The 230,686-nt window shown below is 58.1% G+C and carries 218 protein-coding genes, 1 tRNA gene and 1 other RNA gene (1 of these 220 running past the window's edge); 128 read left to right on the top strand and 92 right to left on the bottom strand.

Translation table 11 applies throughout. The annotated features are described in order from the left end of the window. Both AC5S27_RS07540 and AC5S27_RS07535 read left to right on the top strand, forming a co-directional pair. Positions 1–590 carry the 3' portion of a pyridoxal phosphate-dependent aminotransferase gene (locus tag AC5S27_RS07540; RefSeq protein ID WP_493933945.1) on the top strand. Its footprint begins 529 nt before the window's first position, so only the last 590 of its 1,119 coding nucleotides appear in the window; the start codon falls outside the window, past its left edge; it ends in the stop codon at positions 588–590. 385 nt (positions 591–975) lie between these two features. Continuing rightward, complete coding sequence (locus tag AC5S27_RS07535; protein WP_493933944.1) at positions 976–2,103, top strand: aminotransferase class I/II-fold pyridoxal phosphate-dependent enzyme; 1,128 nt, start codon at positions 976–978, stop codon at positions 2,101–2,103. A gap of 83 nt (positions 2,104–2,186) precedes the next feature. Here AC5S27_RS07535 and AC5S27_RS07530 read toward each other — a convergent pair whose 3' ends face one another. The 8 genes from AC5S27_RS07530 to AC5S27_RS07495 all read right to left on the bottom strand — a co-directional run bounded on the left by AC5S27_RS07530 (position 2,187) and on the right by AC5S27_RS07495 (position 12,150). Next, positions 2,187–3,146: a cysteine dioxygenase gene (locus AC5S27_RS07530; protein ID WP_493933943.1), complete on the bottom strand. Its 960-nt coding sequence runs from the start codon at positions 3,144–3,146 to the stop codon at positions 2,187–2,189. 152 nt (positions 3,147–3,298) lie between these two features. After that, entirely contained in the window at positions 3,299–4,705 is a 1,407-nt protein-coding gene (locus AC5S27_RS07525; protein ID WP_493933942.1) for a TlpA family protein disulfide reductase, read from the bottom strand. Positions 4,706–4,741: 36 nt separating this feature from the next. Further along, the gene (locus AC5S27_RS07520; protein WP_493933941.1) at positions 4,742–6,406 is read right to left on the bottom strand and encodes a hypothetical protein; all 1,665 of its coding nucleotides are present in this window, start codon (positions 6,404–6,406) and stop codon (positions 4,742–4,744) included. A 173-nt stretch (positions 6,407–6,579) separates the two neighbouring features. Further along, complete coding sequence (locus tag AC5S27_RS07515) at positions 6,580–7,146, bottom strand: peptide deformylase (RefSeq protein WP_493933940.1); 567 nt, start codon at positions 7,144–7,146, stop codon at positions 6,580–6,582. Between the two features lie 34 nt (positions 7,147–7,180). Then, positions 7,181–7,639 (bottom strand): protein-disulfide reductase DsbD domain-containing protein, encoded by a 459-nt coding sequence (locus tag AC5S27_RS07510; protein ID WP_493937284.1) that lies wholly within the window; start codon positions 7,637–7,639, stop codon positions 7,181–7,183. A gap of 132 nt (positions 7,640–7,771) precedes the next feature. Beyond that, positions 7,772–8,218 carry a c-type cytochrome gene (locus AC5S27_RS07505; RefSeq protein WP_493933939.1) on the bottom strand — a complete coding sequence of 149 codons (447 nt, stop codon included), beginning with the start codon at positions 8,216–8,218 and terminating at the stop codon, positions 7,772–7,774. A 116-nt stretch (positions 8,219–8,334) separates the two neighbouring features. After that, on the bottom strand, positions 8,335–8,778 hold the full coding sequence (locus tag AC5S27_RS07500) for a CHRD domain-containing protein (RefSeq protein WP_493933938.1): 444 nt from the start codon (positions 8,776–8,778) through the stop codon (positions 8,335–8,337). A 102-nt stretch (positions 8,779–8,880) separates the two neighbouring features. Then, positions 8,881–12,150, bottom strand: coding sequence for a TonB-dependent receptor (locus AC5S27_RS07495; RefSeq protein WP_493933937.1), 3,270 nt, complete (start codon positions 12,148–12,150; stop codon positions 8,881–8,883). Between the two features lie 820 nt (positions 12,151–12,970). On the opposite strand from AC5S27_RS07495, the gene AC5S27_RS07490 reads away from it, so the two are divergent. Next, positions 12,971–16,156: a TonB-dependent receptor gene (locus tag AC5S27_RS07490; protein WP_493933936.1), complete on the top strand. Its 3,186-nt coding sequence runs from the start codon at positions 12,971–12,973 to the stop codon at positions 16,154–16,156. Between the two features lie 79 nt (positions 16,157–16,235). Next, the gene (locus AC5S27_RS07485; protein WP_493933935.1) at positions 16,236–18,323 is read left to right on the top strand and encodes a S9 family peptidase; all 2,088 of its coding nucleotides are present in this window, start codon (positions 16,236–16,238) and stop codon (positions 18,321–18,323) included. Between the two features lie 97 nt (positions 18,324–18,420). On the opposite strand, the gene AC5S27_RS07480 is transcribed toward AC5S27_RS07485, so the two are convergent. The 12 genes from AC5S27_RS07480 to AC5S27_RS07425 all read right to left on the bottom strand — a co-directional run bounded on the left by AC5S27_RS07480 (position 18,421) and on the right by AC5S27_RS07425 (position 31,131). Further along, on the bottom strand, positions 18,421–19,314 hold the full coding sequence (locus AC5S27_RS07480; RefSeq protein ID WP_493933934.1) for a PhzF family phenazine biosynthesis protein: 894 nt from the start codon (positions 19,312–19,314) through the stop codon (positions 18,421–18,423). A 130-nt stretch (positions 19,315–19,444) separates the two neighbouring features. Continuing rightward, positions 19,445–20,815 carry a TlpA family protein disulfide reductase gene (locus AC5S27_RS07475; RefSeq protein ID WP_493933933.1) on the bottom strand — a complete coding sequence of 457 codons (1,371 nt, stop codon included), beginning with the start codon at positions 20,813–20,815 and terminating at the stop codon, positions 19,445–19,447. A gap of 479 nt (positions 20,816–21,294) precedes the next feature. Continuing rightward, positions 21,295–23,511, bottom strand: a complete 2,217-nt coding sequence (locus AC5S27_RS07470; protein WP_493933932.1) for a family 2A encapsulin nanocompartment cargo protein cysteine desulfurase — start codon at positions 23,509–23,511, stop codon at positions 21,295–21,297. A 67-nt stretch (positions 23,512–23,578) separates the two neighbouring features. After that, entirely contained in the window at positions 23,579–24,499 is a 921-nt protein-coding gene (locus AC5S27_RS07465; RefSeq protein ID WP_493933931.1) for a family 2A encapsulin nanocompartment shell protein, read from the bottom strand. A 126-nt stretch (positions 24,500–24,625) separates the two neighbouring features. Then, complete coding sequence (locus tag AC5S27_RS07460) at positions 24,626–24,946, bottom strand: rhodanese-like domain-containing protein (RefSeq protein ID WP_493933930.1); 321 nt, start codon at positions 24,944–24,946, stop codon at positions 24,626–24,628. A gap of 359 nt (positions 24,947–25,305) precedes the next feature. After that, complete coding sequence (locus AC5S27_RS07455; protein ID WP_493933929.1) at positions 25,306–26,319, bottom strand: zinc-dependent alcohol dehydrogenase family protein; 1,014 nt, start codon at positions 26,317–26,319, stop codon at positions 25,306–25,308. 96 nt (positions 26,320–26,415) lie between these two features. Next, positions 26,416–26,997, bottom strand: coding sequence for a beta-class carbonic anhydrase (locus tag AC5S27_RS07450; RefSeq protein ID WP_493933928.1), 582 nt, complete (start codon positions 26,995–26,997; stop codon positions 26,416–26,418). 16 nt (positions 26,998–27,013) lie between these two features. After that, positions 27,014–27,496, bottom strand: coding sequence for a hypothetical protein (locus tag AC5S27_RS07445; RefSeq protein WP_493933927.1), 483 nt, complete (start codon positions 27,494–27,496; stop codon positions 27,014–27,016). 480 nt (positions 27,497–27,976) lie between these two features. Further along, entirely contained in the window at positions 27,977–28,177 is a 201-nt protein-coding gene (locus tag AC5S27_RS07440; RefSeq protein WP_493933926.1) for a helix-turn-helix domain-containing protein, read from the bottom strand. A 106-nt stretch (positions 28,178–28,283) separates the two neighbouring features. After that, complete coding sequence (locus AC5S27_RS07435) at positions 28,284–29,180, bottom strand: PIG-L family deacetylase (RefSeq protein ID WP_493933925.1); 897 nt, start codon at positions 29,178–29,180, stop codon at positions 28,284–28,286. 169 nt (positions 29,181–29,349) lie between these two features. Continuing rightward, positions 29,350–30,135 (bottom strand): OmpA family protein, encoded by a 786-nt coding sequence (locus tag AC5S27_RS07430; RefSeq protein ID WP_493933924.1) that lies wholly within the window; start codon positions 30,133–30,135, stop codon positions 29,350–29,352. Between the two features lie 87 nt (positions 30,136–30,222). Beyond that, positions 30,223–31,131: a hypothetical protein gene (locus AC5S27_RS07425; RefSeq protein WP_493933923.1), complete on the bottom strand. Its 909-nt coding sequence runs from the start codon at positions 31,129–31,131 to the stop codon at positions 30,223–30,225. Positions 31,132–31,688: 557 nt separating this feature from the next. Here AC5S27_RS07425 and AC5S27_RS07420 point away from each other — a divergent pair. The 5 genes from AC5S27_RS07420 to AC5S27_RS07400 all read left to right on the top strand — a co-directional run bounded on the left by AC5S27_RS07420 (position 31,689) and on the right by AC5S27_RS07400 (position 35,146). Further along, positions 31,689–32,141, top strand: a complete 453-nt coding sequence (locus AC5S27_RS07420; protein ID WP_493933922.1) for a DUF6152 family protein — start codon at positions 31,689–31,691, stop codon at positions 32,139–32,141. A 47-nt stretch (positions 32,142–32,188) separates the two neighbouring features. Further along, on the top strand, positions 32,189–32,686 hold the full coding sequence (locus AC5S27_RS07415; protein WP_493933921.1) for a DUF6644 family protein: 498 nt from the start codon (positions 32,189–32,191) through the stop codon (positions 32,684–32,686). A gap of 13 nt (positions 32,687–32,699) precedes the next feature. After that, positions 32,700–33,185: a DUF6644 family protein gene (locus AC5S27_RS07410; protein WP_493937283.1), complete on the top strand. Its 486-nt coding sequence runs from the start codon at positions 32,700–32,702 to the stop codon at positions 33,183–33,185. 23 nt (positions 33,186–33,208) lie between these two features. Beyond that, on the top strand, positions 33,209–33,973 hold the full coding sequence (gene bshB1, locus AC5S27_RS07405; protein ID WP_493933920.1) for a bacillithiol biosynthesis deacetylase BshB1: 765 nt from the start codon (positions 33,209–33,211) through the stop codon (positions 33,971–33,973). A 138-nt stretch (positions 33,974–34,111) separates the two neighbouring features. Continuing rightward, positions 34,112–35,146: a uroporphyrinogen decarboxylase family protein gene (locus tag AC5S27_RS07400; RefSeq protein WP_493933919.1), complete on the top strand. Its 1,035-nt coding sequence runs from the start codon at positions 34,112–34,114 to the stop codon at positions 35,144–35,146. 90 nt (positions 35,147–35,236) lie between these two features. Here AC5S27_RS07400 and AC5S27_RS07395 read toward each other — a convergent pair whose 3' ends face one another. After that, the gene (locus AC5S27_RS07395; protein ID WP_493933918.1) at positions 35,237–36,721 is read right to left on the bottom strand and encodes a M61 family metallopeptidase; all 1,485 of its coding nucleotides are present in this window, start codon (positions 36,719–36,721) and stop codon (positions 35,237–35,239) included. A 224-nt stretch (positions 36,722–36,945) separates the two neighbouring features. On the opposite strand from AC5S27_RS07395, the gene AC5S27_RS07390 reads away from it, so the two are divergent. After that, positions 36,946–37,860, top strand: coding sequence for an MBL fold metallo-hydrolase (locus AC5S27_RS07390; RefSeq protein ID WP_493933917.1), 915 nt, complete (start codon positions 36,946–36,948; stop codon positions 37,858–37,860). Between the two features lie 1,195 nt (positions 37,861–39,055). Here AC5S27_RS07390 and AC5S27_RS07385 read toward each other — a convergent pair. The 8 genes from AC5S27_RS07385 to AC5S27_RS07350 form a co-directional block, all read right to left on the bottom strand. Then, on the bottom strand, positions 39,056–39,922 hold the full coding sequence (locus tag AC5S27_RS07385; RefSeq protein ID WP_493933916.1) for a hypothetical protein: 867 nt from the start codon (positions 39,920–39,922) through the stop codon (positions 39,056–39,058). A 435-nt stretch (positions 39,923–40,357) separates the two neighbouring features. Further along, the gene (locus AC5S27_RS07380) at positions 40,358–42,976 is read right to left on the bottom strand and encodes an ABC transporter permease (RefSeq protein ID WP_493933130.1); all 2,619 of its coding nucleotides are present in this window, start codon (positions 42,974–42,976) and stop codon (positions 40,358–40,360) included. 56 nt (positions 42,977–43,032) lie between these two features. Continuing rightward, positions 43,033–43,359, bottom strand: coding sequence for a PadR family transcriptional regulator (locus AC5S27_RS07375; protein ID WP_493933131.1), 327 nt, complete (start codon positions 43,357–43,359; stop codon positions 43,033–43,035). Positions 43,360–43,611: 252 nt separating this feature from the next. Continuing rightward, a complete protein-coding gene (locus AC5S27_RS07370; RefSeq protein WP_493933132.1) occupies positions 43,612–46,029 on the bottom strand; it encodes a tyrosine-type recombinase/integrase in 2,418 nt (805 codons plus the stop codon). Continuing rightward, on the bottom strand, positions 46,026–47,021 hold the full coding sequence (locus tag AC5S27_RS07365) for a tyrosine-type recombinase/integrase (RefSeq protein ID WP_493933133.1): 996 nt from the start codon (positions 47,019–47,021) through the stop codon (positions 46,026–46,028). The genes AC5S27_RS07370 and AC5S27_RS07365 overlap by 4 nt, the downstream gene beginning before the upstream one ends. A gap of 100 nt (positions 47,022–47,121) precedes the next feature. After that, entirely contained in the window at positions 47,122–47,592 is a 471-nt protein-coding gene (locus AC5S27_RS07360; RefSeq protein WP_493933915.1) for a ParB/RepB/Spo0J family partition protein, read from the bottom strand. Further along, positions 47,579–47,980, bottom strand: a complete 402-nt coding sequence (locus tag AC5S27_RS07355; RefSeq protein ID WP_493933914.1) for a hypothetical protein — start codon at positions 47,978–47,980, stop codon at positions 47,579–47,581. Before AC5S27_RS07355 ends, AC5S27_RS07360 begins: the two co-directional genes overlap by 14 nt. A 126-nt stretch (positions 47,981–48,106) precedes the next feature. Beyond that, positions 48,107–49,090 carry a LysR family transcriptional regulator gene (locus AC5S27_RS07350; protein ID WP_493933913.1) on the bottom strand — a complete coding sequence of 328 codons (984 nt, stop codon included), beginning with the start codon at positions 49,088–49,090 and terminating at the stop codon, positions 48,107–48,109. 360 nt (positions 49,091–49,450) lie between these two features. Between AC5S27_RS07350 and AC5S27_RS07345 the strand changes: the two genes are divergently transcribed. After that, positions 49,451–49,765 (top strand): helix-turn-helix transcriptional regulator, encoded by a 315-nt coding sequence (locus AC5S27_RS07345; RefSeq protein WP_493933912.1) that lies wholly within the window; start codon positions 49,451–49,453, stop codon positions 49,763–49,765. An 18-nt stretch (positions 49,766–49,783) separates the two neighbouring features. Continuing rightward, entirely contained in the window at positions 49,784–50,971 is a 1,188-nt protein-coding gene (locus AC5S27_RS07340) for a tyrosine-type recombinase/integrase (RefSeq protein ID WP_493933911.1), read from the top strand. An 86-nt stretch (positions 50,972–51,057) separates the two neighbouring features. Here AC5S27_RS07340 and AC5S27_RS07335 read toward each other — a convergent pair. The 7 genes from AC5S27_RS07335 to AC5S27_RS07305 form a co-directional block, all read right to left on the bottom strand. Further along, positions 51,058–51,133: transfer RNA gene (locus AC5S27_RS07335), tRNA-Ala, on the bottom strand. 97 nt (positions 51,134–51,230) lie between these two features. Beyond that, on the bottom strand, positions 51,231–52,481 hold the full coding sequence (gene rho / locus AC5S27_RS07330; RefSeq protein WP_493933910.1) for a transcription termination factor Rho: 1,251 nt from the start codon (positions 52,479–52,481) through the stop codon (positions 51,231–51,233). 130 nt (positions 52,482–52,611) lie between these two features. Further along, positions 52,612–52,842, bottom strand: coding sequence for a DNA-directed RNA polymerase subunit omega (locus tag AC5S27_RS07325; RefSeq protein ID WP_493937282.1), 231 nt, complete (start codon positions 52,840–52,842; stop codon positions 52,612–52,614). A 495-nt stretch (positions 52,843–53,337) separates the two neighbouring features. After that, positions 53,338–53,634: a hypothetical protein gene (locus AC5S27_RS07320; RefSeq protein WP_493933909.1), complete on the bottom strand. Its 297-nt coding sequence runs from the start codon at positions 53,632–53,634 to the stop codon at positions 53,338–53,340. Positions 53,635–53,760: 126 nt separating this feature from the next. Continuing rightward, positions 53,761–53,979 carry a hypothetical protein gene (locus AC5S27_RS07315; RefSeq protein ID WP_493933908.1) on the bottom strand — a complete coding sequence of 73 codons (219 nt, stop codon included), beginning with the start codon at positions 53,977–53,979 and terminating at the stop codon, positions 53,761–53,763. A gap of 222 nt (positions 53,980–54,201) precedes the next feature. Next, entirely contained in the window at positions 54,202–55,776 is a 1,575-nt protein-coding gene (locus AC5S27_RS07310; protein ID WP_493933907.1) for a YifB family Mg chelatase-like AAA ATPase, read from the bottom strand. Positions 55,777–55,838: 62 nt separating this feature from the next. Further along, positions 55,839–57,545 (bottom strand): sensor domain-containing diguanylate cyclase, encoded by a 1,707-nt coding sequence (locus tag AC5S27_RS07305; protein WP_493933906.1) that lies wholly within the window; start codon positions 57,543–57,545, stop codon positions 55,839–55,841. Between the two features lie 340 nt (positions 57,546–57,885). Between AC5S27_RS07305 and AC5S27_RS07300 the strand changes: the two genes are divergently transcribed. The 3 genes from AC5S27_RS07300 to AC5S27_RS07290 are packed head-to-tail and all read left to right on the top strand — an operon-like array spanning position 57,886 to position 61,480. Continuing rightward, on the top strand, positions 57,886–59,001 hold the full coding sequence (locus tag AC5S27_RS07300; RefSeq protein ID WP_493933905.1) for a sensor domain-containing diguanylate cyclase: 1,116 nt from the start codon (positions 57,886–57,888) through the stop codon (positions 58,999–59,001). 20 nt (positions 59,002–59,021) lie between these two features. Beyond that, on the top strand, positions 59,022–60,446 hold the full coding sequence (locus AC5S27_RS07295; RefSeq protein WP_493933904.1) for an L-serine ammonia-lyase: 1,425 nt from the start codon (positions 59,022–59,024) through the stop codon (positions 60,444–60,446). Positions 60,447–60,490: 44 nt separating this feature from the next. Continuing rightward, the gene (locus AC5S27_RS07290) at positions 60,491–61,480 is read left to right on the top strand and encodes a CPBP family intramembrane glutamic endopeptidase (protein WP_493933903.1); all 990 of its coding nucleotides are present in this window, start codon (positions 60,491–60,493) and stop codon (positions 61,478–61,480) included. A 13-nt stretch (positions 61,481–61,493) separates the two neighbouring features. On the opposite strand, the gene AC5S27_RS07285 is transcribed toward AC5S27_RS07290, so the two are convergent. Beyond that, positions 61,494–61,646 carry a hypothetical protein gene (locus AC5S27_RS07285; protein WP_493933902.1) on the bottom strand — a complete coding sequence of 51 codons (153 nt, stop codon included), beginning with the start codon at positions 61,644–61,646 and terminating at the stop codon, positions 61,494–61,496. Positions 61,647–61,857: 211 nt separating this feature from the next. On the opposite strand from AC5S27_RS07285, the gene AC5S27_RS07280 reads away from it, so the two are divergent. Continuing rightward, positions 61,858–62,598: an RsmE family RNA methyltransferase gene (locus AC5S27_RS07280; RefSeq protein WP_493933901.1), complete on the top strand. Its 741-nt coding sequence runs from the start codon at positions 61,858–61,860 to the stop codon at positions 62,596–62,598. Between the two features lie 70 nt (positions 62,599–62,668). On the opposite strand, the gene AC5S27_RS07275 is transcribed toward AC5S27_RS07280, so the two are convergent. Next, the gene (locus AC5S27_RS07275; protein WP_493933900.1) at positions 62,669–63,589 is read right to left on the bottom strand and encodes a LysR family transcriptional regulator; all 921 of its coding nucleotides are present in this window, start codon (positions 63,587–63,589) and stop codon (positions 62,669–62,671) included. A gap of 128 nt (positions 63,590–63,717) precedes the next feature. Between AC5S27_RS07275 and AC5S27_RS07270 the strand changes: the two genes are divergently transcribed. The 9 genes from AC5S27_RS07270 to ilvC all read left to right on the top strand — a co-directional run bounded on the left by AC5S27_RS07270 (position 63,718) and on the right by ilvC (position 74,287). After that, positions 63,718–64,911, top strand: coding sequence for a 2-isopropylmalate synthase (locus tag AC5S27_RS07270; RefSeq protein WP_493933899.1), 1,194 nt, complete (start codon positions 63,718–63,720; stop codon positions 64,909–64,911). Positions 64,912–65,051: 140 nt separating this feature from the next. Beyond that, positions 65,052–66,149, top strand: coding sequence for a 3-isopropylmalate dehydrogenase (leuB, locus tag AC5S27_RS07265; RefSeq protein ID WP_493933898.1), 1,098 nt, complete (start codon positions 65,052–65,054; stop codon positions 66,147–66,149). A gap of 126 nt (positions 66,150–66,275) precedes the next feature. Then, positions 66,276–67,727: a 3-isopropylmalate dehydratase large subunit gene (gene leuC / locus AC5S27_RS07260; RefSeq protein ID WP_493933897.1), complete on the top strand. Its 1,452-nt coding sequence runs from the start codon at positions 66,276–66,278 to the stop codon at positions 67,725–67,727. A gap of 1 nt (position 67,728) precedes the next feature. After that, positions 67,729–68,367, top strand: coding sequence for a 3-isopropylmalate dehydratase small subunit (gene leuD / locus AC5S27_RS07255; RefSeq protein WP_493933896.1), 639 nt, complete (start codon positions 67,729–67,731; stop codon positions 68,365–68,367). 82 nt (positions 68,368–68,449) lie between these two features. Further along, complete coding sequence (gene ilvD / locus AC5S27_RS07250; protein ID WP_493933895.1) at positions 68,450–70,123, top strand: dihydroxy-acid dehydratase; 1,674 nt, start codon at positions 68,450–68,452, stop codon at positions 70,121–70,123. A gap of 97 nt (positions 70,124–70,220) precedes the next feature. Beyond that, the gene (locus AC5S27_RS07245; protein WP_493933894.1) at positions 70,221–70,682 is read left to right on the top strand and encodes a hypothetical protein; all 462 of its coding nucleotides are present in this window, start codon (positions 70,221–70,223) and stop codon (positions 70,680–70,682) included. A gap of 37 nt (positions 70,683–70,719) precedes the next feature. Then, a complete protein-coding gene (gene ilvB, locus AC5S27_RS07240; protein WP_493933893.1) occupies positions 70,720–72,489 on the top strand; it encodes a biosynthetic-type acetolactate synthase large subunit in 1,770 nt (589 codons plus the stop codon). Between the two features lie 85 nt (positions 72,490–72,574). Beyond that, positions 72,575–73,162, top strand: coding sequence for an acetolactate synthase small subunit (ilvN, locus tag AC5S27_RS07235; RefSeq protein ID WP_493933892.1), 588 nt, complete (start codon positions 72,575–72,577; stop codon positions 73,160–73,162). Positions 73,163–73,264: 102 nt separating this feature from the next. Further along, entirely contained in the window at positions 73,265–74,287 is a 1,023-nt protein-coding gene (gene ilvC, locus AC5S27_RS07230) for a ketol-acid reductoisomerase (RefSeq protein WP_493933891.1), read from the top strand. 71 nt (positions 74,288–74,358) lie between these two features. Here the strand turns inward: ilvC and AC5S27_RS07225 are convergent, their stop codons facing one another. The 4 genes from AC5S27_RS07225 to AC5S27_RS07210 form a co-directional block, all read right to left on the bottom strand. After that, positions 74,359–75,321 carry a hypothetical protein gene (locus tag AC5S27_RS07225; protein ID WP_493933890.1) on the bottom strand — a complete coding sequence of 321 codons (963 nt, stop codon included), beginning with the start codon at positions 75,319–75,321 and terminating at the stop codon, positions 74,359–74,361. Positions 75,322–75,464: 143 nt separating this feature from the next. Next, a complete protein-coding gene (locus AC5S27_RS07220; protein WP_493937281.1) occupies positions 75,465–75,980 on the bottom strand; it encodes an RNA polymerase sigma factor in 516 nt (171 codons plus the stop codon). A gap of 177 nt (positions 75,981–76,157) precedes the next feature. Then, positions 76,158–77,249, bottom strand: coding sequence for a serine hydrolase domain-containing protein (locus AC5S27_RS07215; RefSeq protein WP_493933889.1), 1,092 nt, complete (start codon positions 77,247–77,249; stop codon positions 76,158–76,160). Between the two features lie 124 nt (positions 77,250–77,373). Then, a complete protein-coding gene (locus AC5S27_RS07210) occupies positions 77,374–78,471 on the bottom strand; it encodes a serine hydrolase domain-containing protein (RefSeq protein ID WP_493933888.1) in 1,098 nt (365 codons plus the stop codon). A 161-nt stretch (positions 78,472–78,632) separates the two neighbouring features. Here AC5S27_RS07210 and AC5S27_RS07205 point away from each other — a divergent pair, with 161 nt between their 5' ends. After that, the gene (locus AC5S27_RS07205; RefSeq protein ID WP_493933887.1) at positions 78,633–80,087 is read left to right on the top strand and encodes a sensor histidine kinase; all 1,455 of its coding nucleotides are present in this window, start codon (positions 78,633–78,635) and stop codon (positions 80,085–80,087) included. Positions 80,088–80,165: 78 nt separating this feature from the next. Here the strand turns inward: AC5S27_RS07205 and AC5S27_RS07200 are convergent, their stop codons facing one another. The 10 genes from AC5S27_RS07200 to AC5S27_RS07155 form a co-directional block, all read right to left on the bottom strand. Continuing rightward, on the bottom strand, positions 80,166–80,663 hold the full coding sequence (locus AC5S27_RS07200; RefSeq protein WP_493937280.1) for a response regulator: 498 nt from the start codon (positions 80,661–80,663) through the stop codon (positions 80,166–80,168). A gap of 201 nt (positions 80,664–80,864) precedes the next feature. Beyond that, the gene (locus AC5S27_RS07195) at positions 80,865–81,908 is read right to left on the bottom strand and encodes a histidine kinase dimerization/phosphoacceptor domain -containing protein (protein WP_493933886.1); all 1,044 of its coding nucleotides are present in this window, start codon (positions 81,906–81,908) and stop codon (positions 80,865–80,867) included. After that, positions 81,905–82,354 carry a response regulator gene (locus tag AC5S27_RS07190; protein WP_493933885.1) on the bottom strand — a complete coding sequence of 150 codons (450 nt, stop codon included), beginning with the start codon at positions 82,352–82,354 and terminating at the stop codon, positions 81,905–81,907. Before AC5S27_RS07190 ends, AC5S27_RS07195 begins: the two co-directional genes overlap by 4 nt. A 4-nt stretch (positions 82,355–82,358) precedes the next feature. Further along, on the bottom strand, positions 82,359–84,551 hold the full coding sequence (locus tag AC5S27_RS07185) for a PAS domain-containing sensor histidine kinase (RefSeq protein WP_493933884.1): 2,193 nt from the start codon (positions 84,549–84,551) through the stop codon (positions 82,359–82,361). Positions 84,552–84,758: 207 nt separating this feature from the next. After that, positions 84,759–85,043, bottom strand: coding sequence for a DUF427 domain-containing protein (locus AC5S27_RS07180; RefSeq protein WP_493933883.1), 285 nt, complete (start codon positions 85,041–85,043; stop codon positions 84,759–84,761). Positions 85,044–85,182: 139 nt separating this feature from the next. After that, positions 85,183–85,512 carry a hypothetical protein gene (locus AC5S27_RS07175; RefSeq protein ID WP_493933882.1) on the bottom strand — a complete coding sequence of 110 codons (330 nt, stop codon included), beginning with the start codon at positions 85,510–85,512 and terminating at the stop codon, positions 85,183–85,185. Between the two features lie 156 nt (positions 85,513–85,668). Then, entirely contained in the window at positions 85,669–86,112 is a 444-nt protein-coding gene (locus tag AC5S27_RS07170) for a DUF4760 domain-containing protein (protein ID WP_493933881.1), read from the bottom strand. A 132-nt stretch (positions 86,113–86,244) separates the two neighbouring features. After that, complete coding sequence (gene topA / locus AC5S27_RS07165) at positions 86,245–88,965, bottom strand: type I DNA topoisomerase (RefSeq protein WP_493933880.1); 2,721 nt, start codon at positions 88,963–88,965, stop codon at positions 86,245–86,247. A 247-nt stretch (positions 88,966–89,212) separates the two neighbouring features. Continuing rightward, on the bottom strand, positions 89,213–90,382 hold the full coding sequence (gene dprA / locus AC5S27_RS07160) for a DNA-processing protein DprA (RefSeq protein ID WP_493933879.1): 1,170 nt from the start codon (positions 90,380–90,382) through the stop codon (positions 89,213–89,215). Positions 90,383–90,602: 220 nt separating this feature from the next. Beyond that, positions 90,603–90,848 (bottom strand): DUF6582 domain-containing protein, encoded by a 246-nt coding sequence (locus AC5S27_RS07155; protein WP_493933878.1) that lies wholly within the window; start codon positions 90,846–90,848, stop codon positions 90,603–90,605. A gap of 127 nt (positions 90,849–90,975) precedes the next feature. Between AC5S27_RS07155 and AC5S27_RS07150 the strand changes: the two genes are divergently transcribed. From AC5S27_RS07150 to AC5S27_RS07140, 3 genes are all read left to right on the top strand, one after another. After that, positions 90,976–91,866, top strand: coding sequence for a menaquinone biosynthetic enzyme MqnA/MqnD family protein (locus AC5S27_RS07150; RefSeq protein WP_493933877.1), 891 nt, complete (start codon positions 90,976–90,978; stop codon positions 91,864–91,866). 126 nt (positions 91,867–91,992) lie between these two features. Continuing rightward, a complete protein-coding gene (locus AC5S27_RS07145) occupies positions 91,993–92,571 on the top strand; it encodes a hypothetical protein (protein WP_493933876.1) in 579 nt (192 codons plus the stop codon). 82 nt (positions 92,572–92,653) lie between these two features. Continuing rightward, a complete protein-coding gene (locus AC5S27_RS07140; RefSeq protein ID WP_493933875.1) occupies positions 92,654–93,805 on the top strand; it encodes a hypothetical protein in 1,152 nt (383 codons plus the stop codon). A 54-nt stretch (positions 93,806–93,859) separates the two neighbouring features. Here the strand turns inward: AC5S27_RS07140 and AC5S27_RS07135 are convergent, their stop codons facing one another. The 4 genes from AC5S27_RS07135 to ffs form a co-directional block, all read right to left on the bottom strand. Further along, on the bottom strand, positions 93,860–95,122 hold the full coding sequence (locus tag AC5S27_RS07135; protein WP_493933874.1) for an anti-sigma factor: 1,263 nt from the start codon (positions 95,120–95,122) through the stop codon (positions 93,860–93,862). Next, on the bottom strand, positions 95,119–95,673 hold the full coding sequence (locus AC5S27_RS07130) for an RNA polymerase sigma factor (protein ID WP_493933873.1): 555 nt from the start codon (positions 95,671–95,673) through the stop codon (positions 95,119–95,121). The genes AC5S27_RS07135 and AC5S27_RS07130 overlap by 4 nt, the downstream gene beginning before the upstream one ends. 119 nt (positions 95,674–95,792) lie before the next feature. Then, positions 95,793–96,833, bottom strand: a complete 1,041-nt coding sequence (locus tag AC5S27_RS07125; protein WP_493933872.1) for a beta-ketoacyl-ACP synthase III — start codon at positions 96,831–96,833, stop codon at positions 95,793–95,795. A gap of 185 nt (positions 96,834–97,018) precedes the next feature. Then, positions 97,019–97,116: signal recognition particle sRNA small type (ffs, locus tag AC5S27_RS07120), an RNA gene on the bottom strand. A gap of 182 nt (positions 97,117–97,298) precedes the next feature. Here ffs and AC5S27_RS07115 point away from each other — a divergent pair. After that, complete coding sequence (locus tag AC5S27_RS07115) at positions 97,299–98,474, top strand: hypothetical protein (RefSeq protein ID WP_493933871.1); 1,176 nt, start codon at positions 97,299–97,301, stop codon at positions 98,472–98,474. A 17-nt stretch (positions 98,475–98,491) separates the two neighbouring features. Here the strand turns inward: AC5S27_RS07115 and AC5S27_RS07110 are convergent, their stop codons facing one another. Next, a complete protein-coding gene (locus AC5S27_RS07110; protein WP_493933870.1) occupies positions 98,492–99,052 on the bottom strand; it encodes a PIN domain-containing protein in 561 nt (186 codons plus the stop codon). Then, positions 99,036–99,494 (bottom strand): excisionase family DNA-binding protein, encoded by a 459-nt coding sequence (locus tag AC5S27_RS07105; RefSeq protein ID WP_493933869.1) that lies wholly within the window; start codon positions 99,492–99,494, stop codon positions 99,036–99,038. The genes AC5S27_RS07110 and AC5S27_RS07105 overlap by 17 nt, the downstream gene beginning before the upstream one ends. Before the next feature lie 106 nt (positions 99,495–99,600). On the opposite strand from AC5S27_RS07105, the gene rimO reads away from it, so the two are divergent. The 6 genes from rimO (at position 99,601) to AC5S27_RS07075 (ending at position 104,011) form a co-directional block, all read left to right on the top strand. Then, positions 99,601–101,172 carry a 30S ribosomal protein S12 methylthiotransferase RimO gene (rimO, locus tag AC5S27_RS07100; RefSeq protein WP_493933868.1) on the top strand — a complete coding sequence of 524 codons (1,572 nt, stop codon included), beginning with the start codon at positions 99,601–99,603 and terminating at the stop codon, positions 101,170–101,172. Between the two features lie 168 nt (positions 101,173–101,340). Continuing rightward, entirely contained in the window at positions 101,341–101,670 is a 330-nt protein-coding gene (locus AC5S27_RS07095) for a hypothetical protein (RefSeq protein ID WP_493933867.1), read from the top strand. Positions 101,671–101,723: 53 nt separating this feature from the next. Then, on the top strand, positions 101,724–101,996 hold the full coding sequence (locus AC5S27_RS07090) for a hypothetical protein (protein ID WP_493933866.1): 273 nt from the start codon (positions 101,724–101,726) through the stop codon (positions 101,994–101,996). After that, entirely contained in the window at positions 101,987–102,400 is a 414-nt protein-coding gene (locus tag AC5S27_RS07085; protein ID WP_493933865.1) for a PIN domain-containing protein, read from the top strand. Before AC5S27_RS07090 ends, AC5S27_RS07085 begins: the two co-directional genes overlap by 10 nt. Positions 102,401–102,485: 85 nt before the next feature. After that, complete coding sequence (locus AC5S27_RS07080; protein ID WP_493933864.1) at positions 102,486–103,256, top strand: cytochrome b/b6 domain-containing protein; 771 nt, start codon at positions 102,486–102,488, stop codon at positions 103,254–103,256. Beyond that, positions 103,253–104,011, top strand: coding sequence for a molybdopterin-dependent oxidoreductase (locus AC5S27_RS07075; RefSeq protein WP_493933863.1), 759 nt, complete (start codon positions 103,253–103,255; stop codon positions 104,009–104,011). The genes AC5S27_RS07080 and AC5S27_RS07075 overlap by 4 nt, the downstream gene beginning before the upstream one ends. 46 nt (positions 104,012–104,057) lie before the next feature. Here the strand turns inward: AC5S27_RS07075 and AC5S27_RS07070 are convergent, their stop codons facing one another. From AC5S27_RS07070 to AC5S27_RS07055, 4 genes are all read right to left on the bottom strand, one after another. Next, the gene (locus tag AC5S27_RS07070; RefSeq protein ID WP_493933862.1) at positions 104,058–105,056 is read right to left on the bottom strand and encodes a GGDEF domain-containing protein; all 999 of its coding nucleotides are present in this window, start codon (positions 105,054–105,056) and stop codon (positions 104,058–104,060) included. Between the two features lie 2 nt (positions 105,057–105,058). Beyond that, positions 105,059–105,289, bottom strand: a complete 231-nt coding sequence (locus tag AC5S27_RS07065; protein ID WP_493933861.1) for a hypothetical protein — start codon at positions 105,287–105,289, stop codon at positions 105,059–105,061. Between the two features lie 258 nt (positions 105,290–105,547). After that, positions 105,548–106,333, bottom strand: a complete 786-nt coding sequence (locus tag AC5S27_RS07060) for an EcsC family protein (protein WP_493933860.1) — start codon at positions 106,331–106,333, stop codon at positions 105,548–105,550. 239 nt (positions 106,334–106,572) lie between these two features. Further along, positions 106,573–107,247, bottom strand: coding sequence for a DUF4230 domain-containing protein (locus tag AC5S27_RS07055; protein WP_493933859.1), 675 nt, complete (start codon positions 107,245–107,247; stop codon positions 106,573–106,575). 211 nt (positions 107,248–107,458) lie between these two features. Between AC5S27_RS07055 and AC5S27_RS07050 the strand changes: the two genes are divergently transcribed. The 4 genes from AC5S27_RS07050 to AC5S27_RS07035 all read left to right on the top strand — a co-directional run bounded on the left by AC5S27_RS07050 (position 107,459) and on the right by AC5S27_RS07035 (position 110,708). Beyond that, on the top strand, positions 107,459–107,683 hold the full coding sequence (locus AC5S27_RS07050) for a DNA gyrase inhibitor YacG (RefSeq protein WP_493933858.1): 225 nt from the start codon (positions 107,459–107,461) through the stop codon (positions 107,681–107,683). Between the two features lies 1 nt (position 107,684). Then, positions 107,685–108,272, top strand: coding sequence for a phosphatidylglycerophosphatase A family protein (locus tag AC5S27_RS07045; RefSeq protein ID WP_493933857.1), 588 nt, complete (start codon positions 107,685–107,687; stop codon positions 108,270–108,272). A 33-nt stretch (positions 108,273–108,305) separates the two neighbouring features. Beyond that, the gene (locus AC5S27_RS07040) at positions 108,306–109,358 is read left to right on the top strand and encodes a gluconolaconase (RefSeq protein ID WP_493933856.1); all 1,053 of its coding nucleotides are present in this window, start codon (positions 108,306–108,308) and stop codon (positions 109,356–109,358) included. Positions 109,359–109,463: 105 nt separating this feature from the next. After that, entirely contained in the window at positions 109,464–110,708 is a 1,245-nt protein-coding gene (locus tag AC5S27_RS07035; protein WP_493933855.1) for a competence/damage-inducible protein A, read from the top strand. A 123-nt stretch (positions 110,709–110,831) separates the two neighbouring features. On the opposite strand, the gene AC5S27_RS07030 is transcribed toward AC5S27_RS07035, so the two are convergent. From AC5S27_RS07030 to AC5S27_RS07015, 4 genes are all read right to left on the bottom strand, one after another. Next, positions 110,832–111,395, bottom strand: a complete 564-nt coding sequence (locus AC5S27_RS07030) for a hypothetical protein (RefSeq protein ID WP_493933854.1) — start codon at positions 111,393–111,395, stop codon at positions 110,832–110,834. Then, positions 111,392–111,706, bottom strand: a complete 315-nt coding sequence (locus AC5S27_RS07025; protein WP_493933853.1) for a hypothetical protein — start codon at positions 111,704–111,706, stop codon at positions 111,392–111,394. The genes AC5S27_RS07030 and AC5S27_RS07025 overlap by 4 nt, the downstream gene beginning before the upstream one ends. Before the next feature lie 58 nt (positions 111,707–111,764). Then, entirely contained in the window at positions 111,765–112,811 is a 1,047-nt protein-coding gene (locus AC5S27_RS07020) for a hypothetical protein (RefSeq protein WP_493933852.1), read from the bottom strand. An 878-nt stretch (positions 112,812–113,689) separates the two neighbouring features. Continuing rightward, positions 113,690–114,070: a nuclear transport factor 2 family protein gene (locus AC5S27_RS07015; protein ID WP_493933851.1), complete on the bottom strand. Its 381-nt coding sequence runs from the start codon at positions 114,068–114,070 to the stop codon at positions 113,690–113,692. A gap of 319 nt (positions 114,071–114,389) precedes the next feature. Here AC5S27_RS07015 and AC5S27_RS07010 point away from each other — a divergent pair, with 319 nt between their 5' ends. Next, complete coding sequence (locus tag AC5S27_RS07010; RefSeq protein WP_493933850.1) at positions 114,390–116,750, top strand: glycosyl hydrolase family 95 catalytic domain-containing protein; 2,361 nt, start codon at positions 114,390–114,392, stop codon at positions 116,748–116,750. A 106-nt stretch (positions 116,751–116,856) separates the two neighbouring features. Here the strand turns inward: AC5S27_RS07010 and AC5S27_RS07005 are convergent, their stop codons facing one another. The 5 genes from AC5S27_RS07005 to AC5S27_RS06985 all read right to left on the bottom strand — a co-directional run bounded on the left by AC5S27_RS07005 (position 116,857) and on the right by AC5S27_RS06985 (position 122,623). Continuing rightward, positions 116,857–117,222: a helix-turn-helix domain-containing protein gene (locus tag AC5S27_RS07005; RefSeq protein ID WP_493933849.1), complete on the bottom strand. Its 366-nt coding sequence runs from the start codon at positions 117,220–117,222 to the stop codon at positions 116,857–116,859. 33 nt (positions 117,223–117,255) lie between these two features. Next, positions 117,256–117,444: a BrnT family toxin gene (locus AC5S27_RS07000; RefSeq protein ID WP_493933848.1), complete on the bottom strand. Its 189-nt coding sequence runs from the start codon at positions 117,442–117,444 to the stop codon at positions 117,256–117,258. A gap of 124 nt (positions 117,445–117,568) precedes the next feature. Then, positions 117,569–120,304, bottom strand: a complete 2,736-nt coding sequence (locus AC5S27_RS06995; RefSeq protein ID WP_493933847.1) for an ABC transporter permease — start codon at positions 120,302–120,304, stop codon at positions 117,569–117,571. Continuing rightward, positions 120,301–120,648, bottom strand: coding sequence for a PadR family transcriptional regulator (locus AC5S27_RS06990; RefSeq protein ID WP_493933846.1), 348 nt, complete (start codon positions 120,646–120,648; stop codon positions 120,301–120,303). The genes AC5S27_RS06995 and AC5S27_RS06990 overlap by 4 nt, the downstream gene beginning before the upstream one ends. A 163-nt stretch (positions 120,649–120,811) precedes the next feature. Next, entirely contained in the window at positions 120,812–122,623 is a 1,812-nt protein-coding gene (locus tag AC5S27_RS06985) for a DUF885 domain-containing protein (protein WP_493933845.1), read from the bottom strand. A gap of 156 nt (positions 122,624–122,779) precedes the next feature. On the opposite strand from AC5S27_RS06985, the gene AC5S27_RS06980 reads away from it, so the two are divergent. The 10 genes from AC5S27_RS06980 (at position 122,780) to AC5S27_RS06935 (ending at position 131,668) form a co-directional block, all read left to right on the top strand. Then, complete coding sequence (locus AC5S27_RS06980) at positions 122,780–123,526, top strand: DUF1905 domain-containing protein (protein WP_493933844.1); 747 nt, start codon at positions 122,780–122,782, stop codon at positions 123,524–123,526. Between the two features lie 112 nt (positions 123,527–123,638). Further along, a complete protein-coding gene (locus AC5S27_RS06975) occupies positions 123,639–124,046 on the top strand; it encodes a DUF3224 domain-containing protein (protein WP_493933843.1) in 408 nt (135 codons plus the stop codon). Between the two features lie 30 nt (positions 124,047–124,076). Next, complete coding sequence (locus AC5S27_RS06970; protein WP_493933842.1) at positions 124,077–126,317, top strand: GH92 family glycosyl hydrolase; 2,241 nt, start codon at positions 124,077–124,079, stop codon at positions 126,315–126,317. A 38-nt stretch (positions 126,318–126,355) separates the two neighbouring features. Beyond that, positions 126,356–127,033 carry a glycerol-3-phosphate 1-O-acyltransferase PlsY gene (plsY, locus tag AC5S27_RS06965; protein ID WP_493933841.1) on the top strand — a complete coding sequence of 226 codons (678 nt, stop codon included), beginning with the start codon at positions 126,356–126,358 and terminating at the stop codon, positions 127,031–127,033. Continuing rightward, the gene (locus tag AC5S27_RS06960) at positions 127,030–128,040 is read left to right on the top strand and encodes an NAD(P)H-dependent glycerol-3-phosphate dehydrogenase (protein WP_493933840.1); all 1,011 of its coding nucleotides are present in this window, start codon (positions 127,030–127,032) and stop codon (positions 128,038–128,040) included. The genes plsY and AC5S27_RS06960 overlap by 4 nt, the downstream gene beginning before the upstream one ends. A gap of 55 nt (positions 128,041–128,095) precedes the next feature. Further along, positions 128,096–129,139, top strand: coding sequence for a signal recognition particle-docking protein FtsY (gene ftsY, locus AC5S27_RS06955; RefSeq protein WP_493933839.1), 1,044 nt, complete (start codon positions 128,096–128,098; stop codon positions 129,137–129,139). 236 nt (positions 129,140–129,375) lie between these two features. After that, positions 129,376–130,518, top strand: coding sequence for a bifunctional diaminohydroxyphosphoribosylaminopyrimidine deaminase/5-amino-6-(5-phosphoribosylamino)uracil reductase RibD (gene ribD, locus AC5S27_RS06950; protein ID WP_493933838.1), 1,143 nt, complete (start codon positions 129,376–129,378; stop codon positions 130,516–130,518). Between the two features lie 59 nt (positions 130,519–130,577). After that, complete coding sequence (locus AC5S27_RS06945) at positions 130,578–130,835, top strand: AbrB/MazE/SpoVT family DNA-binding domain-containing protein (protein WP_493933837.1); 258 nt, start codon at positions 130,578–130,580, stop codon at positions 130,833–130,835. Then, on the top strand, positions 130,832–131,158 hold the full coding sequence (locus AC5S27_RS06940) for a type II toxin-antitoxin system PemK/MazF family toxin (protein WP_493933836.1): 327 nt from the start codon (positions 130,832–130,834) through the stop codon (positions 131,156–131,158). The genes AC5S27_RS06945 and AC5S27_RS06940 overlap by 4 nt, the downstream gene beginning before the upstream one ends. A 147-nt stretch (positions 131,159–131,305) precedes the next feature. Further along, complete coding sequence (locus AC5S27_RS06935) at positions 131,306–131,668, top strand: hypothetical protein (protein ID WP_493933835.1); 363 nt, start codon at positions 131,306–131,308, stop codon at positions 131,666–131,668. 247 nt (positions 131,669–131,915) lie between these two features. Here AC5S27_RS06935 and AC5S27_RS06930 read toward each other — a convergent pair whose 3' ends face one another. Beyond that, positions 131,916–132,758, bottom strand: a complete 843-nt coding sequence (locus AC5S27_RS06930; RefSeq protein ID WP_493933834.1) for a class I SAM-dependent methyltransferase — start codon at positions 132,756–132,758, stop codon at positions 131,916–131,918. Between the two features lie 87 nt (positions 132,759–132,845). Further along, positions 132,846–134,402 carry a GGDEF domain-containing protein gene (locus AC5S27_RS06925; protein WP_493933833.1) on the bottom strand — a complete coding sequence of 519 codons (1,557 nt, stop codon included), beginning with the start codon at positions 134,400–134,402 and terminating at the stop codon, positions 132,846–132,848. Between the two features lie 147 nt (positions 134,403–134,549). Between AC5S27_RS06925 and AC5S27_RS06920 the strand changes: the two genes are divergently transcribed. Genes AC5S27_RS06920 through AC5S27_RS06905 form a run of 4 tightly spaced genes read left to right on the top strand, consistent with a single transcriptional unit; the run spans position 134,550 to position 136,785 of the window. Continuing rightward, positions 134,550–135,248, top strand: a complete 699-nt coding sequence (locus tag AC5S27_RS06920) for a riboflavin synthase (protein ID WP_493933832.1) — start codon at positions 134,550–134,552, stop codon at positions 135,246–135,248. Between the two features lie 29 nt (positions 135,249–135,277). After that, positions 135,278–136,060 (top strand): monofunctional biosynthetic peptidoglycan transglycosylase, encoded by a 783-nt coding sequence (gene mtgA, locus AC5S27_RS06915; protein WP_493933831.1) that lies wholly within the window; start codon positions 135,278–135,280, stop codon positions 136,058–136,060. Between the two features lie 57 nt (positions 136,061–136,117). Then, positions 136,118–136,369, top strand: coding sequence for a type II toxin-antitoxin system Phd/YefM family antitoxin (locus AC5S27_RS06910; RefSeq protein ID WP_493933830.1), 252 nt, complete (start codon positions 136,118–136,120; stop codon positions 136,367–136,369). Beyond that, entirely contained in the window at positions 136,369–136,785 is a 417-nt protein-coding gene (locus tag AC5S27_RS06905; RefSeq protein WP_493933829.1) for a type II toxin-antitoxin system VapC family toxin, read from the top strand. The genes AC5S27_RS06910 and AC5S27_RS06905 overlap by 1 nt, the downstream gene beginning before the upstream one ends. A 3-nt stretch (positions 136,786–136,788) precedes the next feature. On the opposite strand, the gene AC5S27_RS06900 is transcribed toward AC5S27_RS06905, so the two are convergent. Continuing rightward, positions 136,789–138,174, bottom strand: coding sequence for a CapA family protein (locus tag AC5S27_RS06900; protein WP_493933828.1), 1,386 nt, complete (start codon positions 138,172–138,174; stop codon positions 136,789–136,791). A gap of 200 nt (positions 138,175–138,374) precedes the next feature. Between AC5S27_RS06900 and AC5S27_RS06895 the strand changes: the two genes are divergently transcribed. The 8 genes from AC5S27_RS06895 (at position 138,375) to AC5S27_RS06860 (ending at position 145,904) form a co-directional block, all read left to right on the top strand. Further along, the gene (locus AC5S27_RS06895; protein ID WP_493933827.1) at positions 138,375–139,574 is read left to right on the top strand and encodes a type II secretion system F family protein; all 1,200 of its coding nucleotides are present in this window, start codon (positions 138,375–138,377) and stop codon (positions 139,572–139,574) included. Between the two features lie 80 nt (positions 139,575–139,654). Then, entirely contained in the window at positions 139,655–140,014 is a 360-nt protein-coding gene (locus AC5S27_RS06890; RefSeq protein WP_493933826.1) for a four helix bundle protein, read from the top strand. 68 nt (positions 140,015–140,082) lie between these two features. Continuing rightward, entirely contained in the window at positions 140,083–141,720 is a 1,638-nt protein-coding gene (locus tag AC5S27_RS06885; RefSeq protein ID WP_493933825.1) for a GspE/PulE family protein, read from the top strand. 90 nt (positions 141,721–141,810) lie between these two features. Beyond that, positions 141,811–142,749 carry a type IV pilus biogenesis protein PilM gene (gene pilM / locus AC5S27_RS06880; protein ID WP_493933824.1) on the top strand — a complete coding sequence of 313 codons (939 nt, stop codon included), beginning with the start codon at positions 141,811–141,813 and terminating at the stop codon, positions 142,747–142,749. Beyond that, the gene (locus AC5S27_RS06875; RefSeq protein WP_493933823.1) at positions 142,750–143,625 is read left to right on the top strand and encodes a fimbrial assembly protein; all 876 of its coding nucleotides are present in this window, start codon (positions 142,750–142,752) and stop codon (positions 143,623–143,625) included. It begins immediately after the preceding gene. Further along, entirely contained in the window at positions 143,622–144,266 is a 645-nt protein-coding gene (locus AC5S27_RS06870; RefSeq protein WP_493933822.1) for a hypothetical protein, read from the top strand. The genes AC5S27_RS06875 and AC5S27_RS06870 overlap by 4 nt, the downstream gene beginning before the upstream one ends. Positions 144,267–144,268: 2 nt before the next feature. Further along, the gene (locus AC5S27_RS06865; protein WP_493933821.1) at positions 144,269–144,928 is read left to right on the top strand and encodes a hypothetical protein; all 660 of its coding nucleotides are present in this window, start codon (positions 144,269–144,271) and stop codon (positions 144,926–144,928) included. Between the two features lie 22 nt (positions 144,929–144,950). After that, a complete protein-coding gene (locus tag AC5S27_RS06860) occupies positions 144,951–145,904 on the top strand; it encodes a type II secretion system protein (RefSeq protein ID WP_493933820.1) in 954 nt (317 codons plus the stop codon). A gap of 122 nt (positions 145,905–146,026) precedes the next feature. On the opposite strand, the gene AC5S27_RS06855 is transcribed toward AC5S27_RS06860, so the two are convergent. After that, complete coding sequence (locus AC5S27_RS06855) at positions 146,027–146,413, bottom strand: HesB/IscA family protein (protein WP_493933819.1); 387 nt, start codon at positions 146,411–146,413, stop codon at positions 146,027–146,029. 158 nt (positions 146,414–146,571) lie between these two features. Then, a complete protein-coding gene (locus AC5S27_RS06850) occupies positions 146,572–147,783 on the bottom strand; it encodes a VWA domain-containing protein (protein WP_493933818.1) in 1,212 nt (403 codons plus the stop codon). Between the two features lie 232 nt (positions 147,784–148,015). Here AC5S27_RS06850 and AC5S27_RS06845 point away from each other — a divergent pair, with 232 nt between their 5' ends. Together AC5S27_RS06845 and AC5S27_RS06840 are read left to right on the top strand one after the other, a co-directional pair. Further along, positions 148,016–149,779 carry a SpoIVB peptidase S55 gene (locus tag AC5S27_RS06845; protein ID WP_493933817.1) on the top strand — a complete coding sequence of 588 codons (1,764 nt, stop codon included), beginning with the start codon at positions 148,016–148,018 and terminating at the stop codon, positions 149,777–149,779. 205 nt (positions 149,780–149,984) lie between these two features. After that, positions 149,985–150,992 (top strand): NAD(P)-dependent alcohol dehydrogenase, encoded by a 1,008-nt coding sequence (locus AC5S27_RS06840; protein ID WP_493933816.1) that lies wholly within the window; start codon positions 149,985–149,987, stop codon positions 150,990–150,992. Positions 150,993–151,002: 10 nt separating this feature from the next. Here AC5S27_RS06840 and AC5S27_RS06835 read toward each other — a convergent pair whose 3' ends face one another. Next, positions 151,003–151,290: a HigA family addiction module antitoxin gene (locus AC5S27_RS06835; RefSeq protein ID WP_493933815.1), complete on the bottom strand. Its 288-nt coding sequence runs from the start codon at positions 151,288–151,290 to the stop codon at positions 151,003–151,005. 11 nt (positions 151,291–151,301) lie between these two features. Then, positions 151,302–151,583 carry a type II toxin-antitoxin system RelE/ParE family toxin gene (locus AC5S27_RS06830; RefSeq protein ID WP_493933814.1) on the bottom strand — a complete coding sequence of 94 codons (282 nt, stop codon included), beginning with the start codon at positions 151,581–151,583 and terminating at the stop codon, positions 151,302–151,304. Positions 151,584–151,796: 213 nt separating this feature from the next. Here AC5S27_RS06830 and AC5S27_RS06825 point away from each other — a divergent pair, with 213 nt between their 5' ends. The 11 genes from AC5S27_RS06825 to nrdR all read left to right on the top strand — a co-directional run bounded on the left by AC5S27_RS06825 (position 151,797) and on the right by nrdR (position 160,912). After that, positions 151,797–154,055, top strand: a complete 2,259-nt coding sequence (locus AC5S27_RS06825) for an NHL repeat-containing protein (protein ID WP_493933813.1) — start codon at positions 151,797–151,799, stop codon at positions 154,053–154,055. 19 nt (positions 154,056–154,074) lie between these two features. Then, entirely contained in the window at positions 154,075–155,322 is a 1,248-nt protein-coding gene (locus AC5S27_RS06820) for an FtsX-like permease family protein (protein WP_493933812.1), read from the top strand. A 52-nt stretch (positions 155,323–155,374) separates the two neighbouring features. Continuing rightward, on the top strand, positions 155,375–155,632 hold the full coding sequence (locus AC5S27_RS06815; protein WP_493933811.1) for a hypothetical protein: 258 nt from the start codon (positions 155,375–155,377) through the stop codon (positions 155,630–155,632). Between the two features lie 2 nt (positions 155,633–155,634). Next, positions 155,635–156,054, top strand: a complete 420-nt coding sequence (locus AC5S27_RS06810) for a type II toxin-antitoxin system VapC family toxin (RefSeq protein WP_493937279.1) — start codon at positions 155,635–155,637, stop codon at positions 156,052–156,054. Between the two features lie 195 nt (positions 156,055–156,249). Next, positions 156,250–156,648: a c-type cytochrome gene (locus AC5S27_RS06805; protein WP_493933810.1), complete on the top strand. Its 399-nt coding sequence runs from the start codon at positions 156,250–156,252 to the stop codon at positions 156,646–156,648. A gap of 282 nt (positions 156,649–156,930) precedes the next feature. Continuing rightward, positions 156,931–157,845 (top strand): Cof-type HAD-IIB family hydrolase, encoded by a 915-nt coding sequence (locus AC5S27_RS06800; RefSeq protein WP_493933809.1) that lies wholly within the window; start codon positions 156,931–156,933, stop codon positions 157,843–157,845. 17 nt (positions 157,846–157,862) lie between these two features. Continuing rightward, complete coding sequence (locus AC5S27_RS06795; RefSeq protein WP_493933808.1) at positions 157,863–158,690, top strand: lytic transglycosylase domain-containing protein; 828 nt, start codon at positions 157,863–157,865, stop codon at positions 158,688–158,690. Further along, positions 158,687–159,799 (top strand): lysylphosphatidylglycerol synthase transmembrane domain-containing protein, encoded by a 1,113-nt coding sequence (locus tag AC5S27_RS06790; RefSeq protein WP_493933807.1) that lies wholly within the window; start codon positions 158,687–158,689, stop codon positions 159,797–159,799. Before AC5S27_RS06795 ends, AC5S27_RS06790 begins: the two co-directional genes overlap by 4 nt. Before the next feature lie 64 nt (positions 159,800–159,863). Beyond that, positions 159,864–160,067 (top strand): hypothetical protein, encoded by a 204-nt coding sequence (locus tag AC5S27_RS06785; protein ID WP_493933806.1) that lies wholly within the window; start codon positions 159,864–159,866, stop codon positions 160,065–160,067. Positions 160,068–160,078: 11 nt separating this feature from the next. After that, positions 160,079–160,348, top strand: coding sequence for a ParE family toxin-like protein (locus AC5S27_RS06780; RefSeq protein ID WP_493933805.1), 270 nt, complete (start codon positions 160,079–160,081; stop codon positions 160,346–160,348). Positions 160,349–160,423: 75 nt separating this feature from the next. Beyond that, the gene (nrdR, locus tag AC5S27_RS06775) at positions 160,424–160,912 is read left to right on the top strand and encodes a transcriptional regulator NrdR (RefSeq protein ID WP_493933804.1); all 489 of its coding nucleotides are present in this window, start codon (positions 160,424–160,426) and stop codon (positions 160,910–160,912) included. Positions 160,913–160,919: 7 nt separating this feature from the next. On the opposite strand, the gene AC5S27_RS06770 is transcribed toward nrdR, so the two are convergent. Then, complete coding sequence (locus tag AC5S27_RS06770) at positions 160,920–161,681, bottom strand: PAS domain-containing protein (protein ID WP_493933803.1); 762 nt, start codon at positions 161,679–161,681, stop codon at positions 160,920–160,922. Beyond that, positions 161,674–162,231 (bottom strand): hypothetical protein, encoded by a 558-nt coding sequence (locus tag AC5S27_RS06765; RefSeq protein ID WP_493933802.1) that lies wholly within the window; start codon positions 162,229–162,231, stop codon positions 161,674–161,676. The genes AC5S27_RS06770 and AC5S27_RS06765 overlap by 8 nt, the downstream gene beginning before the upstream one ends. A 212-nt stretch (positions 162,232–162,443) precedes the next feature. Here AC5S27_RS06765 and asd point away from each other — a divergent pair, with 212 nt between their 5' ends. The 4 genes from asd to AC5S27_RS06745 all read left to right on the top strand — a co-directional run bounded on the left by asd (position 162,444) and on the right by AC5S27_RS06745 (position 166,475). Further along, on the top strand, positions 162,444–163,520 hold the full coding sequence (gene asd / locus AC5S27_RS06760; RefSeq protein WP_493933801.1) for an aspartate-semialdehyde dehydrogenase: 1,077 nt from the start codon (positions 162,444–162,446) through the stop codon (positions 163,518–163,520). Positions 163,521–163,549: 29 nt separating this feature from the next. After that, positions 163,550–164,962, top strand: a complete 1,413-nt coding sequence (gene lysC, locus AC5S27_RS06755) for a lysine-sensitive aspartokinase 3 (RefSeq protein ID WP_493933800.1) — start codon at positions 163,550–163,552, stop codon at positions 164,960–164,962. 70 nt (positions 164,963–165,032) lie between these two features. Further along, on the top strand, positions 165,033–165,710 hold the full coding sequence (locus tag AC5S27_RS06750) for a 4-hydroxy-tetrahydrodipicolinate reductase (protein ID WP_493933799.1): 678 nt from the start codon (positions 165,033–165,035) through the stop codon (positions 165,708–165,710). Positions 165,711–165,773: 63 nt separating this feature from the next. Further along, complete coding sequence (locus tag AC5S27_RS06745) at positions 165,774–166,475, top strand: class I SAM-dependent methyltransferase (protein WP_493933798.1); 702 nt, start codon at positions 165,774–165,776, stop codon at positions 166,473–166,475. A gap of 24 nt (positions 166,476–166,499) precedes the next feature. On the opposite strand, the gene AC5S27_RS06740 is transcribed toward AC5S27_RS06745, so the two are convergent. After that, entirely contained in the window at positions 166,500–167,657 is a 1,158-nt protein-coding gene (locus AC5S27_RS06740) for a hypothetical protein (RefSeq protein ID WP_493933797.1), read from the bottom strand. A gap of 243 nt (positions 167,658–167,900) precedes the next feature. Here AC5S27_RS06740 and AC5S27_RS06735 point away from each other — a divergent pair, with 243 nt between their 5' ends. Together AC5S27_RS06735 and AC5S27_RS06730 are read left to right on the top strand one after the other, a co-directional pair. Beyond that, positions 167,901–168,254, top strand: a complete 354-nt coding sequence (locus AC5S27_RS06735; protein ID WP_493933796.1) for an ArsR/SmtB family transcription factor — start codon at positions 167,901–167,903, stop codon at positions 168,252–168,254. Continuing rightward, positions 168,251–168,760 (top strand): SRPBCC family protein, encoded by a 510-nt coding sequence (locus AC5S27_RS06730; RefSeq protein WP_493933795.1) that lies wholly within the window; start codon positions 168,251–168,253, stop codon positions 168,758–168,760. Before AC5S27_RS06735 ends, AC5S27_RS06730 begins: the two co-directional genes overlap by 4 nt. Before the next feature lie 173 nt (positions 168,761–168,933). Here AC5S27_RS06730 and AC5S27_RS06725 read toward each other — a convergent pair whose 3' ends face one another. Further along, positions 168,934–170,292 (bottom strand): hypothetical protein, encoded by a 1,359-nt coding sequence (locus tag AC5S27_RS06725; protein WP_493933794.1) that lies wholly within the window; start codon positions 170,290–170,292, stop codon positions 168,934–168,936. Positions 170,293–170,440: 148 nt separating this feature from the next. Here AC5S27_RS06725 and AC5S27_RS06720 point away from each other — a divergent pair, with 148 nt between their 5' ends. Then, positions 170,441–171,613 (top strand): acyltransferase, encoded by a 1,173-nt coding sequence (locus AC5S27_RS06720; protein WP_493933793.1) that lies wholly within the window; start codon positions 170,441–170,443, stop codon positions 171,611–171,613. A 105-nt stretch (positions 171,614–171,718) separates the two neighbouring features. Here AC5S27_RS06720 and AC5S27_RS06715 read toward each other — a convergent pair whose 3' ends face one another. Further along, positions 171,719–171,907 (bottom strand): hypothetical protein, encoded by a 189-nt coding sequence (locus AC5S27_RS06715; RefSeq protein WP_493933792.1) that lies wholly within the window; start codon positions 171,905–171,907, stop codon positions 171,719–171,721. Between the two features lie 289 nt (positions 171,908–172,196). Between AC5S27_RS06715 and AC5S27_RS06710 the strand changes: the two genes are divergently transcribed. Together AC5S27_RS06710 and AC5S27_RS06705 are read left to right on the top strand one after the other, a co-directional pair. Next, entirely contained in the window at positions 172,197–174,473 is a 2,277-nt protein-coding gene (locus AC5S27_RS06710) for a hypothetical protein (RefSeq protein WP_493933791.1), read from the top strand. A 234-nt stretch (positions 174,474–174,707) separates the two neighbouring features. Further along, positions 174,708–176,366: a tetratricopeptide repeat protein gene (locus AC5S27_RS06705; RefSeq protein WP_493933790.1), complete on the top strand. Its 1,659-nt coding sequence runs from the start codon at positions 174,708–174,710 to the stop codon at positions 176,364–176,366. On the opposite strand, the gene AC5S27_RS06700 is transcribed toward AC5S27_RS06705, so the two are convergent. Further along, positions 176,363–176,521 (bottom strand): hypothetical protein, encoded by a 159-nt coding sequence (locus AC5S27_RS06700; protein ID WP_493933789.1) that lies wholly within the window; start codon positions 176,519–176,521, stop codon positions 176,363–176,365. The two genes, AC5S27_RS06705 and AC5S27_RS06700, sit on opposite strands and share 4 nt — an antisense overlap. 4 nt (positions 176,522–176,525) lie before the next feature. On the opposite strand from AC5S27_RS06700, the gene dapA reads away from it, so the two are divergent. The 24 genes from dapA (at position 176,526) to AC5S27_RS06580 (ending at position 205,816) form a co-directional block, all read left to right on the top strand. Continuing rightward, entirely contained in the window at positions 176,526–177,422 is an 897-nt protein-coding gene (gene dapA / locus AC5S27_RS06695; RefSeq protein ID WP_493933788.1) for a 4-hydroxy-tetrahydrodipicolinate synthase, read from the top strand. A gap of 229 nt (positions 177,423–177,651) precedes the next feature. Then, positions 177,652–177,930 (top strand): hypothetical protein, encoded by a 279-nt coding sequence (locus tag AC5S27_RS06690; protein WP_493933787.1) that lies wholly within the window; start codon positions 177,652–177,654, stop codon positions 177,928–177,930. Between the two features lie 250 nt (positions 177,931–178,180). Beyond that, on the top strand, positions 178,181–178,678 hold the full coding sequence (locus AC5S27_RS06685; RefSeq protein WP_493933786.1) for a hypothetical protein: 498 nt from the start codon (positions 178,181–178,183) through the stop codon (positions 178,676–178,678). Continuing rightward, entirely contained in the window at positions 178,647–179,504 is an 858-nt protein-coding gene (locus AC5S27_RS06680) for a 2,3,4,5-tetrahydropyridine-2,6-dicarboxylate N-succinyltransferase (protein ID WP_493933785.1), read from the top strand. Before AC5S27_RS06685 ends, AC5S27_RS06680 begins: the two co-directional genes overlap by 32 nt. A gap of 111 nt (positions 179,505–179,615) precedes the next feature. Beyond that, positions 179,616–179,966 carry a PadR family transcriptional regulator gene (locus tag AC5S27_RS06675; RefSeq protein WP_493933784.1) on the top strand — a complete coding sequence of 117 codons (351 nt, stop codon included), beginning with the start codon at positions 179,616–179,618 and terminating at the stop codon, positions 179,964–179,966. A 30-nt stretch (positions 179,967–179,996) separates the two neighbouring features. After that, on the top strand, positions 179,997–182,666 hold the full coding sequence (locus AC5S27_RS06670; RefSeq protein WP_493933783.1) for an ABC transporter permease: 2,670 nt from the start codon (positions 179,997–179,999) through the stop codon (positions 182,664–182,666). A gap of 31 nt (positions 182,667–182,697) precedes the next feature. Next, positions 182,698–185,322, top strand: coding sequence for an ABC transporter permease (locus AC5S27_RS06665; RefSeq protein ID WP_493933782.1), 2,625 nt, complete (start codon positions 182,698–182,700; stop codon positions 185,320–185,322). A gap of 24 nt (positions 185,323–185,346) precedes the next feature. Continuing rightward, positions 185,347–188,001 carry an ABC transporter permease gene (locus AC5S27_RS06660; RefSeq protein WP_493933781.1) on the top strand — a complete coding sequence of 885 codons (2,655 nt, stop codon included), beginning with the start codon at positions 185,347–185,349 and terminating at the stop codon, positions 187,999–188,001. 47 nt (positions 188,002–188,048) lie between these two features. Then, positions 188,049–190,715, top strand: coding sequence for an ABC transporter permease (locus tag AC5S27_RS06655; RefSeq protein ID WP_493933780.1), 2,667 nt, complete (start codon positions 188,049–188,051; stop codon positions 190,713–190,715). Between the two features lie 56 nt (positions 190,716–190,771). After that, positions 190,772–192,427, top strand: coding sequence for a ribonuclease J (locus tag AC5S27_RS06650; RefSeq protein ID WP_493933779.1), 1,656 nt, complete (start codon positions 190,772–190,774; stop codon positions 192,425–192,427). A gap of 108 nt (positions 192,428–192,535) precedes the next feature. Then, positions 192,536–193,054, top strand: a complete 519-nt coding sequence (locus AC5S27_RS06645) for a hypothetical protein (RefSeq protein WP_493933778.1) — start codon at positions 192,536–192,538, stop codon at positions 193,052–193,054. After that, positions 193,047–193,748 carry a hypothetical protein gene (locus AC5S27_RS06640; RefSeq protein WP_493933777.1) on the top strand — a complete coding sequence of 234 codons (702 nt, stop codon included), beginning with the start codon at positions 193,047–193,049 and terminating at the stop codon, positions 193,746–193,748. Before AC5S27_RS06645 ends, AC5S27_RS06640 begins: the two co-directional genes overlap by 8 nt. Continuing rightward, the gene (locus tag AC5S27_RS06635) at positions 193,745–194,269 is read left to right on the top strand and encodes a hypothetical protein (RefSeq protein ID WP_493933776.1); all 525 of its coding nucleotides are present in this window, start codon (positions 193,745–193,747) and stop codon (positions 194,267–194,269) included. The genes AC5S27_RS06640 and AC5S27_RS06635 overlap by 4 nt, the downstream gene beginning before the upstream one ends. 34 nt (positions 194,270–194,303) lie before the next feature. Further along, positions 194,304–194,834 carry a hypothetical protein gene (locus AC5S27_RS06630; protein ID WP_493933775.1) on the top strand — a complete coding sequence of 177 codons (531 nt, stop codon included), beginning with the start codon at positions 194,304–194,306 and terminating at the stop codon, positions 194,832–194,834. Continuing rightward, positions 194,831–195,607, top strand: a complete 777-nt coding sequence (locus tag AC5S27_RS06625; RefSeq protein WP_493933774.1) for a hypothetical protein — start codon at positions 194,831–194,833, stop codon at positions 195,605–195,607. Before AC5S27_RS06630 ends, AC5S27_RS06625 begins: the two co-directional genes overlap by 4 nt. A 68-nt stretch (positions 195,608–195,675) precedes the next feature. Beyond that, the gene (locus AC5S27_RS06620) at positions 195,676–196,677 is read left to right on the top strand and encodes a threonine ammonia-lyase (protein ID WP_493933773.1); all 1,002 of its coding nucleotides are present in this window, start codon (positions 195,676–195,678) and stop codon (positions 196,675–196,677) included. A gap of 21 nt (positions 196,678–196,698) precedes the next feature. Then, positions 196,699–196,947, top strand: coding sequence for a hypothetical protein (locus AC5S27_RS06615; RefSeq protein ID WP_493933772.1), 249 nt, complete (start codon positions 196,699–196,701; stop codon positions 196,945–196,947). Continuing rightward, positions 196,919–197,356: a TA system VapC family ribonuclease toxin gene (locus tag AC5S27_RS06610; protein ID WP_493933771.1), complete on the top strand. Its 438-nt coding sequence runs from the start codon at positions 196,919–196,921 to the stop codon at positions 197,354–197,356. Before AC5S27_RS06615 ends, AC5S27_RS06610 begins: the two co-directional genes overlap by 29 nt. A gap of 431 nt (positions 197,357–197,787) precedes the next feature. Continuing rightward, the gene (locus AC5S27_RS06605) at positions 197,788–198,801 is read left to right on the top strand and encodes a hypothetical protein (protein ID WP_493933770.1); all 1,014 of its coding nucleotides are present in this window, start codon (positions 197,788–197,790) and stop codon (positions 198,799–198,801) included. Positions 198,802–199,004: 203 nt separating this feature from the next. Beyond that, positions 199,005–199,922, top strand: coding sequence for an undecaprenyl-diphosphate phosphatase (locus tag AC5S27_RS06600; RefSeq protein WP_493933769.1), 918 nt, complete (start codon positions 199,005–199,007; stop codon positions 199,920–199,922). Between the two features lie 169 nt (positions 199,923–200,091). After that, the gene (locus tag AC5S27_RS06595; RefSeq protein ID WP_493933768.1) at positions 200,092–202,851 is read left to right on the top strand and encodes a DNA translocase FtsK; all 2,760 of its coding nucleotides are present in this window, start codon (positions 200,092–200,094) and stop codon (positions 202,849–202,851) included. A 133-nt stretch (positions 202,852–202,984) separates the two neighbouring features. Then, positions 202,985–204,253, top strand: coding sequence for a YncE family protein (locus AC5S27_RS06590; RefSeq protein WP_493933767.1), 1,269 nt, complete (start codon positions 202,985–202,987; stop codon positions 204,251–204,253). 15 nt (positions 204,254–204,268) lie between these two features. Next, positions 204,269–205,051 carry a response regulator gene (locus tag AC5S27_RS06585; protein WP_493933766.1) on the top strand — a complete coding sequence of 261 codons (783 nt, stop codon included), beginning with the start codon at positions 204,269–204,271 and terminating at the stop codon, positions 205,049–205,051. Between the two features lie 93 nt (positions 205,052–205,144). Beyond that, positions 205,145–205,816 (top strand): response regulator transcription factor, encoded by a 672-nt coding sequence (locus AC5S27_RS06580; protein ID WP_493933765.1) that lies wholly within the window; start codon positions 205,145–205,147, stop codon positions 205,814–205,816. Positions 205,817–205,825: 9 nt separating this feature from the next. Here AC5S27_RS06580 and AC5S27_RS06575 read toward each other — a convergent pair whose 3' ends face one another. Both AC5S27_RS06575 and AC5S27_RS06570 read right to left on the bottom strand, forming a co-directional pair. Beyond that, a complete protein-coding gene (locus AC5S27_RS06575) occupies positions 205,826–206,206 on the bottom strand; it encodes a DUF3037 domain-containing protein (RefSeq protein WP_493933764.1) in 381 nt (126 codons plus the stop codon). Beyond that, positions 206,190–206,984 carry a HipA family kinase gene (locus AC5S27_RS06570; RefSeq protein WP_493933763.1) on the bottom strand — a complete coding sequence of 265 codons (795 nt, stop codon included), beginning with the start codon at positions 206,982–206,984 and terminating at the stop codon, positions 206,190–206,192. Before AC5S27_RS06570 ends, AC5S27_RS06575 begins: the two co-directional genes overlap by 17 nt. A gap of 114 nt (positions 206,985–207,098) precedes the next feature. Here AC5S27_RS06570 and AC5S27_RS06565 point away from each other — a divergent pair, with 114 nt between their 5' ends. The 3 genes from AC5S27_RS06565 (at position 207,099) to AC5S27_RS06555 (ending at position 209,909) form a co-directional block, all read left to right on the top strand. Further along, positions 207,099–207,980: an NAD(P)-dependent oxidoreductase gene (locus AC5S27_RS06565; protein WP_493933762.1), complete on the top strand. Its 882-nt coding sequence runs from the start codon at positions 207,099–207,101 to the stop codon at positions 207,978–207,980. A 208-nt stretch (positions 207,981–208,188) separates the two neighbouring features. Continuing rightward, a complete protein-coding gene (locus AC5S27_RS06560) occupies positions 208,189–208,992 on the top strand; it encodes an SDR family NAD(P)-dependent oxidoreductase (protein WP_493933761.1) in 804 nt (267 codons plus the stop codon). 89 nt (positions 208,993–209,081) lie between these two features. Further along, a complete protein-coding gene (locus AC5S27_RS06555; protein ID WP_493933760.1) occupies positions 209,082–209,909 on the top strand; it encodes an SDR family oxidoreductase in 828 nt (275 codons plus the stop codon). A 143-nt stretch (positions 209,910–210,052) separates the two neighbouring features. Here the strand turns inward: AC5S27_RS06555 and AC5S27_RS06550 are convergent, their stop codons facing one another. Beyond that, positions 210,053–210,268: a hypothetical protein gene (locus AC5S27_RS06550; RefSeq protein ID WP_493933759.1), complete on the bottom strand. Its 216-nt coding sequence runs from the start codon at positions 210,266–210,268 to the stop codon at positions 210,053–210,055. A 139-nt stretch (positions 210,269–210,407) separates the two neighbouring features. Here AC5S27_RS06550 and AC5S27_RS06545 point away from each other — a divergent pair, with 139 nt between their 5' ends. The 7 genes from AC5S27_RS06545 (at position 210,408) to AC5S27_RS06515 (ending at position 217,798) form a co-directional block, all read left to right on the top strand. Next, the gene (locus AC5S27_RS06545) at positions 210,408–211,418 is read left to right on the top strand and encodes a zinc-dependent alcohol dehydrogenase family protein (RefSeq protein ID WP_493933758.1); all 1,011 of its coding nucleotides are present in this window, start codon (positions 210,408–210,410) and stop codon (positions 211,416–211,418) included. 102 nt (positions 211,419–211,520) lie between these two features. Then, a complete protein-coding gene (locus AC5S27_RS06540; protein WP_493933757.1) occupies positions 211,521–212,288 on the top strand; it encodes a hypothetical protein in 768 nt (255 codons plus the stop codon). Between the two features lie 114 nt (positions 212,289–212,402). Then, the gene (locus tag AC5S27_RS06535) at positions 212,403–213,275 is read left to right on the top strand and encodes a helix-turn-helix domain-containing protein (protein ID WP_493933756.1); all 873 of its coding nucleotides are present in this window, start codon (positions 212,403–212,405) and stop codon (positions 213,273–213,275) included. Between the two features lie 149 nt (positions 213,276–213,424). Then, positions 213,425–213,553, top strand: coding sequence for an SEC-C metal-binding domain-containing protein (locus AC5S27_RS06530; RefSeq protein ID WP_493933755.1), 129 nt, complete (start codon positions 213,425–213,427; stop codon positions 213,551–213,553). A gap of 202 nt (positions 213,554–213,755) precedes the next feature. Continuing rightward, on the top strand, positions 213,756–214,736 hold the full coding sequence (locus tag AC5S27_RS06525; protein ID WP_493933754.1) for an ATP-binding cassette domain-containing protein: 981 nt from the start codon (positions 213,756–213,758) through the stop codon (positions 214,734–214,736). Next, positions 214,729–215,562, top strand: a complete 834-nt coding sequence (locus AC5S27_RS06520) for an ABC transporter permease (protein ID WP_493933753.1) — start codon at positions 214,729–214,731, stop codon at positions 215,560–215,562. The genes AC5S27_RS06525 and AC5S27_RS06520 overlap by 8 nt, the downstream gene beginning before the upstream one ends. 22 nt (positions 215,563–215,584) lie before the next feature. Then, positions 215,585–217,798 (top strand): hypothetical protein, encoded by a 2,214-nt coding sequence (locus AC5S27_RS06515; RefSeq protein WP_493933752.1) that lies wholly within the window; start codon positions 215,585–215,587, stop codon positions 217,796–217,798. Positions 217,799–217,903: 105 nt separating this feature from the next. Here the strand turns inward: AC5S27_RS06515 and AC5S27_RS06510 are convergent, their stop codons facing one another. Both AC5S27_RS06510 and AC5S27_RS06505 read right to left on the bottom strand, forming a co-directional pair. Further along, entirely contained in the window at positions 217,904–219,790 is a 1,887-nt protein-coding gene (locus AC5S27_RS06510; protein WP_493933751.1) for a sensor histidine kinase, read from the bottom strand. Positions 219,791–219,829: 39 nt separating this feature from the next. After that, positions 219,830–220,888 (bottom strand): YpdA family putative bacillithiol disulfide reductase, encoded by a 1,059-nt coding sequence (locus AC5S27_RS06505; protein ID WP_493933750.1) that lies wholly within the window; start codon positions 220,886–220,888, stop codon positions 219,830–219,832. 112 nt (positions 220,889–221,000) lie between these two features. On the opposite strand from AC5S27_RS06505, the gene AC5S27_RS06500 reads away from it, so the two are divergent. The 4 genes from AC5S27_RS06500 to AC5S27_RS06485 all read left to right on the top strand — a co-directional run bounded on the left by AC5S27_RS06500 (position 221,001) and on the right by AC5S27_RS06485 (position 224,324). Continuing rightward, positions 221,001–221,273, top strand: coding sequence for a type II toxin-antitoxin system VapB family antitoxin (locus tag AC5S27_RS06500; RefSeq protein ID WP_493933749.1), 273 nt, complete (start codon positions 221,001–221,003; stop codon positions 221,271–221,273). Beyond that, positions 221,270–221,662, top strand: coding sequence for a type II toxin-antitoxin system VapC family toxin (locus tag AC5S27_RS06495; RefSeq protein WP_493933748.1), 393 nt, complete (start codon positions 221,270–221,272; stop codon positions 221,660–221,662). Before AC5S27_RS06500 ends, AC5S27_RS06495 begins: the two co-directional genes overlap by 4 nt. Before the next feature lie 471 nt (positions 221,663–222,133). Next, positions 222,134–222,790, top strand: coding sequence for a lysozyme inhibitor LprI family protein (locus AC5S27_RS06490; RefSeq protein WP_493933747.1), 657 nt, complete (start codon positions 222,134–222,136; stop codon positions 222,788–222,790). A 22-nt stretch (positions 222,791–222,812) separates the two neighbouring features. Then, positions 222,813–224,324, top strand: a complete 1,512-nt coding sequence (locus AC5S27_RS06485) for a fumarate hydratase (protein WP_493933746.1) — start codon at positions 222,813–222,815, stop codon at positions 224,322–224,324. Between the two features lie 71 nt (positions 224,325–224,395). On the opposite strand, the gene AC5S27_RS06480 is transcribed toward AC5S27_RS06485, so the two are convergent. Both AC5S27_RS06480 and AC5S27_RS06475 read right to left on the bottom strand, forming a co-directional pair. After that, positions 224,396–225,163, bottom strand: coding sequence for a hypothetical protein (locus AC5S27_RS06480; protein ID WP_493933745.1), 768 nt, complete (start codon positions 225,161–225,163; stop codon positions 224,396–224,398). Positions 225,164–225,362: 199 nt separating this feature from the next. Beyond that, a complete protein-coding gene (locus tag AC5S27_RS06475) occupies positions 225,363–226,232 on the bottom strand; it encodes a hypothetical protein (protein WP_493933744.1) in 870 nt (289 codons plus the stop codon). Positions 226,233–226,531: 299 nt separating this feature from the next. Between AC5S27_RS06475 and AC5S27_RS06470 the strand changes: the two genes are divergently transcribed. The 5 genes from AC5S27_RS06470 (at position 226,532) to AC5S27_RS06450 (ending at position 230,055) form a co-directional block, all read left to right on the top strand. After that, the gene (locus tag AC5S27_RS06470) at positions 226,532–227,104 is read left to right on the top strand and encodes a c-type cytochrome (protein WP_493933743.1); all 573 of its coding nucleotides are present in this window, start codon (positions 226,532–226,534) and stop codon (positions 227,102–227,104) included. Positions 227,105–227,154: 50 nt separating this feature from the next. Further along, positions 227,155–227,634 carry a DUF3574 domain-containing protein gene (locus AC5S27_RS06465; protein ID WP_493933742.1) on the top strand — a complete coding sequence of 160 codons (480 nt, stop codon included), beginning with the start codon at positions 227,155–227,157 and terminating at the stop codon, positions 227,632–227,634. A 33-nt stretch (positions 227,635–227,667) separates the two neighbouring features. Next, positions 227,668–227,793, top strand: coding sequence for a hypothetical protein (locus AC5S27_RS06460; RefSeq protein ID WP_493933741.1), 126 nt, complete (start codon positions 227,668–227,670; stop codon positions 227,791–227,793). 135 nt (positions 227,794–227,928) lie between these two features. After that, entirely contained in the window at positions 227,929–228,975 is a 1,047-nt protein-coding gene (gene mqnC / locus AC5S27_RS06455; RefSeq protein WP_493933740.1) for a cyclic dehypoxanthinyl futalosine synthase, read from the top strand. 93 nt (positions 228,976–229,068) lie between these two features. Further along, entirely contained in the window at positions 229,069–230,055 is a 987-nt protein-coding gene (locus AC5S27_RS06450) for a chitobiase/beta-hexosaminidase C-terminal domain-containing protein (RefSeq protein ID WP_493933739.1), read from the top strand. Between the two features lie 39 nt (positions 230,056–230,094). Here the strand turns inward: AC5S27_RS06450 and AC5S27_RS06445 are convergent, their stop codons facing one another. After that, the gene (locus tag AC5S27_RS06445) at positions 230,095–230,631 is read right to left on the bottom strand and encodes a YqhG/Tai3 family protein (protein WP_493933738.1); all 537 of its coding nucleotides are present in this window, start codon (positions 230,629–230,631) and stop codon (positions 230,095–230,097) included. Between the last annotated feature and the right edge of the window lie 55 nt (positions 230,632–230,686).

Here is a 230,686-nt window from a genome sequence, read left to right as displayed (position 1 = left end):
GCGAGAACGATGCCTTCAAGAAGTTCCTGCGCGAGACCTCGCAACATGCACCGATCATCGTGGACGAAGCCTATCTCGAATTTACGCCAGACTTCGACTCCCGCTCTGCAGTCTCACTGGTTCGAGAGGGAGCGAACGTATTGGTATTCCGCACCTTCGATAAGATCCATGGACTCGCCGGTTTGCCGCTTGGCTATACACTTGCGCCCAAGGTGCTGGCTGTCGAGTTGCGCAAGCAGGGCGTGCGTGATGCGGAAGCGCTGGGACGTCTGAATATGCTTGCTGGATCGATTGCGCTTGCAGATACGGCTCATGTTCAAAGGGTACGTGCAACGGTTGCAACCGAAAGAGCTAAGTGGTTTGCGCTGCTTGATGAATTAAAACTGCCTCACACCAAATCGGCAACCAACTTCATCTTCTTCGATGCAGGACGACCGCAGGCTCAGATAGCAGATGCGATGCGGGCGCGAGGTATTCTCATCGCGCGCGCGTTCCCTCCTTACGCAACCTGGGTACGCATCACGATTGGATTGCCCAGAGAAAATCAACTGGCGCAGCAAAGCCTGAAGGAAGTTTTGAAAGGCATCTAGCAACCAGTCCACTTCTTTTGAAAGTCAGCGTTGTCGACAATCTAGGGCGCTTTTGTTTGCAAGGCTCTCAGGCCATGGCACCAGGCTCGTTCCCGCTCTTAAGCTTACAATTTCCGCCCGCCAACGAGCTGGCGACCAACTCATCAATCTCGCGAGAGCCCTAGTTAACCGGGCCAGGATCTAATTGCTGCAACAACAAGAATCCATGCGGACACAATACCTTTACACTAGCATTCAGAGGAGAAGCGGCTAAATCTCCAAGCGTTGGAGCGGAGTGGATGTGTGCGTCTTCGGTGAATCGCTCCTGACCCCGTTCATCAAGTTGGTCGCGGGAGATTTTGTGAGGCTAATTTTAGTCCGGCCAATCTAATTGTTGAGGTGCGAGATGGACTTGAAACCGTTTCTCCTGGATATGTGGTTGGATGCTCACGAACACGGCATCGAGTTCAACTTGGCGGCGAGCACGGGCCCGGCTTGGACCATACATGAAGTGCTCAACCTCGGCACCGGCCAGGAACGCGAACTATTCATGAATCAAAAGCTTGTTTACGGTCGTCCTGCGGGAGCCCAGAATTTGCGCACCGAGATTGCCGCCATGCAGGGCGTGGACGCAGACGCAGTCCAGATCGTTACCGGTGCCTCGGAGGCACTGCTGATCCTGATGTGGACGGCCGCTGAGCCGGATGCGAACGTAGTGCTTCCACAACCATCGTTTCCAACCTTCTCCGCGCTGCCCGAGTCTCTTCGCATTGAGACTCGCTTTTACCAGGTGCGCAAGGAAAATGGTTTTACCATCGACATCGAAGAGGTCAAGAAGCTCACTGACCGCAACACAAAGCTGGTCCTGATCAACACACCACACAATCCCACCGGCGCCATTATCAGCGATGCTGACCTGGATAGCTTGCACGACTACACCTCATCCCGCGGGATACAACTCGTCACCGACGAGGTCTACCATCCCATCTACCACGGGAAACCTACGCAATCTGCGGCGCGCCTGCCTCACGCCACCGTCATCCATGATTTCTCAAAGGCGTTCCCATTCTCGGGCATTCGCACCGGTTGGATGATCGAGCATGACTCCGAGCGGCGCAAACGTTATTGGACTGCTCGCTCGTATTTTTCCATCACCAACAATAGCGCTGGAGAATTGCTTGCGGAGATCGTCATGCGCCATCGCGAGACCGTGCTTGGCAAGACACAGAGGATTGCTACAGACAATCTTCACCACCTGAGCGCATTCATGTCCAGACATCGCGAGACTATTGGCTGGATCCCGCCTCGCGGTGGAATGACCGCATTCCCGTGGCTGCTCAGCGGCGAAAACAGCCGCGCCTTCTGCCAGGCCGCTGCGGAGCGCGGCATCCTGCTTGCCCCTGGCGACTGCTTTGACGCCCCTGCGCACTTTCGCCTTGGTTTTGTGGCGGCGGCGGCGAAACTTCCAGATGCGTTGAGCCGACTCTCGGAACTTGTCACCAATTGGTCTTTCTCGAAGGACGCAACTGTATAAGTCAAGGGTTCTAGCCGTGGCGGGAGCATGGACTGCATCAGTCATTCTAAGAAGGCACAGATCACCCTACAGCCGGATCGGGCCTAGGAAGATTTGCTTGGAGGAATAATCGGTAGACCCAAGGAACTCCATGCATTAAATCCGCCAGTAATGTCCGTAGCCCGCCACAGTCCGAGATCCTGCAGCGTTGCGGCTGCAAGACTTGATGTATACCCTTCGGAACAGAATACGATCACCTCGGAGTCATGGTTGGTAGCGACCGGCAACCGAGCACTGGATGTAGGGTCAAACCGCCACTCGAGTACATTCCGCTCGACAATCAATGCGCCGGCAATACCTCCCTCGAAGAGGCGTTGGCTTTCGGGACGAATGTCTACGATTATCGCGCCAGCCTCAGCGGCGGCGAGAGCTTCGCTTGGAGATAGACGCCGGAGCCGTGCGCGCGCAGACAGAAGCATCTGATCGATGCTCGTGACAACAGTCTTAGTGGCAGCTGCCAACTTCTGCGATCGCCACCTCTCCTCCAGTTTCTCTGCCCGCTCCGATGTGGATTCACGCGGGATCAGTTGATCGCCCTCCAACTCGTACTCATTCATCTCGGTCAGAGGAGGCGAATAGGTGTGGATGCTGACAGCCGGCCCCTGCGAGACATTGCGGACATCATGTAAGTAACCAGGACCGAACGCGCGCACAGTGCCTGGATGTATTACAACAGCCTCTTCGGCAGGACGCTTCTCCTCCAGGATTCCCGTCGTCACAACAAAGGCGCCGGCAGATTCCCCGTGGTCATGGAAGCCGGTGGATTGTCCCGGCATCCAGCTGATCACCCAAATGTCATAGTCCGAATCATGATGTAGCCGTTCGTACCAACGATGTTCAACGCGCAAGCGTACCCGATCCAACCACCCATCCGAGGTGGCAAATCGCGACGCGATGTCGGCGAGTTGCTCAGGTGTTTTCGTAGGAGCGTCAAAATTACTGCTTGCTGCAATGGAGTTCTCGGTTACTCCGTGTATGGACACTTCTTCTGTTGCCAGTTGCATAAATTTCTCCAGAACTGAACCGTCGCAAGCTAGGCACAGCACGCTTGCTTGTTGGCGGCTCCTCTTTCAACGATAGGAGTAAGGATGGATTGGAGATTGCTCAATCCGATTCGAATTGTATGGAGAGCACGACTCCCATCAAGAGCGCCGCATCATTGGCCAGGTTTGGTTTGAGCGTTGCCGACTGTGGCGACGCTCTGGTTCACCTTCTCCGCTAAGAGTTTTTCAATCTGGGCAGTAAACTCCTCTTGAAGCTGGCGATTAAATTCACCACTGGCCGGCGAAGCAAACCCGGAGTGAATGCCCTTCACCGTGCCATCACGACCGACGAAAACAGTCGCGGGCCAGGTATTGAGATTCACTAGCTGCGGAACCTTCTCCCACATCTCAGATGGCGCGCCCGCAATCAGATACGTGTACGCAACTCCATATTTCTTCACGAAAGCGCGTTCACGATCAAGGCTTCCTTGCTGCTCCGGCTCTTCAAAATCAAGAGCTACAATAGCCAGGCCTTTGTCCCTATACTTCTTGTCGAGTTGTACAAGATACTGCGCCTCATCATGGCAGTTGGGGCACCAGGTACCAGTCACGACAGCAAGGATCACTTTGCCCTTGAATCGTGGATCTTCATTCGACACCAGCTTGCCGTGGTCGTCGGGAAAGCTGAACTTGAATATTTCATTGGCATCCCGTGCGGTGGTGTGAGTTTCGTAGTTCTCAGGTTCGGGCAGCCCCTTGGCCTTTGCCACTTCAGATCGATAAGCAACGAGCTTTATGGCATAGCGACTGTCTGTCGGCGCCTCGCTATAAGCTTTGGTAGAGGTAGCAGCCACTGCAGTTGGTGAACCGCTAGCGTTGCCGTCAGCCTGACTGGCAGGCTTTTTCGCGTGCGGGTCATTCTGAAGAATTTCGAGGGCTCCGTCCTGTCCTTGAGATACCTCGATCACTCCAGGTCGCGATCCGTCAAAATGACTTAGTATCCACTTGCCCTCTTTGTAGGTCCCGCTGAACGCGCCTGTATCTCCATCCACGCGAAGAATCGATGCCGCAACATCCGCTCCGTTCTGCTCGACAATGAATCGAAACGCCTTTTCGCCCTTAGACGAGGGGCTATCGAGCGGAATGATCCACGAACCCGCTATTGAGGGTACATTCGCCGGCGCGACGACTACATCCACATGGCTATGCGCTTCAAACCCATATCCTGCATTGGCAGAGCGCGATTGTGTCAGGACCTTCCCAGTAAGTTGCCCGTCCTTCAATGTCGCGTCGATTGTAGTCAGGTAGTGCTCGACCTTCAGGATCAGTCGGCCATCTTGAAAAGTCGCACTCGTTGTGCCGTCGTAGGGTTTGAATCCGTCGTAGAACGTGCCTTTCAGGGATGGCCCCGAGCCGGAGATATCCAGCCGAAAAGCAATTTGCGTCCCGTTGTTATCAAGGACCGCATCCCACTGTCCGTCAACGGATTCTGATCCATTCTTAGACTGCGCCACGCCATAGGACAAACCTGAGGCAGAGAGCGCAAAAGCCAGTGCTGTGCTGATATAAAACAATCTCATTGTCTTGTTCCTCTCCTGTTGATCTCTTACGACTGCTTATCCCTGGTGAGCTGGGCGTGAATGATTCGCTGCAATGCGGATGTCCAGGTGATTGTTCTTGGCGTAGTTTCTCCATTCCTCAGGCAATCCTGGTTTGGTCGCAAGCAGGATCTCGAAAATTGCGCGTCGGTCCTCCGAAGAGATTTTGGCAAAGTCGTCGCCCCGATCCTCGCCTGTCAAGACCTGAAAGAGCCGGTGATAGACATATCCTTTGGCTGGCTCAGGCAATGCATCGAACGACGCGGAATAGATGAGATAACTGCACGGATAGCGGAAGATCCTATTCCGCAAGTCGAAGTCTCGTAGAGACCGGCCCTTGCCATCGCGAATACCGCGCGACTGGAATTCTTTCGCATAGGTTGAAGAACCTTCGATCCGATCGCCATTCGAAGCAGAGAGCGGCGTTTCATTCACAAACAGCAAATAGCGCAGCAGCTGCTCTGCAGGCCGCTCAAATTGTTGTCGTGCGCTATCGGAAAGAGGAGCATCGGCAGCAAGCCCATCGCTCTTATTCTTGGCCGCCTGTGCGTAGAGCGCCAGCCTGGTCTTGTAGTTCGTAAGAGTGATCAGATTGTGCATCTGTGTCTGATGTGCCAAGACCAGGTGCGCCACCACATCACTGTCTGGAGTCAGATAGCCGGATGCATCAAACGCATTGGAGAGTGTTATCAATTTCTTCGCAACGGCGTATTCCGGTTCAGCTTTCTTTTCCGGCTCGCCTTCAGGGCTGTCAACCACAGCATTCCCAAGGTGCGGCTGGCCACCGGTCTTTCCGGTGACATACCACCCTCCCCAACGATCCTTGAGTGGGCTTTCCTGATCCGTAATGAAGGATGGCGTACCTGCCGCTTGCGTGCCTCCAGATGTCACTGAAATGGAACGCAACAGCACACCCGGCACACCTCGTGTCCCGGCGGCGATGTGGCATTGCGTGCAGTCCAGTTCTGCTCGCTGGAAAACAGGTCGCTCGACCTTGTGTTCATCTAGAAGATAGAAGATCGCGCCTTGCATTGGATCGAAAGAAACGATTTCGATCGCCTTGCCATCATGCACGGAACCCACATAAACATCGTCATTGAAGTAAAGTGCGCGAGGATGATCTGGCGAGATCTTCTTGTATTGAAAGCTTGTCTTCGAGAAGACAAGTGTTTGCGATTCTGTAGGAACTTTCAAAAGCTTCAATACAGATTTGAGGTAGCCGTGCTCAGGTTCATATTGCAATGTCGCTTTACCTTGACTCAGGTCACCTTGCAGCTTGGCCACCGGATCGCTCAAGTCGTCGGATCGATAGTTGATCGGCGCATCGCTGTAAGGCACATAGCCTTGATTACGTACAGCGATCTGCCCGTGAGCCCGCAAGACAAGCCAACCAACGCTCGCCGCCACCAGCACCATGAACAGCAGGAGGAGTTTGACCAGTGATCGTGCAGTTGGTCCGAGGTGCGCCGGACTTCTCTTAGCAGCGTTCAGAGGCCACTCCTCCGCAGCCCCTGCAAAGTTAGCGTAGGAAGCATCGACCTCGTTCCCGATCTCTGTTGGATTCTGTAAGTCCACGGCGAATAACCATCCCGGTTTGAAGGCATCTCTCCGAGGCGAGTCCCAAACAAAAAGCCCGCCTCCAGCAGAGCTGGCAAGCGGGCTTTTGTTGCGAATATCAGTCAACTAATTGGATCGAAGCCGATCACAAATCAGTTAGAGTTCTCACAAGTCCCCGTTTCGCCAGCGATATTCAGCAGCGAACAACAAGTCGTTTTGGGGACGGATACCATGTCCATGAGTTTATGCGTAAGAAAGATCGCTGTCAATTTAACTAACAATACGCCGGAAATTCCTCTCTAAGTATTGGGTAATCGATCCTTCAGATGTCGCGTATAGTTCTCGAGGGTCGAGAAACTCTGTGCCTGCATACGGTCGATGTAGAGCCTACCATCCAGGTGATCGATCTCGTGCTGAAGGATTCGTGCATACCATCCCGACGCATGAATGACTTGAGGCTCACCGCGATAATCGAGGCACCGAACACGCACTTCCCTGGCATGGGCCACTAATGCGGTATAGCCAGGCAGACTAAGGCAGCCTTCAAAGAAAGTCTGATTAGGCTCCGTGAGAAGCTCTAGAGTTGGATTAACGATAACGTGAAATGGGATGACTCTCCGCTCTCGCTCTTTAAGCTCCCTTTCAGTCAGCGATTTATGATGCTCCAGCCTGTCTTCAATCACCGCGAGTTGGATGGACTCCGCAACCTGCGGTGCAGCAAGACCCACCCCCGGAGCATCGCGGACAGTCTGTCGCATCCACTCGATAAGCTGCTGGATGTCCGGACTTAGGATCTGTTCCTTTGATAAAGTATGGGAGGCCGCGCGAAGAACCGGTTCGCCTACACTCACAATCTTCAAACGCATCTTTGGGTGCCCCTTCAAATCCTCTCCCAAACTGTTATGAACCAGGCTTTATCTCAATTGCCACAGGAACATGAACTGTTCTTGGTGGGAGACAAACCCGGTCGCTGCATGCCTGGAAGCGCACGCTGACAGAAACATCCCGCTTGCCGGCCGGGAGATGCTGGGTTACCTGTGCCGGTATTTGCAAAGTAAACGAGTGAGTGTAAACCTCTGTGTCGATATCGAAACTAGTATCGTGTTTCTTGACCGGTGCGGTACCCCTGACAGCACCAGCAGCCTGCAATGTGTCATTGGCATCGAGCGCTACATGCAGAGGCGTGGGCCCCCCTGAGCCCTGATTCAAACCGTAAATATGCCAGCCATCCTGAATATCTGCCGCCACCTCAACGGTTGCCTTGCTTCCTGAGTTGACAGGCCTCTTAGATGCAATCGATCCTGTCCATTGCACTGGCTGTATTGGGCCTTGTGCCACGGCAACGACACACAGACACATACTGAGAGTCCACAATCGAATTGTTAGAAATCTCATCAAAGCTCCTCTCCAATCCTGACTTTATTTCTCGACTTTAAGTCTAGAAGTTGTCCACACGTCGACATATCTCTCTTTGAACCCTTTCCTCATCTGCTAAGGCTTCGGCTCGAAGTCTGGCGGCTCGACCTGGCCGCGGTGGCAATTTCCGCAGGTAATCGGTGACGCATAGCGTCGGTCTCCAAGCTGCGCAAGGTACTTCTTGTTGATATCGCTGGTCATCGAGATCATGAATCGCGCTGTCTGCTTCGCCGGATTTTCATCGGATGAGTAGTTAATTTCCTTGGTCTCTGGGTTTTGTTCATGACAATACCCGCACGGAACGCCAAGCTGCTTCTCATATCCATGCATCAGCTTGTCCAGAGCCTCGCCGGAAATATCTGCTGGCAGCACTTTCAAGTTTGTGGGCTTGGCATGAGGAACCTTTTGGGCAGAAGCCGGCGCATTCGGTGCCTGCATGCTTGGCAACGCCAACGCTATTCCCAACGCAAGGCCAAATCCCGTGCAGCCCATAATAAGCACTGCCGCAGATCGAAACAACATAATCTCTTTCTCGACCTTCCTTCTTAGGTTCTTTCGCTGAGATCACAGCACCATAGCCAGATAGAGTTTTGATCATGGTGTGCGCTCCAATTGCCGCACACACCATGCTCAAGAGATCAGTCAGCCTTTACAATCTGGCCACGGATTTCTCCGCCAGGGTTCGCTGCCGTGTGCAGGTTGAAATACCATTTGCCATCAATCAGGTCCTTCGCCTGCTCCGGCGTTAGCGTCGCCTTCCCATCAATCGGGCTTGCGATGGGGCTTGCCTTCACGGGTACTTGCGGTTTACCTTTCTCCCCTTCAGCCGCCGGGCCATGAAAATGTGCTGCAACCACAGCGCCCGTCAGTCCGCTGAACTCAACGTGATACTTCAGCTCGTGGGACTCTGTATCCAACGTCGCAGTTAGAGTTCCCGTCCCACTGCCAGCCGTGCGAGGGACCTCAGACGACGCCTTCAAATCGGCTTTCAGGTTGATCGTCGCGGCGTGCGCTGCAACAGACACAAGCACAAGGGCGGATGCTGCAACGATGGTTCGGATGAAACTATTCACATTTCTCATTTTGCTTCTCCTTAGGGTTAGTTGATTGCCGGAACAGCGGTAAACCGGGATGGCCTGCCGTTGCTTGCCTCCGTTGTTAGAACTCGCTAAACAAAGCCATGGCTAGAAGATCACCTTTAGCCCAAACTGGGTATTGAACGGTTCGCCAGGACCGATGCCGGGCGCACCGTTGTAGTCGCCAATCGTGTCAGAGATCAGGCCTAGGCCACTGCCAACTGTGTTTGAAGGTGGTGCGAGATTCTTACGGTTGAACAGGTTGTAAAACTCGGCTCGGAACTGCACCTTGACCCGCTCCGTTACGTTCCCCGTCTTAAAGACAGAGAAGTCCACGTCCTCATAGCCCGGCCCGAAGAGCTGATTTCTTCGCGAAGCACCTACAAATGTTCCAGTCGGGCCATCTGCAAACGCATTTGGATTGATCCAGGTTTCCGATTGGTTGGCAAAGATATGGCTTACTCCTGCATAAGCATTCGGCAAAATCTGCGTCGCGCGCTGGTAGCCCTCACTCGTACCGGAATTATCGCTGGAGCTGAAGACAGAGAAAGGTTCGCCTCCGCGAAGAGTGATCAGACTATTCAATTGCCAGCCATTGGAAAGCCAATGAGGACCCGTCTTCAATCCTGGCACGTTATAGATGAGGTAGGTGTTGAAGGTGTTCCTCACGTCATAGTCGCTATTGCCGTAGTCGCCTTTGATATTCGTGCTGTCCTGTGGCAACGTGTTACGCCATTGAGTTCCCTCATCCAGACTGTGACTCCAGGTATACGAGGCCTGAGAACTAAGCCCGTGCCATCCCTGAATACGCAAGACCGCCTGGAGCGCGTTGTAGTTGGAGTTGCCTACACTCGCAGCTTCATTGATCGCTCCGTAGGTTGGAAAGGCCGCAGCATAGGGCCGGCTGGTTTGCTGCGTATAGGAATCGACATTGGCGCCCTCGGAACTAAGCGCGGGTTGATTGATGTCGCGCAACAGAATTAGCTTTCTGCCCGCACTGCCTACATAACCGAGTTGAGTGACGATTTTCGATCCAAAGCTCCTTTGGATATTCAAGCTGTAGTTGAGGTCATGCGGGTTACGAAGATTCTGATTCACCGTGAAAACACCGCACGGGCTCACGTTCTCGGGCGTGACCACGCATTCCGTGGTCGGGTCCACTCCCAAGGGTGCGAGCAGCTGACCGGGCACAATCGGACCAGCAGGAATTCCTAAGGTCAAGACAGGACTCGGGCCCGCTGGATTTCCCTGTAAGCCTACAGCTCCACCATTGCCTGGATTCTGCGAAAGGAAGATATTCAGGTTAGGAGTATCAAAAAATAAGCCGCCCCCTCCACGAATCACCAGATTACCTCCAGCTTTAGGCTGGTAAGCAAAGCCGATACGAGGGCTGATGCTGTTGTAGTCGGCCGGGTAAACAGAATCTATCCCTTCCCCCTGAAGCACAATGCCGCCCTTGTTGGGTACAAAGACTGAAAGATCTTTGTTCCCGTTATGCAACGGGCCCTCGTAATCGTAACGGACTCCATAGTTGACATTGAGCTTCTGTGAGACCTGCCAAGCATCCTGGGCAAAGACAGAGGCTGTGTTCACGAACACTTGCCGTTCCGGATTACCTCGAGCAATCGTACCCTTGGAGAGATAGCCTCCTAGGAAATCAGCAAGGATAAGCGTGTTCTGATCGGCGCTTGCATCGCTCTCGGTCGGATCGGTCGCCCACGGGCCGCGCGTACCGGAGAAGGTGAACGAGCCTCGTTCATTGGTATGGTAAAACTCATCCAGTTGAACCTGCCGGAACTCACCCCCGAAACGAAATTGATGTCTGCCAATCGTCCACGAGAGAGCATCCGTCAGGTGCCCCGTAATATCATTCCGCCCCAGCGGGGGGGTCAAGCCGATCTCTCCGAGTTGCGAGGTGGGCTGCTCTCCAAGGTTGATTCTTGGTGCTCCGAGAATCGGCGCCCCCGTGTTGAAACCGAGTGAGATCGGGTCAAAGTTCGTATTCAGATCGAGAAAGACTTGATTAAAGTAATTCACGCCAACTAGAACCTGGTTGGTCATCGACGACGTGAGTTGCGAGTTCACCACAATGGCGTAGTTCTGAACGTGTGTCGGTGCGGTCTGGTAATACCAACTCAGATCTGATCCAACAGGAGCAGCCGAGTCCCCCTCTCCAGAGAACCAATGGAAGGATATGCTGTTGCGCTGGTTTATGTTGTAGTCTGCCTTGAATATACCGTTGTAGCTATAACCGTACTCTGGGTCATTGCTATTGTAGTTATTCGGGGAAGCCGGGCCAGTCAGCGCACTAGCAGGCCAAAGCGTGTTCAACAATGCCTGTGTTGCTGGATTAGCGACGACTTGGTGTTCGGAAAGCAAAGCCAGCGCTTTCGCTTGATAGGCCGTAGAAGGCTGCGTCGACTTGGCCGATACACCTATCACAAAACGTTGCTTCTCTAGGCCTCCAAAGAAAAACAGCTTGTCGTGAAGGATAGGTCCACCAACAGAACCGCCGGCGTTGTAATTTCGCACCTTCTGTTTAGTATCGACAAATGGCGATGCCGCTCCAAAGAATTCATTGCGGTCGTAGTAGTATGCGGTTCCATGAAATTGATTGGTCCCCGACTTCAGACCCAGGTTGACCGTACCGGCGGGATTGCGACCCGCTTCAGGTGAGGACTGAGTCTGGACAGAAAAAGACTCCACGGCATCGATGGGTAGCACAATTCCCGCAATGCCTGAGACGCCGCTCTGGTTAACCGCAGGGATGTTGTGCCATGCATCATTATTGTCTACACCATCGATCTGCCAGTTAATCTGATTCGCGCGCGCACCATTCAAAGAGCCGTCTGTTCCGTTGGCGGAGTAACCAGCATAACCCGGCGTGACTGCGATCAATTGAGTAAAATCCCTGCCATTCAGCGGGATATCCTGCACGGTTTGTTCAGAAATCGTGCTGGTTTGCGTTGCTGAGGTTGTCTCCAGACCTAACGCGGAGGCAGACACTTCAACCGTCGTCGTTCCGCTCGCAACTGCAAGCGTTACTGGCAGGTTGTATACAGCGCCAGCCGAGACGGGGATCTTCGTGATTTTGAGCTTCTCAAAGCCATTCCCCATGACTGTGATGGTGTAGCTGCCCAGGGGAATATCTTGAAATGCAAACTCTCCTGCGCTCGAGGAAACCGTCTGATGCAGCTGTCCAGTTGCATCATTAGCCGCTTCGATGCTTGCTCCGGCGACGGTTGCGCCAGCAGAGTCGCTGACGATGCCGCTGATTCCTCCTCGGAATGTTTGCGCTTGCCCCGGCAATATAGACAACGTTGCCAAGGTAAAGACTACGAAAATGGTTTGCAAAAACTGTCGTACGCGGAACTGCATATACCTCTCCTTGAATCTGTCTGTCTTGGCATGTCGCGGAACGATTCTGCGCAGACCATGAGCTGTCGGAAGCCTAGAGTGAGCCGCATGATCACAGGAACATCGCAGGGCACGAATTTGCGCTGGCAATCAACAAGGCGCGCTTACAGGGGACGAATGAAACAGCAGGTGCGCCAAGATACCGACCGTCGTGACAATCAAGAGCAATTGGTTCTCGATCGACGTAGGTACACCGCTCAGATTGAATAGGGGTGTGCTGCTATCTCAGGAAGGGACAACAAGTGTGAAGCCGCGTTGGAGTTTTCATCGACATCGCGTTTCACTCAACATATTCCAAACGCTGGTTTTGTGCAACCTGCGTTCAACACATCTGTACGGATTTTTGGAATCTTTTACTTTGTCGATGCTTGACTTACATCAAGCTCGTGGTTATATTCACTTTCATGATGCGCATTCTGAACACTACCTGTTGTTGCCACATCTTCGCTTAGGGTGCTTGGCTTCGTGCGGCGCGGAAGTTCTTCCGCGATGTGTTCAGAGTGTGACCTGCAAGCCTAACAGGCTGAGCAGTTCTATTCCCTCCTGACAACCGGTCAATTTTGTGCCCACAAGCCGTGGCGTTACTTGATTGCGCAAATTGCAATCAAGCAACGCTGTGCTCATCCGCCTAGGAACGGACCATCAGCACTCACTGTCATCGCTGTGACTGTTGCTGCCCGTCGCGCACTTGTGCTCGACGGGCACGCGCAGTCGCATGTCTCGCCGACGCGTTTTCACAAATCATTTCTACATCTCGTTTTGCTTTCAGGAGGGATTTTCCATGAAGTTCTTCAGCTTACTGCTGGCTGCTCTGCTGCTCTCCGCAGCCGCGGTCGGACAAGACATTAACGCAACGCTTCGAGGAGTTGTTACTGACTCATCCGGAGCAGTGATTACCAGAGCGACCGTACTCATTACCAATTCAGAAAAAGGAGTAAGCCGCACGATTCTTACAGACGAAAAGGGTGAGTATGTGGCAGCACAACTCTCTCCTCAGACCTACTCCATCACCGTTACCGCATCAGGGTTCAAGACCTCGGTCAGAAATGGGTTCACCCTTCAGACTGCGCAGGAAGCACGTCTCAACTTCAGCCTGAGCGTGGGCGAGAGCACGCAGGAAGTGGTGGTCAGCGCCAACTCATCTTTGCTTCAAACGGAGGATATTGGCGCCAGTGAAGTGATCGACGAAAAGAAAGTACAGGAATTGCCGCAAAATGGACGCAATGCATTCTCCCTGGCATTGCTGGCTCCAAATGTTTACGGAGCACTCGGTTCGACCACATACAGCGTCGCAGGCAATCCCAGCGTTAATAACAACTATCTTCTCGACGGCGTTCAAAACAATGACCGCACTACGGGCTCGCCAACTGTAAAGCCCTCTGAGGACGGCATTCAAGAGTTTCGCATTCTCACCGGACAATACGCGGCAGAATACGGCCGGCAATCGGGCGGGCAGGTCATCATGACCAGCAAGTCTGGAAATAACGACTTCCACGGCTCAGCGTACGACTACGTTCGCGACAACGTTACTGACGCACGCAATTTTTTCAGCACTACTGGCCTCCCACCCTTCTCGCAAAACCAGTTTGGAGCGTCCGCCGGTGGACCGGTGAGACGAAATCACACATTCTTCTTTGGTACTTACGAGGGGCTACGGCAAACAAAGGACGCTGTGAGCCTATCAACAGTACCAACCGACCAGGAGCGCAATGGAGACTTCTCGCAGTTGGCTACGGCTTCCAACCCAAATCCGATCACGATCAACGGCACTCCTACGACCGAAGTCCCAGCGAACCTCATCACTTTCACGAGCAACGCACTCTTACAATACGTCCCCCATGCAAACACTGGAACCGGCCTCACCAACAACTACACCTTCAATAGCGTAAGTTCGCAGAAGTACGACCAATTCTCGATACGTGTGGATCACGTCCTCACGCCTAAAGACACTTTTTTCTCGACCTACCAGTTCTACAACAGCTTCACGGTCTCTGCAGGTACTCTGCCGTTATTCGGTTCCACTGCTCCTGCACGCGATCAAGTAATTTCGATTGCGGAAGATCATGCGTTTACACCGAACCTTATCAATGAAGCCCGCATCGGCTACAACCGTTGGGTGGCACTTAACATCTCGCAGGCGAACTCGCTTGGGGATGTGATCAGCCAGGTGGGAATCCCGCAGGGTGGAACGAACGGTCTCGCACCAACAACACCAGCTACAGGCGGAGTTCCATACGTAACCACCACCGGATACGCAACCTTTGGAACTGCTTCCAATCTGCCTCAGTCACGCTGGGATAACACCTTCAACTATGTGGATTCGTTGACCTGGAATCACGGCAAGCATACCGTCAAGACAGGCTTTGACATAGAACACTTCTACAAACATTCATTCTTTGTCACCGACAACACAGGTGCTTTCACCTTTAATGGCCAGTTCACCGGAAATGGATTTGCCGACTTCCTGATCGGCGGACTGCGTACGACACAGTACGCACTGGGTGATCCAAACCAACATCCCTATACAAATGCCGCCAGCTTCTACGGCCAGGATCAGTGGAAGGTCACTCATAACCTGACACTGAATCTTGGCATTCGCTATGAATTATTCACGCCGCAAAAAGAAGTCGACAACAAACTTGGAACCTTCGACACAACGGACGGAACACTGCTTGACGGGCAGGGCCACCGCTACACCGTCGACACAAAGACCGGCAATCTCTCTGTGGTGGGCTCGGCTCACCTGGGAGACACAATCTACAAACAACCTCACACCAACTTCGCTCCCAGAGTCGGCTTTGACTACAGACTGTTCAATGACACTGCCGTCATTCGTGGTGGCTACGGAATCTACTACGACCAACTGGTCGTCGGGAACGGCGAATATCAAAACTATGGCCTCGGACCGCCGTACATCCTGATCAAGAGCTACACCAACCAGGTTGGCAGTGCCCCTGCTACATGGAGCGATCCTTTCCCAGCTGGCACGTCGGGAGGAAGCGTATCGCCCTACGGAATCAACGAGGATCTGCCGACCCCATATCGTCAGCAGTGGAGCCTCGGAGTACAGAAAGAAGTGATCAAAAATCTTCTGGTGGAAGTAAGCTATCTCGGCAGCAACGGAAGCCACCTCCCACTGCGATATAACATCAACCAGCCGACTCCGGGCGCAGGTGCAATCCAGGCCCGCCGGCCATACCCCGTTTGGAGCACGGTTACGTATCTGAACGATGTGGGAACGTCGAGCTACAATGCCCTCACCTTACGTGCAGAGCGCCGTTATGCAAACGGCTTCTCGTTCCTTACCAGTCTCAACTACGCCAAGTCTCTAGATCAGGGAACGACTGCGTCTTCTGGAACCAGTCCGCAGAATCCACTCGATCTCCATGCAGAATGGGGACCATCGAGCTTCGATGCTCGACTGCGTTACATCGCTACGTTCATTGATGAGCTGCCCTTCGGTAAGGGGCGCAAATTCCTGTCGAATGCGAATCCCGTAGTCCGAGGGATCGTAGGCGGCTGGGAGCTTACTGCAATCCTTACCCTGCAGACAGGCAATCCATTCAACATCACAACGAGCAAAGATATTTCGAACACAGGCGGGGCAAACCGGCCTTTCCAGATTGGCGATCCAACGCGCGGTGCGCCTCACAAACGCACTGAATGGTTCAACACCGCAGCGTTTACCAATGTCAATCCTGATGGCACAGGCGCCTACTCCTATGGCAACACGCGTCGCAACAATGTCTACGGGCCTGGCCTTGAAAATACAGATGCCGGTCTCTTCCGCAATATCCGCATCACGGAGCGCGTACACACACAGATCCGTGCTGAAGCATTCAATGCTCTCAACCATCCCAGCTTTAGCAATCCTACATCCGATGCCAACTCTCCAGCCTTCGGCCAGATCAGCAGCACAGCCAGCACTGCACGGCAATGGCAGTTTGCAGCAAAAGTCATTTTCTAATTCGCAACGATGGACAGTTCAATTTCATATCACGCCGCGCACTGCAATGTGCGCGGCCTAGCACACAGGAGCGATTGCAATGCGCAGGGCTATATTTGTTTTACCTCTCTTTCTCGCCGCACTTTCGGTTGCGGCTCAACAGCGCCCTATCCAGCTCGATGATCTCGAACGGCTGAAGGAAGTTTCAGAGCCGGAGATCTCTCCAGACGGACAATGGGTGCTTTACACAGTTTCAACGATTGCCAAGGATGCGGAAAAACGCGAGACCCAATTATGGGAAGTCAACTGGGATGGAACGCAGACAATTCAACTCACCTCCGGGCATGATGGTGCGGGACAACCGCGCTGGAGTCCTGACGGCAAGTACATCTCGTTTGTCTCGTCACGCGCTGGCGCAGCGAAAGGACCGCAGATCTGGGTGCTGGACCGTCGCGGAGGCGAGGCTCTCCAGTCTACCGCATTGAAGGGAACCATTCGCAGCTACGCCTGGTCGCCTGACTCGAAGCATATTGCATTGGTGTTTCATGAGAAATTACACGAGGACGACGCGGCGGGTCGAGGAAGAGGCGCTCGCACCGGCACGGAAGCAGAGACTGCTCATGAAGAACCAAAGCCGATCGTTGTCGATCGTTATGCCTTCAAGCGCGATGGGCAGGGATATATCGCAGACGACGATCATTCCCGTATTTACTTCTATGATCTAGCAACGGGTAAAGCAGAGCCATTGACGACACGTACGGATGTGGACGAAGAAGATCCAACCTGGTCGCACGATGGCAACAGAATTGCCTTCGTCAGCAACCGTGATAAGGATCCCGATCGTACACGCAACGCGCAGCTATACATTGCAGACGCCAAGCCTGGAGCGACGATTCGCGCTATCACGAATGCGGAGTCTGTCGGTGCAGGACGAATTGCCTGGAGTCCTGACGATAAGCAGATCGCCTACACGATTGGGAGCCCGACGCAATATAGCTTCCATAGCCTTTCGAGGCTGGCCATCATTCCAGTCGATGGCGGCGAGCGACGCGTATTGACTGAGTCCCTGGACCGCGGAGTATCCAATCCAATTTTTTCCGACGATGGAAAGACCCTTCTATTCCTGGTAGCGGACGACCTCTCCTCTTACCCGGCACAGGTCCCCGTAAACGGGGGCGCAGTTGAGAAACTCCTCACTCGCCCAGTCGTCATCTCCAACTGGTCCACTAAAGCTGGGCATACTGTAGTCTCCAAATCCGACGACGACCACCCCGCTGAACTATTCGCATGGGAGGGTGGCAAGTCGTTCCGAGCTCTCACCAAGGCTAATGACGCTCTGGTCGCTGAGTGGAAACTTGGTTCAACGGAAGAGGTTCATTTCAAGAGCAAAGACGGAACCGAGGTACACGGCTTGCTGGTGAAACCAGCCGGCTTCAACTCTGGCCAGAAGTACCCCGCCCTGATTCGCATCCACGGTGGACCAACAGCTCAGGATGTCCATTCGTTCCAGTTTGAACGTCAGTTCTTTGCAGCGCACGGGTATCTTGTCCTGGCCGTCAACTACCGAGGAAGCTCCGGCAGAGGCGCGAAATACAGCCAAGCCATCTATCAGAATTGGGGGCATAAAGACGTCGAAGATATTTTGGCAGGCGCAGACTATCTCGTAGCGCAAGGCCTTGCCGATGCACAGCATCTTGGAATCGGGGGTTGGAGCTACGGTGGCGTCCTTACCGACTACACTATTGCGAGCGACACGCGCTTCAAGGCCGCTATCAGCGGAGCGGGCAGTGCAAACCATATCTCGCTCTATGGCCATGACCAGTACACTTTCCTTTACGATAACGAATTCGGACCTCCATGGAAAAATCCGGAACTTTGGATAAAGTTCTCATATCCATTCTTCCAGGCAGACAAGATTCACACACCAACCCTCTTCCTGGGTGGGCAGAACGATTCGAATGTTCCTGTCCTTGGCGGAGAGCAACTCTATCAGGCTTTGACCACTTTGGAAGTACCAACAGAACTGGTCGTCTATCCCGGGCAAAATCACGGATTCACGCGGGAGAGCTTTATCCGGGATCGATATGAACGGTACATAGCTTGGTACGATAAGTACCTCAAAACACCGGAAGCAGCATCTTCGCAGGCCTCATCATCACCGCCCGCTTTCAATCCGCAAATCAGGTAGCTTGATCCGGCTGTTGTGAAAAAAAGCTAAAATATGAAAGGCCCGATCGCAAACTGATCGGGCCTTTGTATTCCCTCTTAAAGATAGCTCACGCACCTTATCGGATTCGCAATCGACCCTCGATGACCGTAATCCCGCGTCCACCTAGTTTCACCGATCGGCCATCTACCTCGACCTGCAAAATACTTGGCCGCTTCATGGCATGCCCCTGTTCAATCCTTATGGTCGAGCCATCTGCAACTACCCTGTGCCGTACCAACTGACATGCCAATGGACCCGCCGCCGTACCCGTAGCCGAATCCTCAGCCAAACCCACAGTCGGGTTGAAAAATCGTGCATGAGCAGTCGCAGAAGGTAGAACCGTGTCCAGGGAATACACATAGCATCCTTCGCCGTCTACCGTCTTTAGGATTTTCGCCAAACGTTGCGAGTCAGGATTGGCGCAGGCAGTCGCCGCGCGGTCTTTCACCGGCACGAGTAGGTGCCCCGCGCCGGTAGATACCACTTGTGCCGGCAAGGAAATAGACAGGTCTGAAAGCTCAAGTCCCAAAGCCGCTGCCAAGCCTTCGTGATCGTCACAGATCTCGCCGAATTCTGGCGGCGACTGAGTCAATACTACGGAAACCAATTGTCCGCCACTGTAACGAACCTCGACCGGAAGGAGGCTATTTCCTATCTCCTGTCTAAATAGGTTGACTCCATCCTTAATCTCAAGCGCACCCGACTGCGCCAGCCACCACCATGCACCAAGTGAGTTGTGACCTGCACCAAAGACCTCGTGGCCTGCTGCAGTGAAAGAACGCAGACGAAAGTGCGCAGACCTGTCACTGGCAGGTAAGATGAATGTCGTCTCCGCCTGGTTGAGCTCCGCCGCAATCTTGAGCAGCGTTGCATGGCCGAGCGTCTCCGCATGGGGCACAACGGCCAGTGGATTCCCTGATAACGGCGCTTCGGCAAAAACATCAACGAAGTAAAACGGTATATGCGTCACGTAGTCTGTCCCTGTACTTTCATTCCATGCATTGCAACATTTCGATAAGAACAAGAGATGCTCGCCAAACTTCAGCGAGCATCTCTCCTGTACAAACCCGTAATGATCCTTATTGAGGCTTCGACGGTTCCTAGTTCGATGCCGTTTGAGTTGAAGCGCCATCCGCAAGAAGCTTTTCGATCTTAGCTGTGAATTCAGCCTTCAACTGATCGTTGAACTCACCGCTCGCCTGTGACGCAAAGCCTGAGTGGATTCCCTTCACAAGCCCATCTCTTCCCACAAAGATGGTCGCCGGCCATGTATTCAGATTGACCGCTTGCGGAACCTTTTCCCACATCTCCGACGGTGCACCTGCAATCAAATAGGTGTAGTCGACGCCGTACTCCTTGATGAAAGCGCGTTCCCGAGTCAGAGTGCTCTGTTCTTCTGGCTCTTCAAAATCAAGAGCCACAATAGCCAACCCTTTGTCCCGATACTTCTTGTCAAGTTGCACGAGAAAGCGAGCTTCATCATGGCAGTTCGGGCACCAGGTTCCAGTCACAATCGCGAGGACCACTTTACCTTTGAAGCGGGGATCTTCGTTAGATACCAGCTTTCCATTGGCATCGGGAAAATTGAAGGCAAATTTCTCGTTCGCATCGCGAACCGTCGTATGCGTATCGAAACCGTCCGGCTCTGGCAGCCCCTTGGCACGCGCCGCCTCCGGTCGATAGGCCACAAGCTTGTCTCCAGTGCTGACCTGAGTCACTGTTTTCGCCGATGCTCCGCCATATTGCCCGGCATTTGCTGTCTTGGTATCCGGGCTGTCTCCTTCAATCGCCTTTTTCAACGCCTCATTGTGTTGAACAACTTCAAGCGTGCCATCTTTCTTCGCAGTAATTTCAATCACACCAGGTCGCGAACCGTCGAAGTGGCTAAGTACCCACTTGCCATCTTCGTAAGTGCCGCTGTACGCTCCCGTGTCCCCGTCGATACGCAGGATAGAAGCCTCCGCTTCGGCACCATTTTGCTTCACGATTAGATGGAAGGACTTCTCACCTTTCGCGCTTGTAGATTCGAGCGGAAGCTCCCATACGCCAGAAATAGATGGCACATCCTCAGTCTTAGCCGCTGTCTCAACATGGCGTTTCGCTTCAAAACCGTACTTTATATGAAAGTTCGGCCCTTGTAGCTTCACGTCACCGGTAAGGCGATCGTCCTCTAGCGTTGCGCTGATCGTGGTCAGATAGTGCTCAGCCTTTAGCGTAAGTACACCATCCTGATAGGAGGCACTCGTCGTTCCCTCGTACGGCTTGAACCCATCGTAGAACGTGCCTTTGAGCGTCGGGCCTGACCCCGTGATATCCAGCCGGAATGGAACTGCCGGTCCGTTGTTGACGAGACTTGCATCCCAACGCCCGTCTATAGCAAGCTTTGAGTTACTCGATTGGGCGACAGCCGCGGATGCGCCGAGAGCGGCAAGCATGAAGGCCAGACTTACACTCTGTGAATTGATTTTCATTGGATAACGTCCTTTCGAATACATAAGGTGAGCTTCTGCCCCTGATCGATCCGCATGGAGAATGCTCATCAAGAGCAACTGTGTCATAGCCTGGGATCGCGAACAGTCCACGAAGAGGTGGACTCCTCAGAGCGAAATCGGGAGTGACCAGAAGACTGCTTTCGTGTGCGGGAGATACCCTGAAATGCGCCCATAGGCGACGAGCCTTGAGGTGCGCTCAAATAAAAAACCCGCTCCGGGCGAGTCACTGGGCGGGTATATCAACAACCTTATGTATCAACGCAATCACATATTGGTTAGTTGAATACAATTTTCCCGTACCCCAGCGGAGATGCCAGAGGAACAACAATACGTTCTGGGAGTAAATTGCATAATCGGAAGCTACTACCGATTCAAAGTGTTGTCAATTAGAATTTAGGCCAGCTTCGCTGACATTCACACCGGCCCAAAAAAGAATATAGGCGGTTAATCAAGCTCAATCAAAGCAGACCGGGAGTACGTCCCTGCCGCAAATCCCACAGCGCTGCAACAAGCGAATCCACTTCTTCAAATGTGTTGTAAAGAGCGAACGTAGCGCGGAGCGTACTTTCCAAACCAAAGCGCCGCAGAATCGGCTGCGCGCAGTGATGGCCGCCGCGAACCGCAATACCCTTGCGGTTGAGATAGTCGCCAATCTCTTCCGTGCGGAAACCATTCATTGTGAAGGAAAGCACACTGGCCTTCTCTTTCGCTGTGCCTACGATGTGCAAACCCGGGATACGCAGCAAAGCCTCCGTCGCATAATCAAGCAACGCATGCTCATGCCGCGCAACGTCGGCAATGCCCACGCGATCCAGATAATCGATGGCTGCGCCCAACCCTACAGCATCGGCTATGTTGCCCGTGCCGGCTTCAAATCGCTGCGGCGGCCCTTGATAGAGCGTCTTCTCAAACGTCACATCCTGGATCATGTTGCCGCCGCCTTGCCACGGAGGCATATTCTCCAACACCTCAGACTTACCAAACACCACACCAATGCCCGTCGGCGCAAACACCTTGTGCCCAGAGAATACATAGAAGTCGCAGCCGATCGACTGCACATCTACGCGCATATGGGAAACAGCCTGCGCTCCATCCACCAGCACACAGGCGCCATGGCGATGTGCGGCCTCCGTCATCTCCTTGACCGGAACGATCGTCCCAAGAGCATTCGAAACCTGCGTAATCGACACCAGCCGCGTCTTCGGGTTCAACAGGTTCTCATACTCATCGAGAAGGATCTGCCCTGAATCATCGACCGGGGCAATCCTCAGTCGAGCGCCCTTCTCAGCACACAACATTTGCCACGGTACGATGTTGGCGTGATGCTCCATCCACGTAAGAACAATCTCATCGTCCTTCTGAATGTTGCGGCGTCCCCAACTTTGTGCGACAAGGTTGATCGCTTCAGTAGCTCCCCGAACAAAGATAATCTCGCGTGTGGAACTGGCATTGAGAAAGCGCCTTGTCTTCTCCCGTGCCGACTCGTAGGCATCCGTCGCGCGTGCCGCTAATTCATGCGCGGCGCGATGGACGTTCGAATTCTCATGCTCGTAGAAATAGCTGATTCGATCGATCACCGACTGTGGCTTCTGCGTCGTCGCTCCGTTATCAAACCAGATCAACGGGCGGCCATTGACACGCTCCTGCAAAATTGGGAAATCGCGCCGGATCGCTTCAACATCAAACGAGATCGATGAGAGCCCCAGGGCATAACCAGGATCCGCCTGAGCTTCCGAGGGCGCCAGCACAGGAACGAAGGACGCCGGCTCAAGCGGGCGTGTCCCACTAGGCTGATCGTAAACACCAGACGGATTAGGCGAACCCGCTCCACGCCCATTTGGCGGATGCGCGACCGCACCCGGAAGCTGCGGAGCATTGCGATCCAACGGATCGACAAATGGACTCGCCGATGAGTCAGTTCGGGTTGAGGCATCCGCGGGAACAGGACCTGGAAGCTCCGGAGAAGCAGAAAAGATCGGCCGCGCGTCTTCGATAAAAGAATACACCGGAACCGGCGATGCATCCAGCGCGCTGAGGCCTCCAGGAATAGCGGGCGTCGGAGGCTGCGACGCTCCCGCAAATGGCGCTGAACTAGCTGCCGGACGAGCCTCCGCAAGCAGAGACGCAGGAATCGCTGCGAATCCCCTCTCGTCGCCAACCGAAACCTGGCCGCCGCCGGCCACAGGAGAAGCGTAAGAGGTGCTATGAGGCGGTTCTGAGGCAATCTGCGGCGCTGCTGTTACCGGAGTCTCCAGCGGGCGCGCATCCTCAAGGAAGGCAAATGCCGGAGCATACGTCGGAGCTACGGGGATCCCGCCCGGGATTGTACTGGACGCAGACGGCGCCGAGGGCGGAGGCACCGTTGGTGCCGGTCCGCGCACATCCGGAGCAATGCTTCGATCCGGAACCGACACATAAGTCTGCGGCTTTGCCTCGTTCACCTCGGACAGCAGGCCAGGCGCCGGAGGTGCCGTAGGCCCTGGAACCGCAGTGTAAGGATTGCCCGTAAACGCGGAATTAGGCGGCATAACCGCTTTGCCCCCGGCAATCGCAGGCTGTTGCGCCTCATCTGGCAACGACTGGAACATCGCGTTCGCCATCCGCGCCAGTTCCGCAGGGCTAAGCACACCCGAGCCCAGGCCCAGTGCAAGGCCTGATGCCGGGCCCGACGCCAAACCTGATCCCAGGCCTGGATTTAAGTCACCTGCGCCAGAATGCGCATCCGGCCTGAACGGCATTCCCTCAGACGTACTCATGGTAGTGACCCACGTGAACATCCTCAAGCAGCGCGGTCGCGTCTTCGGTCAGTACAGCTGCGGAGCAGTACAGTGACACTAGGTACGAGGCCAAAGAGCGCGCATCGATACCCATAAACCGGACCGATAAGCCAGGGCTTTGTTCCCCCGGCAACCCAGGCTGGAAGAGTCCCACCACTCCCTGCTTCTTCTCGCCTACACGCACAAGCAGAATCTTCGAAGTCTGGTCCTTGCTGCGAATAGCAATCTTGTCGCTCGGAACCAGCGGAATGCCGCGCCAAGTAAGAAAGGGCGTACCAAACAGCGTCACCGTCGGAGGCGGTACCCCGCGGCGCGTGCACTCCCTCCCAAAGGCCGCAATCGTACGAGGATGCGCCAGGAACAACGAAGGCTCTTTCCAGACCTTGGTCAGCAACTCATCCAGATCATCCGGCGTCGGAGGTCCCTTGCGCGTCTTCAGCTTTTGCCCGTCGGCGACATTATGCAGCAAGCCATAATCGGCATTGTTGATAAGTTCGCTCTCCTGCTTTTCCTTGACGCTCTCAACCACCAGCCGCAGTTGTTCGCGCACCTGGTCATAAGGATTGCTGAGCAGGTCCGATACCCGGGTATGTACGTTCAGCACAGCATTGATGCTGGCAAGCCGGTACTCGCGTGGCTTGTCGAGATACTCGACAAAGGTAGAAACGATGGGTGACTCATCCTCATGAGAGCAGATCGAATCAATCGACTTGCTTTCATCCACCTTGTTCACCCGGAACGTCCCGGCTTCAAGAGGCTTCCAATCCAGTAACCGAACCAGCCAGCGAGGTGTAATCGCTCCAAACTGGGGTGCAGTCTTTGTAACATTCGCGAGCTGAAATGCTGCCTCTTCGCGCAATGAGGTTCGTACGACTTCTTCTGGCACAGGGAATCTCCTTCGATTCAGTCGCTACAGTGTAGTTGCGCTAACATAGACTCCGCAATTCGTAACCGTGGAAATCTCGCAACGATTCCTCTGCGATCAGCCTCTCCTAGCGATCAAGTCAAAGTGTCAATACTTCGGCACGCTACGGTCAACCCGATCCGACCACGCATGAATTCCCCCAGCAAGATTCCACACCTTCTCAAACCCCGCATTATGCAGAAGTTGGGCTGCTTTCAGACTGCGCGAACCCATTTTGCAAAGCGCCACAATGGTTTGACTAGCATCAAGTTCGTTGACCCGCCGGGATAATTCAGGAAGCGGAATCAACCGCCCGCCAATATTCGAGATTTCGTACTCAGATTCATCGCGAACATCAAGAAGGAAAAGATTCTCACCTGCATCCAGCCGCCGCTTCAATTCTTCGACGCGAATCTCGGGAATTGCCATGGTTTCTCCTCTGCTATTTCCTTGCCAGCGACTGTCGACCTGCCCGTTTTTGTAACCAAAACGAAAAACCCACCTGCCAGAGAAAACTCTGGCGGTGGGTTTAATAGAGATGCCGGTTTTTAAGTCGCCTTAAATCAACCGTTTCTCCGCGCCAGAGTGCTGTATGCATGACACATCAATGCACAACAACAAACCTGGCCGTTCATGGCGAGAGAAACGTTCACAGAATCAGCCTAACACAGTTGAGTTTGGTTAAGACTTCGCCTGGCGTCTAAGCGACTCCCGTATCAGGCGTACCACCGTGGGTGAGTCCATCTGTCAATTCATCGCTTCAGCCTCAAATGAATCTCGCGGCGCGATCATAAGACGACGACAATCTTTCCAACCTGAGCGTTCGACTCCATGTAGCGATGCGCTTCCACGATTTGGTCGAAACGAAACACCTTATCGATAAGCGGCTTGAAAGCACCCGAAGCAAGATGGTCGAATATGTATTGCTTCGCCGTCGGAAAGACCGGATCGGTTGCCACCTCAAAGAGCGTGTAAGCCCGAACGGTGAGAGATTTAGCAAGCGCAGTAAACAGCGGATACAGAGTAGGCTCAGTTGCCAGGGCCCCGTACTCGAAGATGGTGCCCTTAGGCGCGGTTGCGGCGGCCAACGATTCCAGTATCTTTCCACCAATTGGGTCGAAGACAACGCGCGCACCCTTGCCGGAAGTAATCTCAAGGACACGAGCCACCAGGTCTTCCTCGTCAGTAACAATCACATGGTCCGCGCCAAGTTTCAGTAGCTCGGCTTTCTTGCCTGCTGTGCGGGTAACGGCAATGCTGGTAGCACCCTCGATCTTGACCGTCTCGATAGCAGCGATGCCCACACTGCTGCTCGCCGCGGTGATTATGACAAAGTCCCCTTTCACCACCCGACCAAGCCAGATAAGCGCACCGTAGGCAGTGAGGTACTGCATCCAGATGGATGCCCCTTGCTCATACGAGAGAGTAGTTGGGTATTCCGCGATCGCATGGACTGGAACAACCGCAACCTCGCCATAAACTCCGTGATCGTTGAGCTTAAATGTGCCAGGCACTGTGCTGACCGTCTTCCCGACCCACTCGGCATCAACGCCCGAGCCTACAGCTTCGATAATGCCGGCGGCTTCATAGCCATTCTTTGCAGGATGGACAGGCGTCTCTAGATACTGTCCGTTGCGAAACATGACCTCTGCGCGGTTCAGACCTAAAGCTTTAACACGCAGGCGAACCTCGCCTGGATTAGGCTCGGGCAGCGGCAGTTCATCAAACTGCAGGACTTCAGCGGGACCGTTCTTGTGGAAGCGAACAATCTTTACCGTACCAATCTCCTCGGCGCTAAGCATGTGTGCTCCTTGAATACTGCATGTCACTTAGATGATCATCAAACAGTTAGGACGCAGCATTCTCGCCTCTTTCCCAAGATGGTTCTCGGCTCGCGCTCAGCGCGCTTTACCTGCTGCGGTCGCCGCTGGCACCTCAGTCAGCCGTCCGGATTTGACGTCATAGATGTATCCATACACGGGAATTCTGCCAGGAACCAGCGGATGGTTGCGAATACGCGAGACATCATCAACAACCGACTGTTCCGCATTCGGTATAGTCAGCCACTCAATGAATTCACCAGCTCGCGATCCTGGCCCAGTTCCGATATCGCGAAAGCCATTTGCTCCTAATTCAGCAGTCTCAAGGCTACTTGCCAGCAGACCACGAATTACCTCGTTCGTGAAAAACAACATCCCGCAATCCGTATGATGAATGACGAAGAACTCCTGGGTCCCCAGCAGCTTATAGCTGATAACCAACGAACGAATAGCGTCATCACTCGCCCGACCACCAGCGTTGCGGATCACATGTGCGTCTCCCTCGGCAAGGCCTGCATACTTCGCTGGATCAAGACGAGCATCCATGCACGTTAGCACTGCGAAATGACGAGCGGGCGGCAAAGCCAGGCTGCCTTTGTCTCCAAACTCCGACACATACCGCTCATTCGCCTTGAGAACCTCATTCAGAATTTGGCTCATTGCTTCTCTCCTCCGACTATTCGGCCTTGTTCAGGTTGACCTGGTGAATGGGTAGATCCCAATGATTGGTCGTGAGCTCCCACCGTCTGTTTTCGTCGTGATGGAATGCTGCTTGATCCGGGAAGAGTTGCTTCGCAACCTCGTCCTCAGACTGACCGGGAGGAGCATCATGAGATGCCCGCGTGATCACGATGCGATAGTCCCAGCGCGATTCCTCGCTGGTATGCAGCCCGGGAGCCCAGACCGTGTAGTCCAGCACATAGCCCAACTGCTTCTGTCGCTCAAGAATTGCAATCTGATATTTGCGGAATATCTGAAACCACTCGTCGTGGAATCCATACCGTACGCGGTAGACCCACTCCTCCGTTTCCGTGTGAACCGGCGTCGTCGAGACAGAGTTCGCTGCTTGATACCCGTAAGCATGCGGCTGGAAGCAAGCGAGTACCGCAATTACCGATAAGCCTCTTAGGACTTGTTTGGCGAAAGTGAAAAGACGCATGAGAACTCTCCAGAATTTTCATCGCTGCCAGAGTGAGCATGCGCCGAATTTGGCAGCTCATAGCTCGCAACCAATGTAGGTTGAAAGATAACTTTGGATGAGTTTTGATAGGGCGTTTCAGGACAATTTGAAAACGTCGTCGCTCACCCAGCAAGATGCTGGTCGGGTCGACAACAATGTCGCAATGGAAACGCCATGCGTTGACGCTAGCATAGCCCAAAGAGACACGTCAACGAATCAAGACGCCGCGATTGCTTAGGCAATCAATTCAGACCCGTAAAACCGCACGTCGTTGAGATCATAACTTGAAGGAATCGAGGGTTCCGCCAAAGGCTGGGCAGGTTCCTCATGGCCTAATGATACCAATTGAATCGCTGGCATTAACCAGGCAAACCTGGTCCTTGCAATGCTGCGATTCTGTAATGGATGCAAGCTTTGGAGATGCCCGGGAGATCGGTCGTGAAGGTGTAAGACAATCTTTCAGCGAGAGGGAGAACGTATAGCCCTTCGAAGACGCTTCCAATCAATTCGAAGTTCGCGGATTGTCCTCGTAAGCGTATTGCGGTGCATTCCGAGCTCGTCTGCCGTTTTGCCCAGATGACCTGTGTGCTTGAGCAAGACGCTGAGAATGAATCGCGTCTGGAGATCCCGAACTGCATCCTCATAGCTTCGTCGCTGCATGTACAAACCGATCACAACCCTATTGAGCACCTGTTTAATTGAGGATGCGCGCAGTTCCGCTACGACAGCCTGAGATGAAAGCCGAGCCTTCCTGGCCTCTCGGTCGTCACTGTGGCTTGGAATCAAGATAACCGTCCGTGGAAAGCGTTTGAAATAATCGGTTTGCGGCAGCCAGGGCGTCCTGAGCACTATCAACATCTACCCACATGTATTCTTTCGGATCCTTGTTGACCATGGTCTGCAACAGGCCCTGCGACTTATGTTCCGCGATCATCCAGTTCACAACGATTTGATACGACAGAGAATTTTGATAGCCGAAAGGTGTTGTCCTGTCGAAGGCATAAGCATAAGTCTCAGCCCACCGCATGCTGTCACCCTCTCGAACTGAAGAAGCGTACGGTTTGGGATCCGTATCGAATCCGAGAACAACCGGTCGAATCTCTACTCGCAGTGTTCGAACTGCGTCGACTGCCAACGTGGTTGCTGCTTGATGATGTCCGTGCATCGTCGTGCGTGGAAGCAACGTAAATACATATTGGTAATGTCGTCTCTTCAACAACGCCTCAATCTTGCTGTTTACGAAGGCAGTATCCCAGCTGTGCTTCGGACCCTCTTCCTCATCGGTCGTGAAACGCTCATCCTTTTGTCCAAGGAAAAAATGCCTCCGTATCCCAAGCACCTTGCCCGCCGCGATCGCCTCCTTCTTGCGGATCACAGGTAGTTCTCTACGCCCTATGGCTTCTGTTGTGAGTGCCTTCTTATAATAGGGTTCCGCCAGCGCCGAATAGTGATAACCTCCCTCTCCGTTGGTAATGATGAGTTCGTCCACACTCCCGCCCAACTGCACAGCCATTCGATAAACCGTTGCAGCAAAGTAATACTCATCGTCTGGATGCGCAACGATGAGAAGCGTCTTACCTGGCGGCTTTGCTGCGGCAGCGCTTACGGAAATTGCCACACTAACGAGGGCAAGTTGGATCCTGAACAGCAGTCTTATATACATTCTTTGTCTCAATCCTGGTGTTGAAGACCGGATCGCTCACCCGGCGAGGTGCCGGGCGCACGAAAAGCACAAGTGGACGAAACGGCATAAATTCACACGAGCTTAGCGTAACTATTCCGGAGATTCCGAAGTCCTTGCGTCGGGCTTCGCGACGACCAGCCCAACAATGCTACGGAATAATCGATGCTGTGGCAGGTTGCTCTGGAGTCGGGCGCGGCGGCAAGGGAGCTAGAGCTACCTTGCCATCCGCGCCGTCCATGCCCACCGGGGTGTGGCGACGCTGCAAAGCAGCGAGTTCTCTATTCTCTGCTGCAATCTCCGCGGGCGATCCGTCCACGGCACCCTCGACGATACGAGGCCGGTGCTGCGCTGCCAGCGTTTCTTCGTCCGGCGAATAGCACGGCGTAACCGTACATGGCTTCTCATTTGTCTTGGTTGTTCCAAGAAAGTTGTGGTTGAAATCAGCAGAGCCAGGCACAAGATAGAAGGTCACCGACTGTGCGAAGTAACTCTCATCCGTCGTAGGCAAAATGCGCTTCGGATCAGCGCCGAGATAGCGCACAAGGTACCACTTCGTATTCACGGCCCGATACGCTGAGAGATCCTCCAGGCGCACATCAAAGCCTGTCGCATCCTCTTCCTCGCGACCGGCGCCGTTATCACTGGGCTCATGATCCTTCGCCGGGTCCTTAACACCTACCAGCACCAGCTTGCGATCGGGACTCGCACTAAGACGTTTTGCTGCTTCCGTCAGACAAGTAAGAGCACTGTTCTCAACACGCGCGGGACGCAATGCATCCCTATCGAATGCAATGGAGCACACCTCGTCGACACCGCCAGGCGGCGCGAGCTTTTGTTTCACCTGGGCCTGCAGCGAGAGACCGCTGCCCACGGCCAGCAGAATAGCTGCAATGGCGGAAGCGTGTTGCGTAGTCTGAGCAGAAATATGTTTCATAAAGCCTCTCTCAACCTGGTCGCATCATCTCGTGTTGCGAGTTATTCAGCTGCGAGCGAATACCGCTGTCACCCGCATCTCGCTGTCCTAGTTCGGAATAGATGTCACCGCAGGATGATCCTTCGTCGGAGGGGGCGGCAGCGGCGCCAGTTTGTCATAGCCGCGCTGCCCGTCTGCGCCGATCAGTCCCGGGCCGGGGCCAAGATGTGGCGCATCAACATTGTCCTCTGAGCACGAGTACTCCCGTACCTCATCGCCAGGCTTGCCCAGCAACCACGTGCGCTGATAGTGAATGGGCTCCTTATAGAACTTTGGGTCATCGACAGTCATCTCCACATGTAGATGTCCAATATCCGGCCGTGTCCAGCGCTCGACAACAGTTTGCGCATCGCTGTGAGGATCGGCGTTCTCATCCGCCCATGTTCGTTCCTGCTTGAAGCCGATAGAGTCTACGACAAATGTGTCTCCGTCCCAGGATCCAAGTTCTTCTCCGAAGAAGGATGGATCGGGATCATCCGAATGCTTGCGTCCGTCGAAAGGCACCAGCCGATAGGTCGTATACCAGTAAAGAAAGACTGCATGATCCTGCCCTTGCAACAGTTGGAACGGAAGGCCACTGGCATTGTGCCGTGGCAACCCGCCAACGATGCACAGTGCCTCAGGGTCTACCGTGTGCTCCACGTTGTAGGTGTGAGCCTTCTCCCCCTCCGGCGTAAACGGCAGCTTGTAGCTTGGATAGTCTTTGCCCAGATTCCCCACCGGCTTGTCCGCGGGCGCATGCGACGGCACCCAATATCCGGAGAGATCCGGATGGGGACCGAGCCGCGGCGCAGGACCCTTTGGCAGATCGGCTTCGTTGCGTGAAAATGGAGAATTTGCGCGGCCAGTCTCGTCAGCCGAAGCGGGTTTCTTCGACTGTGCGTTCACACCAAATGTAGTAATCAGGGTCAGCGCAGCTGTCAGTCCAGCCGCTCTTGAAAATGCATGCAAGCTCAAGGTGAGCTCCTTCCAATTGCGTCGAGAATCAAGGGGTTTTGCTGCGCGTGCAGAGCGCAGTCAACTCCCAAAGAGCTGTTTTATTTGCTGAAGATTTGGATGAGTGTAACTGGATTGGCCATCAAGGCTGGCCATCAAGCGTGTTCAGGCGGCGTTCGCGCAATTGCTCAGCGATAGGAGCAACAACAACGCAAACAGCACGGCTTGAAAATGCTGGGCATATCAGGAAGCTAAACGATCCTCCCTGCGCCGTCAAGTAGCCGCCAAGCAGATTGCTTGACAGCATTTGGCATGTTGACTAGAGTTCGATTATGCTCTGCCCTTCGCCCACGCGCTGTTGTTGCCCAAGTCTCTCCCTTGGAATGGGTAGCTTGGCCGCGCACGCGATTGTTGAGCATCTGGGTTCTGCACAAAGCAAAACCCCACTTGCATAAGCAATCAAGGTGTTTAGGATCGAGAGCCCACTCCAGAGAGAGTGGGTTTCTTTTTTGTGCTCAAAGGCTGGCGCCAGCAGAGCGACCTGTCTCATCTCGAAATCTCAAGGAAAAGGACTTGGTATGAAAGTCAAGATTTTCGTTCTATCGCTAGCTTTGGCCGCGACTTTCTCGTCGATACCCGCGCACGCGCATCATTCCTTCGCCGCCGAGTTCGACGGCAATAAGCCGACCCGCCTGGTGGGCAAGATCACCCGCGTAGAGTGGACCAACCCACACTCGTACTTCTACGTGGATATCGTCGATGCCAATGGCAAAGTCACGAACTGGGGTTGCGAGGGTGCGGGCCCCGGCGCGCTAAGCCGCCGAGGCTGGAAGAAAGGCGATCTCAAGCTCGGAGACACCATCGTCGTTGATGGATACCGCGCGAAGGACGGCTCAAATCTTATCGATGCTCGCCGCGTAACCTTCCCAGATGGCCGTTCTGTCTATGGGGGAAGCCCCGGCGACGGAGGTCCCGGCGATAACGGCACCGACCAGGGCAATCTTCCCGGCGCTCCACCCAAGAAAAACTAGGAGAAACCGGCTGTTTCGGCCAAACCTTCGCGCAAGTCAAATCTCTTATGGAACAGCCTCTTCTCCAGCATCTTTGTCAACTCCTCTACGATTCGCAAATCGGCACCGCGATCCGCGAATCCGACAATGCGTTCTCGGTGATCGAGTCTGTGCATGTCTTGTTCATCACGCTGCTGGTGGGGACCATCTCCATCCTCGACCTCCGCATGCTCGGAATCATCCTGCGCGAAATCTCGGTGGCGCGCCTTGCCCGAGCCGTGCTTCCGCTTACATGGGCAGGATTTGTCGTCATGCTCGGTAGCGGCTTCCTCCTCTTCTGGGCCGAGGCCGCCAAAAACTATCTGAACCCAGCCTTCCGGGTAAAGCTTGTCTTGCTCTTGTTGGTTGGTCTCAACCCACTCATCTTCCACACAACCATCTACCGACGAGTAACCGAGTGGGAACACGATCATCGATCCCCTTGGCGCGCGCGTGTGGCCGCATGTGCATCACTTCTGTTATGGAGTGGCGTCATCGCTGCCGGTCGCGCCATCGCATATTTCTAGCCCTTAGGAGGAGATCATCTCGCTCTCACCACAGCACTGGTTCGAGGCGCTTGCCCATTCGCCGCTTGGCCATTACATGCACACCAGCCAGTGGGCTTTTGCTCTGGTCGAGATGGTCCATCTCCTTGCTCTTGCGGCCTTGGGCGGCTCCGTGCTCTTCCTCGACCTGAAACTCCTCGGCCTAACCTTGAGAGGAGAATCGGCCGCTGCAATCAGTCGCGACCTTGGCCGTATCCTGATCATTAGTCTCATTGTCATGATCTCTTCCGGCATCGGCCTGCTCTCGGAAGAGGCAATGAAGTGTTACTACAGTCCGGCCTTCCGCTGGAAGATGGCGCTGCTCGCCACGGCGACCCTCTTTTACTTCACAGTCCATCGCAGGGCGGCACTTCGCGCGGGTATCGGAGCCGCAAACCTTGTCCAGCGAGTTATCGCTATCGTTTCCCTCCTGCTATGGCTTGGCGTTGGGGTTGCCGGCCGTGCCATTGGACTGATCTAGCAGAAATGTAATATCGAGATGAGATGACAAACGACCAACAGAGCGAGGCCTCAAGAATCCCATTCCGCGGCGATGACAGCCAGGTAGACATTCTGCTCTTCGGTGCGCATCCCGACGATGTCGAATGGGGTGCAGGAGGGACGCTTCTCAATTTACAGAGGAATGGCACTTCCTTCGGGATTGTGGATCTCACCCGCGGTGAGATGGGATCTCGCGGGACGCTTGAAGAACGCAACAAAGAGGCGGAGGGCGCTGCAATGTGGATGGGCGCCCGTTTTAGGGAAAACCTTGGTCTGCCTGATTGCGGGATCATTAACTCCGTGGAAAACCGCAGGCTGATTGCGAGTGCAATCCGAAAATGGCGTCCAAAGCTGATATTGGCACCGTACTGGACTGACCGGCATCCTGATCATGCAGCGACTGGAAACCTCATCCGGAATGCCGCCATCTATTGCACTCTGAAGACGTCGAGTGACCCAAATCCTCCGCATAAGCCTTCGGCTTACCTTTACTACCTGCTGCATCACTTCACGCAACCTGGCATGGTCGTCGACATTTCTGAGATTTACCAACGCAAACTTGAGTTGCTTCGGATACACTCCTCGCAATTTTCAAAAACGGCTGAGGGATTTGGAGTATTGCCGGTTGGAATGAACGACTATCTATTCGGATTGGAATCTCGTGACCGGTTCTTCGGCTCGCTGATTGGGGTCCATCACGGTGAGGCATTCGTGAGCGAGGTTCCTTTGAAACTTGGAAGCATCGGCGACCTTCCATCGCTCTGGTGATAATCGGCGCTACACATGCGAACGGATTGCTGAAATCCTGGAGGGCAGCTGTTAATACCTTCTCCATCGATCTGCCAGCCAGCCAATAGGGCATGGAAACATAATGACTTCGTTGCAAGTCTTCCGGAGGTCTTAACCATGAATCGACGTACTTTTCTGTCTGGCGCCACCGCCACTGCAGGCGTCGCGCTTACGCGGCCGGTCTTTGGCACGAAAGCGGGTTCATCAACTCTGAGCCACAAGGAGCGGGTTGACCGGGCTTTGCGTGGACAAGACCTCGATCGTCCGCCCTTCACCTTTTATCACCACTACAAGAGACCAACGGCGCAGCTTGAGCCCCAGGACCATCTCGAGTTCCATCGCACCTATAACACCGACATCGTAAAAGTCATGAATGATTTCGACTATCCCCAATCGACTACCGGCAAATGGCACGAACTCAAGCTGCTGGATTCGCCGTACCCTGATCAGTTGGAAACGCTCAAGCGGGTTCGCGATGGACTGAACGGCGGCGCATACTTTATCGACACGATCTACGGTCCTTATATGACCGCCATGATCCTGTTTCAATCGCAGCCGCAATTTGCAAGCCTGGGGAAATCAGAAGAGGTTCGGGACCAACAGATCAGGAGCCTTCATGATTTTCAGCAACAAAATCCCGACGCGTGGCATAACGCGTTGGAGGCCATCACCCAGTCAACTGTTAACCACATTCGGCATGCCAAGGACATCGGTGCGTCAGGCGCGCTCGTGAGCATTTTCAATGCCGAAAGCAAATTCGGAACTGTCGAGGATTATGAGCGGTATACCCGGCCCTACGACAAACGCGTCTTCCATGCGCTTGCCGATACGAAGTTAACAGTTCTGCACCTGCACTATCTTGAGAGGCCATACCTCGATCAATTCAAAGACTTCAACGCACCCGTCATTCAACATTCCATCAAGACCAGCGGAATTCCAATCTCCGAGCTCCGCAAGCACTATTCTCAGACGATCGCTGGAGGCGTCGATGAGATCGACTACGAGAAATTATCGGTAGCGGACATGCGGAAGCAGTGGACAGAAGCCAGATCCCAGGCCGGAGCCAACTACATCGCCGCTCCAGGCTGCTCCGTTCCAAACGGTTCGACCCCAGAGGAGCTCGCACGTTTTCCCCGAGCGATTGGAATATAAGCATGGGAGACATCTGCGGTACCACGTCGATCTCAAGCGTATTATCGTGACCGTCTCGCGCGGCTGTGGAGGGAATCGGTCATCACCTATCTAAGGAGACAACGGCCTCATCCACCGGGCCATGACGGCATCGACATCAACGCCCGTGGATTCACGGACCAGTCGCGTCAAGTCACCCACCTGCAACGCGCGCTGATTTTTGACACTCCATGCAAGCAGCGCTCGATAAGCGTCACGCATGCTCTTCTGGCCTTTGGTTTGCGATTGAATACGCTCGTCCATCTCCGCAGCTATCAGAAATCCACGACCGAACACATTCATCCCTGTTCGAAAATCACTGGCGTAAAGAAATGAGGCCTCCTCGGACAAAAGCGGCAACGGCATTCGTTTGATGAAGTCTGGCGCGGAGTCAAGAATCCCCTGACTCCTGTTCATCGAACGCTCTCGCAAGGCCTTCGCTTCCTGCTCCGACATGCCCAAAGCTAAAGCCTGCGTCGCGGCATAGCGTCCGAACCCCTCATTGAACCAGATCGTCTCGATGATCGGGGTCAGCTCCCAGTTGTAGGGTTTGTAGCCGACGCCCCATACTCGCTTAGGGACCCAGCAATGTGCCATGTGATGGGCATAGTTAAAGGTCGCGGAGTTGCGGTGTGATTCGGGCGAGCGCGCATTCGTAGCGCTTTCGACGGAAAAGCTAAACGTCCCGCTGTTATCGTGCTCCTGACTGAACCCATAGCTGTGGCCTTCTCGAGGCTTCAAAAACTCCAGTAACGCCGTATACGTGCGAAAGGGAGTATCGCCGAAATACTCCTGAACCCGATCAAGCGCTTCGCGCGCCATCTTGCTTTCTGCATCGAGATCTTCATCGACCTCAGCATACGAAGCAACAATCAGATCAATCTTGCCGGCTAGACTGCGAAACTTCAGGCTTGGCCCCATCGCAACCTGAGAGTCTGCGAGCATGTCAAAGTTGGCCGCGTTTGCCTTCGCCCTTCCCTTTTGGATACTGGTCTTTGGATCAAGCGTGCTCAGTACGGGCCAGTCCGCCGGACCCATGACTTCCAGAGTGCTAACGTTCTTCTCCAGGCCTTCAATGTAGCCAAACACCGAATATCCCAGGATCATTAAATAGCCATCACGGACCTTCGACGACTCCACTGAATTCCGGACCTGGTCCTCCATCTTTGCAATATTGACTTGATATTCGATCCGTCCCACGCTTTGACCTCTTGCTCCAATCGCCCATCGCGGCCCATCCAGATCCTTCTTGCAATCGATGGAATTTCCCTCAGGCGAGAACGCATGGACCTCCTCGACGAAGTCGTCATAGCGAACAAAGGAATATCCTCCTGGATACGATCTCGGGATCACAAGGTTGACGGGAGCAGGAAGAGGCGTCTCAGGCGTAATCTGCAGGCTTACACGCGCTTCCCCAGCCCCCGCATAACGAAGCCGGTAAGACGATAGGCCCTGTTGAGAGGGCCCAGCAACGAGTTGCGCTGAAACGCAAAAATTACACAACAGCGCGGCAAGCAGAGTGGAATGAAGAATACGAAAACGATTCTGACCCAACATGGCTCAGGGTTCCAGTCTTGGGCGGATTCAAGCAGCAAACGTAGCTTAACTCAAACCTTCCGACCGTCGTGGACTTTCATGCTTGCCCCACACGCTTCCTGCCTGAGACAGTGATTGAGATGAAACGAACACGCCCTCATTTTCGCCTATCTGTGGTTCGCCTCCGCCTTGCGCGATTCGCATTATGCCTTGTTGTCGCGATGGGAGTTCTCTCAACCTCGTGCGTGGCCCAGCCAAATGCGGCTAACGAGAAGATCAGTGACCTCAAGATTACGATCCTGTCCACAATGCTTGTAAGCACACCCGGCGGCATCGGCGAATGGGGATTTTCAGCGCTGGTGCAGGCCAACGGTCACCAGGTTCTTGTCGATACCGGTGCCGCTCCGGAAACCGTCCTGAGAAACGCTCAAACGCTAGGCGTCGACCTCTCCAAGGTAAGAGACGTGATTCTCACCCACAACCATGACGACCACACCAGCGGACTGCTGACCTTACGGCAAGCCCTAAGCAAGCGTAACCCCGAAGCTCTATCTCGTGTCTACGTAGGGCCGGGTATCTTCTGGAGCCGCCCCTCGAAGAATGGCGAAGAAAACACCATGATCGCCACCCGGTCCGCCTATGAAGCCACCGGTGGCAAGTTCATTGAAGTACCCGCATGGGAGCAGATCTTCCCCGGAGCGTGGCTGAGCGGGCCGATCGACCGCAAGTATCCAGAAAAGAACTGGAGCTCTCTCGGCAAAGTCCTGACGCCCACAGGCCTCGCTGAAGATACGATTCCTGAAGACCTATCGCTCATACTCAACACCTCTCGCGGCCTAGTCGTAATCACCGGATGCGGCCACGCCGGGATCGTCAATATCCTCACTCAGACAGCGAGCAAGTTTGAAGGCCAAGCCGTTTTCGGTGTCGTAGGCGGACTTCATCTCTTCCGTCAGACAGACTCTCAGTTGGACTGGACCGCCGACAAATTAAAATCCTTCCGAGTCGAGAACATCCTGGGAGCGCACTGCACCGGAATCGAAGCCGTCTACCACCTACGGCAACGTATAGGTCTTGATCGCAAAGCTTTGCTTGTCGGCAGCGTCGGCGCGCAGTTCACCTTGCAGGACAGCATCATCCCTGGCGAGTTGGAACGTTGATCCGTCTACTGACCAAGGCTCCGTTGCATCACGGTTTCTCGAGTACAAGTCAGTGAAACTCGATGCCTAAGTTTCGCCTGCTTGCATCTTTTGAGCGCACGAATATCAATGGATCGCAATTAGAACTTCCCTTTGCTGCCAGTTGACTCGACCGTGCCCTCTCGCTCGCCGGTCCATTTACCCGACCCTTCTTGACATAAACGATTGAATTATCTGGATAGGCATTGCCAGCGTCGACCAGAGCGCTTTGTACGTAGAGGTTGTGAAGAGCTAGAGTTGGCTATCAAAAGTTTCGGTGGTGGGCCACTTCACTCAGTCTTCTAATGAAGAAACTGGCAATAGTCTGCTCGGATTACCTATGCGAAAGTAACGGAGGCAGCGAATGACATCGAATACAGCGGAACCTCCAGCAAGGCACGCATGACCGGGGAGTTTGGCTGGAAGGGGGAGCTCATCACGAAAGTGGAAGGCGGCAAGATCATCCTCGTATCCAGTGGTGGCAAGCAATCCCAGGATGCCACGATCGCGGCTGCCGTCCCTGAAGTTCTGAAAAACAGGCTATTGCGTAGACCCAGATGTTGGCGTAGCTTAGCGCTCCACGATAAGAGAGAAGGTGATCTTTTGGCCCACCCACATGGGATCGAACCGGAGCCTGGTCGGATCGGGAGGTCACGCGGCAGGCAGTTCGGATTGCAAGGGCAGAACGTAGACGTCCTCAGCTCGCTGATCGGTCCGTGAAGGCGACCGATTTGCAGTCAGAACCGCAGCAAAAGATCATGGGACAGGCGGTATGTGAATTCGTGGAGCGGCTTCTTTGCAGACTCGCGAGCCAAAGATTGCGGTGTGCCTCAAGAACAATTTTCTCGCCGAAAATGTCGCGATAACGCATGAAAGTAGGCGTCTGCACTGCCGCCACGGAACATCGACCGAGCGCAGCGAGGATGATCAAGATGGTGGATAACCGCCATCAAGCTCGCCGAACAGCAGTGCTGCTCAACTCAAAGTCTAGTTCCAGACCACGCGTGAGGCAAGGTTCCATTTTCTCGGCTACAGAAACGGCAAGAGGGCGGGAAGAGGGTTCGGGAGAAACCAAAGCGGTTTCTCCCGATGCGGCGCTAAGGTTCGGCGCTTTCCAAGAGAAAGCCCCGGATGTCTCCGGGGCGTAGAGCAAGATTCGATGTCGTTCGCGGCGGGACTAAGCTGCTTTCTGTTTCTTCGCTGCTGCCCTATTCTTCGGAGTGTGGACAAGAGCTGGCGTTTCTTTGGCTTTGCTCGTGGTCTTCCTCTTGGATGTCTTTACAGCAAGTGGAGCAAAGACCGCCTCAGCTTCCGCCAGTAGATCGGGCTGATCACCACGCGGAATATCGATATGATCGGTCAAGATCAGTCGCAAGGCGAAGCTGGTTAGCTTGTCGTCTGCCGTACTGGTGAGTGCGGCGAGTACGATTTCCGCTCCTGTCTGCTTCACGTTCTCCCTATTTCCGGCAAAGTGGTTGGCTACTTGTTCAAGGAAGTCATAGGGATCGATTTGGACTAGCAGTCGCAAGAACATGCGAAGCTGCACAGCGGTAAACGTCGCCGGGGCATGGTCGAGGATGCGATCGAAAGTCACAGCGCGGGTCTTGGTCAACTTTTCCCGGCGCTTCTGCTCGGCCTCATATTCTTGCTGCCGTCGTTCCTGCTCCACTTGGAGCTCCTTTTCTTGGCGCTGTTGTTCGGCTTCATGCTCCTTGCGGCGCTGTTCATACTCCGCTCGACGCTGTTCGGCCTGTTCTTCTGTCTCCTCCTCGGGTGCCGGCTCCATGATCGGAGCCGGGTTCTCAGCTTCCTGTCTGGCGAGACGCGCAACCGTAGCGGGATCATGCACCGAGCAGTGGTTCTCGGTGCAAACGGTGACGGTCTTTCCAGCATTGCGTCCGAAGACGATCAAGGCTGATTTCGCGTTGGGGCATGGCGGCTCGGCATCCGGGTTGTCAGGTGCATCGAGTTCCCGATAAGAGTGTTTGGTAAGGATTCCGGGACGCTGTTCTTTGGCTGGTCGCCACGTCGTTTCGATCTGCACAAGATCAGGCCGCGCTAGAAGCTCACGGTCGATATGTGTTGCTACCTTGGTTTGGTAGCAGGCCCCGTCAAGGCATTATGTGGAATCTGAGCAACTGGCAAGTATTTTCCGCCGGATCGTTGCCGCCGCGCATCCTGGGGGAGACGAAATGGAACTTAATGGAACTCCCGTTTCGCATGACCTTCGTCGCCACCCAGAGATCATCTGTTGGCGGAATGACTTCCGAGCCGACTACAATCTGCCCGGAACATCATATTGCGGAGTTCATTCACGAATGTTGTCGTGAGGTCCCCATAAATCACCCTAATAGTCGTATCGCCCGTCACGACATTTCAAACACCACCACCAATAGGGAGGTATCAGCACTTACGTATCAAGACAAGATCGCTACCTGAGACGAGCACCCTACTATCGCCCTTACTCTGCCACTGCCGTTCACTCCGCCCGCAAAGCCACCATAGGATCAACCGACGCCGCACGTCGCGCCGGAATGAAACTCGCCAGGAACGCAATCCCAAGGAACAGCAACACGGCTAACGCCAGAGTCCCCCGGTCATGCGCCGTAACCCCATAAAGAGTCGCCGTTATCAGCTTCGTAAGCACCTGAGAAGCGATCAAGCCAATTGCAGCTCCACTCACAGCCATCACCTCGCCCTCGCGAAGGACTGCCAATAGGATGCGCCTACGTTGCGCCCCCAGCGCAATCCGCAATCCGATCTCATGCGTTCGCTGAGTCACCGTGTAAGCAATGACCCCATACAGTCCAACGAATGCCAGGCACCCTGCAAGCATTGCAAAGAACCCTAGCGCAAACATCTCAAACCGCACCAGCGACTGGTTATCATCCAGCCGTTCCTTCATCGTCTTCATGTCATAGATCGGTTGCGAAGGATCAATAGCCGCCACAACACTTCGCACCAACGGAGCCAGGATACTCGCCCTTTCCTCACTACTCAGCACAAAGGTCATATAAGTCCAATCGCGTTGAGTGTAGGGAACGTAAAACTGCGCTAACGCTTCACTTCGCGGACCAAACCGTCGACTCTCGCCAACCACCCCGATCACTGTCGGGTTCTGTTCACAAAAGAATGCGCAGTGAATCGTATGTCCCAGCGGATTCTGATTCGGCCATAATTTCTCCGCCAGATCACGGGTGACAATCACAACCGCATTACTCGTCTTCGTGTCACGCTCATTGAAGTCGCGGCCCTCAATCAATGGCGTCCCGATCGTTCTGAAGTATCCGCTGCTGATAATACGCGGGGCTGCTGTTTGCCGCCCAGTTTTGGTACCGTCCGGTTGAACAGGGAACTCCATATCAGCCCGTGTATCCAGCGGAAGCGTACTGACCGCGGCAGCGGACTTCACTCCAGGTAATTGACCTAAGCGTCCAAGAGCATTCGTATAGAACTGTGCCAACGCGGGCGTTGTCTTCTCCACCGCGTATGGCGCGCCATGCAAGGATATCGAAAAGCTCAAAACACTGCGCGTCTCATAACCCAGCGGAACCCGATTCAGATTCACTATCGTTCTCATCATCAGCCCCGCTCCAATGAGCAGTACAAAGGCCGTCGCGATTTCCCCGGCAACCAAAATCTTCCTCAGCCGCGCGCCCGACTTAGACACTCGCCAGACCCCGGCCTTCAACGCCGTTGCCGGGTCTTCATGACTCGCCTGCCAGGCGGGAATCATGCCGAACGCAAGGCCCGTCAGTGCCGCGATCAAGCCTGTAAAGATCAGTACTCCGGTATCAATCGCTGGCCGCGGAAAGTTCTCCAATGCTGCAGGCTTGAACACGTAAAGCAACTGTAACGCCAACTTCGCAAATAGAATTCCAATCGCAGCCCCCGCCAACGCAAGGGTCACCGACTCGATCAACTGTTGTCGCACCAACCGCCCTCGCGCAGCACCTAACGCAGCCCTCAAAGCAAACTCCGCCCTGCGCTGAGCAGTGCGTACCAGAGTAAGTCCAGCGATGTTTGCGCACGCGATCAGCAGCACCAACGTCACGGCCCCGCTTAGCAAAAGAAGTGAACTCCGGATAGATTTGGTTAGCTTGCCTGCAATAGGACTAAGCACTGGTATCTGATCTTCCGCCATTTTCTGATTACCATTGCGATTCTGAGCACGAGCCGTGAATTCTGCGCGCATCTGTTCTGGCGTCACGCCATCGCGCATCCGTACAATCACCCACGTCATGTATGCCCCGCCCTCGCGCAAAAAGGTATTCTCGTCAAATATCGTTGGCGTCCAGACATCAGTATTAGAGGGAAAATCCATCGTCTTCGGCATCACGCCAATCACTTTGAACGTCTGCCCATTCAGCGTGATCGTCTTACCTAACGCAGAAGTCTCACCGTGGAATTTGCTGTGCCAGAGTCGGTCGCTGATCACCGCTACCGCGTCGTTTCCCGGAACGTCGTCGCTCGCCTGAAACGCACGGCCAAGCCAAGATTTAACCCCAAGCACATCGAAGAAACGCGCGCTCGTCTCCGAGGCTTGCAGCCGTTGTGAACCATTAGATTCATAGCTGAAGTTGACACCGCCTGAGGAGTACATCGAAGCCGCCTCAATCGTCTTAAAGCTCGCAGCCTGCGCGTTGAAAGCACTCTCATAATTCTTGGAACTCATGTCGGGCGCTAGCCCATCTCTATAGAAGTTATCCAGGTCGAATACGCGGGCCGGCTCATCGAAGGGCAACTGTCGCAGAAGAGTCGCATGCACTAAGGTAAACACCGCCGTGTTCGCTCCAATTGCAAGTCCAATCGTCAATACCGCCGTAATGCTGTAAGTAGGCGAGTTGCGCAACTTTCGCACGGCGTATCGCGCGTCCGCCCAGACGCTTTCAATCGTGACCGCAGCGTCCGAACGATGCGTCCGTTCCTTGATAAGAGTCGTGTTGCCAAACCGCAGCATCGCATCGCGGCGCGCTTCCGCAAGCGTCATCCCACGCGTCACGTTATCCTCAATGCGCAGCTCAAGATGCGCGAGGATTTCGGCATTGATCTCACTCTCGACGGCGTCACGACGGAAGAGATTTTGAATACGGCGCATCAGAGACATTCAGCACCTCAAACCAACATGCTCTTAAATAAAAACGCACAAACGACTCATGCATAAGACTGAATCGCGCGAATTCCCTTCACTAGGTACTCAAAGCTCTCCTCCGCCGCAAGCAACTGCTTACGCCCCTGAGCCGTAAGCTTGTAGAACTTCGCCTTGCGATTCGTCTCCGTCATTGCCCACTCGGAGCTGATCCACCCACTCTGCTCCATTCGATGCAGCGCCGGGTAAAGAGAACCCTCTTCAACCTGCAGCAGCTCCGCAGAAGCCCGCTGAATATGCAACACAATCCCATACCCATGCAGTTCTCTCATCTGCGCAAGAGTCTTCAATACCAGTAGATCCATCGTGCCCTGCAGATCGTTCTTAGCCATTCGATACACCTGCACCGCTCAATCTGATGAACGATACGCCTAGTTGTATAGGGGTGTCAATACGCGCCGTAACTTTACTCGGAAGCCTGCTTCTCATCTTGATGAGGCCAGCTCAATGAAGGGTAATTTGCGTATTCTGAGTATGCAGGGTGGATTTCCATGACCAGTTCTTCGACGTGATACGCCTACCCTTCCCGAATCGTCCCACGGAGAGTCGTCATACTACTTCAGATCTTTACTATCGAGACGTTCTCAATCTTGTAGGACCGCGACATTTAACGTCGGCCTTACGGTTGTAATTTGCACGAGGCCCGTAGAGATCCGCCGTGTCGGGCCAGCAGGTGTTGGTACATCCGCTAGTTTGAGCAGCAGCTTTTCGTAGGCGGAAATGCCGTCCTCGACGGCGGCCTGTTCTGCCTCACCGAGCGGGATTTCCTGCAGCAAACGCAGCAAGTGTTCTTTGCCTTCCAGCAACAAAGCGGCGGTAGAGTCCTTCGGCATGTAGAAATCGCACTTCGCACAGGCCATGCGATGTGGACACTGTTCAAAGAAATCGTAGGTGCAGTAGCCGTGTCCGAGATCATAGAACTTCCACGGCTCACTTAAGGTCACGCCAGCGCGAACCGCGTCCTGGTCGATCAGGACTTCGATGGCGCGAAGGTTGCGGGCAAAGTAGCCGGCGTCGGCATACGACTTGGCCAACTTGAGCGGAGTGATCTTAGCATAGTGCTGGGTTGCGGATGGGCTGGCATGGCCAAGCCATTCCTGCAACTCGAAGAGCGTCATGGGCTCTTTCGCGTTGAAGAGTTGTGAAGCGATGGTCGAGCGCGCACGATGCGTGGTGATGTTGCCGCGAACGTCGGCGAGCGGAACGCCAGCCTTTTTGCAGAGCAGCGGGATGAGGGTCCTGTTTATGTATGTCTTGCCTATGGCCGTGTTCCGAATCAAGAAGAGGAAGGCGACGACCTCGCCAGTCTTCCAATCCGGTAGTTTTGTGCCTTGGGGACGCACCTTCTCCCATGCGGAAATGGCCTCACCAACAAGGTGGTCAACCGGCTTGGTGAACGACTTTCCGGTTTTGTTGACCGGGACATCAAGCAAACAGACGGCATCGGCGGGAAGGAGTTCGCCTGTGCCTGGCACCGTGGCATCGTCCCGCTGCCAGCGTATGCAGCCTACCCGCAGACGGAGGATCTCGTTGTTGCGAAGGCCAGCGAAGAGCCAGATGACTGCGAGCGCTCCGCACATCTGAATTGGATAGCTGGTCGGACGCGGCCGACTACGCCGCGAGGGACCTTTATACGGAAGATCTTCTGCTACGAGATTTAGACCGGCCCATACGAGCTTGGCCCAGACATCGTCGGCGATCACGCGGGGGTTGGGGCCGATCAGTGCGGTCAGACTCTTCGGGGCGGTCAGATGCCGCATGGGATCGAACCTACGCGGAATAAGTTCCCACTCCTGTAGATCGCGAAAGAGAATGCGAAGCGAGCAGATGCGATCCGCCCGGGTGCCTGGCGCCAGCATCTTACCGCGGCTCTTGACATGCACCGGATCGACGCTGCACCAATCGCCGCCATGCCACTGGCAGACAACGGAGATGAACTCGGCGGCAAGATCGCGGGTCCAGTCGGCGGGTGACAGGACTGTTGGATGCGTCTGACCGAGCCACCGCCCGACGTTGAGCAGAAAGTAATAGCTCTTTGTTCTGGAACGCTTCGCATCCACGGAGCGGTCAAACCAGATGCGACAAAGCCGGACCCACTCCGCGGGCACACCAGTGGTAAGTGCGGGGGAAGACTTCTTGTCCAAGACCGGGCGCTTAATCTCCATCGCCTCGGGTATCGTACCCATGCTGGCCAACACGCGCGAAAAGGCAACAATACACCAGCTTCCGATCCGGCGCGGTCGACGCGCAATGGTAGCCTCAAGATGTTCGACCGTCAGTTGGCCGAGGTGGGGCGAGCGGATGAACAGCAAAGCCTCAAAAGCAGTTCGCATGACGTTGTTGCGTGTGCCAGCCTTCGCATATCCCCACTCCAGGAGCAACGCCTGCACACGTTCCGCCACGGTCTTCATGTACTCGCGGCCAAACACCTTGCGGGCGAGACACGAATAGACGAGGTGGTCGCTCTTGAGGCGGTGCAGGTCGGAGAATCCACAGATCAGGTAGGCAATCGCCAGGATGTGCTGACGTCCCGCTTGCCGTCGGTCTATGGAGTCGATCCATTCCTCGGAGCTCCATCCCCAAAAGGACAGCTTGCGCTCCGCCATCTCTCGAAGAAAAAACAGCAATACGTACTTACGCTGGTTGGGGATGATGCCGGTGTAGTCCAGAGCATCGTTCAATGGCTGCACCAGTCTCTTGAGCGACGGTCCGAAATCCATCGTTCGCCCATACCGATAGAAGCGATAGGCTTCTGCGTAGCGAGTCAGCACGTCCTCTTCGTCGGCGGTTAGCGTGCTGGAGCGATCGTATCGGTCCAGATCAAGCGGCCAAACCCACGGGCCGTCGTCGGCCTTCTTCGGCTTCTCCTTTTCCGGTCCCCACTGCGCTCGCGCGCACTTCTGGACGAGTTGCTTCCGTTCTGCAGTCGTCAATGTCTCGTACCATAGGCCGATGTTGTTATGCCATGGCTTGCCATCTCTTCGTACTCTCTTCTGCTTCACTGGCCCACCTCCGACAGCATCTGTGCGCGACGGGCATGGATCTGCGCCATGCTTGCCGCGAGCTTCAGAGATAGGTCGCGGCCACTGAGATGGATATAGAGCAATGTGGTCTGCACGCTGCGATGGCCGGCGAAACTGGCGATCTCATGAATGTCCCAACCGGCGCGGGCAAGGTCGGTCAAACAGAGGTGGCGAAGAGTGTGCGTCGAGAATCGCTCAATGCCAGCCCTGCGTGCAAGCTGCAGGACGATCTTCGACCAGCTCCATATCGAAATCGGCCTGGCGTAGTTACGGCGAGACTCAGACAGAAAGAGCGGACCACGCTTCTTGCCCAACGCTCGGCGGTGTTCGAGATACCGCAAAAGCAGCTCGCCACTTGAAGCGGAGTACGGAAGAACGCGCTCGCGATGTCCCTTGGTGCTCTCCGCGCGAATCCTGAGCATGCGCCGAGCCGGGTCAATGTCGCTGCTCTCAAGGCTGCAGAGTTCTTCGCGACGCAGCCCTGCATCATAGGCAAACGCCAACATGGTCCTGTTACGAATCGACTCCTGACGTGCTGAAGCAAGAATCGAATGCCAGTCCTCTTCGTTCGGTATCCAGGGAAGCTTATGATGCCGAGCAACCATGCCACGTCCACTGCCCGTCTGCGCCGCGGGGTTGTTCGGACGTACTCCTTCCTCCATCAGATAGGCATGGAACAGGCGAACTACTGTTAATAACTGCTGAACCGTAGCGTTGGACAACTTGCTCTCGCCACCGTGCAACGCAGCGAGATAAAGACCCAAATCGCCACGGGTTGCAGAGATGGATGCGACGCAACGTACCTTCAGAAAAGCTAGATACCGCTCCAAAGCCCGTGAGTAGGCGTCCAGTGTGTTGAGAGCCAGGCCTCGATGCGACTGCAACGTGAGCCACGAGCTGGCATGAGGGTCCGCCGCAACCAGCGGGCAACGGTCCCAACGGATAGGATGGACAACGAACTCAAATGGCAAGTAGACCTCCTTCTGGAGATCAAATAAGAACAGATACGGCGGTGCGAAGGGTGTCAGGATGCGCGGCGGCAACGATCCGGCAGAAAATACTTGCGGTTGCTCAGATTCCACATAACTTACACTGGTCACCCTGTACATCGGCGAAGAGGCTTGTGTTGTATCCGCTACGACGAGGGCAGCTCACGCAAGCTCCGGCATCCGGATTGAGGGTAGTGTCTTCCCGGTCAAATGGAGCGTCGGCCAAAGCGAGATAGAGGTTAGTTTCGATCCATGCGGCAACGTGCTTGGCGGGTAGAAGATGCGGCTCTTTGTCGTTCCAGTCCTTTCGCCAGCACTGCTCAAAAGCATCGGCTTGGTGCTCTTGTGGCAAACGAGCAATGAGGTTGGCGTGGCTGGCGGTAATGCGCTCTTCCACAAATGCCTGGGCCACGTCGGGGATAAGTTGCAACAAAGACAGACGAGCATAGATGTGGGACGCGCTCTTTCCCGACTTCAAGACAAGCGCGGCCACATCGTAACCGGGCATGTCGAGTAAACGTTGGAAGCCCTGCGCCTCTTCATAAGGATGCACATCGACCCTTTGAGAGTCCAATCCAGCCGGCACCCCAGCCGAGCACTCCGGCGCCAAACAGCGCACCGAAGAGTCCTGGAATCGCATCTTGAAAACGACCGCTCAGCATCCGAATTCCGGCGAAAATCAGTCCGCCGAAGCAGATAACGGCACCCGCATAAATCGCGAAGGTCTTAAAACTTCCCATAAGCGTTTGCGCGCCTGAGAAGTCCATCGTTCCTTGTGCGTGAGCTACTCCCGCAAAGGAGAGCGCGACAAGCGTCGGCCCCGCTATACGGACGGCGCGTATCAATTGAGAGGTGAAAGCGAGCCCTCTCCATTTCTGGACGAGAACGAGGACAGGACGTTGGGGAATTCTGGAAGGAGTGAATCTGCTCTTGTTGAACATCGGCACCTCCAACGACTGGTCTCAGTCGCGGTATGTCGTGATCATTCGTCAGAACAGATTTTTCGTCTAATACTTCGTTTTTATCGGGGGGCTGATATCTACACCGTATCGGGGCTAATCACGCCGTCAATCCTGACTGAGTAGCTCCAGTTGGATTGGGTCATTCGTCTCGCGCATGGAAGGACTCTTTGCCCGTCTTTCTGGGACCGGCGACGTTGCCTTACTCAGTTTCCTCTTAAGCTGGCGGATCACGACAGGAAGTGTTTTGGGATAACGATCCGAACGATAGATCAAGGCTGTATCTACAGTCCAATCGACACCGACGATTGGACGTGTAGTCAATGCGCTGTCTAGTAATACTCCTTCTCGAACCAGGGCGAAGCCGTAGCCGTCCTTCACCAGCGATTGCATTTCTAGGGGATGAGAAGCACGGGAATATGCTCCAATCTGAATACCGACACCTCTGAGCAATTCAAGAAGTCTCTGATGCGCTCCAGGGTGACGTTCTGGGTGGTAAAAAATCTTCAAGTTGTCTGCAATATCCTGGAGCGCAAGCGCATTCTTGGACGCTAAAGGATGATCTGCCCGTAAACACATGACTAACCGATCGTGACACAGATCTTCTATTTTCAAATCTGAGTTATCCACTGGGCGAGTGACAATTGCAGCGTCGATCGAGCCAGACACAACTTCGTCGATCAGCTGGGTTGTATCTTGACGTTCCGGCTGAATCGAACAACTCGGAAGCAGATCTTTGTGGATTTGGCAGAGCTCACTAAAGAGGGCCGGATCGGCAAGCGGAGAACATCCGAAACGCACGACGATTAGATCGTCATGTTCGATTGCAACTAATGCCTCCATCGCTTCTTCTCGGGCGTCCAGAAGGCCCTTGGCAATGAGTTTGAAGGCCTCCCCAGTTCGGGTTGGCTTGATGCGCCCGTCTTTTAACTTCTCGTACAGTTGGACAGATGCGGCTTCTTGAAATTGCTTGGCTTGAATACTGAGATTCGGTTGGGCAGTGTGGAGCTTTTCCGCGGCCGCGCGAAATCCCTGTTGCTCAAGAATCGAGAGCAGATATCGAAAATGGCGAAATTCGGCCCAGTCGTACATAGCCCTCCAGCGCATACCAGCAAGAGCGATGTGTCATGCATATCGAGCGGAGCAGCAACTCGACCTGTGGAAATCTTGCCAGTGATTATGGCCGAAATCAATAAAGAGCAGCAAAAGTGGCCAAACTTACTTCGAAGGGCTGTCGTCCCCTAATGTTGAGAACTGAGATTTCTATAGTTAGGAACTCGGTACAGTGCTGATAAATCCGATTTATCAGTCCCCCGATAAATAGAAAGTATTGGACATACCTCGACGTTCGGCAACACCCTCAAAATGTTCGACACCGATGACAATAGCCCGCTGGGCCCGAAGATTCCAACCCGCCGCAGGAAAGGCGCGTGGTGACAAAGGTGATGGCACATGACTGACTATCAAAGGTTTGAGTCCCTTCTCGCTCAAGACGGCGTGGACAAATCCCGCGCTCACAACCCAGGCAATGCGGGAGTTGAGATGGAAGAACTCCCCGCAAGGGAAATCGAACGTCCTCTATCGGCAACAGAGTTAGCACCCATCATTGGGCTACACAGCGTCACAATTCTGCGATGGGCAAGGGAAGGACGTATACCACACCACCGCCTCTCAGCTCGCAAGATCGTCTTTCTGCCTAGCGAAATTAACCACTGGATTGCTGGCGGTTCGGGTCTGTATCCTGTCCCTGTCGGTCATGCCGCCTAACCGAAAGGACTAGACGACATGAACAAAATCAAAGCACCCATCTTCGCGCCCAGGCGCAAACGTTATCAAAGCGGCTCTTTGAAAATCGAGAGAAGAAAAAGTGGACCTGATGTTTGGGTTTTTCGGTGGCGTAATGAAGCCATCGATGGCGAGACGATAAGACGCAAAGTCGTTCTCGGAACGGTGAAAGAACTCAACAAGACACAGGCTCAAAAGAAGGCAGAAGAACAAAGGCGACTTCTTAACGAACCAAAGCAAGAAGCTGTCGATTGTAATATGAGTGTCGCTGAGCTTGTCACTCACTACGCTGAGCGAGAGCTTGGTGACGACTCTGGCAAGGCAGAGAAGCCCCGTAAAGCGTATCGATATATCTTCAAGAACTACGTATTGCCAAAGTGGGAAGCTCTTCCACTGCGTGCAGTGAAAGCAGTGGCGGTTGAAGATTGGCTCAAAACCTTGCCCTTGGCAAATGGGTCTAAAGCCAAAATACGTGAGGTGTTTGGCGCGGCATTCCGCCACGCCATACGCCACGAGTTCTACCCTACGAATCCCATCGCGAGTGTTCGGCAACCAAGAAAACGGGCCGAAGAGCCCGAGATTCTTGAGCCCGACGAAATCACACTCGTCCTTCGCGAGCTCACTGGAATCGAGCCTGTCCGAACTGCATTCCTTATTGCTGCAATTATGGGAATGCGCCGAGGTGAGATTTTCGGTCTCAAGTGGGCAGACGTAAACCTGGACCGTGCAATCCTGCACGTTCGACGGTCTTACGTCGATGGCGTTGAGGGGCCTCCGAAGACGGAGTCCTCCCGGCGCCCTTTGCCCATTCCGCCGCAAGCAGTGGATGCCCTCAAGGCATGGAAGGATAAGTCGTCCTACGCCTCACCAGGCGACTGGGTGTTCGCGTCCGACGTATCTTTTGGCAAGCAACCGCTGTGGCCCGGAACGCTCTGGCGCAGGCACGTCGTTCCTGCAATCGAACGCGCAGGGATCACTAAGCCCAAACTGGGTTGGCATACGCTCCGCCGCTCGTACGCCTCCCTGCTCTTATCAACCGGCATTAGCCTTCGAGTGAGCATGGAACTGATGCGGCACTCGACGCCAGACATGACGTTGGCGACCTATGCACAGACGGTGGGAGATGAGAAGAGAAACGCCGGGGAAAAAATAGCGTCCTTGGTGTTAAAAGGGGATAAGGTCGCCTAGAAATCCTTGATGGACCCTTATTGGACCCAGATCGATTCCCAGTCCCTTAATGGACCCAGATTTCGGATCTAAGTTATTGATTTAATTGGTGGAGCTGAGCGGGATCGAACCGCTGGCCTCCTCGTTGCGAACGAGGCGCTCTCCCAGCTGAGCTACAGCCCCACATTGGAGATGACTTGTCTAGTTTAACAGCGCGAAGGCAATCCGCCAACTCTGCAGCAAGTCGCCGCCCGCAGATTCCCTTCGCGCTGTTCCATTCCTACAGATGATTCATGTTGACCAGGAACTCTGCGTTGTTGCGCACCTTCTCCAGGCGGCTGACAAGCAGTTCCATGGCTTCGACCGGCGACAACGGGTTGAGCACCTTGCGGAGCACCCAGATGCGCTGCAGGTCTTCCTTGGGGATGAGCAGCTCTTCCTTACGGGTGCCGGAGCGCTGGATGTCAATGGCCGGGAAGACGCGCTTATCGACCAGCTTGCGGTCGAGGATCACTTCCATGTTGCCAGTACCCTTGAACTCTTCGAAGATGACTTCGTCCATGCGTGAGCCGGTATCGACGAGCGCCGTGGCAATGATGGTGAGCGAACCGCCTTCTTCGATGTTGCGAGCCGCACCAAAGAACCGCTTCGGCCGCTGCAGCGCATTCGAATCCACACCACCCGAGAGCACTTTGCCCGAGGGAGGAACGATCGTATTGTAAGCACGTGCAAGACGGGTGATCGAATCCAGCAGGATGACAACGTCGCGCTTGTGTTCCACCAGGCGCTTGGCCTTCTCGATCACCATTTCGGCAACCTGAACGTGGCGTGCAGCAGGCTCGTCGAAGGTCGAGCTGATCACTTCGCCCTTCACCGAACGCTGCATGTCCGTCACTTCTTCCGGACGCTCATCGATGAGCAGAACGATCAGGACCACTTCAGGATGATTCGTCGTCACCGAATTGGCGATCGATTGCAGCAGCATCGTCTTACCGGTGCGGGGAGGAGCGACGATCAGGCCGCGCTGCCCCTTGCCCACAGGGGTCAACAGATCCATGACGCGACCGCTGGTCTGCTCGCGCACCGTCTCCATCTTGATACGTTCCTGCGGATAGAGCGGCGTCAGGTTGTCAAAGAGGATCTTGTTGCGCGTCTCTTCCGGAGACTCAAAGTTGATCGCCTCGATCTTGACCAGCGCAAAATACTTCTCGCCCTCATGCGGCGGACGAACGTTGCCGCTGATGGTGTCGCCCGTCTTGAGATCGAACTTGCGAATCTGCGAAGGCGAAACGTAGATGTCGTCCGGACCGGGCAGGTAGTTGTAGTCCGGGGAACGAAGGAAGCCATAACCGTCGGGCAGGATCTCAAGCACTCCCTCAGCGAAGATGTGGCCTTCTTTTTCGCTCTGCGCCTGAAGAATCTTGAAAATCAGGTCCTGTTTGCGCAAGCCGCTCGCGCCTTGAATATCGAGAGTCCGCGCAATGCGGCTCAATTCAGTGATGTTTTTTTCTTTTAATTCAGCAATGGTCATGGATTCCTGCAAATGCCTTCTAAGTCACCTGGAGGCCAGGCGGATAGACGAGGGGGATGGAGTGAAGTGGGTTGGTGCACCGGAGAGGTATTGCGGGGTGGGGGAAAGCGGGGTGGTGCAGGCCGCGCGCTTAGGCTGCGCGGCGCTGCTCTACCGAAGGTACCGTCTGGATCTCAGGCTCTACGATGGGGGCCGACATTCCAGGGTTGGCGTTGCGAAATCGATAAAGAACTTCGTTGGTCGTGTCCTGCAGGCGGCTGTTGGGCTTGTGCAGCTTCCGGGTTGCCTTGCTCGCCAGTTGGCACAACTGGTAGCGGTTGGACACATGAGTAAGTGCCCCAAAAATCAGTTCCGAGCGCATATGCATCGTTCTCCTTTGTGGTAATCACTGCCCGGTCTTCCCGGTGCAGAGGACGGCCGTTGATCGGCACGGTCCTATTTTGTGTGCTGCCAACTATTAGACGCAGGAAGAGAGGCAGGAGTTCTAAAAACTTACAGCCATTTCCCGGTTGAGATCCAGAGCAGACAAACCCTGAAGCTCGTGATCGGTTACACCGTACTCCCAACGAATTGGGTCAATCTGCTCAATCCAGTCCACATTCCACCGAATTTCTGACACACCACCACGTTACTGGTGATCCGCAAAAAAGCATATGGATGCGGGATTGAGGCGACACCGGGCGCAACCAGCCTGTCTTCACTGCTTGCGCTAATCGGCCTTGTTGGATAGCAATAACGAATCTATACCCAAGATCGGTGCAGGTCAACCCTTTTTTATAACACGTTTCACCTAAATTCCCCAAATAACGCGGGGCAGCCCTGAATGGGAAACTCGCGCAAACCACGCGGACGATGCTCAGTCAGCATCCTCGTCGGAAACGACTGCAACCTGCCATCGCAGCCGGTGATGGGTGTCCGGCTCCAGTTGCGTGGGCTTCAACTGCGTCCGCGTCCGTGCGCAATACAGCGTACCGTCCGGTTCAATGCACTCGGGGCTTCCGTCCGCACTCCAGAAGGATAGCAATCGTCCAGGCGGCAACCGCTCTGCCCGCCGGCTCAGCATCGCATCCACCGAAAAAAGCCGGACAAACATCATCGCGACCATGGGAAGCGCCACCACCAGCGCATCCCGGCTTTCAACCAGAATCGACATACCCGGAACATCCCTTCACAGTGCGCGTCGAAGCGAGGAATTGGCCCGTCGCACTTGGGATGCTTATCGGAAGGAAGTCTTAGAAGGATGAAGGGACTTTAGTAATGAGATAACTTCGAATGCTTTTTATAATGCATTCTTGCGGCGAGCGTGGACAGGCCGGCCATCCGGATCGATGCAGGCAGGACGCCCCTTTGCATCCAGCCCCCCGATCTGTCGGCGCTGCTCAGCCTGCTTCTTCGGCTTTCCAAACAGTTCATCCAAGCGAAAGAACCCTGCAAAGAGCAACCCCACCATGGGGATAGCAACAAGGAGAGCATCGGCGTTCGATTCAAGAATTGTCATTTTTCTCCGTCCTACCGCTCGCTGAAGATCTCGCGCAAACCTCAAAATGAGGGTGCTGTAAGCTCATCGGGCAGGATCTCAATCGCTTCAACTTACAGAAGTAATCTGATCGAACTGACAAAACACTAACATTGAGTTACCGGCAACCTCCATACAACCCATTACCTATTACCCTGTCCCCCAAAAGTTGAATGCTGCGCGATACAACCTTTTGAATCGAAGTCAAGCCCAGTAGCTCCGGTCCAGCGTCCGGTATTGGATCGCCTCGGCCAGATGGCCTACCGTCAACCCCTGTGACCCTTCCAGATCGGCAATGGTCCGCGCCACCTTCAGAATGCGATCATGCGCCCGGGCGCTCAATCCCTGCTGCTGCATCGCCCTTTCCAGGAGCCGCTCGGCGTCCGCGCCAAGCTCGCAGTAAGCGCGAATCTGCCGCGTCGCCATCTGCGCATTGGCGTAGATACGCTCACCGGCCTGCTCAAAGCGTACTCGCTGGCGCTCTCGCGCCTGCATCACGCGATCCCGGATCTGTGCCGAGCCTTCAGCCGCCGCGCCGCCGCGAAGTTCCTTGTATTGCACAGCTGGCACCTCGATATGAATATCGATTCGGTCCAGCAAAGGCCCCGAAACTTTGGCCACATAACGCTGAATCATCGGCGGGGTGCACTGGCATTCCCGCGACTTGTCGTTGAAATAGCCGCAAGGACAAGGATTCATCGCCGCCGCCAGCATGAACCGCGCCGGAAACGTCAGCGACATCGAAGCCCGCGCAATCGTCACCGTATGATCCTCGAGCGGCTGACGCATCACCTCCAGCACGTTGCGTGGAAACTCCGGCAACTCATCCAGAAACAGCAGCCCATTATGCGCCAGCGAGACCTCGCCCGGCCGCGGAATCACTCCGCCGCCAATCAGCCCGGCATCCGAAATCGTATGATGCGGAGCCCGGAACGGCCGCTGCGCAACGAGCCCCTGCGCTGCATCCAGCACTCCGGCAACTGAATGAATCTTGGTCGTCTCTAACGCTTCCTCGAAGGTCAACGGCGCAAGAATGGACGGAAGCCGCTTGGCCAGCATCGTCTTGCCAGACCCCGGCGGCCCAATCATCAGAATGTTATGCCCACCTGCTGCTGCCACTTCCAGCGCGCGCTTGGCCGTCTGCTGCCCACGCACATCCGAAAAGTCCGATGGATAGTGAATCAATTCGTTCAGCAACTCGTCCGTCGCCACGCGAAACGGCGGCCGCTGCACCTGGCCCATCACGGTTGAGTTCAGCAGCTCAATGACCTCGCTGAGCGAAGCCACCGGGAAGACGTTCACTCCCTCCACAACGGCAGCCTCAGCCGCGTTGACCGCCGGAAGAATAAGGTTGGCGATCCCGCGAGCCCGCGCCAGCACGGCGATCGACAGGATGCCAGGCACGGGACGCAGACTGCCGTCGAGGCCCAGTTCCCCGACCAGCAGAAAGCGGCTCAGGTCCGCAGCACCACTTTGCACTCCGTGCAAAGCCCCATAAGCGCTCAGAATCCCGATGGCAATCGGGAGGTCAAAGCCCGCGCCTTCCTTCTTGATATCCGCTGGTGCCAGGTTGATCGTGATGTGTGTCGGAGGAATCAGATAGCCGGAGTTCTTCATCGCTGCACGCACGCGGTCGCGGCTCTCCCGCACCGCCGCATCCGGCAGCCCGACGGTATGAAACTTGTCCTCGTCAGACACGGTTCCGCTCAGGTCTACCTCGACGTCAATGAGATTGGCGTCGATGCCGTATACAGCTGCGCTCAGCACTTTAGCTAACATGGAAAGGTGTCAGCGAGTGTAACACCGTTGGCGCTTCCCTCCGCAAGGAGTTACCTGCGCAGTTACATGACCGACAAGCTGGCTTCGAAAGCGCAGACCCGATTGCGCCCTTGCCGCTTAGCGCGGTAGAGCGCCTGATCCGCGCGGCGCAGCAGCAGGTCAGACGCGCCGCCGTCGTTCGGGAACAGGGCAATGCCGACCGATACGGTAAATTCTCCGTACACATCTTTATCCAGCGGCAGGCGAAGATTTTCCACCGCCCGGCGAATACTCTCCGCGCGATCGGCTGCCACAGAAGCCGTCACGTCTGGCAGAATGATCGTGAATTCTTCCCCGCCATATCGGCATGCGATATCCTCGGTCCGAATACTTGTTTTGAATATTTCGGCAATCGCCTTCAGCACCGAGTCTCCGGCAGCGTGGCCATGTGTATCGTTGAAGCGCTTGAAGTGATCCAGATCCAGCATGAAGACCGCCAGAATCTGCTTCCGCCGCGCCGCCCGCGCCAGTTCTCGCTCCAGCGAAATCTGCATGAAGTGCCGGTTGAACAGTCCGGTCAGCGGATCGCGGATCGACTGGTTCTCAAGTTTGGTACGCAGGTTCAGTGTTGCAGCCGCCATGCCGGTCAATTGCACCAGTTGGCGCAGACCGTCCATATGCTCCTTTACCCAGCGAACCCTGCCCTCGGTAGCGCAACGCACATTCAAAACACCGAGCGTATTGCCGTGAGCGACGATCGGCAGGCACAAGTAACGCTCCGGCGGTAAACCGGTGAAGTGTGTGCAATGGATCTCAGAAGCGTCCGGCTCCCGCCAGCGCGGTTGCCCGGAGCGCAGGCCACAGCACGAATCAGGCGTGTGGAAATCATCCACAACGGTATCGTCTTCGCCGCTGCTCCACTGCGCGACGGTCTCCACCAATTGCCGGGAGTTGTTGATGATGCAGAGCGAACCGGATGTGCCGGTCAACAGTCGCGACAGGCTCTTTGCTGCCGACTCATAGACCTGGGCCACATCGACGCATAGCTGCAACTCGTCGCGCGCCGAGGTCAACAGAGCGGACTCAGACGCCCGGTCCTCCAGGGAATTCACCGTTAGCGCCAGCCTTTCATTGCTCTGCGCGGTCTGCCGAGCTACCCGCTGGCGCATCAGTGCATCCCGCAACAGGAAGCCAAATAGCACCAGCATTCCCAGAAGAGCAAGAATGACAAAGAACACCTCAGTCGCGATCGACGCGAACGAACTGCGCTCTGACCCCTTCGTGCGGTCCTTCAGCAACCACTGCTCCTGATCGGTCATCAGCCCGATGGTCTGCTGACAGCGTTGCACCGCCGCATCCGGGATTACCGCCTTAGCGGTAAAGGCATTCACCGCCGAGGTCAAATCCGCCGTGCATGCGTTCAGACTGTGCAAGTTTGCCGTCTGGTTTGGATTGTCCGCCACCAGCAGCCTGAGCCGGACAACGGTCGTATCCAATTGATTGGCGCTGGCCCGGGCGCGAGTCAGCTGCTCCTCGTTTCCCGTCAACACATACAAGCGGGTCCGATAATCCATCCGTTCCTGAAGCAGTGAAACCCGCTGGAGCGCTGCAATCACCTCTTCGGTGTGCTGAATTCGCTCCGCAGAAGTGATCAACTTTTCCGTGTTGCTGTAGACCCACGCTCCCGCCAGTACGATCGAGAACAGCGCGCCGATGGCAGCCAGGATCAGCAGCGCAACCGCCGAGTTTGGACCGGAGACGAAATTGAAGCGTCGGAAGAGTCGATTCATGTGCGAGGTGGGCTAAGGCACTAACGATTACCTACATGGTACTTCAGTAATCCGTATAGTGGGATGAATATATCGGTTTTTCGCGTTGTTCCCCATCTGTCTACGAACTGGCGCCTGGTGGCAAGGGATATCGAAAGAAGTCGAATTCGCCCGATATGCGCCGATTCCTACAATCGGATGCAGGCGCGATAAGAAATCTGTCTTCACTGCCAGCGCTCATGGTACTTTACTCTTAGTAACACACCAAAGTAACGTTATGATCCGGGAAAATTATGGACAATCCGGTTTGGACCCCTCCGCTCCCGAGGTATCGTCTCCTGCGGTGGAGCAACGCGGCTCCTTGCCGGTTCCAGCTCTTTCCCCAAATCAGGCCGTCGACTATCTGGTCGAAGTTGTTCAGCGACTCTCGCTCGCCCGCGATCTGGATGCGGTCATGACCATCGTCCGCGTCGCCGCGCGCCAGCTCACCGGTGCCGACGGCGCCACCTTCGTCCTGCGGGAAGGCGACCGCTGCTTCTACGCGGAAGAAGACGCCATCGGTCCCCTGTGGAAGGGACAGCGGTTCCCCATGAACATCTGCGTGAGCGGCTGGGTCATGTCTCATCGCAGGCCCGTCTGCATCCCGAACGTCTTTGAAGATGACCGCATCCCCGTCGAATCCTACCGGCCAACCTTCGTGCGCAGCCTCGCCATGGTACCCATTCGCACCCATGAACCCGTCGGCGCCATCGGCAACTACTGGGCGCGGGAACACACCCCGACCGCCGAGCAATTGAAATTGCTGCAGGCGCTCGCAGATTCAACCGCCGTAGCCATGGAAAACATCCGCGTGCACCAGGAGCTCGAGTCTCGGGTGCTACAGCGGACCCAGGAACTCGAAGCCACCAACGAAGAACTCCGCACAGAAGCGCAACTTCGCAAACGTATGGAAGCCAAGGTCATGCGCCTCTCCGTGACCGACGAGTTGACCGGCCTCAACAATCGCCGCGGCTTTCTCCTGCGCGCCGAACAGATGCTCAAGCTGGTGACTCGCGTGCATACCCAGGGCTGGCTTATCTATATAGACCTGGATGGTCTCAAGCGCGTGAATGACCTCCATGGCCATGACACGGGCGACCGGCTGATCAAGGCTGGCGCCAAGGTACTGCGCGAAAGTTTTCGCGAGTCGGACATCATCGGCCGCATCGGCGGAGACGAATTTGTCATCTTCGCCACCGGGACAGCCACTCCGGCCATCGAGATAGAAGAGCGCCTGCGCCAGAACACCGCGCACCACAACCTCTGCTTCCCCGATCAGCCCCCGCTCTCCATGAGCATCGGCGTCATCCGCTGCGACCCGCACGCCCTGCATACACTGGACGACATGATCCATCAGGCAGACGCAGCCATGTACATCGAGAAGCGCCGCAAACGCGCCCGCCTGCAGGAACGAGATCTCGACCAGCTAGTCGACTAAACCGCTACAATCGACTAGACATGACCAGTCTCTTCGATCTATATAAAATCGGCGTCGGACCCTCCAGCTCTCATACGATGGGCCCCATGCGCGCCGCATTTCGCTTCGTGCAGGAACTCACTGCGAAGGGCACGTTAACCCGCGTGTCGCGCATTCAGGCCGAGTTGTACGGATCGCTTGCCCTCACCGGCATCGGCCACGCTACGGATCGCGCCGTTCTCCTTGGCTTGAGCGGCCACGAACCCGCCACTGTCGACCCGGAAGCGATCGAAAACGTCGTATTGCATATTCGCAAGACACAAAGCCTCCTGCTCGGTGGCCACCATGCCATAGCTTTTGAAGAAGCAACTGACCTTCTCTTCCATCGCGATCAGATGTATCCTCCCGGCGCAGTCCAGCAGCATCCCAATGGTCTTCGCATCACCGCATACGACAGCTCCGGAGCCATCGTCGACACCCGCACATATTTCTCCATCGGCGGAGGCTTCATCACCGAAGACGGCTCCACCGTTGCAGCATCGAACTCAGGTGCAACGTCGCTTCCCTACCCTTTCCATAGCGCGGCCGAATTACTGGAGCTCTCCCATAAGCATTCCCTGAGCATCGCGCAGATCCTGATGGACAACGAATGTTCCCGCCTGCGTGCAATAGACACAACAGCCAGCGACGAATCCATCCGTATCCAGATCCGCGAACGCATCCTGTCGATCTGGCAGACCATGCAATCCTGCGTAGCCCGCGGCATTGCGACTGAGGGCATTTTGCCGGGTGGCCTCAACGTACGCCGTCGCGCACATCGTCTCGCCGCACGCCTGCGCGACCGTCAGCAACAGCAGGCCCCGTCCGATCCACTGGCGCCGCTCGACTGGGTCACTGTCTACGCCATGGCTGTGAACGAAGAGAACGCCGCCGGTGGCCGCGTCGTCACTGCTCCTACGAATGGAGCGGCCGGTGTCATCCCCGCCGTAGCCAGCTACTACCAAAACTTCATTCCCGGCGCCAGCGAAGAAGGCATGTTGCGCTTCTTCCTCACCTCGGCCGCCATCGGCATCCTCTACAAGGAGAACGCTTCAATTTCAGGCGCCGAAGTCGGCTGTCAGGGAGAAGTGGGCGTCGCCTGTTCGATGGCCGCTGGCGGTCTCGCTGCCGCACTCAGCGGAACATCGGGACAGATTGAGCACGCCGCCGAAATCGCAATGGAGCACAACCTCGGCATGACCTGCGATCCCATCGGTGGCCTCGTCCAGATTCCCTGCATCGAGCGCAACGCCATGGGAGCAGTCAAGGCCATTCACGCAACTCGCATTGCCATGCAGGACCTCGAAGAACATAAAGTCTCGCTGGACCAGGTCATCCAGACCATGTACCTCACCGGCCTCGACATGCAATCCCGGTACAAGGAAACCTCACTCGCCGGACTTGCCCTCAACATCATCGAGTGCTGAGGCTGCCTTTCGAGAAAACCAGGCCGTTCCAGTAAGCTACGTTCATGCCCGCTGACGAATTCATCCCAGCCACCGTACCACCGGAACCACCGCAAATCGAGAGCCTGCCGGTTGAACGAATCAATGTCGAGGTTGCGACGCCAGCGGAGCTGCAGCAACACGAGATACAGGCTCCGCCCCGGCGCGGCATCGCCCCCATCTGGCATACAGTCCTCCTCGTCATCGGCATCCTCGGCTACTCACTCTGGGGAGGTCTGCGCCCCGATGCCGGCTCCGAGCCCATCTCCGCCATGAAGGGATCGCGCGTACTCCACTATGCCGTGAGCGGCGTCTTTGAACTGGCCCTCGTAGGCTGGGTTGCGATTGGCCTTCGGTTGCGCAAAGTGAGTTTTCGTTCGCTGCTGGGTGCCCTGCCGCGCGGCCTCAACAACATCACCATGGAGATCGGCATCTCGGCAGTCTTCTGGCTCGCGTCCATGTTCGTGCTGGCAACTGTGGGCATCACCTGGACCATCGCACAGGACCACATATACAAGACCGAACTGGCTGCGCACAATCAACAACATCAGCAGCATGAAGCTCAGAAATCGCAAGGCACCACTCCACCGCCCGAATCACCAAAGCCCGAATCACCGCAGCAGCAACAAATCAAGATGGCCCGCAAGCTCATGTCCTTTGCTCCCGAGAACGGTATCGAGATCGCAGCCTGGGGAGTGCTCTGTCTCATCGTCGGCTTCTCCGAGGAACTGGTCTTCCGCGGCTACATGCAATCGCAGGGAATTCAGCTTCTACGGAGCGCGGTGGCGGGCGTCATCTTCTCAGCACTCATCTTCGGCGCAGCACATGGCTACGAAGGCCTGCGTGGCATGACGACGATCTGCATCTATGGCGCACTCTTCAGCGGCATCACACTGCTACGCCGAAACTTGCTGCCCGGCATGGTCGCGCACGCCTGGCATGACTTCGCCACCGGCCTCGCACTCGCACTCGTTCGCGCCACACATCTGCTCGATAAACTACCCTCGGCGTCCTAGCTTCTCACCAGACTCAGTTGGATGCCGAGTACGCCAGCATGGCTTCAACTACAGTGAATGCGACATCATTCAGCAGCTTGACGCAAACGATCGATGCAGCCTTTGCACTGTGAATGATGCGAACTTCGATCGCGTCGCGAGCCGCGACGTGAGAACAATTTGACACAGCTGCATTTTTTTCTTGACACTCGTTCCAGGTGAATCTATACCTTCACACATTGCAGTGAATCTTCAAGACCTGCAATGGAACAAAGCGCCAGGGAGAATAGGCGAGCAACAACAGGCAAGCATCACGTAACAGGCAACAGAAAAGGAGACGCCGTCGGCGTCTCCTTTTCTGTTTCTACTGCGTACATCAAGAGTCGATAATGAAGAGCATGACTCGACGCCGCTGGATCGCGAACTCACGCACTGATACCGCCGCTGATAAGACTGCAAGCCTTATCGGAGCACAAGCCGACCACCTCGCTCGCGTCCTTCGCGCACAGCCTGGCATGCAGGCGGACGTAGTTGCAAACGGCCGCGTCTATCGCGCCGAAATCACATCCGTCTCCGTCGATGAAGTCGTCTTCCATCTGCATGAAGAGATCGAGTCCGAACCTGCTCTGCCCGCAACGCTCATCCTCGCCATCTTCAAGTTCGACCGCATGGAATGGGCCATTGAAAAGGCCACCGAACTTGGTGTCGCTACCATCGTTCCGGTCATTGCCCGCCGCACCGAAAAACATCTTGCGCAATCCGCAGAGAAACGAGTCGAGCGCTGGCGACGCATCGTGCAGGAGGCAGCCAAACAGTCCCGCCGCGCCGATCTGTCAACTGTAGAAGAGCCCGTTACACTCGCCGCTTATGTGCAGCGGCCGTCGGACGCGCAACACATCCTGCTCGCCGAAGACGAACGCAGCACCACACTCCGCCAGCGCATCGAGACCGCCCTCGAAGCATCCTCAACTGACCTGCCTAATTTTGAATTTGCCATCGGCCCCGAAGGCGGATGGACACCTGAAGAGCTAGCGCTTTTCGCAAAGCATAACTGGCAACCAGCATCGCTAGGCCCAAGAATTCTGCGCGCAGAAACAGCAGCAATCGCAACACTCTCCATAGCCTCATCACTGCTATGAAGCCAAAGCTGTTCAACCCCTCTGCAGGCCCGCTCATCAAAACGCTGTTCCCTATTCCCTGTTCCCTTCTTTATCCCCGCTCAACTTGATAGTGGAACGGCGCACCAACCTCAGTCGCCATCCCGCGCACCGTTTGCAAGAATGCAGTCGCCGCATACGAGAGCTTCCCGTTCCGCCGATACACCAGCCGCAGCAGCCTGCGAAACTCCAACTCATCCACCGGAACATCCACCAGTTCTCCCGTCTCCAACTCGCGCGCAACAGTCAGCCGAGGCACCAGCGCCACGCCATTCCCCATCGCCACAAAACGCCGGATCGCTTCAATCGTCGGCAACTCAATTCGCATCTGCAACGGCGTACGATGCCGCTCGAATGCTTCAACAACTTTCCGTCTCAACGGCGAAGGAACATTGTGCGCAACAAACAACTCGTCACCTAAATCCGTGATCGAGACGCGTTGCGCTCTCGCCAGCGCATGCTGCGGGTTCACAATGAACGCCAGCGTGTCCGCATACACAGCCACCGACCGGTACTGCTCCGTATCCGGCTTGTAAGAAATCACGCCCAGCTCAAATGTGCGCAGATTCAACTCATCAGGAATCTGGCTCGCCAGCGACCGGTGCACCGTCACATCGATCTTCGGATGCAGCTTGCGAAAAGCATCCAGCACCGGCAGCAAATAGAGACACGTGTATTCGTTTGCTGCAAGCTGCAGCCGTCCGCGCTCAAGCGACTTCAACTCCTCCATCGCGCTCGAAGCCTCACGCCGCAGCGCCAGCAAACGCAGCGCGTACTCCCGCAAGAGTTCCCCTGCAGCCGTCAGCGAACCATCCCGCGCAGCGCGATCCAGCAGCACTTCTCCAACCGAATCCTCCAGCTTGCGAATCACCTGGCTGATCGCCGGCTGTGTCCGGTGCAGCCGCACCGCCGCCCGCGAAAAACTTCGCTCCTCTGCCACCGCCAAAAACGTCTCAAGCTGGTTCAATTCCATTTACCGCGCCTCCAACCCACATAAGCATTCATGATCGAATCTCAAATAATTATAACTTTGCGTTATATCGGCCAAATGCGAGAAACTGTTTATGGCAAAGAAGTACGCCCACAGGGATCCCGATCACGATGGACAATAACGTACTGATTTTCGACACCACCCTCCGCGACGGCGAACAGTCTCCCGGATGCAGCATGACCACCCAGGAAAAGCTCTCCATGGCCCATGCGCTCGAAGACCTCGGAGTGGACATCTTGGAAGCCGGATTCGCCATGGCCTCTGAAGGCGACTTCGCCGCCATCGCCACCATCACCCAGGCCATCCGCAAGCCGCGCATCACCTCGCTCGCCCGCGCCAAGAGCGAAGACATCATCATGGCCGCGCGCTCGCTCGAACATGCCGACCGCGCCCGCATTCACGTCTTCCTCGCGTCCAGCGACCTGCACCTCGAATACAAGCTCAAGATGAGCCGCGAACAGGCGCTCACCCAGGCCGCAGAGTCCGTCGCCCAAGCACGCGCCCTCTGCGACGACGTCGAGTTCTCGCCCGAAGACGCCACCCGCTCCGACCGCGAGTTCCTCATCGAAATGGTCCGCGTAGCCATCCAGGCCGGCGCCACCACCATCAACATGCCGGACACCGTCGGCTACTCCACTCCCGAAGAGTACGGACAGATGTTCCGCGAAGTCCGCGAATGCATCCCAGAGATCGACGCGCAGAACATCATCCTCTCCTCGCACTGCCACGATGATCTCGGCCTCGCCGTCGCCAACTCACTCGCCGCCGTGCAAGCCGGAGCCCGTCAGGTCGAATGCACCATCAACGGCATCGGCGAACGCGCCGGCAACGCGCCCCTCGAAGAGGTCGTAGCAGCGCTCTTCGTCCGCGCCGACCGCTACGGCGTCACCACCAACATCCGCCGCGAAATGCTCTACCCCACCAGCCAGACCCTCGGCCAGCTCATCACCTTCGGCCCTTCGCCGAACAAGGCAATTGTCGGTGCCAACGCCTTCGCACACGAGTCCGGCATTCACCAGCACGGGATGCTCGCCAACCCGCTCTGCTACGAGATCATGACGCCCGCCTCGGTCGGCGCCGCAACCACGCAGCTCGTGCTAGGCAAACACTCCGGCCGCGCCGCCCTGCGCAATCGTCTCGAACAGCTCGGTTACACCATCGGTCGCGAAGAACTGCAGCAGACCTACTATCGCTTCGTAGCCCTCGCCGACCGCAAGAAGAACATCTACGACGTAGACCTGATCGGCCTGCTGCCGCAGCAGATTCGCGACCGCCGCGCCATCTCCTACGCAGAAGTCGACTAACAATGCTCGACTTGGTTTGCAACTACACCATGAGCAGAGCGTAGGCATTGAGTTTTGTGAAAGGGCACGGCTTCAGCCGTGCCGATTAGGCCAAACTTCAAACGGGGCTTCAGCCCCTGAGGCATTCTAAAAAGGAACCCATGAAGCTCAATCTCCTAGTAGTAGCCGGCGACGGCATCGGCCCCGAAGTCACCCGCGAAGCAGTCGCCGTCCTCCAGACCGTCGCCGAGCTCGAAGGCCACGAATTCGTCATCACCGAGAAGCGCATCGGCGGCATCGCCATCGACACCGACGGCACTCCCCTGCCGGCTGACACCCTCGAAGCAGCACTCGCCTCTGACGCCGTTTTCCTCGGCGCCGTAGGCGGCACCAAGTGGAACGCCCTCCCTCCCAACACCCGTCCCGAAGCCGGTCTGCTCCAGCTCCGCTCCGCACTCGGCGGTTTCGCCAACCTGCGCCCAGCCTTCGCCGTGAAAGAGCTGGCGGCCAACAGCCCCTTGCGCACCGAAGTCATCGAAGGCGCCGACATCCTCTTTGTCCGCGAGCTCCTCGGTGGCCTCTACTTCGGCTCCCCGCGCGAATGGAACAAGGAAACCGGCGAAGCCTGGAACACCATGCGCTACACCAAGGCCGAAATCGTCCGCGTAGCCCGCATCGCCTTTGAGCTAGCCCAGAAGCGCAGCAAGAAGCTCACCTCCGTCGACAAGGCCAACGTCCTCGAAGTCTCACAACTCTGGCGCGCCACCGTCACTGAAGTCGCCAAGGACTACCCCGACGTCACACTCGAACACCAGCTCGTCGACTCAATGGCCATGCTCATCATGACCAGCCCGCGCAACTACGACGTAGTCCTCACCGAGAACCTCTTCGGCGACATCCTCTCCGACGAGTCCGCCGTCATCACCGGCTCACTCGGCATGCTGCCCTCAGCCACCATCGGCGGCAAAGTCAACCTCTACGAACCGATTCACGGCTCAGCGCCCGACATCGCAGGCAAAGGCCTCGCCAATCCCCTCGGAGCCATCCTCACGGCAGCGCTTATCCTGCGCCACTCAGCAAACCTAGAAGTGGAAGCAGCTGCCGTCGAAACCGCAGTCCGTCGCGTGCTCGAAGAGAACTACCGCACCGCCGACCTGGCTCGCGGCAACACCACCGATTTCAAAGTCCTCTCCACCACCGAGATGGGGCAGCAGGTAAGAGAAATGCTCAGCGAAATCCTGACCACCCAAACGATCTGATTCCGAACCAACAGACCAGATCGATCAAGCAGATCAGATCGAACGGAATGGTAGGCCGGGGATTCATCCCCGGCAATCAAGGGCAAAGATTTAAGAGGGGGCTTTAGCCCCTGAGGTAAAAGCCAAATGAGCAACACACCGAAAACGTTATTCGAAAAAGTCTGGGAGCAGCACATCGTCGCCGAACCCGCAGGCGAACCGACACTCATCTACATCGACCTGCAGCTCCTCCACGAAGTCACCTCGCCGCAAGCCTTCGAAGGCCTTCGCCTCACCGGCCGCAAGGTGCGCCGCCCCGACCGCTGCGTCGCCACCGTGGACCACAACGTGCCCACGCTGCTCGCCGAGCGCTTCAACATCGTCGACCAGATCGCCGCCAAGCAGATCAGCACCCTGCGTGACAACTGCAAAGAGTTCGGCATCGAGCTCTACGACATCGGCAGCCGCGAGCAAGGCATCGTCCACGTCATCGGCCCCGAACTCGGCATCACCAAGCCCGGCATGACCATCGTCTGCGGCGACTCGCACACCAGCACCCACGGGGCATTCGGCGCGCTGGCATTCGGCATTGGCACCAGTGAAGTCGAGCACGTCCTCGCCACGCAAACCCTGCCGCAGTCACGCCCGCAAACCTTCCGCATCGCCGTCGAAGGCGAACTGCCCAAAGGCGTCACCGCCAAGGACATTGTCCTAGCCATCATCGGCAAGATCGGCACCGACGGCGCCACCGGGTGCGTCATCGAGTTCGCCGGCTCCGCCATCCGCGGCCTCTCCATGGAAGGCCGCATGACCATCTGCAACATGAGCATTGAAGCAGGCGCCCGCGCCGGCATGATCGCCCCCGACGAAACCACCTTCGCCTACCTCAAGGGCCGCCGTTACGCCCCGCAAGGCGCAGCCTGGGATGAAGCAGTCGCGGAATGGCGCAAGCTTCCCTCAGACCCCGGCGCGAAGTTCGATCGCGAACTGATCATCGACGCTGCCACCCTCGCTCCCTACGTAAGCTGGGGCACCAGCCCAGGCATGGTCGCGCCCATCACGGCCACCGTTCCCGACCCAGCAGCCACGCAGAACGAAAGCGAACGCCGCGCCTTCGAACGCGCCCTCGAATACATGGACCTCAAGGCCGGCACGCTGCTTGAAGACATCAGCATCGACCGCGTCTTCATCGGCTCCTGCACCAACTCACGCATCGAAGACCTCCGCGCCGCAGCAGCCGTAGCCAAAGGCCACCACGTCAGCACGCATGTCTCCGCAATGGTCGTTCCCGGCTCACAGGCTGTCAAGGACCAGGCCGAACAGGAAGGCCTTGACCTCGTCTTCAAGGCAGCAGGCTTTGACTGGCGCGAGCCCGGCTGCAGCATGTGCCTCGGCATGAACCCCGACATCCTCCAGCCCGGCGAACGCTGCGCCTCGACCTCCAATCGCAACTTTGAAGGCCGCCAGGGCCGCGGCGGACGCACCCACCTCGTCAGCCCTGAAATGGCCGCAGCCGCAGCTATCACCGGCCACTTTGTGGACGTCCGCAACTGGAACGAAATCGAAACAGAACTCGCAGCAACGGAGGCGGCGAACTAACATGGAACCCTTCAAAACCATCACCTCGCTCGCCGCCCCACTCGACCGCGTCAACGTCGACACGGACCAGATCATCCCCAAGCAGTTCCTCAAGCGCATCGAGCGCTCCGGCTACGGCGAGTTTCTCTTCTTCGACTGGCGCCGCCAGCAGGACGGCCCTCACGCCGGCGAGCCCGACCCATCGTTCGTCCTCAACGACCCAAAGTACAAGGGCGCAAAGATCCTAATCGCCGGCAAGAACTTCGGCTGCGGATCAAGCCGCGAGCACGCCGCCTGGGCGCTCAGCGACTTCGGCTTCCGAGCCGTCATCGCCCCCACATTCGCAGACATCTTCTTCTCCAACGCTGGCAAGAACGGCATCGTCCTCCTCCGCCTCTCCGAGGCCGATGTAGCCCTGCTGCTAGACCGCGCCGCCAACACACCCAACTACGAGCTGACCGTCTCCCTCGAAAATCAGACCGTCACCGACGCGCAAGGCTTCCACGCCACCTTCGAGATTGACCCCTTCCGCAAGTTCTGCCTCATCGAAGGCCTCGACGACATCGGCCTGACCCTGCGCCACGCCGCCGAGCTCGACGCATTCGAAGCCAAGCACGACCACGACAACTGGCTGAAACCGCGAGCAGCTACTAGCTTCTAGCTACTAGCCTTTAGCTCTGTAAACGACTCACGCACTCACAAAACAAGGCTAGAAGCTAGTAGCTAGAGGCTAGAAGCTCCCAATGATCGAAGGCAAGCGCCAAAGCATCCCGTTGACTGAAGGCCCCAATCGCGCCGCCGCCCGCAGCTACCTGCGCGGCATCGGCTTCACCAAAGAGGACCTGCACAAGCCCATCATCGGCGTCGCCAACACCTGGACCGAGATCGGCCCCTGCAACTTCCACCTGCGCGACGTAGCCGAAGCCGTCAAGCAAGGCATCCGCGAAGCCGGTGGCACCCCGATGGAGTTCAACACCGTCACCATCTCCGACGGCATCACCATGGGCACACAGGGCATGAAAGCCTCGCTGGTCTCGCGTGAAGTCATCGCCGACTCCGTCGAACTCGTAGCCCGCGGCAACCTCTTTGACGGCATCGTCGGCATCGGCGGCTGCGACAAAAATATGCCTGCCATCATCATGGCCCTCTGCCGCCTCAACATCCCCAGCATCATGCTCTACGGCGGCAGCATTGCCCCTGGCAGGCTGAACGGCAAAGACATCACCATCCTCAACGTCTTCGAGGCCATCGGCTCCCACGCCGCCGGCACCATCGACGACGCAGGCCTGGAAGCCGTAGAAGCCGCAGCCTGCCCCGGTGCCGGAGCCTGCGGAGGCCAGTTCACCGCCAACACGATGGCCATGGCCGCAGAAATCCTAGGCATCTCGCCCATCCAGCTCTCCGGCGTCCCCGCCCTGAGCAAAGACAAGCACGAAGCCTCGCGTCAGGCTGGCCACATCCTCATGAAGGCCGTCCGCGACAACCGCCGCCCCTCCGACATCATCACCCGCGCGTCGATCGAAAACGCCATCGCCTCTGTAGCGGCATCAGGCGGCAGCACCAACGCCGTCCTGCATTTCCTCGCCATTGCCCGCGAGATGGGCATACCGCTCACCATCGACGACTTCGACCAGATCAGCGACCGCACGCCCTTCATCTGCGACCTCTCGCCCGCAGGCAAATACGTCGCCTCGGACTACCAGGCCGCCGGCGGTTCGCGCCTGCTCGCCCTGCGCATGCTTGACGCAGGCCTGCTCAACAGCGACGCCCTCACCATCAGCGGCAAGACTATCGGCGAAGAAGCGCAGGAAGCCGTCGAAACTCCAGGCCAGCCTGTCATCAAAACCTTCGAAAATCCGATTAAGCCCCACGGCGGCCTCGTCATTCTCAAGGGTAACCTGTCCCCCGAAGGCAGCGTCATGAAGATCGCTGCCGCCGACCGCACCGAGCATCGCGGCCCCGCCCGCGTCTTCGACTCCGAAGATGATTGCTTTGCCGCCGTCCAGGCCCAGAAGATCAACCCCGGCGACGTCCTCGTCATCCGCTACGAAGGCCCCAAGGGCGGTCCCGGCATGCGCGAAATGCTGCAGGTCACAGCAGCCATCAGCTCCAACCCGCACCTCAGCGCCACCGTAGCACTCATGACCGACGGCCGCTTCTCCGGAGCGACTAGAGGTTTTACAGTAGGCCACGTAGCCCCCGAAGCCTTCGTCGGAGGCCCCATCGCAGCAGTCCGCGAAGGCGACATCATTCACTTCGACATCGCCAACCGCAGGCTCACCCTCGAAGTCTCCGAAGCAGAAATCGCCGCCCGTCTCGCCAACTTCAAGGCCCCCGAGCCGCGCTTCAAAAAGGGCGTCTTCGCCAAATACGTCAAGACGGTAAGCTCAGCAGCAGAAGGCGCAGTCACCAGCTAGTTTTGTTTTGTAACAAGGGCACGACTTTAATCGAGCCACAAACCGCGATAACGATACAGGGGCTTTAGCCCCTGAGAGAATGCGAAAGGAAGCGACATTGAGTACGACGTCAACAAATGACAAGACCTTTGTTGGCCTCCTTGCGCATGAGAAACAGCGCAGGAAGAAGTCACTGATTGCAATTGTGTCTGTACTTTTGGTTTTAGGATTGCCGCTCGGCTGGTATGTAATCGCCGCAGACTATAGCTACAAGGCAGTGGCAGGCACATACGCCCTGAAGACGAGCGATACAAGTTCAAATCTAGTCTTGAAGGAAGATCGGACCTTCGAACAGACGCTCGATGAAAACGGTATCCATAAGAGCTCTCAAGGAACCTGGTCACGTATTGGAGAAGACGGCATAGTTTTCTCAAATACATTTCTGAGCACTCCTGGGCAAGAAGCTGAAGCCGATGGAGAAGTATTCGGAGAAGTTGAAAAAGCCTTTGGCATTTTCATCACGATTCACATTCATCACAATCCAAACGGGCCCGTGTATCACAAGCATTTTCTGAGCTAGCACCAGCAACAAATCGGAAACGAGGAAGGTAACTTCCATGAGCAACCTCGAAAAGAACGAAAACACGCACCTTACCAGCCCCATAGCCGGCCCCACCCGCCTCACCGGCGCGGAGATCGTCTGGGCCACACTCGTCGGCGAAGGCACCACCACCGTCTTCGGCTACCCCGGCGGAGCCATCCTGCCCATCTACGACGCCCTGCGCAAGTTCCCCATCCGCCACATCCTCGTTCGCCACGAGCAAGGCGCATCGCACATGGCCGACGGCTACGCACGCGCCAGCGGCAAGACCGGCGTCTGCATGGCCACCAGCGGCCCCGGAGCCACAAATCTCGTCACCGGCATCGCCACCGCAATGCTGGACTCGATTCCCATGGTCGCCATCACCGGCCAGGTCTCCAGCAAAGTCCTCGGCTCAGACGCCTTTCAGGAAGTCGACATCACCGGCATCACCCTGCCCGTCACCAAGCACAACGTCCTCGTCACGCGCACCGAAGACATCGCCGCCGCCATCCGCCTCGCCTTCCAGATCGCGCAATCCGGCCGCCCCGGCCCCGTCCTCGTCGACATCACCAAGGACGCGCAGCAGAACTCCGCCATCTTCGACTTCGCCGCCGCCAAGCCCAGGCCCTACATCACCCATCCCATGCTCTCGGTCGTCAACAACAACCTTACCGAGGCCGCAGAGCTCATCCGATCCGCCAAGCGCCCCGTCATCCTCGCCGGCCACGGCATCCTGCAGTCGAACGCAGGCGAGCAGGTACGCACCCTCGCCGAACGCATGCAGATCCCCGTCGGCGTCACCCTCCTCGGCCTCGGAGCCTTCCCTGCCTCGCACCCGCTCAACCTTGGCATGATGGGCATGCACGGCGAGTCGTGGGTCAACGACGCCATCCAGAACGCCGACCTGCTCATCGCCTGCGGCATGAGGTTCGACGACCGCGTCATCGGGACACCGAGCACGTATTCGCCCAACTCCAAGAAGATCCACATCGACATCGACCCCGCCGAGATCAGCAAGAACATCAAGGCCGACGTAGCCCTCGTTGGCGACCTCCGCCAGGTCCTCGAACAGCTCCTGCCGCTCCTCCCCGGCCGCGACGGTGCCGCGTGGCTCAATACCATCAGCGCCAGCAAAGGCACCGAAGCCGTCCGCGACATCCGCAACCTGCCCGACGACGGGCACCTCTACGCCGCCCATGTCATGCACGACCTCTGGCGCATCACCGAAGGCAAAGCCATCGTCTCCACCGACGTAGGCCAGCACCAGATGTGGGAAGCGCAGTACTACAAGCACGACTATGCGCGCACACTGATCACTTCCGGCGGCCTCGGGACAATGGGTTTTGCTTTACCCTCCGGCATGGGCGCCAAGTTCGCCTGCCCGGACAAGGAAGTCTGGATCATCGCCGGCGACGGCGGCTTCCAGATGACCGCCTGCGAACTCGCCACGATCGTCCAGGAAAAGCTAAACGTCAACATCGCCATCATCAACAACGGCTTCCTCGGCATGGTCCGCCAGTGGCAGGAGTTCTTCTACGACAAGAACTATGAGTCCACCCCGCTCGTCAGCCCCGACTTCGTCAAGCTGGCCGACGCCCACGGCATCCCCGGCCTCGCCATCCGTGACCGAGGCGAACTCGAAGCCGCCGTCCAAACCGCCCGCAGCCACAACGGCCCCTTCCTGCTCAACTTCCTGGTAGAAAAAGAAGACTCCGTCTACCCCATGATCCCAGCAGGCAAAGCCCTGCACGAGATGATCCGCCGCCCCAACAACCCTCTACTCGAAAGTCCCGAAGACGAATAGCCGAGTGCGAGTGTGAAGTGTGAGTGTGCCCGATCACACCACACTCACACTTCACACTCACACTTGAAACACCCGAAAGGCACCCATGCTCCACACCTTCGTAGCCTACGTAGAAGACAAACCCGGCGTCCTCACCCGCGTCGCATCCCTCTTCCGCCGGCTCAACATCAACATCATCTCGCTCACCGTAGGCCACAGCGAACGCCCCGGCATCTCGCGCATGACCATCGTCGCCAACACGCCCGAGCACGCCAACAGCTCCAGCGCCGACCGCATCCGAGCCAGCCTCTATAAACTGGAAGATGTCGTCAGTGTGGACGACATCGGCAAAGCGCCCTCCGTCACCCGCGAACTCGCGCTGATCAAGGTCGCAGCCACAGCAACCTCGCGCTCCCACATCTTCGAGCTCGCAGAAGTCTTCCGCGCCCGCATCGTCGATCTCGCGCCAGACTCGCTCATGATCGAAATCACCGGCGTCGAAAGCAAAATCGAAGGACTCATCCAAGTGCTCAACGAAACCGAAAATCGCGTCCTCGAAGTCTGCCGCAGCGGCAAGATGACCATGCGCCGCGGCAAGCACTCCGGCGGCGTCCTCCGCGCCATGGGCGCAGCAGAAGCCGAGCCCCGCACCGCCGCCCCACTCGAAGTCACCGACTTCGCCGACAATATCTGATCCACCACCAGCAGTAGCTGGCATCAGACAAATCCAGCTAACCTGCTAACTCGCTAATGCCGCAACGCGGCGCTAACTCGCTAAAGGAAAACGAAGAACATCATGGCAAAGACCTACTACGACCAAGACGCAGACATCACCCTGATCCAGGCGAAAAAAGTCGCCATCATCGGCTACGGCTCCCAGGGCCACGCGCACGCCCTCAACCTCAAGGACTCGGGCGTCGAAGTCCGCGTCGGCCTCGCCGAAACCAGCAAGTCCCGCGCCAAGGCCCAGAAGGCCGGCCTCGAAGTCGGCACACCCGCCGAAGTCACCAAGTGGGCTGACGTCATCATGATCCTCACCCCGGACCAGACCCAGGCCAAGCTCTACGCCGAAGAGATCGCCCCCAACATCACCGCCGGCAAGCTGCTCATGTTCGCACACGGCTTCAACATCCGCTACGGCACCATCACCCCGTCCAAGGACATCGACGTAGCCCTCGCCGCACCCAAGGCCCCCGGCCATCGCGTCCGCGAAGTCTTCACCGAAGGCGGCGGCGTACCCGGCCTCATCGCCGTCGAGCAGGATGCCACCGGCAACGCCCACGCACTCGCCCTCAGCTACTCCAAGGCCATCGGCAACACCCGCGCCGGCGTCCACGAAACCACCTTCACCGAAGAAACCGAAACCGATCTCTTCGGCGAACAGGCCGTTCTCTGCGGCGGCGTAGCCTCGCTCATCAAGGCAGGCTTTGAAACACTCACAGAAGCCGGCTACCAGCCCGAAATCGCCTACTTCGAAGTCCTCCACGAGCTCAAGCTCATCGTCGACCTCATCTACCGCGGCGGCCTGGCCTACATGAACTACTCCATCTCGGACACCGCAGAGTGGGGCGGCTACGTAAGCGGCCCGCGCGTCGTCAACGAAGAGAGCAAGAAAGCAATGAAGGCCATCCTGACCGACATCCAGGACGGCACGTTCGCGAAAAGGTTCATCGCCGACCAGCTCTCAGGCCGCAAAGAATTCCAAGCCTTCCGCGACAAGGAAGCAGCAGAGCCCATCGAAATCGTAGGCAAGAAACTCCGCTCAGCAATGCCCTTCCTCGACCCAGTCACAGTAGAAGAAGTAGCCAAAACCCGCTAGTGGTTCCTAACAAAAGATCGGGCCGGCAGTTTGTACCATGCCGGCCCGATTCGCTTTCCTATCAGCTCGATCTATTTCTGCTCAGCATTTCCGTCTATCTTGAATTCCCCAATGTAAGCACTCACCTGTTCGTTCTTCTCTGGAATGTACTTCGCATCGCGCCTTATCCATGCATTCTTACTCCTCGCAATCGGAGCACCCGCAATGAGTTCGTAAGGCTGGCCATCGATCTCAAAACTGATGCGATTTTGCCTGATCTTACCCTTGACCGCGCCTGCAAGAGGCGTCAAGGCAATTTGAAATCTGCCCTCCCCTTGCTTGTACAGCTCGACCCCTCTTCTCCTCTCATCGCCAATCGCGCTCCCACCCTCCATATCCAGCACCACGGCTTTATCCCGAAGTAAGATCGGCGAAATAATCCGCAACTCATCAGCCTTGGGATCCATGTTTGGGACGATTGGCATTGGCGGCATATGATCCATCCACTCTCCCGTCACTTCCATCGGTCCTAATCCCTCAATGTTCACCTGCAGCTTCTGCCCCATTTGGAGCCAGTAATGCTCGACGGGCAGGTTATCAAGATCGCTCATCTGGAGTGGTTTCTCACTTTCGCCTGCAGAACCGCCATTCTGCGTCGTCTTGAATTTCGATTGAACTCCTAACTCAATCCGATCCCCATCCCGGGAGAGAAACTTCATGTTGTAGGTCAACTCGCCAGACCCTACCTTGCCGAGCAGCCCGCAACCGTTTTCTTCCTTATTGAGCATCGAGACCGGACAGAGTGATGCAGTGCCTCCCGGCGGCGTAATACTCAGTAGCACCACCGTTCCCTCGCCATGCGCGCGCGCCCTTGTTGCCACCAGGCTCGACCCCAAAATCACCACCATTGCCAGTAACAACCCAAATGCAAGTCTCGGTATTCTCATCGTCCCCCATCCCTTCTCCCATAATTGGGCTATCTTTCGGTTCGCGTCTCCGTGCCTCTTCTCCCAGTTGCGAACCGTCGCTTCTTCCCACAGTTCCGCACTGGCCATCCGCCTCATCTCAGCGCCAATCTCAACGTAGTCGCGCAATTGCCGCTGGCAGTCGGCACAGGCATCAAGGTGTTCTGCCGCACTCCGCGGGATCCTTTCGCCATCGCAGAGTGCTGACACATACTCTGCCGCTTCTTGGCACCTCATGATTCCTCCCTTTCGACTGATGTGCTGACTCTCTCCCGTGTTCGCGCGCCGGTTCTTTCGCCGGAATACCAGACTTGCCTCAACGCTTCTCGCGCTGCAAACAGTCGAGACCGTACCGTGCCAACCGGTACCTCAAGAATCGTCGCAAGTTCCGCGTAGGAATGGCCCTCAATCTCCCTCAACCACAACAGCGCGCGCTGTTCCTCGGGAAGTCTTCGAAAGACATCCCCCACCATAGAACCGGTTTCCGTCTGACAACTGCTCTCCCCCGCTTCTTCGGCCTGACTACCAGGCCGCTGCTGTCTCCACCACTCCGAGGCCCGCTTTCGACCCATCCCGAAAAGGTACGAGCGAAGCGTTCCCCGTTCTGGCCGGAATCCCCTCGGCTTGTTCCACAGTTGCGCAAAGATATCTTGCACAAGATCCTCCGCCACCTCGGAGCTGCCGACAACATGTCGGAGAAAGGCTTTGAGTCTCGGAGCATTCTCTCGATAAAACCCGTCGAAGACCACCGCGTCGCCGCAGCAGATCCGCGCCCAGCATTCGCTGTCTTCGATCAATTAGCCCCTCCACCTTCTTATTCGGGCGCCAATGGGAAAAGGTTCGCTTGAATCGAAAATATTAAGATATGTCGATGCCCGCAGGAGCGCAGTTCTCTCTATTTCGAGTTGTGTCTCAATCTGAATTGTCTAGCCCCGAACGCTGTTCACCATATCCCACATCATCCGGTCGAGCTTCATCCGAATATCCGGATTCATCCGTCGGGTATTCATGAACGCAGCCCAGTTATACCCAAAATCCGTGCGCACCAGCACAGCCGACGTTCCGGGCAGATCGCCGATATGCCACCAGTTCCCGCGCGCGTTCACTTCCCATCCTTTAGCGTATCCGGGATGCACAGTCGAACCGGTCGTCATCGCCACAATCGTCTCTGGCTTGAGCAGCTTCGGCCCGGGCGAGACACCATCCACATGCGCAAGAAAGCGAACCATATCCGACGGAGTCGAAAGCCATCCCCCGGCAGCATCCATGCGGCCCATATTCATTCCGTAAGGGTCCCCACCCTCCTGGTCGTAGTAGCGAACTTCACCGTCCCCATGCTTCCCACCAGAGTCTCTCGCGATCTTCATATCACTTATGCCGCATGGCTTCAGAATGTTATCGCGGACATAGTCGGCGTAGTGGGTGCCCGTCACTTTTTCAATAACTCGCCCAAGCATGCAGAAGCCGAAGTTCGAGTAAGCAAAGTTCGTCCCGGGCCGGTACACAAGCGGACGCGTCCTCAGCGTCTCCGAAATCATTTCCTTCTGATCGAGATTGGAATTCCGAAACACCGGATCGTTATCGTTCTTACCCCATCCACCGCAAGTGTGCGTCAGCAGATGTTCGACAGTAATCATATCCACGCCTGGGTTGAATGGCGGTCTGCCATAAGTCGTTCCCAGCAACGCCCCCGGTCCGAACACCTTGGCATCCAGCGACAGTTTCTGCTGTTCAATCAGCGAAAAGACAGTGGTCGATGTGATCGGTTTCGAAAGACTGGCAATCCGAAACAAGCTGGATTCACTAACCGGCTCACGCTTCTCCCGATTGGCAAATCCAAACGCCTTGGCGTAACTCAACTCACCCTGTTTCGCAATAGCGATGGACAGCCCCGGAACCGAATACTGCGCCATAAAATCGGTCGCCATTTTAGATAGATTGTCGAATTGCCCTTGCGTCAACTCCGGCGGCTTCTCTGTTTGGCCATAGGCGAATCCCGAGACGGCGAGAGATGCCAACGAACAAGCAACTCGTTGCGAGAAGCATCTCCTCGATAAAACAAAGGGATATGTCATGAAGCATGATCTCGCCCTCAAGCTTCAGTGACAAGAAAATTTATCGACTGTATTCAAGGCAAAAAATCTACTTCGGCTCAGGCGCCGGCGCCACCGGCTTGCCCAGCATCACTTCCAGCAACTGCCCGCTCATCTTGCTCGGCGCAGCCCCATTCACATTGCTCAAAACAACAATCGTGATCTTCTTCTCCGGCACATACAGCAGGTGCGTATTGAACCCCTCAATGCCCCCACCATGCTCCACAACTTTCAATCCATCCTTGTTCGTGACACCCACTCCGAGCCCATAATCCCCTTTACCTGCAGTCGTCATCAGCTTCAGCGAATCCGCATTCAGCACCTTGCCGCCAAACAGCGCCTGCTCCCACTTCAGCAGATCACCGGTCGTCGAGTACATCGACCCCGCAGCCCAGGGCACACTCATCGACTCCGACCGCGCCACAACAATCGCGCCCTTCTCCGGACGATAGCCCTCCGCCCGCTTGGGCAGCACAAGCTCATCATCATCCAGCCCCGTATCCTTCATTCCAACAGGATCAAGAATGCGCTCCCGCAGCATCTCCACATACTTCTTCCCGCTCACCTTCTCAATCACCGCCCCCAGCACCTCAAAGTTCGAATTGCTGTAATCGAACTTGCTCCCGGGCTCAAAATCCAGCGGCTTGTCGCGAAAGAAAGCAAGCTCCTCATCCACCGTCCGCGGATTCGCCGACCAAGCCCCAAACTCCTTGATGTCAGTGAAATTGGGAATCCCTGAAGTATGCCCCAGAAGATTCGCCAGCGTAATCTTCTCCCAAGCCTTCGGAGCATCCGGCAGATACTTCCCCACTGGATCACCAATATTCAACTTGCCATCCTGCTGCAACAGCAGAATCAGAGTAGCCGTAAATTGTTTCGTTAATGAACCCAGCCGGAACTTAACATCGGGCGCATTCGGAATACCCCACTCCAGGCTCGCCATCCCGTACCCCTTGCTCATCACGACCTGGTTATCCCGAACCACCAGCACCGTTCCCATGAAAGCGTCGCCCTTCGTGTAGGACACAGCTACTTCATTCAGTCGATCTGCCTCTGATTTTTTCGTATCCCCAACCAGCCTTTGCGCATCCCATAGGAGACACGACATAGCAGCCATCATGGCACACACTACGAATTGACGCTTCATTCCATCCTCCGTCCCATCCAGAGAAACCAGACTACACGGCCCCCACCATCCCAGATGGAACGCCGGCAGCCAATTTGCCGTAATCAGAACAGCGTTTCGCCTGTCGACACTGGCATTAAGATCCATCCGCTACACTGACTTGTTACCTCGGGAGATCCGGAATGGCCACAAATATCGAACGCTTAAAGCCGGAAGTTCCGTCTCCCATCCCAGTCCTAACGGCCGGGCTTGAGAAAATTGTGCAGTTGCAGGGCTTGTCAGAACAGGAACGCGAATGGCTCGCAAGCCACGGACAAGAGATCCGCGCCAAAGCTGGCGAAGTGATTTTTGAAGAAGGTGAGCCGGCCGACTTCCTCATCCTCATCCTCAAGGGCGAGCTTCACGTCCGCCGCACGCGCAGCGGAGCGCTCTTCATTGGCCGCAGCGGACAAATGACCGGCCTGCTGCCCTTCTCGCGCATGACCACCTCCGCAGGACACGGTTTCGCCGCACAGGACATCTGGGCCATCCTCTATCACAAGGACATGTTTCCGGCCATGCTGGAGGCCATTCCCTCCTTCGCCCAGCGGGTCGTATCTACCCTCCTCGACCGCGTCCGCGAAGTCACCCGCATCGAGCAGCAGAGCGAAAAACTGACCGCCCTCGGCAAACTCGCCGGAAATCTCGCCCACGAACTCAACAACCCCTCCTCTGCGGCCCAGCGCGCCGCCGGAGGCATCCTCACCGAACTGCGATCCGCCAACGAAGGCCGCCATCGCCTGGTGGCGCTTTGTCTCACCATCGATCAGGTCCGGGCAGTCGAAAATTGGGAAAACCAGGTCCGGGCCCGCGCGCTCGAAATGGTACACGGCAGCCAGATCGACGTTTCCGTCCGCGAAGACGCCATCACCCAATGGATCAATCAGCGAGGCTTCCGCGACGCCTGGCAGATTGCTCCCGAACTCGCCGAACTCGGCGTAAGCATCGAAGACCTCGACGCCCTCAGCAGCTTCCTCAACGAGGAAGCCGTCCAGGTCGTCCTCGAACAATTCGCCGCAGCCCAGCGCGCCGAACACTATGCCGTCGCCATGCTCGACTCCACCGGCCGCATCTTTGACCTCATCAGCGCCATCAAGACCTACTCCTACATGGACCGCGCCCCCATCCTCGAGGTCGATGTAGCAGCCGGTCTCGACGCTACCGTGCAGATGCTGCAGTCGCGCATGGGCAGGGTCAACCTTGTGCGAGACTACGATCCAGAACTGCCCACATTGAGCGCATACGGCAGCGAGCTCAATCAGGTGTGGACAGTCCTTATCGAGAACGCCCTCGACGCTCTCGCCCAGGTAGAACGCGCGCCCGAACAAAAAGGCTGTCTCCGCCTCGTCACACGGGTCGAAGCAGACATGATCCTCGTCGAAGTCTGGAACGACGGGCCGGACATCCCTCGCGATTTGCAGGACCGCATCTTCGAACCTTTCTTCACCACCAAGGGCCCCGGACAGGGCCTCGGCCTTGGCCTCGATAACGCCATGCGTATCGTCCGCAAACATCGCGGCCACTTGGGCGTTCGCTCAGAAGACGGAGCCACCTGCTTCCGCGTCCGTCTGCCCATCAATCAACTGCAGGCTTACTAGCCTTCTTACGCTTCGAAGCCTTCAATTTTGGCTCATGATCAGCGCGCCGCCGGGAGGAGCCAGGTCTCCCCGCGGCGCCTAGCATTCCGCGATCGGTGTCGTGCACAGCGCCCTGAATAACAGCGCCTCATTTTCCCGAACCGCCTCATCCGCACGGCTCCGCACCAGCGCCATCTTGATCGTCGCATGCAGTTCGCGATCCAGAAACGGCTTGATCAGATATCCATAGGGATGTGTATCTCCTGCCCGCTTCAACGTCGTGTCCTCGGAATAGGCCGTCAGGTAAATCACCGGAATGTGCAGATAACGCGGAATCCGGTTCGCTGTCTCAATCCCGTCTAACTCCCCCTGGATATGGATATCCATTAGAATCACGTCCGGAAAAACCTCATCGACCATCCTCAGCGCCTGTTCGGAGTTGGTTGCGACCCCGGCCACGGTGTAACCCAGCTTGGTCAGTTCCTGGCGCAGATGCAGCGCCACCACCGCCTCATCCTCCACCACCATCACCCTGGTTCCAGCTGCCTGGACAACAACTGCAGCAGGCTGCGTAAGAGACTGACTGACAGCTTCCATCGTATGCACCTAACCCTTCCATCCCACCCAATAGGGCAATTCCGATCCTTGCATCCGTTCGCTTCGGAAACCGAACCAGCACGGCATCCTTCGCGTCTCTCACTCTTATCGGCAGGAAATGGGTAACTCTTAACTCTCCCTGTAAAAAACTCTCGATTCGCATCACATGAGTCGTAGCGGTTTCCACCACGCTGCCGGGTTTCACAATGCCAGCGGAAACCGCACCACAAAAGTAGCCGGCTGTTTACACTCCAGCGCAACGGTTCCACCCAACTGTCCGGTCAGCAGATACACCAGTTGCACCCCCAGCGTCTCCGAAGTATCGAAGCTGAAATGATCCGGAATTCCCACCCCGTCGTCGCACACCGTCAGCGTCGCATGATTGTTCGAGTCATGCGCAAAATCAATCCAGATCGAACCTCTCCGGCCACCGGGAAAGGCGTGCTTCAAGGCATTTGAAATCAACTCGTTTACGATCAATCCACATGGGATTGCCGCATCGATCGGAAGCCTTACCTCGGCCACATGGATATGAAGCATCACCCGCTCCGGCTCTACGCTGTAGGAGTGAATCAGCGTCGGCGCAAACGAAAGGAGAAAAGCATGGAAATCCACTCGCGCAAAATCCTTCGACTGGTACAGTGTCTGGTGAATCAGCGCCATCGAGCGGATCCGGTTCTGCGTGCTCTGCAGCATCTCGATCACCGAAGCATCCACGATCCGCGCAGACTCTAAACTCAGCAGACTCGAAACCACCTGCAGGCTGTTCTTCACCCTGTGATGAATCTCGCTCAGCAGAATGTCCTTTTCCTGCACACGCCGTTCCAGCTCCAGATTGGTCAGCGCAGCCTTGGTCAGCAGCCGGAAGCGCTCAATCGCGTGCCGCAGCGCCCGCGGCAGGGCTCGCTGTTCAATCTGCCCCTTAACCAGGTAATCCTGCGCGCCCTCCAGCATTGACTCCGCCACCGCCGCATCATCATCCCGGCCGGTGAGCACGATCAGCGGCACCTGAGGCGCCAGCTTCCGCACCCGCCGCACCGTGTCGATCCCGTTTTCATCCGGCAGCCCCAGGTCCAGCAGCACAATGTCCACCCCGCCCTTCGCCAAATGATTCAATGCCAGCCCAAGCCGGGGAAAATGTGTCAGGTGATAGCTGCCGGGCTTTTCGTTCGAGAACATCTCCTGCAGCAGCCGCACATCCCCCGGATTGTCCTCGACCAGCAGAATGTGGAGTGGCCCCGTCATGCCGTCTCTCCCGGAGGCAGCTTCACCACCGAGAGCCAGAAGTTGTCGATACTCCTGACCACCGTCAGAAAGCCCTCCAGATCCACCGGCTTCGAGATATAGCAGTTAGCATGCAGAAGATAACTCCGCTCGATATCTGCATCCGAAGCCGAGGTGGTCAGGATCACCACCGGGATCAGCTTCAGCGTGGAATGGCTCTTGATCTCTGCCAGCACTTCCCTGCCGTCCATGCGCGGCAGGTTCAGATCCAGCAGAATCAGATCCGGCCGCGGACTCTCCGAAAATGGCCCTCGGCGGTGCAGAAACTCCATCGCCTCCACCCCATCCCTGGCCACATGCATCTCCAGATGCACTTTCGCGTCCTTGAAAGCTTCCTGCGTCAGCCGCACGTCGCCCGGATTGTCGTCCACCAGAAGTACCTGAAATGCCGCTCCGTCGATCAACATCGCCTCACCCCACCGGTAGTGAAAAATAGAAAGTCGAACCTTGGCCCACCGTCGACTCGACCCAGATCCGCCCTCCCTGCTGCTGCAATATCCGCTTGCAGATCGCCAGTCCGATCCCCGTGCCCTCATACTCCCCGCGCCCGTGCAAACGCTGGAAGACCTCGAAAACCCGCTCGTAGAACCTCGCCTCAATCCCAATCCCGTTGTCCGCCACGGAAAATATCCATTCCTGATCTGTCCTCCGGGCAGAGATGTGGATCTGCGGCGTCGCATCGCCGCGGTACTTGATCGCATTGCCAATCAGGTTCTGAAAGGTCTGAACGAGCTGCGAGTTCGCCGCAAGCACCATTGGAAGCGGATCGTAGGTCACCAGCGCGTGACTCTCGCCGATCGCGGCATGCAGGTTGTTCAGCGCCTCTCGGAGTGCCTCCTCACTGGGAAACTCATGCTCCGGCGGTGGACCCTTGCCCGCGCGTGAGTACAACAGCAGGTCCTCGATCAGCCGCTTCATCCGCTGCGTTCCATCCACCGCATAGGCGATGAACTCATCCGCATCGCTATCCAGCTTGCCCTTGTACCGGCGCGACAAGAGCTGCACATAGCTGGCCACCATCCGCAGCGGCTCCTGCAGGTCGTGCGAAGCGATATGCGCGAACTGCTCCAGGGCCTCGTTAGAGTGGCGCAGCTCCGTCATTTTCTCCGCCAGTTGCGCCGCCGCCCGCTTGCGCTCGGTGATATCCCGGATCGCCGCCGTTACCGAAGTCCCGTCCGATCCCTCCAGCGGGCTCAGGCTGATCTCCACCGGGAACTCCGTGCCATCCTTCCGAATCGCCAGCAGGTCCAGCCCGGCCCCCATCTCACGCTGCCGCGGAGACTGGAAAAACTGTCCACGGTGCTCACCATGTATCAACCGTAGGTTCTGCGGCACCAGCAGATCGACCGATTGCCCCACCAGTTCGGTCCGCGAGTACCCAAAGAGCCGTTCCGTCTGCAGGTTCGCGATTTCAATCCACCCCTCGCTGTTGACAATCACCATCGCGTCCGGCGCAGACTCCAGCAGATCTCGAAACCGCCGCTCCGCTTTCTTCCGCTCCGTCACATCCCGCACCGCAGCCAGCGCCACCAACCCATCCGGCGTCTCCAACGGCCGCACACTTGCTTCAACCGCGAACTCGCTCCCGTCCCGGTTCAAGCACAAATACTCGCTCGCCACCCCCATCTGCGAACTGGCCGGAGCATCGAAAAACCGAATCCGATTCTGCGCCCGCTCCTCCCGCAGCCGCTCCGGAATCAGCACCTCCACCGGCTTGCCCAGCAGCTCCGTCCGGCTGTACCCGAACATCTCCTCCGCCTTCTGGTTCAGGTACACGACGCGCCCCGGCCTGCCGTACATCACAATCGCATCCGGCGCCGAGTCCAGCAGTGTCTGGTACTTCGCCTCCATCGCCCGCGACTGCGTCAGGTCCCGCGTCATCTTCGAAAACCCGCGCAGCTTCCCGTCCGCGTCGTAGAGCGGCCGCAGCACCATGCTCGCCCAAAACTTGCTCCCGTCCTTCCGGACCCGCCATCCCTCCGTCTCATAGCGGCCCGTCTCGGTCGCCGTCTTGATCGCCTCCTCCGGCCTCTTTCGCGCCCTGTCCTCAATCGTGTAGAACCGCGAAAAGTGCTTCCCCACAATCTCCTCCGCCGTGTACCCCTTGATCCGCTCCGCGCCCACGTTCCACGTCTGCACCAGCCCCTGGGGATCGATCATGTACATCGCATAATCCTGAACGCCCTCCACAAAGCTGCGAAACCGCTCTTCCTTATCCCGCGAAGCCTCCTCTGCCTCCCGCCGCTCTCTCACCTCCTTCTCAAGCTCGGCAATACTCGGCAACTGCTCGATCTGCTTCCGCAGCCGCAGCAGCACCAGGGCCGTGGCCATCGAACACACCGCCGTCGCTGCCTTCACCACGCCTTCCAGCCGATACATCGGATACCAGATCGTCCAGATCCCCAGCAGATGCGTCGTGCCGCAGGCAGCAATGAACAGCACAAACAGGATCGCCAGCCGCCGGAACAGAACTTCCTTCCGCTTCAACACCACTCGCAGCAGTACAAGAGGGATTGCAAAGTAGCTGATCGCAGTGCCCAGATCAGAGAGAACATGCAGCCACAGCACCCCAGGCTCGCCACGCAGGCAATAGAGGTGGGGCATGAAATCAGTCCCAAACAGGGCGCGAAAAAAATCGAGCATTGCGCGGTTGCGGGGCAGGTCAATGACCATCGCGGAAGGAGAAAAACTAAATAAATCTAAGGATCACAACGGGAAAGCAGAAGGCATACGGCGCAGCGTCATCGGTGGGCAACATGAATACCAGAAAAGCGACGAGGCAACCATTCCCTGTTCCCTCGTCCCTGTTCCCTATTTTTCGACCTCAACCCCACGCCAGAACGCCACATGATTCTTGATCTTGCGCGCCGCCGGCTTCGGATCGGGATAATACCAGGCTGCATCCGGATTCTCCTGCCCATCCCCAAACAGCGAATAATATCGAGCCTGCCCCTTCCATGGGCAGGTCGAAGTCGTCGAGCTGGGCCGGAAGTACTCCCGCTTCAGCGCAGACTCCGGAAAATACACATTGCCTTCCACCGTTTCGTACGTGTCGCTCTCTGCGATCACAATGCCGTTCCAGACTGCCTTGGCCATAGTAAATTGAACGTCCGTTCGTCGTTTTTGATTCCTGAACATAGCACAAGAGAGAGGCTTCGCGCCTCTCTCTTGCATCCTCGCGTCATTCCGATAGCCGGATCCAGGCAGTCAACCCGCCCGTCAAGTAAGCGAGCAACTACTCGCCGATAACGGAAACCGCAGTCACGTGAACGCTCTTCGCACCCGCATCCGCCGTCGCCGTGATCGTTACGTGCTTCCCGTAAGCAGACTTCACTGCATCCGGATTGTCGATCGTCCAGACTTCCTTCTTCGCCTCATCCACAAACACCGGCTTCTCGCCGCCCTCCAGGCACTTCTTGGCGCAAGCCGCACCGGTTCCAGCGTGCTTGGAGCCACACATGGCATCAGAAATGTAACCGTTGATCTTGGTCGTCGAATCAGCAGCATAGGCCGCCACCGCGGCCAGAAAGATTAGTGAGAGAGAAACTGCAGCGAAACGCTTCATGAAAGCCTCCTGAGAATTCCAGCGATTGAATTTTCGTACACACCTAGCAACAGTGAGAATGCGCCAAAGTAACCCGGCTTGGCAAGCCTCTTCTATCTGGCCTTCTGCCGTTCTTGATCCGGTCAACATCCGCCGTAGCGCAGAGGGTCGTCAGCCTTACCGAGCATTCCGCGTTGCGCGCGCCACTTCTACGTTTTTCTTCGTCACTTCATACCGCGACGCAGCGGCAGGATTGCTCTCGACCAGCCGCAGTGTCTTCGAAAAATAAGTCGGAACCTTGGCATGAATCTCCGGAAGAATCGGCGCCAGCTTGGCCAGAATATAGAGCGGTTCAGGATTGCAATCAACGAACAAATCCGCCGAAAGCGCGCCATGCAACACCAGCGAGGCCGCCATCTCCCAGTACGTCACCACCTGCCGCAACCACGCATTCCGCTGCGAACCGGAGTCGTACATCACCTCAAAAAACTCATCCGCCGAGCCCGGCCAGAACTCGCCCGTCAGCCACGCTCGCGCCTGGCGCATCACCGTCTCGGTGCGCAACTCGTACAGCTTCAGAATAATTTCGGCATCGGCGCTCGTTGCAATTCCCTGGGACACGTCTTACCCCCGGACCCAATCCTAACCGATCCCAGCCCACCGCGCCGGAATGCTGTTGCCTATGCTTCTCTTGTTTGTCATTCCCGAAGGGAATCTGCTGTTGCCTTTCCGCGCAGATTCCCCAAGCCCAACCTACGAGACCGGCTCCAGTTCCTCTTCCTGCTCCTTCACCGGACCATGCGTCTCCACCTTGGGCGGCGGCGGAGCATCCCCGATCCGCTTCTCATACTCGCAAGGCTCCGTCACCGTAGGCATCACCATCGCCTTCGAAACCGCCTTTACCGCAGCCTTCTTCGAAGCAGTCTTCTTAGCCGCCTTCTTCGCCGTAGTCTTCGCTGGCTCAACCTCTTCCACAGCAGGCTTCGAATTCGGGCAGAAAAGGAACACGCCAGACTTCAGCGTCTTCTCCAGAAGATAAGGGCTCTTGCACTTCGGACACTTCTTCGCCACCGGCTTGTAGTTCGACGTGAAGTCGCACTTCGGATAATTCGTGCAGCCCCAAAAGATATTCCCGCGCCGCGCCTTCCGCTCGGCCAGGTCGCCCTCGCCGCACTTCGGGCACTTCATACCTTCAACCAGGTTCTGCTTCACGTACTTGCACTTCGGATATCCCGAGCACGAAACAAACTCGCCATACGAACCATTCCGCAGCACCAGCTCCTTGCCGCACACCGGGCAATCCTCACCCGTCGGCTGCGGAGCATTCAGCTTCTGCTGCGCCTTCTGGCTCAGCTTGCGGATCGTCTTGCACGGCGGATCCTCATTGAACCCAGGGCAGCTCATGAACGGCCCGAACAGCCCGCGCCGCAGCACCATCACCCGGCCGCAATTATCGCAGTACTCTTCGCTCTGCTCCGCCTCCAGGCCCTCCGGAGTATTCAAATCCGGTTTGCCGGCCGTGTTTTCCTTGGTAAACGTGCAGCTGTTCTTATCCTTCTTGTTGTAAGCGCTGCAGGCAAAGAACGTGCCGAACTTGCCCCACTTCAGCAGCAGCGGAGACCCGCAAAGCTCGCACTTCTCCTCCGTCTTGATCTCCATCGCCTTGATCGATTCCATCTCGTGCTCGGCGACCTTCAACTCTTCTTCAAAGTGGCCATAGAACCCCTTCAGCAGGTCCGTCCACTTTTCCTTACCCTCTTCAACCTCGTCCAGCTCTTTCTCGAGCTTGGCCGTGTAAGCCGTGTCGAAGATGTAAGGGAAATTCTTCACCAGCAGGTCGCAAACCACCACACCGATCTCGGTCGGATAGAACGGTCCTCGCGTCCCGCCCGGCTTCACCACATACTCGCGATCCTGAATGGTGTTGATGATCGAAGCATACGTCGAAGGCCGTCCCACGCCGCGCTCTTCCAGCACCTTCACCAGCGAAGCCTCGTTATACCGCGGCGGAGGCTGCGTGAAGCTCTGCTTGCTCGTCAGCCCTTCATTCTCCAGCGCCTTCACGCCGTCCAGATTGGGCAGCCGCTGCGCCGAGTCTTCCTCATCATCCTTCTTCTCTTCCGCCACCTCATACACCTTCAGGAAGCCGTCAAATCGCAGCACCGACCCACTCACGCGGAAGTCATACGTCTTCTTTGTCGTAGGCGACAGCGCCTCAATCTTCGCCGTCGTTACGTCATACACAGCGGGCATCATCTGCGAAGCCACAAAGCGCTGCCAGATCAGCTTGTACAGCTTCACCTGCTCATCGCTCAGATACCGCGCAATCGAGTCCGGAGTCCGGTTCACATCCGTCGGGCGAATCGCCTCATGCGCATCCTGCGCTGAAGACTTGCCCGCATACACATTCGCCGTCGAAGGCAGATACTTCTCACCCAGTGTCTTGCCAATCCACTCCCGCGCCCCGGCAATCGCATCCGGCGAAACACGCGGCGAATCGGTACGCATATAGGTGATCAGACCCACTAGCCCCTCAGCGCCAACCTCCACGCCTTCATACAACCGCTGCGCCACACCCATCGTGCGCCGCACGTTAAACCCCAACTTGCTTGAAGCATCCCGCTGCAACTGGCTCGTGATAAACGGCGCCAGGGGCTTCTTCTTCTGCTCGCGATACTGCACAGAAGCCAGCGTCCAAGTCGCCTTGTCCAGCGCCTTGATCACCGCGTCGGTCGTCTTCTGATCCGGCAACGCGCTGCCAATAAACTGCGCCTTGCCTTCCTTATCCACACCATTCGGAACCCGTGCCGGCTCACCTTCAATGCCCACAAACCGCGCCGTAAACGACTTCGTAGCCTGCTTTTCCGGATGCAGTTGCGCATCCAGCGTCCAGTACTCAACCGGCTTGAAAGCAGCAATCTCCCGCTCGCGCTCCACAATCAGGCGCACAGCAACCGTCTGCACACGCCCCGCCGAAAGCCCGCGCCGGACCTTATCCCAGAGCAGCGGTGAAACCTGGTAACCCACCAGCCGGTCCAGCACGCGCCGCGTCTGCTGCGCATCCACCAGGTCCTGGTCGATATCCCGCGCGTGTTTGAAAGCTTCCTGTACAGCCTTCTTCGTGATCTCGTTAAACGTGACCCGCTGGATCTTCTTCCGCTGCACCGCGTTCACGCCAAGCTGGATCGCCAGATGCGCGGCAATTGCCTCACCTTCGCGGTCAGGATCGGGTGCCAGAAAGATATGGTCCGCCTTCAACGCCGCCTTCTTCAGTTGCTCGACGAGCTTTTCCTTGCCCGGAGACACAATCAACGTCGGCTCAAACGTGCGCTTCTTCAACTCCACGCCAATGTCGTTCTTGGGCAGGTCCATGATGTGTCCAATGGACGCCTGCACTTCGTACGCGCTGCCTAAATATTTCCCGATCGTCTTCGCCTTCGCGGGAGATTCGACGATCACCAGTGATTTGCTCATTGCCATCCTTATAACAGGTACGCCCTCGCGCACCTACCCTGCCGCGTTCAAGTCTCTTGAACCCATACGGCGTAAAACAGTTGTGAATCTGAAAATAGCGCTGCAATTCAATAGCGTAAAGGAACTGAATCCTTGCCAGAATCGCCGGAGCCTCAAAAAAGCCCCTCAGTGACAGGACGCTACCACGAAACGCCTTCACAATGCTAATCGCTCTGCGAGCAAAATGCCGCGATACCCGCCGCAAGTCTCAGAATCTGCGGACGTAATTCTTTCCCGGCATCGACCGAATTCTTCCCGCCAGCTCCAGCTCAAACAGCGCCGTAAACACTTCGGACGATGTGAGCTGTGTCTCCAGCTTGTCCAGAATCTCGTCCATCTGCAGCGCCTGATCCTGCCTCAGAACCTCCAGCACCATTGCCTCATGCGCTCCAGTAGGTGGCTCAGGCAGAACAGATGCGAACAAATCCACTTTGGATTCAACCGCCCACCCCGACTCCATCTCCAGCCGTACCGCGGAAGGCAGTGCCTCCCACACATCTTCCCAAGTCGCCGTCAGCTGCGCGCCCTGCTTGATCAACGTGTTCGGCGTCCACGATTGCTTGTTCGTCACATTCCCAGGAACCGCGTAAACATCCCGTCCCTGCTCGCTCGCGCAACGCGCCGTCACCCGCGTCCCGGAGTTCTCGCTCGCCTCCACCACCAGCACGCCAATGCTCAACCCGGAAAGAATCCTATTCCGCCGCGGAAAATTCTGCGGCGCAGGAAACGTCCCCAGCGGCAGCTCCGAAACAATAGCCCCGCCCCCGGCCAGAATATCCTCCGCCAGCTTCTTGTTCTCTTTGGGATAGATCACGTCAGCCCCGGTGCCCCACACCGCCACAGTAGCCTTCCCCGCCGCCAGCGCGCCCTTGTGTGCGTACGTGTCGATGCCGCGGGCCATCCCGCTCACAATCAGCATCCCGCGAGCCGCCAGGTCCCGCGAAAGCATCTCCGCCATCCCCGTCCCATACGGAGAAGGATGCCGCGTCCCCACCACCGCAATCGAAGTCCGCGCCAGCAGCCCCACATCCCCACGAACCCACATCACCGGCGGCGGATCGAAAATCTCTTTCAGTCTCGCCGGATACGCCTCGTCGCCAAACGTCAGCAGCGAGACTCCCTGCGCTAGCATCCGCGCCCACTCCTGCTCCGCCGCACTCCGCGCCCGCCCATCAAATAAGTACTGTGCAGCAGCCGCAGGAAACCCCAGGCTCTCGATCTCAGTGAGAGAAAGCCCAAACATTTGCCCCGGCGCAACCAGCCGCTCCATCGCCGCAAGAATCCGCTTCGGCCCCAGTCCCGGAGCCAACGCCAGAGCCAGCCACGCGAGCCTGTCCTCTTCCAGCGCAACACCCGACGGATGAGATTCAGCGACCATCGCAGGCGACCAAAGCTCCGCCCGGCAACCACCCGGCAAAGCGCTCCTATCTCCGTTGTCTTGAATAAGTAGGCCAACACTAACGAGGCCGATAATCAATGTCAAGAGTCACTTACGGAAATGAGTGGTCTCTTTTGGGTAGGTTATCAAGTGGTTAATAAACCGTCCCAATTTGGAACTCACAAGGAGGACTGCGAAGCCATTTCCTCGCAATTAAGCCTCATTTCGACGGCTTCAGATCCTTCCGGCTCGTCTCCTCCATCTCCACATCGAACTTCTTCGCCGCCGTCTTGATCCGCTTCCACGCAGCATCCTTCTCCGCTTCGCTAGCGCCCTTCACCTGGTTAAACCGCGCAATCGCATTGCGCACATGCGCAGCATTCTCCAACGGCTCCTTGCTCTGCTCCGGAAAGGCATACTCCTTCGCCGGAATTTCCTTGCGATCTTCCGTACTCAGTTTGCTCATGACAACCTCCACGCAGCATTCTTCTCCTCGCGTCACTCGTTGATGGTGCAAAATAGAACTCCCAAGGCCACCATCTCAAAAACTCCCAAATTCCCGGCCACACAGCAGGACTTGCTAATCTGGATAAGTGGACAAGTCTTCCCCGACACTCGCAGCGAAGAGCATCCTCCGCATAGCCGCCATCCGCTTCCTCAATCCCGCCCCGCTCATGTGGGACTTCGAGCACGAACCCGGCAAGTCCGAACTAGCCCACCGCTACAGCCTCGAATGGATGATGCCCGCCCAGTGCGCCGAGCGCCTCGCCCTACCCGCAGACCACCCCGACGCCGCCGACATCGGCTTGGTCCCCATCGCAGCCCTCGCCACCACCCCGGGCCTGAAGATCATCCCCGGCAGCGCCATCGCCACTAAGGGCAAAATCCGCTCCCTGCTCCTGATCCGCCGCGCCAGCCAGCCTATCTCCGCAATCCGCACCGTAGCCGCCGACACCTCCTCGCGCGCCACCCTCGCCTACACCCAGATCCTCTTCCACCTCTGGCACAACGAAGAAGCTAAATTCATCCAGCACACTCCAAATCTCGACCAAATGCTGGAAGCAGCAGACGCAGCCATCCTCATCGGCGACCCGGCCCTGTTCGCCCTCGAAGACCGCGAAGCAAGAGAAGCCCGCACCGGAGAAAAGCTCGTCTACACCGACCTCGCGGAAGAATGGATCAGGCGAACCAGCCAACCTTGGATCTCAGCAATCTGGGCTATCCGCGAATCCTCTCTACAATCCACGAGCCGCACCCTGGAAGAAATCGCCGCCGACTTCAATCAATCGAAAGACCACGGCCTCACCAACATCGAAGCACTGGTCAGCGAGTGGAGCGCAAAGCTCCCCCTACCCGCAGAAACCATCCGCGAGTACCTGACCAAAAACATCTTTTATCACTTAGACAATGAGTGCCTGACCGGCCTCAAATACTTCTACCAGCAAGCCGCGCGATATAAAGTCCTGCCGCAACACGAACTCTGATTCATACGAGTCATCGGACCACAAGAATTTTTCCGTCTCCAGTGATCTAATCCCTCCAAAACTTTCGTTTGCCTTGGTGAGAACGGCGAAAGTCGCCTGTTCCATTCCCTATTTGGAGAAGTGAAGATGAAAAGCATCAAGCTAGCTCTCACCCTGGCCGTCACCCTCGCGGCCTCAGCCATCGCAGCCCACGCGCAAACCCTTGACGTTCGCACCGGACTGACCACCGTTAACCTGTCCAGCGGCTTCGTCTCCGCTCTGGGAACCCTCAAAGTCACCCCGAGCGCCCTTGGCGGCTCCAAATTGTCCGGCACATTTATCGATTTCCCCATCGTTGACGGTGCTGTTGATCTGCCCGACTCTCAAGCAGAAATCACCCACACCGGCGGCCTGCGGCTTACCTCCGGTAAGACCGTCGTCGACCTCCGCGACTTTGTCATCGATGCCACCTCGGGCCAGGCCACGCTCACAGGACTCGTCATCGCCAACGGCAAACTCGTTGGCCGGCTGCCCCTGTTTGAGCTCGCCATCAACAGCAGCGACATTCAGAATGCAGGCGGACTGTTTCTCTACATTCCGGACATCAACGTTACCCTCACCAGCGGCGCGGCCTCTGCCCTTGACGGCGTCTTCAAAACCAACGCGCTCAAAGGCGGAGTGAAGATTGGCACCGCCGCCGTCTTCGGCCTCACCACCAGCTTTTAAGAGATACAAGACAACAGAATCGGGGAGACAGCCTGTAACTTTCGCCTGTCTCCCCGTAACTCCGGATTGCTAGAATGCGCGCATGAAACCGGTAACCCTGGCCAAACTACTCCTGCTTTCACTCCTGTTCCAATGCCACCCGTCCTCATTGGCACAAGCAACAGGTAACTCAGGTCCCGTCTCTTCCAACACCACGGCTGTCCAGAACGACGCCGAGCGCATCCGTATCCTCGAAGCGCGCGTCGCTCAGCTCGAGCGCACCGTGGACGCATTGCTCAAGCTGCAAAACGCCACTGCTCCTGACGCACTCGCGACACCTCCGCCGGAGTCCAACGCGGTCGCGCTCCCAGAGACAGGAGCAGCCCTTCCTGCAACCCCCTCCTCCGAAGCCCCCTCCGATCCGGGGGAAGCAGCTCCGGCTCCACGCCCGCATTCCGACCCCACCTTGGTTGCCAGGGCCAAAGCTCAGGAACTTCTGCCTAGCCTGGGAAAAATCGGCGCGGTAGCTTTCCTCGACGCAGGCACCAACAGCGGCCCATTCACGCTGAACCGCGGCAGCTACTTTGGCGGAGGCCTGAGCCTGCCGCTCGCAATTGTTCATGGTGGCCGAATCAACTACGAGGTCTCCGTCGGACTGGCCCAAAACAGTCGGCGGCTGCCCATCACGTCCAGCGTCGCCCAGCTCATCAACCTCACCGTGCTCGATACGCTTTATCCCAACGGCGGCACCGCCAATATTCAGCAAGCCTTCACAGGAACCGGCTCAGCCCCCTTTGCCGTTACCGTTCCGGCAAATTGGCGCGCCCAGACCCTCCAGATTGTGCCGCTAGCCGCACGCTACGACTTCACCCACTGGGACCGCCTGCACTTCCGCCCCTATCTGGCTGCCGGACTCGGAGCGTACGTCACGGTCAGTAACCAGGTCACCACCGCAGGAATCCGCCAGAACGCCAGTCTGCCCCCCAACGTTCTTAGCCTGCTCCAAACCCTCTTCGCGAATAACTCTCCACTTTCCGGCGCGCTCCTGGGCGGACAGATCGCCACCGCTTCCGAACTAAAAGCCAGCGGCATTCCAGCCGGCGAGGGCGGCCTGGATGTAGGTATGCTCGTGGGCGGCGGCATCGAGTGGCGGCCCGCCGGAGGGTTCTCCCTCTCCATCGACAACCGCTATCACTACGCGCCTTCCGGCACGTCGTACAACCTCACCCTATCCCGCGTCGGATGGCATTTCTGAAAATGGTTTCTTGCGTTGGCTGGGAACCAGCGCTGATTTACTCAGTGCGACGCCTCAGTCCAGAACGCCAAACAGCAGCTTGCGCCCTCGCGCCGATAGACTGCCGCCCTTCGGCTCATCGGTAATGGTCAGCGCGGTCAGCTGTCGAAGATCGTTGGATGGCCCCGCGAACAAGTACCCTCCGCCAGACCCATCGGTCGCCATCAGACCCACGCTTTGAATCGACGTCCCGCTCTTGTGGACCGACCAAAGCTGGTAACACTCACCGCCAGGCAACTGAGGTAAGTTGCGCACCATCACCATCAGACCCCGATCCGGCGCGTAGTACGCGACACCTGTTGCCCCGCCCGCTCCTGCGTCTATGCTTTTCAGCTCAATCTGCCGCGAAGGTCCCGCCCGGAAAAACGCCAGAATCCGTCCATCCCGAGCAATTGCCCCACGCAATGCGTTGACCGTCGCATTCGCCTCGTTCAGCTGCGCTGTCAGTGCCGCAACTTCCGAATGAAAAGCCTGTGCGTCGCCAGGACCACCCGAAGAACCCGAATGGCTTGCTGCCTGCTCCTGCGCCGCCGTCAACTGCGCCTGCAATGCTCCCCGCGCTGCTACGGCCTGCGCCAGGGCGCTTTGGGATTCATTCCACCGCGCCACAGCGGCGTCGCGCTCCGCCTGCAATCGCGTCAGTTGTTCGGTCAAAGCTCGCACTCGCGAGGCATCCGCATCCTTCGCGGATACCGGCCTTGCGCCCTCTACCCCGGTCGCTCCAGATGCCCCAGCCTGCTCGGGCACCTGCACCCGCCCGTCCCCACCCACTGCAGGCGCGCTATTGGAGTTCGCCACTGCAGGCACTGGACCCTGGACGACGATAGGATTTGCATGACTCTCCGCCAACTCCCTGGAAACATGCCGCAGACTCACGCCCAGCCACAAGGCCAACAGCGCCAGAGCCGCCGCAATCGACCAGGGGAGCCCAGCAGACCACTGCATCCTCCGTGGATGCGCCGGACGCGGCTCAATTCTCAGCGGCTGCATCCCGAACGGAGAAGCACCCAGCCTGAAACCATCCTTGGCTCCTGATTCCAGTCCCACAATCCGCGACCGCAAGGCATCCGCAATCCCCGCAGAAGGCTCAACCTGCGGCACCTCGCACGCCAACGCGGTCATCAGCTCCATCGCTGCCTCATGGCTGCGGCGGCAATCCACGCACCCCGAGCGCAGATGCTCCTCCATCTGCCGGTGAACCTCCGCATCGAGGCTCCCCATCGCAAACAGATCCCAATCCGCGTCCTGACACCCTGCGTTCCGACATCGATCGATCATTGCGGGATTTCCGATCTCCTGCCGCTCAAAAGTGTGCGCAACTTCTTCAATCCAAGCCGTATCCGCGACTTGACCGTCCCCAGTGACTTACCCGTCTGCTCTGCCAGTTCGGTGTGCGTTAACCCGTCGAAATAGGCCATCTCTATCAGGGACCGCTGTTCTCGAGGCAGCATCGTCAAGGCCTTCATGATTCCGTCCCGCTCTTCTACGCTCGCAGCGTCCGGCAGCGGAGACTCCACATCCAGCCAATCCTCTGTAAAGAGAACGTCAAAAGCGCCCCGTCTGGATTCCTTTCGAAGATAATCCAGGGCGCAATTTCTACCCACGCAAAATAACCATGGCAGTAGCGAACCCGTCGCTATGTCGCACTCCGGGACACGATTCCACAGGCGCAAAAACGTGTCCTGCAGGATTTCCTCAGCCGCCGACCTGTCTCCGGCAATGCGATAGATGAGCGAAAATACCCGCTTGCCGTAGACCGAATAGGCCTCGACCAGCGCTTCCGGATCTCGATCGCGAATACGCGCTATCAGATTCGCGTCGCTCTGCATAGCCTCGTAACGCTCCTGGACCCGCTGCCTGCGCGCCGGACCTGCCGCCCGACTCCAGCACCACTATACACATCACCCGATACCGCTGATCTCGATTCTTCGATTGAGAATCAGTTGATCTAAATCTCCCAGCGCAGCAGCGCCGCCCCAACAGTAAAGCCAGCCCCAGCCGCAGCCAGCAGCACCAGATCACCCTTCTTCAGCTTCCCTTCCTCGACAGCCGTACCCATAGCCAGAGGAATCGTTCCCGCCGAAGTATTTCCATACTTGCCAATATTGACAATTACCCGCTCCGGAGCCATCCCCAGCCGCTCCGCCGTAGCATTGATAATCCTCAAATTCGCCTGGTGCGGAATAAAGCACCCCATATCAGCGCCGGTAACGCCATTGCGCTCCAGCACCTTGGTCGTAGCCTCAGCCATCTTGCGCACAGCAAACTTGTACACCGTCTGCCCATCCTGATGGATATAGTGCTGCTTCGCCGCCACCGTCTCCGCCGTAGCAGGATTCAAGCTCCCACCCGCCGCCAGGTTCAGCGCCGGACCACCCGACCCATCCACCTCGTGCACAAAATCAATCAGGCCAACCTCGCCCTCGCCCGCCGGCTCCAGCAGCACCGCCCCAGCCCCATCGCCAAAGATGATGCAGGTCGTCCGGTCCGTGTAATCCACCAGCCGGGAGTTGGCATCCGCCCCAATCACCAGGACTTTCTTATGCGCCCCGCTCTCCACCAGCTTCGCCCCGGCCTGCAGCGCAAACACAAACCCCGAGCACCCCGCGGAAACGTCAAATCCCCAAGCACCCTTCGCCCCAATCTTGTCCTGCACCAGGCAAGCCGTCGAAGGAAACATCATGTCCGGCGTCACCGTACCCACAATGATCGCCTCCACCTCGCTCGCCTCGATCCCGCGCGAAGCCAGGCAGAGCTTGGCAGCTTCAACCGCCATGTCGCTCGTCCCCAGGCCCTTTTCCAGGATGTGCCGCTCCTTGATCCCCGTCCGCTCCGTAATCCACTGGTCATTGGTATCGACCATCTTCTCCAGATCGGCATTCGTCAGAATCTTCGGAGGAACATACGTTCCCAGCGCGCTGATCTTCACGCGAGTGCAATGCGGAGCACGAAAAACCGATGTGGAATAAGGACTGGAAGAGGATGACAAGACTGAATTCTCCTTCAGGCAATCCGTCCAGGGAAGACAGAACCGGCCTGATCGCGGGGTTCCATAAACTGCTCAAACATCAAAACCTAAAGCGCCCATCAGCGCAGCCCAGGAAACCCAACCCCGCCCTTGACCCCGGACGAAAACCAAGCCAACCAGCCTGCCCAACAGCGCAGAAACCAAAAAAGTACCGGGCTACCTACTGCGCCCACACTAGCCCGTTACCGTTGCTTCCTTCCGGACCTGGCGGGGTTGGCGGGATTGTGTCGCGTAGGACCCGGCACTGACTAATCATACCATCCAGACTCCCCCAAATCCCACCCCCACCAGAGTTGGAAATCCGTCCCAGCGGTCGCCAATATTCCCAGCCACTCGCCGTCCAGCACTCCCCGGAAATCCCAAAGAGCACCTCTCGCAAAAACGCTATATAATCCGGATGCCAAATTCTCACCCAAGGATAACTACGTGAAACGACTCGCATCGAGTCTTATCTTGCTGCTGATAACTCTGCCTGCCTTCTCGGCGAACAAGCAGCTCTCCATTCAAGACCTCAAGGACCTTCTCAGTTCGCTCGCACAAGCCAAGAAGAGCGATGCCGACATAGCAACCCAACTCAAGCAAATCGAGCTCGCAGAAGAGTTGACCGCAAGCACCATGAACAGCCTCGCCAACCTCGTCCCAGGGCCGCTCACCACCGAGCAGATGTACGTCCTCGAAGCACGCAGTGCGACCCTTCACCCGCCTGCCACGGATCTACCCACAGACCCCGCACCAGCACCGGAAGCGCAGTCGGAAATTCTCGCCAAAGCCACGGCTTACGTAACCAGTACCTATTCGCAATTGCCTCATCTCGCGGCGAAACGCATGACAGCCCGCTTTCAGGATGGAGTCGACGCCATACAAACCTACACCGGGGCTACCCACGGGCTCTCGCAGAACAAGAATCCGCTCTGGGAACAAACAAACACTTACACGCACCTGGTCAATACTCAGACCGACTCCATCGAAAGCGAAAACGGTATCGAGAAGCCTCCAGCAACAAAAGACAAAACCCTTTGGGGACCCAACAATATGACCGCCTCCATTGGCCCAAAACTAACTCTCGACACCCTGATGCACGAGGCCACCGCAAACGGCAACCTCAAATGGTCACACTGGGAGTTAGTCAACGGCACCCGGACAGCCGTCTTCTCCTTCGCCGTCGATAAAAAGAAGACTCACCTCTCCGTCATCTATTGCTGCTTCCCAAACACGGATACCACCGGCCTGGTCAACTACGCTGCCGGCGCCGGCGCCAACAACGGTACAAACCTGCAGACAATCAGCGAATGGAAACCATTCAAGGCCAACCCCAGCTATCACGGCGAACTCTTCATCGACCCCGTATCCGGTATCATCCTGCGAACCATCACAGCCACCGAATTCAAGCCAACCGATCCCGTCCACTCCGAAACCATCCGCACCGACTATGCGCCAACGCCCATCGCAGGCAAGACCCCCATCGTCCCGGTCAGAACCTTCACCCTCGCCGAAGTCGTTCCAAACGGAGACTCCTTCGCAGCAAAATACGCCGTCCGCCAAAGCTTCATCACGCAGAACTACACCGACTACAAATCAACTGAACCCGCCAAACAAAACTAACTTGAAACCAGCCGGTCCTACTCCCGGCTTACCATCTCGACAAAGTCCGGAGCGACATGGGCAAGGCGCTCTAGAAGTGCCTTTCGATCCTGCCGGATATCCTTCGACTGGGCCTCCAACACCGTGAGAACACGCACAGGATCCAGCAGAAACAATTGTTTGAGAAAGCTATCAGGAGAATGCACCGCGATTCCGTAACGAGCAAGCAGCGATGCCGGAAAATGCCGAAGGTTCAACGTAACAATTGCGTCCGCCTCCGTCGAGATCGCGGCATCCATCACATGCCAGTCATCCGGATCGAGAAGCTCCCGCATCGCTTCACCAGGATCATGCAATGAATGGACAGACGCTTTCGGAAAAACCCGTTCCATCGTCCGAGCACGACGCTCAGCCTGATCCTCGGTGCAACCGAACTTGATAAGCGTCCGCCGGACCTCGTTCATCGTTTCCGCGCTCCACAACGCCCTGAACAACCCACCTTCATCAGCGCAACGCAGGAGCGTATCGCAAAGAGGCATCGGCGCCAGAACGCACGCGTCCAGCACAACGGAATATTCGCGATCAGGATTCGGCAACATGAAGAGGTACTAAATCGTAAATCCCCTCTTCCGTTTCAGCACGCACCAGGTCACTCCAAATCTGTCTCCGTTCCGCATCCCGCTTTGCCCTATAGGCCAACACATCCCGCGCATAAACACGTCGGTGCGTCCCCACCTTGTGAAACGGCATCTGCCCCTGCTCCAGGAGCTGAATCAGAAACGCCCGCGAAACTGAAAGCAGCCCAGCTGCCTCAACCGTAGTCAGCGCCTCGTTATCCCGCAAAACCGTGACCGATCGCCCTGCCTGCAAATCCCCAAGCAGCTCGCGCAAAAACGCAGCCAAATCCACCGGAAGCACCCGTGCCCGCCCATTCGAACCCACCAGCTTCGCCTCCGCCGCCCGAATCTTCAGGTACAGTTCCGCAGCAGCTTCTAAATGGTCTGCAGCCAAACCTCCAAGGCGCTCTTCCGCTACAGCCATAATCACCTCCAGGTGCTACAACCACTATAAACGCTATATCTGTTTTATTCGCCACATCTTTCAGCGTACCTGAATACGAAATCTCATTCCCCGCTACAATAGATAAGTGAGCACTGAATCAACATCCGCGACGCTCGAACAAGCGTCCCCGACCACCCAAACTGCACCGCCAGCAGCCCTCCCGACCGTTGGCTTCCTCTCCCTCGGCTGCCCCAAGAACCTCGTCGACTCCGAAGTCATGATGGGCCTGCTCGACCGCGCCGGCGCACGCCTCACCAACCGCCTCGAAGACGCGGAAATCCTCGTCGTCAACACCTGCTCCTTCATCGATTCCGCCAAGCAGGAGTCCGTCAACACCATCCTCGAAATGGTCCAGCACAAGACCAACGGCAGCGCCAAGCGCCTCATCGTAGCCGGCTGCCTCGTCGAGCGCTACCGCGATGAAATCCAGAAAAACATCCCCGAAGTCGATGCCGTAGTAGGCACCGGCGAGCTCGAAGCCACCCTCGAAGCCGCAGGCCTGAACCGCCCCGCCCCAGCCGTAAGCACCTCGCCCTTCAACATCCTGACCGCAAGTGAAGCGACGCTCATTGACCGAGCCCCAAGCGCCGTAAACAAGCATTCGAGGCCGGAGGGAGATTTACGCGAAGAACAAGGCCGCTTCTCCCGCGAACACTGGGACGGCGCCATCGCCTCGCTCCCCAACTACCTCTACTCCGACGAAACCCCGCGCATGCTCACCACCCCCAAGTCCAGCGCCTACATCAAGATCGCCGAAGGCTGCGACCACCCCTGCGGCTTCTGCATCATCCCGCAGCTCCGCGGCAAGTTCCGCTCCCGCCGCATGTCGTCCATCCTCGTCGAAGCCGAAAACCTCGTCCGCCAGGGCGTCCGCGAAATCACCCTCATCGGCCAGGACACCACCTGCTACGGCGAAGACCTCGGCCTGCGCGACGGACTAGCCGACCTGCTCGACGCGCTCGCGCAAATTCAAGGCCTCAAATGGCTCCGCTTCCTCTACGCCTACCCCAACAAGGTCACGACGAAGCTCCTCGAAACCATCGCCAGGCACGACAACATCGCCAAGTACCTCGACGTCCCCCTCCAGCACGCCAGCCCAGCCGTCCTCAAGCGCATGAAGCGCGGCGGCAGCGGAGCCATCTTCCTCAAGATGCTCGAGAAAGCCCGCAGCATCGTGCCCGACCTCGTCGTCCGAACCACCTTCATCGTCGGCTTTCCCGGCGAAACCGACGAAGACTTCGCCCTGCTCGAAAACTTCGTCCGCGAAGCCAAAATCGACTGGCTCGGCGCCTTCCCCTACTCCGACGAAGAAGGCTCAGCCGCCTTCGACCTCGACCTGAAGGTCCCCAAGCGCACCATCGAGTCCCGCCGGAAGCGCCTCATGAAGCTCCAGCAAAAGATCAGCGCCGAAAAACAGTCCCACTGGGTAGGCCGGGAAATGGATTTGCTCGTCGAAGGAGTCAGCGACGAACACGACCTCCTCTGGCAAGGCCGCACCATGCTCCACGCCCCAGAAATCGATGGCAAAGTCCTGATCAACGACTTCGGCACAGAATCAGACGGCACCCCAAGAGAAACCCTGGTCCCAGGCACCTTCTACCGCTGCGAAATCACAGAATCCCACCACTACGACGTAGTAGCCAAAATCATCGAATAGCCGCACTAGCTCGCTATAAGCAGATGCTGTCATTCTGAGCGTAGCCCGAAGGGCGAAGCCGAAGGACCTGCGGTTGCTCTTGCCGTTGCTTTTGCCGTTGCCCTTGCTGTTCTTGTTGTCATTCCCGCAGGGAATCTGCCTTCCTCAAATCACAAACTGGAAGCGCCGATGACGATTGAGGAAGTTCAAGAAATAATCCGGGCACAAAGTAAGAAGGTTCTGACAGACACCATGAACCATGGCGCGACAGTGAATCAAATGTTGGTCAAGCCTCAGAAGGTCTCTCTAATCTTGAGAACCATGAATGACGGCGAGATCAACGACAGCATCTTAAGCGCATGGATCGTAGGACAGGAAAATTCACCCGACGGATACACCATAGTCATGACCAACGACGGATCAAAGTTCGGATTGGCATCGAGAGGCTTTACCCATGACGAGCATTTGATCCTCTCTGGATGGTACGGCACTTTGCTGGATGCTTTCCAGGCAATGTAACTCCGCTTCCAGTCTGCTTCTCCTCTTTCACCAATACGCGCTATCATTTCCTCATGGCCACCATCCACATTCCGGAAGCAGAAGCAGCTGGCAAGCTCACCTCCCTCATCGCCAGCATCCGTGACGGTTGCGAGGTGCTCATTGAACGAAACTCTGTACCCGTAGCCCTGATGACTTTGCCCCCGGTTCCGCGCCGCACCATTGAGGAGTGCATCGCCCTGCTCCCGGAAAACTCAACGGCAATCATGGATGACGAATTCGCAGCTGATGTAGCCGCCGCGATCGAGTTCCACCGCGAATCCCTAAACCCGCCAGCATGGGACTGATTCTCGATTCCAGCGTTCTCATCGCTGAAGAACGACGCGGCAACAGCCTGCGTCAGGCCCTTAGCAACCTCGCCCTGCGATTTCCAGGCACCGAAATCGCAATCTCCGTCATAACAGTCCTCGAACTCGCTCATGGCATCGCGCGCTCCAAAACTCCCGAGCAGCGAATCGGCCACCACGCATTCCTCGATGACTTACTCCAAGCCATTCCGATCCATCCCATATCCGTGCAGACAGCTCTCCGCGCAGGCCTGATCGACGGCGAAAACAAGAATAAGGGAATTCACCTTGCAATGGCAGATCTCTTGATCGGCGTTACCGCCCTTGAACTCGGCTATCAAGTAGCAACCTCCAACCTGCGGCACTTCAACATGATTCCCGGCCTAACAGTAGTCAGCGTCTGATAGAGAATCAGCGGAATAGCCCTAATCACCATGTAGCAGCAGCTAGTAGCAGAGCCAAATTCCACCCCTGTGCTATCGTGTCCGTGTGCCCCACACACCCTCAGTCCCCAACCCAGCGCCACCCCGCCATTCCGCAACCGTCCGCGTAACCCACTGGCTAACGGTCATCAGCTTCTTCGCCCTCCTGATCAGCGGTGCAGAAATCATCGTCTCCCACCCCCGCTTCTATCTCGGCGAAGTCGGCAACGTGAACACCCATCCCCTCTTCATCATCCCCATCCCCGCCTCCCGAGACAGCGTCCCCACCGGCTACAACTACCTCATGCCCGACCAGAACGGCTGGAGCCGCTATCTCCACTTCCAGGCCGCCTGGGCCGCCGTCCTCACCGGCATCTTCTACGTCCTCTCCGGCCTCGTCTCCGGACACTTCCGCAAAGACCTCATCCCCACCCGTACCGAAAGCTCCTGGCAAGCCATCAAGGCCGTCATCAAAAAATCCCTCCGCCGCACCCCACCCAGCGATGCGGGAGCCGACCGCTACAACATCCTCCAGCGCCTAACCTACCTGGGCGTAATCTTCCTTCTCTTCCCGCTCATGATCTGGACCGGCCTGGCCATGTCCCCATCCTTCACCTCAGCCTTCCCCATCACCGTAATCGCCCTGGGAGGCCGGCAAACCGCCCGCACCCTGCACTTCTTCGTCTCGATAGCACTCCTGCTCTTCGTAGCAGTCCACGTAGCCATGGTCATCCAGGCCGGCTTCCGAAGCCGCATGCGAGCCATGATCACAGGCAACACCAAGCCGCAGCCCCGCGAACCCATCCCCACACTCCTCTCAGCAAAGGAGCGCCCATGAACGCCATCACCCGCCGCCGCCTCATCACCGGAGGCCTAGCCGCTACCGCTGGCGCCGCAGGCCTCACCGCCGCCGCCAGTCTCACCAAGCGCTACGGCCTAATCCCACCCGACCACTGCGGCGTCTACGGCCCCGGCGAAACCTTCACCTACGCCGCCCAGCGCCTCCTCACCACCAACTCCATGGCCCGCGAATTCCCGCGCAGCATGATCTCCGAAAAACCCTTCCTCAACTCCACCCCGCCACCCAACGACCAATTCAAGCAGCACCAGGCCGCAGGCTTCCTCGACTGGCGCCTCGACGTCAATGGCATGGTCGCCCACCCCGGCTCGTTTTCCCTGTCCGACCTGAAATCCATGCCAGTCAGCAGCCAGATCACCGAAGTCGCCTGCGAAGAAGGCTGGTCCTACATCGCCGAATGGATCGGCACCCCACTCCACGAAGTCCTCCGCCACGCAGGCCTATCCCCGCAGGCCCGCTACGTAGCCTACTTCTCCATCGACAAGGATTGGTGGGAAAGCATCGACATGGCCGACGCCCTGCATCCTCAGACGCTCATCACCTATGGCATGAACGACGGCGAACTCCCCGTCGGCTTCGGAGGCCCACTCCGCCTCCGCGTCCCCCGCCAGCTCGGCTACAAGAGCGTCAAGTACATCACGCGCCTAACCGTAACCGACTCGCTGAAGAGCTTCGGCAAAGGCCTGGGATCAGCCTCACCGGAAGGCGGCTACTCCTGGTTCGCCGGTATTTAATCTGCCGGTATCGATCCACAGGTACTACCAGCTGCCCGCAGCGAGCTTAGACCGCTACTTCCCGCGCCACGCAGCACCGGTTTCGCCCAGCCCGTTTAGCCTCGTAAAGCGCCTCGTCGGCCAGCGCCAGCCACTGCTCCACCGACCCAACCTGCGGCGTCAAAATCGCCACCCCAAAGCTGGCCGTAACCCGCAGCGCAGGCTCATGCGCAATCTCCAGCCGCTCCAGCCAGCCCCGCAGCCGCTCGGCCGTCTCAGTTACGCGCTCACCCTCAATATCCTGCAGCAGCACGCCAAATTCCTCGCCGCCCAGCCGCCCCAGCGTGTCGCTCACTCGCAACGCGTCAGCCAGTCCATGGGCAACGGCCTTCAACACCAGATCCCCCGCCGCATGCCCGTACGTATCGTTCACCCGCTTGAAGTGATCGATATCCAGCATCAGCAACGCCGCCGGATGCCCCGACCGCCCATACCGCGCCAGCGTCTTCTCCATCTCGAACGTGAACCCGCGCCGCGTCGTCGCCCCGGTCAGAAAATCCGTCTGCGCAATCCGCCGCAGCTCCAGCTCATCCACCACCAGCGCCGCAAAGCTCTTCAGAATCTCAACTTGCGCCGCACTATATTCCCGCGGCACCACGTCGATCGCGCACAGCGAACCCACGTTATACCCATCCGGAGTCGAAAGCGGAACCCCCAGATAGCTCCGTATAAACGGCGCCCCTGTAACCAGCGGATTTTCCGCAAACCTCGCATCCAACGCAGCATCCGGAATATGCAAAGGCTCGCGCTCCTTGACAGTATGCGTACAGAACGAGATATCCCGTGCCGTCTCCCGTACGGAAAGCCCGACACAGGACTTGAACCACTGCCGTTTCCCGTCAATGAGGGAAACCGTGCTGATCGGCACTCCCAGCACTGTGCTCACCAGACCCGTAATGCGATCGAAGCCAGCCTCCGTCGGCGTGTCCAGAACCTCATACCGGTTCAGCGCCGCCAACCGCCCCGCCTCATCCCCTAGCTTAGGATCAAGTCTTAGGTCTGCCACGCTCACCTCACCATCCGCTTCATCGTCCGGATCAACTCGTCTTTGTACGAAGCAACAATGACCGAAACGCTTTCCTCAATCTGAGCTTCATTGACCCCAGCCGACCGCAGACTCATCACCAGCCGCATCAGATTCTCGCGATGCCGCTGCAAGCTCTCCTCCAGCTCAGCCGGAATTTCAAGATCCCCAAATGGATCACGGCTACCCAACCCCGCCTGCAATTCAACCGACATGAACGCCGCTCCAAGCCCGCAATCCAGGCGAACTGCCATCATCATACCGTCAATGAATTGACACTTTCTAATTTCGCGACCGTTCCAAAGGCGCACTCACGGCCAAAGGCCAGCTTCATACCAGCCTGGGCTTAAGACCCAGGTAAGCCATCCGCATCATCTCGAAGGGCTGAAGGCCCGATCCATCCATCTCGTCAACCCGATCCCAAAGGCTGCCTCTGCAAAATGCGGGCGCGTGAACAATATCCAAAACTCACCCTAAGCCGGCAGCATTCTCCGCGCCCGCTCGTAGTTGAGCCGCACCACCTCATGCCCATACTTCCGCTCCAGCCGCCGAACCACAAAGTGCCCCTCGGCCACGCTCTCAAAATGCTTGTTAAACAGCACATTCAGCGTCAGTCCGCCAGCAGCCCCGGCAATCGGAATCAGCTCTGCCGCCACCTTCTCGCTTACCTCCAACCCGAACCGCCCAGCCACTCTGCTCAAGAACGAAACCAGCGCCGGAGCACCCTCCTTCGCCGCACCCTTCTGCACCAGGTACGAAGTAGCCTCCCGCGTAGCCTGCGCCAGCGCCGTCCGGCTCACGTAATAAGCACTCTCTAATGCATCGCGGTGGGTATTCCCCCGGGCGTCCCCCGGCCCCAGCGCAAACACCTCCAGGCAAGCCAGCGCACCAGCCGGATCGCTCAAATCCTCACCCTGCATCCGCGCAATCTCCACAATCGAGTGCAGCATCACCGTCGTCGTAATCGGCAGCTCCACCAGCATCCCCGGCAGTCCGAAGAACCCGCCCACAGCCCCCGAAACCGCCACAGCAGCCATATGCGTCCGCTTATGATGCACCGGCGGCCGAAACAAATTTCCCGGCTTCCGCCCCACCTTCAGCGCCACAGAAAGGCACTGCTCCAAAGCCTTCTGCACCGCCACGCCCACCGACCTCTGCGCACCCGCTGGCAGCATGCGCAAAAGCGTCTCCACCGGCATCCCCAGCTTCTCCGCCACCTTCATTGCAAGGCTCTGCGTCTCCAGCTTGCGAGCCGCCATCTGCAGCTCCAAAAAATCCAAATCCGAAATACCATCCATAAGAAACAACCCTCTGACCACTCCGTTTGCAAAACCATCTCTGCTCTTGCTCTTGCACCTTGTCTTGACAATCTTCTTGCTACTGCTTTTGCCTCTTTTTTGTCATTCCCGAAGGGAATCTGCCTTTGCCTTTGCCGTTGCCCTTCCCTTTCTTGTCATTCCCGAAGGGAATCTGCTGTTGCTTTCCGCTACCAGTCCCATCACCGAACATCCACCGTCTTAAACCCCAGCCCATACAGCGCCGCCGTCAAACTAGCCTGCGCATTCGCCTTAGCCTTATCCAGAATCCCATCCGCCACCGCCGCCTGCCCAATCTGCTCCTCAGCCGCCTTGCGCACCTCCGATTCAAGGTTCGGATCAGCCGTAACAAACACCCCCGTATCCCGCGAATACACCTTCGTCCGCGCATTGTCCAGCCGCGTCGAAAGCACCATCGGCGCCGGCAGCTTGATACTCACACGATCCCCGCTTACCGTCACATCCGCAGCCTGCAACTGGCTAAGATCGATCCCCGCAATCACCTCGCCATGCGCAATCAGCAGCAGCTTATCCCCAATCAAAAAGTGCGGAATCAGAGAGTTCTCCCGCTGCCCCTCCACAATCTTGTCGATCGAATACACCACCGTCTCCAGCCGGTTCAGCTTGCGAATTCGCTCCACCACCGCCGCCGAAGAAGTATCAATCGAAGTCGTCCGCCCCAGCACAAAGTCCGCCATCCGATGCAGCAAACCCTCACCCGTCGGCACCACCCGCCCCAAATACGAAAGCAGCACAAACCCAACGAGGATGCCAAAAATCAGCAGCAGGCATCCACCACACCCGCCCCGCCGCTTCCGTCGCACTTCCACAAATCCAGCTTCCGGCAAATCGGCCATAATGTGCCCAGCATATCCCGCTAAGCAATCCAGCAGAATGCCCCGATTGCACACTCCCCGGATTACTTGCAGCAGCATCACACATCCAGTATTACCCTTGCGCTCGATTCGCATTTCGACGAAACGAATGCCCGGCAGAGGCCGCGAATTGGCTTCTAAGCCCAACACTGCGAAAATAGGAGCAGCAGCAATTCCACCAAAGGCAACACCGATGCCCCAAGCCGCCAAAACCCCGAAGCCCAAAATCAAAGCGCTCAAGTGCCCCACCTGCGCCAAGCTCGTCAAGGCCACGGACGAAGACTTCCCCTTCTGCTCCGATCGCTGCCGCCGCATCGACCTCGGCAAATGGGCCATGGGCGTCTACAAGATCAGCTCCCCCGTCCTCGACCCCGAAACCGCCGAAGGCAGCATGCTCGAAGACCCGGAAGGCTACTAGCGTGCAGCCAGAACTTACGCCCGAACTCACGCCAGAAGCCCTCGCCAGAGCCAGGGCCGAAGCAGCCAAAGGCGGCTGGCCAGCAGCCCCTTCCTGCGCCTTCCAATCCGGCAGAAAAACCTTCTGGGCCTGGACCATCGCCACATTCTTCGGCGCAGGCCTCGGCAAACCCGGCCCCGGCACTTGGGGCTCAGTAGCCGCCACACTCATCTTCTCAGCCGACGTCTACTGGCTCCACCCCACCCAGCAATCCCTCCTCATTCAAACCCTCGCCGGCATCGTCCTCTCCATCGCCCTCGGCGTCCCGGCAGCCACCATCGCCGCCCGCGAAAGCGGCCGCAAAGACCCCGGCTTCGTCGTCATCGACGAAGTCGCCGGCGTCTGGATCGCCCTGCTCGCCGCCATCCCCCGCCCCGACTGGAAACACATCCTCGCCGCACTCCTCCTCTTCCGCCTCTTCGACATCTGGAAGCCCGTCCCCGTCCGACAGCTCGAAAAACTCCCCGAAGGCTGGGGCATCGTCTTCGACGACGTAGCCGCCGGGTTGTATGCTGGGGCAGTGCTGCTGATCCTCAACCACTGGTTCTAGTCAGCCCGCCGAAGCACGAGGAAGCGACCCCCAATGCCCCGCCTAGCCAAAGAAACCCTCCTCCCGCCCACCCTCGCCAGCGTCTCCCCAGCCGCAGCCCTGCCCGGCGGCGACGTAGAGCTCTCCGGCTCAAATCTCGGCCCACGCGGCCTCACAATGCCATCAGTCCTCGTCGACAACCACTCCGCCCACATCCTCATGAGCCGCCCCAACCGGCTAGCCTTCCGCGTCCCTCAGCGAGCCACCACCGGCCTCATCGAAGTCCGCAACCAGGACGGCCCCAGCAACACCCTCCCCCTCCGCGTAGCCCGCGAGCTCTCCGACGGCCTCCACCCCGTCACCAGCCCCGTCGTCAGCCGCTCCGGCATGATCTTCGCCACCATCAGCGGCCCCCGCGGCAAGCAGACCCCCGTCTCCATCGTCCGCATCAGCCCCGACCGCGTCGGAACCCCCTTCGTCAGCGGCATCCTCAACCCCACCGGCCTCGCCCTCGACCCCAACGGCGACCTCTTCGTCACCTCTCGCGCCGAAGGCACCGTCTACCGCATCGACCCCGGCGGCGAAGTCACCACCTACGCCGAAGGCATGGGCACCGCCACCGGAGCAGCCTTCGACCGCGAAGGCAACCTCTTCGTCGGCGACCGCTCCGGCACCATCTTCAAAATCGCCCCCACCCAGTCCGGCGAAACCCCGCAAATCTTCGTCTACGCCACCCTCGAACCCAGCGTCGCCGCCTACCACCTCGCCGTCGGCGCCGACGGCACCCTCTACGTCACCGCCCCCTCGCTCTCCCCCAACGACTGCGTCTGGGCCATCGACCGCGACGGCACCACCTCCGCCTGGTTCCGCGGCCTCGGCCGACCCCAGGGCCTCGCCCTCGACAGCGAATCCAACATCTACGTAGCCGCCTCCCTCAACGGCCAGCGCGGCCTCGTCCGCATCACCCCCGAAGGCAAAGCAGAACTCGTAGTCGCCGGCTACAACCTCGTAGGAGTAGCCTTCTCCCCCCTCGGCACAGCAGTCCTAGCCACCAACGAAGCCGTTTATGATGTCGACTTAGGCGCAGAAGGCCTGAGACTCTTCTAACCAATCCACTGAATAGTTAACAGTTGACTGTTCTCTGTTCTCTGTTCTCTGTTAACTGTTCTCTGTTCTCTGACCACTAACCACTGACCACTGACCACTGCCCCTATGAAATCCGAAATCATCGCCGTCGGCTCCGAGCTCCTCACCCCATTCCGCCAGGACACCAACTCGCTCTTCCTGACCGAGAAACTGAACGAGATCGGCGTCGCCGTCAACTTCAAAACCATCGTCGGCGACCGCCAGCGGGACCTCGTCTCCGCCGTCCGCACCGCCCTCAGCCGCGCCGACATCGTCGCCATCACGGGTGGCCTCGGACCCACCGAAGACGACCTCTCCCGCGAAGCCGTCGCCGAAGCCCTCGGCGTCACCGTCCACCGCGACGGCCGCCTCGTCGCCGCACTCGCCGCCCGCTTCGCCGAACGCCGCATGACCATGACCGACAACAACCTCAAGCAGGCCGACATCATCGAAGGCGCGCAAACCCTCCCCAACCCCAACGGCACCGCCGTAGGCCTATGGCTCGACACCAAGTACGCAGGCCACCGCAAGCTCGTCATGCTCGTCCCCGGCCCGCCCAAAGAGTGCAAACCCCTCTTCGCCGAGCAATGCATCCCCCGCCTCCGCGCCATCCTCCCCGTCCGCCACATCGCCAAGCGCATCCTCAAGGCGACCATGATCCCCGAGTCCACCGCCGACGCCCTCCTCGCGCCCATCTACTCCCGCTACAAAGACGTCGACACCACCATCCTCGCCGGCAACTGCGAAATCCAGCTCCAGATCACCTCCAGCAAGCCCACCCTCGAAGCCGCCCAGCAGCGCGTCGACGAGCTCGCCACCAAGATGGAAGAAGCCCTCGACCAGCACCTCTTCTCCTCCACCAACGAGACACTCGAACAAATCGTCCTCTACTACCTCGAAATGAAGCAGCAAACCCTGGCCGTCGCCGAAAGCTGCACCGGAGGCCTGCTCTCCCAGCGCCTCACCTCCATCAGCGGCAGCTCACGATCCTTCCTCGGCGGCGCCGTCGTCTACTCCAACGAACTCAAAACCGACTTCGCCAACGTCCCCGCCGAACTCATCACCCGCCACGGCGCAGTCAGCACAGAAGTAGCAGAAGCCATGGCCCGCGGCATCCGCCAGCGAGTAGGCTCCAGCATCGGCGTAGGCATCACAGGAATAGCCGGCCCCAGCGGCGGCACAGAAGAAAAACCAGTAGGCCTGGTCTACATAGCAGTAAGCGACGCCCAGCGCACCCAATCCCTGGAATGCAACTTCCGCGGCGACAGAGAAAGAATCCGCCAATGGGCCAGCCAACAAGCCCTGGACATGCTCCGCCGCCGCTTGATGTAACCCGAGTTTCTTTTCCTTTGTCGGTGCGTGAACTGCCCCTTTGGACTCAATTTCTCCCTAGGGTTGATGGGACTTATCATCCAGTCAGAGAAGGCAGGTTACGCGGTGAGGCTAAGGATAAACCTAATGAATTTTCTTTAATAGTTCGCTGAAAGTACCGGGATCAAACAGATATACCATCACTATCGCGGCCATTCCACCGGTGGCTTTGAATGTGACGTTCACCCACTTAGCCACGACGGATGAATTGACCGAAAAAAGCCCCGGAAGATACGCAATCAGTAGGCCGACACCTGTAGCAGCCATAAGTCTCACGATGAGTGAAGTCATAGGGTTCGTGACTGGCAGATACGCGCTGGCAAGAAGGGCTACAAGTAAAAGAACTACACCAGCCCAAAAAACTCTAACCTCCTTCGAAACCGATGCTCTCGCACGTTCTTGGGCCATGTCTAGCTCCTTTTCCGCCAAAATGGAATCAATTCGTTGCTGCTCTCTTGTCAATGCTTGAGCCTGGTAGCCGCTCATAACCAAAGCGAAGACCGGATTGCGATGCACCTTTGGAAAGTGGCTAATCAACTGCTGTATGGTTTCAGTGGTAAGTGCGCCAGGAGGAAGTGAATTGATGTTTAGCGTTAATTTCGCAACTTCAAGATCGTAACGTGCCTGATCCCAAACCTCCTCGCTCATGCAATCGCGCGGTGCTTGTCTTTCGAAGCCACCCCTCTATCAGCCGAATCGTCTCTGGGATCATGCTTCGTGAAATAAACCTTAATCAACCAAGGCTTAACATCGATATCTAGATCTTGATAGGGATCATACAGAGAATCCGGGACTTGGCCTACGTCGGTATAGCGTTTTATTCCGCCACCGTTCTTTGGCGAGACAACTTGCACAATCTGGTCGATCTTTTGCGCAGACGTTAAATCGCCCAGCATGAAAGCTACGCTACTCTTACTATTCGCCTTAACCAGATCGGCGAGGTCGTCAACAGTGAACAAGTCTCCTAGACGCGACTTCTCGAAAACACGCACAAGTCTGCTCTTCATCCGACTCGGATCATTTGTTGAAAGACCGAATTTTCTCAAGAACGTATTCATAATCAGACTTTTCACATTGCGGGACGACTGTGAACTCGTTGGTGGCGCCTCCGATAACAGTATGAATGTCAGAGAGTGGAACACTGTTGCCCGAGCGCTTAAGCCAAGTACAGTTTACAATGTCACAAATCGACCGACCGTTGCCTTTCGATAGGAAGGACTCGACGCTTCCGTCAATCTCCTCATCGTCTTCATAGAGGTTTTTTCCCCAGTCGCTGGTAACGACATTGACGCTGCCGCCCTTTTTGCTGCGTAGGGTATTCTCGCCAAACCGGACCACATTGGTCAAAGATTTTCTGTTCTTGACCATGTAAAATCGAGCTCGCGCCAATGACACGTCCTCAAATTTGAAGCGGTCGACTATTCCAACACTTTTTACGAAAAAATCCTCCGCTTCCTGTTTATAATCGATCGCATTTTTGTACGATTGGATTCTAATTTCGGCGAAACCATCAGCAGACAGTCTGAAAACATAGATTGCGCGATCTTCCTCCCATTGATACGTCCAAATTTCTAAATCCTCCGCCTCCTCTTTTTTGATCAAGTTCTTCCGTCTGCGGAGGTCGACAGCTTTGATGATGAGAGTCTTCGCACTGCCCGTCACCTCGTGACGAACGTCAACCAACTGCAGACCTTTAGGCTTTTCGACAATACGCGGGCGTTCGTAAAGGCTGCCCAAGTCTAGCTTCGCCAATCGCTGCTTGATCACTGCGTCGGCAAGAAGATCTGCGACTTCGGTTCGGGAAGCGCACCGAAACAGGAAAATATGCTGCCGCCCATATTCTTCCGAGTTGTTTAGTAGTTGGAGAATGTCTTTTCTTGTGAGAGCGCCTCGACTGAGTGCCGGTCTGATACGCTGCTCGACCAGATCTGGCCAGGATCCGGCTGAAAACGGGGTCACTCCACGTTTCTTCAGGTAATCTGACACGGCATTAATGCTGCTGTTTTTCTTTAGGAGACTAACTGCAGTGGCTAGATCCGCATCCGAAATCGTCGCTGTCGGCACCGATAACTCCAATCCAATGAGATAGGTAGGTAGATGGCGAAAGCTTATCATGAATTACGACGCTTGCGGTTCCGTGGGACCATATAACCTAAATACGATCTCATCACTTTAGCCATGGGGCAGGTGGCCCACCCTTTGAATGCTCAAACCACCACGAATTGAGGGTGCCCCATCCTTTCGCGCAATTGCGAAAGGGTGGGAACCACCAAAGCCCGCACCAAACCTCACCTGATTCGTGCGCAGCACGAACCCGGAGGGAGCAGGGGCATTCATGCCCCTGAAAGCCAGCCCAAAAGAAAAAGGGGCTTCAGCCCCGGGCCCTCCCACGAATCTGCCACCGATCCCATCCAGCACCTCAGGATAGTCCAGCGCCTCAGGTAAGCCAAGGCTTCAGCCCTGGCATCCACCAACCCCGCAAGAACTCCCCGAGGGGTCTCGATGACCCCGAGCCCTCACCTCAACCCAACAAACTTCCCCACAAACCGCCTGCTCATCCCCTCAAAAATCCCCGTGGAACAATTCACCCAAATCCCGCTCAACCACACCATATCCCCATTCGCTGTAACAATGCACAAAACACCATAATTCAACGCAATTATTTGCTGAACAGAATCAACAACTTACAGACCCCCTCGCCAAACCCCTCCCATTCACCGAAAATTGTTCCGCGTGGAACAATTTCGAACGACGCCATCGCCCCGGTCGTTGTTCTAGCCGTTGCCCTTCTTGTTTGTCATTCCCGAAGGGAATCTGCTGGTTGCCGTTGCCTTTGCCGCTGCCCTCGCTGTTGCTGTTGCCCTTGCCTTTCTTTCTGTCATTCCCTAGGGGAATCTGCTTCTGCCGTTCTTTCCGTCATTCCCGAAGGCAATCCGCCGTTCTCACCCCCGATGCGCAAAAGCCGCCGAAGCAACAACCGCATCCCCAAGCTCCATGGCAGCAATCAACCCATCCCGTACCGTGAACACATGCACCACCTCCCCATCAAAAAGCAAATCCCCCGCCAGACTCTTCACCACCTGGCGCACCCGCACCCGAACAGTATCCCCATCCTCGACCATGGCAATCGGCTCAACCCGAGGATCGAACTCACCCCACTGCCGCGTCCAATACCCGCGAACCTCCTCTTTCCCAACCACCGTCCCACCCTCGGAAGCCTTGGGCCAGCTGACATCCTCCGTCATCAACACCAAAGCCCCATCAATCTCCCGCGCATTAAACGCCAAATAAGCCCGCTCAATCAAACCCTGAACACCAGCCATAACCCCTCCAAAAATATCCACCATGCCCACGATTCTAACCACCCACCCAGCCCCAAAATAAATGTTGCGCATTTACCCACAAAAGCGCTCAATCATTCAAACTCACACGATTCAGGCAGCAACCAGGCGCAAACAAAGCACGCACAAAACGCGTCAAAAGCGCACTTTAACGCACCACCGATGACGCAGAAAACCCGCATCATCACTGCATAAATCGCATCTCAAAGAGAAATAAACACCCCTCCCCCCTCCCATCCAAAAATCTCCAGTTAGCCGGCCGCACACCAAGCCAACTACACTGGCTGCCACTGGAGAATCCATGAAAACCTGCTTCAAATTCGCTCTACTTCCTCTCTTAACTCTCTCCGCAAAAGCCCAGATCATGCCAGCCAACGTAGCCAACGTAATAGGCCGCAGCGACATCATCCTCGCCAGACCCAACAAGTCCTACGACCAGGCAGTCCCATTAGGCAACGGCAGACTAGGCGCAGCCATCTGGTCCGACAACGGCCTAACCATCCAACTCAACCGCGCCGACACCATGCCAGACCGCCTCTCAGCCGGCCAACTAGTAATCTCCAGCCTGAAACCCCTGACAGAAGCCGCCGACTACAAGGGTAGGCTCAACCTATACAACGGCACCTTCGAAGCCTCCGGCGCAGGCATCACCGTCAAAGCCTACATCCAACCCAAGACAGACCTGCTCATCATCGACATCACCGGAGCCGACCCCAACCAACCCCAAACCGCCGAACTCCACCTCTGGCCCCCCCGCACCCCAAGAGCCGAAGCCAAAGGCTCCATAGCCACCCTCTCCGAATCCTGGGTAGACAACAAAGCCCCAGGCCACTGCGGCCGCACTTTCGGCTCAACCGCTTCCATTACCGCGGAGGGGCGCAATGTTAGTGCTTCTACGGACGGCAAGCTGAGTGTCAGCGTAACTGCAACTCCGGACGCTAAAGGCAACCTGCGCATTCTCGTCGCTGTGCCGCAATATCAGTCGCCTGCAGTGCCGGTCAGCAAGGCTTTCGCGGACCGCGATCCAAAGGCGCACATTGCTTCGTGGAATGCCTTCTGGCATCATGCGGACCTGATGAAGATCACTTCGCAGGATGGCGCTGCCGATTACATGGAGAACCTGAGGACGCTCTACCTTTACTACGCTGCAGCGGAAGCAGGCGTGGAGTTTCCTGGGTCGCAGGCTGGCGTTGGTGATCTCTTCTCCGCTACTCACGACGACCACCAGTGGGACCCATCTGCTTTCTGGCACTGGAACCTGCGCATGCAGGTCGGCGCGAACCTCTCAGCAGGTCTGCCAGAGCTCAACGAGTCGTACTTCCGCCTCTATCGCGACAACCTTGCGAACATCGAGGCCTGGACGAAAGAACGCATGCATGGCGCGCCCGGCATCTGCGTCCCGGAGACCATGCGCTTCAACGGTCAGGGCATCGAGTTCGAGCGCTGGAATAACAACAACGACAAGATCTCGGGTCTCGACTGCGCAGCAGATTCGGTGCCGTATTACAACGCTCGCACTATCTCTACTGGCGCTGAAGTCTCCCTCTGGATCTGGCAGCAGTATCTGCTTACGGGTAACAAGGCTTTCCTTGCCGCTAACTTCCCGGTCATGAAAGCGGCGACCGAGTTCCTGCTCTCCTACGAAAAGCGTGGGGATGGCAAGCGTGGGGAAGACGACAGCTTTCTCCACACCAGCCCCAGCAATGCCCACGAGTCGCAATGGGACGTGCTCGATCCCGTGACGGATTTGTCTGCCCGCAAGGCTCTCTATCCCGTTGTCATTCAGGCTGCAACTGTTCTCGGTAAAGAGGCGGATCTGGTCACGCGTCTCAAGAGCGAAATCCCTAAGATTCCGCCGTTCCCGCGCGTCGCCATCGATAAGCCTAAGGTGCTGCTCAAGCCTGGTGAAAACACCGCCAACGACATGATCACCTTCAGCTATCAGCCTGACGCCGAGATTCGTAACGTAGAGAACATTGGCCTCGAACCCGTATGGCCCTACGGCTTGATCGGCGACACATCACCTGACTTCGAGCTCGCCAAACGCACCTTCCTCGCCCGCCCGAATAAGTCCGGCATTGACTGGAGCTACGATCCCGTCCAGGCAGCGCGTCTCGGTTTCGGTGCCGATGTCGCGAGCACGCTCGTCAACATCACCGAGACTAACCAGCACTACATCAACGGCATGGCGAAGTGGGGCGGTGACGGGAAAGAGTTCTACATTGAGCAGAGCGGCGACGTGGCTCTCGGCGTGCAGGAAGCCCTTGTGCAGGACTACGACGGCATTATCCGCATTGCTCCGGCGATTCCGCCGGGATGGGACTTCGACGGCACGGTTACTGTACGCAACCAAGTCAAAGTCTCGGTTCAGACTCGCGGCGGGAAACCCACCGCAGTTAGCCTCGAAGCAGGCTTGCCCGGCCCAATCCAGATCAAGAATCCGTGGCCGGGCGAACAAGTAGCCGTTGTCAACGCGAGCACCGGCGCTTCGGTAGTCAAGGCAGTTTCATCGCCGATCCTGAAGTTCGAAGCGAAAGCCAATACCGGCTACGAACTTAAGCCGGCATCGGCGACTGGCAGGTCATCCTTTGTACCGGTAGAAGCCAGCCCAGCTGCGACTCCGAAGAAGCTGGGTAAAGTGCAGATTGGTCTCGAGAAGTAGCGGAACGGGACTTATAGATGGTGGCAGCTTCCATCTTTCAACGCGTTACGAAAGGTGGAAGCTCCGCCGCGCTGGCGACTAAGGAATGCCCGTCTGAAGATCTCATCTAAGCGGCGTTGAGCAAAGCGGCGACAGCCTTAGGATCGCGGTCAATCACAATCAGGTAAGCCCGGGCCGTGGCATCCGGATTCTTGCGCCGCTGCTCCCAGTCGCGCAAGGTTCCGACCGGAATTTTGTATGTTGCCGCGAAGTCTTCTTGCGTCATACCAAGTCGCTCACGCAGCTTCTTCGGATTCACCAGCTTCTTCAATCGACCCTGGGCCATGAGAAGCTCAAGCGGCTGCGCATCCGGATCGGCCAATGCCGCCGCAGTAATCTCTTCGTCCGTCATCGCCGCCACACTAGCCCAATCCGTATCCGGATAAGGATCTCCAGGCTCACGAACCACCGAGATAGTACCAGGTCTGCTCATGTTTATTAGCTCTCCGCGCCGATATGATGCGAGTTACATCTGGCCCTCGCTCAGTCGACACAACGTAAAGAATTCCTTGCCGGGAGAAGCCAGAGTGATGATCCTCTCTTCTCCATAAAAATCCGAATCATCAACCCATTCGAAGCGATTCGGATCATCCAGCGCCTCGATGCTTTTTTCAAACGCGATCCCATGCTTCCTGCGGTTCTCCGTATCTTTCACAGAATCCCACTCGTACCGCACGACCACCATCCTACGGCTTAGCCGTAGCTCCGTCGATCAAAGACTAATAGTTTCAGCCTCGGACTAACAATTTCAGCCTTGCCGCACTGCCAGCGTAGAAAGCTCAATCGGCACGAAGGGTCGTGATTGGATCGACGCGCATAGCCCGCAGCGCTGGGATGCAACTCGCGGCGAGCGCGACCATGGTTAATGCAAGCGTGACGCCAGCGAAAGTGGGCAGGTCGTTCGGCGAAACACCATAAAGCAGTCCGGCCATCAGGTGGGAGACAATGAGCGCACCGCACACACCTAGCCCTGCGCCGGCAGCGGCCAGGCCTAGTCCCCGACGTAGGACTCTCTTGACGATGGTGCCTCGCTGCGCTCCGAGCGCGAGGCGAATGGCGATTTCACGCCTTTGTTCATTCACAACGTAGGAGATTGTTCCGTAGATTCCGAGTCCGGCCAAGAGCAGGGCCGTGAGCGCAAAAACTGCCACCATTTCCATCGAAAACCGCCGGACAGAAAGCGATGTGGAAAGCACCTCCTCCAGTGTCTGGGCGTGGAAGACCGGAAGTTGTGAATCGATGGATTGGATCTGCGCGCGCATTTGCGAGGAGATAAGAGCGGGGTCGAGCTGGCCGCGCAGAAAGACTGCCAGGTCTTTGGCGGGATGCTGGTATGCGGCGCGGTAGAGCTGCGGAATTGCCGCGTCCGCCAGCGATTCTGTGCGGGCATCTGCAATCACGCCGACGATGGTGGTCCAGACCGGCCCGGATGCGCTCTTCGGCTCGCGGGCATCCAGGTGCAAACGGACGCGCTTGCCAAGCGGATCTTCTGCCTTTCCGTTGCTGCCTGGCCAGTACATGCGAGCCGCGGCCTGATTGATGACTGCAACCTGGGGCGTATCTTCCAGGTCCTGGTCGTTGAAAAGACGTCCGCGTAACAACGACATACCCAACAAGTGAAAGTATTCGGGGGAAACGATGGGACTATCGATCCTGGGAGCCTGATTGTCCACTGTCTCGACACCCTCCCGGATCAACGGTAGCTGCGTGGGGTGGCTGTGGCCCAGGGGAAGTGAAGCCGCGTCGCCGATGGCCACCTCTTCTACGCCTGGCAGGGTTCGGCCGCGACGAAGAATCTCGCGGAGCAGAACCGATTCCTTGGCAGCTGTCTGATAGGGATCTGTCCTGGGATCGTTGGGTCCGGGAAGCCAGGTCTGAACGGCCATGACCCGGTTGGGATTGAAGCCTGGCTCCGCCGTGTACAAGCCCCAGAAACTACGCAGCAGCAGGCAGGCGGCGACCATGAGTACCAGGGAAAGCGCTAATTCGCTGATGACCAGAATCTGCCGGGCGCGGGATCGTCCGTGAGAACCAGCCGATCCGCGACCTTCCTGCCGGAGAGTGCCGATCAGATCGAGGCGGCTCATGAGCCACGCGGGGGCCAATCCGGAGATGATTCCAGCCAGGACAGAGACAGCGAGAGCAAACCCCAGCACGGCCCAATTGATCGTGATGCTGCTCAGGTGCGGCAGGCTCTCAGGAACTAACCGCAGCAGGAAACGCTGAGTGCAGAAGAGAACGGCAAAACCGGCCATTCCGCCTAACAGGAAGAGCAGCACAGTTTCCGTGAGAAGCTGGCGGATGAGACGCATTCTTTGCGCTCCCAGAGCCTGGCGAACCGCGATCTCGCGGCCCCGGCCACTGGCTCGAGCGAGCAGAAGATTGGCGACGTTGACGCAACCGATCAGCAGCACCGATCCGACCGCGGCGAAGAGCAGGAGGAGAGACTGGCGAACAGTGCCGACCACGCTTTCGCTGAGGGGGCTCAGGCGCACGGTCCATGCTGCCTCGGGCGGATAGTCTGCGGGATATTGCTTTTTCAGCGATGCAACCAGCGCATCTAGGCGCGCCTGCGCTGCTGCAATCGACAGACCGGGCGTCAAACGCGCAACCACGCGACCCTGGATGCGTGTGCCGCGCATCGGGGGCGGAAATGGCAGGCCGGACATGCCAGCCGCGAGCCACACTTCCGTATTCAGTTCTTCGCTGGTTGAGCCCAGGTCGCGGAAGCCGCTCGGCATGACGCCGGCGACATGATAGACGTCGTTGTCCAGGAGCAGGGCTTTGCCGAGAATGTGAGGGTCGGCTCCGAATTCCCTTCTCCAGACGCCATCGCTGATCACGGCTTCCAGGTTGAAGCCGGGGGTGGGATCGTGCGGGTCGAAGGTGCGGCCCAGCTGCGCGTCTACGCCGAAGACAGAGAAATAATTCGGTGTCACGTGCTTGTAGCTGAGGCGCTCCGGTTGTGCGCTGCCGGTGAGGTTCACGTCTGCGCCGTAGCCGGAAACCGATACAGACTGAAATATCCCGGAATTCTCCAGGTCTCTCCACTCAGGGACAGAGATGCCGACACCCTTTGCGCCTACTCCCGGCAGGTCGTCCTGAACACGCACCAGCTCGGCCGGATTCTTGTACGGCAAAGGATGGAGCAGGGTGGCGTCGATCACGCTGTAGATGGCGGTGGTGGCTCCGATGCCGAGGGCGATGGTGGCGATGGCGATGAGTGAGAATCCGGGGGATCTCAGAAGCATGCGAACCGCATAGCGCAGGTCGAAGAGCAGGTTTTCGATCAAAGGAAGGCTCTGCTCATCGTGGTGATGTTCGCGAATCGCCTGGGCCGCGCCGAACTTGAGTGCGGCTTGCCGACGCGCTTCGGCGGGTACCATGCCGGCGCGGATGTTCTCTTCTGTCTGGAACGCGAGATGCTCAGCGATCTCTTCCTGCAGGCGTTGGTCGGCGCTCTGCCTGGTGGCGAAATTGGAGAGGCGAATCAGGAAACGTCGCAGGGCTTTCATACGAGATCCTCCGCTTTGACTTCAAAAAAGCGCGCGATGATGGCCGCGGTTTGCTCCCACTCGCGGGCTTCTGCGCGAAGCTGCTTGCGGCCGGCAGCGGTGAGGCGATAGAAGCGTGCGCGGCGGTTATTTTCGGATACGCCCCAGTCAGAGGCAATCGAGCCTTCATGCTCCAGCTTCAGCAGGAGGGGATACAGGGTGCCCTGATTGACGGCCAGCAAATCGCCGCTAATCTGTTCGATGCGGCGGGCGATTCCCCAGCCGTGCTGCGGTCCCAGGACGTCGAGGGTCTTGAGGACCATCAATGCCAGCGTGCCTTGCAAGACGTCCGGTTTTTCCTTCATGGCGAATCCCCTTTAGGTTTCCTACAGGAATAATGACAAACTTCCTTTTGGAAAGCAACAGGAGTTTTTGACTTTCTTTCGAAGTGCTACTCGAGAACAGTACAAAAGGAAAGGACTTCTCTGCGGAGAAGTCCTTTTGCACGGAGACGAAAATCGAATCGTTCTATTTCTGCGAAGCAATCCAGTCAGTTACGCGCTGATCCAATACATCGAGCGGCAAAGCGCCTGAGTCCACGACTTCATCGTGAAATGCCTTGATATCGAACTTCGGTCCGAGAGCTTTCTTCGCACGATCGCGCAGTTCTAGAATCTTCAACTGCCCGACCTTGTAGGCCAGCGCCTGTCCAGGCCAGGCGATGTAGCGGTCCGTTTCAGCGTTGATGTTGGTATCGTCCATGCCAGAGTGCGCGTGGAAGTAGTCGATCATCTGCTCACGCGTCCAGTGCTGCGAGTGCACGCCGGTATCGACGACGAGCCGGATCGCACGCCAGATGTCGGCTTCGAGGCGGCCATAGTCCGAGTATGGATCTTTGTAGAAGCCGACCTCTTTCCCCAGCCGCTCGGAGTAGAGTGCCCAGCCCTCGACAAACGCGGTGTAGCCGCCGAACTTGCGGAATTCGGGGATGCCGGTCAGTTCTTCGCCAATCGATATTTGCAGGTGATGGCCAGGGATGCCTTCGTGATACGCCACTGCTTCTACATCGGGAAGAGACCGCTCGGTCGCGTTGTAGACATTCACCGTGATGCGCCCCGGCCGGCTGCCATCCGGGGCTCCCTGGTTGTAATACGCTGCTGGCGCGGACTTCGCCGAGTAATCGGGAATGGTGGTCACTTCGAGCTTCGCCTTGGGCAGCGTGCCGAAGAGTGAAGGCAGCTTGGCCTGCATTCCATTTTCGTAGCCGCGATAGGCATCGAGCAGCGCATCGGCGGACTTGGGACGCAGCTTCGGATCGGCCTTCACGGCTGCCTGAAACGTCTTGAGATCGCTGTAGCCGAGTTGCTTCGCAATCACCAGCATTTCGGCCTCGTCGCGCTTGACTTCGTCTTCGCCGATCTTGTGAATCTGCTCCGCTGTCAGGTTGGTCGTGGTTTGGCGGCGAATGCAGAAGGCGTAGTATTTCGCGCCATCGGGCAGAGCCGTAATTCCTGGCTCTTCGCGGCCTGCGGGAACATAGGTGACTTCAAGAAAACGCTGAAAACGCAGGTACGCGGGCAATACTTCCTTGCCGATGACGGCAAGCATCTCAGCCTTGATGCGCTCCTGCTCTGCCGCAGGTATGGATGGCGGAAAGTTCTTGAGCGGCATGGCTAGGGGCGAATCTTCCGGCTTCTGATGCGCGAGGTCTTTTACTTGATCGACCACTTTCAGCAGCAGATACTTCGGCGGTACGCGGTGATCCTCGATGCCGAGTTCCATGTTCTGGGTGTTCTGCTCGAAGGCCTTTGGAACCTGGTGTAGACGTGCGATCCAGTCGTCGTAGTCTTTGACCGTGGTGAAGCTGAGCTGACGGACGAGATCGGGGTAAGCCGTGTGGATACCACCCATTTGGTTGATGGGCATCTCCCACTCCTTGAACTCCACAGCCTCCTGGTCCTCGGCGAACTGCCGCAGCAGCAGGTCACGGCTGATGACTTCCTGCGACGTAAATCCAGTTACATCGATCGCGGCCAGCCGCAGAAGGAAGCCTTGCTCACGCTCCAGGCTGTCGTTGTAGGCGCGCACGGAGTAGTCATTGATCTGATCGTTGAACCGCTTATCGCCGAGCGACGAAGCGAACTCTGGACTGTGCCGGAGATTGTCTTCCCAGTAGTCGGCAAAGACGCGGTTCAGGACTTTGCGTCGGTCTTCCAGAGTCTGCGGCGCCTGCGTGGCCTTGGGATCGAGCTTGAGCGCTTGGGCGCGCATGAGCGGCACGGCTAGCGGCATGCCTGCGAGGAAAACGAGGACGGCAGCAGTAGAGAAACTTGATTTCAACAAAATCGATCCTTCCAGGTTGCGATGAACAGGTTGCGGCGAAAAGCTCTCAACAAACCTGCATTGAGTTTAAATAAGAGGCGCGGGCTGTTGGCTATGCCTTAAAATCCTCACGAAGATCCGACGGGCCGCACCCGGAAAGGGTAAGACCGATCCATGCGTAAGAACTTCACTGTGACGCTGAAGGCCGACTCCGAGGGGCATGCGTGGTCGTTCGTGCGTGTTCCCTTCGATCCGCATCAGTGCTGGCCTGAGCAGGATCGGATGCGGGTGAAAGGGACTCTGCAATCCGCGCTTGGCGGCGAGGAGTTTCCGTTTCTCAGCACGCTGATGGGTTCGCGCGACAAGAGCTACGTCCTGCTGGTCACGAAGAAGGTTCAGCGCGGCGCAGGCGTCGGCCTGGGCGACAAGGTTGTGATCACTCTGGAGCCGGACAACGATGGAGCATCCGCGGCACCGCCGCCCGAGCTGGCGAAACTGCTTAAGCAGGATCGGTCGGTGAAGAAGTGGTTCGACAAGCTTCCGTATGGCATGCGCAAGTACATCGCGCAAAGCATCCTCGAATGCAAGTCGGCTGACGCGCGCGAGCGGCGCGCGGAAAAGTACATGGAGACGATCCTGCTGACCATGGAAGGTGAAGAGTCGCTGCCACCGCTACTGCAGATCGTCTTCCGTGAGCACCCTGGCGCGCTGGCCGGATGGAAGACGATGACGCCCTTGCAGAGGCGCAACCAACTCTTCGCTATTTTCAGTTCTCAGGGGGTGGACGCACGGCGGCGAAGGGCAGAGCGGACTGCGGAGATGGCGATGGAAGCGATCGAAAAGAAGACTGGTTCGGCCAGCGAAGACCGTCGTAGCCGTACGCTCAAGCGCGCTGTGGATCACTCCTCTGATTGGGAATAATCTGCATTGGCGAATCGTTGCATCGAAGCATGTAGCATGAGCTCTTTTGCGCGCCACGCCGGGTACGCTACACTTGGCACGGCGATCGGCTGGCTGCCGGAAGGAGATCACGATGAACGAAAAAGCAAAGGGTACGTTTGAAGTCAAGATGACGCCGCAGACGTGGAGCGAGAATTCCGTTGATCACACCCTCGCGCGATTCCTGCTAAGCAAGCAGTATCAAGGTGACCTTGAAGGCACGGCAGAAGGTCAGATGCTGAGCGCCGGCGACGGCAGCAAAGGGTCGTCGGGAGTGTATGTCGCGGTCGAGAGGGTGACAGGCAAGCTTGCCGGCCGCAGCGGCAGCTTCGTTCTCTATCATACCGGCGTCATGAACAAAGGCGTACCTGATCTGTCGATCAAGGTGGCTCCGGGTTCAGGCACAGGTGAACTTACCGGCCTTGCTGGCGACCTCAAGATCATCATGGCTGACGGTAAGCACAGCTATGAATTCACCTACACTCTGATCACCGTTCAATAGTTGTCACAGCCTGTTACAGGAAAGCCCATCATGCCTGACTTTCGCTCGCTAATTTTGAGTGCCGCGGCACTTACGTCTCTCTCCGCTTCCCTCGTTTCTGCGCAAACGAGCGAAGCCCATGACTCGGTTGCACATGTCAATCCATACATTGGCACGGGCGAAGGCAAGATTGGCTACGGCGGCACGATGCCCTTTGTGACTACGCCTTTTGGCATGACCAATTGGACCGCGCAAACGCGGCAGAACAGGCTCAGCGTCGTCTCGTATAACTACGGAGACACGAGTATCTCCGGATTCATGGGCACGCATCAGGCGGCGATCTGGATGGGCGACTTCGGCTACCTGACGCTGATGCCCGAGATTGGCGAACTCAAGACTGCACCGGACGAGCGCAAGCTGCCTTACAGCCATGCCGACGAGATCACGCATCCCGATTATTATTCCGTGCTCATGCAGGCTGGCGCCGCGAAAATTCGTACGGAGATGACAGCAACGGAGCGCTGCGCTTACCTGCGATTCACCTTCCCTGCGGCCTCCGATGCCAAGGTGATTGTCGAAGCATCGCGGCCCGGCATCGCTGGCTTTGCGAAGGCTGACGCAGTGACGCACGAGATCACGGGATACAATCCCGACCGCATCGATAAAGGCCTCGGTCCATTTGCGTTGCCGAATTTCAAAGGCTATTTCGTCATTCAGTTTCGCAAGGCTTGGCACGATGCCGGAACGTATGGCCCCTCTGCGAAGTATCATGCAGACGCGACCGGTGCTTATGCTGAATTTGCAACGACTGAAGACGAGGTCATTGAAGCTCGTGTGGGCACGTCGTTCATCAGCGTCGACCAGGCGCGCGCCAATTTGAAGGCCGAGATACCGGCGTGGAATTTCGAAGCTACGCGAGCAAAACTCCATGCAACATGGAAGAACAAGCTCGACCGCATCACCGTGGAAGGAGCCAGCGAAGATGCGCAACGAACGGTTGCCACAGCCGTCTATCACGCTCTGCTGTATCCGCGCATCTTCTCCGAGCAGGGCCGCTACTACAGCGCCTTTGACGACACCATCCACAAGGGCGAGTCCTATACGGACTATTCCATCTGGGATACCTTCCGCGCGGAACACAGCTTTCTTACGCTCATGGCTCCAGAGCGCATTGATGGCATGATCACGGCGCTGCTGCAGAATTACAAGGAAGGTGGCTGGATGCCGAAGTGGCCCAACCCTTCCTACACCAACATCATGATCGGTACGCACGCCGACTCGATGGTGGCTGAGGCGATGAACAAAGGCTTCCACGGCTTCGATCGAAAGACTGCATGGGCTGCAGTCTACAAAGATGCGATGACACCGCCGGATGACGACACCAAGCATCGCTGGGCCGATCGCGAACCGGCCACACCCTATGAAGCGCGTGGTGGTCTCACTTATCTGAAGCAGCTAGGTTATGTGCCCAACGACAAGACGGCTGAGGCGGCGTCGCGCACTCTGGAAGACTCCTACGATGACTGGAGCGTGGCGCAGGTGGCGAAGGCGCTTGGCAAGACGAGCGACTATGACTTCTTCCTCAAGCGCTCGCTCAACTATCAGCACATTTTCAACAAGCAGACCGGCTTCATGCAGGCAAAGAACTCCGACGGCTCATGGGCGGACGAAAAGGAAGGCTGGACTGAGGGCGACCACTGGGTCTATACCTTTGCCGTCTTCCATGACATTCCTGGGCTTATCGATCTGATGGGCGGGCGTGACAAGTACAACAACCTGCTCGATCAACACTTCAGCGGCGGGCACAACCTGCACAGCAACGAGCCAAGCCATCACTACGGGTATCTCTACGACTATAGCGGCGAGCCGTGGAAGACGCAGACTCACGTGCGCCAGATTGCCAATGCGGAGTATGCCAACCTGCCCTCGGGCATTGACGGCGATGACGATTGCGGGCAGATGTCTTCGTGGTATCTCTTTACTGTGTTCGGCTTTTATCCGGTTAATCCCGCCTCGGGCGATTACATGATTGGTAGTCCGCTCTTTAGCAAGATGAGCCTGCGTCTTGCGAACGGCAAGACCTTTAGCGTGATTGCTGAAAACAACTCTCCCACAAATGTTTACATTCAGTCCGCCACGCTGAACGGCCAGCCTCTCGATCGGCCTGTGATCACCTGGAAGGACATCATGGCTGGATCGACGCTCAAGCTGACGATGGGGACCGAACCTTCGAAGTGGGCCGCGGATTGGAAGCCTCTCTCGATCGAGCAGATGGCGACCGCGAAGCACTAGAGGAAACTGTATCGCCGAACCTGATAGAGTTTTGAGTTATGCCTGATTCCGTTTTAGTCTGGCTGCACGCTCTGGCCATCATCGTCGCGGCCTATCTTCTCGGCTCCATTCCGACCGGCTACCTGCTGATGCGGATCTTTCGCAAGCAGGATATCCGCAGCATTGGCAGCGGCAACATCGGTGCGACCAACGTTTTGCGCTCTGGCGCGAAGGGCCTGGGTGCGGCTACCTTCGCGCTGGATGTGCTTAAGGGCGCGCTGGCCGTATACGTTGGCGCAAAACTCGCGGCCTTTGGTTTTTCGCCGATTCAACTGCATCAGCAGGAGGCACTCGCCGCACTCTGCGCTGTGCTCGGGCACATGTTCCCCATCTGGCTGAACTTCCGCGGTGGTAAGGGTGTGGCGACGGCCTTTGGCGTCTTCGTTGTGCTCGCGCCATATGCTGCTCTGGGTTCGCTCGCGGTCTTCATCGTGGTGTTCGCGCTGGGACGGTATGTGTCGCTGGCGTCGATCCTTGCCGCGGCTGCATTTCCGGTGTTCGCGTGGTTTGCTGCGCCGTGGACGCACAGGCCGCTGGCGATGGGCATCATCCTCATCGTGGTGCTGCTGATCCTCGTGAAACACTCGCAGAACATCCAGCGCCTGATGGCCGGCACCGAATATCGCTTCGGCAGCAAGAAGCCTTCGGCGGCCACCAAGGTCGAAGAGCCGTCATGAGCCGCATTGCAGTACTTGGCTCAGGCGCGTGGGGAACGGCGCTGGCTCTTTCCCTTTCCACCAAGCCTGAAAATGAAGTGACGCTCTGGTCGCACCGCGCCGAAGCGGCTATGGCCTTGGCTCACGATCGTGAAAATCGGCGGTTTCTTCCCGGATTTCCTTTTCCGGCGTCGTTGCAGGTTACGGCCGATGATGCACTGGCGGCGAAGGCCGAAATTCTCGTCTGTGTGGTGCCTTCCGAGTTCGTACGGGCTACGCTGGCCCGGCTGCTTCCGCACATGCACGCTGGGCAAATTCTGGTCAGCGCTTCCAAGGGGATTGAGGATCACAGCTTTCTGCGCATGACCGAAGTGATGTCGGAGTGCGCCGGTGAAGCGGGCCTTCTGCTTTCGATCGGAACACTGAGTGGGCCATCCTTCGCGCAGGAGGTTGCCGCGCAGATGCCCACTGCTATCACTGTCGCCTTCTCTGAATCTGGGGTCGCGGCTCAAGTGCAGCGAGCCTTTTCGAGCCCGTCGCTGCGCCTTTACACCAATGAAGACGTGATCGGGGTGGAGCTGGGCGGGGCGCTCAAGAACGTCATCGCCATCGCCGCCGGGGTGCTGGCCGGGCTTGGCCTTGGGTCCAACTCCGCTGCTGGCCTCATCACGCGCGGCATCGCTGAAATTACCCGCCTCTCCATGGCCGCTGGTGGGCGGCGTGAGACGCTGGCCGGGCTCTCTGGTGTCGGCGATCTTGTGCTTACCTGTACCGGTTCCCTTTCCCGCAACCGGGCGGTTGGGTTTGAACTGGGGCGAGGGCGCAAGCTGGATGAGGTTCTGGCCGGGCTGGGCGGCAAAGTGGCGGAAGGCGTCCGGACCACCCGAGCTGCGCTTGGGCTGGCGCGCAAGCTGGGTGTCGAAATGCCAATTACCGAGCAGATGGGGCTAATCCTCAATGAAGGCAAAAACCCTCAGGCGGCGATTCGCGACCTGATGCAGCGCCCTGGCCGTCACGAAGAGGACTAGCGCAGAACGCTGCGGCTGGTAGACTCAAAGATGGATTTTTGAGCGGATAGAACCCATGTTTTCAAGGCTTTTTGGCGGTAAGAACGACGAACCTGTTTCGATCCTGAAAACGCAGGAAGACCTGCAGGCTGAGGCCGCGGCGGCTGAAGCAGCGGAGAAGGCTGCGCGCAAAGAAGCGGGGCAGTCTGGCGGGATTTTTGACCGCATGCGCGAGGCGGTCACTCGCACGCGCGACTCGCTCTCGACGCGGCTTGAAGGCGTGCTGGCGCTCACGCGGACGGTCGATGAGGCAGCGCTGGATGATCTCGAAGCGGCGCTGTTGACCAGCGATCTTGGTCTGCCCACGACAACTGCCATCCTCGAACAGCTGCGCGACCGGGCGCGGCGACAGGACATCGACGGCGGGGCTGAGCTGCGTAAGTTGTTGAAAGAACAGATTCGGGCGATTCTGGAAGCGCCGCGCAAGCCGGTTCCTGAGCCTGCCGAGCCGCCCAAGGTGATCTTTCTGGTGGGCGTGAACGGCACTGGCAAGACGACCACCAGCGGCAAGCTGGCGGCCTGGTATCGCGCTGAGGGCAAGTCTGTGCTGCTTTGCGCGGCGGATACGTTCCGGGCGGCGGCGATTGAGCAGCTTGAGGTTTGGGCCTCGCGCTCTGGCGTGGACATGATCAAGACCAAGCAAGGCGGCGATCCGGCGGCGGTGTTGTATGACGCTGTGTCCGCATCGAAGGCGCGTGGAATCAGCACGTTAATCGTGGATACAGCGGGCCGCCTGCACACCAAGAGCGGCCTGATGGATGAGCTGGAGAAGATGCGCCGGACGGCGAAGCGGCTGATTCCGGACGCTCCGCACGAGGTGTTGCTGGTGATGGACGCGACCACCGGGCAGAACGGATTGCAGCAGGCGCGGCTCTTTACCGAGGCTTCCGGCGTTACGGGGATTGTGCTCACCAAGCTGGATGGGACGGCCAAGGGCGGCATTGCGGTAGCGATTGCACGGGAGCTGAACCTGCCGGTGAGATTCGTTGGTGTGGGCGAGAAGATTGGCGATCTGCTGGAGTTTGCCCCTGCTGCCTTTGTGGATTCGCTGCTGGGCTGACAAGGTACGAGCAGCGCCCGCTGACTTTACGCCATCCATATGCACCGTCGCGCAATAATCGTTGGAGGTTGCGCAATGCATGTGGATAGATTGCGCAATCGGCGTGAGAGTTTGCGCAATCGAGACCCGGGAATTCAGGCCAATTACACGGTTACACGTGCCCGGGCCGGGGTCTTGAGGCGAGTTGAGGGCGAATGCTGCCAGCGGGATTGATCGGGAAATTAGGGAAAGTATTCATGATCGGGTCAAAGCAGGACATGCCGTGGATGCGGCGGGCGCTGGAGTTGGCGCGTCTCGGTGCAGGCTTGTGCTCGCCCAACCCCGTCGTAGGCTGCGTGATTCTCGATAGTGAAGGCGGGCTGGTTGGCGAGGGGTGGCATGAGTATGACCGGCGCGACCATGCTGAGGTTGTAGCGTTGCGCAAGGCGGGTGAGCGGGCGCGGGGTGGGACGGCTTACGTCACGCTGGAGCCCTGCAGTCATACCGGGCGGACTGGCCCTTGTTCGCAGGCGCTGGTGGCGGCGGGTGTGGCGCGGGTGGTGGCGGCTACGGTGGATCCGAATCCATTGGTGGCCGGGCAGGGGCTGGAGACGCTGCGACAGGCTGGGGTTGCGGTCGAAGTTGGCGTCTGCCAGGCGGAGGCACAGCGGCTGAACGAACCTTTCGCGCACTGGATCCAGAGCAAACGGCCGTTTGTGGAGATGAAGGTGGCGATGACGCTGGATGGGCGGATCGCTCCGGCGCCGGGGGTGCAGGCCGCACGGCAGCCGTATTGGATTACCGGCGAGGCGTCGCGGGCGGCGGTGCAGCCGATGCGGTGGATGGCGGACGCTGTGCTGACCGGCGTGGATACAGTGATTGCCGACGATCCGCTGATGACGGACCGCAGCGGCAATGCGCGGCGCAGGCCGCTCTTGCGCGTGGTGCTGGATTCGGCGCTGCGCATGCCGCTGGACTCGAAGCTGGTGACGACGGCGAAGGAGGATGTGCTGGTCTTCACTGTGCCTCCGCCGGAGCGCGACAAGTTTGCCACCGAGCGAGCTCGTGCCCGGATCGACGAACTCAGGGCTCGCGGGGTGCGTGTGGAAGTGCTGGCAGCTGATGGCGGGCGGGTTCCGCTGGGGCTGGTGCTGGACCGGCTGGGGGCGGAGGGCGTTCTTTCGCTGCTTACGGAAACCGGCACTCGGCTGAATACGGCGCTGCTGGCGGCTGGGCTGGTGGACCGACTGAAGATTTTCTGCTCACCCCAGATTCTCGGCTCGGACGCTGTGCCGGCCTTTCGCGGGATGAGTGTTCCGGTGAAGCTGGACCCGGCGGAGATGGAGCGGCATGGGAATGACTACAGCGTTTCGGCGCTGCTGCGCGATCCTTGGAAATAGAATCTGCTGGTTGACTAACGGCGCGGATTATACTTAGATATAACTTAACGAGGTTATCCGTGCATACGACAAATCTTCGCAAAGTAGGCGGCTCGATCATGCTGGCGGTCCCGCCCGTACTGCTCAATCTTCTTGATCTTAAAGCCGGTGCTACGGTCGCTGTTGAAGTTGAGAATGGAAGGCTGATCGTGGAGCCTCGGCAGCGCCCTCACTACTCGCTGGAGGAACTGTTGGCTGCTTCGGACTATTCGCAGCCGCAATCGGTAGAAGAGCGCGAGTGGGTCGATGCTCCGGCGGTAGGCGGAGAGTTATTGTGAATCGCGGCGATATCTACATGGTGTCGCTGGATCCTACGTTTGGGCATGAGCAACGTGGACATCGGCCAATTTTGATCATCTCTCCGACAGCTTTCAATGAGGCGACAAGATTGCCGGTGATCCTGCCCATTACCAGTGGCGGCGACTTCGCGCGACGGCTTGGTTTCGCTGTGCCGATCGCAGGAATTCAGACGACTGGCATTATCCGTTGCGACCAGCCTCGTGTGCTCGATGTGATAGCGCGTGGCGGACGAAAGGTGGATGCGCTGCCGGTCGATATTCTCGAAGATGTGCTGGCGAAGACAGCCGTTTTATTCAACTAATTTGGCCCAAACTACATTGCACCAGTGTGGTGCGAACCAACGCTCCAAAGTCCGATAATTTAGCCAAGAGTTGTTACTTTCGCGAGTTCTGATGCAAGAACTGCAGTCGCGTTTACTGCCTGCACAGACCAATTTGGAGTCAATGCATTGAAGACAAAAAAGGAGATACTTGCTGTTCTTGAAAAGTTAGAAATGGAGCAGCAGTTAACGTGGATGCTTGATCTGGGAGCGGAACTTACTATTGCGGCTCGTTCTGGATATCCGTTCAATGGAGAGCCGGGTAGTATCAAGCAGCTTCAAGGGTTCAACGAGATGCAGCATCGCGTCTACGGACACATGCAGCACCTGCGATCCGGGACGGCGTGGCCGTTGGAAGACTTTCTTGATGGGCTGGTCAAGATGGCTCCGTTCTATGGGATTGAGGGGGATTTTGGTGCGGCTTTTAGGTGGGCCATGGATAGGTTGGAGCGTCGGCTTGACTTAGATTCCCCGGCTTCGCCGTCGGAATAAAAACGGAACATCCAACTGCAAAGGCAACAGCAGATTCGCTTCGGGAATGACAACAAGAAAAACAAGAACAAAGACAAGAATAAGCAACGGCAACCGGAGGTCCTTCGACTTCGCTGCGCTTCGCTCAGGATGACAGCATTTGTTTGACTTGGACTAAGAACAACTGCAAGGGCAACAGCAGATTCCCTTCGGGAATGACAAACAAAAGAGCTAAAGCAAAGGCGGCCGGAAGTCATGCCATGCGGGACTAGATTCTTGTCGCGGTGACTTGCAGGTACTCGTTGTGGATCAGGGTCTGTGTTGTTGGGTCTGAAGCTACGTTGTGGCTGGACCAGAGGTTTTCCAGGTCTGCTGCCAGTGCAGCCTGACCGGCTTCGTCGAGGCGGCTGAAGGCTACCTGCGTTGGTCCGAAGTATTTGCGGAAGAAGGCTACGGCTCCGGCGGGGTTGACGGGCATGTTGAAGTCGATGGGGATGATTTCTGTCTGGATGTTGGTGAAGCCGGAGGCGAGGCGCTGGCGGACGGTGGTGTCGTCTCCCCAGAGCGCGGGTGGGAGGATGCCGGGTGGGGGTGGGACGTGGCGGCTCATGAGTTTGAACATCAGGCCGGAGAAGCCGGCGGCGTTCCAGTTGGCCATGGCGAGCAGGCCGCCGGGCTTGAGGACGCGGGCCAGTTCTGAGGCGACGAGGTCGGGGCGCGGGGCGAACATGGCTCCGAACATAGTGACGACCTGGTCGAAGGACCCGTCGGCGTAGGGGAGCTGTTCTGCGTCGCCTTCGTCAAAGGTGATTGCGAGGCCTTCCGCGGCGGCGCGTTCGCGGGCCTGGACGAGCAGGTTGGGGGCGATATCGACCCCGGTGACGATGGCTCCGGCGCGGGCGAGCGGGATGGCGAGGTTGCCGGTGCCGGTTGCGACGTCGAGGACGCGCAGGCCCTTGGGCGAAGGCAGGCGGTCAATGAACTCCGCACCGCCGGCGGCGATGGTTTTGGCTACGACGCCGAAGTCTCCGGCCATCCAGGTGGCGCGCATAGCGGATTTGATGTGGGCAATTGACGGCGCGGCGGAAGAGGAGGGGACGGTATCGCTCATGGAATCAACTTTCTGGAGGGTGCGGAGCAGAAGATAGATGCTGCATGGTGCAGTGTGCTGGATGCCTCCAGCTTACGTCAACGGATTTCAACCACGTACGGGGATATCCTGCGAGGAACTCACCTGGATGCGATTGCGTCCTTGATTCTTGGCTTGGTAGAGGGCTGAGTCGACGGCGAGGAACATTTTCTCCGGGGTGATCCCGGCGGCGATTTCGGAGTTGGGATCAGAAAGCGTCGTGCAGCCGATGCTGACCGTGACCCGCTCGAACGGGCTGGCCGGATGCGGAATTCCCATCGTTTCGAGGGCGTCCATCATGCGCTCGGCGACCCGGAGGGCGCCTTCCTGATCGGTATTCGGCAACATGGCAACGAACTCTTCGCCTCCGTAGCGGGCCAGCGCGTCGGAGTTGCGGCGGAGTTGAAGGGCGAGGAGTTTCGACACCGTCTGCAGGCAGAGGTCGCCGGCGGCGTGGCCCAGCGAATCGTTGAAGAGCTTGAAGTGGTCGACGTCGATGAGCAGGAGCGAAATCGGCTGGCCGCTGCGCTGGGCTCGCTTCCATTCCAAGGTGAAGGAGTCTGCGAACCAGCGGCGGTTATAAATGCCGGTGAGCGGGTCGTGCTGGGAGAGGACTTCGAGCTGCTGATTGGCGGACTGCAGGTCCCATTGAGCGGCGAGAAGCTGAAACTGGCCGTAGGCGGAGCGGACGCCAAATAAAGCAAGGCTGAGGAGGCCAGCGGTGATGCCGAGGACGGGATGGTGGCCGGCGATGGCCAGGATCATGCTGGCGAGCAAGGCGAAAAGCGGTAGGAACGCTGCGGCTCCCAGGCGGAGGAAGATGAGCTTGCGGCTGGGCTCCCTGGGGCCGATGCGTTTGCGAAGGGACGGAACGAGGAAGGCGAAGGCGAGCAGGCAGAGGTCGCTGGGGACGAAGAGTACCGAGGCGGGTGGGACGCTCCAGGTGTTGATGAGGATGTGGTTGGTCCAGACGGCGACGGGGAGACCAATCCAGAGGTAGATGGCGAGGGCGCGGTGGAAGTGGCGGGACTCGGCGGGTTTTGCGGTGAAGACCGCGAGCAGCGCGAGAACCGCGATCAGGATCGATTGCGTGTAGCTGTAACGGTTAAAGAGGTCAGACTGGAGCGGGGCGAGATCGACGGGGTGGGCGAAGAGGCCGGGAGTGAACAGCGCGACGAAGACCAGCGAAATCAGGACGACCTGGGCGACGTCCAGCAGGCGATGGATGCGGCGGTCGGTTTCTTCGGGTGTACAGACGACGAGGAGGAACGGCAGGGCGCGGAGGGCGTGCAGGAAGTCGTTGAGCCAGGCGCTTTGGGGACTGAAATCTGCGATGTGCGCGGCCTGAAGGTATTCGCCGTAGAGGATGCAGAGGAAGGAGCCGATGGCGAGGGCGAAATTGATGGAGATGAGCTTCCAACGCCAGCGGGCGGCGGGGGTGGTGTGGCGGAGTTCGTTGAGAGCGACGGCAAGGGCCAGCGCGTAGAGCGTGATCCAGACAATGGGGGTGAGGATGGCTTGCTGGGGGAAGGATAGGCTGAGGGCAAGATGGGCGAGAACGACGGCGAGCGCTGCCGCGGCCAGGGCGCGATTGGCCGTGAGCCTGAGAGGCGGAGACGATGTCATTTCCTGGTAGATTCCCGAAATGGAAATGGCTCTAGCCCCTTTCCTGCGCCGTTTGAGCAAATTCTGTGGGTTTATCTTAGCGCCTCGCCGGGCGGTTGCGGATGGGGAAATCTGGTTGTTTCTAGGATGCGGGGGTAAGCTGGAGATATGTTTACTGGGATTGTCGAACGGACTGGAACAATTGTTTCTCTGGCGGATCTGGGCGGTGTGCAGCGGCTTACGGTGGCTGCTCCGGGCATCGCGGGATTGCTGCGTGAGGGGGATTCGCTGGCGGTTTCCGGTGTGTGCCTGACGGCGTTGACAGTGGCCGGCTCGGATGCGGGGGAGTTCTTTCATGCGGATCTGGCGGCGGAGACGCTGTCTAAGACTTCGCTGGGGGCGCTGGCACCGGGAGCGCTTGTGAATCTGGAGATGCCTACGGCGGCGGGTGCTCCGCTGGGCGGACATATTGTGCAGGGGCATGTGGATGGGACGGGCGAGCTGGTTTCGCTGGAGCCGGTGGTGCCGGAGACTTCACCCCACTTCAATCGTGAGACGACCGACTGGACGCTGAAGGTGCGGGTACCGGAGCATGTCCGACAGTGGATGGTGCTGAAGGGGTCGGTTGCGCTGGAGGGGATCAGCCTGACGATTGCCGATTTTGACGGTGAAGTCGTCTCGATTGCCATTCTGCCGCTGACGTACTGGCGGACGAATCTGCATGCGCTGAAGGCTGGGGCGCCAATCAATGTTGAGGCGGATGTGCTGGTCAAGCTGGCTTATGCGCGGATGGATGCGGAAGATGCTGCGAAGGCTGAGCCGGAGTTTGCGCTGACGGAGCATTGGCTGGTGGCGAACGGTTACTAGTGCCGCGGTGTCGGCTAGGATGCTGAGACGTGACTGAACTTCCTGAACAGCAGGTGACGCTTTCGTCTCAAGGCCAGCCCGTTGCGACCCGTCCTGCACGAGTTGCCCGGCCTGGCTGGCGAGAGCTTTGGGTGCGGCGGGATTGGCGGCGGCTGCTTTTGCGCGGGCTGCGCTGGGCGGGGATTGCGCTGGTTTCGCTATGGCTGCTGGCGGCACTGACACTGGTGCTGCTGCGTTGGGTGGATCCGCCAACGACTGCTGTGCATGTGGAGCGGCATTTGCAGGCCTGGGCGCATAGCCAGCCTTACAAAGAGCGCTACGCATTTGTGCCGATGAGCCGGATTTCTCCGAACCTGCAGCATGCGGTCGTGGCGGCTGAGGATGCGCGGTTCTATCAGCATCATGGCTTTGACTGGGAGTCGATGGAGCTGGCGGCTGAGGGCGATCTGGACGGGAAGCGGCTGCGGGGCGGGTCGACGATTACGCAGCAACTCGTGAAGAATCTTTTCTTTGGGACAAGCCGGTCGCTACTGCGGAAGGGCGCGGAGTTCACGCTGGTGCCAGTGGCGGAGCTGGTGCTGGGTAAGGACCGGATCTTGGAGCTATACCTCAACGAGGTGGAGTGGGGGCCGGCGGTCTACGGGGCGGAGGCGGCTTGCCAGTACCACTATCGGGCTTCGGCGCGGACGATCAGCCGGGACGAAGCGGCACGGCTGGCGGCGGTTTTGCCCGCTCCGTTGAAGCGGAAGCCGGAGCGGATGAACCGGTATACCGGGATCATTCTGGAACGGATGCGGCAGATGGGGTGGTGAGTTGCCGGTCGGGATTTCCTGAATCGGGGTATCATTGGGCAACTGGCGAGGTGCTGTATGGGAGCTACGCAGACGATTCCGGTGGATGAGGCGGAGAGTGATTTTCGCGGGATCCTGGAACGAGTGGAGCACGGCGAGACGGTTGTGATTTCTCGTCACGGTCAGAGAATCGCACGGATCAGTCCGGAAACTCAGATTGACAGTGACCAAGTGGCGCAAGCGGTGGAAGGGATGCGAGCGCTGCGCAAGCAGATTGGGCGCATGAGCTTGGATGAAATCCTGTCGGCGCGGGATGAGGGTCGCAGGTAATGGATTTTGCGCTGGATGCTTCGGTTTCGGCGGTCTGGGCTCTTGCCGACGAGGCGCATCCGCTGGCGGATCGACTACTGGCAAACTGGGCTGGACCCGCGACACTACGTGCGACGGCATGGGTTCCCGCACTCTGGTGGTTTGAGATTCGCAACATCCTCATCATGAGTGAGCGAAGAAAGCGGCTGAGTGTGGATGGCTCGGATGCCTTCCTCAAACTGATTGTTTCGTTTCCTATCGTGACCGATGCTGAACCGGACGAAGCGGCGATTCTGCGATACGCCCGGAAATATCAGTTGTCGTTCTACGACGCGTCCTATCTGGATGTTGCGGCACGCAAAGGATTGGTCCTCGCTACGCTCGATAAAGCTCTTGCCCAAGCAGGCATCGCAGAAGGCGTGACTGTGCTGTCTTAAGTTTTATGGTTGCGGGGCGGTGGCCTGGACGGGCTTCGGCGGGTCGATTCTTGTGGGTGCAGGCCTTGGAGGGTCGAGGACATACTCGTCGCCGGTGCGGGCGACGATTTGTTCGCGCTGGTGCTGGAGGGTTTTCAGGCGGGTGACGGCTTCCATGTAGTGCTGTTTTTCTTCTGCGGTGAGAGCTGGGCCTGACTTGTCTGCTGCTTTCTTTTCGAAGGCGTCTACTTCGGCGTTGAGCGGGGCGATGGCGCGGTCGATCAGGACGGGGTGGATTTCCGGGTTTTTCTCTTTACCGCGCTGGAGCTGGTTGCGGTTGTTTTCCTGCCATGCAGGCCAGATGCCGACATTGGCCAGCTCAAAGCGCTTGCCGGCTGGGCCGTAGTCCTTTTCTACGGCGACGAATCGGACCACCAGCGACTGGCGGGGTTCGCCGTCCTTGTCGGGCATGAGGCCGTCGATGTAGGTGCGGGACTGGTTGGACAGGAAGTTGCCGAGCGAGTAGAAGATGACTGTGTTGCGGTTATCGGCGGTCTGGTAGGTCTCGACCTGCTGGAGTACGTGGGGGTGGTGGCCGACAAGGACCGTGGCTCCGGCGTCCATGAGCTTGTGGGCGAGTTCGACGTCGTCGGGGCGCGGGGCCGGGGCGTACTCGATGCCCCAGTGGATGGAGAGAACGAGGAAGTCACATTGGGTGCGGGCGGCTTTGACGGCTTCCAGTACTCCGGCCTCGTCTAGACCGGGGGCGCCGCCGGAGTCGTTGGGGTAGGGGAAGAAGTTGACGTGGGGCTGGTCTTCTCTGTCTGGGTTGCGATTGCCGTTGAGCCAGCGGGTCATGCCGAGCCAGCCTACCTTGATGCCGTTTTTCTCGACGATGACGGGTTTCCAGGCGGTCTGTGCGGTGTCACTGGTGCCGGCGAAGACGAGCCCTTCCTGGGTGAGATGCTCGCGGGTTTCGGTGAAACCGGGCCAGCCCTGGTCCATGACGTGGTTGTTGGCGAAGCTGACGATCTTGACGCCGTTGGCGTGGAGCGACTGAATAAGTGCCACCGGTGCGTCGAACATGAAGGGCTTTGAGCCGTGGGAATGGGCCGGGGCGACCGGGGTTTCGAGGTTGACAAAGCCGAAGTCAGCGGACTGGAAGAGGTCGGCGGTGTCGGCGAAGAGGGCGTCCCAGCCGTCGTGGTTTTCCGCTGTTTTGTGCGCGGTGGCGGCTTGTACGACTGCCTGGTGGGGGATGACGTCTCCGGCGGCGACGAAGGTGACGCGGCCTAACTCGCGCGGGTAGGGGGTGGCGGCCTGCACCGTGGAGTGCGTGTTGCAGGCCGTTACGGCGAGTGTGCTCAACAGGATGGCGGCGAGCAGGCGGCGGGGTGTGGTGACATTCATGGCGGTTTCATGAGGGTAAGAACAAACTGCGGCAAATGCAACTGCGAGAAGTGCAGACTGAGCGTCTCGGGGCTGGCTTGCGTCTTAACTTGTACCGAATCGGATCTGGCTCCGGCTTGCGCGATGAGTCGCGCGGCGCGGCAGATGCCAAGCTGGTAACCTGATATTGGCTACAAGTATGCAGTTTTGCTGGGAGATGCATGGCTGAGTTTGTCATCAAGCTGGCGGATGAGCGGGGGCGGGTGCAGGAGCAGACGCAGACGGCTGCCTCGGCCGAGGAGCTGCGCCAGCGGTTTATTACGGCTGGATACCATGTCTTCTCGGTCAAGTCGAAGGGCGGGATTGGCGGCCGCAAGAAGAAGATCAAGTTGGAGCCGTTTCTGATCTTCAACCAGCAGTTTCTTACACTTGTACGCGCCGGGTTGCCGATTCACGGGTCGCTGGAGATGCTGGCCAAGAACCAGAAGAATCCGCACTTTGCCGGGCAGCTGATGAACGTGACCGAGCGGGTGAAGGGCGGCGAATCGCTGTCGGTGGCCTTTGAGGCACAGGGCGGCTTCCCGACGATGTACACGACGACGCTGCTGGCTGGGGAACGCTCGGGCAACCTGCAGGAAGTGCTGGAACGGTATGTCAGCTTCCAGCGGATCACGCTGGGCTTTACCAAGAAACTGACGGCTTCGCTGATCTATCCGAGTGTGCTGATCGTTATTGTTACGGTGCTGTTTATCTTCCTGATCACGTTCGTGGTGCCGAGCTTCGCCACTTTGTATGAGCAGATGGGGTCAAAGCTGCCTGCGTTTACGGTGGCGCTGCTCGATTTCGGCAAGTCTGCGCAGCATCAGGGAATCTGGTATCTGCTGGGGATTGGGGTGCTTGGCTACGCGTTTCGGAAATACAGTCAGACGCCGAAGGGCAAGGATGTCATCGATCGCTTCCGCATTGGTCTGCCGGTGATTGGCAAGATCTGGATCAAGTACCAGGTGGCGCTGTTCGGGCGGACACTGGCAACTCTGTTGACGGGCGGCCTGCCGCTGGTGCCTTCGCTTGAAACGGCTGCGCGGTCGATCTCGTCCAACCGGATTGCGAAGGCGGTGTTTTCGTCGGTTGTCTCGGTGCGCGAGGGCAAGAGTCTGGCCACTTCCCTGGAGAAGACGAAGGTGTTTCCGGGCGTGGCGACGGAGATGATTTCGGTCGGCGAGCAGACCGGCGCGCTGCCGCAGATGCTGAACTCTGTTTCGGACTTCTTTGAGCAGGATGTGGAGACTTCGATGGCGGTGGTGATGTCGCTGATTGAGCCTGCGATTCTTCTGGTGATGGGTGTTTTCGTCATTGTCATTCTGATCGCTTTGTATCTTCCGATCTTCTCGCTGGGGTCGGCGCAGCAGATACAAAGATGAGAGTGTGAGTGTGAAGTGTGAGTGTGAAAAGCGAGTGTTTGGGTCACTTGTAGTTTTGATGTAACTGGAGAGTTTTGGCCATGGTTCGGTCCTATAGGGATTTGCTGGTCTGGCAAAAGGCAATTCAGCTGACACTGCTGATTTACCGGATAACGAAGTCATTTCCGCGAGAAGAAATCTACGGATTGACGAGCCAAATGCGGCGATGTGCCGTATCCATACCGAGTAACATCGCGGAGGGCGCCGGAAGGCTGAATACTCCCGAATACCGAAACTTTCTTGGGATTGCGCGAGGTTCAAGTTTTGAGTTGCAGACACAGTTGGTCATTGCGAAGGAGCTAGGGCTTGGCGATACCGCCGAACTTGCGCAAGCAGACACGCTGTGCGACGAAATTGGGCGAATGGTCTACGGAACGATTACGACATTGAACGACAAATGAAGCGGGCGTGAGCAGAGTGAACACACTCACACTTCACACTCACACTCGCGCTGAATGAGGTTACACCCATGGCAGATGCAGTATTGACGGTACCGACTCCGAGTTTTGGGCAGATTGATGAACGGGCGGCGGCTGAGCAGCTTGCGAAGCGGTATCGGGCGGAGTTTGCTGATCTGAAGCACTTCAAGATTCAGCATGATCTGCTGCGCACTGTGCCGGTTGAGCTGATGTTCCGCTACAACTTTGTGCCGCTGGAGCAGCGTGGTGATGTGCTGGTGATTGCGGTCAGCGATCCTTCGAAGCTGATGGTGCTGGACGAGATTGCCGGCCTGCTGGGCCATCGCATTGAACCGCGCGTGGCGACGCTTACCCAGATCACCGATCTGCTGAAGAAGACCGAACAGTCGCAACGCGTGCTGGATGAAGCCAGCGAAGGCATGACCTTCGATGTGCTCAACGGTGATGAGAACGCGGATGAGAGCATCTCGATCGAGAAGCTGGCGGGCGATGAGGATCTCAGCCCGATTATCCGGCTTGTGGACACGACCATCTTTACCGCTCTCGAACGGCGCGCTTCGGACGTGCACATTGAAACGTACGACGATTCGCTGCATGTGAAGTACCGCATTGACGGCGTGCTGCAGCCAGCGATGGCGCCGATTGCGCGCGAGCATCACCAGACGATTCTGTCGCGTATCAAGATCATGTCGGAGCTGGACATTGCCGAGCGGCGCGTGCCGCAGGATGGCCGTTTCCGCGTGCGGTATAAGGGGCGGCTGATCGATTTCCGCGTTTCGATCATGCCGACGGTGCATGGCGAAAACGCCGTGCTTCGTGTGCTTGATAAAGAATCGATGTCGGAGAAATTCCGCAACCTGACGCTCGAAGTCGTCGGCTTTCATGAGGACGATCTGCGGCGCTTCCGGCGGTATATTCGCGAGCCGTACGGGATGGTGCTGGTGACGGGGCCGACGGGTTCCGGTAAGACGACGACACTGTATGCGGCGCTGAATGAGATCAAGTCCGACGAAGAAAAGATCATCACCATCGAAGACCCGGTCGAGTACCAGATTCGCGGCATTACGCAGATTCCGGTGAACGAGAAAAAGGGGCTTACGTTTGCGCGCGGTCTGCGTTCGATTCTGCGTCATGATCCGGACAAGATCCTGGTCGGCGAAATCCGTGATGCGGAGACGGCGCAGATCGCGATCAACTCGGCGCTTACGGGCCATCTTGTGTTCACCACTGTCCATGCGAACAACGTGGTCGATGTGTTGGGGCGCTTTTTGAACATGGGCGTCGAGGCTTACAACTTCGTTTCTGCGCTGAACTGTATTCTGGCGCAGCGGCTTGTACGTACGATCTGCGATCACTGCGCGTACATGACGAAGCATCCGGAAGAGTTGCTGGTGACAAGCGGCCTCGACCCGGCGGAATGGCGCAACTTCGAGTTTCGTGAGGGCGCGGGATGCATTGAGTGCGGCGGGACGGGGTTCCGTGGGCGTACCGCAATTCATGAATTGCTGGATTTGACGGACCCGATTCGCGAACTGATTCTGGACAAGAAGCCAGGTTCGGAAGTGCGGAAGCTGGCGCAGAAGGAAGGCATGACTTTCCTGCGCGAGTCGGCGATGGACAGGGTGCAGCGCGGGTTTACGACCTTGAAGGAGATCAACAAGGTTACGTTTATTGAGGCGTCGCGGTAAGGCAGGGATTAGGGAGCAGGGAACAGCTTGCAAATGCAAAAGCAGATTCCCTTCGGGAATGACAACCAAGGGCGATAGCGGGGAACGATTGTGGCGCGGTTGAATTTTGAAGTGCCGAAGTTGGTGGCGGCGGGGGGACGGCCCTCTGTGGCTTGTGAGATTACGTCTGCCGGGGTCATTGCTGCCGCTACTCCGGGAGCCGGACAGGCTGCGGTGTATGCTGCTGAGCCGTTTTCGGAGATGGTGTTCGTGCCGGGGCTGTCGGAGGGCAACATCGTTGACCCGCCGGTGGTTTCGGCGGCGCTGCGATCGGCGCTGGGGCAGGTTTCGCCGCGAACGCGCGCTGTCACCGTCGTCGTTCCGGATTCGTCGGTGCGGGTGTTTGTGCTGGATTTCGATACTCTCCCTTCACGGGCAGACGAAGCCTTGCCGGTCTTGCGGTTCCGGTTGCGCAAGTCGATTCCCTTTGACGTCGAGACGGCGGGAATCAGCTACCAGGTGTTGAGCGAAGGTTCTTCGCGGCTTGAAACGCAGTGGAAGGTGCTGGCGGCGGTGATGCCGGGGCCGGTGCTGGCGGAGTACGAGTCGGCTGTCCGCGCAGCCGGGTATGAGCCGGGTGCAGTGATTCCGGCGAGCCTGGCGGCGCTGGAGGCGCTTTCGACGGCCGATAGCCATGAGGCGGTGCTGGCGGTGCATTTGAGCACGCAGTCGCTGACGACTACGATCGTTTCAGGGAATGATCTGATGTTGTATCGCACCGTGGAACTGCCTGCCGATCCGGAGTTTGTGCCGGGCGAGGTGCAGCGAGCGGTTGCCGTCGCGGCTGCGTTCTATGAAGACAAGCTGCAGGTGAGGCCGCACCGCGTACTCTACTCCGGTGTGTTGTCGGTCGAGGATTTTACGTTGATGCTGGATGATGCGGAGTTGGCGGTTGCAGAAGTGGCGCCGAAGCCGGAGACGGGTATGCTGTCGGCGCTGGGGAACCAGTCGGTGGCGGGAGTGACGGGCGCGCTGGTGGGAACGAATTAGATGAAAATCACACTGAATCTCGCGACTCGCCCCTATGCCGACCAGGGTCCGGCGATCAAGCGCCTGCGCATCGGCATGGCGGTGCTGGCGGGTCTGCTTGTACTGCTGGGGCTGGGGCTTTTGCACTTTCACCAGCGGGCGATGGACATGCGCGCGCAGGAAGCGAAGCAGGACCGGGCGGTGGCACGTCTACGAGCCGAGGAAGAAGGCTATCAGCGGCAGATGCAGCAGCCGCTGAACGCCAAAGTTCTGCAGCAGGCCGGTTTTCTGAATCAATTATTCGACGAGAAAGCCTTCTCGTGGACGGCGGCGATGGAGGATCTCGAAAGCGTCCTTCCCGCGGGTGTGCAGGTGACGGCGATTGAGCCGGTACGGGCGAAGGATGGGCGGCTGACTTTGCGGCTGCGTGTCTCCGGGTTGCGTGAGAGATCGGTCGAGATGGTGCGCAATATGGAGCGCTCGCCGCGCTTTGCCGCACCGCGCATCTCGGCGGAAAACACCGATACGAGCGAGAATCCGCAGGGTGGTTTTCAGCCGGCGAAGACGACGAACCGGGTGAATTTCGACCTGCTGGCGGAATACAATCCGGCGACGCTGGAAGAGCGCCGGGCAGGGCTAGCAGCGCAGAAGCAGAGCAGGATTCCGAAGGCTGCCGCCCAGGCTACGCCGGCGCCGAAGCCGGCATATATTCCGCCGCTACCGCAGCCGGCTCGTCCGGGCGGAGCTTTGCGGCCTATCCGGCGCGTCCCGGGGGTCGCCCCTAGCGCTGTCCAGGAACCGCAGCAGGATGAACCGACCGGTTACGATCCGAGCGGTCTCAAGAATCATGACAGGAACCGGGTTCCTCCCCCACCGCCGGATGGAGGTCAGCGATGAGCCAGTGGAGCGCAATGCGCGAGAAGGTGTTTTCGCCGGTGGGACTGCATGTGGCCGGTTTCGTGGTCCTGGCTGTGGCGACGATCGTGCTGGGCATTCGTGTCGGGCTGGACTGGAGCGAAACGAGCGCCAGCAATGCGGACGCGATTGCCGGTAAGCAGGCAGAGCTGCGGACGCTCGAGATCCAGACCAAGCCATTGCGGGGACTGGATAAGAAAGTCGGGCTTTCGCGGGGCCAGATTGACGGCTTCTACGCCAAGCGGATTCCACCGAGCTATTCGTCGATTCTGGAGCGGCTGGGAGAGATTTCCGCAAAGGCGCCCGTGGGTCTTACCCGCGTGGTGTACACCGCGGCGCCCGGGTCGGGAGATTTGACCGAGATTCGCATGGAGGTCGGCCTGAGCGGGGATTATCCGGCGATTATGAAGTTTGTGAACGGGCTGGAGCGGAGCGAGACGTTCTTTGTCATCCGGGCAATGGCTTTGAATGGTCAGCAAAACGGGAATGTGAACCTGCGGTTGCAGGTTTCAACGTGGCTCCGGCCGGGAGACGTCCCGTTGCCGCTGCCGGTTGACACGACTGCGAAGCCGGGAACGACGCAAGATACGCCGGCGACGACTCCCAATGGGGAGGGCCAATAACGATGGCAGCTAAAGCTGGTTTGAAGATTGGTACGGACAACAAGAGGAATGTGATCATCGCCGCGGTGCTGGGCTGTGTAGTCCTGTACCTGGTCATTCATACGTTGTTCGGGGGCGACGATGCTCCCCGTCCTGCGCCAAGGCCCGTTGCAGCGGCTCCGGGCGTGCGAACACCGATTCAGCCGCAGACGCAGTCGGAGGGCTCGGCGCCGGTTTCCAATGCGGGAGTATCCGGTGGGCCGGCGGCGAAGAAGATTGCCAATGCGGGCCTGGATCCGGCGCTGCATCTGGACCGGCTGGGGCTGAGCGAGTCGATCGAGTATGCCGGGCATGGGCGGAATATCTTCTCGGCAGATTCGGCTCCGGTCGCGATTGAAGCGCCAGTGAAGACGGCGCGGAACGATGCTCCTGTGGGACCGGTGGTGCCGCCGCCTTACGTGCCTCCGGCGCCTCCATCCATTGAACTGAAGTTTTTTGGTTACTCGGCGGGCAAGGATGGTAAACGTGAGGCGTTCCTGCTGCGCGGTGAGGACATCTTCTCTGCCCGGGCAGGTGAGATTGTCGATCATCGCTACAAGGTGGTTTCGGTGGACGCGCACTCGCTCCAGGTGACCGACCTGAGCTACAACAATACGCAGACGCTGCCGTTGCAGGCGAATTAAGGGTGCTGGTTTAGGAGTGGTGATGCGAAGAGCGGTTCCAAGACGGGAAAAAGGCGGCGGTGAGGATGGCTACATTCTCATCGGGGTGCTCTTTCTCGTGTTCATGGTGCTGCTGCTGCTGTCGCTTGCCGCTCCCAAAGTGGCTGCGGACATCGAACGCGACCGCGAGGTGGAGCTGATGCACCGCGGGATGCAGTACCGCCGCGCGATCCAGCTCTACTACAAGAAGTTTGCCGCTTACCCGCCCAACATGGAGGCGTTGGAGAAGAGCAACAATCTCCGCTTTCTGCGCAAGCGATACAAGGATCCGGCGACAGGCAAGGATGAGTGGAAGCTGATCCATGTCGGGGAAAACAAGACGCCAACGGCGATGGGATTCTTTGGGCAGCCGCTGGGCGGGGTTGCTGGATCAACGATTGCCGGGACTGGGCCGGGCGGGGTAGGGCAGGGATTGACCAACTCCTTTGGCGGCCAGTCGGGAATTGGCGGAAGCACGGGAGGAGCCTTTGGCGGCACGGGGATCGGCAACAGCAGCCCGTTTGGAAGCTCGCCTACTTCCGGCACTGGAACGGATACGAGCGGTGGAGCGGGAACGGCCGGGGCGAGTGGAACAAGCGGAACAAGTGGAGCAACTGGAACGGCCGACAGCAGTGGCGGATCTACGGCTGCGCAGACATTCGGAGCGGGTACAGGACAGACTTTTGGCGGCGGTGGCATTATTGGCGTCGAAAGCACCAGTCCCAAAGCCACCATTCTGGAATACAAGAAGAAGAAGCACTTCAACGAGTGGGAGTTCGTCTACGATCCCCAGTCCGAGCGGACAACGGTGAGCAGCAGCCAGGGAGCCATTGGACAGCCGATCGGCAACGGAACCACGACGCCGAGCCAGAATTCGCCCAGCTTGAACGGGAATCCATTTGGGGCGAGTCCGACCACGCCGACGACCCCGATCACGCCGAACCAACCGCAGCAGTAGTCGATTGTCATGCAAAGACGAGAGGCCTGTCCCGTGGGACAGGCCTCTCGTCGAGAACCGTTGGCAGATTGCTGGGAGTGAAGAGCCTGGTTGAGCAGGCCGAGTGTTGCAGGCTTACAGCTTTATACGCTGAACGAGGAGCCGCAACCGCAGGTGCTCTTCACGTTGGGGTTTTCAAACTTGAAGCCCGCCGCTTCAAAGGTCTCGACGTAGTCGACCACGCAGTTGTTCAGGTACATGAGCGAGGTTGCGTCGATGAAGACCTTGAGGCCGTCATAGGTGAAGACCTTGTCCATCATGCCGCTGGCATTCTCGAAGGCCATCGAGTACTGGAAGCCGGAGCATCCGCCGCCGACAACGCCGACGCGCAGACCAGCCGGAATCGGGTCCTGGGTGGCCATGATCTCACGAACCTTGGCGATGGCCGAGGGGGTCATGTTGAGCGGGGTGGCCTTGGGCTCCATGATCGGTGCTGCGGTCTCTGTTACCGGAACGGCTGCGGTTGCCATAGTTTGTATCTCCCTGAAACTGTCTCGAAATGTTATCGGACGCTGTCTTTACTTTACCGCCATGGGCCGGAGGACACAAGCGGGATATCGTCCGATGTTCCTAGTTGGATGCTGGCGGGCGGGGTTTGGTCGCAGTGAATCACCCCCGCAAGCCAGATCTACTCGACTTCCTGCTTGGCGTTGTAGCCGTTGCGGTACTGGAGTTCGTACTTGAGCGGCTTGTGTTTTTCATCCTGGAACTGCAGGGGGTGACCCTCGTCGTCGACCAGCATGACCTGGAGCTTGCGGAAGCTGCCGTCCTGCTTGGAGTTGATGGGGTGGTAGATGAGCTCGTACTTGGAGCGGATGGCGTTGTTGATGGCGGCGAAGTCGTCGGGCATTTCGCCGACGAAGCGCGGGGCGAAGAACATGCCACCGGTCATCGAGGCAAAAGTCTTCATCTGGTTATCGGCCTGGAGGTAGTCCATGTCGCGAAGCTGACCGTTGAATCCGCCCCGACCTTCCGACATCAGCCGGGAAACTGCGCCGGTTGAGACGGTGAAGATGGTGACGTTGGGGGTCTTCTTGACCTTATCGAGGATTTTGTCGAGGGTGATCTTGGAGAAGGTATCCCGGCCGGAGGCGATCAGGATGATGTACTTCTGCCCGTCGATGCGGCTCAACCTGTCCAGTCCCTCATAGAGCGCGTCAAAGACGTTGCGCTCGGAGAAGCCGGGGATGCGCAGCGAATTGATCGCTTCGAGGATCTGGCGCTTGTCCTGGGTGAAGTCGGTGACGATCTGGGTGCGCATGTCGAAGGTCATCAGCGCGACGTAATCCTGGGGCCGGAGCTGTTCGGCGAAGGAGAATGCGGCGTTGCGCATGTCATAGATAAAGCGGTAGTTGGTCGAAGCGAATTCGCAGATCATCAGAGCGGTAATCGGCGCTTCGACGCGCTTGAAGCCGATAACCTTCTGCTCCTTGCCGTCTTCGAAGATCTTAAAGTTGCCGGGCTTGAGGCCGGGGACGAACTGGTGGGTCTTTTCAAGCAGCACGCCCACGTCTACTGTCACTTCCGGCACTTCGACGCGGAGGGACATGGTGGGCGTGTTTTCCGGATTCTTGAGTTTGGGGGCGACGGGCGCGGGCGGCGGAGCGTCGTCTGCCGGGGCCTTTTTCTTGGGGACGACGATGGGGCCGTTGGAGTCCGGGCCGGAATCGCTGTCCGGCGGCGGTGGCTGCTGCGGAGCCGGGGCGGGCGCTTGCGCCAGGAGTGAGGGAGTCAGAAAGCCGGCGGCGCCGATGGCGAGTCCAGTGGCGAGCAGGAATGCCGGAGTGGTGCGGATCAGGTTTCCAAGCAGGCGGCGGGAGGGATGCGTCATCTGGGGCATTGTTACCTCACTGATTAGCATACGGCGAACTGGCGGGCGCCGATGCCTGATTTGCTGGGCGACGCATCAGGAAATGCTCCGGCCGGGATTCCGCCGATATTCCGGACAATTTTGCGGATCGCCCTGCGGCACGGAGATGGCCTCACCGTCTAATCTGGTAGACGTGTGGAATCGGCATAGGGAAACAGCTCTCGCGCAAGTTTTCGTTGGTGTGGTCGTAATGGCGTTTGCCATGAGCAACAGCTTGCCCGTCGCATGGTCTCAGGCTGCCGCGACGGCAGTTGCCGGGCCGCCACCGTCGAGTGTGGGATTCTTCCCGCTCGACCAGCTCAAGCGCGGGATGACGGGAACGGCCTGGACGGTTTTCGAAGGCACGGTGCCGGAGCCGATGGATGTCGAAATCCTGGGATTGCTGCGCGGGGCGCGCGGACCCGGGCGAGACCTGATTCTGGCGCGCCTGCGTGGGGCTAAACCGGAGTACACGGGTGTCGTCGCCGGGATGAGCGGCAGCCCGGTGTATGTGCAGGGCAAGCTGTTGGGGGCGCTTTCATACCGGATCGGCCAGTTCAGCAAGGATCCGATTGCGGGGATTACGCCGATTGGGCAGATGCTCGAAGTTCGAGATCTGCCAGTGCGCGATCTGCCGGACCGCGATTCCCTGTTGCAGACGGCTGCGGGTGAGGCGGGAGGCCAGACTTTTGCTGCCATGGAAACACCTTTATTGATGAGCGGCTTTCAGCCGGAGGCGATCGAGCTTTGGAAACAGCGCATGGCCGGTACCGGCCTGGATGTGGTTTCCGCAGGTGGCGCGTCTGATGGCGATTCGGGCGAGGGTGCCGATTTTGGGCCAGTCGTGCCGGGGTCGGCGGTGAGTTTGCAGCTGGTGCGGGGAGACGTTGAGATCGCTGCGACGTGCACCGTTACTTATATTGATCCGAAGCAGCTGCTTGCTTGTGGGCATCCGGTTCTGCAAGCTGGGCCGGTTTCGCTGCCGATGACAACGACCGAGGTGGTGGCCACGCTGGCGTCACCGCTGAACGCTTTCAAGATTGTGAATACCGGCAAGACGATTGGCGCATTTACCGAGGATCGAGATGCAGCGATTCGCGGCGTGCTGGGCGCGAAGGCGCAAATGATTCCGGTTTCGATTGCTGTCGCTTCCGGAGGCAAAGAGGTCACCCGGCACGTCGAGGTTCTGGACCTCGCCGCGCTGACCAGCTCAGCCATGATGGTCTCGGTGTACCAAACTCTGCTCGAAACCAACCAGAGCACCTCCGGGACGAGCTATCACGTGACCGGGGAGATTACGGTTCATGGGCAGCCTCCGGCGCCGGTGGATGCGTGGGGTGTGCCGGGAGAGCAGATGGCCCCGCAACTGGCGGCGGCAGTGGGATTCTTCGACAGCTTTAACCGGCTCTATGCCAACGCAACCCGCCGTGAGCCCATCGAGAGTGTGCGGTTGCGCGTGGAGACGATTCCTGAAGATCGCCGGGTCGAGATGGAGGGCGTGCGGCTGATTTCCTCGAGCATTGTGCATGCCGGGGATCATGTGATGGTGGAGGCGACCTTGCGGCCCTGGCGGCAGGCGGCGCGGAATGTGCGGCTGGGATTCACGGTTCCGGCGCGGATGCAGCCAGGAACGCTTCGGCTGCTGGTGAGTGGGGCAGCGGCAATTGATCGCACCCAGGATGCGGCCCGAAGCGCTTCACGTCAGGCCAGTGTTTCGGCTGCCTCGGCGCGCCTGCGCGGCCTGCATGCGGCAGACCGGCTGTACATCAGCCTACTGCTGCCGGACACGGAAGCCTCTCTGGAGGGCAACACGCTGGAAAGCCTGCCGCTCTCAGTGGCGAATACGATGGAATCCGAGCGCAGCGGGCAGGAGATCGGCCTGCACGGGGAGTCCCTGGTGGTAACGGCGGACGCCCCGGCGGGGGGAGTTTTGACCGGTCAACAGATACTTAGTGTGCGTGTGGAAGCCGGAGGCGGGTTACACTAAAGTCACTCAGTGATCCGTTGTTTGTTGTTTGTGGCTGGCTGATGGGCCGCGGTTTCCCTCTGACCTACGAATCGGCAGAGTGACTGCGCGTGTGACCTCATTTTAAAGTCCCTTTGCAGTAGTCTTTTGTTTCAGCACATCCTGGCCCGGAAACTGATGGGACCAGGTTCGTATCTACCTTTCCCGCGAGGCAATCAAGGCATATATGGCTCATATTCATGGACTTGCAGCTCACGCAGCAGGCGCTGAACTTCTCTCCTTCAAGTACGATCCCGGCGCCCTTCGCGCCCAGGAAGTCGAGATTCGCATCTCGCACTGTGGCGTGTGCCACAGCGATCTGCATTTGATCTCGAATGACTGGGGGATCAGCAAGTTTCCGTTCATTCCCGGCCACGAGATTGTCGGCAAAATCACAGCACTGGGAGTTGGGGTAAAGAATCTCGAAGTCGGCCAACGGGTGGGTGTGGGCTGGCAGTCGAACTCCTGCGGCCTGTGCGAATGGTGCACGCGCGGCATGGAGAATCTCTGTCCTCAGGCGGAAGCAACCTGCGTGCAGCGGCATGGCGGCTACGCGGACGCGGTTCGCGTGAATGCGCGGTTTGCCATTCCGATTCCCGACGCGCTTACGAGTGAAGGGGCTGCACCGCTGCTGTGCGGCGGAGTTACGGTCTACAACCCACTGCGGTCGAATGGCGTGAATCCATCGTCGCGGGTGGGGATTGTCGGGATCGGCGGTCTTGGACACATGGCGCTGCAGTTTGCGCGGGTTTTCGGTGCGGAAGTGACGGCGTTCTCAACCTCGGAGGCCAAAGAGAAGGAAGCACGCGCGCTCGGAGCACAACATTTTGTCAACACGCGCGAGTCGAAGATGATGCGTGAGGTGGCGGGTAAGTTCGACTTCATCCTGACGACCATCAACGCCGATCAGGACTGGAACTCCTACATCGCTGCCCTGCGGCCGACCGGTACGCTGTGCTTTGTCGGCGTGCCTCAGTCGGCGGTTTCGGTGCAGGCGTTTCCGCTGATCTCCGGCATTCGCACGATTACCGGCAGCCCCATCGGCAGCCCGCACATGCTCCGCGAAATGATGGATGTGGCGGCTCGGCATGGCGTGAAGGCACAGACCGAGACCTTCCCGATGGCCAAGGTCAACGAGGCTATCGACAAGGTAAAAAAGAACAAGGTGCGCTACCGGGCTGTCCTGGCGAATTAGGCTGGCGCTGCTACGCCGCCTGACGCGGACTCACCTTGTCTATCCCCGTCCCAGCTTTGGCTAGACGTAAATCGTAGTCGGTTTGCAGATTCATCCAAAACTGGGCGGGAAGCCCAAAATAAATCCCCAGACGCACTGCCGTGTCAGCGCTGATGGCTCGCTTGCCGCGGACGATATCGTTGACTCGCGGAGAGGGTACGTGAATTTCTTTGGCCAATCGATAAGAGGTCAGGGAGAGTGGCTTCATGAACTCTTCCAGAAGAATCTCGCCAGGATGAATTGCGAATGGCTTTGACATAAGTTTCTCTCTCAGTGGTAATCCACGATTTCAACGTGGCGGGCGTTGCCTGCTTCCCAGACAAAACAAACGCGATACTGGTCATTGATCCGGATACTGTGCTGCCCCCTGCGGTCGCCAGTCAGAGCCTCAAGGTGGTTGCCAGGAGGAACAGCCAGGTTGCTTAAATCGATTGCAGCGTTCAATAGTGCCAGTTTGCGCGCTGCCACCCGTCGTATGGACGGCGGAATCCTGCGTGAATTTCCAGTGTTCCAGAGCAATTCGGTATCGGCATCCCGGAAGTCCAAAATCACATAAAAATAATAACGCCAAATGATATGAATGCGACGCGTATTGATTTATTTCTGGAATGTTCGGAGCAGGGTCGGTGGTGGAGAGTGCTCCGTTCCATGGCCGCCTGCTGGCGGGCCGAAAGAGTGAGAGCCGACTCTAGTAAACTCAGCGACAGAATGAATCTGTCACGCGCCGCTTCCCTTTTGCGAATCCCTGCCTTGAATCGATCGCTGATGATCCTGCCCATCTGCCTGCTGGCTGCGGGTTCTCCGTTGTTTGCCCAGGGAACCAAGCTGTGGACGCAGTCACGCTACGAGGAGCTCGAAAAGGGGACGCCGCAGGGAATTGAGATTCGCAGCGACGGCAAGCTGCGCTCCGGACCTGTCTCCAAGGATTTGTTCACTTCGCCATCGAGCTTTGTCTGGTCGGTTGCCGCCGGCAAGGACGGAACGGCTTTTCTGGCTACGGGTTCGCCGGCTACCGTCCTACGTGTGAGTTCTCCAGAAAAGCCGGAAACGAAATCGCAGGCGCTCTTCGAGTCCAAGGCGCTGGCGGTGCAGGTGTTGCGCGTCGGGCCGGATGGGATGCTCTACGCGGCCACTTTGCCCGACGGGAAGGTTTACCGGCTTAAGCCAGATGCAGGGAAGGCGGTCGATGAGGCTTCTGCGGAAGTCGTTTTCGACCTGAGCAAGTTCGATGCGGATGCTACCGAGGCGAAGAAGACGGACGGGAAGGCAGATGACGGCGCAGATGGGAAGAAGGCGGATAAGTCCCGCTACATCTGGGATATGACTTTTGACTCCGCTGCGCAGCTGTATGTGGCTACGGGCGGACCGGGCGCGGTGTATCGCGTGGATGTGAAGCAGGCTCAGCCGAAAGCAGAAGTCTTCTTCAAGACCGACGAGCAGCATATTCGCGCGCTGGCCTGGGACAAGGCGGGCAACCTGATCGCCGGGTCGGATGGATCGGGACTGGTTTACCGCATCGACAAGAACGGCAAGGGCTACGTGCTCTTCAGCGCGTCGCGGCGCGAGATTACGGCTCTGGCGATCGATGCTGACGGCACGATATTTGCTTCGGATGTAGGCGATAAGAGCCGGAATCCGCTGCCGGTTTTGCCGGTGCAGAGCGGGGCGAGCAGCATCACCATCAGCTTTGGCCAGCCGGGATCGGTGCAGGCGGCCAATGCGAGCGCTTCCCTGCCCGATGGGTCGGAGATTTTTGCGCTGAAGGCGGATCAGGCGCCGCGCAAGGTTTGGTCGGGCAAGGATGAGATTGTCTACTCGCTCGCTGCCACGCCCGAGGGTTTGGTGGCGCTGACCGGCAATCGCGGACGGATTCTGCGCATTAACACGGCGGATGGCAGCTTTGGCGACATTGCCCATCTTGAGGCGCAGCAGGCTGTCTCGATGGCTGCGACGCCTGCTGGCTGGCTGGTGGGAACGGCGAATACCGGCAAGCTGTACATGATTAGCGCGTCAACGGGTTCTCATAGCTACGCCAGCGATGTTCTCGATGCTGGCGCGACGGCGCGTTGGGGACGGGTTGAGGTTGCGCCCGAGTCGAAGAGCTATCAGATCTTTACGCGCTCAGGGAATGTTGAGCAGCCGGTACGTTCAGCAAAGGATTGGGGCTGGAGCGATTGGCAGCCGCTTGCCAACGGCAAGGTGGCTTCGCCGATAGGACGCTATTTGCAGTGGAAAGTTGAGTTGCAGGACGGCGGCGAAGCGAGCAGCGTCGGGGTAAACTTCCTCGCGGTGAACGCGGCGCCCGCAGTGGATGATCTGGTTGTAGTTCCAGGTGCGCGCGTGATTCCGCAACCTGTACAGGCGACTCCGCCGACGGTGCAGATTGCTCTACCAACAGCGGCGGCCAATGCGGGGGTCAGCTTCGAAGCGGCGAACGCGGCGCAGTCGATCCAGGGGCAGAAGGACCGGACGGCTGTGACGGTTCGCTGGGCTGCGCATGACGACAATGGCGACGACCTGAGTTTTGACCTCTTTATTCGTGGCGATGGCGAAAAGTTCTGGCGTCCATTGAAGAAAAATCTGACCGATAAGGTATACAGCTTCGACGCCACTTCCCTTCCCGATGGCGGATATCAGGTCAAGGTTGTAGCCAGCGACGCGCCTTCCCACACACCCGGCGAAGTGCTGACCGGAGAACAGATCAGCGACCGCTTTGAGCTCGACACGACGGCACCAGTGGTTTCCGGTCTGAAGGGTGTGGGCAGCGATGGCCGTATCCAGGTTTCGCTGGACGCTGCCGATGCGGCCTCTCCAATTGCCCACGCGGAATACTCGCTCGACGCTGGGCCGTGGCATTACATCGAACCGGTGGGCGGGCTTTCGGACTCCAAACAGGAGCATTATTCGTTCTCGGCGCCGTTGCCTGCGGAAGCAAAGGGTGAGGCGGAACACGTGATCACCGTACGCGTTTACGACCGGCATGAGAATGTGGCCACCGCCAAGACGCTGGTGCCTGCGAAGTAGTTTGAGGAAATTCTGATCGATGCGGTTTGAACTCTACATAGCGGCGCGGTATCTGAGGGCCAAGCGGCGGCAGGCGGTGGTCGGGCTGGTCACGTTGATCTCCGTGGCTGGAGTAGCTGCGGGTGTTGCGGCGCTGATCGTGGCGCTGGCTATCACCAACGGCATGCGGCGTGATCTGCAGGACCGGCTGCTCGGATCGACTGCCCATGTTGACCTGCTGCGCGTGAAGGCGGACGGCATCCACGACTGGCAGCCGCTGGTCGAACGCATGCGGCATTTGCCTCATGTGACCGCGGCGGCGCCTGGGATGTACGAGCAGGTGATGATCTCCAATGGACCACGGTCCGGCTTCGCGCAGTTGAAGGCGATCATCCCAGCCGAGGAGCGGACGGTGAGCGATCTGCTGGACAAGATCACCTCCGGCTCGGCGGACGACCTCGCCCCAGGGGCGACCACTGTTGGCTCTTCGACGGAAAAACTGCCTTCGCTGGTCATCGGCAAGGACATGGCGGAGAGTCTTGGCGTCAGCGTCGGCGATTCCGTACTGGTGACCAGCCCGCAGGGCGACCTAACGCCGGTGGGGCTGATTCCCCGTTATCAGAAATTTCGCGTGGCTGGAATCTTTCACTCGGGCTTCTACCAATACGACCTGGCGACGGGCTTCCTAAGGCTCTCCGATGCGCAACGGCTGTTTGGCGAGCAGGATGTAATCAGCGTGATCAGCTTCAAGGTTGATGATCTCTACAAGGCCGACGTGATCGGCAAGGAGATCGAAGAAGCTGCCGGCAAGGGCTTTCAGACGACCAACTGGATGGAGGTCAACCGCGAGCTTTTCCGTGCGCTGGCTCTGGAAAAAATTGTGACCTTCATTATCATCGGCCTGATCGTGCTGGTGGCGGCGCTGAATATCCTCATCGCGCTGACCATGATGGTGATGGAGAAGACTCGCGATATCGCCGTGCTGATGAGCTTTGGCGTGCTGCCGGGGCAGGTCCGGCGCATCTTCCTGATGCAGGGGTTGCTGATCAGCGTGCTGGGCACGGCTGCCGGGCAGGTTCTTGGCTACGCTGCCTGCTGGGCTGGCGGACATTACCATATTCCGCTTTCGGCAGATGTCTACAGCATCGATACGCTGCCCTTCGCGCCAGTGTGGACGGACGGATTGCTGGTGGCAGCGGTTTCGATCGGGGTTTCGCTTCTGGCGACGGTGTATCCCTCCTCGACTGCCTCTCGCATCTTGCCCGCCGAGGCGCTGCGCTACGAGTAGACTGCTTCAACAGGCTTTGACTTGAGGGCAGTTTTGGTGTCCCATGGATGCTATGCACTCAGTGAATCTCGATCAACTGGCAGATACGGAGCAACTCAAAGCCTGGCTTAAGGCGGGAGAGACCGTGGAACTGCGCGAGCAGGAGACGGTTCTGGCGCGAATCGTGCCGGAAGAGCGTCTTGATGGGGTTGGACTGAAACAGCCAGCACAATGGCCTGACTTCGCCGCCCGCCGACGAGCCATTTTCGGTGACAGGATACTTCCAGGTGCGGACTTGCTCATTGAAGAGCGGGAGAACAACCGCTATTGAACGTGTACGCGGATAGCAGCTTCTTCGTCTCGCACTACTTGCAGGACAGCCATGCTTCCGACGTGCAACGTCGCATGGCGATTGCCCCGAGAGTTCTCTTTACTCCATTTCAGCGCGTCGAGCTGATTCATGCGGTCCAGCAGCATGTCTTCCGAGGTTATCTGTCCGAGATCAACGCCCGGATGGTTCTTGATGATATTGACGACGATTGCCATGTGGGAATCTGGCTGCTCAAGGATCAGCCCTCAAGGACATTTGCCAGATGTGAACGCCTGGCAAACAAATATGTTGCAACGCTGGGGGTTCGCACGCTGGATTCGCTCCACGTAGCGGCGGCGTTGGAACTTGGAGCTACTCATTTCTGGACTTTCGACCAGCGCCAGGCGCGTCTTGCCGAGGCTGAGGGTCTCATTACAACTTAGATCCTTCCGCAGGCTCGCAGCTTTCGCGGCTGCGTATTTTCTAAATTCATATCCTGATTCCTCTACCCAAATACACCCGATCCACGAAATGTTTTCCGGTGCTACAATTGCGCCCGAAAATCAATCAGCTGTCAGATGCCCCTCTGGATTCCGTTCATTCCTCCAACCTCGGACACCTGCAACTGAGGAGGCGCTATGTTCAAGGGATTGTTGCTTTCCGCCGCGTTGGTACTGGGTGCTGGTTACGGATGGATAGGGCAGGATGCCGTGGCTCCCACCCTTCCGCCGGATACGAAAAACCCCGCCAAACCCACACCGGAAGTCATGGCCAAGGCCAAGAAGGTTTATGGCTACGAATGTGAGATGTGCCACGGGGCGACTGGAGACGGCAAGACTGATCTGGCGAAAGACATGAAGATGACCCTGACCGATCTCTCCGATCCGAAGACCCTGACAGGAAAGACCGACGCTCAGCTCTTTGACCTGATCAAGAATGGCAAGGGGACCATGGCCGCTGAAGGCAATCGCATGAAAACAGACGACATCTGGGCGGTCGTACTCTACATCCGCGCCATGGCCAAGCCTGCGGCTTAACCCGTCTTCAGCGGGGGGTAATCACACCGCCAACGGCGTGGCGGGCAGGCAGCAGGATGCCTCGATGATCGGGTTGGCGATCGTCTCGTTGAATTCCTGGTGCGGAAACAAGCTTACCCGCACAGGCTGGGCAGGCTTCTGATTTCACGGTTGCGGCGACTTCGGCGTGGCAATGCTGGCAGGTACGAATCATCTTGATCAGGCTACACCCGCTTTCCCAATCGATGCTGGATTGACCCCAAATTGACCCGTCGCGAGCGGAAACGCAGGTAGACTGGAGGTATGGAGAGTTCTGTTTTGGCTGAAGACGGTGTGCTCGGCGGGCCGGTGCGACTGGTCGCGATCGATATGGACGGCACACTGCTGCCCGATTTTTCTACTGTTGTCAGTGACCGCAATCGCCGCGCCCTGCTAGAAGCCCAGCGCGCCGGAATCGTGGTCGCCATCGCTACCGGACGGCGCCAGGCTTTTACTGCTCCACTGATCGATGACATCGGACTGCGAGCGGATACGCCTCTGATTACGTCGAATGGTGCAGTGACGCGCAATATGGCAGGCGAACGTATCGACTTCACCCGTCTAGAACCGGCAATCGCGCGTAGTCTCTGCGACGTTTTGCGCGGTGTTGGAATGCTGGTCTTTACGCTCGACAAGGCGACCAAGCCGGACCTGGTCGTCGAGGACATTGGGGTGGCCAAAGGCCGCCTTGCCAAGTGGGTCGAGGCGAACCGGCTGGCGATCGAGGAAGTGAAGCCGATCGAGAATGCTCTCGGGGACGATGTGGACATCATTCAGGGCATGGCTGCCGGCACGATTGCGGAGATGGAAGAAGCTGAACGGTTGCTTGCTGCGTGCTCTTTCGCAGGAACTTTTGAGTGCATACGGACGGCTTATCCGGGCCACGATCTGTCCATTCTCGATCTGCTGCCGAAGGGAGTTTCGAAGAGCTCGGCGCTGGAACGGCTGGCGAAACGGCTGGGAATTCCGCAGGAAGAGACCATGGCGATCGGCGATAACTGGAACGACGAGTCGATGCTCGACTGGGCCGGTACCGGCGTTCTCATGGGCAATGCGGCTGGCGAGCTCATCGGCATGGCGGCGGAGCGAGGGTGGATCGTCGGACCGACCAACCAGGAAAATGGCGTCGCCGTGATGCTGGAGCGGGCGATCGCGCAGCTTGCCTCTGCTAGAGTTTGACTGACAACTGGATTTGCATGCATCGCATTGACTACATACTGACGGGAATAACGACGCTGGCAGCGCTGGGCTTTGCGCTGCTTACCGCGAATGCCCGCGCCGCAGAACGGATTACGCTTACCAACGGCTTCGACGTGGTCTGCGATCACCATGCGGTGGTCGAAGGCAAGGTTCGCGTGTACCCGAAGCCGGCCGCGCAAGATTACATTGAACTGACGCCGGATGCTATTCGCACCGTTGAATTCGTTCCCGATCCACTTCCGGAGCCGGTGCCAGCAACTCCCATCGGGGAGTCGCAGCAAACTTCGCCCGCCAGTGCAACACCGGGCACTCCCGTCGGCAAGGCAGTGGAAGCAAAGCTTACGCCCGCGGACCTGCAGCAGATGCTTTCGAAGGCTGGCTCAGAACACAACGTGGATGAAGATCTGCTGGCCAGCGTGGTCAAGATGGAGAGCGGCGGCAACCCGCACGCTCACAGCCGGGCCGGGGCTCAGGGCTTGATGCAGCTTATGCCGGGAACCGCCCGTCAGCTTGGCGTGGCCGACAGCTACGAAGCGAATGACAATGTTCGCGGCGGGACCGCTTACCTCGATAGCCTGCTGGTTCGCTACCACGACAACATGGCATTGGCGCTGGCCGCTTACAACGCCGGCCCCGAAGCAGTTGACCGGTACCACGGCATTCCTCCGTACCGCGAAACCAGGCTCTATGTCGCGCGCGTGATCCATGAGTTCAACCGGCGGGTAGCAGCGCGGCGAAAGCTTGTTGTCTCTCGGGCGGCGGAAGTTTCGCTTACAGCCACGGCTCAGAGTGTGACCAATAACGAAAGAATGGGACGCGAGTGAAAAAAGGGAAACTGGTTGTTAGCCTGATTGTTCTGGCTGCGTTGATTGGCTTCGGCACCTACGCCTATTACCATTCGGGTTTCGAATTCAGTAAGTTCCGTGTTCAACTTTCCCAGGTGCTCTGGGCCAAAATCGGCATCGCGTTCGGTTGCATCTGCCTTGGGTATGTCTTGCGAGCGGTGCGATGGACTCTCCTACTAAGGCATAACAAGAAGCTGGGTCTGTTCTCCCTGGTCGGTACGCAGGTCATCGGGTTCACCGCAGTTGCGCTGATCGGGCGCGTCGCGGACCTGGTACGGCCTTACCTGACCGCCAAGAAGACGACTTTGCCTCTGAGTTCGCAGATCGCCGTTTACATCGTGGAACGGCTCTTCGATGCGGGATCCATGGCCCTCATCTTTTCGATCGCCATGCTCTGGGTGCCGCAAAGTGACATCCTCAAGGCGACCAGCCACTCCAGGATGATGGCAGCGCTCGCCGAGCACTCACCCTTTCTGACCGCCCAGATCGCCCGCTATGGTGCTCTCGTACTCACGTTGCTGGGCGCATTGTTCCTGCTCGCGATCCGAGTGAGTGGGGAGATGGTGGCGAGTCTGTTTGAAAGCGCATTCAGCATATTTTCTAAAAAACTCGGCCATTCCGTCGGAGAAAAAATCCGCACATTTCGATCCGGGCTGGACACCATGCGTTCCTTCTCCGATTTTGCTGCAACGGCTTCCCTCTCGCTTGCCATGTGGGCGCTGATTGCTCTGGCCTACTTTCAGGTTTGCAGTTCGTTCTACGCCAGCCCGGAACTCGCCGGAATCTCCGTTCCGAAGTGCATCCTGATGATGATCGCGAGTGGTGGTGCCAGCATCCTCCAACTGCCGGTGCTGGGCTGGTTTACTCAGATTGGCATCGTAGCCGCAGCTCTATCGGCGGTCCTTGGCGCGTCCATTGAAGCCTCGACTGCCTGCGCAGCGATGCTGCTCATCGTGACATTCCTTGGGATTATTCCCATTGGGCTGGTATGGGCACAGTTCGAGAACGTGAGTCTCCGCAAGGTCTCTGCTGAAAGTGAGCAGGCTGGCGAGGCCGTGATCGAGGCCGAAGCCGCTCCAAAAGCCTAATCATACGAAGGCCGGACCGAAGTAGCCCGGTTTTATGTCACCATTACTGAGTGGAGGCAAAGGCATGAGCTCGAATACGGTGCAGGAAATCGAACGCGCTATCGGTTCACTGAATGAACGCGAAATGGAAGAGCTTTATGGTTGGCTTGACCGACAGGCCCATCCCATAGATACGCGCATTGAATCTGACCTCCTCGGCGGTCGGATGAATGCAGTAATTTCTCGCGCTCTTCAGGATGAGAAAAACGGCTACGTCGAACCGCTCTAGCGGAGTTCGCTATGATCCATCGAGCAACGTTGGATTTCTGGGAACAATACCGTAAGCTGCCTACGGAAATTCGCCTGCGCGCGGAAAAGCAATTTGCCTTACTGAAATCCGATCCGCAGCATCCCTCACTCCAGTTTAAGGAAATCGGCGAACAGAATAGCAAGGATATCTGGTCTGCACGTGTAACTCTCAGTTACCGAGCTTTGGCGATCAGGCTGCCGGACCGGCATTTGTGGTTCTGGATCGGAAATCACGAAACCTATGACAAGCTTCTCTCCTGACCTTTTCATGTCGCATCTCCATCGTTAGGCATGGTACCTGCGGGCCGGAGTGGATCCAGATAGAATCAATACAAGATGAAATGTCCGTTTTGTGGATTTGCGCAGGATCGGGTGGTTGACAGCCGCGAGAGCAAAGAGGCGGATTCGATCCGTCGCCGGCGCGAGTGCGAGAAGTGCGAGCGGCGCTTCACCACCTATGAGCGCATCGACGAAATTCCTTACATGGTGGTGAAGAAGGATGGCCGTCGCGAGAAGTTCGAGCGCGGCAAGATCCTCAGCGGCCTTCTGCGCGCCTGCGAAAAGCGCCCCGTTTCTTCGGCCAAGCTGGAAGAGATCGTGGATGCGACCGAGAGCTATCTCATGGATGCACCGGAGCGCGAGCGCACCACCAGCGAGATCGGCGAGCTGATTATGGACCAGCTCAAGACGATCGATACGGTCGCTTACATCCGCTTTGCCAGCGTTTATCGCGACTTCAAGGACGTACGCGAATTCAAGGAAGAGCTGGAACAGCTGTTGCATGCTCGTGAGCCGAACCGCGAGGCAGCATTGCGAAAGAAATAGCTCGCATTCAGAGTTCTTTCGGCGCCGGAGTCAGCATCAACAAAAGTCCGCTCGCGTATCCGGTTTCCTTATCCACCACCGGCGATGCAGCCACCTCTACTGTGCATGCCGTTCCCCCCTTATGCCGCATTTGGAAAGCGTAGGTACAGGAATTCTCCATCGCTTTCTCAAAGCTGTGCCGGATCGGTGCGGAGTCTGCGCCTTCCGGGGCGGGAAAGAGGGATTCGATGGGCTGCCCGGTCAGCTCGGCGGCGGTCCAGCCGGTAAGCTGCTCCGCGGCTGGATTGAGATAGCCGATAGAGCCCAGCGGGTCCGCCACCAGCACCGCTGAAGGGAGCGAGGCCAGAATGCTCTCCAGCCATAGAGCGCGGTATTGGGGCTGCTGCGAGGCGGCTTCGAGCTGGCTCACATCGAAGATCACCGCGGAGATTCCGGCGGCCTTGCCGTCCGCATCGCGGATCATGCGGCGATGAAACTCCTGAATGCGATATTCCCCACGGATATTGAAGAGCGAGCGGCGCACTGTGACCGGCTCTTCACCCGACTCCATGTTGGCGAAGAAGGCAGCGCGGCTGCGGGCCGTCTCGTCCGGGGGTAGCAGGTCCCAGATCTCGCGGCCAAGCAACTCTTCCGCTGGAATTTCGTGCAGATAGACGGCCGCCGGGTTGGCATAGCGAATGATGCCCCGCGCATCGATCTCGATGTAGGCGACCGGCAGTTCCTCGACCGATACCGAGGGATTCGGCCATTTTGGCGTGGGACTACTCATGTCGCGGACCCTCGGGAATCGATTCGGTCGGTGTGCCGGCGTAGAGGGCGTGGGCGGGAAGCTGGCCGTTGTTGGAAGTGGACGCTTCGCTCGCCGTGCCCGGGCTTTGCACCGGCTGCGATAAGTCTTCGATATCCTTCAGCGAGGCGAGTGGATACACCGTCAAAACGATCGGTACACGGAGCATGATTGTTCGTTCGCCGATCTGGATAGGAAAATCGCGGTTGCGGGCCAGGATGCGGGAGATTTCCGCGATGAACTGGCTTTCGTACAGCGGGCGTTCGCTGATCACCAGGAAGCAATTCCCGCGCCAGGGATAGAGCACATCCTGCTCCTGAAGCTTGTCCATCAGAGAGGTAAAGACTGCGTTGCAAAGCGATTCGGCGCCTCTGGCCCCAAAACGCTCGGCCACGACATCGAGAGAACTAAGACAGAGCCTGGCGACAAAACCCTGTCGCAAGCTTGACGAGCCGGACGAATGCAGAATGCGGCAGAGATGCTCCGTTGCAGCCTCGATGGTTGGCGCAGATGCACGATTTTCAGCAACCATAATTCGTCCTGAAGTCCCGAGTCGAACGCGCAGCCAGCACTGACAGGTATATCGGCAGGGTGGTGCGGAAGTTGAGCCCGCCTCCCGATCTGGCTGCACGGAGCTTCCCCCGCGAACCATTTTCGTCACCGGAGATTCGGAATTGGCTCGCAATCCGGTGCCGTGCGCGTGTTTCAAAAGCTGCGTTCCTGTACACTGAAGGGTCTACCATTATGCAAACCAAACATCAAATTGGCATACTCGGCGCGACCGGCATGGTCGGGCAGCGATTCATTCAGTTGTTGGAAAACCATCCATGGTTCGAGATCACGTGGCTCGCCGCAAGCGACCGCTCCAGCGGCAAGCGCTACGAGGACGCGGCCAAGTGGCGTCTCGACACGCCCTGCCCCGAGCGCATCGCGAAGATGACGATTTCGCCGGCTGAGCCGACTGGTGCCCCCAAGATTATCTTTGCCGCCCTCGACGCCGACATTGCCCGCGACATGGAGCCGCGCTTCGCCGCTGCCGGTTGCGCGGTTGTGTCGAACTCCAGCGCCTTCCGCATGCATCCCAATGTGCCGCTGGTCATTCCCGAGGTCAACGCCGATCACCTGCACCTCATCGAAGATCAGGAATGGCGCAAAGACTCCGGCGGCTACATCGTCACCAACCCCAACTGCTCGGCCATTGGCCTGGTGATGGCGCTCAAGCCGATCCAGGAGCGCTTTGGCATTGAGGCCATCTTCGTCACCACCATGCAGGCGGTCAGCGGCGCGGGCTACCCTGGCGTGCCTTCGATGGACATCCTCGGCAACGTGGTTCCCTTCATCAAGAATGAAGAAGAGAAGATGCAGGAAGAAACGCTGAAGCTGCTAGGCTCACTCGACGGCGATACGATCAAGCCGCTGGCCGCCAAGATGAGCGCACACTGCAACCGCGTAGCAGTCGAGGATGGTCATACCGAATCCGTCTCGATCAAGCTGACCAAGCCAGCGACCAAGGAAGAACTGCTCGCGGCCTGGGCCGAGTTCACGCCGCTGGCCGGGCAGGATCTGCCAACAGCGCCTGCACAGCCCGTTGAGTGGATCGCTGCCGAAGATCGTCCGCAGCCGCGTCTCGACAAGAATCGCGGTAAGGGCATGGCAGCCTCGGTCGGGCGTCTTCGTCCCTGCGGCCTGCTCGACTGGAAGTTCACCGTGCTCTCGCACAACACGATTCGCGGCGCTGCCGGTGCTGCAATCGTCAATGCCGAGCTTCTGTTAAGCCTAGGCAAGCTGGAACCTTTGGCGCTGGCGGCATCGCAAGCATAATCGGATTGACATAAGAATAGGGACGCTGCATGAGTCTGGTGGTCATGAAGTTTGGCGGTACGTCGGTGGAAGATGCGACGGCCATTGCGCGAACAGCAGGTATCGTAGCCGGGCGCGTTGCGCAGGGTAAGAAACCCGTCGTCGTGGTCTCGGCCATGTCCAAGGTGACGGACCACCTGCTGGCTTGTGCCGCAGCCGCCAGCCGCGGCGACCGCACTGGCTCTCTCGCCATCAGCCAGCGCCTGCGCTGCCGTCATCGCGACACTGCCGCTGCTTTGCTCAAGGATCACAAGCGCCTGGCTGCTCTCCAGACCGCCATTGAACATGAGTTCGACGCGCTCGACGAAGTGCTGCGTGGCCTCGCCGTCATTCTCGAACTCACCCCGCGCATCTCTGACCTCGTCGTCAGCTACGGCGAGCGTCTCTCCAGCTACATGATCGCGCAGGCCTTCGACGAGATGGGTCTCAACGGCGTCCACGTCGATTCGCGCGAAGTCATCATCACCGATTCGCAATATCAGAAAGCGATCCCGCTCGACGAGCTGATTGAAGAGCGCTGCGCACTTCACGTTCTCCCGCATCTGCAGGCAGGCAGCGTGCCGGTCATGGGTGGTTTTATCGGCTCGAACGAGCAAGGCATCACCACCACGCTTGGCCGCGGCGGTTCGGACTTTACCGGAGCCCTCATCGGCGGTGCGCTGCATGCTGAGGCCATCGAAATCTGGACTGACGTGAACGGCATCATGACCACCGATCCGCGCATCTGCCCGGACGCGCTGCGCGTGCGCGTGGTCAGCTTTGAAGAGGCCGCCGAGCTCGCCTACTTCGGGGCCAAAGTCTTACACCCGGCCACCATTCTGCCCGCCGTGCGCAAAAACATCCCCGTCCTCGTGCTGAACTCGCGTAACCCCACCAACGAAGGCACGCGCATCATCTCGCTTGCGCCCCACTGCAAGAGCCCCTTCAAGTGCATTGCCGTGAAGAAGAAGCTGACCATCATCGACGTGGTCGCGAGCCGCATGCTGATGACGCATGGCTATCTAAAGGCGATCTTCGACATCTTCGACAAGCACCAGTGCCCGGTCGACATGGTTTCGACCAGCGAAGTCAGCGTCTCGCTCACTGTCGACTCAAACGACAAACTGCCTGCAATTGCCGCCGACCTGGGCAAGCTGGCCGACGTGAAGTACGAGGGGCAGAAGGCGCTGGTCTGCATGGTGGGCGAGGATATTCGCGGCCAGATGGGCATCTCCGCGCAGGTGTTTACCGCCATCAAGCATGTGAACGTGCGCATGATCTCGCAAGGGGCCAGCGAAATCAACATGAGCTTCATGATCGAGGAGAGTGATGTGGAAGAGGCCGTCAGGTCGCTGCATGCGCACTTCTTCCGCGATCCTGATCCGGAGATCTTCGACGTGGAAGCCCGCACCGCTGCCGTTTAGCCGCAGGCGGTTTTCAATTCCATGCTTGAACCTGTACGCTGCACTGTAGAGTCTTCAGGAGAAAACGTTCATGCTGCTGCTGGTGCTGGGAAAAGGCAAGACAGGGAGTCAGGTAGCCGCCGTTGCGCGGGAGCGCGGCCATTCCGTACGCGTGCTCGATCTGCGGGAGAACACAGGCGCAAGCGCGCTCACCGCTCCTACCGTTGCACAGGTGGACGTGGTGATCGACTTTACTTCGCCCGCGTCGGCTGTGGAGAACATCAAGGCCTGCCTCGCCCTTGGGGCGCGCGTCGTCGTCGGCACCACCGGATGGTATGACCAGCTCAACGAGATGAAGGCTCTCGCCTTCCGTCGCGGCGGAGCGCTGCTCTATGGCACCAACTTCTCGCTGAGTGTGCAGGAGCTCTTCAAGCTCACCGCCGACGTTGCGAAGATGAAGGGCTACGAATTCCACATCGAAGAAACCCATCACACCACCAAGCTCGACGCACCCTCCGGCACCGCGCTCACGCTGAAAGAGATCGTCCTCGAAGCCCAGCCGAATGCGAAGGTTGAGATCGTCTCGCACCGCGAAGGCGATGCCAGCGGCCTGCATGTACTTACCGCCCGCAGCGCGAGCGACATGATCGAGCTGCGGCATGAGTCGTTCGACCGCCGCGGCTTTGCCGAAGGCGCCGTACGCGCCGCCGAATGGCTCAGCGGCAAGAGCGGCGTATGGGAGTTCCGCGAAATCTTTGAAAAAGTCTAGGCGCCGGCGAACTGCATGGGACGCAAGCGGCTACTGCCCGGGTTGACGGTCAAGGATGGCTTCATGCGCCATCCCTTTGATATTGAACACCACGTGCAGACCAGCGGCCTCGTCCACGGACGCGACCTCACCACCGGCCACCCCAACGACAAGCACAACACCGCCTACTACGGCATCGCGCCTTCGGTCCTGATTGACCTGATCGACTGGTGGCGCGCCACGCAGCTCGTTGCCCCGCCCTATGACTACACCTTCCTCGACCTCGGCGCGGGTATGGGCCGAGGCATGCTGATCGCTTCGCGCATGCCCTTTCGCGAAGTCATCGGCGTCGAGTTACACCCCGATCTCGCCGCCATCGCGAAAAAGAACATCCGTACCTGGGAGCTGGCTGGACGCGCCCGATGCCCGCTGCGCATCGTAGAGCAGGATGTGACCGAGTACCAGTTCCCCGCCGGCCCCTGCGTCGCCTACCTCTTCAACCCTTTTCGCGAACCAGTCCTGCGCGCCCTGCTCAAGCATCTCGAACAACAGTTCGCCGGCCGCCAAGGACAGCTCGACCTGCTCTACGCCAACGACGAGTTCGAAGAAGTGCTGGCCAAACGCCCCGGCTGGCAGCAACTCTGGCGCGGCCTCATCCCCCTCTCAAAAGAAGACGAAGCCGCCGACCGCGACATCCTCAACAACCAGCCCGACGGCGAATACACCTGGTCCACCGACGAGCCCTGCGCCATCTACCGCTGGATGGGGAAACGCACAAAGCTCTAAATGCGGCTGCACCCTAATTACGAGTCATGGCCAGGATTGCCGATCATCCGGAAAGATGTCGGCCTTGGCACCACGTTTGATGGCTGCGAGATTTCCATTGGTCAGTGCGATGCGGCCGCACTGATCAATGTCAAGCCAGGTGGAGTTTACTGGTTGATAAGGCGTGGGAAACGCGAGAATCATTTGGCCACTAACTTTGATGGTGGTCGATGAAGTACTAACGCCGTTATTGTCCACAGGAACTCTGATCTTCCAGTGATCATCCTGCTTCCAAAAGCCTGCATGCTTGAGGCGATCTACCAAGTGAAGGTCCACATCCACCTCGTGATTATCACTGTCGCTTGGGTGTACCGAGGTAAATTCTGCGACAACGACATTGCGATAGTCACGCCCTAAGTATTCGAGCGAAAAAGAACACGGAACAGTCAAGTTATTATTGCCTGATTTCATTTGTGCATGCAGCTCTTCTTCCTCCTGCTCATAGACTCGCCATGCTGTTGGCAGAATAGCCATCTGATCCTGACAAGCGAGGGGACGAGTCATGCATTCAAGATTGAAGTCCATCAATCGGCCGATAGTCTTAGAGTCGGCAAATGGTGTAAATCGAACGTATCCATCCACACAGAAGGTGCAACCACCTGGCCTGCCAATCACGTATTCCGGATGGTCGGAGTGGCGTAAATTGTGGAATTCTTCCGTCCGCCATTTGGTCGTTGCAGACGCCATGAGGATAAAGTCGTTCCCAAAGGGCCTCCACGCATCCATTGCCAATTCATAATCTTTGCCCCAGATCACACCGCCGATCACAATCACGGTTGCTCGGATCGACGCTGGTCGGCCACCTAAGAATCTATAAGCCGCCAGCAGCCAAGCCTTATGGTAGTGGGGCTGTGAATGTATTCGGCCGCTCGGAACAAAGTATTCGGGAAAGGCCTTGTAGTCATCCTGCATGTTGATCTGATAATTGCAGCGCCGCTCGCTGCATTCGCCTTCATAGGCGCCCCACTGCCCCCAGCGATGCATGATCCTCTGAGCACTTACCCATGTACTCTTGCCTAATTCGACGTCACGCATATCGCTCAGTAACTGCTCCGCCCGATGACGCAGCATGTACTGCCGAACCCTAATCACCGCTGAAGCAGCAAGTATCAGCACGGTGATTGCAATTCCAGCGACAATCAAGGAACGCAGAATCCTGCGCCAGCGTGAGATAGGAGCCATAACTTCAGTAGACACCGCCGAGACCTAAATTGTTCCGCAGCAGCGAATTCTGGCGTGGCCTCATCCGGCTCTCAAAACAAGACGAAGTTGCCGACCGCAACATTCTTAACAACCGGCCCGCCGATAAGTTAAGACACTTCACTCGGGAACAAAAGCAAGAATTACAAGATTTAGAGTTGACATTGAACATTTATCCACTACCATATGGTTGTGGATTATCTGGGTACAACATTCGCGGCTTTGTCTGATCCAACCCGCCGGGCAATGATTGAACGGCTCTCCCACGGGCCTGCCTCGATACATGGATTGACGGAACCGTTTGCACTCTCGCAGCAGATGATTTCAAAACATATCGCCTACCTGGTACGGGCGCGGATTGTCATCAAAACAAAGCGTGGACGAGAGAGTGTGTGCACGCTCAGGCCAGAAGCGATTAAGTCCGTCAGCGACTGGGCGATCAGCTATCGCCGGTTCTGGGAAGAGAGCTTCGACAAACTGGAAGTGGTAATCAAGGAATTGAAAAAAACGGCAAAGGAAGAAAGAGGAGATCAGAAATGACAGAAAACACGGCGAACGAAATTGAGCGGATGTCCGTTACAAGAATTTTTGATGCCCCACGCGAGCTGGTTTGGAAGGCGTGGACAGATCCGAAGTACATCATGCAGTGGTGGGGACCAAAGGGCTTTACCGCGCCGGTTTGCGAGATGGACTTTCGCGTTGGGGGAAAGTTTCTCTGTTGCATGAGGTCGCCAGATGGACAGGAGTTCTGGAATGCGTCTGAATACCACGAGATTGTTCCCTACGAAAAGATCGTCTCCTCCATGTACTTCTCTGACTCGAAGGGAAACAAGATTGATCCTTCGGAATTGGGAATAGAGCATGAGGCCATCGACGGCGCGTACGACGTGACCCTCTTTGAGGACCTCGGAAACGGCCAGACAAGACTGACCTTCATTGGAAATGAGCCCATGGAAAGCGCGAAAGACAGCGGTCAATTGGAGGGCTGGAACGAGATACTCGAAAAACTCTCTGCGGTTATTGCAGAGCTGGCGCAGGCGAAATAAGACGTTCAAGCTTGCGATCGTCATGTGCAAGATACAACTGAGCCGTGCGGCGAAAGCCTTGTTAAAACAGGCTTCTCGCCGCCCGCCGAATCATCGCATTTCCGGACCAGTGATCTCTGGCTGAAACGAGCACGACTCATCCGAGCTGAACTCGAGTCAAATTTTCTGCGCGGTCAGCGGTTGAAGGGATACTCCTGCACCCAGTGAAATCCCCGGGCAACGAGCGGAATCTTGGCTCTATCTTCCAGCCGCAATTCCATATGAGCAGGATGCCCGCCCAGATTGCCGTCGAGTATCATCTGGTCCGGCGCGGTACGCATGTAATGCAGCGTGCCCTTCCACTTCTTGTCCTTGTCTGTCGTCAGTGCAATGGTCTGGGTCTTGGCGTCGATAGCGACATCGTAGCTTCCTATGCTGTCGTCGATGCGCTCGTATTGAGCCAATTCCGGATACTCGAAGATCAAGCGCCGCCAGCGGCCGTAGTCTCCCAGCAGGGCGGCGCGCTCGTGGCCATCGATCGCCTGTTTCTGCACGTCCCAGATGCCGTAGAGCGGAGACTTCGGCTGACCACCACCCCACACCGGCCACTGGCTCCAGACTCCGTATACATTGACGCCCAGGAGCCATGCGGCGAAGACGAGTTGCACCACGACAGCGATGCGGTTAGCGCGCGCTGAGCGAAACAGAGGCGGCTGCGATGAGCGCGCCACCGGGCGGTCGAGAAGGAAGAAATTCATCAAGCGCGGAAACTCAGGAGCTGCCAGGAAAATTGCCATCAACAGCAGGTGAAGTGAAAGCTGCTTTACGGGAACATCGTAGGTCATGTTGAGGACGAAGATCTCACTGGTCACGCCCGCAGTCACCAGTGCGCCGAGCATTGCCGTGCGCGGAATGAAGAGCAGGATGCCCGCCAGCAACTCCGCGCTACCGCAGAGGATTTCGTAAGCAGGCGAAGCGCCGATCGAATACCAGAGCACACCCATGGGAGAAAAATTCCCGTACGGCTCCAGCAACCGGGTCAGCGGTGGGTAGGGCATCTGCATGGGGAAAATCTTTACTAGGGCGTAGGTCACCATCTGCGCGCCCAGCGCGAATCGGAGCGCCACGCGAAACCACTTCAACATGCCGGGATAAGCGGGCCGCCTGCGATCGAGCCAGCTCCAGACCGCCGTCGCGACCGCGGCAATCACAAGGAAACAGAAGGCCATCACCCAATCGAAGGTCTTGTCGCCGCTTCCGCTGCCCGTGAAGACCAGCTCCTGCTGAATGCCGAAAATATGTCGCGCAGTCCAGAGAACGAGAGGACGCACCGCGGCCGTCGAGGCAAAATCAGGAATGTCCACCTTGGGTATATTGATCAGTCCGCTGAGTATCTGCGTGAGGAAGCAGAACAGCGTGAAGTAGCAGAAGCAGAAGCGGAATGCGACCTTCGCCGGCAGGCTCCAGCGATCCGGCGTCACGGATTGCCGGTCTACGTCATTTGAAACCACGCAATCGGCAGCCGGGCTGGCAATTTCGCTAGCTTCAGTCATATGTTCCAATTCTCCAGAAATGGCGCTTGCAAAGAACCGTATTACAGTCCTCGACAATCCTCGACAGAAATCACAACACTCGCTCACGGAAGCATAACGTGAACCAACGATTTATCATCGACTGACTGCTCGCCAGAGCATCCGTGGCGTGGCGATTCTATTCACTGCCTTCCGTATCCAAGTTCCTCGCGAACAAGTCTTTCGCTATCAGCTTCACATTGACTGGGGACCGCACAGCATGACCATCTCAGCTCCTCCTGCACCCACGCGGCATCGCGGCTTCGATCTGCTGCGGGTCATCGCTATCTACATGGTTATGCAGATACACACCGGCGAGTTCGAGTACATCGCAGCGGACGGAACCACGCTGCATACTGCCGGATCGTGGGCTGTGGGCTGGACGAACTCTCTCTTCCGCTCGTGCGTGCCGCTCTTTGTCATGATCACCGGATTCTTCCTCTTCCCCATCGGAGACGATCGCAAGTTCTTCCGGAAGCGTTTTACACGCGTGCTGATTCCCTTCGTGATCTGGTGCTCGGTCTATGCGTTCTACTACTTCGCGCAAGGAGCGACTACTCTTAAGACCGCTCTGCTCAACATCGCCAAAATCCCAGTCAACTACGGCACAGAAGTCGGCCATCTGTGGTTCGTCTACATGCTGATGGCGATCTACCTCATCGCGCCTGTGTTCTCGCCGTGGATCGTTTCGGCGAGCCGCAAGAGCATGGAGCTTTTCCTCGTGCTGTGGGCCGTGACACTGACGCTGCCCTTCATTCATCTCGCCTTCGCGCAGGTATGGGGCGAGTGCTCCTGGAACACCACTCCGACCCTCTACTACTTCACCGGTTTCATCGGCTATGCGGTGCTGGCCGCCTACATCAAGCGATTCTGGATGGCGCCTTCGCGGCGTATCGACTGGCTCGCCATCGGCCTGATTGTGGCGGGCTACACCGCTACCGCCGGAGGGTTTCTCTACCGGCTTGGTACGCAGCGCATGGTGTCGGACCTCGAACTGACGTGGAACTTCACCTCGCTGAACGTCGCGCTGATGACAGCAGGAATCTTCCTGCTCTTCCGCAACATTCACGCCAACCGCAGCAACAGCCGCGTGTGGAAGCTGATCGACGATGTTTCGCGCATGAGCTACGGCATGTATCTGGCGCACATCATCGTGCTCAACGCGGTTCACGCCTACCTGGCACCCATGCTCGGCAAGGCATTCGTGCGGATTCCCGTGATCGCGCTCATCACCTTCGCAATCACATATCTCGGGGTCAAGCTGATCTCGCTGCTGCCGGGGAGCAAATATATCGTCGGATAGTGGTTCAGGCCAAGGTTGCACGACCAACGCAAAACACAAATCCCCCGGCATGTCCTGCATGCCGGGGAAAGGCTGGGGTGATTCGAGGAGCGGGAGTGTAAAACCCTAATTCACTCTGGTTTTCTCCGGAGGCGCTCTTTCCGCGAAACGTGATTCGTCATGCAGCGGCTCAACTACTTTCTCTTGAACCAGATCCTGTTTCGTTTGAACGGTGTCCTGCTCTCTAGGATGCGAGAACAGAGGATGTTTTGTAGATAAATGGTTGTGTACTGCGGATTTATTTCCAAAGCTCATGATTGTCTCCAATCTTGTGCTTGTTACTCGTGAGAGGCGCCCGTCAGAAGCAAGCCGTCATCAGCTAGGGACGAGGAACAAAATCTCGTACTACCGACATTAGACGCCTTCTTGAACGACAAAGTCCAATCGCAGCAAAATACGCTTACCCAGGACTGCAAGAATCTCAGCCGCAAACGTCTATGCTAGTAGGACTCGGAGCACACCATCTATGCTGCAGCATCGGCGAATCATCTACCGCGGTCTCTTGCCTTTGAAAGCATCCATGGTGTGGAGTGGCTTTCTGGCAATGACGCTTGTCACTGCCCTTTGCTCTCGTGCGGTTTTGGCGCAGGATTTACCTATTCAGGGTTCGCCCTCGCAGGATTCGCCCGACCTGCAAGTTGAGTTACGCTCTGCCACCGGATCGAACCGCTTTCAACTCGGCGAGGTTATTCCGCTGGAGCTTTTTGTTTCCAGCACCACGAGCAATCACTATCTAGAGCCGTGCAAGATGTTCTGGGAAGGCTGCTTCGGGTATCCGCAATGCAGATTCGTGACGCAATGGTCGTTCGATGTAACTCCCAGCACCGGTTGGACAGACATTGGCTTTCATCGCTGCGGCGCCATGAGCGGCCCGACCTTCGATGTGCAGAGCTCCGATCTCACGCCAGAGCCGAAGAAATACCCTTACACGCTCACCACCCGATTCCGCTTTGACACGCCGGGAACATACACCGTGCGCTTGTCGATGACGATAGGGCTGGATGACGAAACGAACAAGATTGGGCGCGCACCGGACTCCAAGGTAAAGCACAATTCAGTGAGCAAAACCGCGGAGATCATTCTGGAAATCATGCCTGCTGGAAATACGTGGAAAGCGGCGATCATCGAACGGGGAGTAGCTGCATGGGCCGCGCCCCCTGTGGCTTACACAAACCCGCCAACGCCCGAGTTCTTGAAACGCCAGCAGGAGAAGGACGCACTGTGTAATCTGGGTACCCCAGAGGCAGCTCTTGCGCTTGTGGGTATCCTGAGCAAGGGAATCGATGTCACGCACTGCCTTGATATCAACTCCAACAAGGACCTCGAGCAGACTGAGATGGCGCGTCTGCTGGTGGATCCCAATGTGGGTGTGCGCCCGGCCTTCTTCGCGGACTACGCAAGGTCGCTCAGCCGTGGCGAGTATAAGCAACATCCCGGATCGGGAGTGCTGCCCAGGGACGTGAATGCTGTCCGCGACACGCTGTTTGCGTCGCTACCGAAAAAGAGACCCGATGCAATGATCGTGTCTCTTGAGACGCTGCTCCGAAATCCGGTGAACGGCTACTGGGTCGTAGAGGGTTCGGCCTACGATCTGCACGCGCCGTTCCCGGATCCAATCATCGCCACGGCAGCGGCAAACTTTGATCGACTCTCGGAACAGACTCAGGCCGCCCTGCTTGATACCGACTGGGACCATCTTCGATCTCCACTGATGTTAACCGTGGTTCGGCGCAGAGCGGAAGCAGGCAACGGCGAGGCATTGCTGCGCTGGCTTGAACTCGAACCGGCGACCGCAACCGTCTTCATACGTCAGGAAGTCGTTCGGCCGGTCCCGCGCTTCTCGTCGCTCTATCTCAGGCTGCCTGATGAGTCGCTTCCGGCGCAGGAGCAGCAGATCGCCGCGAATTTCATAGCTCTCGAAACCCAGCAGGATTTGGTCCGCTCAGCAACCTTGCTGCATCGCTACGCTACGCGCGCCACGCTTCCCACGGTGCTTCCCTTCATCGATCAGCATCTGAGCGCGTGGTCCTGCACGATCCAGATCCCTGTCCTGGCCTATCTGCTCAAGGTTACGCCGGGCGAAGCGCAGCCCAGGGTCAAGCTATTGCTGGATAAGAAGTTTCCACCGATCTACTGTCCGCGAGGAGAGTTCCTGCCGAGCATCGGCTATATGGAAGCAAGCCCCGTGCTCGATGCTCTGGCAGCGCAACAGTTGGAGGATGGAACGCCCCTTGCTGCCGATGCTACCGCATATCTCGGAAGATATGGCAGCGCAGCTATGAAGCCCGTGGTCTGGGAGCAGCTTTCCCGCTGGCATAAGAAATTCAAGGAGAGCGGAGTCGAAGTGCGCATAAGCAGCCAGAATCACACACAGGAAGACTGGCAGCTCTATAACCTCGATTCGCGGCTGCTCGAAGCGTATGAAAAGGCTCAGGGCTGGACGCTGACGGCGGAAGATGTGGATCGCCTGGCAGCGTTGACGGGCGACCAGAAAGGGCATAGCCTCTCCTGCGCGTTCAGCTGCGGTAGTCAAGCGAGCGTCGGGCCCGCGCCTGGCAGTTACTATATCTATGGAAAATTCAAAGACCCGGTCTATCCGCCCGAATCGCAAATCGACTATCTCATGCCAACCGAGCGGTTTCGCTATTCGATCAATCAGTATCGCTGCCCTGACCTGAAAGCTCTCGAACAGAAGCTGTTGCAGTTTCCGAAAGGGTCGACCTTCAGCGTCGCGCACACCGGGAGCGTCCTCGACGGATGGGGCGATTGGGATGAGATCAGCGCCTTCCTGAAGAGCCACGGCTACTCCTTCAGGAATTAGCTCTGACCAGGTTTTCCGGTTCAAATATGCACACGCCCCTTCTCGATCCTGACAGGCAGAAACTTCGGCGCGTTCGCATCCGGTAAGCCCACAAACAAGGTGAGTAACACTGGTACCTCGAGTTGACGAAGGGTGGGGACCGACAGTTATGTTTTTTTGAAGTTTGTTTGCGAGGATTAACATTATTCGGTACTCTGATTTTCCCCACTTTCCGATAGATCGAGGAATGCCGTGGTGAATCGACGTGTTTCTTCGTGGACTTTCCTGTTACTGATGATCCTGGCCTGGACCACAATCCGGGCCGCCTGCGCTAAGCCGCGGGATATGTCTTCCTACACTTTGCGCGTTCATATCTTTCAGTCCAACTGGAACCCACACGCCGGAGCTTTTGGAGGCCAGGGCTCAGGTCTCGCTAACCTGATCGACGGGCAGGAGATACATGCGATCGATTTCACCTACGACTGCGCGATCAACTATATGAAGTCCGTTGGAAATCAGGCTTACTCCGCGAAATGGAAAAAACCGGGAAAGACGATTGAGCTCGTAGGCAACTCAATTGGCAATGAAAACAAGTCTGAAGCCTGCGAATTCAAGATCACTCTGCATGAATTTGTGTACGACGTGCAGAATGGAACCTTATCCACGTTCACCCCGGAACAATACAAGGTCCGGATTGGCGCTGCGCTTCCGAAGACAGGACCAATCGACACCGACATGAGTCACTATCCGGTGCGCCTGTCGATTCTCGCGATCGACTGGACGCCGCTGGTAAACGGAACGCGAACTGGCAGCGGACGCGGCAACATCATGACCGACTCGGGACTTTCTTCTGTGGATTTCACCACCAGTTGTGCCGTCACGCTCAAGGTCTCCGAGCAGGGCCGTTATTACGCCGGCCAATGGGCAACGGAAGGCTCTGTACTCACCCTTTTTCTGCGCACCGCTGGCGACAAGCCATCTTCGTTTTTGTGCACTCTCCAGACCAGCCTTCACACCGATATCTACATCCGGGAAGCATCTGGCGGAATCAAGGCCATCTCCGCTGACGAATACCGCCGGACCATCCTGAAAGTTACCACCCCAACGGTCGCAACTGCTCCAGAGAGTAATAAACCCGATGGTGCCTCTTCTGCTCCAGGGATCCCATCCGGCAATGACCCGCCAGGCCACGAAGTCACCCATCCGGAAGTTGTGACCGAACCGAATAAAAGCGGTGGTGCGAATTCGCTTACAGTATCCGCTCAGACGGTGTCCCTCTACCGCAGAGCTTGTGACGGAGGCTCCGCCACTGGCTGTAGAAATCTCGCTATCCTCTACTCGACTGGAAATGGCGTAGCGAAGGACTCTGGCTGGGCTGCGACTTACTATCGCAAAGGCTGCGAGAAAGGCGACGCGGGCTCGTGTACCAATCTCGGTCTCTTATACGCAAACGGTACGGGCGTGCCCCAGGATGACGCTCAGGCTGTAACACTCTACCGCAAGGCCTGTGATGCGGAGGACGCAACCGCCTGTAACAACCTGGGCCTGATGTTCATTAACGGGAAAGGCGTACCCAAGGACTTCGCTCAGGCTTTGGCCCTTTACCGTAAAGCCTGCGATGGTGGAATGGTTGCTAGTTGCAGCAATCTGGGCGTGATGTACGCCAATGGCGACGGAGTGCCTCGCGACTACACTCAGGCGGTCGCCCTTTATCGAAAGGCTTGCGACGCAGGCCTTTTCGGCCCTTGTGTCAACCTCGGCATCATGTACGAGAACGGAACCGGGATACCCAGGGATCATGACCAGGCAGTGTCTCTGTTCCGCAAGGCCTGCGACGGCGGCGTAGCCATCGGATGTAACAACCTCGGAGTCGTGTTAGAGAAAGAGAAGGGCGCAACAATCGCACCCCACTAGAGAGTCGCAGGCGCAAGCTGATCCGGCGTTTCAACAGCCCAGCTCAGATCGGAACCATCGACTGCTTTCTTTCCCATCTGCCCATCAGCAGCCCTCAACGTTGTAAACTCTCCCATGACGGGAAGGAAGTAGATGGAAACGACGGGTTGTGGCACGGCATTGATTACCCCCTTTCGCGGGGATGGCAGCGTTGACGATCGGGCGCTCTATGCGCTGGTGAACTGGCAGATCGACTCCGGCATCGATTTTCTGATGGCCTGCGGGTCCACAGGCGAGGCCGCCACGCTGGACGAAGGTGAATGGCTCAACGCCGTCCAGATCGTCGTTGAAGCCGCCGCGGGCCGCGTCCCGGTCTGGGCAGGATGCACCCACAACTCGACCCGGACACTCGTGAAGCGCGCCGAAAAGCTCGCCCGCATCCGCGGCCTGGATGCGGTGCTTTCGGCCAACCCCTACTACAACAAGCCCACGCAGGAGGGCCAGTACCAGCACTTCATGGCACTCGCCGAGACCGTCGCCCCGCTGCCTGTCGTGCTCTACAACGTGCCCGGCCGTACCGCGGTGAATCTCGAACCGGAAACAGTCGTGCGCCTCGCCGAAAACGCCTCAAATATCGAAGGCATCAAGGAAGCCAGCGGCAACCTCGCCCAGATCGCCACGCTGGTACATACGGTTCCCCAGGGCTTCAAGATCTTCTCCGGCGACGACAATCTGGCTCTCGCCGCAATCGGTATCGGAGCGCACGGGCTTTCGAGCGTCGCCTCCAATGAGATCCCCGCCGAGCTGACCAGGATGGTTCGCGCCGCGTTGCGCAACGACTGGCCACTGGCTCGCGAGATCGAGCGCAAGTACGCAAAGCTCTTCGAAGCTAACTTCTGGGAGTCGAACCCGGGCCCGGTCAAAACCATTCTCAGCCTGATGGGCCGCTGCGATGCCACGGTGCGCCTGCCGCTCGTCGCTCCTGACCGCGCCCTCAAACAGCGCCTGGAGCGCGTGGCCGGCGAAATCGGCCTGCTGAAGAACCTTATTCCCGACGGCGATATGAGGATGTTCTAGGAATTCTTCCCAATAAACGATTTCGTATTAAAAATCCATACGCCTTCCGTTTCCTCGTGTACAAAACCGCACATCGGAAGACACCTTTGCCCCTGCCGTAAGCATCTGATTGAAGTGGAATCCCGGAACAGTCCAGCGTTCGGGTCTCCCAAGGCAGAGGAGAAGTATGGTTGTTCAGAAGCAAAGCAGACGCCAAGGGTTGACGGGGTTGCATGTCGGAGACGGCAATGTGCAACAGCTATTCCCGCCTGATGTGCCGATCGTAGAACTTGAATTGGATCACCTAAGTATCGTATGTACTCTGGAACCGAACTTCTGGAATGGCGAGCCTGAAATCCATGACGACCGGTTGGTCTCCTGGCTCGAATCGAAGCGCATGAATGGCAAACTGGCCGCCACTCCTGCTCCGCTGGTGATGATCCCTTCGGGAGATCACGCCTTTCGCCTTCAGCCGATCGAACCAAGAGAGGTTCGCAACGCGAAGTTTCCAGTGACTTTTTCAGCCTGATTTGAATTTAGATAGTCTCGTAGTTCTTCTGAGGGGCGGGGAAACTCGCCCTTTTATTTGCATATTCAATTATAAGTAACGTAATGTACACGGTACTAAGGATATTCCTCAGTTACCAAATTGGACTTCCAATACCTTATTCCTCTTCTGGGACTTGCAAATGAGGACTATTGTGATTGCGAGCATCTTTTCATCCAATCATTTGTAGAACTGCATACACTCCATACTCAGACACCCTCGGAGGTGGACCATGGTAGTTTTGACGAAGCAGCGGCACTCCGGACATTCCGGAGGCATCGGGTTGCACGTCGGCGCGGTAAATGTGAGTGAGCACTTCCCGCCCGACGGCGAGTTGATTGAGCTTGAACTTGATCACCTGAGCATCGTTTGCACCCTGTCCGCCTCCTTCTGGTCGGACCAACCCGAAATTCATGATCAGCGGCTCAGCAGTTGGCTGGAAGCGAAACGCAATAGCGGCAAGCTGGGAGATCAGCCTTGCCCTGTTGCCATGATTCCCTGCGGCACACGCAAGTTTCGCCTGCAGCCGATGGAGGAAGCCGAGCCCGCCCAGGTGGCGCCGCGTGTGGTCGTTCCTGCCGCCCAGCTGGCCAGTCATGTCTCTGCGGTTCTTCCCACCCTTGTGCCGTCGCTGGACCGCCGCAAGTACACTGCCGGCCACGCCCCGGAGCGGCGCAGAGTTGCTAGACTGGTACACGATGAACGTGCATCCACTCCAGCGAACCATTGAGCATTATGTCAGCCATCCTGAAGTAGCGGCTGACTTTACCGTCCAGGCCAAAGCCCTTGAAGCATTCTTTTCTCTCCGCACAGCGCTCGAAGCGGGCGAACTTCGCTCCGCCGAACCGGACCCTGCCGCCCCAACCGGCTGGCGCGTTAACGCCTGGGTCAAGCAGGGCATCCTGCTCGGCTTCCGCCTTGGCGTTCTGATGGAATTGCCCGGCGATGGCCTCTCCTTCGTCGACAAGAACACCTATCCCGCTCGACGCTTCAGCTTGGAATCCGGCGTACGCATCGTGCCTGGCGGTTCCAGCGTCCGAGCCGGAGCTTACGTGGCAAAATCCGTCGTCTGCATGCCGCCGATGTACATCAACGTAGGCGCGTTTGTGGATAGCGGAACGATGGTCGATTCGCATGCCCTCGTCGGTTCCTGCGCGCAGATCGGCAAGCGCGTCCACCTCAGCGCCGCTGCCCAGGTCGGTGGCGTCCTTGAGCCGGTCAACGCCAGCCCCGTTGTGATTGAAGACGACGTACTGGTCGGCGGCAACTCCGGCGTGTACGAGGGCACCATCGTCCGCAAGGGCGCCGTGCTCGCAGCGGGAACGATCCTGACCCGCGGTACACCGGTCTTCGACCTGGTCAACGGTGCGATTCTCCGTGCCACTCCTGATCTCCCACTCATAATCCCCGAGAACGCGGTCGTCGTCCCCGGCTCCCGCGCCGTCACCAAAGGCAAGGGCGCCGAATGGGGCCTCAGCCTCTACTCCCCGGTCATCGTGAAGTACCGCGACGAGAAGACCGACCTCTCCACCACGCTCGAAGACCTGCTCCGCTAACACGCAAAACAAGCCCGATCGAAAGCACCGCCGGGGGAAATCCTCAGCGGTGCTTTTTTATTGAAACAAGTCCATTGACTTTCTATCCATAGACAATCTATATATAGGCCCATGGCCAAGAAAAATGACCTCCTGCCCGGCACATTGGACATGCTGATCCTGCAGACGCTGACTCGCGCACCTCTGCATGGATACGGCATCGCGCTCTCCATCAAGCGTCTCTCAGACGACGTGCTCACCGTGGAAGAAGGCTCACTCTATCCCGCCCTGCAACGGCTCCTGATCCAGGGCTGGGTCAAGGCGGAGTGGAAGATGACCGAGACCAACCGCCGCGCCCGCTACTACACGCTCACTGAAGATGGCCGCAAGCAGCTCGGCCTGGAACTCACCGAATTCGAGCGCATGATCTCCGCCATTGGCCGCGTCCTGCGCAACCCCGAAACCGATCCGCAGGAAGCATAAACCTCAGGAAGCATACACAGGAGGCATACGATGCGCACTCTCCTTCGCAAGCTGGCCATGCTTTTTCGTCGCGACCGCTTCCGCGCGGAGCTCGACGAAGAGATGAACTTCCATCGCGCCAACGCCCAGCGTGCATTCGAAGCCGAGGGCATGTCACCCGATGCCGCCCGCCGAGCCGCAGCACAACAGTTCGGCAACCCCACGCGCGTCCGCGAACAGAGCCACGAATCCATCAGCTTCCGCTTTGAAACCGTCGCCCAGGACCTGCGCTACGCTCTCCGCCAACTCATCGCAAACCCCGGCTTCGCCATCGTGCTCATCCTCACCCTGGGCCTCAGCATCGGCGCCAACAGCGCCATCTTCTCCGTCATCGACGGAGTGTTGCTGCGCTCGCTTCCCTACGCAGATCCCGACCGCATCGTCCGTGTCTACATCTCGAGCGAAGCCTATCCCCAGTTTCCCATAAACCCGTGGGATTTCCACGATCTGCGCGATCACACCCGCTCTTTCGAGTCGCTCGCCGCCTACGTTCACTACGACCTGCAGCTCTCTGGCTCAGGCGAGCCCGTACGTCTCTCCTCCTTCGCCGTTACCTCCGGCTTTTTTCATACTCTGGGGCTTCAGCCGCAGATCGGGAGCGAATTCGACTATCACGCCGAGGTCCCCGGCAACGACAGACAAGTTCTCCTCAGCGACCGTCTCTGGCGCAGCCGCTTCGCTGCCGATCCCGCCGTCATTGGCCGCAAAGTCACGCTGAACATGCGGCCTTACACCATCGTCGGAGTCATGCCCGCCGGAACCGCTCACCCCGGCAACAACTACCGGGCCGTCGCTTACGGCAGCAGTGTTGACATGTGGGTGCCCTTCTCTTTCGACGGCAAGCCCACTGAACGCGGCTCGCATTATCTCGACGTGATTGGCCGCCTTAAGCCGGGGGTATCACAGAGCCAGGGCCAACAGGAGCTGAATACGCTGCTCCACAGAATCTGGGCGGACATGTCGCCCGACCACACGTCGAGCAATACCTGGCACATTGTCACCGTGCCCCTCCTGGATGAAATCGTCGGCAGCAATCGAAACATGCTGCTCATTCTGCTGGGCGCCGTAGGCATGGTGCTGCTCATCGCCTGCACCAACGCGGCGAATTTACTGATGGCCCGTTCTGCTGCACGCCAGAAAGAGCTCTCCGTCCGGCTCGCCCTCGGTGCGGCGCGCAGCCGCCTCATCCGCCAGTTGCTCACCGAAAGCCTCCTCGTCGCCCTCGCCGCCGGAGCGTTGGGCGCCGTTCTGGCCGTCGCCGGTGTGCGCATCCTGGTTGCACTGCTACCGGCCGGCTTTCCACGCGCAGAAGAGATCCACGTCAACGGCCTCGTCTTCGCGTTCACCCTTGCCGTCTCAGCAGTCACCGGCATCTTGTTTGGACTGATCCCGGCAATCCAGGCGTCGAGGAACGACCCCGGCAAGGGCCTGCACGAAGGCGCCCGCGGCACCACCGGCAGCCGAGGCCAGAACCGCCTGCGTAGCGCGCTTGTCATCTCTGAGATCAGCCTTGCCTGCGTGCTGCTTGTCGGAGCAGGCCTGCTGCTGCGCAGCTTCCTCAACCAGCTTCAGCAGAACGCTGGCTTCACTCACGACCACGTCCTGACTGCCGTGATCTCCCTGCCACGCAACGACGGCAAGTACCAGAAAAACGCCGACGTTGTGCACTTCTTTGATCGCCTGCTTGCCGGTATCTCGGCACTGCCCGGGGTTGAAAACGCCGGTGTCGGCAGCGACCTTCCCTGGACCGGATACGACGACAACACCGGCTTCAGCATCGAAGGCAAGCACCCCGCTCCGGGCGAAGAGTTCCACGGCCGCTACCACTTCGCCACACCAGACTACTTCCGTGCACTCGGCACGCCGCTCATCCGCGGCCGTTTCTTCACCTCAGCGGACATAGAAGACGCACCGTACGCAATTCTCATCAACCAGGCTATGGCCAACTCCTACTGGCACGGTGAAGACCCCATCGGCAAACGCATCACCTTCGAAGACAAGCCAAAGCCCAAAGACTGGTTGACCGTCGTCGGCATCATTGGCAACGTGAAGGATACGCCATCCAGCGCGCAAGCCAAGCCAGCCTTCTGGTGGCCGCTCAGCCAAAGCCCCAATGGCGTTCCAGAAATGTCCGTTGTCCTGCGCTCCAACGGCGACTCAACAGCGTTAGCAGAAGAGCTCCGCGAACAGGTACGACTTCTCGACCCAGACCTGGCCGTCGCCAATCTCCAGCAGATGGACCAGATCGTAGGCCGCTCGCTCTCGCAGCCTCGCTTCATCTTCTTCCTGGTAAGCCTCTTCGCCGGCCTCGCCATCCTGCTCGCAGCCATCGGAATCTACGGTGTGCTTGCCTACTCCGTCTCACAACGCATGCCGGAGTTTGGCCTTCGCCTCGCTCTCGGAGCAGCCCCAGGCCACCTCCTACGCACCGTACTGCGACAGGCAGCGTGGTTAGCCTTCGCCGGAACAGCAGCAGGCATCGTGGTAGCGCTGGCTCTCGGCAGGCTCGTTCGAAGCCTCGTCTACAACGTAAGCCCCACCGACCCGCTCACCTTTGCAGCAGTAGCCACCATGGTGCTCACGGTTGCGCTCGTCGCCTGCTACCTGCCAGCCCGCCGAGCCACCACAGCCGATCCTATGACCACCCTGCGCACCGAGTAGACACACACATCAAGACCCGAGAGACACCGCCATGCGTCGAATTACCGAAACCTTCCGCAAGCTTTCGCTCCTCATCCACCGCCGCCGTTTCCGCAGCGAACTCGACGAAGAGATGGCCTACCATCGCACCGAAGCGGAACGCGAATTTGCCGCTGGCGGCATGTCCCCTGAAAAGGCGAGAGCAGTCGCACGCCGTCAGTTCGGCAACGAAACCCTGCTGCGCGAACGCAGTCACGAAGCCGTCAGCTTCCGCGTTGAGACCCTTGGTCAGGATGCGCGCTACGCCCTGCGCCAGATGAGGCGTTCACCGGGCTTCACGCTTGCTGTCGTGCTCACGCTCGCTCTCGGCGTCGGAGCCAACACTGCCATCTTCTCGCTAGTCCACGCCACGTTATTGCGTGCTCTCCCATACGCCCAGGCGGGAAGGATTCTCGCCATTGAAGACGAACGGATCACCGGCAGCTCCGCAGGCGGTATGACTGGCGTTCCACGTTACTTTGACTTAAAGGCACGAAGCAGGTCCTTCGATAGCCTCAGCTTCTTCTACTTCGAGCACCCAACCCTGATTGCCGGCACTCGCCTACCTGAGAACGTAGACGGCGTCGCGGCAACTGGCCAGTTCTGGCGTGTCTTCGGAGCCCATGCAATGATGGGGCGCACCTTCGACGAGCAGGACGACAGGCCCAAGGCACCCGGAGTCGTTGTTCTCAGTTACCGGGCCTGGCAGAGACTCTTCGGCGGGTCGCCCTCTGTCATCGGCAGTATCGTCACGATGGACAAACTGCCCACGACGATCATCGGTGTCATGCCCCGGGAATTCGAGTTCCCGAGTTCCACCGATGTCTGGCGTCCCACGCATTTCGCTGCCCCAGACTGGAGTCAGTACCGTGGCGACGGCGTCCGCTTCGCCCGTGTGTACGGGCGGCTGAAACCGGAAATCTCGCCCATGACCGCGCAGAATGAATTGCGGACCATCGGCAGCCTGCTGAGCACACAATACACAGAAAGCGACGCACAATGGCAGTTCCGCAGTGAAAGCCTGCGCGACAATCAGTACAAGACTCTCAGACCGGCTTTGCTGGTGCTGCTGGCGGCCTCTACAGCCCTACTGCTGATTGCCTGCATCAACGTCGCGAACCTCCTGCTGTCACGCGCCACGACGCGCCGCCGGGAAGTCGCCCTTCGTCACGCCCTTGGCGCATCACGGACGCGTCTGCTCCAGCAGCATCTTACCGAGAGCCTGTTGCTCGCGCTGCTCGGCGGCGGCACCGGGCTCGGCGTTACGTTTTTCATACTGCGTATAGCGGACACACGCCTGCCTGACGCTCTGCAACAGGCAGCATCCATCTCCACCGACTGGGCCGTCGTCTGGTTTGCGCTCGGTGTATCTGCACTCACCGGAATCGCATTTGGACTGGCTCCATCCTTCACACGGCGCAATGCCGAGATGAATGAATCCCTGAAAAGCGTCGAAGGCCGGATGGCAGGCCCCACAGGCAGCCGGCTGCGCGACAGCTTCATTGCTGTTCAGGTCGGACTTTCCCTGGTGTTGGTGGTGGGCGCCTGCCTCATGGTGCAGTCGCTTTGGAGGCTCACGCGAACCCCGCTGGGCTTTGACACCGATCACGTCCTGACCTTCCAGATCAAATTACCGTGGGGGGCGGATCAGGTTGCTATGAATCGCTTCTTTGCAGAGACGCAACGCCGGATGGAGCAGCTGCCTGGAGTGACCGCAGTAGGTCAGGCAACCGCTTTGCCCATGGATGGCTATAACTTTCAAAATAACTACGATGCCGACTGGCTGCCTCGCACTCCACATCAGGATTCCGTTCGCGCGGAAGTTCGCGCGATCGCGGGAGACTACCTCAAAGCACTCGGGATTCCGCTCTTAGCCGGTCGCGAGTTGCGCGAGCTGGACAGCGCTGTCCTCGTCAACCAGGAATTCGTCCGTCAGTACCTCAATGGGCAAAGTCCCCTCGGCCGTCACCTGATCTACGACAAGACTATGCAAGTCCAGATCGCAGGTGTGATCGGGAACACAAGAGGCACCACGGGCTCCATCGCGAACGATATCCGGCCGGAGATTTACTTTGCCGTGAACGGTGCACCCTCACGCTCTTTTGTGATTCGCTCCCAAATAGCGAGTAGCCAGCTGGAAAGCCTCGACCGAGCGATCCGCCAACAGGTCCATCAAGTCGACCCGCAACAAGCCGTCTCGAATGTGAGTACACTCGACAGCCTCAGGAACCAGTCCTTCGCCGAACCACAGCTCAACATGGCCCTCCTGGTAGGCTTCGCTGTCATTGCCTTGGCCCTGGCATGCGTCGGCATCTACGGTGTCATCGCCTACTCCGTCGCGCAACGCCGACAGGAGATCGGCGTGCGCATGGCCCTCGGCGCGACTCGCAGCCAGATCGCGGGCCTCTTTCTCGGCCGCTCAGCGATGGCCGCAGCCATCGGCCTCACTGGTGGTTCGCTAGCCGCGCTGATGCTGGTCCGCCTGCTGCGCAGCCAACTCTACGGCATCTCTCCCTACGATCCACTGACCTTCGTTGCGGCCATCGGATTGCTGCTCGTACCCGTATTGCTGGCCAGTCTGCGACCTGCATTGAAGGCCGCTTCCGTCAACCCTGTCGATGCGCTGCGTGCCGAGTAAATCCAGAGTTTCAGGAGATAGCTTATGAGCAAGTTGAGTGGACTCTTTCGTAAGCTGGGCATACTGTTTGGCCGCGACCGGTATCGCCGCGAGCTTGAAGAAGAGATGCGCTTTCACCGCACTGAAGCCGAGCACAGCTTCACCCAAGAAGGTATGTCCCCCGAGCACGCCCGGCAAGCAGCAGCACGCCAGTTCGGCAACGCCACTCTCCTCAAAGAACGCAGCCACGAAGCCATCAGCTTCCGCTTCGAGACTGTCCTGCAAGACCTCAACTACGCCCTTCGCCAGATGCGCAAAAGCCCCGGCTTCACGGCTCTGATATTACTCACGCTCGCGCTCGGCATCGGCGCATGCACAGCCGTCTTCAGCCTCGTCAATGCAGTGTTGCTGCGCTCACTTCCCTACGGCGATCCCGGCAGTCTCGTCTATCTCTACACACCCAACCCAAACATCCCTATACCTGCCGAAGTACTCGCCCCAGGCTATGCGGATTTCGCTGATCTCAAGCGGCAAAGCCAATCCTTTGCCAATATGACCGCTTTCGCGCAGGCCACCTTCAGCATATCCGCGCACAACTCGGTAGACCGCATTGGCGCGGCTCGCGTCGATAGCAACTTCTTCAACACGCTTCAGTCAGCGCCTCTGCTGGGCCGAACTATCATCAGCGACGATACGCAATCTGGCCACGACAAAGTCGCCGTCATCAGTCACGCTCTGTGGCAATCGATGTTCAATGGCGACGCGGACATCCTCACGCGCTCTGTGCAACTGGACGGCGTGAATTACAGAATCGTTGGCGTAATGAAGCCGGCCTTCGCCTACCCACAATTCTCCGACCTGCCCTACGGCACCGCCAGCATCAAAGCAACGCAAGTCTGGCTTCCGCTGGCACTCACACCGCAGCAGAGAACGAGCCGCGAGCCCGGCGACAACAACGCAATCGCCCGCCTGAAACCCGGCGTTTCCATGCAGCAGGCGCAAGCCGAAATGTCCGCCATCATGTCCCGCCTGGACAAGCTTCATACCGGCGTATTCCGTGGCAGTGGGGCCCTCATCGAGCACTTCCTGGATACAGCGATCGGGCCTGTTCAGCGACTGATGTGGATCCTCTTCGGCGCTGTATGTCTCGTCCTCCTCATCGCCTGCGGCAACGCAGCAAACCTGCTTCTCGCACGCGCCACCAACCGCATGCGGGAACTGAGTGTACGCGCAGCACTGGGCGCAGGACGAGGCCGCATCGTGCGCCAACTGCTCACTGAATCTTTGCTCATCGGCAGTGCAGCGAGCCTGCTCGGCATTGGACTCGCCTGGCTTTTCCTGCGCGCACTGCCACTACTTGATCCCGGCAACATTCCTCGTCTGAACACAGCATCACTGGATCTGCGAGTGCTGGCGTTCACACTGATTGTCGCCTTCGGAACCAGCGTTCTCACCGGTATCTTGCCTGCATTGGCCGTGTCGAAGCTAGGCCTCAATAACTTTCTCTCAAGCGGCAACAGCCGCTGTGTCGCAGGCAGCCATAGCCGTTCGCAGAGCGCTCTCATCATCGCTGAAACAGCGCTGGTAGTTGTGCTCCTGGCCTGCGCCGGACTCTTGCTGCGCAGCTACATCAACGTACAGTCTGTCGATACCGGTTTCTCGCAAGGCACAGTGACCATGACATTGTGGCCCGAGGCTCGATATCGCAATCAGCAGGCAGACCGTTCCCCATACTTCAAACCCCTCCTCGACAAGGTTCGTGCACTGCCCGGAGTCACTGCAGCAGGAGCAGTCAGCAATCTGCCGCTGAGCAACACGGAGAGCGTGGGCTTCTTTCAGGTCGAGGGGTATCCCAACGTCGATGGTCAACTAGTTGAAGGACGCTCCGTCACTCCGCAATATTTCTCCGCCATGAGCATCCCTCTCATCGCCGGTCGCGGGTTCACCGATAGCGATGCAAGTTACGGAACACAACCTACGATCGTCAATCAACGTTTCGTGCAAACCTACCTGGCTCATCGCAACCCCATCGGAGCGCGCATCAGCACCGACGACGATCATAAACAATGGAACACGATCATCGGTGTAGTCGCCGATGTTCGTCACTCAAACCTCGAAGAGCAGCCAAAACCGCAGGTGTATCACGCGAACTTCGACTTCGGTGAAGCCTCACTTGCAATACGATCCACGCTCCCTGCGCACACAATCGTTGACGAAGTTCGCTCCGTACTCAAAGCCGCGGCTCCGAACCTCGCCCTCACCGACATTCACACCATGGGCGATCTTGTTTCAGAGGCCAGCGCACAGCGCCGCTTTCAAACATCGCTGCTTGCAGTCTTTGCAGGCATGGCTCTGCTGCTGGCACTTGTCGGCATCTACGGTCTCATGGCATATTCCGTCACGCGACGTACGCAGGAGATGGGCATTCGCATGGCTCTCGGCGCACAACGCAACGACGTAGTCCTGCTCATTCTGCGCAACGCAGCATCCCTGCTCGGGATAGGACTCATCACCGGCCTTGCCTTTGCCTGGGCAGCAACACACGCCATTCGCTCGTTCCTCTTTGGACTAAGCGAACATGATCCCTTGACGATCGTCGCAGTGTGCGCATTGCTCGCCATTGGCGGCTTCGCGGCAGCATACCTACCTGCACGGCGCGCATCTTCGATCGATCCCATGCAGTCTTTACGCGCCGAATAAGGAACTAAGTTGGCCCGGAAACGTAGAGTTACACAGAGCTATCCGAGATGAAGATATCCAGCACATTCCGTAAGCTGTTTCTGCTTCTTCGCCGCGACCATTACCGACGCGAGTTGGAAGAAGAGATGCGCTTTCACCGCACTGAGGCAGAGCGCACCTTCACCAAAGCAGGTATGTCCTCCGAGCAAGCCCGTCGCGCAGCAGCACGTCAATTCGGCAACGTAACCCTACTCAAAGAACGCAGCCACGAAGTCATTCATTTCCGCCTGGAGACAGTCATGCAGGATATCCGCTACGCCCTTCGCACCCTCCGCCGCGACCGAACCTTCGTCATCGTCGCTGTGCTGATCCTCGCACTCGGCATCGGCGCGAACGTTGCCGTCTTCAGCGTCGTCAACACACTGCTGCTTCGCCCGCTTCCCTTCCCGCAAGCCGAGCGCCTCACCTGGCTTGAGCCCGGCAAGAACCTCGACCCCACACTCCGCGCGGCTGGCGGCCTCGGTGCGCAAACGTTCATCGTCGACGACTACGAAGCCTTCCAGCGCACCAACCAGTCCTTCAGCGAAGTCGCAGCCTACAACCCGTTCCTCGGTAACAGCGAGTACACGCTTACCGGTGTTGGTGAAGCACGCGGAGTGCAGGGCGTCATGGTCTCCGGCAACTTCTTTGAGACGCTCGGCGTGCAACCGGAGTTAGGTCGCCTCTTCGTCAAAGAAGAGTTGCAAAAGAACGGCCGCCCCGCAGTGCTACTGAGCCACGGCTATTGGGTAAGCCAGTTCCACAGCAACCCCGGCATCATTGGCCAGGCAGTGTCACTCAACAAGAAGCCCTTCACCATCATCGGCGTCATGCCCGCAGGCTTTGACTTCGGCTCTGTCTTCACCCCCGGCATGGACTTCGATGTCTTCACCCCCGCCGTCATGGACGAGATGCGTAGTTGGGGTAATACGCTCGCGGTCGTAGGCCGGCTGAAACCCGGCATCACCGTCGCTCAGGCTCAGGCCGAGTCCGACCTTCTCTTCAAGCAGATCAATCGCTCCCACGCCGACTACGATTTCTCGCCCACGCTCACTGCTCTAAAGGAGCACGTCAGCGGTAAGCTGCATGGCTCGATGATCATGATGTGGTCCGCCGTCGGCCTCGTGCTGCTCATCGTCTGCGTGAACCTTTCCAGCCTGCTCATCGCCCGTGCCAGCGCCCGCACGAAGGAGTTCGCGATGCGCATTGCGCTAGGCGCAGGACGCATCCGCCTCTTCCGCCAACTCCTCACGGAAAGCCTCGTGCTGGCTATCGCCGGCTCTTCTCTCGGCCTCGCCCTGGCATGGGCTATCACCCGCTACCTTGCGCATCAGGACGCCGTGGCTCTGCCTCTGCTGCATGATGTCCAAATCGACGCCACCGGTCTCCTCTGGACGCTGCTGCTCACTCTCCTCACCACCATCGCTCTTGGCTTGCTGCCCGGCATGAAGCTCGCCACCGGCAACGCCAGCCGCAATCTGCAGGAGTCGCTCAAAGGCACCGGCAAAGGCAATCAATCCAGCAATGGCGGCGAACGCATTCGCTCCAGTATGGTTGTTCTTCAGGTAGCTCTCTCCTGCGTGCTGCTCGTAGGCGCGGGCCTGTTGCTGCGCAGCTTCATCAATGCCCTCAACGTGGACATGGGCTTCGATGCCAGCCATGCCTCTGCCATGAAGATCGACATCAAGCAGGACGGCAGCGATGAAACCCGCTCCCAAACCCTGCAGGCGATGCTGCGCCAGGTCTCCGCAATACCCGGCGTCCAGGCCGCAGGCGAAGCCGACATGCTTCCCCTCGGCCGCAATCGAAGCTGGCAGTTCTGGGCAAAAGATAACGTCCCTCCCAAGGGCAAATTCGACGTAGCTCTTGTCCGCATCGTCACCCCCGGCTACCTCGCTGCCATTGGCATCCGCCTCGCCGAGGGCCGCGATTTCACTTGGCAGGACGGCCCGAAGCGCGAGAAGGTCGTCATCCTGAATCAGGCCGCGGCACGCCACTTCTGGCCCGGCAAAGATGCCCTCGGCCAGTTCGCCGTCCTCGACGGGGGTGACGCCGGTGCCGCACGCGTCGTCGGCATCGTACGGGACGTGACCCAGACCAGCCTCGAATCCGAAGCCGGCCCGGAGTTCTACATCCCCGTCGGACAATACCAGCCAGAAGGAGCCGAGCTCATCGTCCGTTCCTCGCTGCCCGCCTCCACACTCGCGCCTTCTGTCCTCGCAGCCCTGCGCACCGTCAACCCCGGCCAGCCCGCCACCGAACTTCGTCCGCTTTCAGAGACCGTGGATCGAGCCGTCTCTCCGCGCCGCTTCTTCCTCATGCTGGTCCTCAGCTTCGCCGCCCTGGGCCTCATCCTCGCGTCGCTTGGCATCTACGGCGCCATCTCCTACTCCGTCGTCCAGCGCACCCAGGAAATCGGCATCCGCATGGCTCTCGGCGCCACCACCCAACAGGTCCAGGCAAACATCTTGCGCAAGACCGCCGCGATGGCGGTCATCGGGGTCGCCATCGGCACCCTCGCGTCCTTCCTGTTTGCGCGAACCATCGAAGCACTCCTGTTCGGCACCGCCGCAACGGACGTCCTGACCTACGCAGGCGTCGTCCTCCTGCTCATTTCCGTATCCCTACTCGCCGGTTTCTTGCCGGCAAGGCGCGCTTCCCGGATCAATCCAATGACCGCACTGCGCGGCGAGTGAACGGCTTGACGGCACTCGTCGTCTATGCCGGGGTGGTAGCATGAGAGAGACGAGTGATGCAAACTAAAAAACTGAAAATAATCCCCCTGGGCGGATTAGGCGAGTTCGGTATGAACTGCCTGGCGCTGCGTTGGGAAGACGATATCATTGTCATCGATGCCGGACTCATGTTCCCCGAGTCCGAGCTTCTTGGCGTCGATATTGTCGTCCCCGATCTCACCTATCTCATTGAGAACAAGCAACATGTACGCGCCATCCTGCTCACCCACGGCCATGAGGACCACATCGGCGGCCTCCCGTGGATGCTCCAGGCCATCAAGGTTCCGGTCTACGCCACCGAGTTCACCCTCGCCTACGTCGACGGCAAACTCGAAGAGCACAAGCTCACCGACGTCGTCGAACTGATCGAGATCGAACCCAAGGTCAAGTTCACCATCGGGCCGTTCACCATCGAGCCGATCCGCGTGACGCATTCTTTGGTTGACTGCGTCGCATTCGCCATCGAGACCCCGGTCGGCGTCGTCATTCACACCGGCGACTTCAAGATCGACCTCTCCCCGCCGGACGGCAAGCCCTTCGACCTGCACACCTTCGCCGAATACGGCAAGCGCGGCGTCCTCGCCCTGCTGCAGGACTCGACCAACGTCGAGCGCAACGGCTATACACCCAGCGAATGGGCCGTCAAGCCACGCCTGGACGAAATCTTCTCCCGCACCAAGAAGAAGCTCTTCTTCAGCTGCTTCTCCTCCTCCATCTACCGCATCCGCATCGCGCTGGAGCTGGCCCGCACACACGGCCGTAAGGTCGCCATCATCGGCCGCTCCATGAACGAGAGCTCGGAGATTGCGCAGGACCTCGGCTACCTCGATATCCCGCCCGGCCTCATCATCCACCCCGGCCAGATCAAGGACTTCCCACCCGAGAAGCTGCTCATCATGATCAGCGGAACGCAAGGGGAGCCGATGTCCGCCCTCAGCCGAGCCGCCGTCAACACCCACAAGCAGGCGCATATCGATGCCGGCGACACCGTCCTGCTCAGCTCACGCGTCATCCCCGGCAACGAGAAGAGCATCTTCCGCGTCATCGACCACCTCACCCGCCGCGACGCCAACGTCATCTACGACGACGGCTCGCAGGGCCTCATTCACGTCAGCGGACACGGCAGCCAGGAAGAGATGCGCCTGCTCATCAACCTCGTCCGCCCGCAGTACTTCATCCCCGTCCACGGCGACTTCCGCTACCTCAAGAAACACGCCCAGGTCGCCACCGACACCGGCGCCATCGGCTCGGCCATCGTCATCGAAGACGGCGACGTACTCGAACTCGACAAGACCCAGGCCCGCAAGAACGGCAAAGTCACCGCCGGCCGCGTCCTCATCGACTCCGGCTCCAGCATTGACGTTGTCGAAGACCTCGTCATCAAGGACCGCCGCACTCTGTCGGAAGACGGCATCGTCCTCGCCGTACTCGCCCTCAACAAGCGCACCGGCAAGGTCGAGCAGTCCCCCGAAGTGATCATGCGCGGCTTCGGCGGGCAGGACATCACCGACGGCGCCCGCGACGTAGTCATGCGCAGCCTCGACGGCCTCAGCGTCGAAGAAAAAGCAGACTACGGCATGGTCAAAGAAAAGATCCGCGTAGAACTCAAACGCTACATCCAGAAAACCACCGGCCGCCGCCCCATGGTCATGCCGGTAGTTCTCGAAATCTGATTCACATCAACCAACCTGAAATGCCCTGCAGTCATGGCTTGATTCGCGGGGCATCTCAAATAAATTAACAATTTCGTTAATTACTAATTTTTCGCGTATCATGGCGATATGCTCAACGGACTCGACATTCTTTTTCTGCTCAAGCTCTCACTGCAGAGCGACCCCAAGGTGCGCTCAAAGGATTTGGCCGCAGAGCTAGGTGTAACGCCTGTCGAGATTTCCCTCTCCCTGAAACGCTGTGTCGCAGCGAGCCTCGTCCATCTGTCAGAACTCGGAAAACTGCTCAATCGTGCAGGGTTGCTCGAATTCCTGAGCCACGGACTCCGCTATGTCTTCCCTGCCAGGCGCGGGGCATTGATGCGCGGAATTCCGACGGGGGCTTCTGCTGAACCGCTTAACTCCCAATTTCAACCGAGTAACGAACCTCCGGTGGTATGGCCTTACAAGGACGGAACAGTTCGCGGCACCGCCCTAACTCCCTTACACAAGAAGGTTCCTGAGGCAGCTTTGCGAGACGAAAAACTCTATGAACTTCTCGCATTGGTCGATGCAATACGAGGAGAAAGAATTCGCGAAAGGCAACTGGCGATCGAAGAGTTGAAGAAGAGATTAATGAACCATGTATGACCCAAACTCAATCATGCTGGAAGATACCGCGGAAAAGCTTGGCCCGCTCGTGCAGAGTGTTGTGTTTGTGGGAGGTTCCACACTTGGACTCTTAATCACCGATCCGACTGCAGCGCACATCCGACCCACACTGGATGTGGATGTAATCATCCAGGCTCTTACGTACGCCGACTATATGGTCTTTTCAGAACAACTACGCCGCCGTGGATTTTACGAGGATGTGAGACCCAACGCCCCAATATGCCGGTGGCGCTTCGGCGATTTGATCCTCGACGTCATGCCACTCGACAAGACTATCCTGGGATTTTCCAACCGATGGTATGAAGACGCGCACCGGTTTTCAATGGTTGCAAGTCTTCCCAATGGATCGACAGTGCGGGCGATCAATGCGCCGTACTTTCTGGCCACCAAACTTGAGGCGTTCCGACAAAGAGGGCAGCGAGACTTCTACAGCAGCAGAGACTTGGAAGATATTGTGTCCGTCATTGATGGCCGCGAGAGCTTGCGTAATGAAATTGCCGAAGCGGAACCTAGCGTTCAGGAATTTCTGGCAAACGAAATTCAACACTTACTCAAAGAGTCGCAGTTTCTCAGTGCTCTCCCCGGATACCTGCTCCCTGACGAGTCAAGTCAGCAGCGTCTCCCGGATTTGCTTGCTAAGCTGAAGCTCTTGTCCAACAGGATCTCGCTATGAAACATCACCTCCTTCTCTCACTTGTTTTGGGACTCGCCACCGCTCAACTCCATGCGCAATCAGCACCGACCTGCCCACCCGTCCGCGACATCCACCAATTCGTCCAGACCTGGAACGACGCCGTCATCGGCCCCGGCAGCCGCAGCCACGCCTGCACCCTCAGCATGCTCACCCCGGACGCGCGCATCACCGGCGTCATCCTCGGCAAGGACGGCAAATCCACCCGCACCACCGAGTCCCCCGCCGAGTTCATCGCCTGGTACCAGAAGCACTCCAGCGAAACCTTCTGGGAGCGCACCCTCCACTCCACCGTCGAAGTCTACGAAAACGTCGCCCGCATCACTCGCACCTACGAGGTCCGTGCCTCGGCCACAGCACCGGTCCAGTCCACCGGCATCGAAGATTTTCAGCTGATATACGACGGCCAGAGCTGGAAAGCCTTCGCCATGCTCTGGCAGGACGCCACCCCCGGCAAACCCCTCCCCGGCCGCTATCTTCCCCACCCATCGGCAAAACAATAAACAGCGATCCTCCCGGCTTCTGTAAAATCGCGCTATGAAATCCACCCTGCTTTCTCTGGCAGTTCTCTGCGTCCTCGCGGCTCACGCTCTGAGGGCACAGACGCCAACTGCCGCAGCCATCGCGACGCCAATGGTCTGCCGCCCCACGCCCACGCTCGAAGAGCTGATCAAAGCCCTCGACGAAGCCGTCAGCGGCCCTGTCGACAAGGACCGCACCTGTCTCCGCGAACTCCTCCTGCCCGACGCGCATCTCGTCCCCACATCGAAGAGCGCAGACGGCACCTACACCCCGCACCCACTCACCGTTGACGGCTGGATCGATCGAGTCAAAGCCCGCGGCGGAAACGTCTACGAACACCAGGTCAAAGTCACCACCGAAACCTACGGCCACATCGCCCACCTCTGGAGCACCTACGAACTCCGCACCGAACCCAATGGCCCAGTCCAGATCCGCGGCATCAACAGCATTCAGGCACTTAACGACGGCAAACGCTGGCGCATCTACCAGATCTTCTGGCAAGCAGAGGCAGCAGACGAAAAAGTCCCGGAGAAGTATCTGCCTTGAGTAGCGCTCCCCACACTACACCCGAACCTTATCCTCTAACGAATGCTCTATGTAAGACCGACTGGGCAAAGAGTCATCTGGACTCCCTGCGCGAGGCAGTCGATGCATTTTGTGCAGACTCTCATACCATTGTTGTCAATGAAGAACTCGAACAAGATCAGGTCCGATACAGTATTCATCTCAAGCAGCCGCATGTGTCGATCTATCTCATCTGTGGGGACTTCCTGCAGTGTTTGCGAACGGCTCTGGATCAGGCTGTTTGGTCGCTCATCAATCATCGAACAGGGAAGGATTCCGAAGGCAGTCAATTCCCTGTTTTTGAGCAGCCCTTGAATGCCGATCGTCGAAGAACATTTAATTCCCAAGTAAAGGGCCTGAGCGACCTAGCTATTGAGTACATAAAGTCGATTCAGCCATACAATCGACAACCAAGAACGCCTCTTTTTGCTGACCCTCTCTGGCGCATACATCACTTGAATAGGATCGACAAGCACCGACGAATATCCATACATACGCAGGTCGATATTGCTGGGTGGCCCCATTTCGGACTAGAGATCCCAGGCTTAGTTATTCCAGAGATGAGCCGCGAACAGACCGATTACGGCTACGATGTTTTGTGCCGTGGTTCTTCTAAATACCTCAAGCCGGAGATTTCATCTGTCGTAGTTTTTGGCGAATTCAACGAGGGTATCTTTTTGGACATCGACGATTTAGAGCAGTTACACAGTTTCGTCGCAGATGAAGTATTGGTGGCTCTTGCAAGCCGAGCGTGATAGCAAAACGCCTCCGTAGTCGGAGATACTTGGAAGGACGGTAATCCCATACTGACGGCGGTTCATCCATGGCTTCCTCTGTAGAAACCTCTTCCCTCACCTCCCTCGACACCATCCGCGAAGCCGCAGCCCGCATCTCCGGCGTAGCCCTGCGCACGCCACTCGTCCGCGCGCCCTTTCCCGGCACAGCAGGAGAAATCTGGCTCAAGGCCGAAAGCCTCCAGCCCATCGGCAGCTTCAAGCTGCGCGGCGCAGCCAACCGCATCCTCCAACTCACTCCCGAGGAGATCAGCCGCGGCGTCATCACCTACTCCAGCGGCAACCACGCCCAGGGCGTAGCCTACGCCGCCCGCGCAGTTGGGGCGAAGGCAGTCATCGTCATGCCCTCGAACGCCCCGGCCATCAAACGCGCCGCCACCCTCGCCCTCGGCGCCGAAATCGTTGAAGTGGGCGTAGCCTCCAGCGAACGCCTCGCCAAATGCGAAGAGCTGGTCGCCCGGCACGGCTACATCGTCATCCCGCCCTACGACGACGAAGCCGTCATCGCCGGCCAGGCCACCTGCGGCCTCGAAATCGTCGAAGACCTACCCGACCCAGACAATCTTGATCTCGTCCTAAGCCCGGTCAGCGGCGGCGGCCTCCTCAGCGGAGTAGCAACCGCCGTCCGCCTCTTGAACCCGAACGCCATCGTCGTAGGCGTAGAACCGGAACTAGCCGCCGACGCCACCGAAAGCTTCCGTACCGGCAAAATCGTCACCTGGCCCGCCGAATTGACTTCGCGCACGATAGCCGACGGCCTCCGCACCCAAAGCCTAGGCGCGCGCAACTTCACCCACATCCAGGCCTTCGTCGACCGCATCCTCAACGTCACCGAAGCAGAAATCCGCGCCGCCATGCGCGCCATCGTAGCCACCACCCGCCTCGTCCCCGAACCCAGCGGCGCAGTCACCACAGCAGCATTGATGTTCCATGCTCACGAGCTCCCACCTTACAAGAAGGCAGTAGCCATCCTGAGCGGCGGCAACGTAGCCCCGGAAATGCTCGCCGAGGTTTTGCTGGGGCAAGGCTGAGCCAACCATAAAAACATAAATATGCTACAATTTTCCATGCGCACAACCGTCGATATTCCCGATTCGATCTATCGCGACTTGAAGGTCCGCGCCGCAACCGAAGGCGTCACGATCAAGCAGATCATCCTGGATTCCCTGGCCTCGAATATGCGCACTGGCGATTCATCGGGGGCCAAAAAGCGGCCTCAGTTCCCGGTCCTTCGCGCGACAAATCCCGGCGCTCTGCAACTGGGAGAAGAAGGTGTCTACGAATACATTCCTTTTCCCTGATGTGAACGTCTGGCTGGCGCTGGCACACGAAATTCATCCGCACCATCCCTCGGTTGTAGCCTGGGAGCGATCCCTGCCTGCAAATGCCATCCTTGGTTTCTGCCGGTTCACCCAACTGGGACTGTTGCGATTGCTTACCAACTCCGCCGCCATGCAGGCAGACGTTCTTACCCAGGCCCAGGCCTGGAAGGCATTCGATGCCTGGTCACATCTGTCGACAGTCAAGATGCTGGAGGAACCGCGCGGGCTCGAAGCAATTTTTCGCCGGAGAACGGAGCGGGAGGAAGTCTCGACGAAACAATGGGCGGACGCTTATCTTGCGGCATTCGCAGAAGCGGCTTCGATTACCCTCGTCACCTTTGACCGGGCGCTCGCCGCGCAAGGAATCGGCGCAATCTTGCTGCGCTGAATCCAGGCGGAGAACAGTAAGCCATACGATCGTACGATTTGGCATCCCGGACGGCGGCAACGTAGCCCCGGAAATGCTCGCCGAAGTCCTCAACGAAAAAGATTGACGAGAGTTGCGTGTTATTTATTCCAAAAGGCGCAAAATGATTTCAGTCTTCCAATCACAGTTGCCGCCGCTGTCTACTTTGTTGTCATTCCCGAAGGGAATCTGCTTTCCGCATTTGCATTGAGTGCGCCTTAACCACCCTTAAGCGCCACAAAAACACAATCTAAGCCGAATCACAGCAACGAGTTGCACACAAAAACCATACCTCCCACCCCCTCAGCCCAAAAAGGCACGATTTTTTCGCCTAAATCAGCGAAGTTGAACTCAGTTCTCAACCGGACATAACTGAACAATCCGTTCCGCGTCAGTCCATTATGATTTGGACTGTGAAACGACTCCTCATCACCGCGTGCATCCTCTCCGGTTCACTCCTCACGGCATCCGCCGCCGACAAGAAGCCGCAGCAGGACAAGACGGTCAAGCCCATCGCCGGGCCCCGCGCCACCATCCTGCGGACGACACCGCTCTATGTCGCGCCGGACACAAGCTCACAGAAGGTAGACCGCATCCAGGAAGGCCGCGAACTGGTCGTCGCCGAGACCAGCGGCCCATGGGTCCGAGTCTTCGCCAACACCGATGTCGAAGAGGCGGACGAGCACGACGCGCCAGTCTTCGGCCAGGAAGCAGCTCCGCCGCCCGTCTCCGGCTGGATGCAGGCCCGCGGCGTTGTCCGCGAAGAGACGCCCAACGGCGACCAGATTCTGATGGGCGAAGCCGCCAGCCTGGAGATCCTGGCCGAGGACGCCCGCGGCCCCCGCAACGCTGGCCAGACCGCCCGCCTGCTCTATCGCAGAGTCGTAGAGTTCTACCCCACCTCACCGCTCGCCCCAGAAGCAGCCTGGCGAGCCGCCGACATCCGCTGGCAGTTTGAGAAGATCGATGCGTCCCATCGGCCATCGGCCAAAGAGAAGGAGGCTTATCTCCGCGAGCAGCTCTACGAAGACGAAATGAAGCGCGTCATCAAGCTCTGGCCGCACTCCAAACAGGCAGACCTCGCAGCGTTCGCGCTGATCGACAACAAGCTCTGCGGAGACTGGCAGGGCCAGCCCAAGTGCCCCGACAAAGAATCCGGCTACTTCGAGAAATACGCCGAAGAACATCCCGACGGGCCGCGAACCGCGCAGGCTCTTTATCAGGCGGTTTACCGCCAGGGAGTGCTCGGCGATATGTACGGCGCCGACGGCAATGACAAAAAGAAGGACGCAGCCCACGCAAGAGCCAAAGAGCTCGCCGGCCGTCTCAAAGACAAGTTCCCTGCCTCCGACTACACAGCCCGTGCCGCCGCGCTTGTGTATAAGTTCGAGCAAGGTCTGGCTATCTACGGTTCCGACCCGGAGTAGGACCCTTTGTAGCCGGAACAGGTAAATACGGACTTGCCTCAAATTGGGATTCGCGTATTCTGGTTGCGACGCTCCCACTCGCGAATGGATTTCCCGCGCAGTTTCGCTGCATTTCTTGGTGTTGCCCACATTCACCCATAGCGCACGGCTTGACTTGCATTCAGTCACACGTGCCAAGGTTTGTACAAGATCAGGGAGGTTCATTGAACAGCTATCTTCTATCCGTCTTGCTGGGCATCGTGGAAGGTTTAACTGAGTTCTTGCCCGTCAGCTCGACCGCTCACCTGCGTATCGCTGAAGCCCTGCTGCATATTCCCATCAAGGCCGAGGACTGCTCGGTTCTCGATCAGGCAGCCTGTCTGCAACAGGTCGCTTACTGGAAGATGTACACGATCGTGATTCAGTTGGGAGCGATCCTGGCTCTCTGCCTGCTGTTCATGGGCCGCATTGTTGAGTTTCTGCGAACATTCCCCAAAGGCGAGAACGGAAGACGCACAGTTCTCACCCATCCCATTTCGTTAACACTGATCGCCTTCGTGTTCACCGCTGGGCCAGCTTTGCTGTTGAAGAAATTGATCAGCAAGAACCTCGAAGACCTCCAGGTGATCGCACTGGCTCTCTTGATCGGCGGCATCGTCATGTGGGTTGTTGATGCGTGGACAGTCCGGCGCGACGGAGGTGTTTCCGATATCGAGGAGATGAGTTTGTGGCAGGCTATCTGGATCGGCCTCTGCCAGACGCTCTCTGCAGTCTTCCCCGGAACGTCCCGCTCCATGTCCACGATCGCCGCCGGGCAGATTGCCGGCCTGACACGTGCCACGGCGCTCGAGTTCAGCTTCCTCATATCCATTCCGACGATGTTCGCAGCCACCGGGTACGACCTCTGGAAAGAAGTGTTGCACCCCAAAGCCGCAGAGGTGATCGCTCCTCTGGTCATGAACACGCAGAACTGGATTGTCCTTGTGATCGGTTTTGTAGTTTCGTTCATCGTTGCGCTGGGCGTGGTCGAGTGGTTTCTGCAATGGGTCCGCCGGCACGGTCTGGTGCTCTTCGCCGCCTACCGCATTGTCCTCGCGATCCTGCTCCTGACCCTGGGACGCAAGCTCCTGGGCATGCACTAGGCCGGGGACGCCGGGGGTTCGCAGCATGGTTCCTCCGGCGCTTTTGCCGTTAGGCCGCCGCTTCTAAGACCCTTCATGGCGCGATAATAGGAATTGCTCTGGGTTCTCGCTGTGGTTCTGGCTCGCTGGATCTTCCGGCTTGAGTTAAGTACACGGCTGCGTCCCTGCCATGAAGCCCATCCGAATCATTCATTCCCCCACGCGTAGCCGCCCGCTGAACCTGTTGCTGGGCGTCACGCTGATGCTGGCCGCCGCGCTCCTTCTTCTTGCACTCGCTACGTACCACGCCTCTGATCACTCCTGGAACACGTCGACGGGTGTTGTCGGCGCGAAGGCCGTACGCAACTGGATTGGCCCAGTTGGCGCTTACCTCAGCGATATCCTCTTCCAGACCTTCGGCATCACGGCGTTTGGGCTTCCGCTATGGCTGGGCGGGCTGGGACTGACCTGGATTCGTTCGCAGAACAACGGCGCGGCATGGCTGCGCTGGACGGGCGTGATCCTCACGCTGACTTTCCTTCCCACTGCGCTCGGCATGCTGCCGTGGCACTGGCGCTGGCTGCATGTGATGGCCATTGAAGGCGTGACCGGCCGCCTGATGGCTGACCTGCTGACCGGCTACCTGAACCTGACGGGCGCGGCCATCGTTGCCGCCGTGCTGGCTGCGGGCGGACTCTATCTCGGTTCGAACTTCAGCTTCCGCGCTGCCTGGGAATGGAGCCAGGAGCGGTCGATTCAGCTTTCGGCACTCCATGACCGCTATCGCAACTGGCAAGCCGACAAGGCCGATCAGAAAGCCGAGCGGGAGGCGATTCGCCAGGCGGAGTTGGGCATCCAACCGGATGCCGCAGAAGAGGATTACGAAGAGGAATATCAGCGCCCTGGGATCTTCGCGCGCATGTTCGGGTTCATGCGCCGCAAGCGGACCATGGACGAGGAAGACCTGCTGGACGAGGTGCCCGCGTTCCAGCGGCTTGGCTCGCAGCCGGTTCGCGAGGATGAGGAGGAGTATCCCAATCGCGGTGTGCGGCCGAATCTGTGGGAGCGCCGCGAAGTAGTCGAGACGGGACGCGCGACGCATTTCACGCCCGAGCCGGAAGCTCGCGAGTTGGAAGTTCCGGCAGAGGTGGTTCCGATCTCCGGACGCTTCACCAACACGCCCGCAAAGCAGCCCATAGCCGACGTGGTTTCGATGCCGCTGCGTGGCCGCGCCAAGGAAGCTGCCGAAGAAGCGGCAGCCGAGGCAGCTCGCCAGGCAGAGATGGCCGAACTCGCCGCCATGGCAGAGATGGAAGAAGAGGACGCATACGCCGCGCCCGCTGCTTACGCGCCGATCGCCCCTCTGGGAGCGCGGCCGATGGCTGCCGCTCCGCCCGCTGCTTCCACAGAGTCTTTGCCGGTGAACGAGCGTGCCGATATCGATTTGCGCACAGTGACGGTTGCTCCGAAGCGTGTGGACGGATTCAAGCTGCCGCCGAGCACCCTGTTGACGCAGGGCGAAGAACCGCTGGCCATTCGCGAAGACTTGCTGCGCGAAGAGGCTCGCAAGCTCGTGGAAAAATGCGGTGAGTTCAAGGTCAATGGCCAGATCGTTCAGATCAATCCCGGTCCGATGGTCACCACCTACGAGTTCAAGCCGGACGCGAGCGTGAAGTACAGCCGCGTTGCCGGCCTCGGCGATGACCTCTGCCTGGCGATGCGCGCTGAGAGCATCCTGATCGAGCGCATGGCGGGCAAAAGCACCATCGGCATCCAGGTTCCGAACCACGACCGCGAGACCATCCACCTGCGCGACGTGATCGAGTCCGAAACCTTCGCCAAGGCCAAGAGCCGCCTGACGCTGGCCATGGGCAAGGACATCAATGGACGCATCGTGACTGCTGACCTCGCCGGCATGCCGCACGTGCTCATCGCTGGTTCGACCGGCTCGGGTAAGTCTGTAGCCATCAACGCGATGATCATGTCACTGCTGTTCCGGACCACTCCGGCGCAGGTGCGGCTGATTCTGGTTGACCCGAAGCGCGTGGAACTGGGCATGTACGAAGGGATTCCGCATCTCTTCACGCCGATCATTACCGAAGCCAAGCTGGCGGCCAACGCGCTCCGCAATGCTGTTCGCGAGATGGAGCGCCGGCTGAAACTGCTGGCCAGCCGCAGCGTCCGCAACATTGACCAGTACAACGCCAAGCTGTCGGAACCGGGCATGGCCAGTCTCTTCACCGATGCGGGTGAGGAAGAGACGCCGCTGCCGTTCATCGTGATCATCATCGACGAGTTGGCCGACCTGATGATGCTCGACCGGGCCAATGTCGAAGAGTCGATCACTCGCCTCGCGCAGATGGCGCGCGCTGTGGGGATTCACCTCATCCTGGCGACGCAGAGGCCTTCGGTGGACGTGATTACCGGCCTCATCAAGGCCAATGTGCCGACCCGGATCAGCTTCCGGCTGGCGTCGAAAGTAGACTCGCGCACCATCATTGACGACAACGGCGCTGAGAGCCTGCTTGGACGTGGCGACATGCTTTTCCGTCCGCCGGGGACTTCGCGGTTGATGCGTATCCATGCGCCTTATGTGAGCGAGATGGAGACTGCTGCTGTCGTCGATTTCTGGAAGGCCCAGGGCGAGGCCGAGTATGCCGAGGGCTTCCTCGAAGCTCCACGCGAAGAGCGTGCACAGGGCGAAGGAACAGGCGCGGCGGAGGACGACAACGATGAGTTGTTCGACGACGCAGTGCGACTGGTCTTCGAGTTCGGCAAGGCATCGACTTCCCTGCTGCAGCGGCGATTGCGGGTTGGCTATGGCCGCGCTGCGCATCTGATTGATCTCATGGAGCGCGATGGGCTGGTTGGTCCGGCGGACGGCTCGCGGCCTCGGGAACTGCTGAAGCATCCGGGCTGGCTGCACGAAGTTCCAGCGGCGATCGATTAGGGCGATCAATTAGGATGATCGGCTAAGGCGGTCGGCTAACTCCGCATAGGCGGTCACGAGCGGTTGCTTGTGACTGCTCGTCGAAGTGGTTAGGATCAAGCTAGTAGGATCAAGCAATCGAGGTGGGGCCACGATGAAGAGACTGCTCGTAGCGCTGTTCATCTGCCTGCCAGCTGCGTGCCTTGTTGCCCAGACCGGACCTCCCTTAAGCGGACCGGCTGTCACCGAACTACCCGGCAAGCCTTTTTTCATCAAGCAGACGTGGAACATCGGCGGGGAAGGCAACTGGGATTACATGGCCTTCGACGAGAAGGCTCTCCAGCTTTTCGTTGCCCACGGACCGATGGTGCAGGTGGTGGACGTTAGCGCGGGCCGCGTGGCCGGCACAGTGGGTCCGACGCGCGATGCGCATGGCATTGCGCTCGATGACAACGGACAGTTCGGGTACGTCAGTGATGGCCCGGCGGACGAGGTAGTCGTATTTGACCGCCGATCCTATCAGGTCGTTGCGCGGGTGCCTGCCGGCCCGAATCCGCGTGCGGTGGTCTTCGATCCGGCGACGCGGCTGGTCTTTGCCATCTGCACGCAGCCTTTGTCGGAAGAAGCATCGAAGACCAACGCACGAGAGACGGTCGTGAAGTCGGTAGTTACTGTGATCGATGCGGATACACGAACCCGGCTGGCGGACTTGCTGCTGCAGGGCAAGCTGGGCTTCGGGCAGGCGGATGGACGCGGGCAAGTCTTCATCAACCTGACAGATCGCAGCGAAGTTGCTTACTTTGACACGCAAGGGCTGGCCGACCCTTTGCGCCGGCTGGCCGAGGTGGCACATCAGCATGCCAACGGAAAACCCGTGGAAACAGTAGAGATTGACTGGACGGCGCGGCGGAGTGATCTTGCCCAAGGCAACGCGCCACCGCCTTCGCCGATTGAAAACCGGGTTCATCACTTCCGCCTGGGGCAGGATTGCCAGACTCCGCGCGGGCTCGCCGTGGACGCCGCGCATGGACGACTGTTCACGATCTGTGACAACCGCCGGATGGAGGTTCTGAACTCGGGGAACGGACAGACGGTGGCGTCGCTGGCGATCGGGCCGGGAACAGATGCCGTTGCTTATGACTCCAATCGAGGGCTGATCTTTACGGCGAACGGCGGCGGGCTGGGCTCGGTGACCGTGATTCGACAGAGTATCTCCGACAGCTATGCGGTGATCCAGACCCTGCCGACGAAGCAGAGGGCGCGAACGCTGGCGGTGAACTCGTCCAGCGGCGAAGTGTACCTGGTCACGAACCTGATGGGCTTCGACCTGAATCAGAAGGGTACTCCGGTCCCCGGGGACGTTCCAGTGGTCAAGGCGTCTGCGGTCAAAGGGAGCTTTCAGGTGCTGGTGATCGGAAATTAGTGGCACACTAGCTTTATGTCTCAGCCGCTCCCCCGCGTTCTGCTCATTGACGATGACGAGATCAGCCGCGATGTGCTGGCCATGATGCTGGAGATGCATGGCTTTCCCGTGGACGCGGTGGAGAGCGGGAGGCATGCCCTGTCGCTGGTGGAGAACCGTTCGGATAATGATGTCTATGCCATGCCGGGGCTGATCCTGATGGACACGCAGATGCCCGGGCTGAGCGGCGTGGAGTTGATCCGGTGGCTGCGGCAGTCTTCCACCGCGCCCATTGTCGCTATCAGCGGTAGCGACCCCGGCGAAGAGATTCGTGCGAAGACGGATGCTTTTCTGCTCAAGCCGATCCAGGCTGAGGATGTGGTGGCGCTGCTCGATGGCGGAAGCGTCAAGAGAATTGCACCGATGCCGGAAATTCTGCCCGAAGTAACTGGCTCCGCGGAACTGGTAGCGGATGTTCCGGCAGTTGATCCCGTTATTGATCCCGTAGTTCTCGGTAAGCTCAGAGCGATGATGCCGGTCTCCGCAGTGCGTGAAATCTACACGGCCGTAGCCTGTGACCTGAAACTTCGCCTTGACGCGATCGAAATTGCGATGGACGCGCAAAACACGAGAGAAGTACAAAGGATTGCTCACACCATCAAGGGAGGTAGTAGCATGGTTGGGGTTACTAGTGTGGTAAACATTTCCGCTAGACTGGAAATTAGTAACCTGGCAGTGACATGGCCAAACGAGTTGGCGCAATTGCGTGACGCGCTGGACGCGCTTGAGGGTATGCTTGGGGATGAATTTCCGTCCTAGCTGAAAGTGCGCCTGAAGCGGGCTTGGCTGGCGTGATCCTGGCCGATCATGATGGTCGGCAGAGCAACTGGATATTTGGAGGATGATCCCCCGATGGACCGTAGTGACCGCATCATTCGCATTGTTCTGGCTGACGACCATCCGGTCGTTCGCATTGGCGTTCGTAATATGCTGTCGGCGCACGCCGGTTTTGAAGTTGTAGGCGAGGCTTCGGACGGCGACGAGGCGATCACCCAGACGCTGGAGCTGGAGCCGGATATTCTGCTGCTCGATGTGCAGATGCCGCGCCTGCCCGGTCTTGAAGCGATGCGGGCGATCATGAATGGTACGCCGACGGTCAAGATCATTCTGCTGACGTCGACAATTACGACCCAACAAATTATTGAAGCTCTGCAGATCGGCGCGCGCGGCATTGTGCTGAAGGACGCGCTTTCGGATCATCTGCAGACGTCGATCCGCACGGTGGTGGCGGGCGACTACTGGATTGGTGGCAAGCGCGTCGTCAATCTCGTGAGCGCTCTGCATACGCTGATGCAGCAGGCACAGGTGCCCCAGCGCAAGACGTACGGGCTGACTCCGCGTGAGCTCGAAGTGGTGGGATGCATTGTCGAGGGCTGCAGCAACCGCGATATCGCCAAGCAGTTCACGCTGAGCGAGGAAACAGTGAAGCGGCATCTGTCGAACATCTTCGACAAAACGGGCGTTTCCACCCGGCTGGAGCTGGCGCTGTTTGCCATTGCGCATACGCTGGTTACGCCTTCGTAGCTTGAATCTCTAAATATCGAGCAGTTGATGCGCAAGCCGGTCGGGGACCGAGCTGGCATCTTCGCAGATGCCAGTGTGTACCGGCGACGGCTGAATGATGGTGCTACGTGGGGAGATCAGCCAGTGGAAGCGCTCGCGCTTTGACAAGGCCGCCAACGGGCCGCCGCTTGGATCTCCGTTGCTGATTTTTTCGATTGCCTCGAGATGTTTCTGAACGAGTGCCACATCGATCCCCGGCCAGAGCGCTGTGAGGCGCTGCTCGTTGAGATGGATGCGGGCGGCGAGGAAGTTCTTTTCCAGGCAGAAGACGACGAAGCCGGCGTTGATGAACTCCTGCCGCTCAACGCGGGGCACGACGCGGATGGTGGCGTAATCAAATGAGACGGGCATGTGCGCCGATCGCCTCCTGCTCGAAGATGTGAGAAGCGGCCAGGCGAGCAACGAAGAACTCGACGTAGGCACTCCGCTTCTCCGCCGCCGTGATTCCCTCCCGATTGGACTCAAGCCACTGATCCGGAACCTGATCCAGGATCGATGCGAAGACTTCCCTGTTCAGTTTTGTGTGAGACTGTCCGCCAGCCTGCTCTATGCGTGTGGCCCACGGAAGCAGGATGTGATGAGCGATCTCGGTAAACGGAGCCTCGGTCTTCGTCGGCATGGTGGCCCAATTGTGATGGAAATAAAGAGCCGCGCCGTGATCGATGAGGTAAAGCTTGCGGTGCCATACGAGCAGGTTGGCATTGCGCGGGGTGCGGTCGACGTTCTGGACGAAGGCATCGAACCAGACGGCCAGAGATGCTTCCGCGGGATCGACTGGGTCACTGGCGGCGGGGTCGAACATGGTGGAGCCGGGGAGATAGTCGAGTGCGAGATTGAGGCCGACGCTGGCTTTGAGCAGATGTCGAATCTCTGAGTCCGGCTCATTGCGGCCAAGGGCTGCGTCAATTTCGATGAAGATGATTTCCGGGACCGGAAGGCCAAGTGACCTGCCGATTTCGCCAGCCACCAACTCCGCGACGAGGGCGTCCGGACCCTGGCCTGCGCCGCGGAATTTGACGACGTAGAGGCCGCAGTCATCCGCTTCAACGATCGCAGGCAGGGAGCCGCCTTCGCGCAGCGGAAGAACGTATCGGGTGGCAACAGCGGATCGTAAAGAGACAGACGTCATCGAGCCTCCAGTTTACGATGTTCGTGGACGCTGATTCGCGAAAGGGCCGTCTCCACACGAGGCGAGTGCTCGCGAAATCAGGGATTTACAGCCTCATGAGGTGAGGCATTGACTATGAAGATTGCATTTTTGGGCTTGGGAAATATGGGTTCGGCAATGGCTCGGCGGTTAATCGCTGCCGGGCATGAGGTGGCCGTCTGGAATCGCAGTGCTGCTGCGGCTAAGGCGCTGGCAGAGGATGGCGCTGCCGTAGCCGCGAGCGCTGCGGAGGCTGTTGCCGGAAGGGAGATAGTCTTCTCGATGCTGTTTGACGATGCGGCCCATGAGGCTGTTCTGCTGGGCGATGCTGACAATGCCGGCGCGATCGCGGCGATAGAGAAAGGCGCACTGCATATCGCCTGCAGCACGATCAGTGTGGGGCTTTCGGAACGGCTGTCTGCGGCTCATGCCGAACGCGGGCAGGAGTATGTGGCGGCGCCGGTGTTTGGGCGGCCGAATGTGGCGGCTGAGGGCAAGCTCTGGATTGTCGTGGCTGGGCCGGAGGCTGCGGTGAATCTGGCGCGGCCGCTGCTGGCGGTTTTGAGCCGGGGACTTTCTGTTGTGGGGGAGAGGCCGTCGCAGGCACATGCTTTGAAGCTGGCGGGTAACTTCCTGATTACGATGATGATACAGGGACTTTCGGAAGCAGTGATCATGGGCAAGGTACACGGGCTGGAGCCGGAGTTGCTGCTGGAAACGGTGAATTCGGCGCTGTTTCAGTCGCCGTTTTATGCGGCTTACAGCAAGGTGATGCTGAACCCGCCAACACCTCCTGGAGCTACCGTCGCATTGGGGCGGAAGGATTTGTCGCTGTTTCTGGAGGCTGCGGGCGAGGCGAAGCTGGCGGTGGCGGAGACGATTTCGGAGCGGTTTACAGAGGCAATTGCGGATGGGCTGGGGAGTTCGGACTGGGCTGCGGGGATGCTGCAGGCGGCGGAGAAGGCGGCAAAAAACTAAGACAGGTCATTTGTGTGCGGTCCATGTGCCGCTGCGCAATCCATGTCCAACGATGCGCAATAAACGTAAGGACTTTGCGCAATACACGTGAGGACTTTGCGCAATCGGCGTGGCACACTGCGTAATCCAGGTGCGGATTTTCACCATGTCGCAGGGTTTGGTGAGATGACGGGTTCGATCTCTGAAAACCACTGGTTAGAATGACCTCATGGGACTCTCCTCTCTTCGTGGAAAAACTGTATTCATTACCGGTGCGAGCGCCGGTATCGGTGAAGCAACGGCTTATGCGTTTGCTGAGGCGGGAGCGCGGCTTCTACTCGCTGCCCGGCGCGTTGACAAACTGGAAGCTGTGGCTGCTGAGGCGCTGAGCCGGGGCGCTGCCGGGGTGCATACTTTCTCGCTCGACGTACGGGATGCCAGCGCCGTGGCTGCGGCGATTGCTGCGCTGCCTGCCGAATGGGCTGCGATTGATGTGCTGGTGAACAATGCTGGATTGAGCCGGGGGCTGGACAAGCTCTACGAGGGCAAGATCGAGGATTGGGAAGAGATGATCGACACCAACGTGAAGGGTCTTCTATATGTGACCCGCGCGGTCGTGCCGGGCATGGTGGAGCGGAAGGCTGGCCATATCGTCAATCTTGGTTCCACAGCGGGAGAGCTTCCCTATCCGATGGGCGCTGTGTATTGTGCGACAAAGGCTGCGGAGAAGTCGATCAACGACGGTCTGAGGCAGGACGTGCTGGGCACGCCGCTGCGGGTCACCAGTGTTGACCCTGGCATGGTGGAGACGGACTTCAGCAAGGTGCGTTTTCGCGGCGATGAAGAGCGGGCGGCGAAGGTGTACCAGGGCGTGACGCCGCTGACGCCGGGGGATATCGCGGATGCGATTCTGTGGGCGGTGAGCCGGCCGGCGCATGTGAATATCGCGCATGTGCTGATGACGCCGGTGGCGCAGGCGAACTCGCTCCTGTTTCACCGGGAGACGATAGGAACGACGGGGAACACCCGGTAGCGTCTCAGGAATTCGATCCACGATAATGGGTCCCCTGCGAGACGCGACCAGACAGGTGTGTAGAACGAACTCGCTACGAAGGGGAGACCATGCCAGACGTAATCGTTGTGATTGGAGCCGGATCGATCGGTCAGGCAATTGTGCGGCGCATCGGCGCAGGCAAGACTGTTCTGCTGGCCGATATTCGCCAGGAAAACGCGGAAGCGGCGGCGAAAGTTTTGAGCGATGCGGGCTTCAACGTGGAGACCGCGACGGTGGATGTATCGTTGCGCGCATCGGTTCATGCGCTGGTGGAGCTAGCGACCAGACTCGGCGATGTGACGGGGCTGATTCACGCGGCTGGAGTGTCTCCTTCGCAGGCATCGCCGGAGACGATCCTCAAGGTCGATCTTTACGGAACGGCGCTGGTGCTGGAAGAATTCGGCAACGTGATCGCACGCGGAGGGGCTGGCGTGGTGATTGCCTCGCAGTCCGGTCACCGGTTGCCACCGCTGACGGCAGAGCAGAACTCCGCATTGGCCATAACACCCGTGGAGGAACTGCTGAGTCTGCCGATGGTGCAGCCGGACAAGGTAAAGGACTCACTGCACGCTTACCAGATTTCAAAGCGAGGAAACTCGTTGCGGGTGATGGCAGAGGCTGTTCGCTGGGGGAAACGCGGCGCACGCGTGAATACCATCAGTCCGGGCATCATCATTACCCCACTGGCGAACGATGAATTGAAGGGGCCGCGCGGACCGGGCTACAGGCGGATGCTTGAGATTTCGGCGGCCGGGAGAGCAGGCACTCCCGATGAAGTTGGAACCGTCGGCGCACTCCTGATGGGTCGGGATGGCGCCTTTATCACGGGTAGCGATTTCTTGATGGATGGCGGGGTGACAGCTGCCTATTGGTTTGGGGACCTGGCGCCGAAATGATAGCGTAACGGGTCGAATGGTGACCCAACCGCGCGACTGGTCAATCTGACCGGTAAAGGGCCGCACTTGCTGCTGTTTTCCGCAACTTCGGCAGGGGCATGGTTTGTCCGTCCCGGTGCGTACTAATTTGCCGAAGAAATAACCTAGTTGAGCGCCTGGATCTGGGCTTCGATGTGGGCCAGGGCTGCTTCGAGAGCCGCGCGACGGCCTGCATTTGAGGTGCGCTGCGAGAGGATGTTTTCCTTTTGCAGGTTCAGCGCCTGAAGCTGACGCGCAATGTGCGCTTTGTCCACTTGCTGCTTCTTAAGATCCTTGGCGCTACCGGAAAAATTCGCCGATTGCTGCTGGCTTGCTGCCATTTGTTCCTCCACCGACTTGCTTTCCCAACCTCGTGCCATATGTCTATTGTACGTGGCTTCACCCGAGAGACCAGGGATTAGGGATCAGGGAATAGGAAAAGCCGGTGCTTACGGTAGGCTGGTGAGGGAGATTTTTACGATGAAGCAGTGGCAGATTCCGGCGTTTGGGATTGATTCTTTGGAGTTGGTGGAGCGGGACTCGGTGCAGCCTGCGGCAGGGCAAGTGTTGGTGAAGGTGCATGCTGTTTCGCTGAATTACCGCGACCTGATGGTGGTGCAGGGACGGTATAACCCGAAGCTGGCGATGCCGCGGGTGCCTTGTTCCGATGGCGCCGGCGAGGTGATGGCCGTGGGCGAGGGCGTGACGCAGTGGAAGGCCGGCGACCGCGTGGCTGGGATCTTCATGCAGAACTGGCTGGATGGGCGGCCGGCGGCGGCGAAGCAGAAGGGCGCGCTGGGCGGGGATATCGATGGGATGCTGGCTACCGAGGTTGTGCTCCCCGAGCATGGTTTGGTCCCAGTTCCGGCGCACTTGAGTTATGCGGAGGCGGCGACGTTGCCGTGCGCGGCCTTGACGGCGTGGAATGCGCTGTTTACGGCGGCGAATACGCAGCCGGGAGATACGGTGCTGATCCAGGGGACCGGCGGGGTTTCTATCTTTGCGCTGCAGTTTGCCAAGATGGCGGGGGCTCGGGTGATTGGGACTTCGAGTAGCGATGCGAAGCTGCTCCGGGCGCGGTCGCTGGGGCTGGATGCCGGGTTGAATTACCGGGAGAATCCGGACTGGGAGAAATGGGCGCTTGAGCAGACCGGCGGAGATGGTGTGGATCTGGTGGTCGAAGTGGGCGGCGCGGATACGCTGGGGCGGTCGCTTAAAGCCGTGAAGCATGGCGGGACGGTGGCGCAGATCGGGGTGCTTTCTGGGGCCAACGACGGCGTGGATATCCGGCCGGTGCTGGTGAAGCAGATCCGGCTGCATGGGGTGTATGTGGGCTCGCGGACTGAATTTGTGGCGATGAACCGGGCGATTTCGCTTGCGAAGCTGAAGCCGGTGGTTGACACGGTGTTTCCGTTTGCGGAGGCGCGGCAGGCGCTGCGGCATATGGAAAGCGCGGGGCATTTTGGGAAGATTGTGATTTCGGCTGATTAGGACTGCGGCTCTAGTCGATGTCGGATTTTTACTATTCGTGGGGCGGACGGCGCGGCTAGTCTCGGGTTTCAGGAAAACATGACCTGAATACGAGGCTTACGTATGGCTACTGTGCCGCATCCGACTTTTGCAAAGATACAGAACAAATCCTTCGTTGAGCGCTGGTTCTTTCCGGGGGTGGCGTCGGCAATGATTGCCATCTGCCTGGTGGCTTTTGTGCCGTCGATGGCACATCCGGAGGGGCGGCATGCGCCGGTTTCGGCGATGGCGGCTGCGCATGGTGTTGTATTTTTCGCCTGGCTGCTCTTGTTTCTGGTTCAGAGCAGCCTGGTTGCTACGCGGCATGTTGGTTTGCATCGGAAATTGGGCTTTGCTTCGATTGCTTTGCTCGCGCTGATGATTCCTCTGGCATACGAGACGACGATAACCATGATCCGGCGCGGATTTGACCTGAGCGGCGATCTCCACGCTGCCGTGAACACGCCGAATGATCCGGTGTACCAGGCTGGTTTTGGCTTCTGTAACCTGCTTATCTTCACCGTGCTGGTGATTGCAGCGATCCTGTATCGGAGGCGGCCCGAGATGCATAAGCGCCTGATTCTGTTTGCCAATATCGAACTGATGCCGGCGCCGCTGGCGCACCTGATTGGGCACTCGCCGACGCTGAACGCAATGCCGCCTGCGATTGTGATGGTGCCGATTTCGCTATTTGTGATTGCGGCGCTTGGACGGGATTGGATAGTGGCGAGACGCATTCATCCGCTTACGGTGGGATTGGCGCTCTTGCGCATAGTTTCTGGTCCCCTTGAGGCGGGTCCGATTGGTCATAGCGCGGCATGGCAGCACTTTGCCTACTGGCTTGCGCGATAGGCTGTCGCTAATTTTCCCTTGGCCAGATAGCATCGTTGGCAATGGGCTATGCGTGGCGATGATTGGCAAACCCTCACTCCTAATTCCCTGCTGATCGCTGAAAGGAGCAAGGCTATGCTGCGAATCCGGTTTCACAAACCTGCTCCGGGGCTCGAGCCTTTTGTCCGCTTTTACGTGCAGCGCGAGGTGCGGATTTTGGGTGCGCCGGTGCTGCATCCTGTGCCGGCGCGTGCGGCTCCCGTGATCGAGTTTGATTTTGGCGATTCGGTGGATGTTCGCTATGAGGGGCAACCGACTGTGGAGAAATCCCCGGGGACGGTGGTGGTTGGGCCGCAGACGTATCGCCGGGTTGAGATGCATCTGCATGGGACGCTTGAATCGCTGGTGATCATGTTTCAGCCGGATGGGCTGCACCGGCTGTTTTCTATCCCGATGCACGAGTTGACGAACCGGGCTTATGAGGCTCATTCGGTGCTGGGCCTTTTCGTTTCGCAGGCGCGGGAACGGCTGGGCAACTGCCGGTCGTTCGAAGAGCGGATTCGATTGGTCGATAGATTGCTGTTGCGTCAGTTGCTCAGGTCGTCTGCCTGCGATGGGGTTTCGGCTGCGGCGAGTCAGATTGTTCAGACGGGCGGGCGCGCCGGCATTATCGCTCTTGCAGGTCAGGCGGGATTGAGTCTGCGCCAGTTTGAGCGGCGATTCGTTCAGCAGGTGGGAATGCGGCCCAAGCTGCTGGCGAGGATTGCGCGGTTTGAGGCGGCGCTGGATCGCAAGGCGCGTTCCGAGACGACGACCTGGACGGATGTGGCGCACGAATTTGGCTACTACGACCAGATGCACATGGTGCATGATTTCGCGGAGTTTACGGGGGAAACGCCGACGGAGACTCTGGGGCAGCTTGAGACTGTTTTTGTGGAGCAGATCAAGATGGTGCGGTCGGGTGTGCGCGTTGGGATGGCTCAGGACGATCCGCGGCTGATTCTTTAGCTGCTGCGGTAATCGGTAGATTTGATTTGGCAGCATCGAGTTATTCCAAAGTTAGAGGAGAATGACCATGTTTACCGAATATCTTGACGAAATCTTGTGCTTTCGAGCGGAGCAGTAAACGACGCAAGGGCTATCCCTCCGAGACGCGCGTGAAGCGTGGATTGCGCATCGTACACGCGGAGAAGGAGCTTCTTGAGAAACTGGGCCGTAACGATCTTTGTCCTTGTGGCTCTAGCCGGAGCTTTCAAGAAGTGCTGTTTGAAGTCCGGCGCGTTTGACGGATCGAACCGCCATTATTTCTTTCCGCGAGTAGTTTGAAGGATGGGACCGGGTCTGTCGGCCTGGTCCCATTGTTATTTGGGCGGACGGCAACAGCAGATTCCCTGCGGGAATGACAACAAGAAAACTGCAGTTGTGATGTCGCGCATCTATGAGGTGCTATTTACATACTCTGGAAGAGACGGTCCTATAGACTAGAAGATGCACGTCATCCTTCCTTTTTCGCTAAGCGGGTATCCCTTGATTGTTGAGATTGAAGCACTTAGGAAAGTCTACGAAGGCAAGCAGCAGGTGGTTGCCGTGGATGGCATCGACCTTGAGGTGAAGCAGGGCGAGATTTTTGGCCTGCTGGGGCCAAATGGGGCTGGGAAGACTACGACCATTGGCATCTGCACGACGCGGACGCTTCCGACGAGCGGGCAGGTGCGGATTGCCGGAGTGGATGTGGTGCGGGAGCCGGCGCTGGCGCGGAAGTCGATTGGCGTGGTGCCGCAGTACAACACGCTGGACCGGTCGCTGACGATCTACGAGAATATCTATTTTCATTGCCGGTACTTTGGGTTTTCGCACTCGAATGCGAAGGCGCGGGCGAATGAGTTGCTGGGGCAGTTTTTGCTGACCGAGCGGCGGGATGCCATGCCTTCTGCGCTTTCGGGCGGACTGGCGCAGCGGGTGCAGATTGCGCGGGCGATTGCGCATCGGCCTACGGTTCTTTTCCTCGATGAGCCTAGCGCCGGGCTTGATCCACAGAGCCGGCTGGCGATGTGGACGGCGGTGCAGGGGTTGCGCAAGGAAGGCATCACCGTGGTGCTGACGACGCACTACATGGAAGAGGCCGATGAGTTGAGCGAGCGGGTGGCGATCGTGGACCGGGGCAAATTGCTGGCGCTGGGTACTCCGCAGGAGCTGAAGGACCAGTATGGCGCCCAGACAATCATCAATCTCAAGCTGCGGAATGTTGAGGGCGCGGTCGGGCTGGCTGCGGATTTGCGCGGACGGGCTGGGTTTTCGGCGGCGGAGGCTACTGCCGACGGGATTCGGGTGTTTGCCGGGAGTGCCGAGGGGTTGCTGGCTGAGGTGATTCAGTCGTGCGAGCGGCTGGGGTTGCGGGACATTTCGATTACCGAGCCCAGCCTTGAGACAGTGTTCATTCAGCTTACGGGGAGGGATTTGCGTGAGTAATTTACAGACCAATCAGGGTACCCGTGGGATGTTTTTGAAGGCTTTTCTGGGACTCTATCTGCGGGATCTGCGGGTGTTGAGCCGGGAGCTGGTGCCGTTCATGCTGCGGGTGGGGATGCAGCCGATTCTGTTCCTGTTTGTGTTCACGTTTGTCATGCCGCGGATGGCTGGCGGCGGCAGCGCGGGGATTGCGGGAATGGCTGGGGCTTCGTTTGGGACAGTGTTGCTGCCGGGACTGATGGCGGTGGCGATCATGTTCAGCGGAATCGCTGCGGTGGCGCTGCCTTTGTCGACGGAGTTTGGGATTACGCGGGAGATCGACGACCGGGTGATGTGTCCGATTCCAGTTTGGGCTGTGGCGCTCGAAAAGGTCTCGTTCAGTGCGCTGCAGAGCATGGTGGCGGCGGTGCTGGTGATTCCGATGGCGATCTTTATCCCGGCGAAGGCTGTTTATCCGGACATTCACAACTGGCCGCTGTTTATCGCGGTGCTGGCAATGTCGAGCCTGCTGGCCGGGGCGCTGGGGCTGGCGATCGGGTCTAGCGTCAGTCCGAAGCAGATTGGGCTGGTTTTTTCGATTATTGTGGTTCCCATTACCTTTTTGGGATGCGTCTATTACCCGTGGTCCGGTTTGAAGAATATTTACTGGTTGAAGATTGCGGTGTTGTTCAACCCGATCGTATATATCAGTGAGGGGCTGCGAGCTTCGGTCACTCCGGGTGTCGAGCACATGCCGGTTTGGGCGATTCTGCTGGCGCTGACTGCGTTTCTAGTGTTGCTGGGACGGCTGGGAGTGCGGGGATTTATGCGGCGCGTAATTTCGTAGGCTTTCTCATGGGCACGGTGTTGTGGCGATAGGAAAGATCAATACGCTGGCTGCTTTGCTGGCGCCGGCTCTTGTGCTGGTGGCTGGATGCGGCGGCCGTGTCTCCGGTTTTGGAGGCTTGAGCGCTGGCGCGGTGGAAGTACACTCGGCAGCAGCCCAGATCGACACGAATGGTACGACGAAATTTACGGCTACGATGCCGGATGGACGGGCGGCGAAGGTGGTCTGGACCGTCTCGGGTGGAGATCCTGCGGCTGGACCGGGGCGGATATCCGCCGACGGCGTGTACACACCGCCCAACTACCTAACTCGGGAAGCTGTTTCGGTAGCGATCAGCGCGGAACCAATCACGAATAGCGGCGAAGGCTCGGGGAGCGCGGAGTTGCTGGTGACGCCGGGTTTTCTGCAGCCCTTGACGCCGGGGAATCTCTCGCTCGGGCCGGGTGCAACGGTCACAATTTCCGGGTCGATGACCGAGGTGGGTGGAGCGGGCGGCATTCACTTCGCGCTGGCGGGTGATGCGTCTGGAAGCAAGGTGCTGGACGCGAGTCCGGAGACAATCGGGAGTTTAAGTACACCGAAATGTGTGCGCGGGTCGGTCAATGGAACGAATCCGGCGTATACGGTTTGTTCGGTCACTTACACGGCCCCGGCGGCGATTCCTGCGTCCGGGTCGGTATTTGTTGTTGGATCTGTGGCATCGAATCCTGTGCTGAGCTGGACGCGGGTGCTGCTGAACTCTGCGGGGATCACGAGCAGTCCTGCGGCACACCAGGCGCACCTTGCGGTCCCGGTGCTGCTGGGCTCTTCGAGCGGGAACAATGAGGATTATGACGCGAACCTGGGACAGTTGACGGACTGCTGCGGCGGAACGATGGGGGCGTTGCTGCAGGATACTGGCGGGAACCAGTACGTGCTTAGCAACAACCACGTTCTCGCGCGGAGCGACCAGTCGCTGACGGGGGAAACGGTGATTCAGCCGGCGCTGATCGATAACGGCTGTACGCCGTTCGGATTTGGCCCGGGAACCACGCAGGTGGCTACGCTGACTGGGTATCCCGCTCTGAGCGCGACAACGACGAATGTGGATGCGGCGATTGCGCGGGTGACACCAGGGGCGGTTGATCCACGAGGAAACATTCTGGAGCTAGGAGCGAAGCAGCCGGATGGAACGCTGGCTGCTGCTCCTCCCGGAGTTTCTTCCACGGGCGGCAAAGGTGAGACGGCGGCACTGGGGATGATGGTGGCGAAGAGCGGCCGGACGACCGGGCTGACCTGTGCGGCGGTTTCGGCGGTCAACGTAGACGTGGTGGTGGACTACTTCGCAGATTGCGCGGAGACTGCGCATTCGCTGAGCAAGACCTTCACCAACCAGATTGCGGTGAGCGGAACGAGCTTTACCGATGCAGGTGATTCGGGAGCTTTGGTGGTGGATTCTGCGAATGCTGAGCCGGTGGGGCTGTTCTTTGCTGGTGGAACCGACGCGCATGGCGTAGAGCATGCGATCGCCAGCCCGATCGGCGATGTTTTGGCGGCTTTGGACAGCCAGGTGCCGGGTGTGAATGGAGCAACCAGCTATAGCGTTGTTGGCGGGGCGGATCATCCTGTCTCATGCCTTCGCTATGACGGCGTTTCGACCTCAGACGACGGGTTGGCAACGCTGAGTACTGCGGAAAAGCAACGAGCTGCAGCCGCTCTTCCACAGGCGCAGGTGCTGGCGCCCTCGCTTTCCGGACCTGGACTGGGAGTGCTACGGACGGCAGTGGTGGCGAGTAAGGACCATCCCGGGCTGGCGGCGGTGGGGCTGTATCCTGCGCAGGGTTTGAGTGCCTCGAGTCAGGCCATTCCAGCTTCGGTTGGCGGGGTGGCGACGTCGATTCGCGCAACGGAGTCTGGAGCGGTTGGCGGGGGACAGCCATCTCCTGCCTCCGTGGCCTTGGTGCTGACAGTGAAGCAGAGGAACTCGGGGCCGCTGATGAAAGCAAATCCGGCGATCTTTGGGGTAGGTGTCGGGCAGAGTCTGAATAATCCCAACGATGCGGCGCTGGTGCTCTTTGTGGACCGCAGGAAGGCGCCTGGGGTTTTGCCTGAGTTTGTCGAGGGACAGCGGGTACGGGTGATCCTGATGGATCGGCTGCACGTAACCAAATCCCATGGCCAGCCGATGCGGCGAAGCGGGAGTTGTGGATTGACGCGGGAGCTTCCGCCGATAGTCGATGCGCTGCCTTTGCCTTAGAGGTTTGTGACGCGAACCGTGAAAAGCGGATTCCCTTCGAGAATGACAACAAAAAGAACCAAGACATCCTAAACAGCTGGCCTTTTCTGCAAGGTCTTTCTGTGCCTAGACGGTGGCTGGGGTGGACTGCTGATCGCTTTCCTGTGTGCTTGCGGGTTCGGTGTCGTCCGGAAAGAAGAGCTCGAAGATGGTGCCGGACGGGCCGCCGAGGGTGTCCGAGTGGCTGCGTACGCGGACTGTACCTCGGTGTTTGACGACGATCTCCGAGCTGACCCACAACCCCAGGCCGGTACCGGTAACGTCCTTGGTGGTGAAGAAGGGCTCGAAGATGTGCTTCTGAACCGCAGGCAGCATACCGGAGCCGGTGTCAGCTACCTGGAAGCGGACACCGACGCGTTCAGGGTTTTTCCAGTCGCGGGAGCGGCGGGCGCGGACGAGAAGTTTGCCGCCGTTGGGCATGGCGTCAATGGCGTTGCCGATGAGGTTGGCGAAGACCTGACGGAGTTCCCCGGCGAAGCAGTAGAGATCGATGTTCGCATCATACTTTCGCTCGACCTTGATATTGAGATTGCGGATGCGCCCGCGATGGAGACTGAGGACAGAGTCCAGGAGCTCGGCGAGGTTGGCGCGGGCGGGCAGGGTGGACTGGCGGTAGAAGCGCAGGGTCTGCTGGGTGATCTCGGAGATGCGGCGGACCTCGTGCTCGGCCATTTCGACGTAGGTGCGGGCCTGGGGGCCGATTTCGGCGAAGTTGCTGAGGAGGTAGAGCAGGTTGGTGATGGCTTCGAGGGGATTGTTGATTTCGTGAGCGATGGAGGCGGCAAGCCTGCCAGTGGCGGCGAGCTTTTCGGTCTTGCGAAGCGCCTCTTCGCTGCGTTTACGGTCGCTGGCATCCATGACGATGAGGCCGACCCAGCGGACCTGGTTTGGCGTGGTGTGGATGGGGTAGGCGCTAACGATCCATGTCCAGGGGCGACCGTCGATCAGCGACGCGCCATTGAATTCGAGGTCCCGCATCGCTTCGTCGTGGGTAAAGACAGATTCGATAGTCTTTTCGAGCTGGTGGGCAACTGGGCTAAGGAGGACCTCGGGCAGGGTGCGGCCAAGGTGGCGGCTCAGCGGCACGCCGGTGGTGTCCGCGAAGATGCGGTTCACGCGAACGAAGCGGCAGCGGCGGTCAAAGAAAGCGAGACCGATGGGGGCGTTGGCGAGCATGGAATCCAGCAACGACAGGGTGTCGCTGAGGCCGGCGCGCTGCTCGTCGATGGACGCGACCATGCGATTGAACGCTTCGATCAGATCACCGATTTCGTTGTGGATCGTGACAGGCAGCGGGAATTGCTCGTGGTTCTCTGGGGCGAGCATCAGTGCCCGGGTGCCACGATGGAGGATGGCGAGCGGGCGGGTGATGGAGCGGGCAAGGACCCAGGCGAGCAGGATAGAGGCGGCGATCCAGATGCCGGCGAAGATGGCGGTGGACTCGAGTGTGGCGATGAGTTGCTTGCGGTCCCAGTCCTTGTCGGTGCGAACCCAGGCGTAACCGTAGAGTTTGTGCTGTGGATCGTAGATGCCTTTGACGCCTTCCCAATCGTTCAGGCCAAGGGAGAAGAACATGGCCTGGTCGCGGGGAATGTGCTGGATTTGTGCGAGTTCGCCGGGAGTAAGGGACGGAAGACTGGAAACGGTTTTGCTGAAATGCAGGACGCGACCCTGCGGGTCGGTGATGGTAGCTGTGTCAACGCTGGGGGCGTCTCCCATCATGCGCGTGGTAACGGCGATTGCATCGGGACGCTGTCCGGCCAGCGCTTCCTCGACCTGAAGTGAAAGGGAGTTTGCCTGGTGAGTGAGCCGCTGCTGCGCGCGCTTGTAAGCCTCTTCTTCCTGGCGGCCAAGCAATAAGGCGGCGAACAGGATGAGCGACAGGACTTCGAGGAGCACGAGACCGCCGAGAAGCTGCGAGCGGATGGTGCGCGGCCATGCTCGTAGTTTCATTACAGCGCTCCCCTGGCTCTAGTGCAGTCGGTCAAGTCTCTACTTGGATGCAAGAAATTGTACCGCTCTCTGCTTGCTGGTTAAATCTTTCGCAATCAGCTGGCCATGGAAGCGGCCGTTTTCGATGAATATCTCGTTGGTCCGATTGCCCGCGACGATGACTCCAGCGAGGTAGATGCCGGGGACGTTGCTTTCGAGCGATACCGGGTCGCAGATGGGCAGTCGGTCGGGGCCGATGGACTGGATGCCAAGGCTGTCGAGGAACTCGAAGTCGGGGTGGTAGCCGATAAGTGCGAAGACAAAGTCGTTCTTGAGGACTGTGACACCGTCGGGGGTTTCGAGGCGGACGGTGTCGATGCCAATTTCGGCGACCTGGGAGTCGAAGTAGGCGGTAATTTCTCCATTCTTGATGCGGTTCTCGATGTCGGGCTTGATCCAGTACTTTACGTGACGGTGGACATCCGGGCCGCGGTGGACAAGGGTTACACGGGCGCCGTGGCGCCAGAGTTCGAGGGCAGCGATGGCGGCGGAATTCTTGCCGCCGATGACGAGAACGTCCAGACCGGAATAGGGATGCGGATCGTCGTAATAGTGGTGAACTTTGGAGAGGTCTTCGCCGGGAATGCGGAGGTAGTTGGGCAGGTCATAGTATCCCGTGGCAACGATGAGCTTACGGCTCCGGAGGCTGCCGATACGGTCAAACCGGTCCCTGGTGTGGACCTGGAAGTTGCCGTCGGATCCGATGACTTTCTCGACTTGGTGGTATTGGCGAACTTCGAGGTTGTAGTAGGCGGCGACCTGGCGGTAATACTGCAGGGCCTCATTGCGGTTGGGCTTGGGATTAGGACTTGGGAATGGGATGCCGCCGATTTCGAGCAACTCCGGAGTGGTGAAGAAGGTCATGTGGGAGGGATAGTGGAAGAGCGAGTTGCAGAGGCAGCCTTTGTCGACGAGGACAACGCGGAAGCCGGCTCTCTGTGCGTCGATGGCGCAGGCGAGGCCGGTGGGTCCGGCGCCGATGACCAGGACGTCGTAGATGTCTTGGGGGGCGTCGGGGATAGCGGCTTGTGTGCCGGGGTCGAGGATGGCGTCGCTCATTCCTTTAGATTAGGCCATTTCTGGTTTTTTGAGGGGAGATGAGCGGTCGAGCGGTTCCACGGGCTGGAAATGGTGGAATGGTAGAGTATTGTGGTAGAAAGGTGGAATTTATATGAGCCTCAATATCAAAAATCCGGAGACTGACAGCTTGATTCGAGAGTTGGCGGAATTGAAGGGCGTCAGCCTAACAACTGCCGTTACTCTTGCCGTCCGCAGTGAGATTGAACGAGAGATGACTCAGCGGGATGCGGATGAGAAAAGGAAGAGCCGTATGGAGCTCCTTAGGGAATATTCGGAACAGACTGCTCCGCTGTTTCTGGATGGCCGAAGCGGAAACGACCTGATCAATGATCTTTACGACGAAGTAACGGGATTGCCGAAATGATTGTGGACTCATCGGCGATGGTGGCTATTATCAAGCGTGAGCCGAATTGGATTGCGCTGTCAGAGGTGATGGACCGTGCGGCGGATCTGAGTATCTCGGCAGCTTCCTATCTTGAAACGGCCATCGTAGTGGACGGTCTACGCGACCCGGTGCAAAGCGCCAGGCTGGATGAATTGCTGCTGGATATGGAGATGGCTATTGAGCCGGTGACGGCGGAGCAGGCGCGGATCGCGCGGCAGGCTTACCGGGATTATGGCAAGGGAAGCGGGCATCGGGCTGGATTGAATTTCGGGGATTGCTTCAGTTATGCACTGGCGCGGGTGAAGCGGGAGCCGCTGCTGTTTAAGGGTGATGATTTTGTGCATACGGATGTGCGGTCGGCGAGTTAGTTCCCTACTTATTTCTGAGTTATGCTTCTTGGCATGATCAGGTTTTGGGCGACGGTTGTACTGGTGTGCGTATGCGCCGTTCCGGCTCTTGCCCAACTTGAAGATGCCGATCCGCAGACGAAGGCCGCGTGTGAACGCTATGCCCATACTCCCCTTCCCGCTGAAGCTGGGAAAGCCGCTGCTCCAAAGGTTTGGCCTACGTGTGCCTCTTACAGGCTCTACTCCGGCATAGGATCTCCGGTTGATTTTCAGGGTGCACGACGCTGTGCGTGGTCTGAACGGCTGGCTGTTGAAGCCGGGATTAGCCCTCGATACAGCACAGCAAGTATTTTTGGCGGATCGGCGATGCTTGCAGTTCTCTATGCCAATGGCGAGGGTGTTCAACAGAGTATTCCGCTGGCGATACGGTTCTCTTGCGAATCTGGATGGGCACCAAGGGAATATTCAGGACGCCTGGAGCATCTGGAGCGAATGCAAGCCGGCAAAATGTCAGACCACTTTGGTTTTTGCGATGACGCTACCAGCGGATTAATGGAAGGCTTCTGCGCCAAATTGGATGCTGAGCTTTCCAATCAGAGCCGTCGCAAAGAGATGAGGAGCCTTGTCTCTTCTTGGACTATCCCACAGCAAGCGGCCTTTGCAAAGGTGCAAAGGGCGGAAGAGGCTTATGCAGATGCGCATGGGCGCGGGGAAATCAACATCTCGGGCAGAGCGCGCGCCATGCTTGCGGTTGACGCTTCCCAGAGGTTACGCGATGGTTTTTCCGATGCTGTAAGAGGCTTCGAGAAGAGTCTACCCAACGAGGAAGATCAATCCAGTGCGAAAGCAGAGGACACCGAGCTCAACGAGACTTACCGGAAAGTCATGGCGCTGGCGGAAACGAAGAAGACGGAATACGGAGCGGTTCAGCCGGATGGGATTCGCAGGGCTGAACGAGCGTGGCTGATTTACAGAGATGCGTGGATTCAATTCGCAGCAAGACGTTACCCCTCAGTGGCTCCGGAAGTCTGGATGGCTATCCTCACCACGGACCGCACTGCCATCCTGATGGATACTTTGTGCGAGGTCGACTGGGACAAAGGGAACTGCGATGACGAAGTCTATGAGGGCCCTCATCCTTTACTCTAGGGAGTTGACGAGGAGTGTTGCGATGACGGTGATCAAGCAGGAAGACTTTATTGCCAGTGTTGCTGGGGCTTTGCAGTACATCAGCTACTACCATCCGGTGGATTACATTACCAGCCTGACTGCTGCTTATGAGAAGGAAGAGTCGCATGCGGCCAAGGATGCCATGGCGCAGATCCTGATCAATAGCCGGATGTGTGCTGAGGGTCATCGGCCGATCTGCCAGGATACGGGCATTGTGAATGTGTTTGTGAAGCTGGGGATGGATGTTCGGTTTGAGGCCGAACTCGATCTGCAGGCCATGTGCGATGAGGGTGTGCGGCGGGCTTATCTTGATCCCGACAACAAGCTGCGGGGATCGATTCTGGCCGATCCGGCGGGGGCGCGGAAGAATACCAAGGACAATACGCCTTCGGTGGTGCAGGTGGAGCTGGTGAAGGGCGACAAGTGCGACATCACCGTCGCGGCCAAGGGCGGCGGGTCTGAGGCGAAGAGCAAGTTTGTGATGCTGAATCCTTCGGACTCTGTGGTGGAGTGGGTACTGAAGACGGTGCCTACGATGGGTGCCGGGTGGTGTCCGCCGGGGATGCTGGGGATTGGGATTGGCGGGACGGCAGAGAAGGCGATGCTGATGGCCAAGCAGAGCCTGATGGACCCGATCGACATTCAGGAATTGATCGCGCGGGGGCCGGTTACGACGGCCGAGAAGCTGCGGGTCGAGCTGTATGACAAGGTGAACCGGCTGGGGATTGGCGCGCAGGGGCTAGGCGGGTTGACTACGGTGCTGGATGTGAAGGTCGTGGACTACCCTTCTCACGCGGCGAATCTGCCGGTGGCGATGATTCCGAACTGCGCAGCGACGCGGCATGCGCACCTGGTGCTGGACGGGTCTGGACCGGTGTTTTTGGATCCGCCTTCGCTGAAGGATTGGCCGAAGCTGACGTACGACGTTTCTACCGCGAAGCATGTGAATCTGGACACGACGACTCGGGAAGAGGCTGGTTCGTGGAAGCCGGGCGAGGTGCTGCTGCTGACGGGTAAGCTGCTGACCGGGCGGGATGCGGCGCATAAGCGGATGACCGATATCCTGAGCCGCGGGGAGAAGCTGCCTGTCGACTTCAAAGACCGGTTTATCTACTACGTTGGGCCGGTGGATCCTGTGCGCAAGGAGGTAGTTGGACCTGCGGGGCCGACGACGGCTACGCGGATGGACAAGTTTACGCGACAGATGCTGGCGGAGACTGGTCTTCTTGGGATGGTGGGAAAGGCGGAACGCGGACCTGTCGCCATTGAGGCAATCAAGGAGTTTGGCGCGGTGTACCTGATGGCGGTCGGTGGCGCGGCATATCTCGTGTCAAAGGCGATTCGCGGGTCACGGCTGCTGGCGTTTGAGGACCTGGGGATGGAGGCTATCTATGAATTCGACGTGGTGGATATGCCGGTGACAGTAGCTGTGGATGCGAAGGGAACGAGCGTGCACAATACTGGACCAGCGGAGTGGCAGCAGCGGATTGCTGGAATTCCGATTCTGCAGTAATCGTTCAGTTTACGAACAAGAAAAAAGGCGTGGCTTGGGGCCACGCCTTTTCCTTACTGCGAATTGCTTGCCTACTGCTTGCCCCAGCGGACGACAATGCCGGCGGTGAAACCGAGGCCATTCTGGGTGGTGGAACCGAACCCGGTCAGCATGTATTCGGGGGCGATCCGAAGACCGACAGAGGGGCTGACGTTGTATTCCACGGGGACGCTGGCGCTCAGGGCGTAGGTTGTGCCGTCCGAGTAGAGGCCTATTTCTGCCGGGGTGAAGGGGCGAATGTCGTTGGAGAACTTTCCGTAGGCGATACCACCCAACACTCTGCCGGATACGGAATACTTCGGATGCAGGATGAAGCGGTAGTTGGGCCCGATCATGACATCGTACTGGCTGATCGCGGGGTTGGTGATGGCACCGGCGGAGGGCTGGTTGAACGGCGTAAACGCCGTGCCATAGGCGCCGCGACCATCAATCGTCACTCCCAGATTCTGGTTGAAGTAGCGGGTCACGCCGACATTCCAGGAGTACTCATTGAGCTTTTGGAGGGCCGGGCCGGGGGTGGTGCGGAGATAGCCGCCTCCCACATAGACCTCGTAGAGGTGGCTGTAGACGTCGTGAATGGCGGCGGCGCGACGCTGTTCGCGGCGGGCGCGGATACGGCCCTGGACGCTGAGGGAAGCCTGGTTGGCAGTTTGCGGAGCGGGGGTTTGCGCGGCGGGCTGTGTCGCCTGGGGCTCTGGCTGCGAGCTGGATTCCTGAGCATGCAAACCGAGAACTGCGGAGACGCCCATGACCAACAGAAGCGCGGAGCGGTGGAAAGAACGGGAAAACGAATACGTCAAGACTGAAATACCTCCGAACCAATCAGGAAACGCGCCGCACGACGATGCATAGGCTGGGCTGGGTTCCCTTTCGTATTAGAACACCTCAGGGGTCAGCCCGTGCAGCCGTCGGCCAACGGGAAACAAACAGGGACGTGTATGGGACGGCTGAGAGGAGCGTTGGGTATCCGGAGGCCTCTCATTGTGTGGGAGATGGCGCTTATCCGTGATGTAGGAGTTCCAGATCGGCCTGGAGCTGGTCGAGGTCGAAACCGGAGGGCGCTCCTTTTGCGGCGATCCAGTCGGGACTGAGGAGGGCATGCGCTTCGTCGGCATATTGCTGCCAGAAATCCAGAGTCATTGTCTTGAGCTTTCCCCACGTGATGCAGGTAAAGCTGCGCTGGTCGTATTTGACGATGTAAGCGGCGTGACCTCCCCAGCTGCTTGGCTTGGCGAGGTCGCCTGCCGTGGGATCGACGTCCCAGATGATCTGGTGGCGGGCGGTCTGGGGCAGCTTAAAGCCGGCGTAGACACCGCCGAAGAGGGCGACTGCGAGGCGAACCTGATCCAGCTGGGTGAAGTCGAGGTCGGCGAAGGCGAGCAGCTTGTGGGCCAGGAGATCGGAGTTCTGCCATGCGAGAAGAGCGGTCATGGGGGCGTTTCCCTTATCGCTGGTGGGGTCCTCGGGATTGTAGCCGTCCCAGAGCTGGTAATAGCTGAGGACCTGGTCATCGGGGATGGTAACTTCTCCGCCGGTATTGAGAGACCAGACCTGGACGGCGTGTGCGGCTGCGGCGATGGTGCAGTCGCCGTACTTATCGTTGAGCATGGCGCCCCATTCTGTCACGCCCATGGTCCAGTCGACCTCGAGAGGGGCTGGCGGCAGGTGGGGCTGGATGTACTTGTCGAGCGGGACGGTGTGGCTTTCGGGCTTGACGAATTTCGGAGCGAGTTGCGGAGCGGGCAGCGGGACTGGGAGCGAGGTAGGATCGGGGGTCGGGCCGGAGTTTGGCTCTGGAGCTGGCTGGCGATCGATCTGAACTGTGACTTCGACGATGACTTCATTCTGGAGAGGCGGTTGAGATGCCACGGCAGTTTTCCTTTTCCGAACGGCTGGACAGTTGGTTCACACGGCCAGAGTACGCATCGATCCGCAGTTCATTCGGTGTTGAGAGCCTCTGGAGCGTTGTGGACGATGTCGCCAAATCGTTACGGATTTGTCCAGAGAATTTTAGCGGCTGTCATCCTTTTCAGGCGCGGCATTTTTTGGCTGAAGTGGTACTGGAGTGAATTCGGCAGATTTTGGGAAGACTCTTGCGTAATTTCGATGGGGCTTCAGCGTGGCTTCAGGAATGACTGCGTATGATGGGTTCTTCGGAGGTTTCTTTCATGGTCCGCATCATTTTAGGAATTGTCATTGGGTTGCTGCTGGTGCCGGTAGGCGCGTGGTTATGGCTGACCTATGGCCATCCGCCCGTGGCCGTTGCGGACGCGGCGTTGCCCATGGAGCGGGCGATCACGAGCGGGCCCCTGCATGCCCGGATCGATCGTGAACTACCCGCAGCGATTGGGGCCGAGGCGAATGAGGCTACGTTTGTCGGTGGGGCGCGGATTTACCGTGCACAGTGCGCTTACTGCCACGGACTGTCAGGACATCCCTCCGAAGTGGGGAAACATATGTTTCCTGATGCTCCACCGCTTTGGGAGAAGCACCACAATGGCGAAGTAGTCGGGGTAAGCGACGATCCACCGGGCGAAACCTACTGGAAGGTATCGAACGGAATTCGATTGACGGGAATGCCCGCCTATAAAGGAGTGCTGAGTGAGACGGAGATGTGGCAGGTCAGCGTGCTTCTGGCGAACGCTGACAAACCGCTGCCGCCGGCAGCTCTTGATCTGCTGAAGGAGCCGCTGAGCTTCGATCTGGCGCAGAAGCCGCTGGTGCCTACGCTGAACAAGTAACCTGTGCTTTTTGGGCGACAGGCTCCGGCGGGCTGGTTGAGAATGGTGGTATGGCTCAACTGAAAAAGTTCTTCCCGATCCTGCTGACGCTTGCCCTGGTGGCTGGGCTTGGCTACCGCACGGTGTTGTCACAAACGGCGTCTTCGCAAACAACGGCTAGCGCTACACTGCAGGGAGACAAGGCGCATCCAGCGCAGACTTCAGGCTGGGTGGATACGAAGCTTTACTTTGGGCTGGGACCGATTGATGACGGTGCCAAGGGTGTTACGGAGGCGGCCTGGCGGGATTTTCTGGATGCCGAGGTGACGCCTCGCTTCCCTTCTGGACTGAGCGTGGTGGACGTATATGGGCAGTGGCAGGGAGTTCACCAGACGAAGCCGGAGCGGATCCGGTCGAAGATGCTGGTGATCGACTATCCCCGCACAGCGGAGAACGACGCCAAGGTTGAGGCGATCCGCGCGGCCTGGAAACAGCGTACGCATGATCAGAGCGTGCTGAAGGTCTCTGAGCCGGCGGATGTTTCTTTTTAGTTGCGAGAGGTAAGCGAGGAATAGAATCGCCGTATGAGCATTGCTACTTCCATTCGCAAGGGATTCAGCTTCTTTCTAATGAGCATGGGTGTTTCCACGTACGGGAAGAAGAATCCGGTGGGGGAACAGAAGCCTGTGCCGCCGGTGAAGCCGGAATAACTTCACCGTTGGCGTGGCCGGATACAGCAGATTCCCTTCGGGAATGACAACAAGAAAAGCAAATGGATGAGCCGCAGGTGAAAGCGACTTTGGCGGCGGGTGCGCAAATTCACTGCTGGTGACTACAATAGAGACATGGCCATTACTCGCGAGCAGGCTCTTGACTACTTTCAATCGGACGATCTGATCGGCCTGGGTATGGAGGCGGACGCGGTGCGCCGCCGTCTGCATCCGGAGCGGGTGGTCACCTATATCATTGACCGCAACATCAATTACACCAACTTCTGCACGGAGTACTGCACCTTCTGCGCGTTTTACCGGCCGCTGAAGGGGCCTCGCGCGAACGAGGGGTACATTCTCGAGTTCGAGAAGATCTACGAGAAGATTGCCGAGACCGAGGAGCTGGGCGGGACGGGTGTGCTGATGCAGGGTGGGATTCATCCTGACCTGAAGATTGATTGGTTTGAGCGGCTGTTTACGGGGATAAAGCAGCGGTTCCCAAAGATCTGGCTGCACTGCCTTTCGGCGAGCGAGATTCTGGCGATTGCGGAGTATTCCGAACTGAGTTTGCGGGATACGATTGCGCGGCTACGCGATGCAGGGCTGGACTCGATTCCGGGCGGCGGCGCGGAGATTCTGGATGATGATGTTCGGCACCGGATTGCGCGGTTGAAGTGCAAGACGCAGGATTGGGTCGATGTCCATCGGACGGCACATCAGCTTGGCATGCGGACGACGGCGACGATGATGTTTGGCGTCGGGGAGAATTTCGACCAGCGCATCAATCACTTTGAAGTGGTGCGCAAGCTGCAGGAAGAAACGGGTGGATTTACGGCCTTTATTCCCTGGAGCTTCCAGCCGAACCACACGGCTCTTGGTGGGCGCGGGTGGGAGGAAGCTACTTCTGTTGAGTATCTGAAGGTGCTGGCTATCTCGCGGTTGTATCTGGATAACATCGAAAATGTTCAGGCAAGCTGGGTTACGCAGGGGCTGAAGGTGCTGGAATTAGGGCTGCACTTTGGCGGGAATGATGTGGGCTCGGTGATGCTGGAAGAGAACGTCGTCAAAGCTGCGGGGACGAGTAACTGCACGACCGAGGAAGAGTTGCGGCGGATTATTCGCGATGCTGGGTTCAAGCCCGTGCAACGGGACACGCTTTACCGGACGATGTTCCTCAATTAATCGCTGACTATTTGGGTCTTGACAGCCGCGCGAAACATTCGCGCGGCTTTCCGCGTCTGAGAGGATAATTAAGTCTCAGAATCGAGGCTCAGTATGCGATCACTTCTTGCTTCCCTGGTTCTCTCGTCTGCACTTCTACCCGCCCTTCCGCTGACAGCGCAGGATGCCAGCCAGATGGCTATTCAGCAGGCGCAGATGGCCAATCAGCAAGCGATGCAAGCCGCGCAGCAGGCCAATCAACAGGCGATGGCGGATAATCAGCGCGCCGTGCAAAACGCCCAGAATAATCTAGGCACATGCTGCTATATCTTCGCGCCGAAGGCTTCTGTTAAAGGCGGCACGTACGCTGCGCCAGTGACGGTCAAGCTGAAGGATCGTACGCGCGCGACGGCGATCTATTACACGCTGGACGGGTGGACGCCTACGACGGCGTCGGCGCGGTATGACGGGCCGATCACGATTTCCTCGACGGCAACGCTGCAGGCGATTGCGTTTGATCCGCATAACAATCGGAGCCAGGTGCTGTACGAGGCGTTCACGATCAGCGGCCCCAATTCCCGATCCGCTGAACCTAGGACTCTCGTGACGGATTTTCCAGCGAACGATGGTGGTGCGCAGGCGCTAATGCCCGGGACGCTGTTGCCGCTGGAGTTTACCGCGGCGGTGAGTTCGCATGGGCTTGAGGTTGGCGACCGGCTTCCGGTAGCTCTGGCGCAGGATATCCGGGTGGGAGGAAAGCTGCTGGCGGCAAAAGGAACTCCCGTCATCGCGAAGGTGACGCAGGTGGATGGCACCGGGAGGATGGGGTTGCCGGGAACGCTGAGCTTTGCGGTGAGTTCGATTACGCTTCTGGACGGGACAGTGCTTCCGCTGGTCGGGCAGGAGACGAAGGAGGGTCGGCCGCACCAGGGGCGGGCGATTCTGGCTTCGGTAGTGGTGCCAGGCGGGCTCTTTGTTCGCGGCGGAGATGCGGAGATTTCTGCGGGAGCTACGCTGTCGGCGCAGGTGGTTGCGTCGCGGACGGATCAGCGAGCTTCCGCTTCACCGGATTGGATTCAGGGTCCTCAGGCCAAGCCTTAGTGCCATCGATTCAGACACACATGATTCGTGCAAAGGCGCTCATTTATAGGCGCCTTTGCTTCTCTGGCTGTCTCGCTGCTTGCGAAGGGCTTGAAGCTCGTCGATCAGATTTTCGTCCTCGGGCGTGGTGACATCCGGATAGTGAAAATTGACGAATACCCAACGGTTGTCCTGGCGTCTCAATTCGGGAATGACCATGTCACGGCTCTTACCAGCATCGCGTCCTGAAAGAGTGGCCTTGCAGATTCCGGATGTGACTGTGGCGCTGGTCACCTGATAGCGGCCATCCCAATCCTGGGCATTGAGGTAAGGATCGAAATCCAGACCGACGATATCGCCCGGAGTATGGGCCTGGGCCTGACGATCCTCGTCGAGCAATTGCTTCAATTGCGGTGCCAAAACGGGCAGCTTCCGCCGAAGAACGGCCTGCTCGGCATCGACTTGTTGCCCTTTATCGCTGCTTTCGAGCATGTCAAAGTACGCGTTGTAGAAATCCTGGACTGCCTTGTGGCAGGATTTTTCTTCTTCCGACTCTGGTGCGGCCTGATCGAGGGGCTGAATGGCGGGATGCACCATCGGTTGGGAGATGGGCACAGGGGACGAATGATCGCGGCAGGAGCTGGTGCCTATC

The sequence above is a fragment of the Acidicapsa borealis genome (assembly GCF_059115245.1).
This window is presented reverse-complemented; position numbering and strand designations above follow the sequence as displayed.

Coding starts and splice junctions, on each gene's coding strand:
- AC5S27_RS07535 (WP_493933944.1), top strand. CDS start 976: ATGGACTTGAAACCGTTTCTCCTGGATATGTGGTTGGATGCTCACGAA.
- AC5S27_RS07530 (WP_493933943.1), bottom strand. CDS start 3,146: ATGCAACTGGCAACAGAAGAAGTGTCCATACACGGAGTAACCGAGAAC.
- AC5S27_RS07525 (WP_493933942.1), bottom strand. CDS start 4,705: ATGAGATTGTTTTATATCAGCACAGCACTGGCTTTTGCGCTCTCTGCC.
- AC5S27_RS07515 (WP_493933940.1), bottom strand. CDS start 7,146: ATGCGTTTGAAGATTGTGAGTGTAGGCGAACCGGTTCTTCGCGCGGCC.
- AC5S27_RS07510 (WP_493937284.1), bottom strand. CDS start 7,639: ATGTGTCTGTGTGTCGTTGCCGTGGCACAAGGCCCAATACAGCCAGTG.
- AC5S27_RS07505 (WP_493933939.1), bottom strand. CDS start 8,218: ATGTTGTTTCGATCTGCGGCAGTGCTTATTATGGGCTGCACGGGATTT.
- AC5S27_RS07500 (WP_493933938.1), bottom strand. CDS start 8,778: ATGAGAAATGTGAATAGTTTCATCCGAACCATCGTTGCAGCATCCGCC.
- AC5S27_RS07495 (WP_493933937.1), bottom strand. CDS start 12,150: ATGCAGTTCCGCGTACGACAGTTTTTGCAAACCATTTTCGTAGTCTTT.
- AC5S27_RS07490 (WP_493933936.1), top strand. CDS start 12,971: ATGAAGTTCTTCAGCTTACTGCTGGCTGCTCTGCTGCTCTCCGCAGCC.
- AC5S27_RS07485 (WP_493933935.1), top strand. CDS start 16,236: ATGCGCAGGGCTATATTTGTTTTACCTCTCTTTCTCGCCGCACTTTCG.
- AC5S27_RS07475 (WP_493933933.1), bottom strand. CDS start 20,815: ATGAAAATCAATTCACAGAGTGTAAGTCTGGCCTTCATGCTTGCCGCT.
- AC5S27_RS07460 (WP_493933930.1), bottom strand. CDS start 24,946: ATGGCAATTCCCGAGATTCGCGTCGAAGAATTGAAGCGGCGGCTGGAT.
- AC5S27_RS07455 (WP_493933929.1), bottom strand. CDS start 26,319: ATGCTTAGCGCCGAGGAGATTGGTACGGTAAAGATTGTTCGCTTCCAC.
- AC5S27_RS07450 (WP_493933928.1), bottom strand. CDS start 26,997: ATGAGCCAAATTCTGAATGAGGTTCTCAAGGCGAATGAGCGGTATGTG.
- AC5S27_RS07445 (WP_493933927.1), bottom strand. CDS start 27,496: ATGCGTCTTTTCACTTTCGCCAAACAAGTCCTAAGAGGCTTATCGGTA.
- AC5S27_RS07440 (WP_493933926.1), bottom strand. CDS start 28,177: ATGCAGCGACGAAGCTATGAGGATGCAGTTCGGGATCTCCAGACGCGA.
- AC5S27_RS07435 (WP_493933925.1), bottom strand. CDS start 29,180: ATGTATATAAGACTGCTGTTCAGGATCCAACTTGCCCTCGTTAGTGTG.
- AC5S27_RS07430 (WP_493933924.1), bottom strand. CDS start 30,135: ATGAAACATATTTCTGCTCAGACTACGCAACACGCTTCCGCCATTGCA.
- AC5S27_RS07420 (WP_493933922.1), top strand. CDS start 31,689: ATGAAAGTCAAGATTTTCGTTCTATCGCTAGCTTTGGCCGCGACTTTC.
- AC5S27_RS07415 (WP_493933921.1), top strand. CDS start 32,189: ATGGAACAGCCTCTTCTCCAGCATCTTTGTCAACTCCTCTACGATTCG.
- bshB1 (WP_493933920.1), top strand. CDS start 33,209: ATGACAAACGACCAACAGAGCGAGGCCTCAAGAATCCCATTCCGCGGC.
- AC5S27_RS07400 (WP_493933919.1), top strand. CDS start 34,112: ATGAATCGACGTACTTTTCTGTCTGGCGCCACCGCCACTGCAGGCGTC.
- AC5S27_RS07395 (WP_493933918.1), bottom strand. CDS start 36,721: ATGTTGGGTCAGAATCGTTTTCGTATTCTTCATTCCACTCTGCTTGCC.
- AC5S27_RS07380 (WP_493933130.1), bottom strand. CDS start 42,976: ATGCGCCGTATTCAAAATCTCTTCCGTCGTGACGCCGTCGAGAGTGAG.
- AC5S27_RS07375 (WP_493933131.1), bottom strand. CDS start 43,359: ATGGCTAAGAACGATCTGCAGGGCACGATGGATCTACTGGTATTGAAG.
- AC5S27_RS07355 (WP_493933914.1), bottom strand. CDS start 47,980: ATGTTCAACAAGAGCAGATTCACTCCTTCCAGAATTCCCCAACGTCCT.
- AC5S27_RS07350 (WP_493933913.1), bottom strand. CDS start 49,090: ATGTACGACTGGGCCGAATTTCGCCATTTTCGATATCTGCTCTCGATT.
- AC5S27_RS07345 (WP_493933912.1), top strand. CDS start 49,451: ATGACTGACTATCAAAGGTTTGAGTCCCTTCTCGCTCAAGACGGCGTG.
- AC5S27_RS07340 (WP_493933911.1), top strand. CDS start 49,784: ATGAACAAAATCAAAGCACCCATCTTCGCGCCCAGGCGCAAACGTTAT.
- rho (WP_493933910.1), bottom strand. CDS start 52,481: ATGACCATTGCTGAATTAAAAGAAAAAAACATCACTGAATTGAGCCGC.
- AC5S27_RS07325 (WP_493937282.1), bottom strand. CDS start 52,842: ATGCGCTCGGAACTGATTTTTGGGGCACTTACTCATGTGTCCAACCGC.
- AC5S27_RS07320 (WP_493933909.1), bottom strand. CDS start 53,634: ATGTCGATTCTGGTTGAAAGCCGGGATGCGCTGGTGGTGGCGCTTCCC.
- AC5S27_RS07315 (WP_493933908.1), bottom strand. CDS start 53,979: ATGACAATTCTTGAATCGAACGCCGATGCTCTCCTTGTTGCTATCCCC.
- AC5S27_RS07310 (WP_493933907.1), bottom strand. CDS start 55,776: ATGTTAGCTAAAGTGCTGAGCGCAGCTGTATACGGCATCGACGCCAAT.
- AC5S27_RS07305 (WP_493933906.1), bottom strand. CDS start 57,545: ATGAATCGACTCTTCCGACGCTTCAATTTCGTCTCCGGTCCAAACTCG.
- AC5S27_RS07295 (WP_493933904.1), top strand. CDS start 59,022: ATGACCAGTCTCTTCGATCTATATAAAATCGGCGTCGGACCCTCCAGC.
- AC5S27_RS07290 (WP_493933903.1), top strand. CDS start 60,491: ATGCCCGCTGACGAATTCATCCCAGCCACCGTACCACCGGAACCACCG.
- AC5S27_RS07280 (WP_493933901.1), top strand. CDS start 61,858: ATGACTCGACGCCGCTGGATCGCGAACTCACGCACTGATACCGCCGCT.
- AC5S27_RS07275 (WP_493933900.1), bottom strand. CDS start 63,589: ATGGAATTGAACCAGCTTGAGACGTTTTTGGCGGTGGCAGAGGAGCGA.
- AC5S27_RS07270 (WP_493933899.1), top strand. CDS start 63,718: ATGGACAATAACGTACTGATTTTCGACACCACCCTCCGCGACGGCGAA.
- leuB (WP_493933898.1), top strand. CDS start 65,052: ATGAAGCTCAATCTCCTAGTAGTAGCCGGCGACGGCATCGGCCCCGAA.
- leuC (WP_493933897.1), top strand. CDS start 66,276: ATGAGCAACACACCGAAAACGTTATTCGAAAAAGTCTGGGAGCAGCAC.
- leuD (WP_493933896.1), top strand. CDS start 67,729: ATGGAACCCTTCAAAACCATCACCTCGCTCGCCGCCCCACTCGACCGC.
- ilvD (WP_493933895.1), top strand. CDS start 68,450: ATGATCGAAGGCAAGCGCCAAAGCATCCCGTTGACTGAAGGCCCCAAT.
- ilvB (WP_493933893.1), top strand. CDS start 70,720: ATGAGCAACCTCGAAAAGAACGAAAACACGCACCTTACCAGCCCCATA.
- ilvN (WP_493933892.1), top strand. CDS start 72,575: ATGCTCCACACCTTCGTAGCCTACGTAGAAGACAAACCCGGCGTCCTC.
- ilvC (WP_493933891.1), top strand. CDS start 73,265: ATGGCAAAGACCTACTACGACCAAGACGCAGACATCACCCTGATCCAG.
- AC5S27_RS07225 (WP_493933890.1), bottom strand. CDS start 75,321: ATGGCCAGTGCGGAACTGTGGGAAGAAGCGACGGTTCGCAACTGGGAG.
- AC5S27_RS07210 (WP_493933888.1), bottom strand. CDS start 78,471: ATGAAGCGTCAATTCGTAGTGTGTGCCATGATGGCTGCTATGTCGTGT.
- AC5S27_RS07205 (WP_493933887.1), top strand. CDS start 78,633: ATGGCCACAAATATCGAACGCTTAAAGCCGGAAGTTCCGTCTCCCATC.
- AC5S27_RS07200 (WP_493937280.1), bottom strand. CDS start 80,663: ATGGAAGCTGTCAGTCAGTCTCTTACGCAGCCTGCTGCAGTTGTTGTC.
- AC5S27_RS07195 (WP_493933886.1), bottom strand. CDS start 81,908: ATGACGGGGCCACTCCACATTCTGCTGGTCGAGGACAATCCGGGGGAT.
- AC5S27_RS07190 (WP_493933885.1), bottom strand. CDS start 82,354: ATGTTGATCGACGGAGCGGCATTTCAGGTACTTCTGGTGGACGACAAT.
- AC5S27_RS07185 (WP_493933884.1), bottom strand. CDS start 84,551: ATGCCCCACCTCTATTGCCTGCGTGGCGAGCCTGGGGTGCTGTGGCTG.
- AC5S27_RS07180 (WP_493933883.1), bottom strand. CDS start 85,043: ATGGCCAAGGCAGTCTGGAACGGCATTGTGATCGCAGAGAGCGACACG.
- AC5S27_RS07175 (WP_493933882.1), bottom strand. CDS start 85,512: ATGAAGCGTTTCGCTGCAGTTTCTCTCTCACTAATCTTTCTGGCCGCG.
- topA (WP_493933880.1), bottom strand. CDS start 88,965: ATGAGCAAATCACTGGTGATCGTCGAATCTCCCGCGAAGGCGAAGACG.
- dprA (WP_493933879.1), bottom strand. CDS start 90,382: ATGGTCGCTGAATCTCATCCGTCGGGTGTTGCGCTGGAAGAGGACAGG.
- AC5S27_RS07155 (WP_493933878.1), bottom strand. CDS start 90,848: ATGAGCAAACTGAGTACGGAAGATCGCAAGGAAATTCCGGCGAAGGAG.
- AC5S27_RS07145 (WP_493933876.1), top strand. CDS start 91,993: ATGAAAAGCATCAAGCTAGCTCTCACCCTGGCCGTCACCCTCGCGGCC.
- AC5S27_RS07140 (WP_493933875.1), top strand. CDS start 92,654: ATGAAACCGGTAACCCTGGCCAAACTACTCCTGCTTTCACTCCTGTTC.
- AC5S27_RS07135 (WP_493933874.1), bottom strand. CDS start 95,122: ATGATCGATCGATGTCGGAACGCAGGGTGTCAGGACGCGGATTGGGAT.
- AC5S27_RS07130 (WP_493933873.1), bottom strand. CDS start 95,673: ATGCAGAGCGACGCGAATCTGATAGCGCGTATTCGCGATCGAGATCCG.
- AC5S27_RS07110 (WP_493933870.1), bottom strand. CDS start 99,052: ATGTTGCCGAATCCTGATCGCGAATATTCCGTTGTGCTGGACGCGTGC.
- AC5S27_RS07105 (WP_493933869.1), bottom strand. CDS start 99,494: ATGGCTGTAGCGGAAGAGCGCCTTGGAGGTTTGGCTGCAGACCATTTA.
- AC5S27_RS07095 (WP_493933867.1), top strand. CDS start 101,341: ATGACGATTGAGGAAGTTCAAGAAATAATCCGGGCACAAAGTAAGAAG.
- AC5S27_RS07090 (WP_493933866.1), top strand. CDS start 101,724: ATGGCCACCATCCACATTCCGGAAGCAGAAGCAGCTGGCAAGCTCACC.
- AC5S27_RS07085 (WP_493933865.1), top strand. CDS start 101,987: ATGGGACTGATTCTCGATTCCAGCGTTCTCATCGCTGAAGAACGACGC.
- AC5S27_RS07075 (WP_493933863.1), top strand. CDS start 103,253: ATGAACGCCATCACCCGCCGCCGCCTCATCACCGGAGGCCTAGCCGCT.
- AC5S27_RS07065 (WP_493933861.1), bottom strand. CDS start 105,289: ATGTCGGTTGAATTGCAGGCGGGGTTGGGTAGCCGTGATCCATTTGGG.
- AC5S27_RS07060 (WP_493933860.1), bottom strand. CDS start 106,333: ATGGCGGCTCGCAAGCTGGAGACGCAGAGCCTTGCAATGAAGGTGGCG.
- AC5S27_RS07055 (WP_493933859.1), bottom strand. CDS start 107,247: ATGGCCGATTTGCCGGAAGCTGGATTTGTGGAAGTGCGACGGAAGCGG.
- AC5S27_RS07050 (WP_493933858.1), top strand. CDS start 107,459: ATGCCCCAAGCCGCCAAAACCCCGAAGCCCAAAATCAAAGCGCTCAAG.
- AC5S27_RS07040 (WP_493933856.1), top strand. CDS start 108,306: ATGCCCCGCCTAGCCAAAGAAACCCTCCTCCCGCCCACCCTCGCCAGC.
- AC5S27_RS07035 (WP_493933855.1), top strand. CDS start 109,464: ATGAAATCCGAAATCATCGCCGTCGGCTCCGAGCTCCTCACCCCATTC.
- AC5S27_RS07030 (WP_493933854.1), bottom strand. CDS start 111,395: ATGAGCGAGGAGGTTTGGGATCAGGCACGTTACGATCTTGAAGTTGCG.
- AC5S27_RS07015 (WP_493933851.1), bottom strand. CDS start 114,070: ATGGCTGGTGTTCAGGGTTTGATTGAGCGGGCTTATTTGGCGTTTAAT.
- AC5S27_RS07010 (WP_493933850.1), top strand. CDS start 114,390: ATGAAAACCTGCTTCAAATTCGCTCTACTTCCTCTCTTAACTCTCTCC.
- AC5S27_RS07005 (WP_493933849.1), bottom strand. CDS start 117,222: ATGAGCAGACCTGGTACTATCTCGGTGGTTCGTGAGCCTGGAGATCCT.
- AC5S27_RS06995 (WP_493933847.1), bottom strand. CDS start 120,304: ATGAAAGCCCTGCGACGTTTCCTGATTCGCCTCTCCAATTTCGCCACC.
- AC5S27_RS06990 (WP_493933846.1), bottom strand. CDS start 120,648: ATGAAGGAAAAACCGGACGTCTTGCAAGGCACGCTGGCATTGATGGTC.
- AC5S27_RS06980 (WP_493933844.1), top strand. CDS start 122,780: ATGCGTAAGAACTTCACTGTGACGCTGAAGGCCGACTCCGAGGGGCAT.
- AC5S27_RS06975 (WP_493933843.1), top strand. CDS start 123,639: ATGAACGAAAAAGCAAAGGGTACGTTTGAAGTCAAGATGACGCCGCAG.
- AC5S27_RS06970 (WP_493933842.1), top strand. CDS start 124,077: ATGCCTGACTTTCGCTCGCTAATTTTGAGTGCCGCGGCACTTACGTCT.
- plsY (WP_493933841.1), top strand. CDS start 126,356: ATGCCTGATTCCGTTTTAGTCTGGCTGCACGCTCTGGCCATCATCGTC.
- AC5S27_RS06960 (WP_493933840.1), top strand. CDS start 127,030: ATGAGCCGCATTGCAGTACTTGGCTCAGGCGCGTGGGGAACGGCGCTG.
- ftsY (WP_493933839.1), top strand. CDS start 128,096: ATGTTTTCAAGGCTTTTTGGCGGTAAGAACGACGAACCTGTTTCGATC.
- ribD (WP_493933838.1), top strand. CDS start 129,376: ATGATCGGGTCAAAGCAGGACATGCCGTGGATGCGGCGGGCGCTGGAG.
- AC5S27_RS06930 (WP_493933834.1), bottom strand. CDS start 132,758: ATGAGCGATACCGTCCCCTCCTCTTCCGCCGCGCCGTCAATTGCCCAC.
- AC5S27_RS06925 (WP_493933833.1), bottom strand. CDS start 134,402: ATGACATCGTCTCCGCCTCTCAGGCTCACGGCCAATCGCGCCCTGGCC.
- AC5S27_RS06920 (WP_493933832.1), top strand. CDS start 134,550: ATGTTTACTGGGATTGTCGAACGGACTGGAACAATTGTTTCTCTGGCG.
- AC5S27_RS06910 (WP_493933830.1), top strand. CDS start 136,118: ATGGGAGCTACGCAGACGATTCCGGTGGATGAGGCGGAGAGTGATTTT.
- AC5S27_RS06905 (WP_493933829.1), top strand. CDS start 136,369: ATGGATTTTGCGCTGGATGCTTCGGTTTCGGCGGTCTGGGCTCTTGCC.
- AC5S27_RS06900 (WP_493933828.1), bottom strand. CDS start 138,174: ATGAATGTCACCACACCCCGCCGCCTGCTCGCCGCCATCCTGTTGAGC.
- AC5S27_RS06895 (WP_493933827.1), top strand. CDS start 138,375: ATGGCTGAGTTTGTCATCAAGCTGGCGGATGAGCGGGGGCGGGTGCAG.
- AC5S27_RS06890 (WP_493933826.1), top strand. CDS start 139,655: ATGGTTCGGTCCTATAGGGATTTGCTGGTCTGGCAAAAGGCAATTCAG.
- AC5S27_RS06885 (WP_493933825.1), top strand. CDS start 140,083: ATGGCAGATGCAGTATTGACGGTACCGACTCCGAGTTTTGGGCAGATT.
- AC5S27_RS06875 (WP_493933823.1), top strand. CDS start 142,750: ATGAAAATCACACTGAATCTCGCGACTCGCCCCTATGCCGACCAGGGT.
- AC5S27_RS06870 (WP_493933822.1), top strand. CDS start 143,622: ATGAGCCAGTGGAGCGCAATGCGCGAGAAGGTGTTTTCGCCGGTGGGA.
- AC5S27_RS06865 (WP_493933821.1), top strand. CDS start 144,269: ATGGCAGCTAAAGCTGGTTTGAAGATTGGTACGGACAACAAGAGGAAT.
- AC5S27_RS06860 (WP_493933820.1), top strand. CDS start 144,951: ATGCGAAGAGCGGTTCCAAGACGGGAAAAAGGCGGCGGTGAGGATGGC.
- AC5S27_RS06855 (WP_493933819.1), bottom strand. CDS start 146,413: ATGGCAACCGCAGCCGTTCCGGTAACAGAGACCGCAGCACCGATCATG.
- AC5S27_RS06850 (WP_493933818.1), bottom strand. CDS start 147,783: ATGCCCCAGATGACGCATCCCTCCCGCCGCCTGCTTGGAAACCTGATC.
- AC5S27_RS06845 (WP_493933817.1), top strand. CDS start 148,016: ATGAGCAACAGCTTGCCCGTCGCATGGTCTCAGGCTGCCGCGACGGCA.
- AC5S27_RS06840 (WP_493933816.1), top strand. CDS start 149,985: ATGGCTCATATTCATGGACTTGCAGCTCACGCAGCAGGCGCTGAACTT.
- AC5S27_RS06835 (WP_493933815.1), bottom strand. CDS start 151,290: ATGTCAAAGCCATTCGCAATTCATCCTGGCGAGATTCTTCTGGAAGAG.
- AC5S27_RS06825 (WP_493933813.1), top strand. CDS start 151,797: ATGATCCTGCCCATCTGCCTGCTGGCTGCGGGTTCTCCGTTGTTTGCC.
- AC5S27_RS06820 (WP_493933812.1), top strand. CDS start 154,075: ATGCGGTTTGAACTCTACATAGCGGCGCGGTATCTGAGGGCCAAGCGG.
- AC5S27_RS06815 (WP_493933811.1), top strand. CDS start 155,375: ATGCACTCAGTGAATCTCGATCAACTGGCAGATACGGAGCAACTCAAA.
- AC5S27_RS06805 (WP_493933810.1), top strand. CDS start 156,250: ATGTTCAAGGGATTGTTGCTTTCCGCCGCGTTGGTACTGGGTGCTGGT.
- AC5S27_RS06800 (WP_493933809.1), top strand. CDS start 156,931: ATGGAGAGTTCTGTTTTGGCTGAAGACGGTGTGCTCGGCGGGCCGGTG.
- AC5S27_RS06795 (WP_493933808.1), top strand. CDS start 157,863: ATGCATCGCATTGACTACATACTGACGGGAATAACGACGCTGGCAGCG.
- AC5S27_RS06785 (WP_493933806.1), top strand. CDS start 159,864: ATGAGCTCGAATACGGTGCAGGAAATCGAACGCGCTATCGGTTCACTG.
- AC5S27_RS06780 (WP_493933805.1), top strand. CDS start 160,079: ATGATCCATCGAGCAACGTTGGATTTCTGGGAACAATACCGTAAGCTG.
- nrdR (WP_493933804.1), top strand. CDS start 160,424: ATGAAATGTCCGTTTTGTGGATTTGCGCAGGATCGGGTGGTTGACAGC.
- AC5S27_RS06770 (WP_493933803.1), bottom strand. CDS start 161,681: ATGAGTAGTCCCACGCCAAAATGGCCGAATCCCTCGGTATCGGTCGAG.
- AC5S27_RS06765 (WP_493933802.1), bottom strand. CDS start 162,231: ATGGTTGCTGAAAATCGTGCATCTGCGCCAACCATCGAGGCTGCAACG.
- asd (WP_493933801.1), top strand. CDS start 162,444: ATGCAAACCAAACATCAAATTGGCATACTCGGCGCGACCGGCATGGTC.
- lysC (WP_493933800.1), top strand. CDS start 163,550: ATGAGTCTGGTGGTCATGAAGTTTGGCGGTACGTCGGTGGAAGATGCG.
- AC5S27_RS06750 (WP_493933799.1), top strand. CDS start 165,033: ATGCTGCTGCTGGTGCTGGGAAAAGGCAAGACAGGGAGTCAGGTAGCC.
- AC5S27_RS06745 (WP_493933798.1), top strand. CDS start 165,774: ATGCGCCATCCCTTTGATATTGAACACCACGTGCAGACCAGCGGCCTC.
- AC5S27_RS06735 (WP_493933796.1), top strand. CDS start 167,901: ATGGTTGTGGATTATCTGGGTACAACATTCGCGGCTTTGTCTGATCCA.
- AC5S27_RS06730 (WP_493933795.1), top strand. CDS start 168,251: ATGACAGAAAACACGGCGAACGAAATTGAGCGGATGTCCGTTACAAGA.
- AC5S27_RS06725 (WP_493933794.1), bottom strand. CDS start 170,292: ATGACTGAAGCTAGCGAAATTGCCAGCCCGGCTGCCGATTGCGTGGTT.
- AC5S27_RS06715 (WP_493933792.1), bottom strand. CDS start 171,907: ATGAGCTTTGGAAATAAATCCGCAGTACACAACCATTTATCTACAAAA.
- AC5S27_RS06710 (WP_493933791.1), top strand. CDS start 172,197: ATGACGCTTGTCACTGCCCTTTGCTCTCGTGCGGTTTTGGCGCAGGAT.
- AC5S27_RS06685 (WP_493933786.1), top strand. CDS start 178,181: ATGGTAGTTTTGACGAAGCAGCGGCACTCCGGACATTCCGGAGGCATC.
- AC5S27_RS06680 (WP_493933785.1), top strand. CDS start 178,647: ATGAACGTGCATCCACTCCAGCGAACCATTGAGCATTATGTCAGCCAT.
- AC5S27_RS06675 (WP_493933784.1), top strand. CDS start 179,616: ATGGCCAAGAAAAATGACCTCCTGCCCGGCACATTGGACATGCTGATC.
- AC5S27_RS06670 (WP_493933783.1), top strand. CDS start 179,997: ATGCGCACTCTCCTTCGCAAGCTGGCCATGCTTTTTCGTCGCGACCGC.
- AC5S27_RS06665 (WP_493933782.1), top strand. CDS start 182,698: ATGCGTCGAATTACCGAAACCTTCCGCAAGCTTTCGCTCCTCATCCAC.
- AC5S27_RS06660 (WP_493933781.1), top strand. CDS start 185,347: ATGAGCAAGTTGAGTGGACTCTTTCGTAAGCTGGGCATACTGTTTGGC.
- AC5S27_RS06655 (WP_493933780.1), top strand. CDS start 188,049: ATGAAGATATCCAGCACATTCCGTAAGCTGTTTCTGCTTCTTCGCCGC.
- AC5S27_RS06650 (WP_493933779.1), top strand. CDS start 190,772: ATGCAAACTAAAAAACTGAAAATAATCCCCCTGGGCGGATTAGGCGAG.
- AC5S27_RS06645 (WP_493933778.1), top strand. CDS start 192,536: ATGCTCAACGGACTCGACATTCTTTTTCTGCTCAAGCTCTCACTGCAG.
- AC5S27_RS06640 (WP_493933777.1), top strand. CDS start 193,047: ATGTATGACCCAAACTCAATCATGCTGGAAGATACCGCGGAAAAGCTT.
- AC5S27_RS06635 (WP_493933776.1), top strand. CDS start 193,745: ATGAAACATCACCTCCTTCTCTCACTTGTTTTGGGACTCGCCACCGCT.
- AC5S27_RS06630 (WP_493933775.1), top strand. CDS start 194,304: ATGAAATCCACCCTGCTTTCTCTGGCAGTTCTCTGCGTCCTCGCGGCT.
- AC5S27_RS06620 (WP_493933773.1), top strand. CDS start 195,676: ATGGCTTCCTCTGTAGAAACCTCTTCCCTCACCTCCCTCGACACCATC.
- AC5S27_RS06615 (WP_493933772.1), top strand. CDS start 196,699: ATGCTACAATTTTCCATGCGCACAACCGTCGATATTCCCGATTCGATC.
- AC5S27_RS06595 (WP_493933768.1), top strand. CDS start 200,092: ATGAAGCCCATCCGAATCATTCATTCCCCCACGCGTAGCCGCCCGCTG.
- AC5S27_RS06590 (WP_493933767.1), top strand. CDS start 202,985: ATGAAGAGACTGCTCGTAGCGCTGTTCATCTGCCTGCCAGCTGCGTGC.
- AC5S27_RS06585 (WP_493933766.1), top strand. CDS start 204,269: ATGTCTCAGCCGCTCCCCCGCGTTCTGCTCATTGACGATGACGAGATC.
- AC5S27_RS06580 (WP_493933765.1), top strand. CDS start 205,145: ATGGACCGTAGTGACCGCATCATTCGCATTGTTCTGGCTGACGACCAT.
- AC5S27_RS06575 (WP_493933764.1), bottom strand. CDS start 206,206: ATGCCCGTCTCATTTGATTACGCCACCATCCGCGTCGTGCCCCGCGTT.
- AC5S27_RS06570 (WP_493933763.1), bottom strand. CDS start 206,984: ATGACGTCTGTCTCTTTACGATCCGCTGTTGCCACCCGATACGTTCTT.
- AC5S27_RS06565 (WP_493933762.1), top strand. CDS start 207,099: ATGAAGATTGCATTTTTGGGCTTGGGAAATATGGGTTCGGCAATGGCT.
- AC5S27_RS06560 (WP_493933761.1), top strand. CDS start 208,189: ATGGGACTCTCCTCTCTTCGTGGAAAAACTGTATTCATTACCGGTGCG.
- AC5S27_RS06555 (WP_493933760.1), top strand. CDS start 209,082: ATGCCAGACGTAATCGTTGTGATTGGAGCCGGATCGATCGGTCAGGCA.
- AC5S27_RS06550 (WP_493933759.1), bottom strand. CDS start 210,268: ATGGCAGCAAGCCAGCAGCAATCGGCGAATTTTTCCGGTAGCGCCAAG.
- AC5S27_RS06545 (WP_493933758.1), top strand. CDS start 210,408: ATGAAGCAGTGGCAGATTCCGGCGTTTGGGATTGATTCTTTGGAGTTG.
- AC5S27_RS06540 (WP_493933757.1), top strand. CDS start 211,521: ATGGCTACTGTGCCGCATCCGACTTTTGCAAAGATACAGAACAAATCC.
- AC5S27_RS06535 (WP_493933756.1), top strand. CDS start 212,403: ATGCTGCGAATCCGGTTTCACAAACCTGCTCCGGGGCTCGAGCCTTTT.
- AC5S27_RS06525 (WP_493933754.1), top strand. CDS start 213,756: ATGCACGTCATCCTTCCTTTTTCGCTAAGCGGGTATCCCTTGATTGTT.
- AC5S27_RS06510 (WP_493933751.1), bottom strand. CDS start 219,790: ATGAAACTACGAGCATGGCCGCGCACCATCCGCTCGCAGCTTCTCGGC.
- AC5S27_RS06505 (WP_493933750.1), bottom strand. CDS start 220,888: ATGAGCGACGCCATCCTCGACCCCGGCACACAAGCCGCTATCCCCGAC.
- AC5S27_RS06500 (WP_493933749.1), top strand. CDS start 221,001: ATGAGCCTCAATATCAAAAATCCGGAGACTGACAGCTTGATTCGAGAG.
- AC5S27_RS06495 (WP_493933748.1), top strand. CDS start 221,270: ATGATTGTGGACTCATCGGCGATGGTGGCTATTATCAAGCGTGAGCCG.
- AC5S27_RS06490 (WP_493933747.1), top strand. CDS start 222,134: ATGCAAGCCGGCAAAATGTCAGACCACTTTGGTTTTTGCGATGACGCT.
- AC5S27_RS06485 (WP_493933746.1), top strand. CDS start 222,813: ATGACGGTGATCAAGCAGGAAGACTTTATTGCCAGTGTTGCTGGGGCT.
- AC5S27_RS06470 (WP_493933743.1), top strand. CDS start 226,532: ATGGTCCGCATCATTTTAGGAATTGTCATTGGGTTGCTGCTGGTGCCG.
- AC5S27_RS06465 (WP_493933742.1), top strand. CDS start 227,155: ATGGCTCAACTGAAAAAGTTCTTCCCGATCCTGCTGACGCTTGCCCTG.
- AC5S27_RS06460 (WP_493933741.1), top strand. CDS start 227,668: ATGAGCATTGCTACTTCCATTCGCAAGGGATTCAGCTTCTTTCTAATG.
- mqnC (WP_493933740.1), top strand. CDS start 227,929: ATGGCCATTACTCGCGAGCAGGCTCTTGACTACTTTCAATCGGACGAT.
- AC5S27_RS06450 (WP_493933739.1), top strand. CDS start 229,069: ATGCGATCACTTCTTGCTTCCCTGGTTCTCTCGTCTGCACTTCTACCC.
- AC5S27_RS06445 (WP_493933738.1), bottom strand. CDS start 230,631: ATGGTGCATCCCGCCATTCAGCCCCTCGATCAGGCCGCACCAGAGTCG.